The organism is Candidatus Dependentiae bacterium (assembly GCA_018266175.1).
In the GTDB taxonomy this organism is placed as follows: domain Bacteria; phylum Babelota; class Babeliae; order Babelales; family RVW-14; genus JAFEAY01.
On record JAFEAY010000003.1, the window covers coordinates 230,687 to 461,102 of the forward strand.

Annotated in this window: 193 protein-coding genes, 7 tRNA genes, 1 other RNA gene and 2 pseudogenes (1 of these 203 only partly in view); 95 read left to right on the top strand and 108 right to left on the bottom strand. The window is 39.6% G+C overall.

The window, feature by feature from the left end:
* The 3 genes and pseudogenes from JST56_00990 to JST56_01000 all read left to right on the top strand — a co-directional run.
* Positions 1-255 carry the final stretch of an ATP-binding protein gene (locus JST56_00990; GenBank protein MBS1987551.1) on the top strand. 903 nt of this gene lie to the left of the window's left edge, so only the last 255 of its 1,158 coding nucleotides appear in the window; its start codon lies beyond the left edge, outside the window; its stop codon occupies positions 253-255.
* Between the two features lie 208 nt (positions 256-463).
* Entirely contained in the window at positions 464-601 is a 138-nt protein-coding gene (locus JST56_00995) for a hypothetical protein (GenBank protein MBS1987552.1), read from the top strand.
* A gap of 2 nt (positions 602-603) precedes the next feature.
* Positions 604-875, top strand: a pseudogene (locus JST56_01000) (type II toxin-antitoxin system RelE/ParE family toxin).
* A 44-nt stretch (positions 876-919) separates the two neighbouring features.
* Here the strand turns inward: JST56_01000 and fabF are convergent.
* Positions 920-2,188: a beta-ketoacyl-ACP synthase II gene (fabF, locus tag JST56_01005; GenBank protein MBS1987553.1), complete on the bottom strand. Its 1,269-nt coding sequence runs from the start codon at positions 2,186-2,188 to the stop codon at positions 920-922.
* Between the two features lie 32 nt (positions 2,189-2,220).
* Positions 2,221-2,469, bottom strand: a complete 249-nt coding sequence (acpP, locus tag JST56_01010) for an acyl carrier protein (GenBank protein ID MBS1987554.1) — start codon at positions 2,467-2,469, stop codon at positions 2,221-2,223.
* 202 nt (positions 2,470-2,671) lie between these two features.
* Between acpP and JST56_01015 the strand changes: the two genes are divergently transcribed.
* The gene (locus tag JST56_01015; GenBank protein MBS1987555.1) at positions 2,672-2,989 is read left to right on the top strand and encodes a nucleotidyltransferase domain-containing protein; all 318 of its coding nucleotides are present in this window, start codon (positions 2,672-2,674) and stop codon (positions 2,987-2,989) included.
* 176 nt (positions 2,990-3,165) lie between these two features.
* On the opposite strand, the gene fabG is transcribed toward JST56_01015, so the two are convergent.
* From fabG to rpmF, 9 genes are all read right to left on the bottom strand, one after another.
* A complete protein-coding gene (gene fabG, locus JST56_01020; protein ID MBS1987556.1) occupies positions 3,166-3,924 on the bottom strand; it encodes a 3-oxoacyl-ACP reductase FabG in 759 nt (252 codons plus the stop codon).
* Positions 3,925-3,933: 9 nt separating this feature from the next.
* Positions 3,934-4,098 (bottom strand): hypothetical protein, encoded by a 165-nt coding sequence (locus tag JST56_01025; GenBank protein MBS1987557.1) that lies wholly within the window; start codon positions 4,096-4,098, stop codon positions 3,934-3,936.
* Positions 4,099-4,341: 243 nt separating this feature from the next.
* Positions 4,342-4,734 (bottom strand): IS200/IS605 family transposase, encoded by a 393-nt coding sequence (gene tnpA, locus JST56_01030; GenBank protein ID MBS1987558.1) that lies wholly within the window; start codon positions 4,732-4,734, stop codon positions 4,342-4,344.
* 124 nt (positions 4,735-4,858) lie between these two features.
* Positions 4,859-5,437: an Rpn family recombination-promoting nuclease/putative transposase gene (locus JST56_01035; GenBank protein MBS1987559.1), complete on the bottom strand. Its 579-nt coding sequence runs from the start codon at positions 5,435-5,437 to the stop codon at positions 4,859-4,861.
* Positions 5,438-5,441: 4 nt separating this feature from the next.
* Complete coding sequence (fabD, locus tag JST56_01040) at positions 5,442-6,497, bottom strand: ACP S-malonyltransferase (protein MBS1987560.1); 1,056 nt, start codon at positions 6,495-6,497, stop codon at positions 5,442-5,444.
* A gap of 50 nt (positions 6,498-6,547) precedes the next feature.
* Positions 6,548-7,972, bottom strand: coding sequence for a glutamate--tRNA ligase (locus JST56_01045; protein MBS1987561.1), 1,425 nt, complete (start codon positions 7,970-7,972; stop codon positions 6,548-6,550).
* On the bottom strand, positions 7,972-8,700 hold the full coding sequence (locus JST56_01050; GenBank protein ID MBS1987562.1) for a hypothetical protein: 729 nt from the start codon (positions 8,698-8,700) through the stop codon (positions 7,972-7,974). Before JST56_01050 ends, JST56_01045 begins: the two co-directional genes overlap by 1 nt.
* Positions 8,701-8,762: 62 nt before the next feature.
* Complete coding sequence (gene plsX, locus JST56_01055; GenBank protein ID MBS1987563.1) at positions 8,763-9,806, bottom strand: phosphate acyltransferase PlsX; 1,044 nt, start codon at positions 9,804-9,806, stop codon at positions 8,763-8,765.
* 75 nt (positions 9,807-9,881) lie between these two features.
* Entirely contained in the window at positions 9,882-10,160 is a 279-nt protein-coding gene (gene rpmF / locus JST56_01060) for a 50S ribosomal protein L32 (GenBank protein MBS1987564.1), read from the bottom strand.
* Positions 10,161-10,402: 242 nt separating this feature from the next.
* Between rpmF and tsf the strand changes: the two genes are divergently transcribed.
* The 7 genes from tsf to JST56_01095 all read left to right on the top strand — a co-directional run bounded on the left by tsf (position 10,403) and on the right by JST56_01095 (position 16,782).
* Positions 10,403-11,287: a translation elongation factor Ts gene (gene tsf / locus JST56_01065; protein MBS1987565.1), complete on the top strand. Its 885-nt coding sequence runs from the start codon at positions 10,403-10,405 to the stop codon at positions 11,285-11,287.
* Positions 11,288-11,301: 14 nt separating this feature from the next.
* Positions 11,302-12,042 carry a UMP kinase gene (locus tag JST56_01070; GenBank protein MBS1987566.1) on the top strand — a complete coding sequence of 247 codons (741 nt, stop codon included), beginning with the start codon at positions 11,302-11,304 and terminating at the stop codon, positions 12,040-12,042.
* Positions 12,043-12,056: 14 nt separating this feature from the next.
* Positions 12,057-12,641 (top strand): ribosome recycling factor, encoded by a 585-nt coding sequence (frr, locus tag JST56_01075; protein ID MBS1987567.1) that lies wholly within the window; start codon positions 12,057-12,059, stop codon positions 12,639-12,641.
* A 180-nt stretch (positions 12,642-12,821) separates the two neighbouring features.
* Positions 12,822-13,031 carry a hypothetical protein gene (locus JST56_01080; protein MBS1987568.1) on the top strand — a complete coding sequence of 70 codons (210 nt, stop codon included), beginning with the start codon at positions 12,822-12,824 and terminating at the stop codon, positions 13,029-13,031.
* Between the two features lie 170 nt (positions 13,032-13,201).
* Complete coding sequence (locus tag JST56_01085; protein MBS1987569.1) at positions 13,202-14,398, top strand: protein serine/threonine phosphatase 2C family protein; 1,197 nt, start codon at positions 13,202-13,204, stop codon at positions 14,396-14,398.
* A gap of 102 nt (positions 14,399-14,500) precedes the next feature.
* Positions 14,501-15,478 carry a protein serine/threonine phosphatase 2C family protein gene (locus tag JST56_01090; protein MBS1987570.1) on the top strand — a complete coding sequence of 326 codons (978 nt, stop codon included), beginning with the start codon at positions 14,501-14,503 and terminating at the stop codon, positions 15,476-15,478.
* A 77-nt stretch (positions 15,479-15,555) separates the two neighbouring features.
* Positions 15,556-16,782: a protein serine/threonine phosphatase 2C family protein gene (locus JST56_01095; protein ID MBS1987571.1), complete on the top strand. Its 1,227-nt coding sequence runs from the start codon at positions 15,556-15,558 to the stop codon at positions 16,780-16,782.
* A gap of 78 nt (positions 16,783-16,860) precedes the next feature.
* Here JST56_01095 and JST56_01100 read toward each other — a convergent pair whose 3' ends face one another.
* The 5 genes from JST56_01100 to JST56_01120 form a co-directional block, all read right to left on the bottom strand.
* A complete protein-coding gene (locus JST56_01100) occupies positions 16,861-17,841 on the bottom strand; it encodes a sodium:calcium antiporter (GenBank protein MBS1987572.1) in 981 nt (326 codons plus the stop codon).
* A 338-nt stretch (positions 17,842-18,179) separates the two neighbouring features.
* Complete coding sequence (locus JST56_01105) at positions 18,180-21,716, bottom strand: hypothetical protein (protein MBS1987573.1); 3,537 nt, start codon at positions 21,714-21,716, stop codon at positions 18,180-18,182.
* Between the two features lie 15 nt (positions 21,717-21,731).
* A complete protein-coding gene (locus JST56_01110; GenBank protein ID MBS1987574.1) occupies positions 21,732-25,310 on the bottom strand; it encodes an ankyrin repeat domain-containing protein in 3,579 nt (1,192 codons plus the stop codon).
* Between the two features lie 29 nt (positions 25,311-25,339).
* On the bottom strand, positions 25,340-26,182 hold the full coding sequence (locus JST56_01115; protein ID MBS1987575.1) for a hypothetical protein: 843 nt from the start codon (positions 26,180-26,182) through the stop codon (positions 25,340-25,342).
* Positions 26,183-26,284: 102 nt separating this feature from the next.
* Entirely contained in the window at positions 26,285-26,470 is a 186-nt protein-coding gene (locus JST56_01120) for a hypothetical protein (GenBank protein MBS1987576.1), read from the bottom strand.
* Between the two features lie 260 nt (positions 26,471-26,730).
* On the opposite strand from JST56_01120, the gene JST56_01125 reads away from it, so the two are divergent.
* Complete coding sequence (locus JST56_01125) at positions 26,731-27,756, top strand: ankyrin repeat domain-containing protein (protein MBS1987577.1); 1,026 nt, start codon at positions 26,731-26,733, stop codon at positions 27,754-27,756.
* 127 nt (positions 27,757-27,883) lie between these two features.
* Here the strand turns inward: JST56_01125 and JST56_01130 are convergent, their stop codons facing one another.
* Positions 27,884-28,648 carry a hypothetical protein gene (locus tag JST56_01130; protein ID MBS1987578.1) on the bottom strand — a complete coding sequence of 255 codons (765 nt, stop codon included), beginning with the start codon at positions 28,646-28,648 and terminating at the stop codon, positions 27,884-27,886.
* A 194-nt stretch (positions 28,649-28,842) separates the two neighbouring features.
* Here JST56_01130 and dnaE point away from each other — a divergent pair, with 194 nt between their 5' ends.
* The 3 genes from dnaE (at position 28,843) to JST56_01145 (ending at position 35,144) form a co-directional block, all read left to right on the top strand.
* On the top strand, positions 28,843-32,292 hold the full coding sequence (gene dnaE, locus JST56_01135) for a DNA polymerase III subunit alpha (GenBank protein ID MBS1987579.1): 3,450 nt from the start codon (positions 28,843-28,845) through the stop codon (positions 32,290-32,292).
* Between the two features lie 102 nt (positions 32,293-32,394).
* Positions 32,395-33,501: a hypothetical protein gene (locus JST56_01140; protein MBS1987580.1), complete on the top strand. Its 1,107-nt coding sequence runs from the start codon at positions 32,395-32,397 to the stop codon at positions 33,499-33,501.
* 95 nt (positions 33,502-33,596) lie between these two features.
* Positions 33,597-35,144: an ATP-binding protein gene (locus tag JST56_01145; protein ID MBS1987581.1), complete on the top strand. Its 1,548-nt coding sequence runs from the start codon at positions 33,597-33,599 to the stop codon at positions 35,142-35,144.
* 10 nt (positions 35,145-35,154) lie between these two features.
* On the opposite strand, the gene JST56_01150 is transcribed toward JST56_01145, so the two are convergent.
* A complete protein-coding gene (locus JST56_01150) occupies positions 35,155-35,712 on the bottom strand; it encodes a hypothetical protein (protein ID MBS1987582.1) in 558 nt (185 codons plus the stop codon).
* A 212-nt stretch (positions 35,713-35,924) separates the two neighbouring features.
* Between JST56_01150 and JST56_01155 the strand changes: the two genes are divergently transcribed.
* The 18 genes from JST56_01155 (at position 35,925) to JST56_01240 (ending at position 52,814) form a co-directional block, all read left to right on the top strand.
* The gene (locus JST56_01155; protein ID MBS1987583.1) at positions 35,925-37,457 is read left to right on the top strand and encodes an acyl-CoA carboxylase subunit beta; all 1,533 of its coding nucleotides are present in this window, start codon (positions 35,925-35,927) and stop codon (positions 37,455-37,457) included.
* Between the two features lie 25 nt (positions 37,458-37,482).
* Entirely contained in the window at positions 37,483-38,139 is a 657-nt protein-coding gene (locus JST56_01160) for a GNAT family N-acetyltransferase (protein ID MBS1987584.1), read from the top strand.
* Between the two features lie 13 nt (positions 38,140-38,152).
* Complete coding sequence (locus JST56_01165) at positions 38,153-38,764, top strand: hypothetical protein (protein MBS1987585.1); 612 nt, start codon at positions 38,153-38,155, stop codon at positions 38,762-38,764.
* Between the two features lie 271 nt (positions 38,765-39,035).
* The gene (locus JST56_01170; protein ID MBS1987586.1) at positions 39,036-39,905 is read left to right on the top strand and encodes a M48 family metalloprotease; all 870 of its coding nucleotides are present in this window, start codon (positions 39,036-39,038) and stop codon (positions 39,903-39,905) included.
* A gap of 82 nt (positions 39,906-39,987) precedes the next feature.
* Positions 39,988-40,518, top strand: coding sequence for a DJ-1/PfpI family protein (locus JST56_01175; GenBank protein ID MBS1987587.1), 531 nt, complete (start codon positions 39,988-39,990; stop codon positions 40,516-40,518).
* A gap of 39 nt (positions 40,519-40,557) precedes the next feature.
* The gene (gene hflX / locus JST56_01180; GenBank protein MBS1987588.1) at positions 40,558-41,679 is read left to right on the top strand and encodes a GTPase HflX; all 1,122 of its coding nucleotides are present in this window, start codon (positions 40,558-40,560) and stop codon (positions 41,677-41,679) included.
* Between the two features lie 359 nt (positions 41,680-42,038).
* On the top strand, positions 42,039-43,052 hold the full coding sequence (gap, locus tag JST56_01185) for a type I glyceraldehyde-3-phosphate dehydrogenase (GenBank protein ID MBS1987589.1): 1,014 nt from the start codon (positions 42,039-42,041) through the stop codon (positions 43,050-43,052).
* 69 nt (positions 43,053-43,121) lie between these two features.
* Positions 43,122-45,287, top strand: a complete 2,166-nt coding sequence (locus JST56_01190; GenBank protein MBS1987590.1) for a hypothetical protein — start codon at positions 43,122-43,124, stop codon at positions 45,285-45,287.
* 62 nt (positions 45,288-45,349) lie between these two features.
* A tRNA-Ile gene (locus JST56_01195) sits at positions 45,350-45,426 on the top strand.
* Positions 45,427-45,550: 124 nt separating this feature from the next.
* Positions 45,551-46,288: a hypothetical protein gene (locus tag JST56_01200; GenBank protein ID MBS1987591.1), complete on the top strand. Its 738-nt coding sequence runs from the start codon at positions 45,551-45,553 to the stop codon at positions 46,286-46,288.
* 3 nt (positions 46,289-46,291) lie between these two features.
* Positions 46,292-46,876 carry a ribonuclease HI family protein gene (locus JST56_01205; protein MBS1987592.1) on the top strand — a complete coding sequence of 195 codons (585 nt, stop codon included), beginning with the start codon at positions 46,292-46,294 and terminating at the stop codon, positions 46,874-46,876.
* 34 nt (positions 46,877-46,910) lie between these two features.
* Positions 46,911-48,203, top strand: coding sequence for a SpoIID/LytB domain-containing protein (locus JST56_01210; protein MBS1987593.1), 1,293 nt, complete (start codon positions 46,911-46,913; stop codon positions 48,201-48,203).
* Between the two features lie 9 nt (positions 48,204-48,212).
* The gene (locus JST56_01215; protein ID MBS1987594.1) at positions 48,213-48,683 is read left to right on the top strand and encodes a metal-dependent hydrolase; all 471 of its coding nucleotides are present in this window, start codon (positions 48,213-48,215) and stop codon (positions 48,681-48,683) included.
* A 121-nt stretch (positions 48,684-48,804) separates the two neighbouring features.
* Positions 48,805-49,356: a hypothetical protein gene (locus tag JST56_01220; protein ID MBS1987595.1), complete on the top strand. Its 552-nt coding sequence runs from the start codon at positions 48,805-48,807 to the stop codon at positions 49,354-49,356.
* Positions 49,357-49,366: 10 nt separating this feature from the next.
* Positions 49,367-50,740 carry a hypothetical protein gene (locus tag JST56_01225; GenBank protein MBS1987596.1) on the top strand — a complete coding sequence of 458 codons (1,374 nt, stop codon included), beginning with the start codon at positions 49,367-49,369 and terminating at the stop codon, positions 50,738-50,740.
* 371 nt (positions 50,741-51,111) lie between these two features.
* Complete coding sequence (locus tag JST56_01230; protein MBS1987597.1) at positions 51,112-51,444, top strand: hypothetical protein; 333 nt, start codon at positions 51,112-51,114, stop codon at positions 51,442-51,444.
* A 42-nt stretch (positions 51,445-51,486) separates the two neighbouring features.
* Positions 51,487-52,122, top strand: a complete 636-nt coding sequence (locus JST56_01235; GenBank protein ID MBS1987598.1) for a hypothetical protein — start codon at positions 51,487-51,489, stop codon at positions 52,120-52,122.
* Positions 52,123-52,160: 38 nt separating this feature from the next.
* Positions 52,161-52,814, top strand: coding sequence for a hypothetical protein (locus tag JST56_01240; GenBank protein ID MBS1987599.1), 654 nt, complete (start codon positions 52,161-52,163; stop codon positions 52,812-52,814).
* A 358-nt stretch (positions 52,815-53,172) separates the two neighbouring features.
* On the opposite strand, the gene JST56_01245 is transcribed toward JST56_01240, so the two are convergent.
* Entirely contained in the window at positions 53,173-53,988 is an 816-nt protein-coding gene (locus JST56_01245; GenBank protein MBS1987600.1) for a TatD family hydrolase, read from the bottom strand.
* A 277-nt stretch (positions 53,989-54,265) separates the two neighbouring features.
* On the opposite strand from JST56_01245, the gene JST56_01250 reads away from it, so the two are divergent.
* The 4 genes from JST56_01250 (at position 54,266) to JST56_01265 (ending at position 57,333) form a co-directional block, all read left to right on the top strand.
* On the top strand, positions 54,266-54,544 hold the full coding sequence (locus JST56_01250) for an HU family DNA-binding protein (protein ID MBS1987601.1): 279 nt from the start codon (positions 54,266-54,268) through the stop codon (positions 54,542-54,544).
* A 26-nt stretch (positions 54,545-54,570) separates the two neighbouring features.
* Positions 54,571-55,416, top strand: coding sequence for a CPBP family intramembrane metalloprotease (locus JST56_01255; GenBank protein ID MBS1987602.1), 846 nt, complete (start codon positions 54,571-54,573; stop codon positions 55,414-55,416).
* 88 nt (positions 55,417-55,504) lie between these two features.
* A tRNA-Arg gene (locus tag JST56_01260) sits at positions 55,505-55,581 on the top strand.
* 111 nt (positions 55,582-55,692) lie between these two features.
* Positions 55,693-57,333: an ankyrin repeat domain-containing protein gene (locus JST56_01265; GenBank protein ID MBS1987603.1), complete on the top strand. Its 1,641-nt coding sequence runs from the start codon at positions 55,693-55,695 to the stop codon at positions 57,331-57,333.
* Positions 57,334-57,544: 211 nt separating this feature from the next.
* On the opposite strand, the gene JST56_01270 is transcribed toward JST56_01265, so the two are convergent.
* Together JST56_01270 and JST56_01275 are read right to left on the bottom strand one after the other, a co-directional pair.
* Positions 57,545-58,069: a rhodanese-like domain-containing protein gene (locus JST56_01270; GenBank protein MBS1987604.1), complete on the bottom strand. Its 525-nt coding sequence runs from the start codon at positions 58,067-58,069 to the stop codon at positions 57,545-57,547.
* 194 nt (positions 58,070-58,263) lie between these two features.
* The gene (locus JST56_01275; protein ID MBS1987605.1) at positions 58,264-58,770 is read right to left on the bottom strand and encodes a hypothetical protein; all 507 of its coding nucleotides are present in this window, start codon (positions 58,768-58,770) and stop codon (positions 58,264-58,266) included.
* A 286-nt stretch (positions 58,771-59,056) separates the two neighbouring features.
* Here JST56_01275 and JST56_01280 point away from each other — a divergent pair, with 286 nt between their 5' ends.
* Positions 59,057-60,310 (top strand): hypothetical protein, encoded by a 1,254-nt coding sequence (locus JST56_01280; GenBank protein MBS1987606.1) that lies wholly within the window; start codon positions 59,057-59,059, stop codon positions 60,308-60,310.
* Positions 60,311-60,320: 10 nt separating this feature from the next.
* Here JST56_01280 and JST56_01285 read toward each other — a convergent pair whose 3' ends face one another.
* The gene (locus JST56_01285) at positions 60,321-61,013 is read right to left on the bottom strand and encodes a hypothetical protein (protein ID MBS1987607.1); all 693 of its coding nucleotides are present in this window, start codon (positions 61,011-61,013) and stop codon (positions 60,321-60,323) included.
* Positions 61,014-61,180: 167 nt separating this feature from the next.
* Between JST56_01285 and JST56_01290 the strand changes: the two genes are divergently transcribed.
* Positions 61,181-63,664 (top strand): hypothetical protein, encoded by a 2,484-nt coding sequence (locus tag JST56_01290; protein MBS1987608.1) that lies wholly within the window; start codon positions 61,181-61,183, stop codon positions 63,662-63,664.
* Here JST56_01290 and JST56_01295 read toward each other — a convergent pair.
* On the bottom strand, positions 63,661-64,773 hold the full coding sequence (locus JST56_01295) for a rod shape-determining protein RodA (protein ID MBS1987609.1): 1,113 nt from the start codon (positions 64,771-64,773) through the stop codon (positions 63,661-63,663). The two genes, JST56_01290 and JST56_01295, sit on opposite strands and share 4 nt — an antisense overlap.
* 101 nt (positions 64,774-64,874) lie before the next feature.
* Between JST56_01295 and JST56_01300 the strand changes: the two genes are divergently transcribed.
* Entirely contained in the window at positions 64,875-67,595 is a 2,721-nt protein-coding gene (locus JST56_01300) for an SMC family ATPase (protein MBS1987610.1), read from the top strand.
* A gap of 94 nt (positions 67,596-67,689) precedes the next feature.
* On the opposite strand, the gene JST56_01305 is transcribed toward JST56_01300, so the two are convergent.
* Together JST56_01305 and JST56_01310 are read right to left on the bottom strand one after the other, a co-directional pair.
* Entirely contained in the window at positions 67,690-67,887 is a 198-nt protein-coding gene (locus tag JST56_01305) for a hypothetical protein (GenBank protein MBS1987611.1), read from the bottom strand.
* A gap of 301 nt (positions 67,888-68,188) precedes the next feature.
* On the bottom strand, positions 68,189-71,809 hold the full coding sequence (locus JST56_01310; protein MBS1987612.1) for a leucine-rich repeat domain-containing protein: 3,621 nt from the start codon (positions 71,807-71,809) through the stop codon (positions 68,189-68,191).
* 310 nt (positions 71,810-72,119) lie between these two features.
* On the opposite strand from JST56_01310, the gene JST56_01315 reads away from it, so the two are divergent.
* The 4 genes from JST56_01315 to JST56_01330 all read left to right on the top strand — a co-directional run bounded on the left by JST56_01315 (position 72,120) and on the right by JST56_01330 (position 77,649).
* Positions 72,120-73,310: an ABC transporter substrate-binding protein gene (locus JST56_01315; protein MBS1987613.1), complete on the top strand. Its 1,191-nt coding sequence runs from the start codon at positions 72,120-72,122 to the stop codon at positions 73,308-73,310.
* Between the two features lie 84 nt (positions 73,311-73,394).
* Positions 73,395-74,480, top strand: coding sequence for a hypothetical protein (locus JST56_01320; GenBank protein MBS1987614.1), 1,086 nt, complete (start codon positions 73,395-73,397; stop codon positions 74,478-74,480).
* Between the two features lie 54 nt (positions 74,481-74,534).
* The gene (locus JST56_01325; GenBank protein MBS1987615.1) at positions 74,535-75,854 is read left to right on the top strand and encodes a hypothetical protein; all 1,320 of its coding nucleotides are present in this window, start codon (positions 74,535-74,537) and stop codon (positions 75,852-75,854) included.
* Positions 75,855-76,071: 217 nt separating this feature from the next.
* Positions 76,072-77,649 carry an ankyrin repeat domain-containing protein gene (locus JST56_01330; protein MBS1987616.1) on the top strand — a complete coding sequence of 526 codons (1,578 nt, stop codon included), beginning with the start codon at positions 76,072-76,074 and terminating at the stop codon, positions 77,647-77,649.
* 56 nt (positions 77,650-77,705) lie between these two features.
* Here JST56_01330 and lon read toward each other — a convergent pair whose 3' ends face one another.
* Entirely contained in the window at positions 77,706-80,189 is a 2,484-nt protein-coding gene (gene lon, locus JST56_01335) for an endopeptidase La (protein MBS1987617.1), read from the bottom strand.
* 730 nt (positions 80,190-80,919) lie between these two features.
* On the opposite strand from lon, the gene JST56_01340 reads away from it, so the two are divergent.
* The 9 genes from JST56_01340 to JST56_01380 all read left to right on the top strand — a co-directional run bounded on the left by JST56_01340 (position 80,920) and on the right by JST56_01380 (position 89,818).
* Entirely contained in the window at positions 80,920-82,347 is a 1,428-nt protein-coding gene (locus JST56_01340; protein ID MBS1987618.1) for a hypothetical protein, read from the top strand.
* Between the two features lie 27 nt (positions 82,348-82,374).
* A complete protein-coding gene (locus JST56_01345) occupies positions 82,375-83,760 on the top strand; it encodes a hypothetical protein (protein MBS1987619.1) in 1,386 nt (461 codons plus the stop codon).
* Positions 83,761-83,937: 177 nt separating this feature from the next.
* Positions 83,938-84,816 (top strand): 30S ribosomal protein S2, encoded by an 879-nt coding sequence (rpsB, locus tag JST56_01350; GenBank protein MBS1987620.1) that lies wholly within the window; start codon positions 83,938-83,940, stop codon positions 84,814-84,816.
* A gap of 19 nt (positions 84,817-84,835) precedes the next feature.
* Positions 84,836-84,927 (top strand) — tRNA-Ser (locus tag JST56_01355).
* 106 nt (positions 84,928-85,033) lie between these two features.
* Positions 85,034-85,125: signal recognition particle sRNA small type (gene ffs / locus JST56_01360), an RNA gene on the top strand.
* A gap of 32 nt (positions 85,126-85,157) precedes the next feature.
* Positions 85,158-85,736, top strand: coding sequence for an NAD(P)H-dependent oxidoreductase (locus JST56_01365; protein MBS1987621.1), 579 nt, complete (start codon positions 85,158-85,160; stop codon positions 85,734-85,736).
* 63 nt (positions 85,737-85,799) lie between these two features.
* Complete coding sequence (dnaX, locus tag JST56_01370; GenBank protein MBS1987622.1) at positions 85,800-87,653, top strand: DNA polymerase III subunit gamma/tau; 1,854 nt, start codon at positions 85,800-85,802, stop codon at positions 87,651-87,653.
* A 39-nt stretch (positions 87,654-87,692) separates the two neighbouring features.
* Positions 87,693-89,015 (top strand): ribosome biogenesis GTPase Der, encoded by a 1,323-nt coding sequence (der, locus tag JST56_01375; GenBank protein ID MBS1987623.1) that lies wholly within the window; start codon positions 87,693-87,695, stop codon positions 89,013-89,015.
* 2 nt (positions 89,016-89,017) lie between these two features.
* On the top strand, positions 89,018-89,818 hold the full coding sequence (locus JST56_01380; protein MBS1987624.1) for an ATP-binding cassette domain-containing protein: 801 nt from the start codon (positions 89,018-89,020) through the stop codon (positions 89,816-89,818).
* Positions 89,819-89,869: 51 nt separating this feature from the next.
* On the opposite strand, the gene JST56_01385 is transcribed toward JST56_01380, so the two are convergent.
* Complete coding sequence (locus tag JST56_01385) at positions 89,870-90,604, bottom strand: hypothetical protein (protein ID MBS1987625.1); 735 nt, start codon at positions 90,602-90,604, stop codon at positions 89,870-89,872.
* A gap of 293 nt (positions 90,605-90,897) precedes the next feature.
* Here JST56_01385 and raiA point away from each other — a divergent pair, with 293 nt between their 5' ends.
* Together raiA and JST56_01395 are read left to right on the top strand one after the other, a co-directional pair.
* Positions 90,898-91,239 carry a ribosome-associated translation inhibitor RaiA gene (raiA, locus tag JST56_01390; GenBank protein MBS1987626.1) on the top strand — a complete coding sequence of 114 codons (342 nt, stop codon included), beginning with the start codon at positions 90,898-90,900 and terminating at the stop codon, positions 91,237-91,239.
* Between the two features lie 348 nt (positions 91,240-91,587).
* Positions 91,588-92,892, top strand: coding sequence for a WD40 repeat domain-containing protein (locus JST56_01395; GenBank protein MBS1987627.1), 1,305 nt, complete (start codon positions 91,588-91,590; stop codon positions 92,890-92,892).
* 64 nt (positions 92,893-92,956) lie between these two features.
* On the opposite strand, the gene JST56_01400 is transcribed toward JST56_01395, so the two are convergent.
* The gene (locus tag JST56_01400) at positions 92,957-94,675 is read right to left on the bottom strand and encodes an alkaline phosphatase family protein (protein MBS1987628.1); all 1,719 of its coding nucleotides are present in this window, start codon (positions 94,673-94,675) and stop codon (positions 92,957-92,959) included.
* A 108-nt stretch (positions 94,676-94,783) separates the two neighbouring features.
* On the opposite strand from JST56_01400, the gene JST56_01405 reads away from it, so the two are divergent.
* The 8 genes from JST56_01405 to JST56_01440 all read left to right on the top strand — a co-directional run bounded on the left by JST56_01405 (position 94,784) and on the right by JST56_01440 (position 106,324).
* Entirely contained in the window at positions 94,784-95,785 is a 1,002-nt protein-coding gene (locus JST56_01405; protein MBS1987629.1) for a hypothetical protein, read from the top strand.
* Between the two features lie 163 nt (positions 95,786-95,948).
* Positions 95,949-97,646, top strand: a complete 1,698-nt coding sequence (locus JST56_01410) for an alkaline phosphatase family protein (GenBank protein MBS1987630.1) — start codon at positions 95,949-95,951, stop codon at positions 97,644-97,646.
* A 110-nt stretch (positions 97,647-97,756) separates the two neighbouring features.
* Positions 97,757-98,770 carry a hypothetical protein gene (locus JST56_01415; protein ID MBS1987631.1) on the top strand — a complete coding sequence of 338 codons (1,014 nt, stop codon included), beginning with the start codon at positions 97,757-97,759 and terminating at the stop codon, positions 98,768-98,770.
* Positions 98,771-98,916: 146 nt separating this feature from the next.
* Positions 98,917-99,909 carry a hypothetical protein gene (locus JST56_01420; GenBank protein MBS1987632.1) on the top strand — a complete coding sequence of 331 codons (993 nt, stop codon included), beginning with the start codon at positions 98,917-98,919 and terminating at the stop codon, positions 99,907-99,909.
* A 160-nt stretch (positions 99,910-100,069) separates the two neighbouring features.
* Complete coding sequence (locus JST56_01425) at positions 100,070-101,260, top strand: hypothetical protein (GenBank protein ID MBS1987633.1); 1,191 nt, start codon at positions 100,070-100,072, stop codon at positions 101,258-101,260.
* A 102-nt stretch (positions 101,261-101,362) separates the two neighbouring features.
* A complete protein-coding gene (locus tag JST56_01430; protein MBS1987634.1) occupies positions 101,363-102,526 on the top strand; it encodes a DnaJ domain-containing protein in 1,164 nt (387 codons plus the stop codon).
* Between the two features lie 24 nt (positions 102,527-102,550).
* Positions 102,551-103,927 (top strand): hypothetical protein, encoded by a 1,377-nt coding sequence (locus tag JST56_01435; protein MBS1987635.1) that lies wholly within the window; start codon positions 102,551-102,553, stop codon positions 103,925-103,927.
* A gap of 243 nt (positions 103,928-104,170) precedes the next feature.
* Positions 104,171-106,324, top strand: a complete 2,154-nt coding sequence (locus tag JST56_01440) for a hypothetical protein (protein MBS1987636.1) — start codon at positions 104,171-104,173, stop codon at positions 106,322-106,324.
* A 72-nt stretch (positions 106,325-106,396) separates the two neighbouring features.
* Here the strand turns inward: JST56_01440 and JST56_01445 are convergent, their stop codons facing one another.
* Positions 106,397-107,092 (bottom strand): hypothetical protein, encoded by a 696-nt coding sequence (locus tag JST56_01445; protein ID MBS1987637.1) that lies wholly within the window; start codon positions 107,090-107,092, stop codon positions 106,397-106,399.
* Between the two features lie 221 nt (positions 107,093-107,313).
* On the opposite strand from JST56_01445, the gene JST56_01450 reads away from it, so the two are divergent.
* From JST56_01450 to JST56_01495, 10 genes are all read left to right on the top strand, one after another.
* Positions 107,314-108,657: a hypothetical protein gene (locus JST56_01450; GenBank protein MBS1987638.1), complete on the top strand. Its 1,344-nt coding sequence runs from the start codon at positions 107,314-107,316 to the stop codon at positions 108,655-108,657.
* 193 nt (positions 108,658-108,850) lie between these two features.
* Entirely contained in the window at positions 108,851-110,236 is a 1,386-nt protein-coding gene (locus tag JST56_01455) for an MATE family efflux transporter (protein MBS1987639.1), read from the top strand.
* 18 nt (positions 110,237-110,254) lie between these two features.
* Positions 110,255-110,539 (top strand): Asp-tRNA(Asn)/Glu-tRNA(Gln) amidotransferase subunit GatC, encoded by a 285-nt coding sequence (gatC, locus tag JST56_01460; GenBank protein MBS1987640.1) that lies wholly within the window; start codon positions 110,255-110,257, stop codon positions 110,537-110,539.
* 5 nt (positions 110,540-110,544) lie between these two features.
* Positions 110,545-111,987, top strand: a complete 1,443-nt coding sequence (gatA, locus tag JST56_01465) for an Asp-tRNA(Asn)/Glu-tRNA(Gln) amidotransferase subunit GatA (GenBank protein ID MBS1987641.1) — start codon at positions 110,545-110,547, stop codon at positions 111,985-111,987.
* 1 nt (position 111,988) lies between these two features.
* Complete coding sequence (locus JST56_01470; protein MBS1987642.1) at positions 111,989-113,032, top strand: tRNA-dihydrouridine synthase; 1,044 nt, start codon at positions 111,989-111,991, stop codon at positions 113,030-113,032.
* 29 nt (positions 113,033-113,061) lie between these two features.
* The gene (locus JST56_01475; protein ID MBS1987643.1) at positions 113,062-113,889 is read left to right on the top strand and encodes a rod shape-determining protein MreC; all 828 of its coding nucleotides are present in this window, start codon (positions 113,062-113,064) and stop codon (positions 113,887-113,889) included.
* Between the two features lie 174 nt (positions 113,890-114,063).
* Positions 114,064-120,993, top strand: coding sequence for an ankyrin repeat domain-containing protein (locus tag JST56_01480; protein ID MBS1987644.1), 6,930 nt, complete (start codon positions 114,064-114,066; stop codon positions 120,991-120,993).
* A 109-nt stretch (positions 120,994-121,102) separates the two neighbouring features.
* Positions 121,103-121,179, top strand: a tRNA-Arg gene (locus JST56_01485).
* A 351-nt stretch (positions 121,180-121,530) separates the two neighbouring features.
* Complete coding sequence (locus JST56_01490) at positions 121,531-123,582, top strand: DEAD/DEAH box helicase (protein MBS1987645.1); 2,052 nt, start codon at positions 121,531-121,533, stop codon at positions 123,580-123,582.
* Positions 123,583-123,754: 172 nt separating this feature from the next.
* Complete coding sequence (locus tag JST56_01495) at positions 123,755-124,468, top strand: class I SAM-dependent methyltransferase (GenBank protein ID MBS1987646.1); 714 nt, start codon at positions 123,755-123,757, stop codon at positions 124,466-124,468.
* 70 nt (positions 124,469-124,538) lie between these two features.
* Here JST56_01495 and arfB read toward each other — a convergent pair whose 3' ends face one another.
* Together arfB and JST56_01505 are read right to left on the bottom strand one after the other, a co-directional pair.
* Positions 124,539-124,973, bottom strand: a complete 435-nt coding sequence (gene arfB, locus JST56_01500; protein ID MBS1987647.1) for an aminoacyl-tRNA hydrolase — start codon at positions 124,971-124,973, stop codon at positions 124,539-124,541.
* Between the two features lie 24 nt (positions 124,974-124,997).
* Positions 124,998-125,189, bottom strand: coding sequence for a hypothetical protein (locus JST56_01505; protein ID MBS1987648.1), 192 nt, complete (start codon positions 125,187-125,189; stop codon positions 124,998-125,000).
* Positions 125,190-125,373: 184 nt separating this feature from the next.
* Between JST56_01505 and JST56_01510 the strand changes: the two genes are divergently transcribed.
* On the top strand, positions 125,374-125,568 hold the full coding sequence (locus JST56_01510; protein ID MBS1987649.1) for a hypothetical protein: 195 nt from the start codon (positions 125,374-125,376) through the stop codon (positions 125,566-125,568).
* 11 nt (positions 125,569-125,579) lie between these two features.
* Here the strand turns inward: JST56_01510 and JST56_01515 are convergent, their stop codons facing one another.
* The 3 genes from JST56_01515 to JST56_01525 form a co-directional block, all read right to left on the bottom strand.
* A complete protein-coding gene (locus JST56_01515) occupies positions 125,580-126,671 on the bottom strand; it encodes a hypothetical protein (protein ID MBS1987650.1) in 1,092 nt (363 codons plus the stop codon).
* Between the two features lie 29 nt (positions 126,672-126,700).
* Positions 126,701-127,219 (bottom strand): HAD family hydrolase, encoded by a 519-nt coding sequence (locus tag JST56_01520; GenBank protein MBS1987651.1) that lies wholly within the window; start codon positions 127,217-127,219, stop codon positions 126,701-126,703.
* A gap of 74 nt (positions 127,220-127,293) precedes the next feature.
* A complete protein-coding gene (locus tag JST56_01525) occupies positions 127,294-129,051 on the bottom strand; it encodes a hypothetical protein (protein MBS1987652.1) in 1,758 nt (585 codons plus the stop codon).
* A 301-nt stretch (positions 129,052-129,352) separates the two neighbouring features.
* Here JST56_01525 and JST56_01530 point away from each other — a divergent pair, with 301 nt between their 5' ends.
* Positions 129,353-130,027 (top strand): hypothetical protein, encoded by a 675-nt coding sequence (locus tag JST56_01530; GenBank protein ID MBS1987653.1) that lies wholly within the window; start codon positions 129,353-129,355, stop codon positions 130,025-130,027.
* Between the two features lie 161 nt (positions 130,028-130,188).
* Here JST56_01530 and JST56_01535 read toward each other — a convergent pair.
* The 4 genes from JST56_01535 to JST56_01550 all read right to left on the bottom strand — a co-directional run bounded on the left by JST56_01535 (position 130,189) and on the right by JST56_01550 (position 132,329).
* A tRNA-Arg gene (locus JST56_01535) sits at positions 130,189-130,262 on the bottom strand.
* 43 nt (positions 130,263-130,305) lie between these two features.
* Positions 130,306-130,381: transfer RNA gene (locus tag JST56_01540), tRNA-Pro, on the bottom strand.
* A 92-nt stretch (positions 130,382-130,473) separates the two neighbouring features.
* Positions 130,474-130,549 (bottom strand) — tRNA-His (locus JST56_01545).
* A gap of 103 nt (positions 130,550-130,652) precedes the next feature.
* Positions 130,653-132,329 (bottom strand): S41 family peptidase, encoded by a 1,677-nt coding sequence (locus tag JST56_01550; protein ID MBS1987654.1) that lies wholly within the window; start codon positions 132,327-132,329, stop codon positions 130,653-130,655.
* A 137-nt stretch (positions 132,330-132,466) separates the two neighbouring features.
* On the opposite strand from JST56_01550, the gene rapZ reads away from it, so the two are divergent.
* The 3 genes from rapZ to lysS all read left to right on the top strand — a co-directional run bounded on the left by rapZ (position 132,467) and on the right by lysS (position 135,345).
* Positions 132,467-133,378: an RNase adapter RapZ gene (gene rapZ, locus JST56_01555; GenBank protein ID MBS1987655.1), complete on the top strand. Its 912-nt coding sequence runs from the start codon at positions 132,467-132,469 to the stop codon at positions 133,376-133,378.
* A gap of 5 nt (positions 133,379-133,383) precedes the next feature.
* Positions 133,384-133,725, top strand: coding sequence for a septum formation initiator family protein (locus tag JST56_01560; GenBank protein MBS1987656.1), 342 nt, complete (start codon positions 133,384-133,386; stop codon positions 133,723-133,725).
* Positions 133,726-133,836: 111 nt separating this feature from the next.
* Positions 133,837-135,345, top strand: coding sequence for a lysine--tRNA ligase (gene lysS, locus JST56_01565; GenBank protein ID MBS1987657.1), 1,509 nt, complete (start codon positions 133,837-133,839; stop codon positions 135,343-135,345).
* An 83-nt stretch (positions 135,346-135,428) separates the two neighbouring features.
* On the opposite strand, the gene JST56_01570 is transcribed toward lysS, so the two are convergent.
* A complete protein-coding gene (locus JST56_01570) occupies positions 135,429-137,030 on the bottom strand; it encodes a hypothetical protein (protein ID MBS1987658.1) in 1,602 nt (533 codons plus the stop codon).
* 58 nt (positions 137,031-137,088) lie between these two features.
* Positions 137,089-138,669, bottom strand: coding sequence for a hypothetical protein (locus JST56_01575; GenBank protein MBS1987659.1), 1,581 nt, complete (start codon positions 138,667-138,669; stop codon positions 137,089-137,091).
* 270 nt (positions 138,670-138,939) lie between these two features.
* Here JST56_01575 and recJ point away from each other — a divergent pair, with 270 nt between their 5' ends.
* Positions 138,940-140,727, top strand: a complete 1,788-nt coding sequence (gene recJ / locus JST56_01580) for a single-stranded-DNA-specific exonuclease RecJ (GenBank protein MBS1987660.1) — start codon at positions 138,940-138,942, stop codon at positions 140,725-140,727.
* A gap of 19 nt (positions 140,728-140,746) precedes the next feature.
* On the opposite strand, the gene JST56_01585 is transcribed toward recJ, so the two are convergent.
* The 50 genes from JST56_01585 to JST56_01830 all read right to left on the bottom strand — a co-directional run bounded on the left by JST56_01585 (position 140,747) and on the right by JST56_01830 (position 191,939).
* The gene (locus JST56_01585) at positions 140,747-143,869 is read right to left on the bottom strand and encodes a hypothetical protein (GenBank protein MBS1987661.1); all 3,123 of its coding nucleotides are present in this window, start codon (positions 143,867-143,869) and stop codon (positions 140,747-140,749) included.
* Positions 143,869-144,804, bottom strand: a complete 936-nt coding sequence (locus tag JST56_01590) for a hypothetical protein (GenBank protein ID MBS1987662.1) — start codon at positions 144,802-144,804, stop codon at positions 143,869-143,871. The genes JST56_01585 and JST56_01590 overlap by 1 nt, the downstream gene beginning before the upstream one ends.
* Positions 144,776-145,723 carry a hypothetical protein gene (locus JST56_01595; GenBank protein ID MBS1987663.1) on the bottom strand — a complete coding sequence of 316 codons (948 nt, stop codon included), beginning with the start codon at positions 145,721-145,723 and terminating at the stop codon, positions 144,776-144,778. Before JST56_01595 ends, JST56_01590 begins: the two co-directional genes overlap by 29 nt.
* Before the next feature lie 21 nt (positions 145,724-145,744).
* On the bottom strand, positions 145,745-147,088 hold the full coding sequence (locus JST56_01600; protein ID MBS1987664.1) for a hypothetical protein: 1,344 nt from the start codon (positions 147,086-147,088) through the stop codon (positions 145,745-145,747).
* 210 nt (positions 147,089-147,298) lie between these two features.
* Positions 147,299-149,851, bottom strand: a complete 2,553-nt coding sequence (gene uvrA, locus JST56_01605) for an excinuclease ABC subunit UvrA (GenBank protein MBS1987665.1) — start codon at positions 149,849-149,851, stop codon at positions 147,299-147,301.
* Between the two features lie 122 nt (positions 149,852-149,973).
* Positions 149,974-150,792 (bottom strand): di-trans,poly-cis-decaprenylcistransferase, encoded by an 819-nt coding sequence (gene uppS, locus JST56_01610; protein MBS1987666.1) that lies wholly within the window; start codon positions 150,790-150,792, stop codon positions 149,974-149,976.
* Positions 150,793-150,878: 86 nt separating this feature from the next.
* Entirely contained in the window at positions 150,879-151,646 is a 768-nt protein-coding gene (locus tag JST56_01615) for a hypothetical protein (protein MBS1987667.1), read from the bottom strand.
* Between the two features lie 107 nt (positions 151,647-151,753).
* Positions 151,754-152,299, bottom strand: coding sequence for a hypothetical protein (locus tag JST56_01620; GenBank protein ID MBS1987668.1), 546 nt, complete (start codon positions 152,297-152,299; stop codon positions 151,754-151,756).
* A 195-nt stretch (positions 152,300-152,494) separates the two neighbouring features.
* Complete coding sequence (locus JST56_01625; protein ID MBS1987669.1) at positions 152,495-154,882, bottom strand: hypothetical protein; 2,388 nt, start codon at positions 154,880-154,882, stop codon at positions 152,495-152,497.
* A 155-nt stretch (positions 154,883-155,037) separates the two neighbouring features.
* Positions 155,038-156,933 (bottom strand): hypothetical protein, encoded by a 1,896-nt coding sequence (locus tag JST56_01630; protein ID MBS1987670.1) that lies wholly within the window; start codon positions 156,931-156,933, stop codon positions 155,038-155,040.
* Positions 156,934-156,967: 34 nt separating this feature from the next.
* Positions 156,968-158,068, bottom strand: coding sequence for a hypothetical protein (locus JST56_01635; protein ID MBS1987671.1), 1,101 nt, complete (start codon positions 158,066-158,068; stop codon positions 156,968-156,970).
* 1 nt (position 158,069) lies between these two features.
* A complete protein-coding gene (locus tag JST56_01640; protein MBS1987672.1) occupies positions 158,070-159,608 on the bottom strand; it encodes an ABC transporter substrate-binding protein in 1,539 nt (512 codons plus the stop codon).
* A gap of 73 nt (positions 159,609-159,681) precedes the next feature.
* The gene (locus JST56_01645) at positions 159,682-163,338 is read right to left on the bottom strand and encodes a hypothetical protein (protein MBS1987673.1); all 3,657 of its coding nucleotides are present in this window, start codon (positions 163,336-163,338) and stop codon (positions 159,682-159,684) included.
* Between the two features lie 63 nt (positions 163,339-163,401).
* Entirely contained in the window at positions 163,402-165,471 is a 2,070-nt protein-coding gene (locus JST56_01650) for a hypothetical protein (protein ID MBS1987674.1), read from the bottom strand.
* 106 nt (positions 165,472-165,577) lie between these two features.
* Entirely contained in the window at positions 165,578-167,503 is a 1,926-nt protein-coding gene (locus tag JST56_01655) for a hypothetical protein (GenBank protein MBS1987675.1), read from the bottom strand.
* 14 nt (positions 167,504-167,517) lie between these two features.
* Positions 167,518-171,471: a hypothetical protein gene (locus JST56_01660; protein ID MBS1987676.1), complete on the bottom strand. Its 3,954-nt coding sequence runs from the start codon at positions 171,469-171,471 to the stop codon at positions 167,518-167,520.
* A 221-nt stretch (positions 171,472-171,692) separates the two neighbouring features.
* Positions 171,693-172,652 carry an L-lactate dehydrogenase gene (locus JST56_01665; GenBank protein ID MBS1987677.1) on the bottom strand — a complete coding sequence of 320 codons (960 nt, stop codon included), beginning with the start codon at positions 172,650-172,652 and terminating at the stop codon, positions 171,693-171,695.
* Positions 172,653-172,931: 279 nt separating this feature from the next.
* The gene (rplQ, locus tag JST56_01670; GenBank protein ID MBS1987678.1) at positions 172,932-173,288 is read right to left on the bottom strand and encodes a 50S ribosomal protein L17; all 357 of its coding nucleotides are present in this window, start codon (positions 173,286-173,288) and stop codon (positions 172,932-172,934) included.
* Entirely contained in the window at positions 173,285-174,331 is a 1,047-nt protein-coding gene (locus JST56_01675) for a DNA-directed RNA polymerase subunit alpha (GenBank protein MBS1987679.1), read from the bottom strand. Before JST56_01675 ends, rplQ begins: the two co-directional genes overlap by 4 nt.
* Before the next feature lie 83 nt (positions 174,332-174,414).
* Positions 174,415-175,050, bottom strand: coding sequence for a 30S ribosomal protein S4 (rpsD, locus tag JST56_01680; protein MBS1987680.1), 636 nt, complete (start codon positions 175,048-175,050; stop codon positions 174,415-174,417).
* A gap of 55 nt (positions 175,051-175,105) precedes the next feature.
* Positions 175,106-175,489, bottom strand: a complete 384-nt coding sequence (gene rpsK, locus JST56_01685) for a 30S ribosomal protein S11 (protein ID MBS1987681.1) — start codon at positions 175,487-175,489, stop codon at positions 175,106-175,108.
* Positions 175,490-175,514: 25 nt separating this feature from the next.
* A complete protein-coding gene (gene rpsM, locus JST56_01690; GenBank protein MBS1987682.1) occupies positions 175,515-175,904 on the bottom strand; it encodes a 30S ribosomal protein S13 in 390 nt (129 codons plus the stop codon).
* A gap of 67 nt (positions 175,905-175,971) precedes the next feature.
* Positions 175,972-176,088, bottom strand: coding sequence for a 50S ribosomal protein L36 (gene rpmJ / locus JST56_01695; protein MBS1987683.1), 117 nt, complete (start codon positions 176,086-176,088; stop codon positions 175,972-175,974).
* A 42-nt stretch (positions 176,089-176,130) separates the two neighbouring features.
* Positions 176,131-176,358, bottom strand: coding sequence for a translation initiation factor IF-1 (gene infA, locus JST56_01700; protein MBS1987684.1), 228 nt, complete (start codon positions 176,356-176,358; stop codon positions 176,131-176,133).
* Positions 176,359-176,385: 27 nt separating this feature from the next.
* Positions 176,386-177,144 (bottom strand): type I methionyl aminopeptidase, encoded by a 759-nt coding sequence (gene map / locus JST56_01705; GenBank protein ID MBS1987685.1) that lies wholly within the window; start codon positions 177,142-177,144, stop codon positions 176,386-176,388.
* A gap of 268 nt (positions 177,145-177,412) precedes the next feature.
* Positions 177,413-178,729, bottom strand: coding sequence for a preprotein translocase subunit SecY (gene secY, locus JST56_01710; protein MBS1987686.1), 1,317 nt, complete (start codon positions 178,727-178,729; stop codon positions 177,413-177,415).
* The gene (gene rplO, locus JST56_01715) at positions 178,713-179,180 is read right to left on the bottom strand and encodes a 50S ribosomal protein L15 (GenBank protein MBS1987687.1); all 468 of its coding nucleotides are present in this window, start codon (positions 179,178-179,180) and stop codon (positions 178,713-178,715) included. Before rplO ends, secY begins: the two co-directional genes overlap by 17 nt.
* Entirely contained in the window at positions 179,170-179,694 is a 525-nt protein-coding gene (gene rpsE / locus JST56_01720) for a 30S ribosomal protein S5 (protein ID MBS1987688.1), read from the bottom strand. Before rpsE ends, rplO begins: the two co-directional genes overlap by 11 nt.
* A 54-nt stretch (positions 179,695-179,748) precedes the next feature.
* Positions 179,749-180,105 (bottom strand): 50S ribosomal protein L18, encoded by a 357-nt coding sequence (locus tag JST56_01725; GenBank protein ID MBS1987689.1) that lies wholly within the window; start codon positions 180,103-180,105, stop codon positions 179,749-179,751.
* Positions 180,106-180,142: 37 nt separating this feature from the next.
* A complete protein-coding gene (gene rplF / locus JST56_01730) occupies positions 180,143-180,685 on the bottom strand; it encodes a 50S ribosomal protein L6 (GenBank protein ID MBS1987690.1) in 543 nt (180 codons plus the stop codon).
* A gap of 11 nt (positions 180,686-180,696) precedes the next feature.
* A complete protein-coding gene (gene rpsH / locus JST56_01735; GenBank protein MBS1987691.1) occupies positions 180,697-181,089 on the bottom strand; it encodes a 30S ribosomal protein S8 in 393 nt (130 codons plus the stop codon).
* A 17-nt stretch (positions 181,090-181,106) separates the two neighbouring features.
* Positions 181,107-181,292: a type Z 30S ribosomal protein S14 gene (locus tag JST56_01740; protein ID MBS1987692.1), complete on the bottom strand. Its 186-nt coding sequence runs from the start codon at positions 181,290-181,292 to the stop codon at positions 181,107-181,109.
* Positions 181,293-181,312: 20 nt separating this feature from the next.
* Positions 181,313-181,858: a 50S ribosomal protein L5 gene (rplE, locus tag JST56_01745; GenBank protein ID MBS1987693.1), complete on the bottom strand. Its 546-nt coding sequence runs from the start codon at positions 181,856-181,858 to the stop codon at positions 181,313-181,315.
* Between the two features lie 17 nt (positions 181,859-181,875).
* Positions 181,876-182,190, bottom strand: coding sequence for a 50S ribosomal protein L24 (locus JST56_01750; protein MBS1987694.1), 315 nt, complete (start codon positions 182,188-182,190; stop codon positions 181,876-181,878).
* A 14-nt stretch (positions 182,191-182,204) separates the two neighbouring features.
* Positions 182,205-182,573: a 50S ribosomal protein L14 gene (rplN, locus tag JST56_01755; GenBank protein MBS1987695.1), complete on the bottom strand. Its 369-nt coding sequence runs from the start codon at positions 182,571-182,573 to the stop codon at positions 182,205-182,207.
* Positions 182,574-182,585: 12 nt separating this feature from the next.
* Entirely contained in the window at positions 182,586-182,837 is a 252-nt protein-coding gene (gene rpsQ, locus JST56_01760; protein ID MBS1987696.1) for a 30S ribosomal protein S17, read from the bottom strand.
* Positions 182,838-182,884: 47 nt separating this feature from the next.
* The gene (gene rpmC / locus JST56_01765) at positions 182,885-183,097 is read right to left on the bottom strand and encodes a 50S ribosomal protein L29 (GenBank protein ID MBS1987697.1); all 213 of its coding nucleotides are present in this window, start codon (positions 183,095-183,097) and stop codon (positions 182,885-182,887) included.
* Positions 183,097-183,561, bottom strand: a complete 465-nt coding sequence (rplP, locus tag JST56_01770; protein ID MBS1987698.1) for a 50S ribosomal protein L16 — start codon at positions 183,559-183,561, stop codon at positions 183,097-183,099. Before rplP ends, rpmC begins: the two co-directional genes overlap by 1 nt.
* Before the next feature lie 12 nt (positions 183,562-183,573).
* The gene (gene rpsC / locus JST56_01775) at positions 183,574-184,194 is read right to left on the bottom strand and encodes a 30S ribosomal protein S3 (protein MBS1987699.1); all 621 of its coding nucleotides are present in this window, start codon (positions 184,192-184,194) and stop codon (positions 183,574-183,576) included.
* 8 nt (positions 184,195-184,202) lie between these two features.
* The gene (gene rplV / locus JST56_01780; GenBank protein ID MBS1987700.1) at positions 184,203-184,565 is read right to left on the bottom strand and encodes a 50S ribosomal protein L22; all 363 of its coding nucleotides are present in this window, start codon (positions 184,563-184,565) and stop codon (positions 184,203-184,205) included.
* Between the two features lie 33 nt (positions 184,566-184,598).
* A complete protein-coding gene (gene rpsS / locus JST56_01785) occupies positions 184,599-184,955 on the bottom strand; it encodes a 30S ribosomal protein S19 (GenBank protein MBS1987701.1) in 357 nt (118 codons plus the stop codon).
* Between the two features lie 26 nt (positions 184,956-184,981).
* A complete protein-coding gene (gene rplB, locus JST56_01790) occupies positions 184,982-185,797 on the bottom strand; it encodes a 50S ribosomal protein L2 (GenBank protein MBS1987702.1) in 816 nt (271 codons plus the stop codon).
* 1 nt (position 185,798) lies between these two features.
* Positions 185,799-186,140: a 50S ribosomal protein L23 gene (gene rplW / locus JST56_01795; GenBank protein MBS1987703.1), complete on the bottom strand. Its 342-nt coding sequence runs from the start codon at positions 186,138-186,140 to the stop codon at positions 185,799-185,801.
* The gene (gene rplD, locus JST56_01800; GenBank protein ID MBS1987704.1) at positions 186,131-186,769 is read right to left on the bottom strand and encodes a 50S ribosomal protein L4; all 639 of its coding nucleotides are present in this window, start codon (positions 186,767-186,769) and stop codon (positions 186,131-186,133) included. The genes rplW and rplD overlap by 10 nt, the downstream gene beginning before the upstream one ends.
* A gap of 2 nt (positions 186,770-186,771) precedes the next feature.
* The gene (rplC, locus tag JST56_01805) at positions 186,772-187,404 is read right to left on the bottom strand and encodes a 50S ribosomal protein L3 (GenBank protein ID MBS1987705.1); all 633 of its coding nucleotides are present in this window, start codon (positions 187,402-187,404) and stop codon (positions 186,772-186,774) included.
* 23 nt (positions 187,405-187,427) lie between these two features.
* Positions 187,428-187,733, bottom strand: a complete 306-nt coding sequence (gene rpsJ, locus JST56_01810) for a 30S ribosomal protein S10 (protein MBS1987706.1) — start codon at positions 187,731-187,733, stop codon at positions 187,428-187,430.
* Between the two features lie 24 nt (positions 187,734-187,757).
* Positions 187,758-188,948: an elongation factor Tu gene (gene tuf, locus JST56_01815; GenBank protein MBS1987707.1), complete on the bottom strand. Its 1,191-nt coding sequence runs from the start codon at positions 188,946-188,948 to the stop codon at positions 187,758-187,760.
* 36 nt (positions 188,949-188,984) lie between these two features.
* Positions 188,985-191,057, bottom strand: coding sequence for an elongation factor G (gene fusA, locus JST56_01820; GenBank protein MBS1987708.1), 2,073 nt, complete (start codon positions 191,055-191,057; stop codon positions 188,985-188,987).
* A 16-nt stretch (positions 191,058-191,073) separates the two neighbouring features.
* Positions 191,074-191,556, bottom strand: coding sequence for a 30S ribosomal protein S7 (rpsG, locus tag JST56_01825; GenBank protein ID MBS1987709.1), 483 nt, complete (start codon positions 191,554-191,556; stop codon positions 191,074-191,076).
* On the bottom strand, positions 191,556-191,939 hold the full coding sequence (locus JST56_01830) for a 30S ribosomal protein S12 (GenBank protein MBS1987710.1): 384 nt from the start codon (positions 191,937-191,939) through the stop codon (positions 191,556-191,558). Before JST56_01830 ends, rpsG begins: the two co-directional genes overlap by 1 nt.
* Before the next feature lie 464 nt (positions 191,940-192,403).
* On the opposite strand from JST56_01830, the gene JST56_01835 reads away from it, so the two are divergent.
* The gene (locus JST56_01835) at positions 192,404-193,567 is read left to right on the top strand and encodes a site-2 protease family protein (protein ID MBS1987711.1); all 1,164 of its coding nucleotides are present in this window, start codon (positions 192,404-192,406) and stop codon (positions 193,565-193,567) included.
* Between the two features lie 78 nt (positions 193,568-193,645).
* Here the strand turns inward: JST56_01835 and lpxC are convergent, their stop codons facing one another.
* From lpxC to yidC, 12 genes and pseudogenes are all read right to left on the bottom strand, one after another.
* Positions 193,646-194,527: a UDP-3-O-[3-hydroxymyristoyl] N-acetylglucosamine deacetylase gene (gene lpxC / locus JST56_01840; GenBank protein ID MBS1987712.1), complete on the bottom strand. Its 882-nt coding sequence runs from the start codon at positions 194,525-194,527 to the stop codon at positions 193,646-193,648.
* Between the two features lie 72 nt (positions 194,528-194,599).
* The gene (gene rplM / locus JST56_01845; protein ID MBS1987713.1) at positions 194,600-195,013 is read right to left on the bottom strand and encodes a 50S ribosomal protein L13; all 414 of its coding nucleotides are present in this window, start codon (positions 195,011-195,013) and stop codon (positions 194,600-194,602) included.
* Between the two features lie 267 nt (positions 195,014-195,280).
* The gene (locus JST56_01850) at positions 195,281-195,622 is read right to left on the bottom strand and encodes a hypothetical protein (GenBank protein MBS1987714.1); all 342 of its coding nucleotides are present in this window, start codon (positions 195,620-195,622) and stop codon (positions 195,281-195,283) included.
* Between the two features lie 26 nt (positions 195,623-195,648).
* A complete protein-coding gene (locus JST56_01855; protein ID MBS1987715.1) occupies positions 195,649-197,868 on the bottom strand; it encodes a hypothetical protein in 2,220 nt (739 codons plus the stop codon).
* 29 nt (positions 197,869-197,897) lie between these two features.
* Positions 197,898-198,443: a hypothetical protein gene (locus JST56_01860; GenBank protein MBS1987716.1), complete on the bottom strand. Its 546-nt coding sequence runs from the start codon at positions 198,441-198,443 to the stop codon at positions 197,898-197,900.
* Between the two features lie 63 nt (positions 198,444-198,506).
* Positions 198,507-198,683: pseudogene (locus JST56_01865) on the bottom strand (Fic family protein).
* Positions 198,684-198,779: 96 nt separating this feature from the next.
* Positions 198,780-200,435, bottom strand: a complete 1,656-nt coding sequence (locus tag JST56_01870; GenBank protein ID MBS1987717.1) for a CTP synthase — start codon at positions 200,433-200,435, stop codon at positions 198,780-198,782.
* Between the two features lie 26 nt (positions 200,436-200,461).
* Positions 200,462-200,806: a hypothetical protein gene (locus tag JST56_01875; protein ID MBS1987718.1), complete on the bottom strand. Its 345-nt coding sequence runs from the start codon at positions 200,804-200,806 to the stop codon at positions 200,462-200,464.
* Positions 200,807-200,828: 22 nt separating this feature from the next.
* Complete coding sequence (locus JST56_01880; protein MBS1987719.1) at positions 200,829-202,130, bottom strand: aminopeptidase P family protein; 1,302 nt, start codon at positions 202,128-202,130, stop codon at positions 200,829-200,831.
* A 24-nt stretch (positions 202,131-202,154) separates the two neighbouring features.
* Positions 202,155-204,509, bottom strand: a complete 2,355-nt coding sequence (locus tag JST56_01885; protein MBS1987720.1) for an LPS-assembly protein LptD — start codon at positions 204,507-204,509, stop codon at positions 202,155-202,157.
* A complete protein-coding gene (gene recR, locus JST56_01890) occupies positions 204,506-205,105 on the bottom strand; it encodes a recombination protein RecR (protein ID MBS1987721.1) in 600 nt (199 codons plus the stop codon). Before recR ends, JST56_01885 begins: the two co-directional genes overlap by 4 nt.
* A gap of 17 nt (positions 205,106-205,122) precedes the next feature.
* Positions 205,123-206,709, bottom strand: coding sequence for a membrane protein insertase YidC (gene yidC, locus JST56_01895; GenBank protein ID MBS1987722.1), 1,587 nt, complete (start codon positions 206,707-206,709; stop codon positions 205,123-205,125).
* Between the two features lie 298 nt (positions 206,710-207,007).
* Here yidC and JST56_01900 point away from each other — a divergent pair, with 298 nt between their 5' ends.
* The 7 genes from JST56_01900 (at position 207,008) to JST56_01930 (ending at position 214,175) form a co-directional block, all read left to right on the top strand.
* Positions 207,008-207,703: a hypothetical protein gene (locus JST56_01900; GenBank protein MBS1987723.1), complete on the top strand. Its 696-nt coding sequence runs from the start codon at positions 207,008-207,010 to the stop codon at positions 207,701-207,703.
* A 60-nt stretch (positions 207,704-207,763) separates the two neighbouring features.
* The gene (locus tag JST56_01905; GenBank protein MBS1987724.1) at positions 207,764-208,960 is read left to right on the top strand and encodes a hypothetical protein; all 1,197 of its coding nucleotides are present in this window, start codon (positions 207,764-207,766) and stop codon (positions 208,958-208,960) included.
* 146 nt (positions 208,961-209,106) lie between these two features.
* Positions 209,107-209,553, top strand: coding sequence for an HIT domain-containing protein (locus tag JST56_01910; GenBank protein ID MBS1987725.1), 447 nt, complete (start codon positions 209,107-209,109; stop codon positions 209,551-209,553).
* Positions 209,554-209,671: 118 nt separating this feature from the next.
* The gene (gene bamD, locus JST56_01915) at positions 209,672-210,454 is read left to right on the top strand and encodes an outer membrane protein assembly factor BamD (protein ID MBS1987726.1); all 783 of its coding nucleotides are present in this window, start codon (positions 209,672-209,674) and stop codon (positions 210,452-210,454) included.
* Between the two features lie 3 nt (positions 210,455-210,457).
* Positions 210,458-210,832, top strand: a complete 375-nt coding sequence (locus tag JST56_01920; protein MBS1987727.1) for a YraN family protein — start codon at positions 210,458-210,460, stop codon at positions 210,830-210,832.
* 131 nt (positions 210,833-210,963) lie between these two features.
* Complete coding sequence (locus JST56_01925; GenBank protein ID MBS1987728.1) at positions 210,964-213,837, top strand: DUF4258 domain-containing protein; 2,874 nt, start codon at positions 210,964-210,966, stop codon at positions 213,835-213,837.
* The gene (locus JST56_01930) at positions 213,837-214,175 is read left to right on the top strand and encodes a hypothetical protein (GenBank protein MBS1987729.1); all 339 of its coding nucleotides are present in this window, start codon (positions 213,837-213,839) and stop codon (positions 214,173-214,175) included. Before JST56_01925 ends, JST56_01930 begins: the two co-directional genes overlap by 1 nt.
* 97 nt (positions 214,176-214,272) lie before the next feature.
* Here JST56_01930 and JST56_01935 read toward each other — a convergent pair whose 3' ends face one another.
* Positions 214,273-214,911: an ankyrin repeat domain-containing protein gene (locus tag JST56_01935; protein ID MBS1987730.1), complete on the bottom strand. Its 639-nt coding sequence runs from the start codon at positions 214,909-214,911 to the stop codon at positions 214,273-214,275.
* Positions 214,912-214,946: 35 nt separating this feature from the next.
* Between JST56_01935 and JST56_01940 the strand changes: the two genes are divergently transcribed.
* Positions 214,947-215,300: a hypothetical protein gene (locus tag JST56_01940; GenBank protein ID MBS1987731.1), complete on the top strand. Its 354-nt coding sequence runs from the start codon at positions 214,947-214,949 to the stop codon at positions 215,298-215,300.
* 4 nt (positions 215,301-215,304) lie between these two features.
* Here JST56_01940 and JST56_01945 read toward each other — a convergent pair whose 3' ends face one another.
* Positions 215,305-216,102 carry a hypothetical protein gene (locus tag JST56_01945; GenBank protein ID MBS1987732.1) on the bottom strand — a complete coding sequence of 266 codons (798 nt, stop codon included), beginning with the start codon at positions 216,100-216,102 and terminating at the stop codon, positions 215,305-215,307.
* A 154-nt stretch (positions 216,103-216,256) separates the two neighbouring features.
* Between JST56_01945 and JST56_01950 the strand changes: the two genes are divergently transcribed.
* The 3 genes from JST56_01950 to JST56_01960 all read left to right on the top strand — a co-directional run bounded on the left by JST56_01950 (position 216,257) and on the right by JST56_01960 (position 223,966).
* Positions 216,257-221,482, top strand: a complete 5,226-nt coding sequence (locus tag JST56_01950) for a hypothetical protein (protein ID MBS1987733.1) — start codon at positions 216,257-216,259, stop codon at positions 221,480-221,482.
* A 238-nt stretch (positions 221,483-221,720) separates the two neighbouring features.
* Positions 221,721-223,175 (top strand): DEAD/DEAH box helicase, encoded by a 1,455-nt coding sequence (locus JST56_01955; protein ID MBS1987734.1) that lies wholly within the window; start codon positions 221,721-221,723, stop codon positions 223,173-223,175.
* Positions 223,176-223,345: 170 nt separating this feature from the next.
* Positions 223,346-223,966 carry an ankyrin repeat domain-containing protein gene (locus JST56_01960; GenBank protein ID MBS1987735.1) on the top strand — a complete coding sequence of 207 codons (621 nt, stop codon included), beginning with the start codon at positions 223,346-223,348 and terminating at the stop codon, positions 223,964-223,966.
* Here the strand turns inward: JST56_01960 and JST56_01965 are convergent.
* The gene (locus tag JST56_01965; protein ID MBS1987736.1) at positions 223,927-225,369 is read right to left on the bottom strand and encodes a glycoside hydrolase family 1 protein; all 1,443 of its coding nucleotides are present in this window, start codon (positions 225,367-225,369) and stop codon (positions 223,927-223,929) included. The genes JST56_01960 and JST56_01965 overlap by 40 nt on opposite strands.
* Positions 225,370-225,902: 533 nt before the next feature.
* Between JST56_01965 and JST56_01970 the strand changes: the two genes are divergently transcribed.
* From JST56_01970 to JST56_01985, 4 genes are all read left to right on the top strand, one after another.
* Complete coding sequence (locus JST56_01970; GenBank protein ID MBS1987737.1) at positions 225,903-226,613, top strand: aspartate/glutamate racemase family protein; 711 nt, start codon at positions 225,903-225,905, stop codon at positions 226,611-226,613.
* 88 nt (positions 226,614-226,701) lie between these two features.
* A complete protein-coding gene (locus JST56_01975; GenBank protein MBS1987738.1) occupies positions 226,702-227,301 on the top strand; it encodes a hypothetical protein in 600 nt (199 codons plus the stop codon).
* Positions 227,302-227,464: 163 nt separating this feature from the next.
* Positions 227,465-227,872: a hypothetical protein gene (locus JST56_01980; GenBank protein MBS1987739.1), complete on the top strand. Its 408-nt coding sequence runs from the start codon at positions 227,465-227,467 to the stop codon at positions 227,870-227,872.
* A 153-nt stretch (positions 227,873-228,025) separates the two neighbouring features.
* Positions 228,026-228,652: a hypothetical protein gene (locus JST56_01985; GenBank protein ID MBS1987740.1), complete on the top strand. Its 627-nt coding sequence runs from the start codon at positions 228,026-228,028 to the stop codon at positions 228,650-228,652.
* 79 nt (positions 228,653-228,731) lie between these two features.
* On the opposite strand, the gene JST56_01990 is transcribed toward JST56_01985, so the two are convergent.
* The 3 genes from JST56_01990 to JST56_02000 all read right to left on the bottom strand — a co-directional run.
* Positions 228,732-229,139: a hypothetical protein gene (locus JST56_01990; GenBank protein MBS1987741.1), complete on the bottom strand. Its 408-nt coding sequence runs from the start codon at positions 229,137-229,139 to the stop codon at positions 228,732-228,734.
* A 29-nt stretch (positions 229,140-229,168) separates the two neighbouring features.
* The gene (locus JST56_01995) at positions 229,169-229,603 is read right to left on the bottom strand and encodes a hypothetical protein (protein MBS1987742.1); all 435 of its coding nucleotides are present in this window, start codon (positions 229,601-229,603) and stop codon (positions 229,169-229,171) included.
* A gap of 1 nt (position 229,604) precedes the next feature.
* Positions 229,605-230,416, bottom strand: an 812-nt coding sequence (locus JST56_02000) for a hypothetical protein (protein ID MBS1987743.1), incomplete at its 5' end; no start/stop codon positions are given.

Consider the following 230,416-nt stretch of genomic DNA (forward strand, 5'->3'; position numbering starts at 1 on the left):
TGGGAGAATTTTGCATTTATCGAGAGACTCAAAAATACAACCTATAAAGGATTTTATGGGAAGCGCTATTTTTGGAGAACATATCAGGGTCAAGAGGTTGATTTTATTGAAGAAATTGAACTTGAGCGAACAGCTTTTGAAGTAAAATGGTCTGCCAAGAAAAAAGTAAGTGCTCCTTCAGATTGGCTAGAAAATTATCCACAAGCCTCTTTTATTGTCATCACACCTGATAATTATCTCGAGTACCTAACCTGAACTTTTTTCAGCCAAAAACATGATTGCTTTTTTTATCTCTTCATCTGCATCAGCAGCAATTTTGGCAATTGCATAAAATGGACTCACTCTCCAGTTCTGCAAAAAATAGTCAATTAAGCGCTTCATAAGCCTCCATGGTTAAAAATCAGGGATAATTCTACTGCCCCATGTCTGAAAATCAGGCTTAATTTAACGGAATGGTGGTCAAATAGAGCATTGGGCAAAAATAGGTAAAATTGCAGAAAAAAATCCAGATTTAACCTATGAATTTATCAAAAGCATTCTTATTGCACAGCAAGAGGCAAAATCAAGTCATCTTGAATCATATAAGTTTGACGAGAAATAATTATGAATATTTTGCAAACTCCAACGTTGAGCAAGCAAGTAAAGAAACTCCACCTCAACCAAAAAAAAGAGTTGGACCAAGCAATAAGAATCATTATTGCTAACCCATCAGTCGGGGATATGAAAAAGCGTGATTTAGTTGGCATTCAGGTTTATAAATTTAAGATGATCAATCAATTAACCTTTATGAATTAAATGAGAAAAGTGGAGAACTTGAGCTCATTTTGCTTGCACTAGGATCTCATGAAAATTTTTACCGCGATTTAAAACGGTAACCTTCATAATAGATCCATAGATTAAAAAAATTAAAAACAGCCACTCATGCTTTTTTCAACACCACGACTGAATTGCCACCACCAAAGCCAAAGGCATTGGATAGCGCATACTCAACCGGCGCGCTGCGTGCAACTCCGGGAATGTAATCAAGATCGCACAACGGATCAGCCGTTTCTAAGTTAATGGTTGGGGGGAATTTTTGATTATGCAGCGCCAATGCAGTGAATGCTATTTCAGCTGCTCCGGCAGCTCCCAGCATGTGCCCAGTCATGCTTTTAGTGCTGCTCACCAGCAGATGATCTGGTGTTACGGGTAACGCATGGTCACCAAATATCGTTTTGATAACGTGCGTTTCAATGCGGTCACCCATCACGGTTGCTGTTCCGTGAGCATTAATGTACCCCACTTGTTCAGGAGTTATCTGCGCATCATCCAGAGCCAGGGTGATAGCACTACACGCGCCGCGCCCTTCTGGATGCGGAGAGGTAATGTGATATGCATCGGCCGATGCACCGTAGCCTACAACTTCAGCATAAATTTTTGCACCACGTGCACGAGCATAATCTTCTCGTTCCAAGATCAAAACTGCTGCACCTTCGGCCATAACAAAGCCGGTGCGCTGCGCATCAAATGGACGGCTTGCGCACGCAGGATCGCCCGACCAACTGGAAAGTGCACGCATGTTTCCAAAACCTGCAAGTGATGCCGGAACCACGCAACTTTCTGTACCACCAGCCATCATGTAATCAGCATAGCCGTCGCGAACCGCTCGAAATGCAAGACCAAGCGAATCGCCACTTGAAGCACATGCATTGGTCAATGCAAGCACCGGCCCCTGAAGCTCATGGTGCATGCTCAGCCAAGCGGGTGCAAGATTGTTAATTACTTTGGGAATTGCGAAAGGGGAAATTCGTTTTGGCCCCTCTTTTTCCAGCGTAAGCACCACGTCGGAGATAGAACCCAGTCCGCCGATGCCAACGCCCAGGTAGGTCCCAAAGCGTGTTCGATCTGCTGGATGCGTGGCGCTCAGGCCTGCATCATGCAGCGCTTCGTGCCCTGCAATGAGTGCCAGGTGGGTGAAGCGATCGGTTTTTTTTTGATCTTTTGCATCAAGGAGTTTATCAAGTGTCTCTTGTTCGTTGCGAACAAAGCCTGCGGGATAGGGGTGGTATCCTTGCATGGCGTAACGGTCTTGGGCTTTAATTCCTGAAGTTCCTGCAAGCAGTGCCTGCCAGCTCTCTTGTGTTGTGTTGCCAAGCGGAGTAACAAGCCCAATACCGGTAATGACAACGTGATGTTTTTTTGAAGTCATAGCTGTTTTAACTGTTTCGTTGTAAAAAATAGTTACTTGGTGCGAGCAGTGTGGATGAGATCTGCGGCTTCTTGAACTGTTTTAATTTTTTCAGCATCTTCATCACGAATTTCGATGCCAAAAGATTCTTCAAAGCTCATGATGATTTCAACAACATCAAGAGAATCTGCGCCAAGCTCTTTGAATGTTGAAGATGGAGCGATATTTGCTGCAGGGATGCTCAATTTTTCAGCGATGATAGCGGTTACTTTGCTCAGTGAATCTTCTTTATTAAAAGCCATAATAAACTCTCTTTAATTTTAAATTTTATTGTTCTACTCATTTACGTAACGACATAGAAAAAATAAATTCTAGCGTTACGTTAGCATAGGATAACCAAAATAAATATTTTTTCTAGACTAGCGCTCCCAGGGTGCCTTGCAAGAATATAAAAACAACGGTAGGTTAAGAGTATCCAACTTTTTTATAAGAAAAATTTAAGCAATGAATAAACATATTAATCAAAAATATCAAGACGCTATTGTACGAGCTCTTGAATATCATTTTCCCAACGCAAAAATTATCCTATTCGGCTCACGCGCACGCGCAACACACAAAGAAGGTGCTGATGTTGATGTTGCAGTTGACACAGGGGAACGCATCCTACTCAGGGAAATACAAAGAGCTCGAGTAACTCTTGAAAATCTCCCTATCCCCCTTATTGTTGATGTTGTTGATTTTCACAATATCCCTCCATTACTCCAAGAAACAATTCTTGACGAAGGTATCATATGGAAAAATTCAAACTCCAGTGGGAAATAACGACACAAGCTTTGGCACCGAAGAAACGGGAGAAATGCTTATCAACATGGCTGACGACAGAAATGCGACCACTCACCGATATGATATCATTCAAACTCGAGAGATACTTAATTCTCTTCCTGCTTACTGTCAATGCATGCAAACAATTTTAAATGCTATAAAACCACTATAAAATTTTAAACCATGCCACCGTTGATGGCAATCACCTGCCCGGTAATGTAATCAGCATCCCCTGATGTCAAGAAGGCAACGCAGTGAGCAATATCATTACTTGAGCCGAACCGCTTGAGTGGAATTTTTTGCAAAATTTCTTGCTTGATATGATCAGTCAATTTATCAGTCATAGTTGTTTGAATAAAGCCCGGGGCAAGGGCGTTTACAAGAATATTGCGGCTCGCATATTCAAGCGCAAGCGATTTAGTGAGTGCACACAGCCCCGCTTTGCTTGCTGCATAATTTGCCTGACCTGGATTACCTGTTTGGGCAACAATTGAGCTGATATTGATGATATATGATTGTGATTGCTTGACCATTCGTTTGAGCGCTTGTTGGGCACAAAAAAATGAACCCTTGAGGTTTACGTCAAGCACAATATCCCAGTCTAATTCTGACATACGGAGTGCAAGTGCATCGCGCGTGATGCCTGCATTGTTAACAAGCACCTCAAGCGCCCCGCTTCCTGTCTGATTTTCACGCTGCGCATCAAGCTGTGCATACAGTTGTTCAAAACCAGCTTTAATTGAACTCGTATCGGCTACATCTACCTGGATGTAAACAATACCCTGAGCGGTAAGTTCCTGAACAACTAAAGCTGTTGCATCGATGCAATCAAAGACATAAAGCTTATCACCGCGAGCATGAAGATGATCAACAATTGCTCGGCCAATGCCCTGCAACCCCCCGGTTACCAAAACATTTTTCATGATCAAGGACATTCTAAATTATTATTTTTTCTTAAGTTGCTTAACTTCTTCAATGGGCAAACCAGTCATTTGAGAAACTTTTTCGGGATTCAGCTCTGTTAATAATTGACGAGCCAGTGCTCGACGTTCTTCTTCCCGCCCTTTTTCAATGCCTTTTTCAAGACCCTCTTCGAGTCCTTTTGCCATCCCTTTTTCCCAAGCAAGTTCCTTTGAGGTTTGCGCATCCGTTTCACGAACAAACGCATCATCGTAAGCGTTAAGCTCGTCCTCTGACCACGCTGCACGTTGTGCAACTTCGCATGCCTCTTCAAACTCTCCACGAGCGAGTGGAGCTGGAATCTGCGTCTGTTTTTTAATTGACTTATTGAAGCGGCCACGGCTTAAAAGCCATGGAATCCGCCTAGTTGTAAGATAACTTTTCTACCTTCATCACTGGTTTTTAACGTAATTTTTTATCGTTTCAAGATTACAATGCCCAACTGTTTCAGCAAAAAATCCATCGCCCCAGAAACTGTCACCCCAGTAAAATTCTTTTAATTCGGGGAATTCTTGCCTTATAACCTTGCTGCTCTTACCTTTAAAAAGCTGAACTATCTTACTTATTGCTACATCAGGACGAAATTGTAAAACCATATGCACATGGTCTGGTTGAACATTTAATTCTTCAATATTCCATCTATTAACATCTGCGCATTCACGTAATAATTCATCAATTCTTTTTGCAAGATCCCCCTTCAAAATTCTTTTTCTATATTTTGGTATCCAAACTATGTGTATCATAAGCCGATATTTTGTATGCGCACCTGTCCAATATTTCTTCATAGACCACAGTATGACAACATATTTTTCAGATCGCAAAAGACCTACGGCCTTTTCCCATCTTCATTTTGGCGGCTTGTAAAAACAAGACTAACGCTTTTCCCTGCGCCGCCCAACGGACTCGCATTCATCCCCAGGCTTCAAAGCCTTGGGGTATTCTGCTCAGGCCAATAAAGTAAATCCATTTATCTTCGGCAGACTTAAGCTCAGATTCTTTTTTCTTAAATTTGGGTAATTCAACAAAAGCAAAGTAAAGCTGGTCAAGATCATTCTCACCTGTTTTTGCATCGGCTATATGATGAATTGATTTATACTCACGCTTATCTGGAAACATCGTAAAATCAATGATTGCAACAACGATAACAGGGAATAATTTGTGATACGGTTTTCCTTTGCCCAGCTGCATGGAGTAAGTTTTTGCACCATAGTAAACCATCCGCTTACCAAATTCCTTAACTTTCTCAACCTGCATTTCAACAATGTACTGACGGCCAACATGATCAGTGCACAAGATATCAAGAATATTATCTTTTTTCAGCCGAATAATTTCATGCTGTTCAGTGTTGAGAAAGATAATTGATTTGATGGCTCTATCACCGGTATATTCCAAGATTGAATTAAGAAATGAAATCGTAATATTTTTGTGCTCTTCTGAACCAAAAATTTTTTTGAAAGCCACATCATTCCGAGGATCAAGAAACACCATAAAACTACTCCTGATTCTCTAACTTCTCATCAGCCTCTTTTTCAGCTAACTGCTCAGCTTTTTGTTCAGCTTTTAATTCCTGCTCATGCTCAAGATCCATCTCGAGTTCAGACTTTTGAACCTCTTTACCAAGCAGAGCCAAAAATTGCTCAATATCACTTGGCGTGTTGATTGCCATCACCTGCTTGTCAGGCCATTCGCGCTTGAGCATTTTGGTAAGCTTAGCACCCGGACCAACTTCAATGATGATATCGCAGTCATTAAAATGCTCCATTGATGGCCACCAGAGAACATGACTACTCATTTGACGAACTACAACATCTTTGAGCTCTTCATGCTGCATGACAGGCTTTGAGGTGACATTAGCAACCAAGGGAACGGTCAAATCTTTAAAATCGACTTTTACCATGTACTGAGCAAATGCCTCTTCGGCCTGCTTCATGAGTCGAGAATGAAATGCTCCCGAGACGTTGAGAGAAATTACTTTTCCACCGGCTGCTCGCACATCGTCTGCAACCGCTTCAAGCTCCGGAACCGTACCTGAAATAACAAATTGATGTGGGGTATTGTAGTTAACGACTTCAGCAACGCGATCATTCCCTGACGGATCGTCATGACGAGCGCACAGATCCTGGACATCTTGATAGTCTAAGCCCAAGACCGCAATCATCGTCCCTGGAAGTTGTACGGTAGCCTCTTCCATAAAAAGTGATCGCTTTTTGAGCAGATACAACGCATCTGAAAAACTCATGCCGCCTGCAGCAAAAATTGCCGCATATTCGCCAGAACTGTGTCCTGCAACTATGGCAGGTTCAATGTTGTATTTTTCTTTGAGTAATGCAACCAGTGCTGCGCTCACCAGGAAAATTGAGGTTTGCGCATTGACGGTTTCTTTAAGTTCTCGCTCGGATGAAGCAAAACAAAGTCGAACAAAATTATTTTCAAGACAACTGGATGCTTGTTCAAAATATTCTTGAACAATGCGTTCACGATCATAAATATCTTTAGCCATGCCAAGTGTTTGAGCACCTTGGCCGGGGAATATCATGCCTATTTTCATAGCTATGCCCTACCCTTTAGAAATGAACTGATAACCTCCAACCAGCATACTCAAGATGCTGACTGCTGAGCAACAAGCTTTTTAATACGCTTGATTGCTCTGTCTGTTCCCAGAATTGTGATAAGTTCAAAGACCCCTGGACTCTGAAGAGAGCCGGTCAAAGCAAGACGCAATGGCTGGGCTAAATTTACCAGCTTCTCGTTGTGCTGAGCACAAACCGCTTTTGCAAGCTCCAGAAGACTGTCATGCGATGGCTGGCCACACTGTTGCAGCAGCTGTATAAACGCTTCCAGCATTGATTGAGTATTTGCGGTTTTCCATTTTTCAAGCAAGTGCAGATCGTATGATTGTTGATCATGTGCAAGCGCGATGATGTCGTTGCTTAACTCAAGCAGGGTTGTTGCGCGTTGTTGATACTGCACAAACAGCGCATTGAGTTGCTTAGGTGTCCACGAAGCAGACAGGAGTGCATGCTTTTGATCATCCATCTGCGCAATTGCGGTCAAAAGTTGCTCAGAACTGCTTTGACGAATGTAAATGCCATTGAGCCAGAGTAATTTTTTGATATCAAAAATAGCCCCTTTTTTGCCCACATCATCAAGCTTAAAGAATTGCACCATTTCAGCTCGGGTGAATACTTCTTGATCTCCATGCGACCATCCCAAGCGCACCAGATAGTTGAGCAGCGCATCAGCCATAAAGCCCTGCATGCGATACTCCTGGACTGACGTAGAGGCATCACGCTTACTGAGTTTGTTGCCTGATGGTCCTAAAATGAGCGGTAAATGGGCAAATTGTGGTTCTTGTGCACCAAGTGCACGGTAGAAGAGAATCTGTTTAAAAGTGTTGGTGATGTGGTCTTCTCCACGAATCACCTGAGTAATCTGCATAAAAATGTCGTCAACAACGACGCAAAAGTTATAGGTTGGTGTGCCATCGCGACGGATGATAACAAAGTCATCAAATTGATCTGCCTGAAGGGTGATTCGACCACGGATGGCGTCATCAAAACTGACTGAATCAAGGTCGTCTGGCACACGGAATCTGAGTGCATGCGGTTGAGCTAAATCTTGGGCGGTAAAGGGTTTGTTGCGGCAGGTGCCCTCATATTTACGCCCTACTCCTTGTTCGAGTTCTTCGATCACCATATCGGCATCAAGCGGTGCGCAAAAGCATGGATATACTTTGCCTTGCTCAAGCAGTTTTTTTGCAGCTGCTTGATGTTCTTGCACGCGGGCCATTTGATAGACAATTGGTTGCTCGGGCAACAAGTTTGTCCACTCTAAAGATCCCAACTGTGAAGCGAGGAATTCTTGAGTAGAACGAGCAACATCAGTATCTTCAATGCGCAGGCTGTAAGTACCACCTGTGCTCTGCGCAAAAAGCCAATTAAAAATGGCGGTTCGAACACCGCCGATATGTAAATGCCCAGTTGGAGACGGGGCAAATCGAACACGAATAGGAGCGTTTTTCATTAGTTCTCAACAGTAATAAGTGCAAGTTTTTGTTTGACAAGCTCGGTGTATGCGCCGCCTGAGCGAGCATCATTTTGAGCATATTTCACCAGCATTTGCTGCCAGTAATTTTTTGCTTGAGCAAATTCTTTGTTATTCCAAAAGTACAAGCCTAGGTTGTACAAAGCAAATTCATGAGCTGTGTGATCGGCATTTTCAGCAAGGCGTTTAAGCTGAAGAAATCCCTCTTGCTGCAAAGCTTGTGCTGAACAATCCATGCCGACCAAAGCAACTTTAACATTCATAAAATCTTTGAGTGGTTGACTGCGCATTTGTGCTTGAGCTTGCTGGAGCACGGGGAGTGCTTCATCATGTTTTTTAAGATTAAGTAAAGCTTCTGCTTGATAAACCAAAAAGAACGGCGCAAGCGTTGTGCGCTTAAAGCGATCATGCGCATCTGCACACAGTGATGCTATTTGTGTCCATTTTTCAGTTGCTGAATGAAATTGTGCTTGTTCAGAGGGTTTATCAGTCACCTTTTGAATAGGTGCTTCAAAGACTTGGAGTGTTTCAATAAGTGTTTTATGCGCTTGCTGGGCAAGAGAAGTTGCATGCCATCGATAGAAAACCATGCCACCGCTGCCGAGTATCAATGCCAAAGCACCAGAAATAACAACTTTTTTGTTTTCAAGAGCAAAGTCTACTGCTCGCTCAATCCACTCAACCATGATGTTGTCTGAAAAATCCATCGCTTCCTCTCCTCATTATTTATTTTTCATATTTCAAATAACTTTTTTCAACTATAACGAACTCATGACAATTGTACAGTTTCAATAATTTCTCTTTGAATTATTGCGCCTTGAGTTATGGTCCTCCAGGCGAAGGTTATCGCGTACTGCATAGTCTGAGCATCGGAGCTTCCATGACAAACAATAACGGTACCGTTGACACCAAGTAATAATGCGCCGCCAACTTGCTTGTAATCAAGTCGAGCATCAATTGATGCTTGCAAAAAACGAGCTGTTTTCTGCATCTGTTGAGCATTCTCTGCTGACATTTTTTCGGAGTACTTTGTTATGCCTTGGGCAAGCCATGCGCTGAACATATCGGTAGCCGCTTCGCAGGTTTTAAGGAGCACATTACCGGTAAAACCATCACAAACAATCACATCCATTTCATGATCAAGAACATGCTTGGGCTCTGCATTACCAATAAAATTGAGTGTTGATTCTTTCAGCAAAAGGTGAGCCTGTTTTACTAAAACTGACCCTTTATTGTCTTCGTGGCCGTTTGCCAGAAGGGCAACACGTGGACGCTTGATTCCACTTACAGCAGCAACATGTGCCGCTCCTAGATGAGCAAATTGGTATAAATGCTCTGGGCGAACTTCGGTATTTGCCCCCAGATCAAGGGCGAGAACTTTTCCTTTTTTTGTTGGAAGAAAACCAGCAATTGCAGCTCTTCCAACACCCTCTTGGCGACCAAGAATAAGCGTTGATGCAACCATTAACGCTCCAGAGCTCCCAGCAGATACAACCGCTTGACAGATGCCTTGCTTGACACTTGAGACCGCTTTAACAAGCGAGGAACCGGGCTTTGTTTTGACCGCAGATACCGGATCATCATCCATATGAACAACTTGATCAGCATGCGCAATATGCAACGGATAACGTTGCCAGCCTGCATCAAGCTTTTCAAGAAGGGATGTGATAAGGTCGTACGGACCAAAAAGCGTAATAGGTATTGATTGTTGTGCGGCAAGCAATGCACCGTGCACTATAGCTTGGGGTGCATGATCACCGCCCATAACATCCAGCGCAATCATAGCTTCTTTCGAGCCTAAACTTTTGAGCAAAAATGCGACTACTTTTTAGTTAGCCGCATTAATTAACGCATTTTCACATAAGCAAGTGGCCGTACAAGCAGCTATTTACTCTTGGGAGCCTTGCGCATCGGCATCATTTGTTGGTGCTGCAGAACGAGCTCTTGACTCTTTTGCTTCACGTGCTTTGCCACGCGAATACATACGGTCGGTCTTGGTTCTTAAAACTTTGACACCTTTGTAGTATCCACAGCCTTGGCATGCTGCATGAGTAGAGAGCGGACCTTGACAGGTTTGACACTGAGCTACAGACTTTGGCTTAAGGCCTTTGTTTGCAGAGCGTTGATCGCGTCTTCTTTTCGACGTTTTGCGTTTGGGTACTGGCATGTTAAAACTCCTTTAAGATTTGGCAATTGTGCAATCACAACCATTAAATGTCTATGTAATTCGATGTAACCCATCGCACATAGCCTAAATTTTTAGCACTTTTTTGTCAAAGTAGATGTACGTACCTTGTAAAATCATCTATTTTTGGCAGAATGATACCTAAAACTCTGGAAAAATGTAACCCCTTTGCCAGAAAAATTAAAAAGAATCGTTAAAAACTCTCAAAATTGCAGGAGCATTGAATGACTACTATCAGTATGGACCTTGTTAAAAAGTTACGAGACAAGACGCAAGTTGGCATGATGGATTGCAAAAAAGCACTTGAACAAGCTGAAGGTGACTTTGAAAAAGCGGTAGAATTCTTACGTAAAAAAGGTGCTGCAGTTGCCGCAAAGCGTGCCGAAAATGAAACACTTCAAGGTCGCGTTGAAGCGCACATTGCTCCAGATTTTCGTTCAGGATCGTTGACCATGGTCGCCTGCGAAACTGATTTTTCTGCAAATACCGATGCAATGAAAACATTTGCTCAAACAGTTTCACTGGTCAGTACAGAAAATGACGAAACTGATATTCAAAAATTGTTGGATATGAGTGCAGCAAACCAAAATTTAACTTTGGGCGAATCACTCAATGAGCTGATTTCAAAAATTTGCGAAAGCATCAAAATTGATAAAGTTGCTCAATTTAAAGTTGAAAAGCATGGCGTTGTCAATGCATACATTCACCCAGGCTCTACCATTGGCGTTTTGATTGAGCTTGCAGCAGACAACGATGTTTCAGCAAAGCTTGAGGACTTACAAGCGCTTTCTAAAGACATTTGCATGCAAGTTGCAGTTACCAATCCAATCTGCATTGATCCAACACAACTACCAGCTGAAATCGTTGCCAAAGAGCGCGCTCTTGCAACAGAGCAGCTCAAAGAAAGCGGCAAACCAGAAGCAATGATCGAGAAAATCGTTGACGGTAAAATGCAAAAGTTTTACAGCGAAAACTGCTTGATTCATCAAGCTTTTATTAAGAGCGATAAAATTTCTATCAAACAACACATGGATGCTGTTGGCAGCAAAATTGGCAGCCCATTGCGTATTGTTCGCTTTGCGCGTTTTGCAGTTGGTCGTTCTGCATAATTGTGAAAGTTGGAATGAAGAAAAAAATTCTGATCAAAATTAGCGGTGAACTGTTTCGGGTGCATAATCAACGATGCACCGACATGGAATTAACGCCTTCAGGGTTTGATTATCAACTTGTGCATGCGCTTGCTGAACAGGTTAAAGAGCTATCAAAAACGTACCATGTTGGTTTTGTTATTGGTGGTGGAAATTTTTTCCGTGGTGGTCACGAAGGCAAGCATTTAAAATTGCGGCAGTCGGTTGCCGATGATGTTGGCATGCTTGCAACAGTCATGAACGGAATCATTTTACAAGAATGCTTACGCAACGAAGATGTTTCAAGTACACTGTTAAGCTCTGTAGCAATTCCAAGAATGGTTGAAGAGCTTTCACAGGCAAAAATTGACCAGGCTTTAGAGCATGATCGCTCTATTATTTTTGCAGGCGGTACCGGTAACCCATTTTTTACAACAGACACGAATGCGATTGTTCGTGCACTTCAAATGGGAGCAACGCAGGTTTGGAAAGCAACTAAAGTTGATGCAGTTTATGACGATGACCCGGTAAAAAATCCTGCAAGCAAGCCTATCAAATCCATTTCGTTTGATGATGCCCTGCGGCAAAATTTACGAATTATGGACATGACAGCGCTCACACTTGCACAAGAAAACCAACTTACGATTAGAGTTTTTAACCTTTTTGCACCGGAAGCACTGCTTAACGTTGCAAAAAATGATGAATTTGGAAGTACCATTTTCCCAACGATACGATAAATAAGGATTAGATCATGGATGAAATAGCTTTTCAAGAAGGCGATTCTAAAAGTTTTGAGAAACTTTTAGCAAGCGAAATGGACAAAGCGGTCAAACATTTTGAAAAAGAGTTGGCCACCATTCGCACAGGACGAGCAAGCACGGCACTTATCGAAAACCTCAGAGTTGAATGCTATGGCCAATTTATGCCACTGCGTGAACTTGCAACACTTGCAGCACCAGAAGGCAGACTTTTGACAATCCAACCATGGGATAAGTCAGCTATTAGCAGCATTGAGGCGGCTATTCACAACTCAGATCTTGGGCTTACACCGGCAAATGATGGAAGCATTATTCGCCTTCAATTGCCCCAAATGAGTGCTTCTCGCCGAGAAGAACTCGTTAAGTTACTGGGTAAAAAGACCGAAGAAGCTCGCGTTGCTGTTCGCAATGTCCGAAAAGACTTTCATAACGAACTTCGTGAAGCTGAGAAAAAACGTCTTATTTCAGAAGACTTCGCAAAGCGCTTATCTGTTGTAATGCAGAAGGTAACTGACCAATTTATTGAAAAAGTTGATCAGACCAGCGATAAAAAAGCTACTGAAGTTAATCAAATTTAGCTCTTTTTAGATCTTTTTTGAGCCCCCAGAAACTCATCTGGGGGCTTTTTTCTTACAGCCAACATTTCAGTTTGAAAAAATAACTCAGACCTATTTGACAAATAATAAATTTATGCAATACTGAAATCAGATAGTTAGTCGTACGTAGTACGTAGATGAACCCTAAATGGAGGATCTCTTATGAAGAAAATGTTTACACTTGCGTTCATTCTTGCACTCGCTGCAGTTTGTCCTGTTGTTGCTGACGTTACCGACGTTCAAACAACAGAATCAGACCTTGAAGCATTGATGGCTGAGCTTAACGCTCCAGCTCAAGAAGAAACAATAGTTACTCCTGAAATAGAAGTACCTGTTGCTGACGTTACAACTGACGTTCAAGAAGAAAAATAAATCGCACGTTATGGGGTGATGTTATGTCACCCCACTGCGATCTGTGCGTAATCCCGCTTGTAGTTTCTACATGTGGGATTTTTTTATTGTCATTTTTTTATTGTCATTTACAATAAACGCTCAATTATTTAAAAAAAATTCAATACGAATTCTTACAAAGAAAACTCACTATGCTTTCAAAATCGCTTTTTCTACTTCTTTTAACAGGCTTTATTTCATATGCTCAACCATGCTTTGGAATGAATCCAATATCAGAACCAACAACGCCATTACTTGAATCACCCTCAACGCCAATTATTGGTGACGATGATGATCAAGATGATCAAAACTCTGGACTCGTTCGTGCAGGCTCAACGGTGTTCCTTGATGAAGAGCTTGAAGAAGTTATCACGCCGAATCAACATATCACCGTCGTTTACGGGATGCATGAGGCACAAGGAGACTGCCGTCCAACCATGGAAGACGCGCATTTTCCTTACCACGCACACAGACCTTTAATAGCCGATAACACGCTTTTTTTTGGTGTTTATGATGGTCATGGAGGTAAACATGCAGCAGAATATGCATCGTGGAATCTGCACAGTAACATTGTAGAAAATCGATTGTTCAAAAGTGGAAATATAGAACAAGCAATTACTTCTGGATATAAAAATACCGATACTCGATATCAAATCTTTTTCTCACAAAATACTGATGGCACGACTGCTGTTACCGCTTTGATTTACCAGGCAACCCTCTGGATTGCAAATGCGGGAGATGCAGAAGCTGTCGGCTGTTTTAACGGGAAAACTGCAACCTGCTTAACACAACGTCATTCACCAGATTCCCCTGAAGAACTTGCACGAATTATCAATGAAGTTGATGGCGCAGTAAAAATTTATGAAGCGGATACCATCAGAACAATCACAGAATATGGAACAATCAAGCAAAAACAGTCTGAAGACCTTATTAAGCAACAAACTAATAATTTTTTGGAAACATATACCCTTGATGGGCACGAAGAAATTATTTCAAAATTCAATCAATTAGCTCGAATAATAATTAGAGGCGGAACGCTTGCTATCAGCCGAGGAATTGGCGATCGACCATTCAAACCATTTTGCGTTGCAGAACCATTTATACAAAGTCATCATATTGATCAACCAGGTTTTTTGATTTTAGGATGCGATGGATTGTGGGATGTTATGAGTTATCAGGCGGCTGTCAATTTTGTTCTTCATCAACTAACACGTAAAGGGCTTACTCTTGAAACCGTTACGCATGAAGCCACGCGTGCAATTGCTCAAGAGTTGGTAGAAAAAGCGATTTCAATATGGGACCATGATAACGTTACAGCAACAATTATTTTTTTTGCCCCAAATCAATAATCATAAATTCTTTGCATGATGAGCCTCCTTTGTTATGCTGTTGCACAAACTGATAACAGATTTTTCGCGTTCAATCAAAACTAAAAACAAACGAGGTTCACCATGAAGCGCCTTCTCTATTTTCTGACATTTTTCTTGTGCACCTTTTTGCAAATAACACCATTAATTTTAACGCACAGCTCATGGACTGAACAAGGGAACAGAAGAGCTCAAGAAGATCGTTACTTTCCAACAGATCAAGAATCACCTCTTATTCAAATTAATGGAGCATATGATGCTCATTTTTTTGGTGTTTATGATGGACACGGAGGTGATGGCGCTGCACAGTGGGCTCATGCAACACTCCATAAGCATTTGAGCAAAGAGTTTTGTAAGCTCTTGAAAAAAAAAGAGCAATTAGACGATGCCGATGTACAACAAGCACTCAGTTTGAGCTTCATAACCACAAGCGCAAATTATGCTTGTTGCTATGATGGAACCACTGCAACCGTCGCTCTTTTTATGGATTCAAAACTCTATTGTGCCAATGTTGGCGACACCCAAGCGGTGCTGAGCAGACAAGGTATTGCTCGTACTCTTACCACAAAACATACGGTCAATAACTATTATGCTGCACTCCAAAAAAACCATCGCGTGCAACTTTATGAAGATTTCGCCACCGCTTACCCTCAGTACACCAGGTTCCCTTTTACCATAGAAAATTTGAACCTCCAGCACACACAAAGAAGCTGGTCTTTGATGATGCAGGTTCATGAACAGATGTTTTTGCTTAACCTATGCAGAACACTGGGTGACAAAGTTTTTTCTGACCACATTACCGCTCAACCGGACATTTCGACAATTCAAATAGCGCCTCATGATGAATTTATTATTATCGCCAGTGACGGATTATGGGATGTTATTGGACTTCAACCAGCTGTAGACTTTATCAATGCTCAACTCTCTACACGAGGGATTGCGGCTGATCAAGTGGACGCTTGTATTGCTCAAGAGATTGCACGTGATTTAATCAGAGCAGCACATGGGGCAAGCGCTCATGACAATGCTACTGCAACCATTATCTTTTTTAACCATCAATAAAATTGACTTCACGCTTATCTTCTGCTCAACTCGTACCATGATAAAAACTTCAATGCGTCCATTGGGAGGAGAAAGTCATGATGAACAGAGAAAGAAAAGCGTGCTTAGTAAAAAAAGTATTTTTGTTGACAATACTCTTAGTAGCTTACCAGATACCGGCTTATGGCTTGTACTCTTCATGGGAATACGCTACTTCGTTGTTTACAAGAAGTAATCCTGAACTGAGTAGTAATAATAACAACAATAATCAAGATATTAAGCTGACTCCTCATGGAAAAATTCATCAATCAAAAAAATTTCTCCTAGCATGTACAGCAACACACGCAAAATCAAATGGGAACAACAATGTCCACTTTAAAACGCCACTTATCGAAGAACCGATCGATGGCCTCAATTATTGGATTTTTGGTCTTTTTGATGGAATTGGAGGAGACAATGTTTCAGAATATCTTAAGAAAAATATTTTATCGAACATACGACTTCAGGTTCAACAAGATCCATTACTGAGCAATGCTATCCAACGTGCTCTTGATGATGTTCACTCAAAATTTTTGGCTGAAAATGAACTATCTGGATCATCCGTGCTCTTAGCAATTATTGATAAAAATAAAAAAATTACCATCGCTCATGCGGGGAATTCCCTTGCAGTATTAAAAACATTTGATAAATATGAGCTTCTTACGCAACCGCACACTTTGGCAAATGAAGAAGAATATAATCGGATTACGGCTCCTTTTTTTAATGAAAAAAATTCTATACCAAAACCATATTTAAGATCATACACCGCTCAGGCTAAAGCCGTTATTTATGAAGCGAACGCCTTTATGCGATCAACCTCAAACGATTATTATCTTTACGCCTGCAACATGATTGAAAATAAATTTCTCCCGAATACATCATATACATCCAAAACAACACGTGGTATTGGCCAAATTCATTTCCTCCCCTATTTTATTTCCAGGATTGATATTCAGGAAGTAAATCCAAATCCAAGACATCGCTTTCTTATTCTTGGAACAGCAGGCTTTTGGGATGTTATAAGCCCTCAAGCTGCGGTTGATATTGTTGAAGAGTGTATCGAACAAGAGATGAATAATGGCAAAGATACTTACGAAAAACACCTTAATCCTCACTCCATAGCTCAAACACTTGTTGACCGCGCATGGGGTATGATCGATTATAAACCACCTCAAAGCTTTGATAGAGCACAAGATCAAGACCTGAACTTTACTCACGATAACGACATCGCGGTCACCATTATTTTGTTTTCGGCTAACATCTACCGCTATCTTATTTTTAGCTAACATTTATCGAATTTAAAATTCGACATAAAAAAAGGCGTAGACTTTCATCTACGCCCATAATTTTTATATTTTTATAGTTTATAAAATACCACCTACGGTAAATTGATAGGCAAGGTATCCAAAGAAAAGCGAAACGAGCGCCACGCCTGTTTTACGACCAACTTGGCTGAAACGAAACAACCCGTAGCTGATAATAAAGAATGCAAGAAACATGAACATTGAAGCGCCACGCAACCCTGCAAGCTTAACCGGCTTGTCGGAAAGAACCGCCAGAGTTCCTAAAATAAGCGTTGTCTGCTCAAGCACGGTACCCAGTGTCGGCGCAAGTGCAAGGCTATACTGCTTGCGACGCAATGCGCTCATGCACAGCACAAGTTCAGGAAGGGACGTCCCAAGTGCCATAAGTGTTGCGCCAACCGTTTCAAGCGGCATTTGTAAGCCAAGAGCAAGTTCTACAGCACCATGAACAGTGATGCCTGAAGCAAAAAGAACCAACCCAAAGCTGACAAAGAGCTTAAATACTTTGCCCCATTTGGAGTTAAGATATTGATCTTCGAGCAGATCATGCTCAAGCACCTCTTCATCTTGAAGATCTTCGCCGCGCGAACGAATCCAAACCCAAGCAGTTGATGCCAAATAGATTCCAATGAGCACAAGGCCATGAACTGGCGTCAGCACATCAATGAAAAAGATGACCATAAGCACCAGCGAAGAAAGACCAATCATTGCCACGAGCTTGCGGCTATCGCGATGGCCTACCAACACTTTGCCTGCAAGCAGGAGTGTCAGACCAATCACCAGAGCCACATCAATAAAGTTGGCCCCAATGATATCACCTGCAGACACCTCACTCACCCCGCGTAATGCAGAAGTGATGGCAACTGCAAGCTCAGGAATTGTTGCGGCAAGTGCCAAAACAATAAACCCGATGAAAAACGTTGTCACGCGAAATGCGTGCGCTACCTGAAGGGCATACCGCACTACCAAGTCTCCAGTCCACCAGAGTAGACCAAAACCAAAGAGCACAAGCCCAAGATATGATAAAAGTAAAAACTCCATAACGTCCTTTAACGTTAAACCTTTGAGAAAATATAAAACTCCTTGGGACTTCTCACTCCCCAAGGGTTAAATCGCTTGTTTATTACCATTTCATAATAAAAAAGTGTAATTTATAAGTATAAAGCTTTAGCACTGAATAGCAACCGGATCTTGATTCAGAAGAATAATTTTATTTGTTATTTTTATAATTCTTGAAAAAAGCATCATTATTCATAGATAAAATTTTTCAAAAAACTCAATGAATATTATTTCAAACAAGAAAAGGCACCCAAGAGATTATCAATCGACTCTTGGGTGCCTTTTCAAGAATAACTATGAATTAAGGTTGATCACATGAATCAACTAATAACACACGACCATTGACCTGGCTCCAGTTGCTCAGGTTGCTCGAGCTGCTTCATCGTTTCCTGTACATATCCAGACTGGCTTTTTTTCATATCATCGATAATTATTTTAATAGGCTCTTGAATTGATGCATTTTGTTTATTATTTTCATAAAATTCTTTAAACTTTGCATAGAATATTTCGAAATAATCCCGATTTAAAGTTTCATCATTTTGCATTCCAATGCAGCTGAAAAGGCTTGGCCAAAATTTCTTGCGCAGGAAATCTTTCTCGTGCTGATAAAGACCTTGATTGTACCAACCCATTAGACAAAGGTATGCTTCTATTGATTGCTCAACGCCTGAATACTTACTCATCAATTTTATAAAAAGCTGAAGACCCATCATTCTCTGAGTATCATAAGCGTTATCCCTGGCCGCATTTTGTGCGATGACTGCTATTTCTTCTAATCCAAAGCTCCTGTCGATCAATAGATTCAAAAGGGTCAGTAAGTCGTCACACCTGTACTGAGAACGACCATTTATGATACATTGTTGAGCGCATCGTAGTGCTTCTTCTTGTCCCAAGCCATGTAAAGAAACAAGTTGTCCACAAAGTTTAAGCATATCGCCAGACCCAAGCAATCCTTGCTTACCCATTTCACGGATAATTTCTAAGACTTGCAACGTTGCGTGGTTATTTTTAATAAATATTTCACAAAATCCTATTGCAGCTCTTATGAAATATGCATTCCGCGAACAAGCAGCTTGTTGAGCACACTTAAGAATTCTTTCTAAAATTCTCTTATCCTCTGCAATCTTTTGCTTGTTTCCTTGGAGTGAAGGCTCAAAAGCACCTAACTCTTTAAAAATAAAATTTAGTAATTTTTCATGCTTATAGTTAAAATCGTAGCTTTTAAGGCTGACATACTTCTCAGCCATTGCCAAAACGATATTGAAATCTGCTTTTGTGAATATATGATTCGAGTCCAATTTTCTCTGGAAGTCGTAAATTATATTGGTAACTTCTTTACCCAAAAGCTTTTTCAGAGATTTTTTCCCTACCTCAGGAATGTAGCCCTGTGCTCCTAGCCTCCAGACATCAAGCCCAAAAATCGCAAGCGTGATAAGCATATCTGTATCGCCATAAAAATTTACCTCTTTATTCTTTACCCATTCACTATCACGAAGATAATTTAAAATTTCTCGTTGTGGTACCAAATCTGAAACCGGATTTGTTGTCTTAATCAGATCTTTAACATAGCGTTGGATACTTACGTGAGGAGCTTTATCACAGATTAAAATCGACTTGATCACGCGTAAGCGCTCATAGGAATAATCTACTGAACGATGCTTAAGTCGATAAAACGTTGAGGGCTTATCAATCATCTTACATACAAACTCGGGTGCATTAATAAAAAGAGCACTGGCCAATGAAAGTGCAGAGCTGTTATTCCAACCATCATTCAAAAATTGCTCCAGACCATTGTGATGCAAGCCCTTCAATCCACAATCTTTGCTCCTCAGCAAGCTATAATCAGAATGAGCTAAATAGCGCGCGTCTGGCCCCTGACAGAAAAATGAAAACTTCTTTTTTCCAGTCTTATCAGCTTTAAAAGCGACGTTAAGTTTAATAAGTTGGGGGGTATAATCCCACGCGTCAATATTGCTTAGGCATTTGGGGGTTTCCTTTAAATCTTCTTGATATGCATCTTCACAGGTAATATTGAGCTTATCGCACAATAGAGGCCAGAATTTTGCATTAAAATCAGCTGTATCAAACGTTGCCTTAAGATCGCCAATAATTCCTAATCCCAATAATTGATCAAGCATGATAATCATATTTTTTATCGAAGGAGCAAGATCAAAAGCTTTAAATTTTTCAGGATCAAACACTAAATAAGTATGACCGGTATTTTGAAATTTAATTGTATAAATACCATCAAGTACAACATTATTAACGAGATAATTTTCTCGTGTACATTCGGGAAATAATTGGTCTATATTTTGGAAATCATCCGAAGAAAGCTTAAGAAACCCTCGCGCAGAAAGTCGTGGAGCTACTTCGTATACCTTTCCATTCTGCGCAACAATCTTGCCGTAACAGCACCAATCACGATTACAAACAACCTGGTTCCAGGCATCATGAACCTCTTGCTTATTTGCATCTTGAGTGCTCAATGCGGAGTACTGATAATTACCCGCACCAAATGTTTTTTCAAAAAAATTCGTGAATCGTTGGTCGAACTGATTACTCACTAAATCTGGTGAGTTTGTTGTGAGTGTTCCAAAATCAAACAGCTCCGATTCATCATTGTAGAGCAAGACGTTAATCAGATATCGCATCGTATTTTCAAGACAATTTGGAAAACGTACGCTTTCAAATTTTGAGTTTTTACAATATTCAATTTTTGGAGGCATGATGCCAATGCCCGCGCCTGAAAGCAATGCTAACACGGTTTTTTCATAGGAAGCACCACGAAGACCGCCGAAGAAACCTGACCACAATACTGCATCACGTAACCGTTCAAGCTCCTGAACAAGCTCGCTATATTTATATGAATCTCCAGCTTGATTATTGTTCTGTGCAAGATCAATAATATTATCGTTTGGCGCATGATAATCTAAATCTGTAATATTATTATGTGAGGAATCGCTCTCATCGATAATAATAATATTATTATTGTTATTATTTGCATGCTCAGTTGCAATTCTGATGGCTCCAACTTTTTTTTCAAGTCCATGATAATAACCGCTTAAATCTTGCTGACCGGTACTGATGACATGCAAAAAGCTGAGTAATACAACAAGTGGTGTATTCTCTGGATATCCTGACTCAACATGTTTGCATTCCTCGAGCGCTTCGCACAAGTTGGTGATCAATTTTCGTAAATCGCTTCTAACGTTTTTATCGGTAAATTTTTTTCCTGACTTTTTTGCCTGCTCAAGCACAAGCGGAGTAAGCGCTGTAATTAAGAGATCGTGCTGAGAAATTTTCTTTTTTTGTACAACTTTCTTTGCCTGAATTTTTTGATTGTTTTTTTCAAGCTTTATTTTTTTATTTGATTCTTCAGGGGTGTCTTCTTGCGCATCACGCTTACGCTTTTTTGAAGAGCTCTCTTCTTTGATGATAATGTTATTTTTTTGCTCTCGCTTTTTGGCTCGCAAAGCTTCTTGTTCCTGTTTTTCAAACTCAATTTTTTCGGACTCAAGCATACCGATAATCGTCCCAACTATTTCAGGAGTCAGATAGGTTGCCGCTCGATTTGGAGCATTAGAAGCAACTATTTCACCGCCCGGCAACGCATGAAAGAGCGATGCTGCAAGTGCATGAACTTTCGTTTTATCATCGAGTTTATAAATGTTTTTAGTGTACTCAGAAATCCAGCCAACCGCTCCGTGTAATGGAGAAAGATGCTGAAATTCTGTTTTCAGCCCTGCAAAGCTATTTTTATACTCGGTAAGCGGAACGTTCGCGTGGACCGCCCATGACAGGCCAAGCGCCAACAAGACAATCATGTACTTCACTTTTGATAACCATTTTTTCATCATAACCTCCATTTTAAATTATAATCCCGCGCCAGAACCAGTTTTATCTTTTTGGGAAACCCGTTGATAAAAATAAATATACGGCCAACTTGAAGGTGCTAATAACGTCTTTCCTGTAGCCGTATCATTAAAGAAATGCCACTTGCTATCATGCTTAACGAAGGCAAAGTAATGCCCCCGCGCAAGCTCTTCGCCACGTTGACAAATTACACTCTTCAACTCATAGTTCTTAACACCCTGCTCATCTTCAAGTGTAAGAATTTCTTGTGGAACAAGAGGAGTATTAATACGTTGAGCATTATTATTTTCATAAGCAAATCGTTTTACTGCTAAAACAAGAACAGAAGGTAACGTTTTTATCTTAATGGTACGAGATGCATTATTCATGGTTTCATTACAGGTTCTACAAGAATATTCTTTAACCGCTGCTTCAGTATTAAAAAAATTAGTACAAAGTTCTTGCGTGGTTATTTGATTCGCTTGATCGGGCAAAGGAAGAGAAAGCAATAGTTCTTGTTGATTGACCGATGACGAGTGACGCTTTGAGCTACACAGCGTACTATATTCCAACTCAATTTTAAAAATATTTTTAATATCTTCATCTAAATTTGATATCAACGCTGAAATAAATTCCTGTGCATCTTGCTGCCCAGACTTCATTTCCTGCAAGGTTACATCATCAATACTCGTGATAAAATTACGCAACTCCTTTGAACCCAGAATGGCTCCTTGCTCCGTTTTCAGCCTGTTAAAAAATTCAATAAGCTTACCAGTAAGGGAATCAGACTTGTACTCATTTTTCACAAACACATTCTGAACATCTGAAAGATTGCTTAATACTTGCAATGAAGCATTCATAAAGCAATCAGTGCCCGTTTCATTAATAATCCCAATATTCGGCTTAAATTGAGCTTGAGGAAGTAATGTTACAACTGATGAAGCAAGATTTTTTTTGTATTGAATGTAATTCTCAAAAGCAAGGGGTGGATAGTTAACCCACATTGCATCGTTTTCAAGGTCAGAATCTTTTTGTACTTTTCTGTTATTCAAAGGCATATTCGGCCCTCGTGTTGCTAAATGGCTCAACAACAACGATAAGACTTCTTGATTTTGAGCCTCTAAAGCGTAGAGTAAAGGCGTTTTCCCAGATTTATCTGAAATATTAGGATCTGCATTTTTTGCAAGCAAACCCCTAACTAAATCAATTTTTCCTAGTTGCACAGCGTAGCTCAATACTGTTCTTCCAACAGAATCTTGTGCGTTAATGTCCGTACTTTGTTTGCAAAGCATAGCACATTGTTGTAAGCCATTATTGAGTGCTTCTTGGAATTGATTTTGAACTTGTTTCAAAACGTTATTACTGCTAGGTAAAGGTGTATTTTGTGTAACAACTCTTTGAGCTGGTAGTTTACTTTTTTCTTCAAGCAACTTAACAATCATCCTTCTGTTCCACTCTGGTGCGTAATCTAAGCAAGTCTTTCCTGAATGATCTTTCATGGTTGTACTCGCACCCTTTGCGATCAAAGCTTTAAGGACAGGATCAGTATTATTGCTCCATGAAGCATAGTGCAAAGGAGTTCTTCCAACAAAATCTTGAATATTTACATCTACTCCTTTTTTTAACAGTGACTCAACTTCGGTAACTTGACCAAGCTGCGCAGCATAATGCAACCGAGTTTTTCCGTACCTATCTTTATCGGTGAGCCTTTGATCATCAAGACTATTTAAACGATTTTGCAAAATGTAACGATCTTCAGAGAAAGGCAACTTGGGCATTTCCTTGCCCTTCTCAAGGGCAAGGATTGTCTTAAGAATTGATGGTTTATTTTTAACATTGAATTCACCATCACGAATCTTTGTTCGATAAGAAGCACTTGTATAACCACCATAATTAAGTAAATCACTAATAATGCAATTTGAAGCAGTACCTTCTAAGGCATATTCCAATGCATTTTTGTCGGCTTCATCTCTCTTATTTGGATTTGCTCCACACTCAAGTAAATATTTAATAAAGTCAGAAGCAGCTTTATGCTCAACAGCGTAATGTAAAGGCGTTTTCTCTTTATTGTCTTGTGTATCAAGAACCGCTCCATTCCGCAGCAAATATTCAGCACAACGCTCAGATGCAAATTCGGCTGCATAATGCAAAGGAGTTTTTCCTAAAGAGTCGGCGGATATAGGATTTACACGCTGTCGATGAAATTTTTTAATCAAATCCAGACAGCCACCTTCAGCGGCATAATGTATGAGGCTTTTTGATTTATCCTGAGCACTTCGTTGCAATACATTACTAATCAATAGTAATATTTCATCATTCTTACTCTGTTCAGTCTCAAAGAATGCATGGAGCAAAGGGGTATTTCCACGAGCATCTTTATTAGTCACAGGAAATCCACAATCTATTAAATATTGTATAAGCGCCTTGTTACCACTATTTATAGCCTGGCTTATTGATACATCACGATTCATATCAATTTTTTCAGAAATATTTTTTGGGTTTGTCCCGTTCAATAAAACTTTAACGATCGTTAAATTATTATTTTTAATGGCCATTTCAAGGGGAGTTTTATCGTAATAACGTGGATAGCGCTCGTCTTTACAATCTTCATTAAAACTATAGCCCTGTCTTATAAGACGAATAGCTAACTGAGTATCTCCTTGATCAACCGCATAGTGTAAACTATAGTCCAATTTTTTATACACAAGTAAATCACTCACGATATTCTTATCAGGTTGTGTAAATGCTAAGAATGAATCTTCCGCATAAAATGGCACACCGCTGTAAAGAAGTTTTGGTACCAAATCTCTTTTTGATAACGATACCGCGTAAGCCAAAGGATTTACCTTAAAATTTCCTTTTGTAAAACTTTTATTGCACTCAAAAGACTTATTAGGGATCGTTTCAAAATTAAATGTTAAGCAATACTTGTATACACTTTGGTAAAGTTCCTTTAAAGATTTTTGATGCACAGGATTATTCAAAATAAAACAGGTTTTACCAAGAGAACAATCATGTTTAATTCCATTGTGGTCGATATCCGTATCAAATAAATAAAGAAAAGCGCGTCTGTTTGTCCACAAACCAATTTTTCGATATGAACCTGATAACTGTGTCAGATGATTCACACCATACAATTTCTCGACCGAAAAGTCATGGTTTAAAATTCTACTCAAAGCAGATTTATCGTTAAAAAATATAGCTGAATAAATTCTAGGCATTAATGCTTCGGGAGGAGATTCTTCCATCTCACGCAAACGATGCTCTATGAATGCATCATTCTGATCGGAACACTGACGAACAGTCTCATTACCCATGATTAAATTATAGATATCCTCTAAAGGCAAATAGCTATAAATCTGCAATATGATTTCGTCGGGAAGTCGCTCAAAAAGATCTTCTTTATTCTTAAGTTTTTTTCTTTTTTTTTGAGGTTGACCGTCGACACTACCCTCATCTTCGCATTCATCTAAATCAATAATCATATCACTATTAAATTGATCATGATCTCGCTTATTATTACTGTTACCATTATTATTCATGGCCATGAGGTGATCAGCTTGAATACATAGAAGTACAAACAATATTAATTTTTTCATAATAACCCCCAAAGCATTTATTCCACTATTTATAAAATTGAGCACCATGGATTTACACTATTTTTATTACTCGGCTCAACAACTCGTTCTTTATTAACAAGGCAGTTTTGATGCTCAACTTTTAATGTCCAAAATTTTACGTATGATCCGTATTCTGCAAGCGTATTACCTACATCATGCACATAGATGCACTGGTCATACCATCCCCACTTTGAACGCACTTCGTTCTCTGAATTCATTATTCCAACATGCCTGATGTCATAAAAAATTTTTGTATTTGAAGCAGAAGAAATTTTATCTTGAGGCCCCTCATAATAAAGAATCAAGTCTCCAGCTTGAGGCGTATCTGTCTCTACCATAAATTCATTAATAAATTTTTTTATCAGCTCAAACTCGAGATCGTGAAAACTCTCTTCAATACTATCAATACCGGACCAACGACCTTCATGTTTTAATTGTATTGTTATTTTTTCGAATAAGTCTGGATATGACTCTTGCAAAAAGAAATTGGCGTAAAAAAAGCAACAACCTTCTCTTTTTTCGCGTTTAGATGCATAAACAAACGGTTTAATATATTTGTTAAGAGCTCGCAAAAAATCTTGACTGTTATCACAATATTTTGCGCATTCATTATTGTATTCATTTGACAATTCTATTCGTTTTAATCGATTAGACATCACATAATATCCTGAAAAATCTTTTTTCAGTTCTTGATTATGAGATGCACATTGACTCATCAAATTTTTATCATGCATGATATTTGCACTATGCAAATGCTGTTCAAATTCAGACAACTGCATTGCAGAAATAGAGCAACCAGTCATCTGGAATCCAACGGTTAACAACATAAATTTTAAAAATCGATTATTCATAATAACCCCCACAGGTCCGTTATATTTTTTTACATGACAAAAATTCACTATGCCCAACTTTGAGTAGCTGGTAGCGAATAATAAAAATAAATTGAAATAGGTTTAGATAGTGAGCTGAGCTTGCCGTATAACACGTAAACGATTTTGTTTACGCAATTCGGGGTTGCTTCGCTTAAATGATTGCTTTGAAATACAAAGAATAGAATTCGTTTGGCTGTACGCAGCACAAAGCTGTAAGCCCCACTGACTTACAAACGCTATCGTGAATATGCGCATACAAGAATCCATACATCCTCCATCCATTTTCACCCTGGAAATCAGGTGAAAATGAGATTTATTGCATTATCAAGACTATTTTAATATTTCCAGATTATCATTAATAAGTAATTTTATCAAAAGGGTATTACATATCTGAATTAATCACAAGGGTGGCACTACGGGGCTGCCACATAATCCCTTTTGACTAATTGAATTTAATGTGATACCATTGATTAATTGATAAATCAAATTTGCATTTTCTTTTGATAGAATTCTAAAGAGGAATTATTATGAATATTCGTTTTTTATTGCTGGCGCTTTTTGCGTCTATAATACAGCCTATCTTTGAACCTATTTTTGCTATGAAGCGCTCTCTTGAAGAAAACTCAGACATAAATTCAGGCGAACAACCAAAACGTCAACGAACTAGTTGTGATAGCACCGGAATTTTTATGCCTTACACAACCACGACATCAAGCTCTTCTGAAAATAGCCTGCAAGAGTGTCCAGTTTGTGAAGAAGAAACTGAATTAATACAATTGCACGGCGAGCACACTCCCTCATGCCGGTCTTGTTTACAAATTCTTCTCGCTGACAAGTACATGCAACGGGGCATAACGCCATTCAATCAAACACGCTGCCCTGAATCGAGTTGTACAGAATTAATTACGCGCAATGAACTTAAAATAATTATTAACGATGAAGCTCTGCTTGCTCAATATCTTGAAATATATGACAAACAACCTGAAGTTATTGAAGCTCTTTGCGAACAAGATACAAAAATGCTCAGAGAAATTAATGCAAAACAATGTCCTCAATGCAAAATTTTTATTCAAAAAAATGCAGGCTGCATTCACGTAGATTGTAGCTACTGTGGATTTAAATTTTGCTGGATCTGTTTGCATGACTATCAAATATCAGGTTGCAGAGCAGATCGATGTCTTAACAATTCCCAAACGAGTCTTATAACTGCAGCTCGTTCAGGGGATGAAGTATTAGTCAATGACCTTCTCCAACAAGGATTTGATCCTAATTTAGTTGATAGACACTCTATGACACCCCTTCATTATGCAGCTCAACGAGGCCACATACGGATTGTCCAATTACTTATTGCATTAAGAGATAGCGATAACAGGCAAATTGTTGATATCAATCAAGTCAACCTTAATGGCTATACAGCTCGAGAATTAGCTTTACGGAACAATCACAGAGAAATAGCTGAATTACTGCCAACAAGTAGCTCCTTTAGATATTATTTACTTCTACATATAATATCTGCTCTAGCTGGAGCTTCATTTACTTATTTTTTCATATAATTAAATGCCCAAAGAGGCTCCAGTAAGAACACAGCTTGCCGCTAACTGGCATATAACGGTCATGCAGACCGCATGCAAATATTACTTAATTTTCATGCACAATCAAGAATTAAATTTGACAATCTTATCAATGCTCTCGATCATTCGACAACTTGCTCCTATAATAATAGTCACACTTGCCTTGAATATAAGAAAAAATATTAAAAACCTGACCAGCCTGTTCGTTGCTGTCATTATAAAGGTAAAGACCTGTGATAAATTTATCGCCTAAAGTTATAACCCGATTGTTCTTCTGATACTCCTTAGTTGACCAAGAAGTGCACTTTTCAGAGACTTTCACAAAAGGGTTTGCCTTCTCAACCGCTCTTTTAAGCCGGCTCAAGCGAACCCAAGCAAAAGCATTTTTTTCTAAAAATACATCTTGAACATTTCTTTTCTCAAGACGACGGAATACTCTTCTGAAATGAGAAGCTTTAACATAGGGAACTTGAACAAAAAAAATAGCCGGCTTTCTATTTCGATACACGATAAACTCATCATGAAAAAGTCTTTTGAAATAGGCTATTCCAGCAGGCTCGTTCTTTTCAGGATTAGGATCTCGTTCTTTCGGCTTTAAAAAAACACCCATGGTCTCTTCAAATCCTTCACGGGCAGCAGTATCTTCAAGAGTTTTATCCTTACCCTTGTCATAACCGCCACCAAAATTTGACCACGTCATAGTCCAGCTATCTTGGCCTAAAAAAACATAGGCCCTTCCATTTTTTAAGGTATACGGAATTATTCCAGAACCACCCACGCCAGCCCCATTCACATTCCCTACACAACCTGCAAACAAAAGAAACAATAAAAAAACTCTCTCTGTAGAAAAAACAACACTCACTAAATCAAGCATTTTTCTTACCCTTTTTATTTCATATGACTGATTGGATCAATAATATACTGACCTTCTGATCTGGTAAACAAAAGACTTTAATTGAGCAAAAGCTTTTTGCTTGTCTTATTTTTTCAATACCAAGAAACTCAAAAATGGAGTAGACTAGCGCACGAACCTGTTTGACTCCTCTAACTAGACTATTTGAAAGTATCATGAGTAAACACTTTACCCACCTCCATATCCACACTGAGTTTTCACTCCTTGATGGCGCAATTCGCATTCCAGACCTTGTCACACTTGCAAAAGAGCAGCAATGGAAAGCGGTTGGCATCTCTGACCACGGGAACATTTTTGGTGCGGTAAAGTTCTTTCAAACTGCTAAAAAAGAAGGCGTTAAACCCATTCTTGGTACCGAGCTCTACCTGACCTCAGACGTACGGATCAAAGATCCCAAAGAAAAGTACTATCACATTATTTTGATTGTCCAGAATAAAGCTGGATACAAAAATTTATGCCGCCTCATGGCTTTTGCCTACCAAGAGGGCTACTATTTCAAGCCACGTGTTGATTATGCCATTTTGCAAAAGTATTCAGAAGGACTCATTGTCTCGACTGCATGCGTTGGTGGACACATCCCAACCCTTCTGCGTCATGGCGAAATAGAACAAGCTCAGATGCGAACCGAGTGGTTTTTGAACACCTTTGGTCCAGACCGCTTCTTTTACGAGCTTGCACCGGCAGACTTTGATAAACAGGTGGTTACCAATAAATTATTGCTTGATTACGGCCAGCAATGGGGCGTTAAATCAATTGCCACAAGCGACGCGCATTACCTGCATAAACAAGATCATGAAGCGCATGAAGTGCTTTTGTCGGTACAAACCAAAGATCAACTTTCCAACCCTGACCGCTTTTCGTTTGGGGACTGCCGCGTTTATGTTCGAACAGAAGAAGAGATGCGTGCCGCTTTTTCGGGGCAAGATGACTTAATCTATAACACCGGATTTATTGCCGACCAATGCGACTTTGCCTTTGAATTTGATAAATTATTTTTCCCTCAGTTTCCAGTCCCTGAAGTTCACACTCAAGAAACGTATTTTGAAAAATTGTGTTGGGACGGTCTTGCTCAAATCAAGCAGGATGACCTTATTCCTCGCGAGCAATACGATGCCTATGATGCACGGCTCAAGCTTGAAATTGATCTGATTATCAAAATGGGATACGTCGGTTACTTCTTGGTTGTGGGTGATTTTATTCAGTGGGCTAAACGTCAAGCTATTCCTGTTGGCCCTGGCCGAGGATCGGCAGCCGGCGCGCTGGTTGCTTGGGCATTACAAATTACCAACGTCGACCCTCTCAGGTACAATTTACTTTTTGAACGATTTTTAAACCCTGAACGTGTGTCGATGCCCGATATCGATATCGATTTTTGTATCGAACGACGTGAAGACGTCATCAACTACGTTAAAGATAAATATGGACACGATTGCGTCTGCCAAATCATCACCTTTGGTACCATGATGGCAAAAGGTGTTATCAAAGACGTAGCACGTGTTTTAGGCTTCCCATTTCAAGACGCAAACGCGATTACCGATCTGATTCCCGAGCAGCTGAAAATTACGCTTGAAGAAAGCATTGAACAAGAACCACGATTAAAAGAACTCATCGACAGCAACCCAAAGGTTAAAAAACTTTTCGATATCTGCTTTAAGCTTGAAGGGCTGACCCGCCACGCATCAAAGCATGCTGCAGGCGTGGTTATCTCACCTGAATCATTAGCAGAAACGTTGCCACTCTATATCCCTTCAAAAACAACCGACCTTGTTGCGCAATACGCAATGACGGAACTTGAAGCAATCGGTTTTTTGAAGATGGATTTTTTGGGGCTTAAAAACTTAACCGTTATCGACAAAGCACTTAAAGCTATTAAGAAAAATCACAACATCGACATCAACCTAGACAAGCTACCACTTGATGATGTCAAGACGCTCGCACTACTGTGCCGAGGCGAAACAAATTCGATTTTCCAATTTGAATCTGATGGGATTAAAGAGGTGTTACGCAAGCTTCAACCTGATAAGTTTGAAGATTTAATTGCGGTTAACGCACTCTACCGACCAGGACCACTTGGCGCCGGAATGGTTGATGATTACATCGAACGACGTCACGGGCGACAAAAAGTTGTCTACCTCTTCCCAGAATTAGAACCAGTTTTATCAGAAACCTATGGCGTTATTGTCTACCAAGAACAGGTGATGAAGATTGCGTCGGTTATTGCAGGCTACTCACTGGGATCTGCAGATATTTTACGCCGTGCAATGGGTAAGAAAAAAGCTGATGTGATGGCAGAACAAAAAGCACTTTTTGTTGATGGTGCAAAAAATTGCAACTTTGATACGCGCAAAGCGGGCGAGCTCTTTGACATTATGGCTCACTTTGCGGGATACGGCTTTAATAAATCACACTCAACAGCGTATGCGCTCATCGCCTATCACACTGCTTATTTAAAAGCTCATTACCCGAATGAATTTATGGCTGCTTCGGTAAGTTATGAAACCAGTAACCCTGACCAACTCACTCACTACTTACAAGAAATTACCGATATGGGGCTCACACTGACCCCTCCAAACATTAATGAGTCCGAAGTAGATTTCACCGCTCAACCCAATGGCATTCTCTTTGGTTTAAAGGGAATTAAAAACGTCGGGCTTGCAGCGCTTGAAAATATCATTCTTGAACGAAGCAAAAAACCGTTTCTTGACCTGCTTGATTTTTGCAAACGAGTAGATTTACGTACCGTTAACAAGCGCGTTATCGAAAGCTTAGTCTGCGCTGGGGCGCTTGATGTACTACCCGGAAATCGTGCTCAAAAAATGGCAGAGCATGAAAAGATTATGAATATTGCCAACGAACACAAAGAAGCAACTAAAACTGGACAGATGGGACTTTTTGGAATGACCGCACCGACAGAACATGGATCACGAGAACCTGAAGCTTATTCATTTGCACCACTTGCTGAATGGCCTGAACGAGAAAAATTAGAAAAAGAAAAAGAGGTTGCCGGCTTTTATGTCAGCTCTCATCCACTCAAAAGTTATCCACTGGTTAAATACCTAGATGTCCAAACATTTTTGGGCTGTCTTGATTTAATCAAAGAGGTAAACTCGCTCAAAGAACCTTTTGTAACGTGTGTTGGATTAATGCAAAACCATAAGATCATTAATACCAAAAAAGGGGACCGAATGGCTTTTGCGCAATTCGAAGACTTGTCTGGCCACGCTGAAATTATTATTTTCCCAACACTGTTTAAAAAAGTTGAAACACTTCTGTCCGGCTACACCGTATTTATCGTTAAAGGCTCAATTGATATTACTTCGTCGCAAAAATGTAAAATTAAGGCGAACGATTTGATCCCAGTGGACCTGATATCAAGTGACCCGACGCTTATTAAAAGTATGACGCTCGACCTTTCATCCAGCATCAATGATGAAGCGCTGCAGCATCTAAAAGCTGCGCTTCCTGCAGGTAGAGCAGACTTGCGCATCACCTTTCAAGAGAATAATCAAAAATTAACACTTTATGCTCAACAGAAAGTTGATTGCTCTGATGAGGCACTAAACCTGATTAAAGATTATGCCTGCGGCATTAAAATTGGTATTTGATTACAAAATTCACTCAATATTTTATTTCCTTTCATTGCACCCTTCACGTCTATTAGTCTTTTAAAGTAGTTTCTAGGCTTCGTAAAATAAAAGAAATAATTGATGAGACAATTAAAAAAAATTTTTATTCTTTCATTGTTTTTAGTCAATACTTTTTCAACCTGCTTCCCTGTTGCCCCACCACAACCCTTTAACTTCACCCAAAATAAAAATTGGTGCTGGATGACCGCAGCGCTTCAATGTTTTTATAGAATCGAATCTTTTAGAGAAATAGTAAAAAAAATAGTAGCTCAAAACATACCTCCAAACGACCCGATGTATGAACCCTGGATTTTTTTCTCAAGACTTGATGCTGTCTTCTCCCAAGTAGAAAAAAACAGATGTGATTTAACTTCATTTTATGATTTTGTTTTTAAAAAGAAACACCCTGAACATGAAATCATCATGCAAAAAAAATTTCTACAAAACTATCTTGATAAATGGGAAGCCAGAAAATTGGAAGATGCTCTGAAAAATAAAGTTGCGCTCGATGCTTACATGCAAAAAATAACACTTGATCTTGAGCCAGATGAGCTACTCGAAATAAATCATTATTCAAACCTTAAACAACTCATTATCAGCAGCTCATATAATGAACTTACATCAAAATATGGAGAACAAGGTGAGCCTTTTAAATTTATTGTCTTTGTCTATGCCGCATTAAGGGCTTTTCTTAATCTTCAACCACAAGAACAATTAATTCGCTTGATATCTTCTGATTTTGAAAACTCTATGCCACAAAACTCATCAAGCATTCATGAACTGATTGCAAGAAAAACGCCTCGCACAATCATGATTGTCCATCATGATGGAATACTTAATGAAATCATGCACGTAAATAATACAACATTTGAACTTGTTGGTATCTGTATGCACCTACCTGGCCACTACATAGCGCTGGTGAAATATGAAAAGCAGTGGATTAAACTTGACTCGTGTGGAGGCCTTGCTGGAGAAAAAAAGGGAGAAAATCTCACTCAAGTTTTATCCAATTTTGGCAAACAAAACACTTTTCCAAAACAATATTTCTATCAAAAAAAGCCCGAGCAAGCACTAACAAAAAAAATCACCAAGCTTAAAAAAAAGCTTCAGGTTCTTTCAACAAAACTTAAGGATCTCTCTCAAGCCCTTACAAACCTACGAAACACGTTAAGCGCTAAGTCAACATAATGTTGAAATGCATTTATTTTGAGTCGTTTTTTATGCTTGTGCTATACTCGAAGACATGAGCCAAAGATATTTTTCTTCTTTTATGAGAAAACGCCATGAAACATTTACCAATTGGTCTTCAAACATTCAGAGAGTTAATTCTCAAAAATTATGTTTATGTCGATAAAACTGACATTATTCACCAGCTCATTACCAAGGGTAAAGTCTATTTTTTGGCACGCCCGCGTCGCTTTGGCAAGTCGCTTCTTATTTCAACACTTGAATCGATTTTTCAAGGAAAGCAGGAGCTTTTTCAAGAGCTTGCGCTCTCTAAACTTAATTATGACTGGGCCATTCGACCGGTTATTCGAATAGATTTCTCAGGAATTAATCGCGATACACCTGAAATTTTTCTCATAAGCCTGCGTAAATATTTAATTGAAAAAGCTGAAAATTTTAATATAAAACTTGATCTTAATGATCAACCAAGTGACATGTTCAGGTCATTTGTAACAAATCTCTATAAACACAATGGTCCAGTTGTCCTGCTCGTTGATGAATACGACAAACCTATTCTTGACCACCTCAAAAACCCTAAATTTGCAGAAGAGATGCGCCTTCACCTTCGAAGTTTTTATGATGTCTTTAAATATTTAGATGAATATTTACACTTTGTTTTTATTACTGGCGTGAGTAAGTTTACCCAAACAAGTATTTTTTCCGGGCTTAACAACCTGAAGGACCTCAGTGTAACCGAACAAGCTGCAACGCTGTGTGGCTACACAAAGGCTGAAATTGAAACCAATTTTCAACCTCACTTAGCAGCATTCGCGACCAAGCTTGGTAAAACAATTCCTGAAATCATTGAAATCTTAGAAAAATGGTATGACGGCTACAGCTTTGAGTGGGGTTGTGAAAAAATATTTAACCCATTTTCAGTACTCAATGCTCTGCAAGATAAAAAACTTGCTAACTATTGGGTAACTACAGGAACTCCAAATTTTTTAGCAACCATGTTTAAAAATCAAAATCCGGTACCACAAATTGATGTAACCTTACGCATCAAAAGCGACGATCTTGTGATTGTTAATTTGGATAAGCTCCCCTTTATTCCTGTACTTGTTCAAACAGGGTACCTTACCATTACTGGAGAAAATCGAACAGGCTATAGCCTTGATTTTCCAAATTATGAAGTAGCAAGCAGCTACGCACTCTGGAGTCTTGCAGGAACTTTCAATCAAGAATCAATGAATATTCGTTCACTTGGAGGTGTTTTACTGACACTTCTTGAGCAAAAAGACTTTGACAGCTTTTTTCAACATCTCATCCCTATGTTTGCTTCGATCCCCTACGATATTCACGTTGAAGATAAAGAAAAATATTATCAAAGTATTATCTACCTCCTGTCTCTATTGGTTGGCATCGATATGGGCGTTGAACTGAGCACCAATATTGGTCGTATTGATGCGGTCATAAAAACCGATGATTCAATTGTTATCTTTGAATACAAACTTCGTGGTACCGCACAAGAGGCACTTGACCAAATTAAAGACAAAAAATATTACGAACGCTTTTTGAACAGCGGCAAAAAGATTATTCTTGTTGGAGTTGAGTTTAGTATGCAAGAACGAAATATCGTTAAGTGGCTTGTTAATAAACCATAAGCTTTATGTTTCAGTCTAATATTAGACGCAACTGGTCAACACACTCATTGCCAAGTCTTGGCAAAACCACTTCAAGTTGCTGCGCAAGCCAATTACGCGTATGCACCTCTTCGTGTGCAGCAACATCTTCAACAATATTTTTAATTGCGCTAATAAATTGGTGCCCTTGTGCAACTTTTTTCTCTACCAAAAGAACGAAATCATTGATGCGCACAGAAAATCGCTCTGGCCATTCCAATAAAGTATAATATCGTATTAAATGCGAAAGAACTTCAACATCATGAGGATTCATGGTGTACAGATGTTCACAAATGCCTGCAGCATCAACCCACTGTTTTTCTTTGTGATACAAAAAAGCAGCTTGGCGGTATTTTTCAAGCGCAGCTTTATCGTCTAGAGACCACAAAATGTCTCCCTCTAGTTGCAATGCATAGGCCTTGCGTTCAAACGAATGCGCAAGTAATCGATATACATTTAAAGCTTTTTCTCGCTCTCGCCGTGTAATGAGTTCAGCCAACTTGAACCATGCAATACTTGCATTCCCTTGGTTAGATCCCTGCTTCATCATCACCCTTTTCTGTTGAGATGAATCAATCCCTTCTGCCTTTTTTTACTCCAGCAGATTTGCTCCTCGCTCTGCTGACTCTATTCAGCGCATTGAAATGGCCTTTCCCTCATGTTATACTCCTGGAAAAATATGTAAACAATCGCTCTGCCATCTTTTTGAACTGAACGATTTTTTATAACTTAAACAAGAGCCCAACTGCGAGCATTAAAAAAATGAGTTCTTCAAACCTTGAAAAATGGAAGCTTATTGCACACCAAGCAACTGGCACTGATGGAAGCACAAAACATGAGCGACAACATGCTGCAGGTAAGAAAACTGCGCGTCAACGAATAACAGAAATTCTTGATACGCAAAGCTTTGAAGAAATCGATCAACTTGCACGCTCCTCCTACCTAAAAAATGGCGATTACAGCGATGGCGTCATTGCAGGATTTGGGACGATTGCTGGATACAAAGTTGCTCTTTTTGCTCAAGACTTCACCTTTAAGGGCGGCTCACTTGGCAAGCGACATGCCGAAAAAATTTGTAAAATTATGGATTTGGCACTCAAAGTTGGTTGCCCCATTATTGGCATTCTTGATTCCGGTGGGGCACGGATTGACGAGGGCATTCATGCACTTGCCGGTTATGGCTCTGTTTTTATGCGCAACGTCAAAGCATCGGGCGTCATTCCCCAAATATCACTTATCCTTGGTCCATGTGCTGGTGGAGCGGTCTACTCACCTGCGCTTACCGACTTTATTTTCATGACCGAAAATATCAGTCAAATGTTCATTACGGGGCCACAGGTTGTTGCACAAGCACTTGGGCAATCAATCACCAAAGAAGAACTTGGTGGCGCGTATGTCCATGCAACACAATCAGGCGTTACACATATCGTCACACAAACTGAAGAAGAATGTTTTGAGCAACTCAAAGCACTCCTTTCCTACCTTCCGGCACACTACCGCACAACTGCTGCACGACCTGTAGGAGTAGAGCCTACTCTGAAAATTCCACTTGCATCACTTGTCCCTGAAAATACAAACCAAGCATATGACATCAAGCAAGTAGTTCAAGGTTTGGTTGATGGAGAAAGTTTTTTTGAAATTCAAGCACTCTTTGCACCAAACATTGTTATTGGTTTTGCACGCATGGATGGCATGTCCGTTGGGATTGTTGCAAACCAGCCATTCGTTAAAGCCGGTACGCTTGATATCGATGCATCATGCAAGGCAGCACGCTTTATTAATTTTTGTAACAGCTTTGGCATTCCTATTATTTCACTCGTTGATGTTCCTGGATTTTTGCCTGGTATTGATCAAGAACATAACGGCATCATTCGACATGGAGCAAAACTTCTGTATGCCTATGCCAATGCAACGGTCCCTAAAATTACCCTGATACTACGCAAAGCATTTGGTGGTGCTTATATCGTCATGGGAAGCAAGAAGCTAGGGGCAGATTTTAATATCGCATGGCCACAAGCTCAAATTGCCGTTCTTTCTGCCGCAACAGCAGTTTCTATTTTACATGGCAAACGCCTTGCTCAACTTGATGAAGAAACTAAAATCGCTAAAAAAACTGAGTTTGAAGAAACCTATGCAACTGAGTTTTTAAATCCTTTTATTGCAGCTGAACATGGGTATATTGATACAATTATTGAACCTAATGACACACGTAGTTGTATACTCAAAGCGTTATCATTTCTTGAAAGTAAAGTTGAACAGCTTCCCAAAAAGAAGTCTGGAAATATACCCTTATAAAGATTTTTATACATAAGGATGTCTTATGATTATATCGCTTTTGAGCCGCTTCCGCCAATGGATCAGTGCTCATCGTAAACACGCCCTGATCATTTCTTGTCTGAGCATAGCAGCTCTTGCTGGCGTGAGCATTTTCTATTCAAGCAAGCAGGTATGGTCCACTCGACTTACGCAACGACCTGAAACTGTTGTAGGCAAAATTGTTACACTACGCAAACTTAAAGAAGAATATTTTATTGATTACCATAACATGTTCTCGCAAACGGTACGCCGCGGGCTTGAATACCCTGATGAAATTACCCTAGACTATACCATTCGTCATCTGCGTTATGAAATGAAACGCGATGCAAGTAAAGAAATTTTACAGTACTGCATTTTTGACAACAAAGAAAATAAGTTGATTGGAGCACTTGAAATCCGCGAAAAAAATGACCGCGATCCTGGGCAATTTGGCTGTTGGGTTAATGAGCGCTACTGGGGTGGGGGACGTTTTCAAGAAGCCATCGGTTTAATTGCTCAAACATATTTTGCACTCACCAATGCACCCAGCTTTAATGCACATGTTCGCTTATGGAACAAGCGCAGCTATGCTGCACTCAAGCGGTTTGGCTTTAAAGATACCGGTTTTTATTATGAAAATGGCCTAGCAACTCGTTATCTTCTTGAATATCATCGACCATAGAAAGAAATTTATTATGAATAAGAATATTATAGTTACTCTCATAAAAACAGTATTTTTGGCACATGTACTTAGTTTTGTTGCACTGGATTTTACAAAACTTAAGAGTATGGATCTTGAGCCGCACAATCAAGAAGCTCAGCAGCTTTGTAATTTTTGTAATGCTTTACTCAGTGACCGAAACATCCAGGAAGCGGTTAACGCCGCAAGACTTACCTGCAACCATCAACTGCATCCTCAATGCCTTGAAGATATACTCTTAAAGGGCGACCTTGCATGCCCAACCTGCCAATCAGCAATTGAAATCACTGCTGAAATGCTTGCTCAAGCAGGGCTGACTCAAGAAGAACTTCTCACTAAACTTCGAGGGCTTCATGAAGATCATGAAGTACTTGCACTTGCATCTCAAAGATTATTCTCAGCATCTGGCCTACCATCGTTTTACTGCACGTTCGAACGACCAGGCAGACCGCTAAGGTTAGTCTCATTTCAAAATAGAATTCCTCAAAATCCAGTTCATCGTCAAAACTTACCTCAAATGTTTCCTATTCAAAACGAAAATGTTATTTTTTTCATACTCATTTTTGCCGTAATTTTTTCAACCTTCAGAAGTGCCTACTTAGCTTAAATACTCCGCAAGCTTACTCATTAATCACTTACCTGAGTATCAACAAAAGAACTGGCCCAGTATTTCTTTCCTGAACTGGGCGAGCACTCTTTGGATAAATTTTTGTGAGTTTATCAATTTGATAAACAAATCCAACACTCAAAAGCTCCAACATATATCGAAATAAGACTTGTAAAAACTCTATTAGAACTTTACTAATTATTTATAATTTACTATTATTAACAACCTTTTTACTTGCTGAATTTTATATATCTGTCCTGAAAGAGCCACTATGCCTAGCACAACCACTCGAACAATTGTAATTTTATTAGTTTTTGCCCAAGCTTTTATCACACTTCATAGCTCTACATTTATTGCTTTAGATGATGTTCAAACTGAAAACAAAATATACAGCGAAGTGCTCGAGCTCAAAGAAAGTCCTAACCACTCGAAGCTCTTGTCAACTACTGGTTTGATTGTTGCAAATGAAAGCAAAACTCCAGTTTTGTACAGCATGACAAACAAATTGGCAGAAAAACTCTCCATCCCAGTCCCACTCATTTTAATTTTTACCGGTAACCCTCTCTCCACGGCAGCAGAACATTGTGGGATTGATTATAAATGTAATGCCTTTGCTTTCTCTCTTGCAAAAAATTTTGGTCTTATTTGTATCGGAGAAGATCTTATTCAATGCCTTTCACCGCAAGAGCTTGAAGCTACGATTGCTCATGAATTATCACACATACATCATAATCATGTACCAAAAAAAATTTTATTAACCGCACTTTTTCATTTATTTGCAGTTAAATTTATCGAACATTTAGGACTTAGAAATAGAGTTATTATTACCTCTTTTGGCGTTGCTATTGATGGTGAGGCCAAGCATTGCAGTGCGTTTGATCTAGCACCATATATTCTCGATATTATTACCCTTAAATTTTTTAGCCGATATTTTGAAAATGAGGCAGACGCTACTGCTGCTACGATCATTGACGATCCTAAGGAGGTTAGTAATGCTGTTTTTAAGATCGAAAAAATGTCGAATCTTAAACGTAGAATAGTCGCAGATACCATCGCAGAAGCTACCTCTACCCATCCGTTGACTAAGCACCGAGCTCAAAACCTTGCAGTACTTGCACAAAAAAACGAGGCCGTACTATAAAGCCAAACTCCTTACAGGGCGTTGCATTTGTTCTCTGGCAATCTATACTAAAACAAATTTGTTTTAGCTTTAAGGAGACACTATGGCCAAGATTCTGTTTATTCTCATGCCCAAAGATTATCAAGAGACTGAATTTAATACTCCCTATCATGAACTACTCGAAGCTGGTCACACGGTTGATGTTGCCGGACTAGCACAGGGAAATGCCCTTGGTCATAAAGGTGCGCAATTTACTCCAAACAAGTTACTTGAGCAGATGAGTGATCAAGAATTTGAAGGTTATGATGCGTTAGTGATTCCTGGTGGCCCAGGCTCGACAACTTATTTGTGGGACAACCAGCTGGTTATCAAAGCAATTAAGTTCTTTCATAGCCACAAAAAGCTTGTTGCTGCTATTTGCTATGCCTGTATCCCTGTGGCTCAAACGGGAATTTTAACAGATCAGCATGCCACGGTTTATCCAACCGCGCAAGCAAAAGCAATTTTTAAACAATTACATATTGAGTTCATCGACGCAGGATGTGTTGTGCTGGATGATGAAAATATTATTACCGCTCAAGGTCCAAATTTTGCATCGCAATTCAGTGAAGAAATTTTAAAGCAACTCGAATAAAAAAATACTTACATAAAAGAGACTCAGAGGAGCCCAACTATGGCTAAAAGAACCGCTCAATCAACTGCTGAAAAATTCCCTAAAACACTTTTACTTGGTATTTACACCCCATTTAATCAAATAGGATCTCAAGAATATTATTTCGAAGAATTCTTAAGCCTGGTAAAAACATCAGGAATTCATTACGACGACACGCTTTTTATGAAGCTGCGATCAGCTGATAACAACATGTTTTTAACCAAAGGCAAACTTGAAGAAGTTCGAGCATATTGTACCGAACATGAAATTGAAGAAGTTCTGTGTTCTGAAAATTTGCACCCTCTGCAAGAACGAAATCTGTCTGATGCACTGAGCTGCGAAGTACACGACCGCGAACATCTGATTTTAACGATCTTCAGAAACTCAGCCACAACATCCGAGGGTAAGATTCAAGTTGAGATGGCTGAACTTGAATATCTTAAAACGCGTATCATCGGTAAAGGTGAAGAGTTCGCTCAACAAGCCGGCTACCTGGGAAATAAAGGCCCTGGTGAAACAGCAAAAGAAGTTTTAAAGCGATTCTTTTCTGAAAAAAAACGCCAAGCTCAAAAACGGCTTGATACGCTTGAACGATCACGCGAAGTGCAGCGTAAGCAGCGACTTGGAACATCAATTCCTTTGGTTTGTATCATTGGATACACCAACTCTGGAAAGTCTAGCTTGCTCAACCGCATCGCCAAAAGTGATGTGCTTGCTGAAGACAAACTCTTTGCAACGCTTGACACAACAACGCGTGAACTTTTTATCAAGCCTGAAAAAAAGTTACTCATTTCTGACACTGTTGGTTTTATCAGCCAATTACCGCACAACTTGATTGAGGCATTTAAGTCGACACTTGCTGAGTTGAAGTATGGACACCTCCTGCTCCATGTTGTTGATATGAGCAATCCGGCATGGAAAGACCAGATTGCTATCGTTAAAACAACGCTTGAAGAATTGGGTGCACAAGATAAACCAATGCTCTATGTTTTTAACAAACGGGACAAATTGACCGATACAGAATTTGAAGCGCTCAAGCCTGAGCTTAAAGGATTTGAGCCCCATGTTGTTATCAACACCCTTTCAAAAGAAGGTGTTGCAGATCTCATGGCTTGGATTGAAAAATATAAGTTTCAGATATAAAATTCTTAACTAACACATAAGATTTTTTCAAAAAGCGCTCTTATCTCAAAAATAGGAGCGTTTTCTGCTTTTAGGTAAAATATTGCTTCAAGTTCTATAATCATTCTAAACCCCTATCTAGTCGATTCTTTAAGAAAATTGTGTAAAAAACGAGATTCAATTGCATTTTTTACACAATACTACGAAACGCCCAATCAGTTCAATATATTGAGCAAAAAATTTAGATTTACCACTTTTGACTTAATATTTTCAATAATCGATAAATTTATTGTCAATCAAATCGCTTCACGTATAGAGTGTTTTCATGCTAAAAAAACACATTCTATTTCTGTACTCGACAACACAAAGAGAGGATTCTGATGGCAATAAAAATTGCAATCAACGGGTTTGGTCGTATTGGACGTGCGTTTTTGCGCACCATTTTGAGTAACCCAAATGCTTGTGCGCAACTGAATGTTGTCGCCATTAATATTGGGCCTTCAAGCACCGATAACATTGCACATCTTTTTAAGTACGACTCCATTATGCGAGAGTTTCCAGGAACAATCTCGTTTCAAGATAATCTACTTTCGATTAACCAAAAAAAAATTCAAATTTTTGCACAAAAAGATCCTGCTCTACTCCCTTGGCAAAAACTTCATATCGATTGGGTTGTTGATGCATCAGGCTGCTTTACCACACGCCAAGCGGCACAGGAACACATCAATGCTGGCGCCAAAAAAGTTCTTATCACCGCCCCGGGCACCGATGAAGACATCACGATTATCCCAGGGGTTAATCATAATTCTTACGATGCATCAAAGCACCACATCGTCTCGCTGGGTAGCTGCACAACCAACTGCTTTGCTCCAATGGTTCAAGTGCTTAAAAATAATTTCACACTCACTTCTGGCTTGATGACCACGGTACACTCCTACACGAACGATCAGGTACTGCTTGACGTTGCACATCATGACCCTCGACGAGCTCGAGCTGCAGCGTGCAACATTATTCCTACAAAAACTGGCGCTGACAAAGTAATAACTAAACTCTTTCCTGAACTTGAAGGAAAGATCAAAGCAACGTCATTGCGTGTTCCAACCGCCATTGTTTCAATTGTCGATTTTACTTTCACTACTCAAGAACCACTTTCAAAAGAAGCGATTAATGAATCTTTTGAAAAAGCTTCCCACTTAAACAAAAATATTATTCAATACATTGATATACCTCTTGTCTCTTCGGATTTTATTGGTAACACACATTCATGCATTTTTGATAGCTTGCTCACGCAAGTGGTAGGAACGACCGGAAAAGTTTTTGCATGGTACGATAACGAATATGGATACTCAAGTAAGTTGACTGATTTTTTAATTAAAACTCATGGAGTAATGTAATAACGTACACGTAAATAAAATAATATTGATTAATCAACGTTCTTATTTATAAAAAGGAGAAAGATTTTTATGAAAGTAAGACAAGTCTTGTTAATGATATTCTTGATAAGTGCTCGCTTCGGTTGCACACACGCAAGCAACCTAAATGGTACAGCGTCAGTGGTTTTTAAAAATCAGCATCATGTTTTTAATAATGGTGAAATCGCACAAGGGTACGTACGACTCAATAATGGTTTCACGATTGTTAATGGCGCGGCCGCTTCTCTTGATACAGTCGTTTCAGTTTCAGGCGATATTGATTTACGACAATTTGGCACCATGAATTTGCTCACCGACCTTGTTCTTGATTCAGGTGTTACCATTACACAAAGCGGTCGTATTAACGGTCGAGGGCATGGTATTGTTTTAAATGGTAATCTCACTATTCCCGCATCAAAGATACTGCACTTCACGGGCGATACTTTTATTGATGGAAACGGTGCAACACTCGAACTCAAAGAGCATGCTCAACTACAAATTGACGCAAATGCAACATTAACACTGCGCAATCTAACCTTCAAGAACACACGTAATTCACTTTTTTCTGGCCCCATCAGAATCAATAGTTCAAGCTCAAAACTCGCTTTTGATAATGTTATCCTTAACCCGATAGGCGACATGCCATTCAGTTTTGGAAAAATTTATATTCATAACGATGTCATTTTTTCAGGAACATCTGCTCTTGTTTACTATTCATCATCTCCACTTTTTGTTGCTCCACACTCACGCTTTCTTTTCGATATTAGCACCGCTTTCTCATTTGCACCGACAGGAACTGACGCTAAAAATCTTTTTATTTTACAAGATCGAACATCAACGCTTCATTTAAATGGCTGCACGCTCAACACCACCGCATCAGGCATGCAAATAACCAAAGGAAATTTAATTTTAGAAAACAAAGTAATTCTTAACACCCGCAATTCATCAACATTTTCAACACTGACTTCAGTTACAAGCTTCCGAGACCAAGATGTTTCACGCGTTCGTTGGAGCCCAACAGGCAAGTATTTAGCATTAGTTGATAGTGGCGGCGTTGGAAGATCAACATTAATTATTTGTGAATTTGATGGGGTTTCACTAACGATAACGACAAGCAGAGATTATGGCAATAGTAGCGGGTCAATTGTTGGTATCGACTGGAGCCCAGACGAACAATATGTTGTTATTGGTGGTGGCGGACCATCAGGCGGAGGTAATACCGGCTTTGCTGCAGGAAATACCAATGCTCTTCGTGTTTATCAATTTAATGGATCAACACTCACCGGCGTTGCAAGTGTACATCCTATATCAGGTGGCACCGTCTACACAACAGAATTTAGCCCTGATGGAAAATATATTGCTGCCGGACTTGAATTTCCAACCACGAGCAATGAACTTGCAGTATACAGCTTCAATGGATCATCCCTAACACTCATCGATGACATTGACTGGGGCGCTGATGGGGCTGGAACCCGCATTCTTGATATCAGCTGGCACCCAACAGGTCAATATCTTGCATGTGGAGGAAGTTATGCGGGAGGAGTTGGCGATGAATTTAAAATTTTCAGCTTTGATGGAACAACAATCGCCTCTGTTACGAGCAAATCATATGGCGGTGGAACAGGACAAGTGCATGCAGTAAAATGGCATCCAAGCGGAACAACAGTTGCAATAGGCGGACGTTTTCAAACAGCAGTTGGTGGATTTACCGCAACAGAACAACTCAGGCTTTATAATTTTAATGGTACAACGCTCACCGCACTCACCGGAAAAGCATATGGAACGAGAATTCATGCTTGTTCGTGGGACCAAACCGGATCATCTCTTCTTATTGGAGGATATGTCCCATCGAGTGGCGGAGGCTTTGCAAACACCGACGAACTGCGCATCTACTCGTTTGATGGCCTCACGCTCACACCACTTGCGTCAGTCGATTACTCAACAATTGGTGGCGGCACAGTTCACCCAAACTGGCGTCCTGGTGGAGAGTTTTTTGCAACCGGTGGAAGCACTCCAAGTGCGGTTGGTGGTTTTGTTAATGATGACACAGTACGAATTTATCGACCAGATTTTTCTTTTTCAAACGTTGCACAATCATTCAACAATGGCCTTGTTTTTGGCAACAGTAGCGTTGGTGCAAGCGCCAATTTAAATGTTGAAATTCTTGGCGCTGCTCATGTCACTATTAATGGAGTTGTGAGTGATGATTCTGTATAATTGAAAGTTGTTTTAAAATTGGACAAGCGATATAAGTTTGTTTAAACTTTATGAATAAGGTGGGGCCTATAGCTCAGTTGGTTAGAGCACCCGGCTCATAACCGGATGGTCCCTGGTTCAAGTCCAGGTGGGCCCACCAGTCTTCGCTTATCCACGCCTTCAGGCTTGGCAAGCTACGACGAGCAAGCCAGCCTAGGTGTAAAGCCTGTGCTGGTAAATCTTGAAATCGTTTCACATCAGCCCGCAGCTCCAAGAGGTGACCTATGACCGGTAAAGCCTTGTGGCAAAGTCTTAAAAAACTTGTTCAGTATGACCAGGAGCTTATTCAGCTCTCAGAATCTATTGTTGAAAAAAAGAAAAAAATTATTGAGCATCATCGCAAAATTGCAGATCTCGTACAGCACGCAGCACAACTCAAAGCAGAATTTATCGCTGCAAAAAAAGATGCTGACATGCTACAACTTCAAGCAAATTCCCTACGCGAAGAAGAAGAACGCAAGCGCGATCGTCTTGATTCAATTCGAGATCAACGTGAATATATGGCGCTTGAAAAAGAACTCTCAGGGCTCATGCGTAAACGGCAAGAACTTGATGATGCCGCAATCAAGAGCTGGATTCGACTTGAACAAGCTGAAGATGATCAAAATAATTCAGTAGCAATGCATGAACAAAAGCACAATGAAATCAAACTTCTTATTGCTGATGACGAGCAGGCAATTCGTGATATGCAGGAAAAAATACAGCAATACGAGTCGCAACGTGAAGCATATGCCCTTACCATCCCTGAGGAATGGAGAGTTCGCTATAATCGCATGAGAAACCAAGTGCCAGACCCTATTGTCCCGGTTCATGGAACATGTTGCAGCGTCTGCTTTTATAACGCATTACAGCAAGACGTTCTTAAATTAAAAAAACAAGAAATTCTTCCATGTCGCAACTGTTACCGCTTTTTGTATTTTGATGAAACACAAGAAACTGAGGCCTCTAAAGCACAATACTAAATCATGGAAAAACAATTAAGCATTCTTGGTTGCACACCCGAACCAAAAAATGATACTCAGTCAAATGAGAAAAAAATCAAAACGCCTACTCCGCCCGTGGACAAACTTAAGCCACGTTGGCAAATTTTTGTTGATGGTGCTGCACGTGGAAACCCTGGGCCGTCAGGAGCAGGAATTTATGTCGTAGACCATCAAATACCGCTTATTCAAAAAGGCATATTCTTGGGCAATAAAACAAATAATCAAGCTGAATATTTAGCATTATTGCTCGCAATATTTTTTGCCAGATCCTATTGCGAATCAAAACAAATTCCCATACCGTATCTTCATTTTATTTCAGATTCTGAGTTGCTCATCAAACAGCTCAATGGTTTTTATTCGGTGAAAAATCCAATACTTATTGAGTTCAACCTTGCAGTCCTTGCAATGCTCAAAGATATCCCCCACACGTTTACCCATGTTGTACGTGCACACAACAAGCATGCTGATGCACTTGCAAACAAGGGAGTTGATAAAAGAACCAAAATTCCTACCGATTTTCTCAAATTTGTGGCAGACTATAACCCGCTTATCGTTTCCCTTTTGTAAATAATCTGCTTGTTGTTGGTGGAGGAGAATTTCTGTGAAATTGCGTTTACTTTTCTATTTATTACCATGTGTTGGATGTACGCTCTTTGCCACGCAACAAGAAAATATTTTGCCAACAAAAAAAAAATCTTCACACCTCGAACAAAAAAAAATATCACCTTCTGTTGACCAACTATCTCAACTAACAACAAAAAAATCTGCATCAATGAAACGGAGCCATCGTATGGTGCGTGTTCTTCTTGAAGAACACAGTACTGCCCAACCAACCGAACTTATTTTTTCATCAAAGAATGGATTTTTAATTGAAAGTCCACTCCATTCGGGAATCACTGCTTCTATCAGTAAAAACGAACTTAAGATTCGAGTTATACATGGAAGAATCAGCCTGGAATGTCCAGATGGTATTTTTCGTAACGTTAAACAAAATGAATTAGTTATTTTCAACCCCTATAAACGTACACAATTTAATGGTAAATCGTACGAGGGAAAAATCTTTCTTAAGATTGATGAAAAAACCAACACCCTCATGGTAATTAACAATGTTGAGCTGGAAACATATATTTATTCGGTACTTCGTTCAGAATCTATTCCGTATTGGCCGCTTGAGATGCATAAAATTCAAGCAATAGCGTCACGTTCGTATTGCTACTATCTGATCAATGCACAACGACCACGCAGTGGATTGTACGACTTAAAAAATTCAAATTTTAACCAGCTTTATAATGGCCATCATCAATTCAAACACTTACGGCAGGCGGTTGAAGAGACCGAAGGTCTTATTTTGACCTATAAAGGCTCTCCTGCACTCACCATGTTTGATGTATCATGCGGCGGCATTATTCCGGGGCACATGCGTCACCAAGATGCAAGCAAACCATATCTCTCTCGCACCCAGCAATGTACCTATTGCAAACGTAATATGTCATGCTACATCTGGAAAGAAGATTTACAAGAAAAAACCTTTCTTTCTTATTTACAATCGTACGCTCCGCTTGCAAAGCAACTTAAAGACATTGGCACGCTCAAAGATGTTAAGACGCTTGACAAAGATAAATCGGGTGTTGTTCACAAAATACAGCTCATTGGTTCAAAGAAAAATGTTACTATTCCGTGCAAAGCTTTAAAAGCAAGCATTAAAGGTAAAATAAAAAGCTTGGCGCTTTCTATTAAAAAAGAGCGCGATCGCATTGTTATTACCGGACGAGGACATGGACATCATCAAGGCCTTTGCCAGTGTGGTGCTCGAGATCTGATTGCTCGAGGATGGGACTACAAAAAGATTTTACAATTTTACTTCCCCCATACGCGATTTGCTCGCCTCACCTAAAAGGAGATTATGCCCAATCATCGTACTCATCTGGTTACCGGCTTAACATGCGCTGGAGTCCTTATTTACGCACTCAACCAGATTAATGCAAACGTATTTCAAATGATGTGGCAGATGCCTCTATGTATTGGCCTTGCATTGACTGGCTCAATTTTTCCAGACATCGATATTGATAGCAAAATGCAACGCCTTTTTTGGCCTATCATAGCGATCGTTTTATGCGCAGCATTAATCAAATCTAAATTTTACCTCTTCTTTATTCTTGTTGCGTGTACCATTTTTGTCATGCTCATCAGACACCGCACAATCACTCACAAGTTTTGGTTTGTTATGAGCTTTCCTTTTGCCCTTGCTTGGTATCTTGGAACAACAAAAGTACAAACTCCGTTTGTTTATGTATCTGCACTGTTTTTTGTTGTTGGTGCATGCTCACATATTTTTTTGGACAGAACCATGACCAGGCTCAAGCGATATCGATAAACAATATCAAAATCGCTTTTAATAGATTTGTTTTTTTTGTATATGCCATTAAAATTATTAATTTAGATCAGAAGAATTCGAGTTATATTTTTATAATTAAGTTTTAAGGAGATTGATTCTCATGAATTCTTTACTCTATATCTCTTCATGGTTTTTTTTTAATGTAATCACTATAAATTCAATAATACCTCTCAATAATCCAGCGCATTCAATTGCTTCAGTAAACCTAAAGCTTAATGCCTTAATAAGTAAAACTGAGCAGCAGATGCAAAAAGCTCATCAAATGCTTGAGAAGGCTTATCAAGATTCTGGTTGCACAACAATAAACCTCACCTCTCTTGACGAAGCTTTATTTGAATCATGTGCTTGTCAAAACTCGATTCAAAATGAAAACAGTCCAGCTCCTCCACCAGAAGAAAATCAACCACTCTTACTAACACAGAACAATCTTCCAAGTTGGATAAAAATAGTTTTACTCACAAGCCCACAGATCCGACTCAAAGAAATTAATAAAAAAATATATGCTCCTCCAACAATTTCAAGTAATGAATTCACCGTTCAAATTACCCCTGGCTGGCATTCACTTTGGTATACAACAGATTCCGAAAGCTCCACGTCTCAACTTTACGGCTTTGATGCTACTTACAACTTGGTTTTAATAAAAAGTACGTAAAGGAAATTTTATGAATATCACTAAAAACATTCGGCTATCAGGCTTTATCATGGCATTGCTCTCGCTTTACCTTTATGAAAATGTATATGGAAATGTGCATTTTTTTGACATACCGCTGGTTGGTCATGGAAATTTTGATTATTACACCAAGTTCTCTATCAAAAATGTTACCGCATCAAAAGCCTTTGATGTTAATAGCAAAAAATCCACTTTGGGTAACTACCTTTTTGGGAAGCCTCAACTTCAAGATATTTTTCTAGCTTCAAAGATGTCCAATATGGGCCTTTTTACTTTGCCGGTCGGATCTCCATTTGGAGGTACTCGATTAGAACAATATCTTGCCTGCTTAGCCCCAACTGAACTAACCTTCAATGCAGAATCTACGGCAAAAATAGTAACAGGCGAATTTTTATACAACTTCAAAACCATCTACTTAAAAAATAAAAATATTATTTTTAGAACTCGAGCAAGCTTTTCATATGTAGAAAAAATTCACCGTCTTTTTATAAAAATATCCAATGGGAGTCTTCAATGCAACGCACCACCAAGCATAGTTAATTCTAATATCAATCAATTCTATACTTATTTTAACGCAGATTTTTCAGACTTTTTAAATCGAGCAGTACTTGAGCCCAAAGGCATAGAATACAAACCACTTAATTCTAAGTCTGGTCTTGGTGATGGACTTTTTTCTTTAGTCGTAGACATTGTTCCACATCACCACACAATTCGTGATATCCAATGGGGCATAAATCTGGGCGTACCTTTAAGTAAGACAACTCAAAAATCAACGCTTTGGCAACCCTACATCACCGATTATCAAAATATTCATATCGGGCTCTTTGGACAGATCTTTACAAAAACCCATCTCAAAACTTTTAACCCTCTCTGTTTCTTTCAAGCCAATTTCATTCCTCGACATCAAGAAATTTTTCGAATGAGCTCTATGAAAACTCATCAAGATCTCAAATTTATTCCTCCTCCCTTTAAGACCTACACACAGCAACCATTCTCTCTTGTAGATAGTGTCATTCCGGAGTTTGCCGACCAAAAAGCTTCATGCAAGGTCAACCCACACGCTTCGTTTTTTGCAACAGTAGGCAATGCCATGAATGATATTTTTTTTGCAGATCTTTACTTGACCCTTTATTATCATTTCTTCTTTCAAACAAAATCAAAAATAACTCCCTTGTCACAACCTGATAAGTTTGATGCCAGAACGCTTAAGCAGCAATTTCAACAGCAAAGCCATACCTTGGCTCTTCACTTAACCGCTTACTATAACAAACAAGCTCGTTTTTCTATTGGTCTTCAAAAAATGATTTCAGGCAAGAACACTCCAAACGAAAGCAGCATATACGGAACTGCAGAAATATCTTTTTAAAAAGCATATTTCTTGATTTATTATTTTTTACTTAATTTTACAACAGATATTGTGATAACCTAAAAAACGATTAATTTTCTTAAAAATAAATGTGAAGCGGTGATTCGCTTTTAAAATATTGGTTATACAATGACAAGACGCTCCATATTTCAACTTATTTTTTGCATAATTCTGAACGTTCATTGTACGATTACTTCTCTTACCCCCCCCCCCTCAGTTCATGTACATCGTGCAAATTTAGGCAAATTCTATGCCACCAACAAAACCTGCAATCTGCTCTTTTTAAACTAAAAAATTTTTCAAATCTCGTTTTAAGACTCGTTGCATTTCAAAATTGTATTCTTCAAAACAATCTTGAAACTCTGAATCAGTTGACTAATCAATTAAATCAAGTAGTCATAGAATGCCCACAATATCCTCATGTTCCATCAGAAGAAATGATTCAGCAGCTCAATAACGAGATTCAATCTCTACACACAACAATGTTTAATCAAAATATTTTATTTCAAGAATGCACGGAAGATCTCCAATTAAACGTAGATGCGCTGGAAGAAAAAATTTTACAAAACCAAATTAGTGCACAAAGCATGGATCAAGCTCTTCATATGCTTTTGAATCAAATAAATAATAGCTATGAAGACCTTATTAAAACATTACAAGATCTTTGTTCAGAAAAAATTATTAATGCGGAGGAAGACAAATAAAAGAACGTACTATTTTCATTCATTATTTAAAGGAGTATCGCTATGAAAAAAAAGCTTCTTCAATTAAGCCTCAGCTTTATTGTTGCTTCAATGAATGCAGGAACACCTTGGGCCGGTGTTGCAAATGTTTTTGAAAAGTTAGGTACTGCATCTGGCGAATTAGATAAATCCATTGATTTTTTTCAAACCAGAACGGTTTTAATTGATGCATTTACCGATAAAATTGTAAGTGCTGATGCAATAAGAAAAGCTTTTTCTGACTGCACAAAATCTACATTTTCAAAGCTCAATTCAGATATTACTACCTGCTTACAAAACTACTCAAACACACAAACGCTCCTTGGCGGAAAAATTTCAAATCTTACAAGCCAAATCGAAACCCTCAAAGCATCTACAGCAGCTGAAATTGCAACACTGAATGGACAAATTGCAGCACTCAATGATACACGCACTCGATTACAAAACGAATATAATTCCTTACTCGGCATGAACCAAACTGCAGTAGATCAGGCAATTGCTGGCTTAGATGCTGCTAAAGCAAAATTTGTAACTTGCACACAAAAACGCTTAGAGTTTGCAACAAAGCTTGATGGTTTTTTAACGAAAATCTACCAATATCAAGGTTTGGATAAAGCAGACATGCAAGCACTCCAAAAACTTATCTGTCAAAATCAATAATAAAAATTACAATCTATTTGTAACAAAGGAGATTTTATATGAAATTTAATATTTTACGCACAGGAACACTTGTACTGGTCAGCGTAGTATCGATTAAATCTGCTCAAGCCGACTTACCAGCCAACTGGCTTGAACAAATGGATCGCTTGATTGCTGCAACAAGCACGATGAATACTTCTCTTGATGCAACAACAACATTTTATACTGAGAAAACGAATTCTATAAAAGAGGCCTACTCAGTGTTTGATGCGGTTGATATTATTCGCGATGACGCCCTTTCATGCATTAAAGCAAAATTTGCAGCTCTACGAACATCTCTTGCAAAGTGTGGTACAGATACCGCCTCGTACACAGCTAGTGCAAATGAACAAATCTCTTTATTAACGGTAGACCTTTCAGCACTTAAAACAAAATCCGCAGCTGACATTGCTACACTGCAAGCGCAAAAAGCTGCTTTACAAGCTCAAATAGATGCATTAAATGAAGAGATCACAGAAGATACGGGAGAATCAGAAGCACAAGCAAAAATCTTGCTTGACAACTTAACCACAACCATGCAGTCATTCGATAATTCTATTGCAAAACGTAATGATTTCATCAAAGAAATTGACAAGCTCATCAGCACATTCGATCTTGACCTTGCTGACGACAATGCAAAAATTACCAGCGCAAAAGCTGAAATTTGCAAATAAGTCTATCAAGAGTGACGAGGCTTCTGCTCGTCACTCTTCTATTTTTTCTAGAAAAGAACTTTATTTATCTTTCTTATAATTAATTTATAAACCAGAATTTATAGCCCAGCCTATAAAACATCTATATCTTCTTTTGTTATTGGTGCATGCTCACGCATTTTTTGGATAGATTTATGAGCCGGCTCATAAATCTTATGTTGTCATACTTCATGAACAGAATTGCAATCTAGAAAATTGCGATCCAGATTTTGCAAGGTGTCTCTGCATACCACCCTGCTTGCCCTGCTTGGAAGCAGCAAACTAAAAAACTACGCTCGGTGATTTATGCTTTTTTTTAACCATAAATCACCGTTTTCTATTACGTCAACTCTATACCAAATAATTTACAAGCATTATCAGTTGTCACACGTCCAACTTCTTGTGCTGAAACGCCTTTTAATTCAGCAATCACAGGTACAAAAAGTGGCAAGTACTCAGGACTATTCGGCCGGCCCCTAAACTCTTGTGGTGGCAAAAATGGAGAATCGGTCTCAAGAATAATCCGTTCTAGTGGGATAGCCGCAGCAACATCGCGTAATTGCTGATTTTTTGGGTACCCTATTGGAGCATCAATACCAACATAAAATCCCCATTCAAGAACTACATTTGCAAAGTCTTTATTTTGTGAAAAACAGTGGATAACTGCGCCTCTTATTTCTCGAGCATATTCTTCAAGCACGCGTAACGTTTCTTCACCGGCATCACGAACGTGAACTGACAGTGGTAGTTTATATTCAAGTGCAAGTTCTATTTGCGCCTTAAAAGCATCTTTTTGTCGTTGCATATCAAACGGTTTGTGATAAAAATCTAAACCGATTTCACCAATCGCAACAATTTTGTTTTCTTCTTTGTGTTGAGCAAGTTTTTTAATCTGCTCAAAATCCTTGCGCCACTCTGGAGTACAGTCACAAGGATGCAAACCAACCGTTGCGTATACTGCGGTATAGTGCTTAGCAAGAGCAACGGAATTTAAGCTTTCCGGTACCGAAGTTCCAACATTAATAAATGCTTGAATACCCGCAGCCTGAGAACGTTTTATAACATCGACCGCTTGTTCAATTTGATGTGGCGCAAGAAGAACATCAAACTCTTTTTTAACCATCATATTTATATGGCAATGAGTATCAATAAACATTCAAACTCCTCTGTGTATAATTGTCTTTCATTATGCCAAGCGTAAACGTTCAAAAATGACCTGTACAGCCACTAAAAAACAAAGTTTCTTACAGAAAAGAAAACATTAAAAAGCTTTTTCCAATAATAATATTTTTTATTCGATAAAAATATCAATACAAAAAATCGCTGTAGTATGCATACTTTGCTGTGCTTTTTCTTGACAAACGCTTAAACAAAATTTAGATTTCACACTGAAACTGTACAAACTCTAAGTCAAACTTTTTTAGGAGATCTCTATGAATAAGAGTGAATTGATAAGCGCGTTGAGCGAAGAAACCAATTTCAGCAAAAAAGACGTCGCAAAGGTTCTCGCATCATTCACACGTATCGTTGAACGCACCTTGAAAAAAGGCGGCAAACTTTCTCTTACCGGTTTTGGCACATTCTGGATTTCAAAACGCCCAGCGCGCGTTGGTATCAATCCAGCAACCAAACAACGCATTCACCTTCCAGCAACACATGTTCCTCGCTTCAAAGCTGGAAAACATCTCAAAGAGCAGATCCGCGCTGCTTAAAGTTTGAAACATTCGAGCTCAACAACATGGTCTACATTTTATGGAATGTTATAAGGCCGGTATTATTATCGGCCTTATCTATTTTTGTTACATTTCAGGTTCTTCAGCCCTGTGCATTATGGCTTGATCCCTCATTTAATTTGCTTGCAAGCAGAGGTGTTGGAAAAGTTGCGTTTGTGACCCTGGTTATCACGCACATTTTTTTGTTGCTTATTATCAGTGCGCAATCACTCTGGCAAAAGTTTTTAGATTCATGCATTTACTTCTTCTGGAAAGAACATTGGCTTAAACCATTTCTTACCTTTTTTGGACTCTTCTTTGGACTTCATGCTGCGATATTAAGCGGTATCGTTTTTGGAAACGTTGCAACATTTGAATCTGGAGCATTTGCGCTCAACTCAATAAAAATTTTTAGTCTTGCATTTGGATTTTTTGTTACATTTCTTTTAGCATGGAGCGAAGAGCTCATTTTTCGAGGAACCTTGTATCAATATTTCGCGCAATTCATTTCGCCATTTTCAAGCGCCTTGATTACATCGCTTATTTTTTCCCTAGTACATGATTTAACCTGCCCTTGGAATTTAGTGACAAAAGACTGGAAACTTGGTCTAGGGCTTTTTTTACTAGGTCTTTTGTTAAATCTGATTTTTATTGTGACCGGAAAATTATACACCGGCATGGGAGTCCACGCCGGCCTTGTTTATGTCAAAGTTGTGTTACGTCGTTTACCACTGATTGTTTACGGACCAACTATTCCATTTTGGCTTGATAGTGATTTAAGGCAATCACTTTTAATTCATCTATTTTTTGCTTTGGTGATTATTGGCATCAGTATTCGTTATAAAAAGATCATTTGGCCAAAAAAAATGTAGTTTAAAAATAACGCCAACCATTAAACTTTATGAATCTGGTAAAAAATACTTCACCTTCAGGCCCAAAACAGGTATTCTCGATGCTGATGTGCCTATAGCTCAGGTGGATAGAGCGAGCGATTCCTAATCGCTAGGCCACAGGTTCGAATCCTGTTAGGCACACCAATTACTTCCTCTAAAAATATCGTTTTCTTGCCTCACTTCATTATAATTCTCTATTATAAAATCGATGTATTTTGAAATCACATTAATACAAGAAGATTTTAAGGTAATAGTATGAAAAAGTTTTTGTTTTTTTTCGGATTTATTGGAAGTTTAATTACGCTACCAGAAGAATACTGTCATGCAAGCGGTACTGATTACTCTATCGCTCGCACAAATAAACTTTCAAAGAAACTAAGTGATGCAGAAATTATAGACGCAATTGTAAATGAGAAGCTTAATAGCATACAAAATTTTAAAAGCGTTAATGCAAACGCTAACTTAGGTGATTATACACTACAATTACGGTATAGTTCTATCCAAATAAAAGATGCTACACCTCTTGCTATAGCCATTGAATCAGATACATTGAAAAAAAAAGAAGAAATTATAAAAACTCTATTAAACCGAAATCAAAATGCTGATTTATTTAAAGAATACTCAACAATATCTCCTTCAATAACATTTATAATAAAACCAATCACAGTTCTGCTTACAGGTGAATCTCTAACTCAGTATCACAATGAAATTGCAGATTGGCTGGTTAGTAACAAGCTTGTCAATGCATCTGTTGATGAAGAAAATAATACAGCTCTCCACAAAATGGCTGCTTCTAATACATATTTACAAAGTTTTAAAAAATTGATTCAAAACGAAGCAAACATTGAAGCTATAAATAACAAAGGAGAAACACCTCTTCATTGTGCATTAAAACTTGATAAAAATTCCACATTGATGGCGAGTACGATCGCGCTTAATATTATTAAAAACAGCACTATTGATCTCATTAAAATACATACATTTACTAATTCATTTGGCTCAAAAACATCTGAAACGCTCTTTGAAAGTATATTAGCATTACCACAAAATAATTTTAATTATAATTTATTAAAAATAGCCATAAATAAAATAATTGACACGAGCAAAGCTGCATCAAAAATTACTGAATCTGGCGATTCATTATTTCATATTCTTGCTAGTAACCAGAGACTTTTTAATGACTTTAAAAACAAAGTGTCCTTTAACTTAACGCTACGCAATAATCAAGGTGAAACTCCATTATTTACAGCATGTAAAAATGCCGATCCAAATGCTCGAGAAATAGCAAATGAGCTTATTATAGGTGGGTCTGATGTAACGGTGAACGACTCTCAAATGAATAACTTATTGCATGCAGCAGCAAAAGCAGGGAATGTGGATGTCTTGAAAATTTTGCTTACTAACAACAATATTGCTGCTTTAATTAATGAGAAAAACTCGAACAATCAAACTCCTTTGGAAATAATTATAAAACAAGCCACCGAGACTAATAATCCGAGCAAAGATCAATTTTTAAAACCTATAAAACTACTTATTGAATATGGAGCGGATAAAGGGAATGCAGTGAATATTATAAATAAAAAATTTCAACACTCTCAAGGAAATATTCAAGAGAAATTGACGAACCTTATTGAAACGACACAACCTACTCAAGTATTACCAAGTAAACCATCTTCAGGAACATCGCCCGCAAAAAAAGAGCAAACTGATTATTCTATCCAGCGTAAGACGAAATTAATAAAAAATGAGAATAAAATTGAGCCAAAATCAGCAGAAGCAGTCTCCGAGCTACAAGAAAAACTTAATAATCTCTCAGGAAAGCTATCTGAACTCAAAAAGAAACTAGAAACTCTTGGAACCCAGTTGATAAAGCTTAAGGTTTCTCTCAATAAATAAAATCAATTATTCTTAAAGATTAAGGCTGGCAGAGTTGAAATCGATAAAAAAAAGAGAACAAGCTGCTCCTCAAAAAGTAAAAAATATTCTGAAACTACAAATTCCCTCTCATAAGAAGACGATTATTTCCAAGCACGATATCTCTTGTATAAAGAATGGTCGTTAAGGACCAAAGGAGATATCGTGCCCTGTATTTGATCATTGAGTTTGACTATTGATTCCATGGCATTTTTGCAAGCAATAAAGCCATTCCGCACCAGCCCGTAATTCCCGCAAACATTAAACCCATCCCAACAAATCCAGGAATTATATAAAATCCAGGGTTAATAAAAGTACCTAAAATTGTTCCTGTAAATGCTAAAAAACCTGCAACAAATTGAGTTTGTCGATCAAGAGGAATCATGGACCCATTTTTTTTAACTGAAAAACCGGCTTGCTCCCAAGCTACAATTCCTCCATCAAGAGATGCTACATTCAAAAATGAATCTTGACTCAAAAGCTTTAAACAAGCATCTAAGCTTCGTCTTCCCGACTGACAGTGAATAACAATATGACCAGATTTTGAAGGCAGCCGTTCACATGAAAGTTGTGATAGTGAAATAAGGGTCGATCCCTCTATGTGCTTAGATCGATATTCAGCGGGTTCTCGAACATCAATAAGAACAACATCATTTTTATCAAGCAGCGTTTTTAAATCATGTGGCGAAACCGTTTTAATCATTGAATTGCTGTCCATTTTTGATTGAATAATGACGAACAAAGATACGCATCCAAAAACACAAAGAAAGAGCCTTTTTCTCACCATAAAAATCCTAACGTTCTATATTTTTTAATAATCAAAAAGATTATAGTTTCACGGTAAAAAATAATAAAGGCCTGGATTTAAATAAACATCCAGGCCTTTATTATTTTTTACACAAGCAATAGAATTTATCGCCCTATATAACTAAACGATGATTCTTCATTATCAGAATCTTCATCAGAATCTTCGAAATTTTCATAGCCATCTTCCATATCCTCACCAGGAAGAACCGGTTGAATAAGATTATGCATAGAGAGTGCAGGTGGAACGTCATCTTCTCTTCGCTCTTCCTGAAATGATTCTTCATGATCTAGTTGATCATTATCAGAATAAGAATTTTCATCGCTATCGCTCATATCATCACGAGGAATAGCTGAGATAAGATGATCAAATGAAAGTATACGTGAAACACCGAAGCTTCTTGGCTGTACCTGATTAGAAGCATTTCGTTCTCTTAAAAGATTTCCAACTAAATTCCGAGGCTGTCCTGGGCCCACTGCATATGTACGATGAACCGCGAAATCTTCAATATCTCCAATTGAAGATTGATTATTGTCTAATTCGATTGATTCACTACAATTTAAGCCCTTAATAAGGCTCATAACGGCAATAAATACAAATAATTTCTTATTCACAATATAACCCCTAAACATTAAAATATTCTACATAGGATATCACTAGCTACATAATATCAAATAGAAATAAACAATGCAAATGGGTATATCTACCCCATACATATAGGACTGAAAATTAAATTAAACAACCCTACTCCGTATGAAGATAAATTCTGATAATTTTCAGAAAAAAAGCATAGGTTATGCTGCACTGTTTTTTCATTTTTCTCTATACTGTATTTATTGACTCATCTACACCTATTTTTCTAATGTTACCCAAATAGATCAATCAAAGCAGGAGCCAAAAATGCTTTCTCCCCAAAAATGGAGTACTTATTCTCTTCTTGTAACCATCATAATGATGATTCAGACTTCATTGTATGCCCTAGAAAATAATCAACGCCATCAAAAAAAGAATCTTCTTTTTTTCACCTGTAAAGGTGGCTATGGACACTTGGCTGCAAGTGATGCACTCGAATCGATTCTTGCTCCTCATTACAACATTAAAACGGTCAAACCACTGGAAGAAATTCTTCATTCAGTTGATTTTATAAAAAAAATCTCGGGAAATCGGATGGATTGTGAAGAATTTTATAATCTCGTTCTTCAGAGAGGTTGGATCAATCTTTTCAATTTTGGTTGCCGCTACATTTGGCCACCTCTTATTTCGATGAACAACAAGCATATGGAACGATTGTTCATCAAATACTTCGAAAAAACAAAACCGGACCTCGTCGTATCAGTAATGCCAATCATAAATCTCCCTGCAAGTAATGCCGCCCAACATTGCAAAATTCCTTACCTTATGATCACCCTTGATTACGATTTAACCATGTGGAAACTGGGCATGAAAAAAGCAAATCACGACAACATCGTGATTACTACGGCTGACAATTACACAAAAGAAACGTATCTATCTCAAGGTTTATCCCCTAAAACAAAACAGTTTCATGCTATTGGTGTTCCAATTAGAAAAACCTTTTTTGAACAAAAAAAAGTGAAAGCTATTCGACAAGAATGGAATATTCCTGAAGACAAGCCAGTTGTTATGTTGCTTATGGGAGGAGCCGGATCGTATCAAAGTTATTCATACTTCAAACGTCTTGCACAGTTTCCAAAACCCATTCACATACTTGTTTGCACTGGGCGAAATACCAGTATTGCAAAAAGTATTGCTCAAGTTACTCGTAACCCTTGGGTAAGCTATACGAGCATTCCATTTACGCTCAAAATTTCTGATCTGATGGCTGCATCCCAGCTGCTCATAACCAAACCTGGACCAGGAACTGTTACTGAAGCGATGATAATGAAAATTCCCGTATTACTCGATAGAACTTCTACACCTATTTTTTGGGAAAGAAAAGTTTTTGAATTTGCCAAACGACATGGTATTGGACAAGAAGTTAGAAGTTTACGCAAGCTGAACACACTTGTCGAGCAGATGCTTTTTGACAATGCAAATCGCAAACAAATTAAACAAGCATTTACAAAAACACCACCCTACCGCTTTGACCAAGAAGTTAAAAAACTTGTTAGGCAGCTCTGCGATTCAACTGCCTAACAAAATTTAATCACGCAACGCGAATATTGTCTTGTGTTTCGAGAACCTGCTTAAAGAGCTCTTCAGAGATATTTGCTCGTGTTGAAGGTTTCGTGGTCACTTTTTTTGCCTGAATATCTTTGATCATGCGATTATATGATTCCAAAACATGTTGTGAAAAACTCTCAAAAAGATCATCCATGAAGTATTTGAGTTCATGTGTTATTTGATTAAAATCTTGCTGATTTGTTATACACTTTTCAAAGAATTCAATAATGTCTTTGGTATGTTCATTAAAAAACGCAAGCAAATAGGATGTTTCTGCAAGAGTCTTACTTGAAGCAGTCGCTTGTTGCATTGATGGATATGCCGCCAAACTTTGAGCAATAAGTGGAACAACCATATCTTTATGCTCAAGAATTTGTCCAAAAAATTCACGCACGGGCTCAAACATTTTTTTAATTTGGGCATTAATTGCTTGTTTGGTCATTTGAGAATTCGCTGTTCCCTGCACAGCAGGTTGATTCATTTTATTGAGCATTTCACATGCATCATGGGAATATTTTTGCGCAAGTTTCAACCGTGCAGTAACTTGAGGTAGGGCACCCAATGCAAGGTTTAATAATCCAATCTGCGGAACTGTTAATTTTTTTGCGTTAAGCGAAACAATCAAACTTGCCAAAATACCAACACATAGAACATATGATGCACATGTTTTCTTCATAAAAATCCTTCTCTTGAAAAAGCTTTTTGCATTCAGCATTTAAGGTACCCTCATTATAGATATAATTGCAACAAAAAAAGAGATCAACGCAAACTCTTTTCTTACTGACAATCAATTAACTACAATCATACGATAGTTATTTTTATAAAAAAAAAATGAGATAAGTAATGAAGAAATTATCTTTTTTGATAGTCAAAAGCTGTATCATAACTTTGATGTTTTCATATTGCACAGGAAAAGACTTACAAAAAGAAGTAATTAAATATAAGCGCATGATCATCTTAATTGATCAGACGGGCTGTGAGAAAGTAGGCGGAAAAACGGCAGGAACATTGGCACTTGCTTTGGCGCTTCATCAACAAGCTTGCTCAATTCTTACCTCTCCTTCGATGTTATTAACTTTTTTAGAACTTAAGTATCCAAAGATTCAATCATATGAACCTAATGTATTCAAACTTGCTTCATTTGATCCTTCAGCATGGAGAATCTATTATCTTAAAAATTCTAATTTCTTTTTTTTCACGCCCAAAAATCAATACGAGCTCATTCAAGACACGGCTGTTACGGCGTATGGCCAGCAATTTTCTTCGTATGAAAAAATCTCAGTCACAGAAAAAGATCTAGAACAAGGAATGAGCTTCTCAAAAGAGATTATTATTCCTGTAATCAAAACCCAGAATCTTGAACCATTTTTACGAATACCTGCAACACCTCAAAATCTTTATTCCTGGGTTAACCAAAAACAGCAACCTCATAAAATATTTAAAAAAGAGCAGCTTGAGTCGCTCTTTTTTAACGAAAACGATTTTCAGAATATTCCACTCTTTTTGGATGAATTTTCATTTATCAACCGAATTCATGCAAACAAAATAAAAGAAAAAGAGATCGATTATAAAAATCTTATCGATAGTCCAAAAATAAAATTTTTACCTCATAAAACTGCACCACAGCTTAGAGATCTATTACAATCGAAAATTGACTTTATTCGTGCCGCAACAACAGCTTGGAACTTTTACGTCTTTGGCCATGGATCATATGAATATCCGCCTCAAGGAATGAGTTATTCCATTCCAACCGTTGCAGACCTGCGCGCAATTGATGATAGAGATATCAATCCACATTATGGTAGACCAAACCAGCTCACTCCATTCCTTCTTTTTTTTAATAAAATTAATACCCACTTGATTGCTCTTTCAAGCTGCTACAGTGGAGGTAAGAATTTAAATTATGTACGATTCAAAGAAGGATTACGCAAAGAAAAAATAGCACATAAACTGAGCTACATTCTAGCAGTCCTTTCAAGCACCGATACTGAATCAACAACGGTAACAGGCATCAGTGGCTCAGCTGGCTCTCCTACAATCGATTGGGATACCTCAACCAACATAGAACGCTTTTTTGAATACCTCGACCGCAAGCCACGTAATGAAGCTCAAGCTAATTGGCTGACCGATGCCTTATCTGCACTCGCGTTACCACTTGATCATCCTGAAAATATTCCACAAGTCCTAATTCCTGAACAAGATTGGTTTCAGGTGTTTACCGCAGTCAAAGAAAAAGACAAAAACTCTATTATTCTGAATGATGATGAAATTAAAAAACATAGGGACAATAAAACATCCGTTAATGTAGACAGCGATAAAAAAATTCTTCTCTTTACCAATATTATTCCAATAGATATCGCCGTTGATGCATCCAAGCCGTTGCCTCAATTTACTTCAAAAATTCCAGGCGATACATTTCATGCTTTTAATCAAATAAGAATTACAAATTTTTCAGGCGGAGAAGCAAATAAAGCTATAAGTAAGTATATTGAAAATTTCTTTTGCTCAGAAAAATTAAAATCAAACGAAACTGAAAAAAAATATTTTATTAAAAACTTTAGAATAGCACACGACGTGTACCAAAATATTTTAATCACCGTACAGAAAAATGGATGGAGTTTTACAACATTACCACCAAATAACAATGAAGCTGAAAAATATTCTAATTACTTGGTGTCCCCACCCAACTTACCAACACGAAAATTAAAAAATAAAGCTATTATCACGCTTGGAAATCTTTTAATTAAAAAGCATGAAATTGAGAAGAGCATCTTAGATTTAAGCGATGTAGAAACTGTTCTGCTTTCAAGAAATATTATTCCTATCGATATATCGATTGATGCGGCAACAACTATCCCTCAATTTATCTCAAGAAAACCAGGCGAGACATTTCATGTATTCAAGAAAATTGTTATTCAGAATGCAACTAAAACAAAAAACGAGTACCTGGCTCAACTCTTTTCAAGTACCTTAAAATCAGTTGAAGCTGAAAAAAAATTTTTTATTCAAGAACTTGAAGTTATCAATGCTCAAAAAGCAATGGTTGTCTCCCAAAATATATTAATAACAAAGCTTAAAAACACATTAGGTTTAAGCGAATTAAGCGATCAAAATACTTACTCAAAATATCTTGATGATTATTTTTCAAATAAACCTCAATGGAGTAAACAACAAACACCAGTCTTAGCCAAAAGTATTGCAAGCACCAAATCAAATAAACTTGGATTAAAACTCGAGCAACTCAAGAGTAAACTTGAAATTCTCAAAAGTAAGCTTAAGCAACTTGCTCAAACACTTAAAAGCTTTCAAAATAAGCTTAAAGCTTAGTAATAAAAGCGGCGAATAAAAATATTATTAATCCACCCCAAGCTTGCCATGGTCACCCACAAGTTCGAAAGACCATAGCTCACCAGAGGCAAGGGAATACCCACAATAGGCAGCATGCCAGCAACCATGCCTACGTTAATGCACACCGAAAGCAGAATATGAATCAAAAGCCCCAAAACAATAATTTGTTCAAAGAGCCCGGGAAGCTGCGACGTCAGATAAATAATACGTAAGAAAAGAAGACCAAAAAGCAAGAGCATAAATAATGCTCCGACAAACCCCCACTCTTCGCAAATCACCGAAAAAATAAAGTCGGTATGATCTTCAGGCACAAACTCCAATTTATTTTGCGTTCCTTTTAGAAATCCTTTTCCGGTTATACCACCAGAGCCAATAGCAATTTTTGCTTGCTCAATTTGATACCGCTCCTTGCGCACATCGCCATATCCCATAAGCACCAGAATGCGTCGCTGCTGGTAGGGTTTAAGAACTTTCCATAAAAATGGTGCTCCCAAAAAACAAAATAAACTACCTATCAAGAAAAATCGCTTATCAATGCCGATAAACCAAACAAGCGTAAGTCCTGAAAATAAAATAATAAGGGCAGTCCCCAGATCGGGCTGTTTGAGAATAAGTACAAAACTTATAAATAAAATACCGAGCGGAAATAGAAAGTCTTTAAAGGGAAGCTTGGATGGCGCGTAATATTTGGGAATATCTTGCTCACTAAAGTAGTATGCAAAAAAGACCGGGAGAAAAAGCTTTGCAAGTTCTGAAGGTTGAACGCGAATAAAATAGAGCGAAATCCACCGCTTTGCGCCCATACCAATCCATCCGCCAACAGCGGTGTAAACGAGTAATGCCAAAATAACAAAATAAAAAATAAATCCCCACCGCATCAGCTTGCGTAAATCTTTGATGCAAAAGAAAAAATAAAGACCAAGGCCACCAAAAACCCCAAGCACCAACTGTTTTTTGAAAAAAACCGAAAACGGTCGTTCAGGTGTATACGTTGAACTGAAGACAAACAAAAGTCCTAATCCCAATAACATCATGGTTAAGATAAAACTTATCAAATCAAAATAACGAAAATAACGTCGATCAATCATGAGCGCACTTCTTTATTTTTGTGCTATACTTTCATGCACGCTGCCATACAAATATCGTGCATAAAAAGAGTAACCGGTAATACGGGAAGTTCCAAGTAATTATGATCCCAAGACGCATCGAATTAAAAAATTTTTTAAGCTACGGTGAACCCATGCAGGTGGTTGACTTCGTCAACTACTCGCTTATGTGTCTATCGGGCAAAAATGGTCACGGCAAATCGGCTCTTCTTGACGCACTCACCTGGGCTGTTTGGGGGCAAGCACGTAAAACTGGAGGTACTTCAAAAGCTGACGAAGGACTTCTACGTCTTGGCCAAACTCGCATGATGGTTTGCTTGGAATTTGAATTTAACCAGAATGTGTACCGTATACGTCGCGAATATGCAAAAACGTATGGAAAGCCTTACGCTGCTCTCGATTTTGAAATTTTTGATCAAGAAAAGCAACGCTTCATTTCACTGACCGATAAAACAATTCGTCAAACACAGGCGAAAATTGAACAACTCATCGGCCTTGACTTTGAAACGTTTACTAATTCCGCATTTATTCGACAAGGGCAATCAAACGAGTTTTCTAAAAAGTCATCCAAAGAGCGCAAACAGATTTTAGCCAATATTTTAGGACTTTCTCGTTACGACACCTTACAAAGCAAAGCACTTGAGTCCGCCAAGCAGCTTGGTGATGAAAAAAAACTTATAAGCATGATGCAAGAACAACACAATACCGCGCTTGCGCAGCGCCAAGAAATTATGGCAAACTCTCTGAGTAAAAAAGAGATGCTCCAACAATCTGTTCTTTTGGTTGAACAACATCAGCAAAATGTTTTAAATCTTGAAAAAGAACGTATGCAGTTAGAACATGCACAAGTCCAACTAAACCAGCTGACCAGCACGTATGACACCATCAAGAAAACATACAATCTCAAGCTGCAAGTATTTATTCAGTTGATCAAAAGCTGGAAATCAACACATGCTCAGCTACTTACCTATGCAAACATCCACGATCTTGAAAATCGAAAAAAAATATTGCATCAACAAGAAAAGAGCCTGCTTGAAGTACATCAAAAAAGTCTCACACTTCATGAAAAAAGCCTTACAATTAAGGACATCTATCAAAAACGATACGCTTTGTTAAAAACAGAAGCAGACAAACAGATGTATGAACTAACGTTGAATATTGATCGACAAGCGATGGATCTTAAACATCAATCAAAACAGTACGAAGAGAAGCAACATCGGTATGCAACACTGACAAAACAGATTGAAGTACTTAAGCAAGAACAAGCCCTTTTGAACGAGCAACAAAAAAACAGGGCTCTTTTTGAAGTCAAATTTGAAGCTGACAAGCTCCAATTTGAAAAACGTCGTGCCTACTACCCAATACTGGTTCAACGAGGCAATTGGATGAGTAACGAACTTGTTGAGCTTGAACATCGCAAAAAAGTAGTGCATGACCAAACAAACCCCTCATGCCCTTTGTGTGAACAAGTACTCACGCTCAAACGCAAGCAATTTTTAAGCACACGGTTTACCGATCAAGAACACTTTTTAACCCATCGCTTCACACGCATCAGCAACTTGATCAAGCGGCTCAAGGAAATCTTGGTTAAGCAACACCAAGAACTTGATACTTCAACCAAACAACAGGTAATTTTTACTAAAAATGCTGCTCGACAAGATGAAATTGCACAACAGCTTACCATGCTCACTCATGAACAAGAAGCCGCAGACAAAGCGTTATATGAACTCAGTGCTCACATAACGCAGACCGAACAGGCCCACCTGCAGGCCCAGCAAGCTCGCATAAGCCAAGAACAGCTGATTGGAGCAACACTTGAAAAAGATACTGAGCTGACAAGCTTACGAACGACGCTGGCTGAACTTACGTCACAGCGAACAGCACTTTCGTATAACCCTGAAGAATTTTCACAGCTCCAAGAGCATATTAAACAGCTTGAGATGCTCTTGGCTGCCAGTCAGCAAGTTACCCAACTTCATAACGAACAGCACGAACGAAAAACAAAAATTGCATCAATCATCCCTGAGCTTAAACAATTTAAGCTGCACATCACCCAAATTGAACACCAACTAGCCGAGCTTGCTTCGCTCAATGAACAAGAGCAAAAACTCGGAACTAAGCTTACAGAGGAAAAATTGGCTCAAGCAAACGCAGCATCCTGCAAAGAGGCATTACTTAAAGAAATTGCCGGACTTGATCATGAACTTCAACGACTTGATGGCATTGCGCAGCAATTTGAAGCAAACAGGCAAAAACTTGCTCATCTTGATCAAGAAATTGAGGATTACACTAATCTGGCACAGGCGTTTGGTAAAAATGGGATTCAAGCGCTTTTAATTGAAGATGCTATTCCCGAGATTGAAAAAGAAGCAAACGATATTTTGAGTAGACTCACCAATAACCAGTCTCAGATTTTTATTGAATCGTTACGCGATCTAAAAAGCGGTGGCGTTAAAGAAACACTTGATATCCAGATCTCCGATACCGCCGGCATCAGGCCCTATGAAATGTTTTCTGGAGGAGAGGCCTTTCGTATCGATTTTTCATTGCGCATAGCTATTTCAAAGCTTTTGGCCCGCCGAGCGGGGACTGCGCTCCAGACTCTCATCATTGACGAAGGGTTTGGTTCCCAAGACGAAGATGGCCTAACCAACATCATGCAGGCACTCTATACAGTCCAACACGATTTTTCAAAAATTATTATTGTTTCACATTTGGCTGAATTTAAAGAAAACTTCCCTGTTCATCTGATTGTTGAAAAGGGGCCGAATGGTTCAGTTGTTCATGTAGAAGAACGTGGATAGGATTAAAAATCCTTGTAATCAGAAAAAAAATTACCACATCGCACATTAAGTACGATATGGTAATTTTTTAATTTCTTAGAAAATATGTGAAGAATTAATCTTCTTCGTCCATGTCTTCTTCGTCAGCATCATCTTCGTCCATGTCATCTTCGTCCATGTCGTCTTCATCCATATCTTCATCGTCTGCATCATATTCATCATTGAAGCAAACAAAGCTATTGAGGCTACCAGCATAAACTGCAGCGCCGGACATAGCAGCAAGAAGGATCAATAAGTACGTGAGCTTTTTCATTCTCTCTCCCTTATAAGTTTGACTATTACCGAACTTACAACAAAAACTGAAACCGAATTATACTCAATTCAGTCCTTAATTTTAATCTTACGCACTCGAGGTAGAAAAAGTCAATTATTTTAATCAAATTTGTTTGTATCAAATAAATACCCTGTCAGAGTCATTTTTTTATAATAAAAATACCCCTGGAACAAAGTAAAGCATAAGCTTTACCTTATCCCAGGGGAAATAGGAGGAAAACGCTCGTTAAAAAAAGTTATTACCTATCTCAAGCAATAAAAGTCGACTAATATAGCCGGCATTATGCGGCTTCTTCATTAACCTTAATTTGACCAAGGTCAAATGCAATTTTCTTGAGCTCTGTATCTTGATCTCTAAATGATTGCACTATGTTAGCAAGCGTAACCTGACTATCAGGGTGCTTTAGAGGCTTAACAGATCGATTGGTAACTTCAGCCTTTTTTGCCATGATAAGCTTGAAAAGATACTTGAGTCCAGGAATTCCAAGAGCCTTATTTCGGCCAAGCGCCCTCCATAAACGAGCAAGATCTGCAATACCGATATATCTGTTTAGAGCTTCGATGTCGAGTTTAGAACCCCCTCCTCCAAGCCATGTCGTCCTCTCTTGAGACATGAGTCTTCTATGCGAAAAGAGCTTGAAAAACCCTGATGCGTTATTTCCTTTGAAGCGAATAACCTTACAATCTCTTAAGTGATCAAATGCTTGAGCTTCGACATTGGTTAGACGGTTTTCAGACACATCAAGATAATTAAGATCGAAAAGATGACTGAGTAATTTCGATGAAAGTTTATCAAGTTTGTTATGACTAAGATTCAAGTTCGTTAAACGATGTAAGGCACTCAAAACTTCGTCATCTAACGTTTTAATACGATTAAATGAAAGATCTAAACAATGCAACTTACCCAAGCCAGTAAAAGCATTGGCATCAATTGTTGTATCTGGAATACCTGGCTGGTCATCAAATGAGAATGTAGGACTATTTGCATATGCATAGAGCTCTTCAAGATCATGTAAATCTTGAAATATATTTGCAATAAAATCTACAATTTTATTTCCTTCAAGATGCAAAATTTTAAGCTTTGCAAGTCCTTTCAAAGTTTTTTTCGTAAGATTTTCAAGCTGATTCCTATCAAGAAATAAAACTTCAAGCTTACTCAAGCAACTTAAAGCACTTCCGCTCAAAGGAGCTGGATCGTCTTCAATCGTTTGAATTCTATTGTTTGAAAGATCCAGGCGTTTAAGATTTGGAAACCATGTGCAATCATCGCTATAAATTCTGTCTAAATGATTATTGCTCAAACTTAAAGTAACCAGGTTATCCATGTTCGGAATAACACCCCAAGCACAATTATGCTTGATCTCAATAATAGAGTTATGATCAAGTAAGAGATGCTCAAGACTATTCATTTGACAACGAACAATTGGATGAACTTTATCAATCGAGTTATTTCGTAAATCAAGAAGTTTTATCGTTCCACCCGCAAGAGACGCTAAAGCTTGCTTCGTATTGTTATCATGAGTAATAGTCAGCTGATTCCCTGAAAGATTAAGCTCTTGGATCGTATTTCTAAACGTTTGATCTGGTGCCGTTGCTGGTGGTGCCGCAATATTGGTAGCGGTATGGCTAAAAAGAGTTGGATGAAGATGCATCAAACCATTATTGCTTAAATTAAGAGATTTAAGCTTTAAAGAGCCACAATAGGGTACATAATCAGCATTTAATTGATTATGACTGAGGTTGATACTGTCAATTACTGGATTGGCATGTAATTCTCTAAACAATGCAAGTGGCAACTCTCTAAGCTGGTTATTACTCAAATCAATTTTCTTTAAGCGAGTGTTGGCACCTGCTGCAAAAAGTCCTACGGGTAATGTTTGTAGAAGATTATGTGATAAATCTAAGACTTCTAAATTGGGCAGGCGATTGATAAGATCAGCAGGAAACTGCTCAAGCCTGTTATGTGACAGATTCAATTGAGTAATGTTACCAAGCTGAACTCCTAGCAAGGCTGTAATTGTAGTAAGGTCAGCTGTTGTTACCTGTGACAAAAACATATTTGAAAGATCTAATGTTTGATCGCGTAGAATTTCTCGAGTAATTTTTGTTTTAACATCATCACTGATTAATGCTTCGGCAAGGGTTATTTGCAAGTTTTCGTGATTATTTTTATCATCATAGATTGTTTTAAATACTGCCTCATCCTGCAATAATTCCCCACAGCGAGCTGTTACAAGCATGTATTGACGACAAACCTGGGCTATAAAGCTTGGTGACATATAAGTAATTTGATTAATAATTTTTTTCTTATGACCAGTTTTACTCAACGAAACAAAACTATTTGCGTAACGACGGGCTTGAGCATCAAGATTTTCTGCTTCAAAATTTTGTTGCGTAACTCCGTCAGGCAAAGGTAAAATGCCGTAATCAATTAAATAACTAATCGGCAAATCACCACAATCGTTTCCAGCGTGGAGGTGTTCTACTTCAACCCATTTTCCATGCTGCTTAATGACAGCGCAATGATAGTAGCGGCAAATATCTTGCACGAGGTTGGTAGGAAGCATTGCTAACCAAGACGCCAGCTGATTATTTTGATCAACAATACACCATTGCTTTTGAGCAAAATAAGATCCCAAACTTGGAAGGGCAAAATTTTCAACCCACTCTTTTGCAATACTGCGCAATGTTGTTGTCCCTGGAATATGGGTAAAATGAGGAACTCGACCGTTATCTCGCAAGTAAACAAGGTCATTAACTCCTAAATTTTCAATACGCTGGGCGCTTAAACATTTGTCATACCGAACAACATGGAGTTTTTCAATTTCTTTGCGCAGCACTTCGGGCAAAAAATTAACCCATAGCGTTGTCTGCCAGAGGGGATTTGAAATTCCACCAAAGATGCCGGGAATAATTTGCTTTTTAAAATACGTTTTCCATGAAGAAAAATAGTTAAAAAATTCTTGAGCCAACTGTGCAACAGTTTTTACTGGAGCAATTGGGGTAGCAATAACTGGTGGAATAAGGGTAACCTTTGTAAGCCATTCAACTTCATTACAGACATTGTCATCAAGTAGGCCATGTTGAACAACATTAATACCCTTGCCATCAATCCAACGACCGTACAAATAAAGATATTGGCGCTTAATTTCATTTTTTATTGCAGATTCATGCGCATCAGCTTCATCAAGACCAATAAAGTCTTGGATTTTTGCTTGATTCATCTGACTAACATCAGACGCACGAAGAAAATCTATTGCATCTTCGTCATCATTCATTTCACGCATAGTTGCAAGCATTGCTTGAGCATACAGGCGAGCAAGTCCACTTTTTATTGGAGCTGCAAATCCAAAATCAAACGCAGCTCGTAAATATGGATAAATATCTTGTGGATTAATATTGTCTTGAGTAATTTCAATCTCATAATATTTTTTCTTAGGATGGGCTTTGAGGTTATTAACATTAAATTGTTGAGGCATACCTTTTGGAGCAAATCTATTCACCGTAGAAATCTGATGAATAATTGCAGCTTCATTTCTTGCTGCATGCACAAACAAATTTTGATTTTGAGGAAGTAGATGAAGAGTTTGGAGCTCTGCAAGAATAATTGCTGCTGGATGGTTTACGCTATCAATTGGGGCGTAATCTACCCCAGTTCCACCAGCCCCAAGAGCAACGGGTGCCCCAGGAAATACAAGAGCCGCTGGAAGTACCGCAGGTGCAACTGCGGGTGCTGGATAAAGATCTTGTATTAAGCCGGTCCATAAACGAGCGACCGGTTCGCCAACATCAGCAATTTGTACACCGCCGGCTGTTTGAATAACCACAGCCTGAAGCGAAGCTTGAGCAATAAAGATAAAACTTGTAAAAACGTATAAAAAACGCAGTATGCGATTCATCATAATAACCCCCATATAAAATCAAGAAACTCTAAAATTTGAATAGGCTTTTCTTGCCTTTGGAAACTTTGAGCGACAGTTCCACCTTCTCATGCACTCATGCTCTTGTCAAAAGCCCCTTTGCTTATTGTGATAAAAAAGAATAAAAACGATTGAATTAAAAATCCAAATTGAATAATGATTCAACCCAATTCACATAAGAGCTTGCATTTACCAGTCACTGTTTACTAAAAATAGAGGTGATCATAAAACGTATACGATCAAAACGATAAAAATATAATCCTTCTTGGCGCCTAATATTTCAGGGGGAAATGTGAAAATAAGTTATATTATTTTTTTCATCTTATTTGTAAATACGCCAATACTCTTAGCGAATCGGATTCAAAGCAATAGGGCTATTCCTGAAAAAATAACCTCTCAAGAGTTCTTACCAAAATTTATTGATGAAATAGAACCCTTTACTTTGGATGCAAAAAAAGAAATTATTTTCGGGCAAAGTGGAATGTTTTCAGGCCATTTTCATCACTATGGCAAAGCGATTCGTGACGGTATTAATGCTGCATTTAAAAAGATTAATGAACAGGGTGGAATTAACGGAAAGATACTGCGGCTTGTTAGCTTAGAAGATTATGGCAATCCGCTTACCGCGTTAAAAAATGTTGAATATCTTCTCCATCAACATAAAATTACACTGTTTATTGGAAACATGGGAACCCGAAGTATTTTAAATTTAATCCCCTTGCTTGAACAAAAATCTATTGCGCTCCTGTTCCCATGGGGCGGCGACAAGCAGCTGTATCGTCCTGAGCTCAGAACAGTAATTAATGGCCCAGGGCTTCTTGAACCTCAACTTGATGCTTTAGTTAATTTTGCCAAAAAACAGCTGAAAATTACCAAAGTGAGTATTTTTCATTCTGATGACTCTTTTTCGACACACGCTGCACAACTTTTAACCAACCGATTAGCAAGCGAAGGAATCACGCCTGTTGGAACTCAAAGCTACAATCGATTTACCTTAGATATCAAAAGTCCTGCAAAGATTCTTACACAAGCAGACCCAAAACTTGTATTTTGCATTTCAACAAGCTTGCCAACGGTTAAATTAATTAACTACTTTTTCTCTCAAGGACACTTTGGCACAACATTTTTGGGTGTCGATTCGACCGCATTTGTAAGCCACATGGTTGCACCCCGAGGAGTAAAATTTTATTACAGTTCATGCGTTCCAAGCCCTTGGTCAGATTTACCCATAGCCCAAGACTATCGCCGTGATATTGAAAACCTTATTCATGACCAAGCATTTAACATCATATCATTTGAATATTACCTTGCGGCAAAAACAATTGCCCAAGCAATTAAATCCATACAATCACCTTATACACACATGGCAATTATGAATTCTTTTGAATCGATAAAACAACAGGATATGAATGGAATTACGGTCTCGTTCAACCCGGAGAATAGACATATTTTTGGTGAATCGGTGTCTGTTATTCAGGACTAGTACAAAGGAAGCATAAAGGATCCCCGACTCGCCCTTCGAGCTCTTGAGGATGACAAACCCTTTTAAAATCAAAGGACAAAACCTATGTTTTTCTCACTTCCTCAATCATGCAAAACATCACAGTTTCAACTGATACTTTTGATTATTGCAACATGCTATGTCACCATGTTACTCAGTTGGAAGTATCGAGGACTTCATACTTCAGAACAATTACCCGCTATTGAACAAACTACTCCGGCAACAATGCGCTATGCAAACGTTGTAGAAGTTGGACTCCATATCAATAGTTTTTTACAGTTTTCATTTAACAAAAATGAGTTTGCAATTGATGGCATTGTTTGGTTTCGATTTCCGGTTGGAACAGAATCGCTGGAAACTATCTCACAATTTACGCTCAAAAACTCACTCATCCAGCAAAATGGCGATGTCATTTATAAATCAGCACCGATTGTACGACTAGCCGATGATCATGTCTCAGTTGCTTTTCATATTCAAACACTTTTTAGAACCGATCTTAATTATCGTCTTTTCCCGATTGGAGATCATAAGCTCAATTTAATTCTACAAAATAGAAGCGTAACTCCTCACGAACTGACCTTTGTTTCTAAACATGAAAATTTTGATCTTTCTGAAGGGATTTTGGTTTCCAACTGGACACCATTCAAAACAGAAGTTAAAGCTGGCTACCTTAATGCTTCAATCAACCCCAATGATGCTTCAATGGATATTAGCTATCCATGCGTTATATTTTCGATCGATTTTGAAAATAGCGGCATGAGGGATTTGATTTCACTTTATTTCCCAATGTTTGTACTGTTCATTATTGGACTCTTTTCATTTGCAATTAATATTGTCGATGTTAATCGCCTCTTGATCATTGCAACCTCACTTCCAATCCTAGTACTTTTCAGAATGGTGATTGATGCGCTTTCTCCTTCGGTAGGATACACAACACATATAGATTTTGTTTACTACTTGCTCGTTTTCCTCTCTCTTCTTATACTGTTTTTCCAAGCGTATGTTGTATTATCAGTTCAGCGAACAGACAAGAAGACCGAAGTAGAACAATTGCACATGAAACGCACATTAGAAAATGCAAACGAACTCATGTACATCTCCATTTTGGCTTTATTAGTAATTCTGATGACCTACAACCACTTTATGGTTTAATGCGTCAGAAATATACACCTGGTCCTTCACTTCATAATTTAAAGTAGATAATTCATGCCCCTATTCATAATTTTTGTTTTCTATCAAATAATCCAATTACTTGGAGCCCCTTTCATTTTTATGTATCTATTTTTTCGCAAATTTTATCAAAAGAAACAAGCTGTTTTTACTTGGCAACGATTCGGATTTATTCCAGCTGCGCCATTGAATAAAAAAGTAATTTGGCTCCACGCAGTCTCCGTTGGAGAAACACTTTCACTTGAATATTTTATTACGCTCATCAAAAAAGAAATTCCAGATAGTATCTGTTACATAACGGTTGGCACTGATGCAGCAAAAACGCTTGCGCTCAAAAATCTTCCGACTGACTTTATTAGCTTTATTCCCTATGACTTTCTGCCTTGCATGCTCATTGCATACTATCGCATTAAGCCTCATGCCTTAATTGTTGTTGAAGCCGAAATTTGGCCCAATCTCTTGATGCTTGCAAGCATCCACAAAACAAAAATCTATGGACTCAATGCTCGAGTTAATGATCGATCTCAAAAAAATATAATTTTATTGCGCCATCTCTTCACGCCACTGCTTAATTGTTTTGATGCTATTTTTGTACAAAGTCCTACCGATAAACAAAAGTTTCAAGCACTTAATATCCCAAAAGAAAAGCTTATCGTATTAGGGAATATCAAGGCGTACAATGTCGCAATAAAGAAAACAGAATGTGAATCAACTCTTGAAAAAAAGACATTTGATAACAAGATTCTTCTTGCTGGTTCTATCCACCCAGGAGAACTTGATTATTACATCGAGGTTTTTACAAAGCTTAAACCAATCTATCAAGATCTTAAGCTCATACTCGCTCCCCGACATTTTACCTGGAAAGCTGAGCTTCAAAAGAGTTTATCCTACAAAAAATTTAATTTTTTCATGTGGGATAAAGAAAATTCTCTCCCTCAAAGACAAACACTCAATCAACAATTAGCTACTACATTTGAACATCATGATGTGTTGGTGGTGTCTGTTTTAGGCGAACTCTTTAAGCTCTATCGATACACAGATATTTTCTTCTTGGGAGGAACATTTGTTCCTGTTGGCGGACACAATCTTCTTGAACCTGCAGCCTGGGGAGTCCCAACGCTCATTGGGCCGATGCACTGGCACTGCAAAGAACATGCTAATGCTTTAGAACAAATTAACGCGCTTATTAAGGTTAACGATCGCAGTAGCCTTATTAGACAAACTGATAAGCTTCTTGCTGATACAGAACAAATTAACTTGATGGGGCAAACCGCTTCAACATGGCTAAGCTCAGAAGCAACGCTGGTTGAAAAAAATCTCATGGAGCTTGTTCGTTTTTTAAAAAAACCATCATAAATACGACTTCATGTATGAACCAATCTTCACACCAATACTATTAAGAAAATCATCATAAACTTGTACATGATTAAAAATCAATCTAAATTGCCGCTCACAAGGCTTTCACCTCATTAAACAGCCAATTAATATCATACAAATAACCCTTGACTATTGCTAATAAAATTATTACAATTTGAATAAACTATTAATATTAATCACTAATGCAAGGTTTGTTATGAAAAATTTTAATCAAAATTTGATACTTTTTATCTTTTTATTAATAAGCCAAACTCTTGAACTTTCCGCAATGAAAGAATCGACAGAGTCATTTCACCATGCAATTCGAGCAAATGATATAGATACAATTCAAAGATTAATTACCAACAACTCTGCTCTTGTTAATCAGAAAGAATATTGCTCACGCAATACTCCTTTACATACAGCAATTGAAGCTAAAAGCTTTGTGATTATTGAATTATTAATCAATAATGGAGCAAATGTTAATGAAGCAAGATCTATGAATATGTCACCATTACATCACCTTGCTTTTAAATCAGATAAAGACGCTTTTTCTACCCGCATCTGTAAGCTCTTAATTCAACACGGAGCCCATGTAAATGCAACAAATAAGTACGGAAAAACAGCATTACACCTTGCATCCGCCAAGGGCGATTCTGCCTTAGTAAAAAAATTATTAAAATACGGAGCTGATAAAACAATCAAAGATCAGTATAACAAAACAGCTCTTAATTGCGTAAAAAACAATAGCAGTATAGTTGATATTCTTAGTGAATATGACTCCGATTCTAGTGCTAAGAGGATTGAAGTATCTAATAACAACAATAACCAGTCACCAAAAAAAAGAGCTCGTGCTGCTGAATATTTACCTGCAAATACTCATAAAGTTCAAAAAATTGAAAATTGCCATGAATTGAATGTATTCAGTAAAGTAGATCCTGAAAAAAAAGATTTTCCAGACGCAAATCCAACAAATAATAACAACAATAGTGACAATACGTCGCATGAATTAACAAAATCTCTTAACGTTGTAATTGATCACGGAACTGATCTTAATGCACGATATAGTAAACGAAAACTTGCTTTGCAGCTTTCATCTTTCAATAAAAGCGCGGTCTCTTTAGATCATGACCAAAAAAATAATAATTGTCCTGAAATAGAAACATCCCAAATCAACAACATAGCCGAATGTAATAATCAAAATTTACCCACTCATAAAACTGATATTACTTCAAATAGCATGCATTCATTTCAAAGCATGCAACATGCTCCACTTTATACAATAAAGACTGATGAATTTGGACACACGCCGCTTTATCTTGCTGCAGCACAAAATAATGATGAGCTTGTTCAGAATCTGTTAAATTGTGTTATGAGTACTAGAGCTAAACGAGATGTTGTCATGACAGCTAATCGCTTTAACAATACGGCTCTCCATGCAGCTGCTGCCAATGGCAACTTAACCATTACTATAAGACTCATTAACGCGCTTACAGATCAAACAGAAAAACAAAATTTCGTAATGATGAAAGACAAGTTTGGTAATACAGCGCTCCACTTAGCCTTTGGACTAAATCATTTAAATATCGTTAAAGCAATTCTTGGTTGCTTTAAAAATTTAGCAGACCAACAAGAGTTCATCTTAATTAAAAATGAATCAGGAAAAACCGCACTCGATATTTTTAAACACTGCGAATATAAAGAAACTGTTAATTTTTTAGAAAAAATATTACGAATGAATAATGACAACAATAATTTCGATGATATTTTTGAAATAATCGACTGGTATGAATAACAAAAGAATAGGCTACTTAGTTTTAATACTGAGTAGCCTATTCTTTTGAATAAAAATTATTTTAATTTCTTTTTCTTGGGCTCTTTTTTAGTAGCTTTCTTAGAGGCTTTTTTCTCAGCCTTTTTCTTAGGTGGAACTTCTTTAATCTCTTCAAAGACATTCTTACTTTTCTTCATCGACTCAGCTTGAACAAATGGAGAACGAACAAGCGCTTCTTGAAGAACTTCATCCATGGTTTCAACAAAAACAACCGTAAGTGACTTATCCAGTTCATCTTTGAACTCTTTAACATCACGCTTGTTGCTTTGAGGAACAAGAGCCTTGGTTATGCCAAAGCGCCATGCAGCAAGAAGCTTTTCTTTCAAGCCACCAATTGCAAGAACACGTCCACGCAAGGTTACTTCACCGGTCATTGCAACATCACGGCGCACAGGAATCCCTGTTAAAGCTGACGTTAATGCAACAGCCATAGTAATACCTGCTGAAGGACCATCTTTAGGAATAGCTCCTTCAGGCACGTGAATATGAATATCCACATCGGCATAAAAGCCTTCTTTGAGACCAAAGTCTTGTGCTCGTGACCTGATATAACTCATAGCAGCTTGTGCAGATTCCTGCATAACTTCACCAAGCTGTCCGGTCAATGTTAAGCCACCTTTGCCGCGTAAAATGGTAATTTCTATTTCAAGAATATCACCACCAACTTCTGTCCAGGCAAGGCCGGTTGCTACACCAACAGAATCTTCACGTTTTTTGTCTTCTTTTTTGAATGGTGGAACACCAAGCCATTCATCAATTTTTTCTGGGGTGATAACAACTTTTTTCAGTTGCTTATCTTTGAGCAGCATTTGAATACTCTTGCGTATCAATTTAGCAAGCACACGCTCAAGACTTCTAACGCCAGCTTCTTTGGTATAATCTTCAATCAATTGCTTAAGACTGTCTTCAGGAAAATCTACTTGACCATCTTTCAATCCATATTCTTTGGTGAGCTTGGGGAGCAAGAAGCTTTTTGAGATGGAAAGTTTTTCTTTTTCTGTGTAACCAGAAAGATAAATAATCTCCATACGATCAAGCAGAGGATACGGAATATTATCCACAACGTTTGCAGTAGTAACAAACATTATTTTTGAAAGATCGTAATCAATTTCTAAGAAATAATCCGCAAATGCTTTGTTTTGCTCTGGATCAAGCACTTCAAGTAATGCTGATGCTGGATCTCCACGAAAGTCCATCGACATTTTATCGATTTCATCAAGGACAATAACAGGATTAGTAACTTTTGCTTTCTTCATGGCCTGAATAATTTTACCCGGCATTGCTCCTATGTACGTACGACGATGGCCGCGAATTTCCGCCTCATCACGCATACCACCCAAAGAAATACGAACCAGTTCTCGTCCGAGGGATTGAGCAATAGAATGTGCAAGCGAAGTCTTTCCAACTCCTGGAGGACCCGCAAGGCAAATGATTGGTGAACGTTTAAGATTTTCTTGAGCAAACTTTTTTGCAGCCAAAAATTCTATAATTCGCTCTTTGGGTTTTTTCATCCCAAAATGAGTTGAGTTCAAAATCTTTTCGGCAGCAGAAATAGAAACTTTATCTTTAGTTTCTTTATGCCAAGGAAGATTAATGATCCATTCAACATAATTTCTACTTACCGATGCCTCTGGAGATGTTGGTTGCATCTGCTCAAGTCGCTTGAATTCAGATTCAACTTTCTCCATTGCCTCAGGTGAAAGCTTTGCTTTTTTCGCTTTTTTGCGAAGCTCATTAATTTCGAGTTGATGGTCTTCTCGACCAAGTTCGCGCTGAATTGCGCGCATCTGTTCAGTTAAGTAATAATCTTTTTGATGTTTTTCAACCTGACTTTGCACGCGCTTGCGAATATTTTTTTCTGCCTTAAGAATTTCAATTTCTTTTTTAAGCAAAACACACATGTGAAGAGCGCGCTCTTGAACATCGTACATTTCAAGTAAATGTTGTCGCTGATGAAAATCCAGATGCATCTGAACGGCGATCGTATCAGTAAGATGATCTAAGTCTTCTGGGCCACGGAAGAGTGAAAGCACATCGGCCGTTGCCTTTTCATTGAGCTGAACATATTCTTTAAATAAATCGTACAAATTGCGCCAGAGAGCTGCAAGTTCAGATTCATTTTTAACCGCTGCTGGCAAAATATCTTGTGCCATGACCGCCAAAAATCCTTCTGCAGGAACCGCTTCGAGCATTTGAGATCGCGTAATACCTTCAACCAAAACCTTTAATGTTCCATTCGACATACGAGCAACTTGTAAAATTTGAGCCCGTGTACCAACATGAAAGACATCTTCAAGCGATGGATTCTCCGTATCGATAGATTTCTGAGCTGTAACGAAAACCTCTCGATTACCACGCATGGCATACTCAACAGCCTTAATCGAAATGTCTCGACCAACACCAACAGGTACAATACTTTTAGGTAATGCAACCAAATTTTTTAAAGGGAGAACCGGCAAAAAAAGCGGTGATCCTACTATTATTTTTTTAGATTCTTCCATGAATATTTTAGATTCTTCCATGAATACTTCGTTAACCAATAAAAAAGCCCAAAATCAGTATAATTACTGGGTAGTGTACCCTACTCACCCTACAATGTAAACAGAAGCAAACTCACACAACTAAGACTTAGAGATAAAGCAGTTATAAAGCATATAATTACAGCGTACCGCTGTAAAACCGCCCATGAGCCTTCTTATACAACACAAGCGCCACTCAATAATTGCTTATTACGCAGGTTTTATTAAATTAGTCACACCCTAGAACATTTGACATTATCAATCATACTCTTATACTGAAATTATGTTGAAATTAAGGCACTTACTCATACCTTAAAGCGCATAAATCACCAAAAGACTGTACATATGCTTTCTGGATTCATTAGAGGACCTATAAAAAGCTATGAAAAACAGCATATTACTTCACTCAATACAAGAAACAGCGCCTTTAAAAAGAATTCAAGCTTTCCTCACTCATGCTATAGTTGCATGCAGAATCCAAATCTATAAAAAAAATTGTTCTATCTTTTCACCGCATAACATTAAATGCTCAAATCACCCATGGAAAGAGCACAAACGTGTTGACTTAAATATTTTTTTGAAGAAACTATCTACTCTGTCACACTCAGCATGTATTTGGCCTCAATCAAAGAACAGTCGCTGGACAGATGCAATAATGAAATTTATGCCTATCTGAATAAAATAATATAACCCAGGTAATTTTGGAGTATCAATGCACCACACGCTTATTGCTAAGCTGAGTAGTTTATGGAGCATAAAAAAAGAATTTCGACTCAAGGTTTCGTACCTTACGCTCACTTTTTTGTTTATGTCCGCTTGTTTGGTTATTTGGAGACCTCTAAAACTTGCTGTTTTCTCTAAAATAGTTGGTGCATATCTCGTTCCTGATGCAAAACTTTATTCTCTGTGTGTACTTATTCCCCTTATTCTCATTTACTCAAAACTTGTTGATTGGCTTCGCCGACACCAGCTTCTCTACTGTTTTATGATTTTTCATGCTTTAGGCGGTATTATTTTTTACCTTCTCCTTTCGCACCCAGTACATGGTCTTGCAAATACCGAAGTTAACCCAAATCGACTTGTTGGTTGGGCATTTTATTTTTTCATGGAAAGCTTTGATGCATTTTTCTCAACAGTATTCTGGTCTTTTGCTGACTCTGTTAATACACCTAAAGATGCAAAAAACTTTTATGGTATATTTGTTTCTGGATCAAAAATTGGCGGAATAATTGCCGCAGGATTTCTATATCTTGTTATTTCACATACAACAACTTCAGAACAACTCTTGCTGCTTCCAGCAGCCTTACTCGTCGGCTGCTCAATGCTTCTTGCTGCGGCAAGTTGTATTTATCTTTTAGTAAAAGATGTCTCAGACAACTTCATGCATGGTTATGAAAGCGCATACCAACTTGAAACACACAAAGAAGCTGAGACGAAGACAGTCTGGCAATCAATGAAAAGCAGCGTTGACGGCCTCGTTTTAATTATCAAAAATCCGTATGTACTTGGGATATTTTCTCTTGTTTTATTCTATGAGATTATGATTGTTATGATTGAATATCGCGTTGCTATTAATGCTGATGCAGCACACTCAACCGTTGGTGGACTCACCGGATTTTATGCCCTTTATTACCTACTCATGAACGCTATCGGGCTTATTATTTCCCTGTTTGGCACAACGCCACTCCTGAGATTTTTTGGGATTAGAGCATCACTTTTTGCTTTCCCGCTCCTCTGCCTTGGAATATTACTCGTTACTTTTGTATTTCCAACCGAAGGCATTATCTTCGCACTTTTTGTTGGGCTGCGAGCATTTAACTATGCGCTCAACCATCCAACACGTGAAGTTTTATACATTCCAACAACTAAAGACATTAAATTTAAAGCGAAAACCTGGACTGATGCTTTTGGATCTCGTATCGCAAAGAGTTGTGGATCTATCATTAACGTTTCATTAAAAGGCTTGCCGCAGTCTTTTGCTCTTTGTTCAACACTTTTGTTGAGCATTAGCTTTTCATCATTATGGCTTATCATCGTCTATTTCTTAGGAAGAACACTGCAATACGCGGTCGATAACAAAAAAGTTATTGGCGATGATGCAGCGGTTTCTGAAGAATCAATCGATGCAAAAGAATTCTAATCAAGATTAAGGATAGTAGGAAATCTCATGATTCAGAAGCTTGTCAGACGCTTAAGCAAGAGTGAATTACAAACAGAACAAGATGATGCATTTAAACTTATTTTATTATCCCTCACGAATTTTTTCATAATAGGCTCTTACTCAATTTTACGCTCACTCAAAACCTCAATTTTTTTGGGGTTAGTTGGCAAAGAATATGCACCACACACACGCATTATCACTATTCTCCTGCTTATTCCAACCATGATTTTGTATGCCAAATTGGTTGATCGTCTTAAACGCTATCAACTTGTTTATTTCTTTCTCGGTGTTTACGGAATATTATGCATTGTTTTTGCCTATTTTCTTAATCATTCTGTGTACGGACTTCATAATACTTTAACAAGCCCATGGAGACTTTTAGGATGGTCTTTTGAAATATTTATGGACCTCTATCAAGCACTCATTGTTGGAACATTTTGGAGTTTTGTAAATTCCGTGAGCACACCGTCATTTGCCAATGGAAACTATGGGTTTATTGTTGCAGCGGCTCGCGTAGGTGGCATTCTTACACCATTTTTAAGTCTTTTACTTCTTGAAAAAGCACGCCTTGAAAGCTGGACATCTATCCCGCTCTTGGTAATTATTTCCGCATTTCTTTTGCTTGGCGCAGCATTTTGCATCTATTACCTGACTAAAAAAGTTTCTCCCAATCATCTGCACGGTTATCAAGCAGCGTATGATGCTGACAAAAAAATCGAACATTCTTCAACGAAGCCGACCGTTTGGGAGGGAATCAAGCTTATGCTTACAGAACCCTATGTTCTTGGTATCTTCGCTATGGTGTATGGCTTTGAAATTGTTAACGTGATTTTTGATTACCAAATGCAAGTACTTATGTCGATTGAACATAATAATGAAATTCTGGCAATGAGTACTTTTATGCTTTTCTATACGGGAACATTTCAGACACTCAGCCTTCTTTTAGCACTCTTTGGAACATCAACACTTCCAAAGAAAATTGGTGTTCAAAAATGCCTACTCATTATGCCCATTACGGTTATAGTGCTGACATTTTGTCTGCTTTCACTTCCCAAGCTCTCAACAATATTTATTGTATGCGTCATCATGAGAGCGGTGCATTATGGTTTTAATCAGCCAATTCGAGAGATTTTGTATATTCCAACCGTTAAAGATATACAATTCAAATCCAAAGCATGGATTGACTCATTTGGTAGATCATTTTCAAAAACCTCTGGTTCGGTTGTCAATATGGCAACAATAGCATCGAGCGTTCCTTATTTTGCTCTTTTAATCCAATCATCCTTTTCTCTAATAATCGCGATGATATGGGCTGTTGCTGCATTTATGGTTGGAAAAAAATATCAAACAACCATTGAGAACAATGAAGTTATTGGTAAGAACTTGAAATAGTTGCTGTTTTATAAATATCTGGTACAATTATCGGATATTTATTGCATGTTGTTATGCTTGAATTGAATGTTATTTATGGTAGAACTTGCTTCTTAAAAATCACGGGTGGTTACAGTTTTTCACTTTACATGAAAAATAACCTCTAAGAAGCGACAGAGATAACCCTGAAAGGATATTATGTCTCTAGAAACAAAAATCGACTTACAAGGCATGCTCAAAGCAGGTATGCACTTTGGCCACAAAACATCTCGTTGGTCTCCAAAAATGCGTCCATTTATCTGGGGATCAAAGAACAAGATTCACCTGATCGACATTTCTAAAACCGCACTGTTGCTTGAGCGCACTGGAATGGTTTTGAAAGAACTTGCCAGCCAAGGTGGACAATTCTTATTTGTAGGCACAAAAAAACCTGCACAAGCTCTTGTTAAAGATATTTCAACATCATTGTCAATGCCTTATGTTATCAACCGCTGGGTTGGTGGAACATTAAGCAACTTTGATCAAGTTAAGAAAGCAATCACACGCTTGTTGCACTTGCGGGATGTTATGAAAAAGCCATCCGCATTGTACAAGAAAAAAGAACTTGCAATGATCCAAAAAGATATTGCTCGCCTTGAAAAAAATATTGGCGGTATTCTTGAACTTGAATACCCACCAGCAGCACTCATTGTTGTTGATGCTAAAAAAGAACACTCTGCTGTCAAAGAAGCTTCCCGTCTTGGAATTCCGGTCATTGCAATGGTTGATACCAACACCGATCCAGATGGAATTACTTTGGTAATCCCTTCAAACGACGATTCACCAAAAGCAATTGCCTTTGTTCTTGAATACCTTCAAAAGTGTATTAAAGAAGGTGTTGAACTTTTTGCAGATAAGAAAAAAGCTGAAATGGAAGCTCGTCGGGCTGCTGCTGAAGAAGCTGCAAAAGCCAAACGTACAGCTGCTCCTGTAAAAGCTTCTGGCCCTGCTGCGCCAGCAAAAGCAGTTCACGTTTCAGCACCTAAGACTGAAGCTGCTCCTGCAGCTCAGGTTGAAGATGTTAAAGACGTTAAATAAGAGTAAAATTTGACCTTATGGAGAGATGGCTGAGTGGTTGAAAGCGCACGATTGGAAATCGTGTATGTCTTGAAAAAGGCATCGAGGGTTCGAATCCCTCTCTCTCCACCAACCTTCGCTGAAGCTTCGGTTGGCGCTGCTAGTTTATTAATGACTTGATGTAGATATAAAATTAAGCTTTAATAGAAAAAAGCGTAAGCTTTAAATAAGTATAAAAATTGGGACAACGTAAGTTGGTGCAAGGCACAACCTGTCAGGTCCGGAAGGAAGCAGCAGATGTTTTACACCTCTGTATGTTGTCCCTTATTTTTTTACCCCTTTCGTAATTTGAAAGAGTTCTTATGAAAGTTTTAGCTATTCTTGCAAATCATGACAAAAACTCACTGAGCAGCCGCATTTTTTATCAGGTCACTCATCATTTAGCCCAAAATGGCGCTCAGGTAGATATTCTTGATTTATACGAACGACAAGATGAAATTCCTTTTTATGTTGGCCATAAACCTGACCAATCTCCAACGCTCCACACCTCAACATTCTTTCATGAAAATAAAGAACGTTTTTTGGCTGCTGACAAACTTCTTATTGTTTACCCCATTTACTGGTATGCCGTTCCAGGAATTTTAAAATGCTGGTTTGATTTGATTACAACTTTTGCGTGGAAATTTACCGGTAAAAGCAAGACTCAACCGCTCCATAAAATCAAGCATGCTTTCATCATCAATTCTTCAATGGAGTCATGGTGGCATCGACGTTTTTTGACAACTAATCCATCACGTCGACAGATCTCCCAAACATTTGACTTTATTGGTATTCCAAACTACGATTTTTACGAAATTGGGAGCACACACACGTTGAAACAGGCGCAAATTACAGGTCACATTAATGCCATTATTGCCCGCAGTAAAAAACTTTTAACGTAGCTACTGGGTTATTAATTCAATTAAATATAAGATATTATCTCGAATTACGGGGAAAATTACTCCATGAGTACAAATGCTGAACAACTAAACCTAGCACGTAAGTGGCGTCCAAAGACTTTTGATTCTATTGTTGGACAAGAGATTCCTGTTCGCATGCTCAAAAACAGCCTGTACCTCAAAAAATTTTTTCCTGTCTATCTTTTTGCTGGCCAACGTGGATGCGGAAAAACTTCAACCGCTCGAGTATTTGCAGCCGCTGTTAACTGCCTCAAACTTGCTGATTTTCAAATTGATCCAACCATACAAATTCCTTGCCTAACATGCGAATCATGCATTGCAATGGCACGTGGACACCACCCCGATTTTATTGAAATTGATGCCGCTTCTCATACTGGTGTTGATAACGTACGACAAATTATCGAGTCATCCAGCTATATGCCATTAAGTGGGCAAAAGAAAATTTATCTCATCGACGAAGCACACATGCTCAGTAAAGCAGCATTCAATGCCTTTCTTAAGATTTTAGAAGAGCCGCCAATGTCAGTTCTTTTCATCTTGGCAACAACAGAAATTCAAAAAATTCCTCCAACCGTATTGTCTCGCTGCTTTCAAGCGCTATTCACCTCGCTCCATGGGCCTGCACTCAAAGTTCATCTTCAATCAATCTGTACCACAGAGCAGGTTTCTATTGACGATGATGCCCTAGATATTTTAATTCAGGAAACTGAAGGCTGCGCGCGCGATGCGCTCAATCTTCTTGAACGGGTTCGCTTTTCAGGAACTCACATCACACAACAAACAATGCTTGAGCTGCTTGGCAAAGTCAACAACCAGCTGCTTTTTTCACTGATGAATGCCCTTGTCGAGCAAAACTCAGGACTCGTACTTCAGATATTGCAAGAAAATAACTTTGAACAACTCAGCGCAACAGCGCTATGGGATGCTTTAATTCATCTGCTTCGAACACTCATGTGGGTCTACTATGGTGTAAAAAATGTTGATCCACGATTTGGGTCGGACTTCCAAATATTGCTCACACTGACACAAGAATGTTCGATCAATCGATTGCAAAGCCTTGCTCAACTTTTGTGGAGCCAAGAAGAGCTTTTCTTAAAAACTAATAAAAAGCATATTTTTTTAGAAATGATTTTATTACAAATGTGCCAAACGACAACCCTTTCAAACCTTGAAAAAGCACCGCAAGCAAAGAATACACGTACACCCTTAGCACCGCACCAAGCGCAACGACCAAAAATTTCCTCCTTCACATCGACAACTAAGCAAGCACCGGAACATCTCGTACGTGAAAATTTAATGCTTAATGCAAATAAGCAAAACATCAATACTCCATTATCAGCACCAGTACTTGATAAAGCTCAAGATCCTCAAATTTCAAGTACTCAAACCTCTTCTCTTGAAGCAGCTCCTACAAACTGGAAAGCCTTTCTTGAGCAACTTACAGGCGTTGATCATCTTTTAAACTCAATCATGAGTCAAGCAAAGTTTATTGAACACAATGAACAAGCTCGTACAATCACTATTGAATTAAGCAATAAGAGCGCCTTTTTCAAAGATAAAGTCGACGAATGCAAATCACTATGGCTTCCGCTTCTGAAAGGACAATTTCCCGGAATCCACGATGTGCTCTTCACAGCAGCAGACCAACCGCCTTCAACGAGCCGTCAGCTTCAGTCGAACTTTGCTAAAAATGACCCGAGCAGCTCAACTCAGGAGGCTCGTAAAGTCTCATCACCTTCTCCGTTTCAATCCTCTGGACGAGTTACCCCTAAAACAATAGGATCACAAGGTGGTTATGAACAGGCTGTTAATATCCAAGATGCCGACAAATGGCCTATTGCCAACTTGCTAGTTCGCCATTTTCCCGGTAAAATAAAACAGACTAAAGTTTACAGTTAAGAAATTATTACCTAAAACTATTACCCAGAATATTAAGCCATGGAAACCGTACAATCATTCCCGAAAATATTACTTGTCGGACGTACCAACGTCGGAAAATCAACGCTTTTTAATCGACTCGTTCAAGAGAAGAAGAGTATTGTTTTTGAACGCGAAGGGGTCACTCGTGATTACATTCAAGAAACTATCACATGGAGTGATAAGACATTTGACTTGATTGATACAGGTGGGCTTGTTTTTGGGCGACATGTCGATGATATTCAAAAAAAAGTTCAAGAAAAAGTAATGCCGCTGCTTGATAAAGCATCCCTCATTCTTTTTGTCTGTGATGTTAAAAATGGTCTTGTTAATGAAGACACCATCATTGCACGTGCATTACACAAAACAAAACGCCCTGTTATTGTGCTGCTTAATAAAGCAGATAAGCAATCACAGCTCGAAGAAAATAAACCTGATTTTTTCAAACTTGGATTTCCTGAAATGCTTCCAACCTCTGCTATTCATGGCATTGGCATTGGAACATTACTTGGAAGAATTGTTGATCATGTTGAAGAACCAACTGAAATGGTTGTTGAAAAACCACAATATAAAGTTGTTATTGTTGGTAAACCAAATGCAGGCAAATCTTCGCTCATGAATCTTTTGATTAACCAAGAACGTTCAATTGTTTCTGATATCGCAGGGACAACACGTGAAGCAATCGAATCAAGCATTTACCACTGCAGCGATTTAATTCAGATGGTTGATACCGCCGGTGTTCGTAAAAAACGAAACGTCACTGACGACCTTGAAACGCTCATGGTTAAAAGCTCAATGGAAGCGGTGCGCACGTCTGATGTGGTACTCATGATGATCGATGCTTCTCAGGGGCAAATTTCAGACCAAGAACTCAAACTTTTGTTCTACGCTTATGAGCAAAAAAAAATTATGCTCATCTTGTTTAATAAATCTGACTTGGTCGATGAATATGCACGCGTAACACTTGAACAAAGCCTTGATGAATACGAATTTATTTTAAAAAAGATTCCTCAAATTTGGACTTCATGCTTAACCAAGCGTAACGTCAACAAAGTTCTTAATGAAGTAAAAACGCTTTGGGAACGCTGCCAACAAGAATTTAACTCAACCGAAGTTAATGAAATTGTTCAAGCTGAACTGGCAACTAAGCCTCTTTACCATACTAAAATTGCGTTACGTGTATTTAAAATTCGTGTTATTAAAGCATCTATTCCAACGTTTGTGCTTCACGTTAATCATCCTGCTTGGTTTGGTGATGCAGAACAAAGCTGTATTGAAAATATTTTGCGTAAGAATTTTGATCTTCGCGGATGTCCAATACAACTTAGTATCCGAAAAGTTTAACTATGACGTCGCTCAGTGTCCGTAATCTGAGTTTTTCGGTTGGAAGCAAGCAGATTATCAAATCAATTTCGCTTTCAATTCAGCAAGGTCAAATTGTTGCTCTTCTTGGCCCCAATGGTGCTGGAAAAACAACACTCCTGAAAACAATTATGGGAGTCCACAAGACTCCTACTCCAAATATTGATTCTTCTGACGCCACAACAAAAAACGTTATAACGTTCAATAATATTCTTCTTAACTGCTTGCCTATTCATAAACGGGCTAGCCTTGGCTTGGTGTACCTACCTCAGCAAACTTCTTTGTTTGCTCAAATGAGCGTTAATGATAACCTATGGCTGGTTTATGAGTATCACGATTTTTGGAAAAACCAATCACCAGAGAATTTTAAAAGTGAAGTCATGCAATGGCTTGAAAAAACAAATCTCTCTGGAACAATCAATCAAACTGCACAATCCCTTTCTGGCGGACAAAAGCGCAAGCTTGAAATTATTCGAAGCCTTCTGATGCGCCCATCAATTGTTCTGCTCGATGAACCCTTTGCGGGGGTAGATCCAAAATCGATTTATGAACTTAAAAAAATTTTTATCGATATGGCAGCTGCAGGCATTGGCATTCTGATTTCTGATCATCACGTTGATCAGTTGCTTTCAATTGCTCAACATGTTTTTGTTATGCTTCATGGTGAAGTGATAACATCAGGAACCGTTCAAGAGATTCTGCAAAGCAGTTATACCAAAGAAAGCTATTTGGGAAATCAATTTTATGATGAAATTGCAGGCAAGTTTTTAGACGCCAAAAAGTAGAATGGGCCCTTGTTTTCCAAAAGCCCATCGTTGTATTTATTATTAGGTTGCTTACTCAATTAAATCTTGTTCAAATAAACTGTTAAAATCTTCGTCAGATATTTCACCCGATGATTCACCAGAGGTGCTTGTTCCAGCTAAAGTCCCACCACTCGTTGCATCTGTTGACGCCGATGCGTTAGATGCTCCTGTCAAAGACCCGCGACCAAAAGCTCTTGCTGCTCCTTGCTGCTTATACTGCAACAACGTAGCTCTACTCAAAACATTCCAAATTTCGCCAATTGAACTGCCATCACTGACCTTTCCATTAACAGGAAAGAAAGTGAGGTAATTTCCGGTACCTTTACGAGGTTGCATCCACCAGACATAAAAATCTTTACCCTGACATTTGTAAACAGGAAGCGGTAGGTTTTTACTCAAAATTCCTTGCTGTCGCTTTGGAAGAGAACTCAAGTTACTTGCAGACTCAACCATGCTTTGCTTTTCAAACGTCGTCTCACCCTTTGTAAGACCAAGCGAAGCTGAGTAAACTTGCCCTGAAGAATCATAGCCCTGAACCCCTTCGTCATCAATAATAACGTTCATGACATCGGGCCAATTCACCGGAGAACTTTCGGCCCAATCAGGCTTTGCATCATTATATTTCATACCCGTTGGCCATACCTTAACCGATGCATCAAGAAATACAGCACCCAGTAGATGCTGCACACCAACCATACTGATCACAGCTACTACGGCAAAAGCAACCATACGCATACTCATTATCTTCTGAAAAATAATCTTCATACTCAAACTCTCCTTTTTGATATTTTTTATTTTTTACAAATTTATATGATTCTATTAATTTTATTGTATCTAATAACAAATAAAAAAATCAACATATTGCCTATTAATCATACTTAAATAAATCAACAGAAACTATTTACACCTTTAAAAGTTGTAATGTCCCGAACTGTTCACGATATTTTACAAAATGGCTATACTCAGGGAAGCTATTTGGTTAAAACCGGTTTTATGATGAAATTGCAGGTACGTTCTTGCATCATAAAAAGTAACGTTTTTTGAGAAAAGGAGATCTCATGAACATCAAAATTACCTTTCAGAACATGCCTCATTCTGATTCACTTGAAGCACACACCAATCAAAAGTTAGAGAAAATATTTGAATTTTTAAACACAGAACAACGACCTTTTAATGTCGAATTCTGGCTTAAAGCGCACAAGGTACATCCTCACCACGTTGCAGAAATGCATTTAAAAACCAAGAACTTCGACCTCATGGCTCATGATGAAGGTGCAGATATGTATGTTGCCGTAGACAATACCATTGATAAAATGGTCAAACTCATTAAAAAAGAAAAACAGAAAATGAATGACCGTCATCATAAAGTTCCTACCGATAAGAGCAACTTTAATCGGTAATATTCTGAGGGGTGCATCAGCACCCCTTTTTATTTAACCCTTTTTTAGCATTCTTCGTTAAAATCAACAGACAACGTGCACTTGATCCTTCGACACACCCCTTCGGAGTACTGGAGATAAGGGATTCTTGTTCCTTTGAGTAGCTTAATGAACACTTATCGACTACCAATCTATTCAGTCAGCTATTTCAAAGTTTAATATCGAAATAGCACGTTTTTTTAAAAAAACAACTTAGCTTTTCCCCTAGAACAGCCTACCACCCTACCCATTTGACACAATTTCAGTTTACATTATTATTGTAATTACAAATAGAGAATTTTTATAATGGCCTAAAAACTGGAGTTTATTATGAAAAAGAACCTATTACGATCAATATTTCTACTCGTATGTGGCGTACTGGTGATTGCACCAAACCTCATGTCGATCATGCCCACCCTCACCGAACAAAGCTTTAATGTAGTACTCAATCAAGCAAAAAATACGGTACTTGATCTTGCACAACCATGTGAAGAAGAAGCAAACAAGCTTATGAATATGATCTATGTACTTACCAAACAAACCCTGTCATCTATCAATCAACAGCTACCTGAAAGCCTACTCGGCGACCTTGCTCAACCAAAACATCGAAAACTTAAAGGACACAAGGCCGCTATTCATTCGATTATGGAATATGACAATGGCATACTCGCTTCGGCTTCAGACGATTTCACCATGAGAAATTGGGAACCCCAAACAGGAAAATGTATTGCAACTACTAATCAACACATACAACGAGGCAAACCGGTTATTCAACTCAAAAATGGAACTTTTGTCATACCCGAAGGAAATGATCTACAAGTAATTGACCCCGAACTTCAAAAACCAATTGCAACACCTCAAGGCCATACACAAGCTATTACCTCGCTTACGTTGCTCCAAAATGGAAATTTTGTTTCTGCCTCAAATGACCACACGCTTAAAATCTGGAACGGTTCAACGTATGAATGTATTCAGACACTCACAGGTCATACAGATGCTGTTACCGGAGTTGCGTGCTTAAAAAATGGTCTTTTAATTTCAAGCTCAAATGACTGCTCCATAAAGCTTTGGAACCCTGTAACCCACGAGTGCTTAACGACTCTTATGAACAACGCAGATGCTGTTACTTCGGTTATACCGCTCAAAAATGGAAATTTTGCTTCAGTTTCAAATAACATTATAACCAAGTATCACACTATAAAAATTTGGAATACTCAAACAGGTGAGCCCATCAAAACTCTTGAGGGCCATAGAAGCTTGATTAGTGTAATAATTGAGCTGAACAATGGAAATATTGCCTCTGCTTCATGGGATAAAACAATACGAATCTGGAATCTTGACCCCTTTGAAATAAGTAATTTTTTTGAAAAAAATAAATCGCCTGAAGAGCGTTTAAGTACTATTCAAAAAATTGCGCTCATCCTCCAACTAGAGCATCTACGTCAGAATAAAGAATATCAAACTGGTGTTCGGTTACATGATAGCTGGCTTAAAATATTCAATAGGCTTCCCGTCAGTCTTCAAGAAATGTACAAACAACATTTTTGTCCTATCACCGATGAAATCACCCAAAAAGACAATGAAGAAAGCTGCTTAAAGAAAAAAAATTATAAAAAAAATTATAAAATTCTTTAATACAAAAGCATAGAGCTATTATTCCGGGGGGTGATTAGATCACCCCCTTTTTTATTTGATCTTATTACTTAATCCCAACCCGCTCAATTCCAGGCAAGATTTTAAAAAGCGATGCACTTGGGCGCGGGATCCCAAAAATGTGTGCCAGTGTTACCGGAAGCTGCTGCATCCAAACTTTGTTATGCACATTACCTTTATAAAATCGACCTTTTTGATAAATAATTAAAGGTACATGCGTATCATAATCGTACGGTGTCATATGCGCAGTTCCCTTGGCGTAATGCGTAACTTGCACATAAGGCATGGGCTGAATAATAATGTCACCAGTCCTCCCTCTGTACACCTGGTTACGATAAAATTGTTCCAGCGACCTGAGCTCATAATACTTTGTTTTTAAATCCTCTGCTGTCCAGGCATTTTTAATCCCTGGTTCTTGAATCAGAAACTTCTTGAGGTCATCAACAACTGCTTCTTGCTGCGACTGAGAAAGTGTATTCATAATTTCACGATTTAAGCGAAAATGCATGGGTTCATACGCTGCAACAATTTTCCCTGTTCGATATTTAAGCTTGATGTGTTCATTCATTCGTTGAATCAAATCATCAGCCATAATACGACGAGCTGCATTAAACCCATGCTTTTTCATAAGTTCTGGAAATGGAGCAATGCCATGGTCTGCTGTAAGCACAACAAGTGCTTTTCCCTTTCCAACATACTGATCAAGCGCTTGTAGAAAATCTCCAATTTGCTTGTCGATATGATAAGCCAAATCGATAGCCTCCATGCTATCTGGACCATAAAAATGGCCAAGTAAATCGAAGTTGCTCAATGAAACCCACAACAGCATTTTTCCATTTTTTTTGTCTAAATTACGCTTAATGCAACGCTTGGCAAAGCTGAGCAAAAGCTTACTCGACTGTGGTGTTTTGCAAAAAATCTCATACGGCTGCGCCGCTTTATGTTTATTATTTTTATGCGACTTTTCAGTGCTTTTGTTCAGCGGGATTTTAATCTTATCAATCATACTAAAATCAAAGCCCGCAAAGTCATAATTCCGAATTTCGGGAAATTTATAAGCTTTACTCGATTTATCAAAGACAGTTTTCCACGTGCAATGGGTCAGCTTATCAATCGCTTTGTCCTTATTAAACTGTTGCACCCAATCAGGAAGCTGATCACAATAAGCCTTACTTGAAGTAAAAAGTCCGTTTTTTTGATCAATCCAAAAAGCTTTACCTTTTCGGTTTGCCATAGAAATTGCAGGATACGATTTAAGTGAAAGTGCAAAAACCTGATGAGGACACTCATCAGTTGAATGAAAGATAAATTGATCCGATAACCCATCAACGTCGGTATTTTCAGGAGACTTCCCTTCTTCATAAACTCCTGTAGGAGATATAACCGATGCTTTTCCAGAGCTATCAAGTTCGTAATGTGTTCGAACACCTTTTCGGTTAAGCCACTGATTGAGCACTGCACCATGATCGCGCGGTACAACGGCGGTACTCAGGGCGTGGTGCCCAGGCGTTGTTTCTGGCACCGCATGCGGATGACGTGCTTGATGATAAACAATCCCCTGGTTTAAAAGCTTTTTAAGGCCATGTTTAAAGTGGGATTTGAGTTTCTGAACAATATGATGCGCAAACTGGTCAACGACAATCACCACCGTCAGCTTAGGTGCTTTGCATGCATCTTCTCGCTTTTTTGCCTGAGCAGCAGAGCTGTAGAGCAGGACTACTGTGATAAGAACATACACTTGATAGTAATGTTTCTTGATAGACATGATTCTCCTTTTTATACTGTTCATACGAAACTTGAGAAATAATTATAAAAAACGTGCTTTTGCATTTGCAAGCAAGTGCGTTTTTGCTTAAAGAAACGATACAAGCCTATGTCACGTTGTAAAACAGTTACTCTATTTTTATCCTGCCTCATGGCAGCAATCGCTTCTTTGCCAGCAGTCCACGCGCTTGATATCAAGCTTTTAAGCAGCTCCGCTGAAATAGCTGCAACAAACAAAGCATTTGTGCGCTTTGACCTTTCCCCTCAAGACAGCGCACTCTTTAAAGACACGATTAAAATATCAAGCGATAACACCACGCTTCAGGTCATTAAATGGAATATGCTTGAACAACCAACAAGCAAATACTTCTCTGCATTTCGTAAAAACAAGCGAATATTTACTCAAAGCTGCACCGCTCAAATAACTGTTGCAATCAACGACCACTCGAAACTGTTTGAACAAACACACCTACACATCGCCGGGATTTCTGGACGAACCGATGGTAAAAATTATCCCTACTCATTTGTCATACCACTCCAAGCGCCTCACGCGCTTTTGAGTACAACTGATTTGATTTTGTGCACAAGCACAGAGTTGAGCTCAACATACAAACTTGGCGCGTACATAACGTCAACAACTATCGCCGCTCCGCGTGACACGCTCACGCACGATTTTCAGCTCCTTGAAAAATTTCAGGGAATCTGGAGCGAGCTGCTCAAGCTTTTTACTTCATCCATGGCAAAAAGCATCCTTTTCTCATGGACTTTTTTACTTATTTTTTTACTTATTGGATTGCTTATCATCTGGCTTGTATTCACATTTTTAAGTAAACCAATTAACAAAGCCTGGATTACTCAAGGCTTTGAACTTTTAGGGCTGCTCCTAGGACTTACCTCCCTGCGATTTATCGCACCATTTTTTACAACACATTATGCCTCCTACTTGGTCACCTGTGCACTGCTTGTAGAATCAGTAGGGCTCTTCTGCCTGCTCACTGGGCACGAACAGTCTGTATGGGGCAAACTCAAAATAGCTCTTGCCTGGGTCTGCCTGGTCAGCCCTTTTCCTTTAGTAACCTACGCATACCTTGCACGCAGCGGCCTAACCTGAAAAAAAAGATTTTACACTGACCTATCAACAAAATTTCATTTTTCTCTATCTTTTTTAAGTACAAATTTACTATTATGAAATAGTAGGATTGTTTTATTGATAAATAAAGTACTCCTACATTTTAAATAGATTTACTTTGAAATTAAAAATTAAAGGGAGTTCTATGAAATTATTACGCCACATTCTGATTATTCTGCTTGTTGGAGTACCAGAATTCACAATCCCGCTGCATGCTCAAAATCAAGTACCACAACTCACCGTTGTTATGGTCATCGACCAATTTGCCTATTCTCACATCAGAAAGCTCAGTCCTCACTTTAAGTTTGGGCTCAAAAAACTCTTGAAGGAGGGTATTAACTTCACCGACGCACACTACCCTCATGGCGTAACATGCACCGGAACTGGTCACGCTGCCCTAGGGACTGGAACTCTGGCAAAGGATCATGGAATTGTACTCAACGACTGGCTTGATGAAAACGGCAAGGTTCAAGGATTTAAAGATAAAAATCCAGACGCTGCACAATTTAATGGTCTTCATCCAACAAAGCTCTGTCGCTATGGTATCTCAGCAAAAAATTTAATGGTTGATGGTGTCTCAGATCAGCTGGTTATGGGTTCAACACCAGAAATTAAAAATAGAGTGTTCTCACTATCTTTCAAGCCACGAGCTGCTATTGGAATGGGTGGACGACTTGGAAAGTCAATCTGGTTTGACCACAACACCATTACATTTACTTCAAGTAAGGCATTCTTTAAAGAGTTACCAGAATGGATCATAGAATTCAATAAAAAAAATGATCTCTCTAAAATTAAAAAGGCTTACTGGAAATCAGCATACCCGATCTCAAGCTCCGCTTATAATTTTAAAAATATCGATGATTATGAATATTGCACACCTAATTTTCCTCGAGTAAATCACACAACCATCACATCAAATACACGACAAGATTGTGCGTGCACGCGGGCTCCAGAAAGCAAAGTTCCTTTTGTTAAACTTCCTCAAGCAAACAAGCTCCTCCTAGACCTTGCAACAAATTGCTTGGAAGCTAATTTTAAACCACATCAAAAAGAACCAGGAAAGTTTTTGATGTGGGTCTCACTCTCAACGCTTGATATGATCGGTCATGCCTATGGTCCTGATTGTCTAGAAACTATCGATATGATTTATCACCTGGACAAACAACTAGGCACCTTTATGAAGCAAGTACAACGTATGGCAGGTAAGCGTAAAGTGCTTTTTGTTCTGACCGCTGATCATGGCGTCACACCCATTCCTGAGCACATGAACCGTAAAGGCCCAACAATTGCTCATCGTATTTTGCAAAAAGATCTGGTAAACGAATTAAATCAAATAGCTCAAGAGTCGTTTGGTTTAACTAATATTGTTACCAAAGCCATAACTAGTCAGTTATATTTAAACAAAAAAATTCTCGCTTCGCTTGCACCAGAAAAGCAGCTTGCTGTTCTTGAAACACTCAAACAAGCCATCAAAAAGAAACCTGGAATTCACGAAGTCTGGACCGCTGATGAACTCAGCAAAGCAACATTTGATCCAAGCCAACTTGAAAGCTATTACAAAAATCAATACTATCCTGGACGATCGGGCGATATCATTTGCATGACCAAGCCCCACAGCTTCTTTGCAAAGCGGCCAAATGGAACCTCGCATTGCTCACCTTACAAAGATACAACACACGTCCCGCTCATCATGTACCAACAGGGAAATTTGCAGAAAAAAACAATAGCTTCTCGCGTCTGGATCCCTCAAGTACCTGTAACTATTGCTAAAATTTTGGGGATTCAGCCGCCTTCGGCTTCACCATTTCAAGAACTACCTGGAATACTGCCACAGGCAAAGTAGCGTGAATAATAAAACCATTGATAGTTTTATCGATTTCATGTGATCATAAACATAAATGCACACAGATCGTAAATTATTTTAAAATTAAAATTTTGTTCTGAGGAGATGTTATGAACCGCATATCGTTTGTGTATCTGACGGCAACCTTCATGCTTGCTGGCTGCTTAATAACAAACAATGTTTATACTGCCAAAACAGGCGGAGGGTCAGCAAGTTCGGTCTCATCAGGAAGCACTTCAACTGGAGCTCCAGGTAATACCAGCGGATCAAGTTCATTCATGACAAGACTCAGAGATACGGCAAGTCGAATTACCAACGCACTCCCTTCTAAGAAAAAAAATGATAGCTCAAAACCTGGTTGGGTGCCACCAGCACAAGACCGCGAACGTTTTTCGCGCGAAACTCAAAATGATCTTGAAAATACTGCTGCGCAAGCACGAGCGCGACGTGAAAAACTTGAAGCAAGAGTTCAAGAGCTCAAGACTCCTGGGGCTCCGTTAACTGACGATGAACAAAAAGCACTCACAAAAAAAATAGCAAAAAAAGAAAGTGAAGCGACTGCCCTTAGAGAAAAAGAAAAAAATATTAGTGAGCGTATTGCAAAAGCAACAGCACCAATACAAGTTAAACAACCAGATGGCACATTCAAAGAAATTTCGTTACGAGACTGGGACAACATGACCGCACGAGAAAGAAAAGATGCTTTTTATCGCGGTCTAGATAAAGACAGTGACCAGAGAAAGGCTGCCAAAGAAGCCTATATGGCCAGCCTCACTCAAAAAGAACAACGTGAACACAAAGAACATAGCGATGACAGAAAATCTAAAGTAGCTCTTGCAGGGGGAGTTGGAACGATTGGTGCACTCGGAACTATTGGAACAATCGGAGCAAGTGCGCTGATTTCTGGCGGAGTCGCAGCGGTTAAAGCAGTCAGTGATGACGATGATAAAAAATCGAGCAGCGGTCAAGCTCAAGTACAAATTTTTGAAGGTGGCGCGCAGCCAACAGGATCAGGTGTTGAAAGTGGAACATTTCAACCAACGGGTGGCACGGGAGATCCGACAACCACCGATACTCCAAGCCCTGCGGATGCTGGTTTTACAGCAGTAAGCCCAATTGATTAATTGTTGCTCATAAATTAGAGGTTGAAACAACACCTTATAGGATAAATCTATTTTTTTAGATTGATGTCATCCCAAACTTGATTTGGGATGACAACCCGAGATAGAGATTTTTTTACAAGTTTTTAGGTCAAAGAAAGTATTGTGTCATGATTAAAAAATGGGTAACCGCATTCTTCTTACCACTGCTCTTGCTCACTATTGGAGTGCCCATTTTACTTGCACAAAAAACTTCTCCACCAAGCAGCGCAAAACCGGATAAACCAGCAAAACCAGATAAACCGGAAAAGCCTGCAAAGCCAGACAAGGTCGAAAAAAAACCATCGCACCCTGTTCAAGAGGAAACGGCACACCCGCGACCAGAACGACAAGACGAAGATCGATCAATGTGGAGCCGTGCCAAGCAGGCCGCTACATCTGCAAAAACTCAAGTTGGTGCTACGATTGACAAACCGAATAAATATCTTGAAAAAAAAGCTTTAGCAAACAAAGATATCGGTGATGCAAGACGAAGCGATCGAGCTGCCCGCATAGACCAACTTAAAGATAAAATTGCATCAAGAGACACTCATCCTGATGATCTAAAAAAAGCTCAGGCTGATCTGAAGAAGCTCCGCAGTGAGCGATCGCTCGGGGAAAGACTTGAATCATCGGCCCTCTATCGCTCTGGAGAAAAGGAAAAAATAAAAGCAGATGCTCGAGCAAAAACACCTGAAGAACGTAAAGATCGTGCAAACGAAATTGCAGAAGAACTTAAAGGTCCAATCTCACGTCAAAGAAAATGGGAACTTGAAACTGAACACGAAGCTCTGCTAAAAAAAGCTACGCTCAACGAACGCATTGCAAGCTCAGCTCCTTTTAAAACCGCTCAAGAGCTCAATACTGCGGCAAGCAACAAAATTGCGCAACACAGCACAGCGCTCAAAGTTGGCGGCGTTGCTCTTATTGGGGGTGGTGTTTTAGCGGCTGGCGGTGCTCTTGCTGTTGGCATGGGCGGGATGGCTGCTGCAAAAAAAGAGGCCTTAAATCCTTTAGTTGAAACATTGGACCCATCAACGGGTACGGCTCAAGGTGCTCAAGATGCAACTCAATCTACCGAAGGACTTTTTATTCCTTCTTCATTTGCTCCTCCTGCGGAGTAAGACTCACACGTATTCATCATATTTTTGTACATGCTAACCGCGACTATTTTCTTATTGCAAAAATTATTTTTAATAATATTGCAGAATAGAAATTATTATTGCTATTCTGGAAGTAGAAATAGAAAAATTTTATGCCTCTAAAAAAGACAGGGAGTTAACTATGAACAAACGAATTTTATTCGGGGTGCTTTTTTTGGCACTGGGTGCGACGTGCAAAGTATCGCTTAAGGCAAAATCCGAAGGTAGTACTAAGCTCATATCGCAAGCTCCATCAAGTGAAAGCTGGAGCATGAAAAAGCTTATAGATAATATAAAAGGTGCTAGCAAATCAACTCCACGAACACCCATAAGTAATGAACAACAAGCAAGAGATTTTTTTACCCCACCAGCTCGTGATGCAGAAAAACCTTCAGCTCGAGCTTCAGGGGTAACTCGCGAAAAAATTGAAAGAGAATCTCGTGAGGCTGTTCAAGTTTCTCAACCTCAAAATAAAGCTGATCATATTCGTACTGCAACCGAAATGACCGCAACAACAATAACTCCTGAAAAGGGTAAGATAACTCGCGAAAAATCTGAAGGCTCATCAATAGAACGTACAAGAACTGAACGAATTGCTCAAGAAAACAAGGCAATATTCAGTAATAGCTCTCAAGTATTAGCCAAAGAACCAAAAAAGAAATCTGCAGAAGCTGAAGATATTGGTGTTGTTAAGAAACCAAAACCGACAATTGTTGGTGATATTGAGGTTCCTGCAGGAACCAAGGCTCCTAGTGCTGATACGGTTGCTGGATGGAAAGCTGAAGTAGATGCTAAAAAAGAAAAAGCTACGCGCGAAAAACGTGAAGTCTCATCAGAAGAACGCATTAAAACCGAAAGAATTGCTGAAGAAAACAAGGCAACATTCAGTAGCAGTTCGCAAGCACTTGCTATTCGAAAACCCGGCGACATTGTTGCGGTAAAACCCCTTGACTCTGTAACAGGAGCTTTAGTAACCACCTCAAAACCACTTACCCCAGAGACTGGTGCTATTATTCCTTACACTGGTAAACCATCCGGACCAATTTCAGTCGCTGCTGATGAAAGTAAACCTGGCATGAGTGGTAAGAAAAAAGCTGCTCTTGGTGCTGCTGCTGTTGGTGCTGGAGCTGCTGGCGTTGGAGCTGCGGCTCTTGGCGCTGGACTCATCGGTGCTGGAGCTCTTGGCGTTGCTGGTGCTGTGGGCGTAGGAATGAGCGGTGATAAAGACAAACCTGCACCTGAAATTGCTCCAGAACGAGTTGAAGATATTAAAGGTCTTGATGCAGGCAGCGGCCTTGGTGAATCATTTGAGCCAAGTCCTATTGGTGGTTAATAAGCTGGTTAGAATATAAGATTGAAAGATAACATTATGAATAAAAGAATAGTTATGGCCTTTGCAGCGTTAAGCTTTGCCTGCTTTTCACTTGTATTTGGCATGAAACCTCAAAAAGCAGAAAAACCTTCAAAGCCATCAAGTGGCGATAGTTCTCATTCCTCAACGTGGAGCTCTAGTCGCAAACCAGATGGCGAACGAAGAGGTGAATTTCTCGGTCGAGGCAGAAGCGGTGAAGGTGATGAAGCAAGCAAAGGTCGAAGCACATCCAGCGCCCGAGGCGATTCTCGATCAGATGAACCCTCAATAAAATGGAAAAAAACAAGTCTCTCTGCAGAAGATGCTGAAAAACTTGCTGCAGGACTTCAAAAAGATAAAGATGCTAAAAAATTTGCAAAAGAATTTCCTCAAGAATCAGCACGCGTGATTGCTCAAAAGGCAAAAGATGAAGCCTCTGATCGCAAACTTCAAGCTGAAGCTAAACTAGCTGCTGCACAAAAATCGCTCGAAGATGCTTCACCTGAAGCAAGTAAAAAGATAAAAGCTGAAATTGAGCGACACAAACAAACAATCAGTGACGCCGCAGATCAAATTAAACAAGCTGAAAAAGTCTTACCTAAACCTGCGAAAGCAGCTCCAGCACAGGCTGCAGCGAAACCAAATCCGTATGAAGTCCTAGGTCTTGCACCTAACGCATCAGATGCAGAGATCAAGAAAGCATACTTTAAAATGGCACGTGATACGCATCCAGATAAACATACTGATGATCCACTCGCCAAAGAAAAGTTTCAAGCTATTGGAGCCGCGTACAACGCATTAAAACCGGAAAATCGCCATTTAGCTGATGCTGATCTTGCTGCTGCAAGTAAAGCAGCACCTGACAAAGCTCCAGAGAAAGGTAAAACTTCATCTGCGCCTTCAGCTGCTCAAACTAAGGCTGAACCGGGAGCACTTGTTCCTGCAGAAACAGCGGCTCTTACCCCATTCAAAGAACCTAAAGAAGGAAATAAAGATTGGAGTACCAAGAAAAAAGTTGGTGCTGCTGTTCTTGGAACTGCCGCTGTTGGTGGTATTGGCGCCGCAGCTCTTGGTGCTGGCGCAATAATCGCTGGCGGTATTGGCGCTGCTGCACTTGCAACCAAAGGCGACGACGAATCTAAAGCAACCCCTGCAGGTGATGCGCTTCCAACAGATGCTGGCGCAGCAATAACATCAGGTGAAGCAGCTCCAGTAACAGATACCTTTGTAGCAGCTCCGGCTGAATAATAATTAAAAATTAAGGAGTAGAATATGAAAAAAATGATGCAACTAAGAGTGCTCGCACTCCTCGCTGTCTTTTCACTTGCAAGCAATAATACTCAAGCAATGAAAAAAATTCTTGGGATAAGAAGCACAGAAGAACGCGAGAAGCGATTAACAACAAAAATAGATACAGCTCAAAAGGCACACGAGAATTTAAATGAGGCCCGCGCTGCTCGTGCCCGTGGTGAAATTAGCGGATCAGAACTACGAAGAGCCTATGACCAGGTAGATAGAACGTCGCGAGACCTGAGAAGTGCGATTCGTGATGTTGAAAAAAAAGGCGGCCTCTCTGAAGATCATCAAGGAAAACTTGTAGATCTTCATGGAAGGCTTGAGCAAACGCAAGCCCAACGGCAAGAAGCTGGAAAAGCAATTGATATTACTTACCAGCAGGAACTAACGCTCAAAAAAATTGGTCGATCTGTTTCTGGAAAAATAGAAGAAAAAAAGACTGAAGATGAAGCAAAGAGAGTCAGCGCGAAAGAATTTCAAAAAGAAGAAGAGCTACGTGCCTTAGGCGGCAAACCGCAAGTAAAACCAACAGAAAACGATTTAAAAGATGCTCGAGAAAAAATAGATCGATTAATGCAAAAATCTCTCGATGAAAAAATAGAAAAAATGACACCTGCGGAACGCTTAGCTGAGCTAGCAAAAGCCCAAAAAGATGCTGAAAAAGCTCGCCAAGTACTCAGCGATACAAAGGCATCACTGGAAGTTGCTGACCTTAAATTGAAAAAAAAGAACCCAGAACTTTACGATGCATATGTACAACGAGTGATCAAAGAACGTGAAGTTGGATACACAGACGGAGCAATTAAAGAACAACTCAAACAACCAGACAGTCCACGAAGACAGCAAGCTCTTGATGACTTGAGATCAAAACTCAAAGATGCAGAAACTGCACTCTCTTCTCATGACAATGAAATGAGTGGTAAATTTGGTAGTAAAAAAGTTGATCAATTTTCGCAACAATGGAAAGACATGGACACTCAACGGATTGTGACCGAACGTCTCACCGAGCAGGCTACCACAAAGCCTGCAAGTATTCGATTTACAATTTCTGAATTAGAAAAGAAAGCTCCTGAGTTTACTCCTACTACCGAGCAAAGCAAAGCACCAACTGTTCGAGATGCGCTTGGTGCTGCACAAGAAAAACCATTTTCAGAAGGTGTGACTCCTTCAAAGAAACCATCTAGTGGTGTCACAATTGGAGACAGAACAATATCAAGTGATGTAACTGAAATAAAAAGCTCACCAGGCATCGTCGTCATAGATAAGCCTGTTGCACCTCCACCGCTGCCTCCACGCAGACCAAATCCTATGGCTTCCGAAACAGATGAAAGAACATTTGTTCCTACAACATAATAATTAAACAGGCAAGTCTATAAACTGAAGGCCCGAACAGTTCGGGCCTTTTTTCATTGAATAATACTCCCAAAAAACAATTTCTCAGACAGTTACATCTGTGATTCATACCACTTCATACAACCCATTACGAAAACTCCTTGTACCGTAACCAAAAATGTTGTACAAGAAATGAAGAGAGTTGTATGAAGTATCCATTGTTAGGGCATGATTTTTTCATGCGAACAAAAAAGGTGGTATGTAATGTACTTTAAAAAAATGTTTTATCTAAAACAGGCCTGCGTATTCACGATATCACTGGTGATATCGCTTTACGCTCCTCTTTCAGGATCAAGTCTTGATGGAACATCAGGCATCATCGTCAAAAATCAAAATCATGTTTTTCATAACGGCGACAGCGCTCAAGGGTTTGTTAGACTTGGGGGCGGATTCACCGTCAGAGCAAGCAGTACTGGAACACTTGATATCGTCACGTCAGTCTCAGGCCCCATCGACCTTCGTGATAGCGGCAAGCTTCAGCTGCTGAAAGATATTGAACTTGATTCGAGTGTTACCTTGAGCTCCGGCGGATTTATTTTGGGTCGAGGAAGAGCTCTTGTTCTTAATGGTCCATTAACAATTCCTGCCGCAAAAACGCTTGTCATTTCAAGTGACACGGTTATCGAAGGTAAGGGAAATTCACTCACATTTGGACGTGATTCAAACTTTCTTGTTGATACAAATGCAACGTTAACTTTACGCAATCTTAAAGTAATTACATCAGACAGACCAGCATCGACACCCTGGGTGGGACTTGGCGGCCTCCATTCTCGACTATGCCTAGACAATGTTGAAGTTATGCTTTTTAACGACACATCTTTTTTTGGTGGCGAACTATACATTCATAACGATGTCAAAATAACTGGAACATCCGGCTTTATTTATAACTCATTTTCCCCCTGCTTTGTTGCACAAAAAAGTCGACTCTATTTTGATATTGGAACGACTTTTTCATTTGCACCACCAACCACAGATAATACTTTATTTGTGCTTCAAGATAGAACATCAACACTCCATCTCAATGGCTGTTCATTCAAAACAACTGCAACAGGGATGCGAATAACCAAAGGTAATTTAATTTTTGAAAACAAAGTTATTCTTGATACAAATACTTCACTAAGCATATCGGGCCTGTCTCTTGTTGCTAATGCCACCGAGGGAACAGGTCTTTATTCTTCAAAATGGTCACCAAATGGTCGATATATAGCAAGTGCTGGCACAGGATTTTCGTTAAATGTTCACGAGTTTATCAATACTAATTCACTCAGGCTTATTGCCAGCGGAGGAACCGGCAGCAGCAGCACTCAACCTGGAGGTGAGGTTTCTTGGAACCCATCAGGAAACAGTGTTGCAGTGATTTTTCAAAGCCCTGGTGGTGGTACACGCCAGCTTGAGGTTTTTTCATTTACCGGCACAGCACTAACAAAGATTACTGAGCGTGATTATGGAACGTTTCCATTTACCGTTGATTGGCATCCAAATGGCGTAACACTCGCAATTGGTGGCTTTGGCCCAGCAGCAGCAAACTCAGGCTTTGCAACAACAACAGAAACTCGCATTTATAATTTTGATGGCTCAAACCTTTTACCCGTAACAGGGCAAGGAGCCGGAGCTTCGTCATTGATAAAAACAGTGGCGTGGAGCCCAAATGGAAACTACTTGGCAATAGGCGGACAAGATCTTAAGTCTGGAGGCGGTTTTCTTAACAATGACCAATTACGAATTTATAGCTTTAATGGTTCAACGTTAACAACAGTAACAAGCCAACCATACGGGCCGCCTGGTCTTGTTGGTGGTGGAGAAATTGCAGCACTTGCATGGAGTCCAGATGGGACAAGGCTTGCATTGACTGGAGTAACCGCCGCTGCTGTTGGTGGTTTTGCAAGTGCTTTTGATACGCGCGTTTACGGATTTGATGGAACAAACTTAACAGCTTTGGCTGGTGATAACATCTTTGTAGGAGGAAATTATACGGGTAGAGGTATAGCGTGGGATCCCTCAGGTACTTTTCTTATTGTTGGAGGGGGAACCGGCACGGGTTTTAGAGGTCTTTATTTATTCACTGGAAGTTCATTAATCCGTGTTGCATATCCAAACCCTGACACAAGAATATTTGATGCTGATTGGCGGCCAGATGGCAAATTTATTGTTCAAGCTGAAAATACGGGTGGTTCTGGGGGAAATAATCTTCTTGTTTATAAGTTAAATTTTCTCTCTTGGCCAACGGCTCAACAAACCGCTTCAAATGGACTTATATTTGGAAACGGTTCACTTGGTGCAAGCAGCAACTTACATGTCGAAGTCCTCGGAAGCGCACATGTAACAATCAAGGGTGTTGTCAGTGATGACTCTGTCTAACCTAAGACTTAACTGTATCTGATTATTAAGGCCCGAACAGTTCGGGCCTTTTCTCTTTTTTATAATTATTACTCAAGACCGCTTGATATAAACACCAAGCGAACTCAAAAATTTCGATTCATCGCTATGACGAAAGCTTCCGCCACACAATGCAACAATATGCTGCCTGTGATTATGATGATGGTGACCACCCAAAGTAAATGGCTGAGCATCGGTCATAAAGCCACCTCCACCAAATGGCCCGTATTGTTTCCCGCTACGCAAGGTAAAAACCACTTGTGCAAGATGCATTGCACCAAAGTAACGTCCATAAACACCACTTATTTTCACCAGAGGGTCTCCTTCAGGAAACTTAATTTTTCTTTGAAATGGATCTCTTGTTCTTGAATGCTTTGGAAGCCATTTTTCTTGATAACCGGCTTGTATGTGATTTAAGACGTCTCCATACCAAACCTTCAATCGAGTGATCGGTCCCAACGACTCTGCAAGATTCCAATCGTCAAACGATTCTGTTTTAGGCACGCGCAAAATTTCGGTTCTTATTTCTTTAATAGCTCGAGAGGGGATTTTAGAGCACAAAGCGGCGATTGAACATTGCTTAGCTGCACAAGCAAGAACTTCTTTTTTATTCTGCCCTTGTGCTTGAATTGCTTTAACTTCTCGAATGGCCTTTTTTAAAACGTTAATATCTTTTTGTAGGCTCTGGACTGCGCACAAACTACCGACCAACAGGCTTATTCCAACAAAAAATATCACCACTTTTTTCATAAAGATTCCCCTTTCATAAAAATCGATTCACGAATAACTTCTTGAAAAGTGTACTCAAGATAAAAATACAAAAGCAATTAAGCACTCGATCTGCTCATGCAAATTTACACACCAAGCCCATAAGACAAACCGCTTATTTAAATCATTGCACGATCTTTCATCGAGCACTTAGGCTTGGAATAGTCGTAGTTGAATAAAAGTTTTTTTGGAAGGACCCGAGAATGAAAAATCACAGAAAAATTATAACAGTACTTGTAGCACTCACTGCACTTGTAAGTGCTCAAAAAACATATGGCATGAAGCGAATAACCAACTTTTTTAGTGGAAGCAGCAAAAAAGAAGACTCCAGACCAAGTCGAGAAGATTCAAGTACTCGGCCAACACCGAGTCGAGGCTCAGATTCAAGATCCTCATCACGCCAAACGCCACAAGAGCTTAATAGAACTCTTGGAGAACTATTTCCAGGAGAGTCTTCAAGAAGTAGCAGCCGTAGTGGCAGTAGAGAAAGCAAAAGTAGTCGAGAGGCAACTAAAGAAATAGAAATAAGTAGTCCAACAGGGTTTAGAAAAACGACCGATGATACCCTCAGCAGAATGAAACCTGAAGATGCAAAGATGATACGTGATGCACAGGCTCAACAAACACAAGATGTACAGCTTAAAAATTCAATAAAACAAGCGCAAGAAGCAATGAAGCTCAATACACAAGCAGAACTCAAAGACCAAGAAGCTCGAAGATCTCGACTGGATAGAGCAATAGAAAGTAAACCCCAGCAAAGTACTACTGAAAGCAAACAACGATTAATCAGTGAAAAAGAATCACGCGTTCAGGAACTAGGTTCAAAAATTCAGGCAGAACGAAGCAAAGACCTTTCTCCTGAAGAAAAAATTGAATCAAAAAAAATAATCGCTCAGCATGAAAAAGAAATTATGGGAATCAATAAAAGCATAAGAGAAGCTCGAGAGAATGAACGTATTGCAAAACTTACCCCAGATGAACACAAAGCCGAAATAGAACAGCTTAGACAAAAAATCAATGAGCGCAAAAAAGAGTATGCCATGGTAGAAAAATCAGGCGATGAAACGAATATCAAGACTGCAAAAAAAGAAATTCAGCGCGCTGAAGCAAAAGCAAAGCTTGCCGAAATAAAATTAGAAGAACGGCTAGCGCCTCAAGAAGCTGAATCGTTAAAAAAAACTACTGGTCCAAAAAAATCAGTAACATTCAACGAAGTTATTGAAACATCAGATAATAAACCTAAGAAAGTATACGATCCAGAAGCAGTACCCGTAAAAGGTATTTTGAAAAAACCAACAGAATCATCTGACGCAAGTCCTACAACTAAGCCAGTTGAAACTAAGACTCAAGAAACCCTTGAATTAAGCCCTGCTATGAAAAGAAAAATGGAAGCTGCTCAGAAAGCATTTGAAACACAGGAACTAAAAACAATGACGCCTGCGATGCAAAAGAGAATGGAAGCCGAGCAAAAAGCTTTTGAAAAACGTGCAACAGCTCAAAAGCCCGCTGCTCAAGAAGATGTTTTTTCTGCTTCGAAATTTGATTAAAAAAATTGAAATATAAATCTATAACACGAACAAAGCTGTGTTGTTTGAGCAACAGAGCTTTGTTCGCAAAAACAGAGTTGCGCAGTGTCGCAAATTTGCAAATCAGGCCATTTTCAATTACATTCTTGATACGTTGTTTTCAAACCAATCAATCTATGCAGCAAGAGCTGCGCATACTCGTAAAGGCATGCCCATGAAAATCCGGGAAAGCTTTCGTACCATGATGCGCCGTGGTGACTCATGTAAAGACATAATTCTCTACTGGCTGCCGGAGATTATCTCTTCGACCATTCTCTTTTCACTCACGCCAATGATTGATTCCTACCTTGTTGATAAACTCGGTTCTCTTTCAACATTTGGCGCCCTTGGTATGGCCAATAATTTTTTACATTCGCTCATCAAACTTGCTGAAGCTATTCCCGTTGCAGCAATTGCAATTATGGGACGCTACAACGGCGCACACGAATATGACGAATGTGGCAAAGGCTTAGGCGATACTTTTTGGACAACATTCTTTATTGGATTTTCACAATTTGCACTGATATTTTTTAGCGCCCCACTCATCTTTTGGTGGCTTGGTGTACCAACCAAAATGATTGCCGTTGGCACCCCTTTCTTACGCCTTCGGTCATTTGGCTTGCTGCTTGTTTTTTCATCACTGGCACTTTTAGCCTTTATGAAAGCAGTCAAAAATACCCGTGTTCCAATGATCATTCATTGCATCGGTATTGCTATCTTTATTTTATTTGATTACGCACTCATTCTGGGGAATCTTGGCTTTCCTCGCTTGGGGATTCAGGGTTCAGCTCTTGCGACTATTATTCAGTACAGCGTGGTAAATGTGCTTTCGGTCGCTTACATCTTGCTCAACCCTGACTATAAAAAATATTTCTCTCAAGCTTTTTTTTCGGTATTCAGACCCGGTAAAGCGATGCACTTGCTCAGCTTGAGCTGGCCAATTATGATTGATAAAACAGCTCTTTCGATTTCCTACGTCTGGCTCTCAAAACTTATCGCCCCTATGGGTAAAACCTGTATCGCCACCTATATGGTGGTTAAAGATCTTGAACGGTTTGCCTTTTTACCTGCAATCGCCTTTGCTCAAATTATCACCTTTTTGGTAAGTAACCGCCTTGGAGAGCGGGATAATGAAGGAGCAATGGCCAATATCAAGAAGGTCCTTTTACTGACCTCGGTGCTCACAACCGCTTCGCTCCTGGTTATGTGTGTTTACGCTCCATTTTTTATCGGTCTTTTTGACTCAAAAGGTAAATTTACCGGATTCGCCTCCCTGGCTTTGCAAATTGTCAGTATTTTGGTTATCTTTGATTTCACACAACTTGTTCTGGCCGGGGCTTTACGTGGGGCTGGTGATGTTAAGACCGTCATGTGGGGAAGAGTTCTTGCAGTAACGTTTTTTTTCATACCAATCTCATATTGCTTGTCATTTGTTCCAGACACCTATCAATCGCTTAAATTCTTTCTCATTTATGGCTCATATTACGTAGCAACTGGCATTATGGGCATTATTTTCTTGATAAGAATTAAGAATCGTGGCTGGCAAAGAACTGAGATTTAATTTTATTATGGAGATTTAGTGGCTACCTTTACCAAAGAAGAATTACTCAAAATTGCACACCTTTCATCGCTCAAGCTGGATGAACAAGAGATCCCTGTTTTTGTTGATCAAATCACCGCAATTTTACAATACGTTGAACAGCTTGCAACGGCACAGGTTTGTGCACAAACCGAGCCGATAAGAAATGTTAATGTATTGCGTGATGATATTGCACGTTCAACCGACCCAGAGCCGCTCCTTGCACGTGCTCCACAGCGTATTGAAAACTATTTTGGTGTGCCACAAATTTTAGAAGAAAAATAAGATTCATGAACTCATTTTTAACTATCAAAGAAATTAAAGAAAAGCTTGCACGTAAAGAAGTTTCGGTTGCTGAAGTTTCTGCTTTTTACCAAGAACGCCTCAACCAATACAATCCAAAACTTAATGCTGCGCTTGAGATTTTTGATAACCCAGAGCTTCCGAATGACAAAACCGTTCATGGGACTCTTGGTGGCATTCCGTGTATTATCAAAAGTAATATCAGCCAAAAAGACCGCATCACCAATGCTGGTTCAAAAATTTTACAAAACTATAAAGCTCCCTATGATGCAACAGTAACCGCACGTATCAAGCAAGCAGGTGCTGTTTCTCTTGGCTCAGGCAACATGGATGAATTTGCAATGGGCAGCTCAGGCGATTTTTCAGCCTATGGGCCAACACACAACCCTTGGCAGCAGGGGCGAGTTCCGGGCGGTTCAAGCTCGGGGCCTGCAGCTGCAGTTGCTGCAGGATTAGTTCCTTTTGCACTTGGCACAGAAACCGGTGGCTCGGTTCGCCATCCTGCAGCGTATTGTAGCTTGGTAGGCATGTACCCAACGCACGGGCATAATTCACGCTATGGCGTTATCGCCTTTGCATCATCAACCGACCAGGTTGGCCCACTGACTAAAACCGTCTACGATAATGCTTTGGTTATGAGCGCTCTTTCAGGTTTTGATCCACTCGACTCAACTTCGGTCCAACAAGAAGCACAGGATTACACCAAAGAGCTTGATGGTAAATTACCTACAGGACTCAAAATTGGTATTATTAATGATGGGGTCCAAACTGATGGCCTTGATCCGCAAATAAGAACTTCATTTAATGGTGCACTTGAGCAGCTCAAAAAGCTTGGCGCTACCGTTAAATCAATAAATTTGCCTCACTTTAAATATGGCATTGCACTGTATTTTATTATCAGCCGAGCTGAGGCAGCATCAAATCTTTCTCGTTTTGATGGCACGCTTTACGGTGCTCGCTCTGAACATATGGAAAATTTATTAGATATGTACCTCAATACCCGCCAAGAGGGATTTGGAATTGAAGTTAAACGCCGCATTTTGGTTGGCAACTATGTTCTTTCTGCTGGACACCAAGATCAGTATTACAACAAAGCGCAGTTAGTTCGTGCCATGGTTCGTGCAGAATTTGAAGCAGCATTTAACGATGTCGACCTTTTGGTCAGCCCAACAACCGCTAACTTGCCATTTAAAATTGGGGAGTTAGTCAATGACCCAATTGCTATGTACATGAATGATTATTACAGCACAGCAAATTGTATTATTGGCACACCGGCTATTTCAATTCCCTGTGGTTTTTCACAAGAAAATTTACCAATTGGGTTCCAACTTCTTGGACCTCGACTTTCTGAGCAACTCCTTTACAAAGTTGCTTACGCGTTTGAACAGAGTACAGATTATCATTTACGTTTTCCAGGTGGCTTTGAGTAATATGAGTAATAGTTTTTGGTTTGAAAAAATTCGTTTTGGTTCACTCGAAGTTCCTCGTTTTATGGTAGCACCGCTTGACGGTATTACCGATTCGCCGCTCCGACGGCTCATTCGTGACTTTTCGGTCACAGAGCTGATGTTCACGGAAATGCGCCATGTGTCATGCGTATGCTACGAGCGCGGCGAGCCTTCACTACGCTACCAGCAGGTTGAACAGCCGCTGGCTTTTCAGTTTTCTGCTAACCGACTTGATTTGATTGATGAAGCGGTAGAGAAGGTTATTGCCAAGGGCTTTGTGATGATCAATCTGAACTGCGGATGCCCTGCCCCTGCGGTTATTAAATCGGGGTCCGGCTCTGCACTCATGGCAGATAAAGATCGTCTTACCTTGCTTATTAAGCAATTCATCAAAGCGATTAATGGACGCCTACCTTTTACTATCAAAATTCGGGCTGGATTCAAAGAACGGAATGCTGTTGATATTGCTAAGCTTGCGCAAGATTTGGGGGTTGACGGGCTGATTATTCACCCTCGAACGCAGCCTGAGGGTTTTGCTTCTCGGTTGGATTATGATCTGACCGCAAAAGTTAAAGCAGCAGTTAACATTCCATTAATTTTTTCCGGTAATATCAATCGATTTGAGCAAGCTGAAAAAGTCTATGCCATGACCGGCGTTGATGGCTTTATGATTGGTCGGGCACTCTGGGGCGCTCCATGGAAAATGCGCGAGATGACCGATGCTGCTGCGGGCAAAGTCTTTAGCGTTGATACCAAAACTTCACTTGATTACTGCATACGACATCTTGATTTGAATATGGAGCATTACGGTTCACGAGGATTTTCTCATTTCAAAAAGCAAATACCTCAATATATTCGAACCGTACAAGGAGCATCGGAATGGCGCGCCAAGCTTTTGCGAACACAAAATGAAGCTGAAATGCGCGTGATGCTTGATATGATTGTTCAGGAGAATACCCCTGTAAATAATCCTGATCTCTTGCCAACAGCTTCAAAAAGCTCTCAAGCTGAATGCAACCAGGTCTAACACTTCAAGGAAAATAAAGCTCAACACCAATGAAAATACTTAGAAAAATACTCATTTTTTGTTGCCTTGCAACTGGACTTTTTTTTGTTGCACACCGTGTTTTATTTTTTAAGCACGGGATGCTTGAAGATGCAATTTCGTATGCTACATATCCAGTGCTCTGGATTGGCAACGTTGTACAAGCAACAACCAATTCATGTACAGATTTCTTTCAATCACACGCTGCACTGCGTCAGCAGTGCCAGGAATTGCAGGCACAATGCGATACGCTCCAAGGAGCACTGACTGCGCAAGTAGCAGCTGCTCATTATTATGAGGGCAGCAAAGAATTAATCGATTTTTTACAGCGATATGATCTTGAAAATAAGCTTTTTGCCAAAGTACTAATTCAGCACCTTGACGATGATGAGCATTATTACTACATCAATCAAGGCTCAAGCCACGGCGTTACCAAAGACATGGTTGCTTTATACAAGTTTCAAATTCTTGGTCGAGTAACCGAAGTTTATCCTTGGTACAGCAAAGTAATGCTCATTACCGACAAGCATTGCAAAGTTGCCGCCTATACCAATACTACTAATGCTAACGGGATCGTTAAAGGGCTCAATAAGCTTGATGAGTGTGAACTTATTTATGTAAGTCATCTACTCCCAATTTCTGATGATGATTTAGTTCTTTCAAGTGGACAGGGGCTGGTCTTTCCTGAAGGTTTTTGCCTTGGACAAGTTGCTCGCCATGCGCTGCAAGAGCAGGCGCTGTATCACACCATTTACGTTCGCCCTATGGTCGATTTCAAAGCAATAAAGTTTTGTTGGCTTACCGATCAAGCAAAAATAGACTTTTTTAGGGTCTCTTAACCCTCCTCAAATTTCCAAATAAAGCGAATTGAAAGAGCTTAAAACCCCCTTTTTGCTCCTTTTTAGCTGTTTTCTTGGTGCATTTGAATTATTTTCAGATATGAATTATTATATAATTTTATCTATATCTGTAATTTATGATTCAGTGTGATGCAACGAGAAATGGAGGTTTCTATGAAGCTTAAGCATATTTTTATTTTTATACTCGCGATTCAGTGCATGGCCTCTTTGACCGGTATGAAACCTGATGCAAATCAAAATATCATTCATGAAAAAGAGAATAAAAAACGTACATTGTCTGAATCTGGGCTTCAAGCATCAAGTAATGCTCTTGAACCTTTACGCTCTAAGAGTTGTACACAGCACCTTGAAGAATCTCTTAAAAATGTCCGTACGACTTTTTCCCTTACCGCTATCATTGAAGCACATCTTGCAAGTAATGACCAAGAAGAACAAGCGCGTGAATTGCTTAATTATCTTAACAATCCTGCAACATACCACACACAAAACCCAACCCGTCATGCACTTGCTCAAAAATGGATACGAAATGCAACCTCACGCATTTCCCCAGATGAAACACGCTTTTTAACAGAAATTATTACTAATGCGTGCGATGCCTGCCTAGATCCATTACATGCTATTGGAAAACGTGGCTTAGGATTTTTCTCTATTTTTAATACCTTAGCATGGAATGCAACGATAGAAGTAAAAACTTCGTATTATGATATCAACGGACAATTACAAAATTACTCTATGCTCTTCGAAAAAGTTGAAAATGGAAATAAAGAACAATCAATTAATGTTACTTTTAATTATACACAGAATACAAATTGCACAGGCACAGGGACAACGGTGTGCATAAAACCTGCTCTGGGTAACCTAATTTCCGATTCCTTTCTGAGCAAACTTACAATCTCATCTTGTAAATCACTTCGCTTTTATACTCATGTACCAATTATTTTAAAAACTGAAGACGTTTATGGATTGGAGAAAAGCAACTTCCTGATCAACATAGGACTTTCAAATAATTCTAACCAAGCTCCAATTCAAGTCTCACTCTCACCTCATAAGATCACAGTACACGATAGCGGCAGAGGAATGCCACTTTGGACAGCCTTACAAGATCTCTTAATTCCGAGCCAGTCACTTAAAAATCCTCCAATAAAAAAAATTGATTCAATAATCCCTATACCCAAACGAGCTCAAGCATTGCATCATTCTTCACATTTTTTTATGACAGCTAATGGTGTTACTATCATCTGCAAAAAGCTTCCAATACCCTTATTCAATGATCAAAACCAATTACAAGATCTCTTTATCGAATTACCCAAGTGGACAAGTACAACCTTAGCTCTCAATGAAATTACTATAAGCAATGATGGTTTAAGCGATGAAGAAGTTTTTATAAAAAAAATGATTCTTGCTACTATTCAAGAAGTCATATCTGGAAAAAACAAGGATAACCAAGTACTTTATGCCCTCTATCAAGCACTTGATGTCTGGGAAAAAGAATCTTCATCTACCCACATAAAGGGAAAATTTTCTAAATATCTCCAAGATCAATTAAACCAGGCGTTAAAATCTGAACGAACATTTGCTGCTCCGCTGGAATTTGTCCCGCTTTACAACAAGTTATTTAAACATGCTAATGACGGTATTACGATTATTCCAGTTCATCCAGCTCTTGTTTATAATAATTATGAACCACTTGAAGAACATCTCATGAAGCTTGGGCGCGAGCGCCTTGCAACACCTTCAAGAAATCCCCTAAAATTACTTAAACAAAGGGGAGCTGCTGGCGAACTTATCTTTGGTTTATATGTTTTTTGCGCTTCGAATCTTACGCAAGCTTCTCATCTTGGACTACGAACATGCATTTTTATCCCAGAAAGTATTTTTACTGAAGCAAAAAGTGAAGCTGAACTCATCAATAGATTATTATGTTCACTTCCTGAACGACGATATCAAGCAACAGCCGAGATTAAATCTTCACGTATGCAAACACTCACTGCAGAACAGCAGCAAATATTTAACTCTTTTTGCAGTCAATATCATCTTTTATTTGAACAATTCAAACTCTCACCCGGTACACTTTCAGGCTCAAACCAATTTGCCTATTCATGGACTGAAAATGTAACAGCCCCTTTGACGTCGCTTGTCCCTAATAGACAGGCAATTACAACCAGACTGATGCAAGATTCACTGAGTTTCAATATGTTCCAACTTATCCTAACAACACTTAATATTTCTCCAGAAATACATCAAGAGATTCAATCACTTCATGGGACTCATTTAGGTGGATACAGAAATTTATTTAATTTTGGCCCTCAAAGCCTTCCTTACACCTACGGCGCTGGCGATACAAAAATTTCCTGTACTTTTAATGGGGTTACTACACATTATTGTGGCATGATTGCACCACTTATTTGCATGCTCGACCCAGAAGAAAAAATATATTTACACAATATAATGCAGCTTCAAAAAAAAGATTTTCTTGAAAAAATAAGCTCATCCAATAGAGATCGCCTTTTATCATCATATCAGCTTCATATTCCCAGTTCACTTGGCGGAACACCATTGTTTTTTCTAGGAGCTCTTGCAGCAAAAACAAATTACAATGCTCAAGCTCGAGAACTCATTAAAACGATTATTGATACGGTTAAAGGCCCCGAAGAGCTTGCATTTATAACCACAATACTTATTAATTTACCTGAAACCCTTTTTAAGCATGTCCTAACTCCTGCCGGTCTGGAAACACTCAAATCGGTTATTCATTATTATATTCAGGAAAAAATTGAACCTATAACGATAAAAAAGTTTTATGCAAAACTTCAACTCATTAACCATGAAAAAATTCAAAACATTCTCTCATTTGCAGCTCAGGAACAAGCATCTAAAAGCATTGAACGAATTTTTGAAAAGCTTATGCAAGGACAAGCGGATATTCTTGAAAGCTTTTCAACATTACCACCGGAACTTACAAAGCAGGAAAACAAGATTCCTCAAGAAAAGACCTTCCTTCTTTCTCAACTTTTTGAAACGCATTGCCAAAATAATAATTTCTCAGAAGCACTTGACCAACAAGATATAGAAACAATCATCAAGCAAATACAATCGTCTCCTAGAAAAGAACTTAAAAAAATTGAACAGTGCTCCGAAGCTGGTAGTGAACGAAATTATATTGATGCAACAGTAATTGAAGCATTGCAAAATTCGATTGACGCATCACGCGAATTTTATAACAACCTCAACATCCTAACCGATGCTCAAACAGATAAGCTTGCAACCATTGATATAAGACTTGAACGACAACAAACAAATATCAAGGATCATGAAGCAATTAAGCTTACGATACACGACAATGCCGGATTCCCAAGTCTTCGTACACTTCTAACCAATTTCATCCTTCCAGACTTAAGTGAAAAATCGGCGGCGGCAGGAGCAATTGGCGAAATGGGTAATGGCTCATTTAAAATGTATCAAAAGGCTCAAGTTGTTCATGTTTTAACACGTACAACCAAAAATCCAAATTTATGTTATTTACTCAAAATTGAACCTGTCAGATCTCAAGGATCAGAATTGGTTAAAGACCTTGCATTAACCTGTTCGGATGTTTCATCATTAATTCAACCAGACTTTCATGGAACTTCTATTACCATAACGCTCCAAGAAGAATCGAGTGTTGCCACTGAGATGACGCTTGCAAGTACAATTGATTTTTTACACAACTACATAGGAAGCACCACCGCACATCTCACCGATGGAATTCCTTTCAAAATTATGCTTCACACCAATAATGAATCTATTGAACTTAATAAAGATTCTTCAAAAGAAATTCTTGATACTTTTGTTAATTGCAATAGCAAGCCTATAATACGTGTTTTCAAAAGGGCTCAACAGTATCTTTCTAGTTTTATTACTACAGCAGGAATTCCATTCTGCCCACTCGATATATTTGCCACTGAGCAAAACCTTCTCCCCCCAAGTTTTATTAAACAGCTTGGAAATGGCTATATCATCGACTTTGCTCCTGGAACATATGAACCGGTACAAAGCAGAACAAAATTGCAACTCATGATTCCAAGGAATAAAATTCGTGAAATTTTCTTAGATATTTTTTATGCGCAAGGATTAGAAAAAGCAATTAATGAGCAAATCCTTTTAGAACAAGGAAATAAAAGCTCAGATGAATCATTTCTAAAAAATAATTTCACTCACTTTTTCAGCCGATGTTCTCTGTTCCAACTAACGCCCAGCATAAAGGATCAAGAAATTTTTGATACAGCTCTGAGCCTCTTTCTAAAAAATGGAATTTGGCAATCCAATATTTTAGAATCAAAATTTTTTGATTTTTATAGAAATACAAATCACTCATCAATGAGTTTTGGCGAATACCTCCAAGAAATACATAAAGAGCTCCTCAATGCGGATGAAAAATATTTTCAAACTATTCAATGTAACCTTTATGCTGAATATCTAGCAGATATTAATAGCCTGTTTTCTTTACCAACCACAAATGAAAAAATAGCTGCTTTAGCTGGTCTGAAAACCAAATTTCAAGACAACATCACACGAAACCTTGCAAGCATCGATCAAGCAAGAGCATTATCACGCAGAGAAGTAATAAACACATGGGGGCAACAGAAGATAAGTCAAATCACCAGGCCAGACTCAGCGCTGAATGGAATACATCAAGGATTATTTAAAACTATTGTTATGAGTTGGATTAGTAGAAAAATGAACCCTCATAATTATTTCTATCATCCTGAAGTTCTTGCACAAGTATTCATAGACAATTTGACGGCCAAGGTAATTCCATCTCTCCTACAACAAAGTCAACAAGATTCCCCAAGCATACAAACAAATTCTGTTGAAGCAAACAAACTGATTGCACTCCTAGACTGCGTGAACACTCTTTTTTGCTCTGAATATCTATCCCTATCAGTTCCTCAGCTTATTAATAACGGCAGTAAGTCAATTTCCTGCTTTTTTTCAAACAACCTCAAGAAAAATACACTAGGCTTCTACCAACAAAACAAAAACCAAATCACTTTAAATCATGAAAATATCAATTTTATCGACATGATTACGCTTTTGGAAAAAATAAGATATTTCGATTCTGAAAAAAATTTGATTTCAGAAATTCAAAACGATAGCGCTTTTCAAACAATGTATCAGCCAACTCTTGGTAAAGTTCCAGTACTCATTCACGAACTTGAGCATGCTCGTCGTTACCATCTTCTTAATCAAGATCCAGGAAAAGGTGGGTGTGAGAAACACGATGACGGCTATGATATTGATAATAATTGCCTAAAATTTGATGCTTGTGCACAGAGCTGGGCAGAGTATGCTTTTAAGAAGGGTCTCATTTTAAATTGGATTAAAAAAGTTCAAAATATTTTACGTCAAGACCCAGAACTCACATTCATTATCATCAACATTACTAAGAAATCGGATGATGACCAGACTAAACAAATTATTGCTACACTGACAAATATTACATCAACACAAGCTCATATAAATGGATCACAAACTAATAAGACGATTGCCCCAAGGGTAATACCATCCATCGTTTTAGAAGATGCTCCTATTTTCAAATCATTGAAAAAACTCAAAGCATTTTTAGCACAAGGCAACGATATTAATAAACAATATCCGATAATCAAATTGACAATCCTTCATAAAGCAGTTACGGAGCAACTACCCGCCTACATCGAAGAACTTTTGAAAGAAAAAGCAAATCCAAACCTGCAAGATGCTGATGGCGACACGCCTCTTCATAAACTGTTTAAGACACCATATAGAAAATCAAGTAAAGAAATTGCAGAGCTGCTCATTGCATACAAAGCAAGCTTGGAAATAACGAACCATAAAGGAGATACGCCTTTCCACATAGCCGCAACTCAAACCTCGGGTCTCTATACTCATTTGCTCAAGCTCTTACAAAATGTAAATATCCAAAACGCTCAAACAGGTCAAACTCTGCTGCATATGATCTCAGCTCTTGCTTCTGACAAATCAGATCGAGCATTATATCTACTCCTTGAAAGACAAGCTGATGTGACTATTGCCGATGCTCAAGGCAATCTTCCACTTCACTATGCAGTTCAAAATAAAGACATCGATATTATAAAAAAACTTCTTGATGCAAACAAAGACGTCACTATCAATGCAAAAAATAAGATTGGTAAAACGCCGCTCTTCTTTGCGATTCAATCAAATAACATTGAAATTATTGATTTCCTTATCCAGCAAGGCGCTGATCCAAATATTGTTGATTATCAAGGAAATAACATGCTCCATCATGCTTTTTCATATAAACTTACAATCACTGCATCGGTAATTAAACATCTCATTAATAAAATTAATAATAATTTTGTTAATACGCCGAACCATAATGGAGAACTCCCAGCACATATAATTTCACCGTATGAAGTTGAAGGTACCTTTAAACTTATTATGAACAAAACGAAAAATCTCAATGCTCAAGATAAATATGGTGATACAGCGCTGCATAATCTCTTAAAAAAACCTATTGCTAACAACAATAAACATTATAAAAATCTCAGCTATCTAGCTAATCTGCTTAATCGCAAAAATTTACCACTCAATGTACGAAATTGCTATGGTATTACACCACAACATTATGCTCTTGAGAACAATTATCCTGAAAAATATCTCAATATTTTTACATCAAAAGAATTACTCGCTCTTCCTGAAGAATTTCACAACACACCACTTCATTGGGCTGCTGAAAATGGGTGCTCTGATTATGTTTGCGCACACATTGAAAGTGGTCAGTATCAGGTCGATAGCACACGCGACGGATTATCGCCGCTTCACCTTGCTGCATATCATGAACACTTGGATACGGTAAAAACACTCATTGGATTGCAGGCAAATATTAATCTCACCGATTCATGGGGACAAACAGCACTTCATTGGGCCCTTCTTGGTAATCATCAAAACGTTATTGATTACTTGTTAGAACAGGGAGCAAATCCTGATGCGCAAGATCATCTTGGAAGAAAACCTGATTTAGAAGGTAAAAACCTGAAAAGCTCAGAAAAACTTGCAAAGTTTTCGCTCAACCGCAACAACTAAATAAACTTTCTGGAAAGTATGAAAAAATACTTTGAATTGAACGTTTAGCTGGATCTTTACAGATTTTTATGGTAAAAATAGGAGCATAATCTGAAATTTTAAATTTTATGCGCCTGTAGCTCAATTGGATAGAGTACCGGACTTCGAATCCGTTGGTTGCAGGTTCGACTCCTGCCAGGCGCACCATCCTTATAGAAAAGCACTTCACCTTAACTCCTAAAACCTATATAATTAACGATAGGGGTACCTATAGCTCAGGCGAATACTTTGAGGCTCTGCGCTTGCTCATGACTTCGCAATTCCTAATCGCTAGGTCACGTTTTTATCCAACTTGCCCATCAAAGCCTCGACAAAGTCGGAAGCCTGACGAGGGATCCTGTCCGCCGTAACTTTAACACAAGCTAAAAGCCATATTAGGCACACCAGCCTACGCTCTAACGAGCTACGTCTGGCAGAACCAACCGCTTACATACGTAGACTGTCCGAATAAAACGGACTCACACGCAACACTATTTCTCATTTTACCCTCGGGAACCTATGCCAAAATACGATAAACCGGAACAAAAAAGATCTTACAAAACATCTTCAGATCAAACAAAAAAATATGCGTCACACAAAGCCTCAGACTCAAGGCGCGATACTGGAAAATCATTTAGACCAAGTCGTGATTTAGATTCAAGTGGAGCTCCTGAAAGACGCGGGGGTCAACGTCGTGATAACGACAGACCTTTTGGCGCTCGATCATTTGGCGACAAACCATACAACTCTGAACGGTCTTTTAATAAACCAGAGCATTCGTTCAATCGGCCAGAACGTTCAAACAACAGACCTGCTCGAACTTTTGGTGATAAGCCTTTCAACTCTGATAGGTCTTTTAACCGACCAGAGCGTTCATCTGACAGACCGGAACGTTCGTTCAATCGCCCAGAAAGATCAAACGACAGACCTGCTCGAACTTTTGGCAGTGAAGTTAAACCTGCTTGGGCACATAGAACTGAAGGCTCAAACCGCAACTTCGATTCAAGCGGCGCTCCTGAAAAACGTTGGGGGCAACATCGTAATAACGAAAGACCTTTTAGTGCTCGCCCATCGGGTGATAGACCTTTTGGCGCTCAATCATTTGGCGACAAACCATACAACGCCGAACGATCTTTTAATAAACCAGAGCGATCATTTGATAGACCGAATCGTTCGTTCAATCGACCAGAAAGATCAACCGACAGACCTGCTCGAACTTTTGGCAGTGAAGGTAAGCCTGCTTGGGCTAAGCGTAGTCCTGATTCAAGCGGTGCTCCTGAAAAACGTTGGGGGCAGCGTCGTGATAACGACAAACCTTCAAATCCAGAACGGTCAGCAAGCCGACCAGAGCAAACTGCCGAAAAACCTGTTCGAGCATATAACGATACAAGCAGAACAACATGGTCAAGCCGCAGCCCAGGCCGCACTTCAACTCGTCCAACCGGCGGACAAGGAAGAGGTAAAACAGTTAAAAAATTTAATCCTTCAGACTTTATAAAAAAAGTTGAAGAGCAAGTAATATCAGCTGCATATGTCCCTAAGCATGCTTTTTCAGATTTTCTTGTTGAAGAGCAAGTTAAGCAGAACATCATTAAACGAGGGTACACAACACCCACACCCATTCAAGATCAAACTATTCCGCTCTTGCTTGAGGGTAAAGACGTTATCGGCACGGCAAACACCGGCACCGGTAAAACAGCTGCTTTCTTGATTCCGCTAGTAAATAATCTCTTAACAAAAAAAACCTCTCGAGTGTTGATTATTACCCCAACTCGAGAGTTAGCTGCTCAAATTCAAGCTGAACTTGAATTTTTCAAGGCTGGAACAGGATTTTCTTCGGTGCTCTGCATTGGCGGATTAAGTATTAATCTTCAAATTAATGTTTTAAAACGAGATCCAGAATTTGTCATAGGCACACCAGGTCGATTAAAAGATTTAGAACAAAATAGACATTTAAATCTGTCCAAATACAATTCTATTGTTCTTGACGAAGTTGATACAATGCTTGATATGGGATTCATTAATGATATGAAATATATCCTTTCAAGATTACCTGAAAACCGTCATTCACTCTTCTTTTCAGCAACAATTTCTCCTGAAATTAAGATGTTAATGAATCAGTTTTTACGCAATCCAGTTTCAATCAGCGTCAAGACAAGACAAACCGCTGAAAACGTAAACCAGGATATCATCAAGGTCAATCCTTTAAATAAAATTGAAGTGTTGCACGATCTTCTCATTAAGCCTGAGTTTACTAAAGTAATCATCTTTGTAAGAACCAAACGATCAACCGATAAACTATCCAAGAACTTACGCGAGCGCGGCTTTAAGATTGCTACAATGCATGGCGATAAGAGTCAAGCTCAACGCAAAAAAGCTCTTGCGATGTTCAAAGATAATCACATCAAAATCCTGCTTGCTACCGACGTTGTTGCTCGAGGAATAGATATCGACGATGTTTCGCATGTTATCAATTACGATCTTCCTCAAACTCATGAAGATTATATTCACAGAATTGGCAGAACTGGTCGAGCTAACAAAGTTGGCCAAGCGCTTACTTTTATTGAATAAAACTTCAGTAATAAGTCGTACTTAATTTTCATATTTCCAATGGGTGTTCAGATGAGTAAAATCACTTGAACACCCATTCTTTTTTTGATACTTCTCATAACCTAAAGTTGATGTAAGCTCATTTATTAAGCGTAACTATTTTTAAGTTTTATCTTACAAGGGAAAAACATTTATGAAACTTCAAGTTTTCACAAGTATCTTACTAATTCAGTCTTCTCTGGTTTACGGATTAGATCCTGTTGCACACGTTACTCCATCAAATATTCCTGGATCAAATTTCACAATAACGCTTGATCAATATCTTCAAAGCAAGAATTTTTCACTATCTCCAACTCATTCAAAGATCAATGAAGGGTACCTAAGCCTTGCTCAACAAGAACAATTTCGCCAACAACTAGCACAACATCCTCATATAAAATCGATTGCTGAAATTGGCTTAAATGCCGGGCATAGCGCAGAAAATTTCTTCCAATCATGTAAAAATATTGAAAAGTTCGTTTCTTTTGACATCAACATGCATGCTTATACCAGTCATGCAGCTCAATACTTGCAAGCAAAATATAAAGATCGCTTCATTTTTGTTCCGGGTGATTCAAAGGTAAAAGTGCCTGAAGTAGCACAACTATGCACTCAAGAAAAAGATAAATTCGATCTTATCTACATCGATGGAGATCATACTTATAACGGCTGCAGAATTGATATTGAAAATTGCAAGCAGTTAGCTCATAAAAATACAATCCTCTGGATTGATGATTGCAAATCCAAAAAAGTTGCAAAAGCGATAAGCCGATGTGAAAAACGAGGAATTATCCAAGTTATTAATACCCACGAATCTCGTGATCAACATGGTAAAAGATCTTGGGCCCAAGCTCGTTATCTTTTCTAAATTTGATATTTAAATTTAAAAGAGAGTGCTCAATAGCTTTCGCTCGATTGGGCACTCTCTTTTTTTACTCTTAATCATCGTGAATATTTTTACTGCGCATTTTTTTGATCATACCATGCCGCGTTTTTGAATCTAAGCGAGCTTTTTTCGCGCTTTTTGAAACACGCGTTGCCATTCGCTTTTTAGGTACAACAAGCGCTTTCCTAATTTCTTCAGCCAGTCGAATAAAAGCTGCTTGTTTGTTCTGTTGTTGGCTGCGCGATGCGCTGCTGTGAACAATCAAGTCACCATCACTTGTTAATTGGGAAGCAAGCTTACCAAGCACACGCTCCTTTTGTTCATCAGTCAACGCGCATGAATTCTTAACATTCCAACGCACCGTAATGCGTGAGTCCGTTTTATTAACATGCTGGCCTCCTGGCCCACCAGCTCTACTTGTTGTTATCTCAAGCTCATGAGCAGGAATAACAATCCCATTTTTAATGGGCAAATCATCTTTCATCATAACCTTTTAATGTCGCACTCAAAACTATAACCATTTAAATGGATTAATAACATTTCCAAGACCCTTACCAATCCCCTTACTTACACCTTCTGTAGCGCCTTGCTTTATCTTTGAAACAGCATGTTCAATCACAACGTGATACAGTGTATAGGCTCCATATCCAATCACAAGGAGTGTACCAATAATCAAAAAATACTTTAAAAATTTGTTCATCATTTTTCCCTTGATAAAAAATTTGCAGATAATAGCCCTAACATAAGAGGTATACCATTATTCCAAAGATCATTTCAAGAAAGCGAATGTTGTGCTGTTTATACAAACACTTGCTGCTTAGTCTGGAATTTTTATAGCCTGTTTGAGTAACCTTAAAAAAATTTAAAATTAAGAAATGGACTCAATTATGAATAATGAACTCAAAAGAGGCGATACTTTTCATATTGGTGAAGTATGTGAAGAGTCTGGCGTTTACCGCTTAAAAAATTGCACCTGCACATCGGAAGAGCAGCGGGAAATTCCCCTTGCAAAAGGCCATCGGTTTCCACCATGTCGCAATTGCAAGGGTAGTGTTACTTGGGAATTTGTACGAAGGGCATAAAAATACTCTTATTACCGCATAAATACTAAGCATGCTTCAACGGTAATCAAAATAATGATAACCAATGTCAGCATCTCTTCATGAATGGTATCAAGCCGATCTTGGTACACGGTGTACAAATCACGAATAATATCAAGCTTACGGTTAAGCGAATCTCGCCAACCTTTGAGTGAAAGCTTTTCGGTCAACATAGAATAAAGCTTGGAATAATAAGCATCGCCTGCAAGTTTGATACTGTTTTCAAGCCGTTCGGTAATTACCGAAATATCAACACGCAGTTTGGTCAAACGTAAAACAGGCAAATCAACATAACGATTCCAGAGTGGCAAGTACGCTGAAAAAGGAACTTTAAACGCTTCTTGATTGTAGAAAAAGTTAAGTTTATGATCAAGCAATCGATCAAAATATTGCAATTCAAGCTTCTGAATGTTGGCGTACTCAAAAAATTCAAGCGGTTCAAAATATTCATCATCATAAATAAAAGAACCTTCGCTATCAATAATAATGAGATCTTGTCCGTAGTAACCAATGGTCGAATTTAAAATTTCATCTTTTTGATAATCTGAAAGGTTGTAAATTTCAAGCTTGAGCAGTGAGGCAATCTTTGATCCGTAACGCTCTTTAAACTCTTCTGGAGTCAAGGTATCTTTAATCGGATGCATCTGCACCGCAAAATAAGAGCTTCTTAAATTGTAAAAGCGCGGCTTTTTAACTGCAGGCAAAATCTTTTTAAAAACTCCTCTGGCATCGATTTCACTTTTTTCATCAAAGGTCTTTTTAATATCGATCACCTTAAGCTTTAAATCTTCAAATGAATCTTCAAATGGTATGCGATAACAAAAAGAAAGTGCACCAAAGTGGTGTATTTTGCTTGAAATACAGCTTGCATTTTTGACACCATAATCTTGCAATTCTTCACGTTGATCTTGAAGCCTAAACGACAGTGGTAAATGATAATTTTTAAAATAAGAAGAAAGCGGAACCACGCATGGCTGGAGCAATCCCTTGTTTTTAATAAGATCTAAATCAACATCATCACCAACATCAAAGATATAAAACAATAAAATATTACCGGTAAACATTTCTTTGTGCTGCTCTTCCATGGTTTTCTCCTGGGCTATTTGATATTTTTTTAATTTTTTTTAGTTACAAAAACTTTTTCGTCCCACCACCCTGGTGATTTTTCAAGAACCTGGTCGATGATAAACGCATTACACCCGGCTGCTTGTCCCGCATCAACATCAAGCTGCTTATCACCAAACATGAGTGAGGCTTGTAAATTAATTCCATGCTCTTGAGCAGCTTTTAGTAACATCCCAGGACCAGGCTTACGACAATTGCAAGCAATCAGCAATTCGGGAATAACCGCATCGGTTGGGTGATGAGGACAATAATAAAATTGCTTAATCACAACACCCCGCTGCTGCAATCGATGATACAGAACCTCATGTGTTTGCTCAACAAATTGAGCTGAAATGTGGCCCCGAGCAATACCTGACTGGTTAGTCACCACAAACAATGTGTAACCTTTTGCTTGGCACACAGCGGCAAAAGCAACCGCTTGCTCTATTAATTGAATTTGGTGTAATGCACTGAGGTAGTGAACATCTTTAATAAGCGTTCCATCGCGATCAAAAAAAGCAGCTTTCATAGTTTCTTTACAATTGTCTGGGAATTTAAAAATTACATTATGCAGGCAAGCATAGCACAAAACACAATTTCTGATCAGGGAGCCTGCGCAGCACGTTGCTCCATAATGCGCTCATACCCTTGCAAAAATTTTTTGGTTGCAACAATTGCAGGTGCTGATGACCCAACGTTTTCAATTAAAATGACCAATGAAAGCGGCTTGCCTCCTTTGTAAGAAAAGAAGCTAATCAACCAAGCATGTTCAAGCTGTCGTGCTGAGGTTACCTGACGAGACAACGCACAAGTCTGAGCGGTTCCAGTTTTGACGTAGGTATCAAAATTTTTGAGTGATCGCAGTCGCCACCCAGTTCCCGAATCAACGGCTTCTTTCATCGATTCACGTAAAAAAGTACGGGTCGACTCAGCCAAGCGCAATTTTTCCCGCTCAACAGGCTCAGCTTCAATAAGGCGCGGTTTAACCAGGTAACCGGTACAAATTGAGTTAACCAATCGAGAAATTTGCAGAGGGGTTGCTAACAGATAGCTCTGACCAATGCTTGCCGAAAGTGTTTCACCCCGCCACCAAGACTCCCCCTTGGCCATTTTTTTCCACGACGTTGTGGGAACAAGGCCACTCTTTTCGGGAAGCAGGAAATTGGTCTTTTGCCCAAGACCAAAGCAAGCGGCATATGATGCCAGCTTGTCGATCTTTATTTTCTTTGCAATTTCGAAGCACTGGATATTACACGACTTTGCAAAAGCATCTTTCATACACAACCGTCCATGGCCAGAGTGACGGATACAATAATAGTTTCTCCCGTAAAAGTTAACGTATCCGTTGCAAATGACCTCTGAAGATTCTTGGATGAGCCCTTCTTCAAGCCCTGCTGCAAAAGTTACTATTTTAAAGACCGATGCGGGAGGATATTCTGCTGAGCAAACGCGGTTAAGCAGCGGGTTATTGGTAACCATTTCCTCTTGCCAACGGGCAGGAGTAATAGAGCTCAGAAAAAAATTGGGGTCAAATGCTGGAAATGAAGCCATAGCCCGAACAGCACCAGTCTCTGGATCTGCTATCACGACACATCCTGCTTGTTGTGGTTCAAGGAGGGTTTCTGCCAGCTGCTGAAGCTGAAAGTCGATAGTCAATTGAATATTGTCTCCTGCTTTGGCATGCTTAAATTCTTTGCATGCAAGGGGTTTGCCCCGAGAGTTAGTGACCCTTGTTACATGGCCCGACTCACCCTGCAGCTGTTCTTCAAAGAGCAACTCAAGGCCAGATTTACCACAATTTTCAATTCGGCTCAGATAGCCGAGCACGTGGCTTGCAAACGATTTAAAGGGATACACCCGCTTAAACCTATTTTCAACAAAGATATTTGAAACATAGGGGCATTGCTCACTCATCTGGCACAGCGCCTCAAAAGAGATATCCCGAGCAAGCACAACACGGCGCATATTCTGCTCAGCGTAATGAATTGATTGAATTACCTCAGGCCTGAGGAGGTCTGTACCCGCAATAAAACCTACCTTACGTAAAAGCTCATAGTGATAAGGCTGCAAAGGAGATGAACCCTTTCCCTGCCAGTATAGATCAAAAACAGGGCGGTTAGCAGCCAGCAGAATGTCATTACAATCCAAAAAGCTGCCGCGTAATGGCGGAACAACTTCGGTTCGTAAAAAGTTATTCTCACCCATCCGACGCAAAAAAGTACTATTTTCTACCTGTAAGTAAAAAAGCCTGAGGGAAATAATAAATACGCAGACTAGAAACCCATAGAAAATATGCTTCATTTTTTGGATACGTCTATCGCTCAGTACAGATCGTCCAGATTTTAAGGTTAATTCTTCCACAGTCACGCTCTCCTCTTGAGGTGGTACTTTTGAATCTTATGCTCTTGATCAAGCAAAGCTACTATACCATCATTGCCTTCACTTTACCTCTCTTTGCTTTATTTTGATCAATGTTTTCATTCTGAAACTATTTGCAATAATTACATATATAGAAAAAATAGGGTAATCAGTGCAAACAATGCCCATTTGCACTGTATTTTTTTTAATGGTAGAGTAAAAACATGTACCTGGAAGAATATGGTTTTCTCAAAGGTGCTTTTTGTTAAGAAATGTTTAACCATATCGTTTTTGGAGGTTTCGTATGAAAAAGTTTATTATTGTTACCCTTATGGCAGGTTTTTTGACTGCACAGGCGCCTGTTAATGCACGCAATACGCCAAACTGTAAAGCTCTTGCTCAAGCAGCAAAAGCTCAAAACATTTTAGCAGCGGGTGGGCAGCTTCATAAGACAAGCGGCCTAAGAAAGCTTGCGTACACTGCGCTTTCAGTAGGTGGAATTGCTGGTTTAACGTACTTGGCATTTACACTTGGATTTACACCTGACTACCTTATGTCACTGATTCCCACTGACTACCTTATGTCATTTATCTACGCAGCACCAGCAGTAACTGAACCAGTACCATCAGCATTTGACGTTTGCTATAAAGGCTTTGTTAATCTTGGCTCAGGATGCGTAGAAGCAGCAACTAATACCTGCCCCGATGTACCTACCGTTTTCGAGGGAATTGTTGGCAGACTCACCAATGGAACACTTGATGCAGTCACCGGCGGATGCACCCACTCATATACAAATTTCATTCCAAATGATCCGTTCACATGCGCAGAAGGTTTTGTTCAAGGTACCGGCGATGCTATAAATACATGTGTAGAAGTAGTACAAGAAGTAGTACAAGAAGTAGTACAAGAAGCACCATCGTTGTCTTGGTGGGAAATCCTTAAACAAGGGACTACGGGTGCTTTTGGGGTAAGAAACTAGTAATTGCAAACAGATTCAGCTGTTAAATTCAGTGCTTAAAGTAATTACTGAGCCGGCCTGACAAAGCGTTAGGCCGGCTCTTTTTTGCTTGTATCTGTGAATATAAGTTTGTTTATTATTTGAGAAAACCTCAAGATATTTTTAGGGATCGGGCTCAAGAGTGTGCCCGGCAGGATTCGAACCTGCGACCTACGGATTAGAAATCCGTTGCTCTATCCAACTGAGCTACGGGCACGAACCTGTCGGCGCCATAATTCGAAGAACGATGGCTGAAATAATGGTCGGGGCGGCCAGACTCGAACTGGCGACCCCTCGCTCCCAAAGCGAGTGCGCTACCAACTGCGCTACGCCCCGACACAACTTTTTAAAATTTCAATATCTAATTTAATGCTTTTACCAAGGTCAAGTTGCCTTAGAGACACCTGATTTACGCCCTGGATTATTATTGGGGTGAGCGACGGGGCTCGAACCCGCGACATTCAGAACCACAATCTGACGCTCTACCAACTGAGCTACGCCCACCGCGATTATCTAAGCTGAAAATTTAATTTCTCACTTCGACGCCCTTAGTATAGATAATTCACATTAAAAATCAAAGAAAATTTCTCACTTTTTAAAACAATATTTATTTCACTTTCTCGATTGTGACGCTATCATCAGTTACATAGTTCTCTTTGAGGAACTTAAGTGCTCGTTCATGCGATGAAATTTGATCGGGAATATGCTTGCGGGCAACAGCAAGTAAGTTGATCATATTGATACTTGCTTGCACTTGCACATCTTGAGAAAGACTCTCTTTTTGCTTCTCTTCCCAGCTCTTTTCCTCTTCATCTTTTTGTTTCTTTTTCTTATCTTTCTTCTGATCTTTATCTTTTTTTACCGGTGCTTCATCGTCGTCATCAACAGGATCTTTTCGCCCTTTTTGCACTTCGTCCACCGTAATATGATTTTTAAGCGAAGCCTCTTTACCATACATTTCAGTTATCCACTTCATCTCTTCGGTAGGAATAAAGCGCGGCTTAATGGTAAAATCTGGATTAATACCTCGTGCCTGAATAGAAATATCACCTGGAAGGTAGTAGAGCATCGTTGTTAATTTAAGCGCGCAACCATTGCTGATAGGAATCACTTCTTGTACCGATCCTTTTCCAAATGTTGGCACACCTACCAAAAAGACCATTATTGGTTGTGTTCCCTCTTCTGTCTGCACAGATTTCTGTGAATAATATTGCAACGTTCCTGCCAAAATTTCTGCTGCCGATGCGGTAAAATTATCAATCAAAATAAAAATTGGACGATCACTTTTCAGTAATGGTTCTGAACTTGTGCGATACTCAGATATCACCTGTTTTTTATTATCCTTAGTTACCACAACAAGCGATTTTTTGGGAACAAAAAGACCCGCAACATCAATAGCAGAATCGAGCGTTCCACCAGGGTTACGACGCAAATCAAGTACAACTCCTTTGCACTGCCCATCATTTGCTTTTTCAAGCAACTCGCTCACTTGCTGTGCTGAATTTTGTGCAAATATTTTAAGTGAAAGATAATAAATACCCTGATCTTTGAAGAAAAAACACATAGACGTTTGGTCTTTAATAATGTCGCGCGTAATCGTAAATTCTTTTGGCTTTTTATCGCGCAATACTTTTACACTCAGCTTACTTCCTGGCTTACCTTTTAACTTAGTCACCACCTCATCAGCTGAAAGACCTTTAAGCTTTTCGCCTTCAATTTCAACAATTTTATCACCACCCTTAAGACCAGCTTTTGCTGCCGGGCCGCCATCAATCACTTCAAGAATTGCCAATGCTTCATCATCAGTTGCCTTGGTTAAAACACTCACGCCAATGCCACCAAACTCTCCCGTTGCAGACTCCATGACCTGCTTAAATGAATCGGGTGCAAAAAATGATGAATGGGCATCAACCTGTTGGACCGCAGACTTGAGCGAATCTTGAATAAAATTTGAAAAATCAACCGAGCGAAACGCTTTGCGCTCAACAAGACCAATAACTTCGGCATACGTTTTAAACCAAACAAAAATATCTCGTGCGGGCTTAGGTGCTGGCTTTCCTGAATCTGCAGGATCTTCATTTTTTTTCGAATTTTTTTTCAAGCGCTTCCAGAATTTAAACATACTCATTTTCTGGTTTTTTGCTCCGGAAGAACCATCACGGGCAAATGATTTTCCAACATTTTTTGATGCCTGCACATCAACAGACTCACTCGCTTCAACCGCGGGCACCGCTAAAAATATAATACTTACACACAGTAACGGCCCATAAAAAGAAATTTTCATGCCTCTCTCCTTTCTTGTCATAAGTTCTATGATTAATCTAACAGAGTTAATCATCACTTTCCAAATAAGCATAAACACTTTAAGATTAATGTACTGAGGGATGATAGTAAATTGCTAAAGCAGGATGTCTATTGAGTATGAATACAAGTCCCATTATTGAAAAAATTATAATTCCGCGCAACCAAAAACGCCATGTTTTAATTGTTACCGGTCTTTCAGGAGCCGGCAAAACAAGTGTCATGCGCGCACTTGAAGATATTGGTTTTTATTGCGTGGACAATCTTCCAGTGCCTCTTTTAAAAACCCTCCTCAATCTTGCATTTCAAGCACCACTTGAACTGGTGCGCGTTGCTTTGGGTATCGATGCACGTGATGAACAATTTCTCAACACACTCCTTGGAGAAGTCGAACATTTACGACAAGAAAAGCACATTGATGGCTTTAAGATCGTCTTCTTACACGCGAGCGAAAATACCCTTGTTAAGCGGTTCCAAGAAACTCGACGAAAGCATCCACTCGTTTCAAAAAAAATTGACCTTATCTCTGCCATTCGTAACGAACGAGCAATGCTGGACTCAATTAAAAAATTAGCTGATATCACACTTGAAACAGACATACTCAACGCCCATGATTTGCGCAGCTGGGTTCAAAAAACATTCTGCGAAGAAGTTAAACGAGAAGTTCTCGTTAATGTGGTTTCGTTTGGTTTTAAATACGGAATTCCACCAGAAAGCAACTTGGTCTGGGATTTACGTTTCTTGCCCAATCCATTCTTTATCGACTCACTCAAAGACCTCAATGGTCGGCACCCGGCAATTCAAGAATACCTCTTTGCAGACAACACCGTTAACGACTATTGGGCCCGGCTGACCGACTTTTTACAATTCGCTCTTACTAAATTCTATCAAGAGGGAAGATTTTTTGTCACCATTGCTATTGGCTGCACGGGTGGTAAGCATCGCTCTGTTGCTTTTGTAGAAAAATTAGGAACTCAAAAATGGAATCATTGTTCATTTTTAGTTCGTCATCGCGATTTGGGAAAGGAATAGTTCAGATGAAATATAAACACTCTATTCACAGGGTATTGCTGATGATTTTTGCCGTTGGCGTGGGAAGCTATATTGTTGTGGGCAAACGCGGCGTGATGCAATATATTTCACTTCAAGAAGAACTTGCAGCTGAAATTGAGTATGTAAAAAAAATGGAACAAACGTGTACGCAGCTCCAAGCAGATGCGACCACGTGGCAAGAAAATTCATTCGAGTTGGAAAAACTTGCACGTCAAGACTTGCACATGGGGTATACTAACGAAGTAATGTACTACTTTCCTACTGAATATATTGAAACTCACACAGCTCAAGGACCAACCCAAGATCATGACGAAAGAATCACCTAAAATTAATGATTGTATCACCCTAATTTTTGACATTTTTTCGGTTTATTATTACCTTTGAGCAGTTGGAAACACCGATCACAAAGACCATAAATCTAAACAGTAGGTACACTCATGACTCATGAAAAAACTCCCCTGACAGGTCATACAGAACTTAATGAACATGAAATCAGAGTTGCTAAAGTAAAAAAAATGCAAGAAGAGGGTATATCACCCTGGCCTTGCTATAAACCGGTATCAGCAACTGTTGCTCAAGGCGTTGCACAGTTTCTTGAAACTGACGATCAAGCAGCCCAACCTGAATTTGAACTTGCAGGCAGACTCATGACCAGGCGTGACCATGGCAAAACATTTTTCTGCCACATGCAAGATCGGTCCGGATCGGTGCAAATGTACCTAAAAAAAGATGAACTTGGTGAGCAAAACTTTGATCATTTTAAGCATCATATCGATATTGGCGACATTGTTTGGGTTAAAGGCTACTTCTTTAAAACACGCATGGGGGAAGTGACGGTTCATGTCAAAGAACTTACCCTGCTGAGCAAATGTCTTCACCCACTTCCAGAAAAATATCATGGACTCACCGACACTGAACAGCGCTACCGTCAGCGTCATTTAGATTTAATTAGTAACCCTGAAAGCCTTGAAAAATTTAAAAAGCGTTCGGGCATTTTGCACGCCGTTCGCCAATTTTTACAAGAAAAAGATTTCATTGAAGTTGAAACTCCAATGCTTCATCCAATTCCCGGTGGTGCTGCAGCAAAGCCTTTTATCACTCATCACAATGCATACGATATTCAGCTCTTTTTACGCATTGCTCCAGAGCTCTATCTCAAGCGATTGGTCGTGGGCGGTTTTGAGCGCGTTTTTGAAATCAATCGCAACTTTCGTAACGAAGGCGTTTCTACACGTCACAACCCTGAATTCACCATGCTTGAATTTTATATGGCTCATGGAGACTATTCGACCGGTATAGCTTTAACTGAACAGCTCATTGCAAACGCGGTACTCAAAAACTTCCCGTCACTCAAAGTTCAGTTTCAAAGTCATGAACTCGATTTTACCGCGCCATTCAAAAAAATGACGGTCCAGGAATCACTCATTGAAATTGGAGGTCTTACCGCTGAGCAAATATCTGAAGCTGCAATTGATGCTATCATCAAGTCTGACAACGTTGAGCTCAAAGAAAAAAATGCCGATTACGGCGTTAAACTGTTTGCTTTGTTTGAGCATTTTGTTGAAGCAAAAATTGTACAACCAACATTTATTATCGGCTATCCGATATCGGTTTCACCTCTTGCAAAACGCGATCCCGAAAACCCTACACAAGCTGCTCGTTTTGAACTGTTTTGCTGTGGCATGGAACTAGCCAATGGTTTTACAGAGCTCAACGACCCATTCGACCAAGCGCAGCGCTTGCACGATCAAGTAGCAGTTCGCCAAGATGGAAACGACGAGGCACATCACTACGATGCAGAGTTTATTCATGCACTTGAATTTGGGTTACCACCAACAGTGGGCGTGGGAATTGGCATCGATCGTTTAACCATGCTTCTAACCAATACACCATCAATTAAAGATGTAATTTTGTTTCCGACGATGAAACCAAGTCACATACAATAAAATTTTTGTACCAATAAATTTAAATAGGCCATCATGCATATTTATGTATGATGGCCTATTTATTTAACAATCTAAAACATACCTTATTCAGCGGGAACAGCACCCCCAGCATCACTACTGCTACCAGCATCTATAACTTCAGCTGCTGTTGTTCCAGAATCAGCATCAGGCACCGCTTGAGTATCCGAAGTTTCTGGCGAAACTACAGATCCTTCAGTTGATGATGCTTCCATTTCAGTTTGCGCTTGCTCAAGAACTTTAGTTGGATCATGAGTTGGTTGAGCGGCAAGCTTTTTTGCCTCTTGATAGTTTTTAATATCATCTTCAATTTTGCCCAAAAGTTGCTGTAAGTTTCGAACATAAATTGCAAATTGGGTTTGAGAAACACCATGAAGCGTGCTCCCCAAAGCTGCTATAGCTACCCCAATAAGCGCAATAGGTACTCCAACGCTCAATCCGAGAGCAGAAAAGCTTAATACTGTTCCTGTTACCGTAACACCTCCACCAGCAATCATAGTCAGCGAGCTTAAAAAACTTATTAAAGGAACTGGCATTGCTGGAATATTATAAGCAAGCTTTTCAATTGACTGAGTCATTGGACTTACCATGTCATTAAGGCTTTTAAATGCAGAATAAACGCTCTTGGCTTGCTTTGTATCTTTAAGCTTCAAGCTAGGTTTTTGTTCTTTTTTTTGCTCTTCTTTCTTTTTTTTCTCATCCGCTTTTTTCTGTTCAGGTGTTGGCTCTGGAGCTGAAGCCATAGCCACCATTGGGTCAAGATCTACAACTTTAACAGCTCCTTTAAGTTGACGCTTTTTAATAGCGTCTAAAGATTCCAGTTTATTTTTCAATGACTCTTCAATAACTCCAGCACGTTGTTGAAGGCTTAAAATATGCAATGCAATCTGTACATCGGAAACTGTTGCTAAAAATGGAATTGGTGGTAATGGCTCAAAAAGTTCAGCTACTGCAAGTGATTTTTTTTCAATTGGATGGGTAGCTTTTTTTACAAAAAGAAGAAGCTCATCATAAATTTTTTTAAGCAACGGCTTGGGAATGAACTGCATAACATTAATTTTCTTTTTTTGCTCAGGCTCTTTTTTCTTAACTTCTTGTTGCATTGCAGCCATAAAGTCAACCGGCGCTTCAGGCTTCTTCTCTTTTACTTCCACTGGCTTAGGTTTTCCAGTTAACACTGCAAATTCTGCTTGTGCTTTCTTAATACGTTTTTGAAGCGAACGAATAATCAATGACCAATGAAGATGAGCAACTGGACCAAAAAGGGAAGATATTGTTGGCGGAATGACATCACCAAAATCTTCAAATGGTCCAACAAATAAGTCGATAATTTTTCCAGCACCTTTCAAGCCTTCATCAACTATTCTAAGTTCTTTCATCTGCAAGATGCCAAGATCTTTATTATCGCTAACAGTTGCTTCATTTTTCTTTTTATTTTTATCAAGTTTACTATCTGCCGTTACCGTCGGCATTCCACCCTGCTGTTGCCCTGCAACCGTAGAAGCTTGCACTTCTGGCGGCAAAGCAAATGGAGCTGTTGATGCCGGCATTAAAGAGGTATCACTTTGAGAAGCTGGAGGAACTTCAACTGTTGGCATGCCCAGCAGACAAGATATAAAAAATCCATGCACAATCACTAATGCAAACATAACAGTACTACGTTTCATAATCGAACTCCCCTCAAAAACGCCTTTAATTCAAAATTATTAAAAATCATTAAACATTTTACTCTGCAGGTGCAGCAGTTTCAGCATTACCACCGATACTTGGATGACCTAATGGAATTGCTCCAACACCAGACATATCCGGCAACGCCGCAGCTTGGTCAATACCACTAACGTTTGGCATGCCTGCACCATCTTGTATTGCCGTATTGTTGTCTTGCTGCCCTATCTGCTCCTGACCTTGAGCGAGCACTTTGCTTGGGTCATTTTCAGACGTTCCTGCTTGCTTCTTTGCTTCTTGAAAATTTTTTATATCGCCTTCAATTTTGCCAAGAAGCTGCTGTAAGTTGCGAATATAAATTGAGAATTGCGTTTGAGAAACGCCGTACAAAGAACTAGCAAAAGCAAGCATAGGAAGACCATAAATAGCCAAAATACCCGTTGCCGTAAACCCAGCACCCATCATGGCAAGATACGATGCAACAAAACTCACTAACGGAACTGGCATTGGAGAAATATCTTTGGTAAGTTTTTGAATGGGCTTTATTAAAAAGCTTGTCATGCTATCAAGCTTTTTGAATGCAGAATAAACACTCTGCACTTGTTTAGTTTCTTTAAGCTTAACGCCAGACACTTCATTTTTTTTACGTTCTTCTTTTTTCTTTTTTTCATCAGCTTTTTTCTTTTGCTCAGGAGTTAATTCTGGAGCAACAGCCATAGCCACCATAGGATCAAGATCTTGAACTTTTATTGCATCTTTAAGCGCCCGTTTTTTAACATCTTCTAACGGTTCTAATTTATTTTTTAGCGATTCTTCAATAATTGCCAAACGTTGTTGTAGACCTAAAATATGCAATGCGAGCTGAATGTCTGAAACGGTTACGAGAAATGGAATTGGTGGTAATGGCTCAAAGAGCTCGGCAACGGCAAGTGACTTTTTCTCAAGCGGCTTAGTCGCTTTTTTTACAAAAACAAGAAGCTCATCGTAAATTTTTTTAATTACTTTTTTAGGCATAAACTTTGTAATACTGATACGCTTTTTTTGCTCAGGCTCTTTCTTCAGAATCTCTTGTTGCATTGCAGCCATAAAATCAACCGGCACTTCCGGCTTGGCTATTTTTACTTCAACAGATTTAGGTTTTCCTGTTAGGCCCTCAAACTCTTCGCGTGCTTTTTTTATACGCTTTTGCATCGAGCGAATAATTAACGACCAATGAATATGAGCGAAAGGTCCAAAAAGGGAAGAAACGGTTGGAGGAATAGCATCACCAAAGTCTTCAAAGGGCCCAACAAAAAGGTCTATAACTTTCCCAGCACCCTTCAAACCATCATCAACAAATTTGAGCTCTTTCATCTGCAAAATACTTGGACCTGCTTTTTTATCGGTCGATGCGCCATCTTTTTTCTGATCTTTTCTATCAGCTTTTTTATCGGTCATGACAGGTGGCATTCCACCCTGCGGGATCGCCCCTGCTGGCGGTACTCCAACAGGCATTGCTTGCATTGCGCTAGCATCGGGCATTCCCTCTGCAGCAGAAGCTGAATCTTGCGCGGGAACGTCAACGGTAGGCATACCGAACAACCCTGACATGCTCAACATTACAACGGCTACGAGCCTAAATGTCATATTAATAATTTTCATAGCAATACTCCCTCACCCCAATTCAAATTTTTTAATGCTCTTGAGCATAATTCATATTTCTATTATTGATTATATTTATAAAACAACATGCAAAACAATAGTTTCAAAATATTCAAATCAACGCACTAATAGTCTAAGGCATTTACTGCACGCTCAATGAACAGCTAAAAGATGACTCCTTATGCTTTTATTAAGAAAAACCTTCTGCCCAACCAGCAAATGTAGTAAGCTAACTTTTTAATCAGAAAACCATTTAAGCAGCGAGTTGTTATGACCGAGCACCAGACATCTTCCATACAGCAGATTCCCTCATCAATCGCCACTCCCCCAACCACGACGTTGCAGGGAATCAAATATCTCTGGAAGGTGTGCGATGTTGACCAAGAAGCAGTTCGAACACTTGCATACGCTCATAACTTATCATTTCCGATTGCTCATGCACTTTGTGCACGTGGATATACCACGCCAGAGTCAGTTCGCGCATTTCTCTTTTCGTCCTTTGAGCAAGATGTTGCTTCCGGCAGCCTGCTTAAGGGAGCAGAAATTGCAGCCACTCGCATTATTAAAGCAGTACAGGAGAAAGAAAAAATTCTCATTTTTGGCGACTACGACGTTGATGGGGCAACATCATCTGCACTCATGCTTGCAGCACTCATTCCGCTCGGTGCACAGATCAATTATCACTTACCTCATCGAGAAAAAGAGGGGTATGGCCTTTCGGTAAGCGCAGTTCAAAAAGCCGTACGCTGCGGCTATAAGCTCATTGTCACCGTTGACAACGGCATATCGGCACTGGAAGCTGCACAAGAAGCTCATAATTTGGGTATCGATTTAATTATAACCGACCATCACCGCCCTCATGGCGAGCTTCCCAAAGCCCTTGCCATCGTCAATCCCAACCAGGACGATTGCACCTATCCTTTTAAAAAGTTTGCCGGCGTTGGTGTTATTTTTAAAATTATCTGTCTCATTTATGAACAGCTTGGCATAACAACATTGCCTGATAAATTATACGAATTGCTCCTCCTTGGTACCGTTGCAGACGTGGTCCCTCTGACCGGTGAAAACCGCTTTTGGGTCAAATATGGTCTAAACAAAATCAATAAACAACGCAGTACTGCAATCAATTCACTCATCGCCAATAGCGGCATGACCAAAGCAAGTCTAGATTCGCTTGATATTGGCTTTATGATTGCACCTCAAATCAACGCACTTGGTCGACTTGATGACTCACGCGAAGCGGTCAGGTTTTTAATCAGCTCTCAAGAAGATGAAGTATTTCGCATTGGCGCCATTCTCAAATCAATGAATGAAGAGCGCAAGCGGATTGATCGTGAAATTTATGAAGAAATTGAAGCTGCTATCGTCAGCAAACAAATTAACCTTGATGAAGAACATATTATTGTTGCTGCAAGCTCCAAATGGCCTGCCGGAGTTATTGGACTTGTTGCCGGCAAGCTGATGCATACCTACGGACGCCCAGCAATTTTGCTCCACTTGGATAAAAAAGGATTGGCAAAAGGATCGTGCCGTTCAATTCCAGAATTTAATATTTTTGATGCATTGAACGCCAACAAAGATTTACTGATGAGCTTTGGCGGCCACTCCTGTGCTGCAGGACTCAAGCTTTCACGAGACTTGGTTCCAACGCTTAAGAAAAATTTAGAAGATCTCATCAGATCTCAGATTCCACTTGACCAGCTTCGTCCCAAGCTTACGCTCGATGCGCCGCTTGAACTGTCTGACATTGATTACAAATTTTCATCAGATCTTGCTCAGCTTGAACCTTTTGGTAATCAAAACCCGCAGCCAACTTTTTTGGTCCGAGGCGTTACACAGCTTAAAGCACCTGAGCTTCTTAAGGGGCTGCACCTCAAATGCTCCGTATTTGCCGACGGCGTTATTAAACCTGTAATCTTTTTTAATCGCCCTGACTTATACAAAATTTTAAAAGAACACGAAGACAAGCCATTCTCGCTGGCATGCCATATCATGAAAAATGAGTGGCAAGGTGTTATTAAAACAGAACTTCAAGGCCTGGACATCTTGCTTGATTAAGCAAGATGTCCACTTTTAATTACTCAATAAAGTTTTCTAAAAAATCCCAGTCGGGATAAGGCTCAACATTGCCGTAATCATCAAAGAGCGGCTCTTTAAATAAGATGCCAAAGAAGTAAGGCATCACGACACGCTCATACAACTTAAGCGCTGCTTTAAAGTCTTCACGATGTCCAAGCCGAACCACAACATCAGCATCTGGATCTTTAACGACCATCTCAAGCGTTGCCAGCAAGCGGATAACCACTCGAGCAGCTTGTCGTTGATGCTGTGTAGCAAAATTGATGGCACGCTTAATTGGCTGCGTACTTTTTTGTGGCATTGCAGCAATAAAACGTTCTGCCCAGCCTAAAGCTTTTCCATCTGCAGTTTTGCGCAAATCGAGAACACGACTATTTTTTTCAGCCTCAGTTTTCCAACCTTGATAGACACTCTTCCAATAATTACTCTTTTTCAACTCTTTGAGTAACTTTGAAGTAGGCATAACGTTATTTGTACCAAATTCATTTTGATGTCGCTGGACAATTACGGAAAGCGCAAGTACATAAAACCCACGTTTTTTAATTTTTGATAAATCACAGCCAAACCCAAAAAGTCCTCGGTTAGTGACATCGGCACGCCAATCAAGACGGTATACATTGTCATCAAATTCTCCGTATCGAAGACGTTGTGCTGGCGGTAAATTGAATAAATCGTACGGAACTTTTGGGAGTGTTCCAACATCTCCAACCCACCCTTTCATGTGTGACTGCACAGCATAAAAGTTCCCATCGGTCCCTTGCTTCACAAACATTGGTGGAACAGGAACCACTGCTGTTGGAATAGCAAATTGACTGCCCATTTGCTTTTGACCATCAAGGAGATTGCTCAACGCGGCATACCAAAAAACTCGTAGCTCTTTAAAAAATTGTGCGAGCACCGTTTCTGATCGACATTCAGGACCAAATTTATGCAACACACGCATCTTGGCACCATCAACTGTCTTCATCACAATATCAAGAGGTCCTTCCTGCAAGCTTGGGTTTGTTACATCGAGCATTTGACCATCATCCTGCCATAGAGCATTTATCTGATCATGTGAAATATTTGTTGTAAAAAATTCCTGTAAAATGCGTGAAAATTCTGCTGCTCGCTCAAATGAAAAGCATTGAACGTTGACAAAATCTTTAGTGAGACCAAAAATATCCTGCAACCGCTTAGTTTCATTTTTAAACTTGCTTGCTGAAAGCATGCGCAGTTCTGAAAATCCCGCTACTCCAACCTGCTCAATTTTATGCCTAATCAAATCGGTAAGCACCGGCAGCGTTAATCCTTCAATGCCACCACTTTGTCGCTGAATAATCAACTGATAGAGAGCAAGGCGAACCAGTACCTCATGCTCAAATCCCTGCAAAATAGTCTGGGCTGTTTTTTGCTCAAGCAAATTATGCAAGAGCTCGCCACAACTGACAAAATCTTTGTACAAGCTCTTACAAGGACTAAAGTCATTAAACAAATAAGCCATCTGTTGCAAGAGGTAGTTGATACGAACATTTTCACGCGATGAACGTGGATACATACTCATGAAGTCGACAAAGACAACATTTTGAATGTTTTGCTGCTTGAGCTGACTCACTAAATCATCTAAGAAATGCTCGTAGGGAAGCGGCAAGCGAATACCCTGAAAAAAGAGCATCTGCTCCGACTCAATATTTTTCAGCCCTTCCGATTTGACATTACTCAGCGGCATAAGAACCCGAAGCTCAGTAGGAGTTGAATCTCGAATAATATAGTGCTGACCGCCATAAGAGAACGGAATCCATTTTTTATGCTGTTTTTTCAAAAGCAAAAGATTTTTAACAAATGCAAGCTCTGGATCATTTTCATCATGAAAATCTGGGGCACAAAAGCCTTCCTCTCTAATCAGCGCTCCTGCTTGCCTCAGCAAGCTTTGATAATCTTTAATATATCCAGATCTGTTTTTCTTAAACTCGTCAATAATTGCGTTAACGGTAGTATCATCAGATTCGGTACGTGCATCAACATAGACAAGTCCATCGGGCTTGTAAGTAAAGTGACTCATCTGTGCAGGCAAGTCAGCAATAAACACATTGTCCTTGCACTGAAAAACTTCAGCTAATTGTGATGATGAATTATCAACATGCTCAAACTCTTCAACGTTATTCCCATGTTTCATCGCATTTTTGATGTTACCGAGCGTTGTACTTTTACCGACACCATCAACAAAACTACAAAAAACATATGCAGTTGGCTGATCATCAACAGGCTTAAGCTTATCGAACAAACGACCTACAAATGATTGGGCATGACGACTAACAAATTTGTCGTGCTTTGAAGTTATTTCAATAGGATAGGTGATATCAGGCCCGGTGAAATAACTGAAAAATGGAAGATTTGATGAAAGAAGATGTTGTGCGTATGCAATCGAAAAAAGAATATCTTGCGTAGCACCAACTTGCTTGTTCCCCACTTTTAACATATTCCCATACATGATCTGCCAAAATTTTACCAAGTCGGCAAAAATATCTAAAAATTTTCGTTCCTGAAATTTTTTAATAACCGACGCCTGTGCTCGCTGCACCAATGGGTAAGCTTCTCCAAATGCATGCTCATGAAAAACATGAGCGCGATCATCAAAGATACGAATCTGCTCAGCATCAATATGCTCAAAGACGTGGTCTTGATTTTTGAATACGCTTGCCGCAATTTTATTAAAATCCTTGAATAAGAAGCCGGTCATAAACCCAAAGCGGTTGTGCAACCGGAGTGACCACCCGGCGTTATTGCGTAGGCTTGCTTCATCGTTGATCCGCGACTGGCGATAGTCTGTGTAATAAGAAGGAACAGCACTTTCTTCATATCCAACAATAACCACACGTCCTTTGAGCGCAAGCCCTTCGTCTTTAAAACGTTGCTCAAGAGCACCAAGGCTACGTGCCGTTCGGTCTAATAAAAATGGGTGATATTCGTGCGTGTAACGCCCTTCTGGATTGAATTCATAATGACGAATGAAGCTATTAAAGAAATCACGTACTTCCTTGTGTTCATCATCTTGATCAGCCTTTACACAAGCTCCAAAAAATAAACTCAAAAAAAATATCATTAAAACCGAGTTTAGAAATCTCATGCTGGAATAATTCATCAATACCCCACTCGCATGCCATTTCCGCCAGATCTCATCAATGATTCGTCATCAACATCATCATATTCTTCAACGCCATATTTATGCTTAAGAATATTCAGGAGCTCTTTGCAGGTCTTTAAAACCTCGTAATAATCGGGCTCAAATTCTGATCCCTGAAGCTTATTCATCACAAACTCAAGATCGTGCAAAAAGCGGCTTGCAAGGCGCGTATCTTTGAGCAAGATTCCCTCATTAAAAAGTTTAATGAGATAATCAAATGACAAAGCATAAAACTCGTATATCGACTTCTTTTGGCGCTCATTAAGAGCGGCAAGCAAGGGCCTTATCGTAGTTCTTTGGGCTTGCGTTAAAAATCTAAATGGGGAACCAAAAAACCCAACTCCAGGCTGTGGCACCACCACGGTTCCTGCTTTGACATCAGCATACGCTTTGCGCAAAAAGTCACTCACAAAGCTCAGTTGATCAACAATATATTCCCAGTAGCGAACAACAACAAAATTGTCTTGCTTGTCAACAAAGTAAAACCAGGGCTTTTCGGTAAAAACATCGACAATTTCTTGCAGCGCTGCAGTCATCTGATCCAGCGTCATATGAGCGAAAAATCGACTTCGTATCACGAAAACTTTAGGATAATATTTTGCTAAATACTCAGCATAAAAGCGCTTACGATCTTGCTCTTCTTGTAAAGCTTGAGGATCTAAAGGTCGTAACCCTTGATCCGAAACTTTATGAAGCTGCTGGTAATTATCGCTTAAAAATTCTTTAAAATTTGGGTTCTTAAACATCTCAGCCAACTCTGCCGTGAGCTTTTGGTCGATCACCGGTTGAGGGGCTGTCAGCGGCAGTACTTCGTTTTCGCCATACACAAGCATAAATGGCATGAACGCAAAGAAGAAAATTAATTTACTGAACAGGGCTAAACGAATCTCCATAGAGCTCCTCTCCACATGAGCACATGAACTTAGTAGCATAAACATAAATATTTTTTAGGTGGCCTGAAACATGACCAAGCGAAGCGTCATCAGCTCGATTAATAACAAGCTCAAGCTCTGTTGCAAGCTCACTAATGAAGCTGTCAATAATATCTGCTCCACAACGAATTTTTTGTATAAAATCTACACCTTTATCAGTTCCATGAGCAAATAGAAATGCAAGCGCCGACTCAAGCGAATATAAAAGCACCGTGTAATCAACAACAAGTTGTGCACAAAAATGTCCATACAAAACATCTGATTTGATTGAAAGTTCGCCTTCCTGATTTTGCAAGGCAAAGGCGTAGAGCGATTCATTAAATCGTAAAAAATTTGATGAAACTTTCTTGTAAAGCATTGAAAAATCTTTGCTATAGCTTGAAAAAAGCATCGGTAAGACGCGCGCTGCTTGCTCTTGACCTTGCCCAAGTGATGCGTAAATAATCCCGCAAATAAATGATCCGATTGCAATCTCAGTCCCATGCCACGCAGCAGCTTTTAAATGTCCTGAAAAAGTTTGTCGCTGAGCCAAATCATCGTAATAATTTTTAATTGCTTCTCGTTCAGCATTTCTAAGAGCTTCTACCTGCTCGTTTGTCAACCGAGGAATATCGCTTGATCCTGTATTTGAACCTTCTATCGGTGCAAAATATTGATACACCCCGTAAGCAAGTAACCCTGCTCCTGCTGTACCAAGTGTTCCTAGCACAGTTTTTCGAATAGTAGAACTGCGCTTGCGCGATGCTTCCAGCGCTTGGGATTGCGACATAATGCGCTGTGGGTCAAGACGGGGAAGTAGTGTGGGCTGAAGATCAGCCCCTAATTTCATCGTTATACCGAGCATCAGAATAATGCTCAAAATTTTTATTGTAAGCTTCATGATTATCTATCGCTCAAAAACTTATCCGCCCCATCCGTTTGAAAAACGATTAGGCATGTCGTCATCTAAGCCTGATGGTCTTATTCGAGCGGTTGTATCGGTACGACGCATCGAATCACCATTTCCGCCAAGACCGAGTGTGCGTGGCTCAACTTCTTCTGCAAGCCTAATGAAGAGTTGCTCGATGTTTTTACGCATTGCCGGGAGAAGCGATTTGTTTGACTCAATAAATTCATCTAACTCTTTCACCGAACCAGCTTTAAGCATGAGGGCGCGATAATCTGATAACCTGTTTTGAATCTGGTCTGCATAAAAACAGATGATGTCATCTTTTTTGTAATATTGCTTACGTGAATCAAGCACAAAGATAAAGTAATCAAATTGCTCAGCACAGCCAACAACATACATGCGCCATGCATTTAAACTATTGGTCGCTTCAATTTGCTCTTTTTCATCAATTTCAAATAGATTACGTTGCGTCATATCATGACCACGGAAGCTATCTTTTGGACCATCTTTAACGTTCTTTTCAATCTGTTCCATAGCTTCTGAAATTAGCTTTTTCCAACCATTAACTTCTTTAGTTTTGAATGGATCTTTTGAATCGTGAAACAGAACTTTACACATGTCTTCCCACAAATCTAAGCCGCTTAAAAGCATAAAATCCCAGGTCCCGCCTAAAACAAGCTCAATTGTTGTCTTCAACTTTGAACTAATTGCTTCGCCAAGGGCTTCAGTAGCACGAATCATAAGCCCTTTTTGTATACCGTCGACAAATCCATCTGCTTGTTGAAATCCAAAAGAATCCCATGTTTTACCACCAATACCTCGACCCACAATGCTTCCAATCTGAGCAGAATGTCCATCAGCTCCAAGCAATCGCGCTCGTTGTTTTTTCAGCTGTTCAATCATACGGGCATGGGCTTGCGCACTGTCTGCTCCATTATTATCTCGCATACGAAGTAATTTTCGAGCCTGATAGATATCAGCATTAACTTTTCTCAATGCTGCTGCATCGAGTGGTTGATCAGCAGGATGATTCAAAAGGCGAGCACGCTCAGCTTGGAATGCGTCTAAATCAGCTTGAATCTCTTGTTGTCTTACACGAAAATCAGCAGGAAGAATATTTTCAGGAGCATTCTGCTCAGCCTGTTCAATCATCTTACTAATGTTATTAGCAGCCTCTAAGTCTTGCATTGCCTTTGAAGGATTCCTTCCCAAACGAAAATATGAACTTTCAATATCATACATATCTCGACCATATTGAGCTGGTACCGGCATTGATGCCTGAGCATCATTCATGCCACCAACAATCAATCCAATAACAAAAAAGAAACATACCGATAAACGTTGTCCTAATACCATTGCTTATCACCCCAGTAATACTATTAATTTGAATTTATAAATAAATACCGACTACAATCGATTGATTGAGGAGTATACCATGCAGTGCTGGTAAGACAAGCGGTATCGCAGTCGCCTTATGACAAAGTGCTTATTTGAAATAAAAAACAAAAAATATTGGGTTTATAGGCGATTTTAAGCCTATAAACCCAATATAAAAATCATAAGAATTTACTTTTTTAACATCTTTTTCAAGTAGTTACCCGTGATGCTTTCTTTAACGTCAGCAACCTGATCAGGTGTTCCTTGCGCAACAATGTATCCACCTTGGTCGCCACCATCAGGTCCAACATCAATAACATAATCAACCGATTTTAAAACATCAAGGTTGTGTTCGATAACCAAGACGCTATTGCCTCGATCAACTAATTTATTCAACACGAGTAAAAGCTTTTCAACGTCGCAGCTGTGAAGGCCCGTCGTCGGTTCATCCAAAATGTACATCGCATTCTTGTCCCGCTTTGCAAGCTCATTAACAAGTTTGACGCGCTGCGCTTCACCACCAGAAAGTGTGGTTGAAGATTGACCCAGCTTGAGGTAATCAAGCCCAACTTCACACAACAAATCTAAGCGCTTTTTTAAGCGAGGAAAGTTTGCAAAAAATTCTGCTGCTTCAACAACCGTCATATCAAGAATGTCTGAAATATTTTTACTGCGATACAAAATTTCAAGTGTCTGCTTGTTGTAACGTTTTCCTTTGCACGATTTGCAAACCATGAAAACGTCTTCTAAAAAGTGCATAGAAATTTTTGTTACACCTTCACCATCACATTCAAAGCAACGTCCCTCTGGAACGTTAAAGCTAAAACGACCGCATTTATAGCCACGCGCATTGCTTTCTGGCAGGCTTGCAAACAGATTTCTAATTTCATCAAAAATTCCAAGATACGTCGCAGGGTTTGACCGAGGAGTTCGACCGATAGGACTCTGGTCAACCAGTACCACATTTTTCAGGTTTTCAAGCCCTTCAATCTCTTCAAATGAACTTCCAATTGAGTAACCCAATGAAAAATATTGACGCAGTGCAGGAGCAAGTGTTTGCATAACCAAACTACTTTTACCTGATCCCGAAACTCCGGAAACCGCGCAAAAAATACCGAGTGGAAAATTAACCGTTACATTTTTCAAATTATTAACGCGCACATTTTTGAGGGTCAAGAAGCCGGTAGGAACACGTCGTTCTTTGGGCATGACAATTGCACGCTTACCTGAAATATACGCACCTGTCATAGAATTAGGGTTTTTTGCAACTTCAGCCGGTGTGCCGCACGCTGTCACTTGTCCACCCAAAACTCCTGCTGCAGGCCCCATATCAATCAGGTAATCTGCTTCTTGAATGGTATCCATATCGTGCTCAACCACAACTACCGTATTCCCTTGATCACGCAACATTTTAAGCGTGCTAATCAAGCGATCGTTATCACGCTGGTGTAACCCAATGCTCGGTTCATCAAGAATATAAAGCACCCCGCTGAGTGCAGAACCAATTTGCGTTGCAAGGCGAATGCGCTGTCCTTCACCACCAGAGAGTGTTCTTGCTGAACGTGAAAGCGTCAGGTACGTTAACCCAACGTTAACCAAAAAGCTCAGGCGACTGATAATTTCACGAAAGAGTGGATCGGTTATTTCTTTTTTATCACTCTGCTCAGATAACTGTATGCAGAGCTCGAGAAGCTTTGTAACAGAAAGTGTACAAAGGTCATGAATATTTTGATCACCAATAGTTACCGCAAGAGCTTCATCGCTCAAGCGCTTGCCTTGGCAGTATTCACACATGCGTTCGCGCGATTCATAATCTAAATAAGGTGAAGAGCTTTGCTCTGAATTTCCCCAAACCGATGATGAACTTTCGTAGGTAAAGCCAAGTCCGTGGCAGTTTTTACAAGCACCAAGCGGTGAGTTGAAGGAAAAAAATCGTGGCTCAAGTTCAGGAAATGAGCGTACACAGGTCAAGCAGATACGCTGAGAAGAATAAATTTGTTCATTACCTTGTGCGTCAATAACACTGCACAAGCCACCATTGGTGTTAAATGCTTTTTCAATCGCTTCTTGCACACGCACAACTTCTTCAGGAATGATGGTAATTTTATCAATTAAAATGTTAATAGTGTGTTTGTAAGTTTTTTCAAGTTTGACCGCTTCAATTTCCTTGAGTTCTTTAAACCGATAGTCTTTACCGTCAATGGTAAAGCGATGAAATCCACTTTCAAAAAAGCGCTTAAGGTCGCTTTTGAATTCGCCCTTCTTTTGAATAGCGATGGGAGCAGTAACCGTTACCGTCTGATCTTTAAATTTAGTCAAAAGCATGTGGGTAATATTTTCCGGAGATTCAGCGCTAATGACCGCATTACATTCAGGACAATGAGGTGTTCCAACACGAGCAAAAAGAACGCGTAAATAGTCGTAAATTTCGGTGATGGTACCAACGGTAGAACGAGGGTTGTAGCCAACGGTCTTTTGATCAATCGCAATAGCGGGACAAAGCCCCTCAATTTTTTCAACATCAGGGCGCTTAGAAATACCTAAAAATTGACGCGCATATGATGAAAGTGATTCAACATAGCGACGTTGCCCTTCGGCATACAAAGTATCAAGTGCCAGAGAACTCTTGCCTGACCCTGAAGGACCGGTAATGACCACCAACTGCTCTTTTGGAATTTGAACGTTAACCGACTTGAGATTGTGCTCTTTGGCACCGGTAATTTTTATCATCCCTTTGCTCATTATTCCCACTTCTCTGGTAGCAACTCCAATAATTAATATTCAAACAGCAATTCTAAGCAAGGTACCATGTTTTTGAAAAAATGTCACGAGGGATAAAGAAGGAGCAATGAATCGGCCTACTTTTACTTCCCATAGCGACGCTGCCGACTGGCATAGTCATCCAGGGCCTTTTGCATATCTGTAGGGGTTAGATCTGGAAAAAGCTTATTAAAGAAAGAAAATTCACTATAGGCGCTCTGCCACAAGAAAAAACCCGAAAGGCGCCTTTCTCCAGAGGTACGAACAATGAGGTCTGGATTTGGGTGCCGCTGGCCGGCCGTATCAAGAAATTGGGCACAATGCTCGGTTGCCACAGGAGTCCCCAACATATTACGCGTTTGAAGTTTTTCCAACATGCGACAAATTTCATCCTGCCCGCCGTAATCGATGCACAAATTCACCGCATGTTTTGAAAACGCTTTGGTCTTTTCAATCGCCGCATCAAGCGCTTGGAGCACATACGATGGCAAGCGGTCGCGTCTCCCCAGATGTAGAATCTGAGCCTCCATGCGCAAGCACAAGGGCAAGAGTGCTTGATTAATGCCTTCAACAATCACCTGCATCACATCAAAGACCTCTGCAAAATCTCGTTGCCAATTTTCCGTAGAAAAGCACCAAATAGAAACGGTATCTACCCCACCTTTCCACAAAAACTCCGTAATCGTGGGAACTGTTTCAAGTGATGCCTTACGTAACCCTTCAATGAGAGGAACTTTATGATCTTTTGCCCATCGACGGTTGCCATCTGGAATAATTGCTATGTGGTTGGGAATTGTTTTTGCCGTTACCAGCTTTGTAAGCTGTTGGATTTGTTGATCTTGATCTGCTGATTCAACGTGAAGAACTGAACATAATGAGAAAAAAGTTAAAGAAAATGTAAGAAACTTAAAACATCTTTTCATGAGACCTCTCCTTCTTTTTGTACAGATGTTGTTTTGCTTCAAGCATACTCAACATCTGCAAAAAAAGAAGGTAATATCATCAGGTTTTAAGTGCGAGCACAGATGCGTCGTGCAACGTGATCTCTTGTACTGCTTATAAGACTACGAATCTTCTCTACAGGATTTACTCCATCAGTACCTACAATAGTTTTACAATGGAAATGGCAAACCACTCTATCCAAATATTCTAAGGCTTCAAAAAGTTTTACTTTTAAGTCAACTCGAACTGATCGATCTGCATAGAATCGTTCTGTGTCATACCAATTCATAGTTAAATTATCAGCATGCCACTCTTTAATGTAAATAAACGCATTTAATCCACAACGAGCTTCTATTTTCAGAATTTTAATCATCTCTTCGTGCAGGTGCTCAAGCTTTGGATCATTTCTTTTGAATGCGTAAAAGTTAAATTTTCTGATGTAATCAAGTGTTTTGATAACATTATTAAAAACCTGGGAGCCTGCTGTTCCCACAAAAAAGTTTAATTGACGAAGCACATTTTCTCTATTTTCATCCACACCTCTGTGGGAATAGCATACCGATGTAGCGTGTACTTTTTTAAGCAAAGCAGATGAGTGATCAACTATTTCGTTTTCTTGATCATCATCATCACTATCAGAAATATCATCGCTGTCACTGCTGTCATCGCTATCCGATTCATCACAATGCATTGATGACTCGTCGCTAACATCACCAATAAATTCAACCAAAAAAGCTGGTGTTTTTGAACCCGGCTTCATGCAGATAAGATCTGAAGATAAAACTGAAACAAACAGAGAAAGTAAAAGCGCACGCGTAAAAAGAGGTATAATCATCGAATGTCCTTAAACAGTTACAGAAAAATAATATGAAACAAAGGACCGCGATTATACCCAATAAATAACAAATAATCAAAGTTTTAATAATAATAATTTTTCAAAAATTACAAAATTAAACACAAACTTTTCTGCTCATACTTCGCAACAATCTCACGTACACGTTCTTCGGCAATCAGAGCAACGCCTAAAATGCTGGTTTCTATTTGAGAGACTTCCATGTCTTTGAGATAACTCACAATCTTGGTCTTAAGAGCACTTAGATCATCATTGCTCGGAAAAAAGTTATGAAGTGCATGTAAATCTCTTTTCTTCGCCACGTATTCAATCAACATTGTTGTCACATAAATATTAAATTCCGTTCTATCTTGATCGCTTGAAATCTCGTCATAAGCTTCAACATAATTTTTAATAAGATCCTTATGCTTGACGTTAAATTGAAACCAATCCAATTTTTGAGCAACCAGATATTCTTGAGGTACAACTCCAGATTCAACTTCAATATAATGATTAATAAGATCTCCAGGTGCTTCATCAAATTGATAATAATCCAATGCTTTCACCTCTTGCACCACTTGTGAATAAGAACCAGCTCCAGCATGCGTCATCACAAAACTCAAAAAATTCATACATAAAATTACTATTTTTTTCACAAAAGTTTCCTTCAAAAAAATAACTGTCGCATACTTTTTAACGTATCCGAAGAAATTAGACCTTCTTAACCTGTATCATAATTAATTTTTAGAAAAAAAGAGAATCTGTTCGTTCAGGTGAACTTCAACCAAAACAAGATGGGCACCGCGGGGTGCCCATCTCATCACACAAAAGTATTCTGATGATTTACTTTTCTAGAATGTGTAACGAATACCTAGGTTAAGACCGTAAGCAATCTGTGTTCCTAAGCTTTCGTAAACAGCCTCACCTTCACGGCCTGGTGTTACATCAAGGCGGCGGGTGTTGCGGTTTGGTTGACCTTTAAGGTCTTTGTACAATTGGCCTGGCAAGAAGATTGCATCAAGGGTGTAGAGGCGGAGGTTTTCAAGCACAAAATATTCGGCGATGAGGTTCAACTCGGTGCCCATGTAGCTGCTTGCACGGTGCGTTGTTTCCCAGCCTTTGAAGCCGAGTTTCGTGCGAATGCCTTCTATGCCTGCAGCAGGAACACCTGCAATAACTGCATTCTGCAATTTATCATTTACAGCATTCCCAGTATTGATGTTTGGTGCTGCATTAACATCCCACTTATTAACACGACCTGGTGTCCAGAAACCAAGAACGTTGGTATTGATGCTCATCTTGTCGCGCTTCTTGAGTGGGAACCAGTTTAAGCCACCACCGATATACGCCAAGTTACTCATATCTTGGAAGTGATTGTATGCGTACATTTTGTTGTACGAAATATTCATTGGTCGAGGACCGACACGAACAAACAATACTGCTAAGCTGCGTACTTCATGACCAATGTAGTTGTAGTCACGTTGTGTCATAAAGCCTTTGAATTTGCGTGAGCGCTGTTCGTTATAAGGATATGCATCACCGCTGATGTAGGTACCGGCAAGTGCAATTTTGAGTGGGCACTTTTCGAAGGTGTATGAAATGTCACCTAAGAACATGAAGCCACTGTAATCAAGTTTGAATGGCTTACGGAAGCGTTCGTTGCCAACTAAGTTTGAATTCACAACGTTTTGATCAGCTGTAAGATCTGCAAATTGTGCATTTGCAACACGGGCAGCAGCAGTAGCTGGAATAGTATTGATGAAACCAACACCAGCAGCATTTGCACCAGTCACACTAACTTCTTTATCACTTACACGCAATGTTACCGGAGCACCAGCAGCATTTGCCGTTTGCAGTTGCACACCATTTTTATCAGCAGCGCGATTTATTGATAAATTTTCTACATTAAGAAGTTGGTGGTTAATCGGAGAAACTACAACAACGCCACCGGCCACTACCGCCGGTGTTTTTAGATTTGTCGTTGCTTTCACAGGAGCATTTTGGTTAGCCAAAACCGCAATAACATTGTTGTCTGTTGTAGCACCATCAAGAACACCAGCAGCAATTAGTGCTGGTATTCCAGCTGGAGAGTTAAGAGTCGCAGCATCCCCATAAAAAATATGGCTGTTAACTTCCTGAACATTTCCGGTAACCTTGTCACGCTTGAGCTGCACAACATTGCGGTCAATACCAAACACATCTTGGTGACCAAATTGTCCAGCCGCTTCAAGGTTCACATGAACACGCTTCCAGTTAAACTCAACCATAGCGCCGTATGTCCCAAGTTCTGAGCGCGCATCTGCTTTAACTTCAATGCTTTGCTCTGGAGCACGGGTGTACATGATGTACGGTTCAAGCAACAAATCCCAATTTTTTTCTTTGAGTTTGTAATCAAGCTTGAATGCCCATGTTTCTGTGTCTTTGCACGAACCACGTTCTGGACGAGGAGCTTCAAGACGTTGAATACGAGATGGGGCACGTGTGTCACCCAAAAACACGGTGACGCCTTGCCATTTGGTGTAGTAAAATGTTGCAGTCAAATTTTTAATGATTTCACCACTCAACACAACACCAGCTGGGGATTGTTCAAGGTTTCGTGCATTACCATCAAGGTTCCAGCCCATGTGTGGCACGCCGCCATCAACATAGTAACCAAGCGCAACACCGCGACCTATCCAATAGGGAAAGTAACCAATTTGCAAATAGGTTGGGTGTTTGTGAAATGGACGCAAGAAAGCGTCAAAGTTGATTTTCAAATATGCATCTTCAGCAAACATTGTTGGAACCAATTGACGATGTGTGTGATCGCCAATGTGTGCGCCATCAAGACTTTGAATTTGCAAGTCGGTCTCTTCAAGACCTGTGTAACGACCTTCGTTACGCCACATGCTGTAGTTGGTAATTTTCAAGAGTGCTTCGGTTGCTGGCTTGCCATGACGGCGTGCACCTTGACGCACACCAACCATTAAACTTGCTTTGTGTCTCCACGCATTGATAACGTCTGAAAAGTCACTACGCAATGTTTGTGATCGTCCTGAATAAAAATATTCTTCACGAACGCGTCCACCAAGCAACATTTGCATGTCTTTGGTTGCGAAAAAAAGTGATGCGGGAACAATGTCATCTTTTGTTAGTTTCTTTTCAGACTCAACAAGCGATGAGTCCGCGATAACTATATTTTGCCATGCTGTGCTTGCCAACAGGCATGCAAGCAAAAGCTTGTGTATACGTAACTTCATGCTCATAAACCTTCTCCTTTTTTAGTTAGTTTATTCTCGTTTGCGTTGCTGTGTTTGTTGTAAACACTTAAGCGTCTGGAACCGTACCATACTCCCAAAACAAAATGGAAGCTTTTTCTTGTTTTTTACACATCATAAAATCAGAATATTTCTTTCTATTTCACAGGTGCTGCTTGCGCAGGCTTTTCTGCCGGTGTTTGCACAGGCGTGGTTGCTGGTTGTTTAACTTGGGGTGTTACTGAAGCTTGCGCCGGCTGTACAGGCAGCACTGCTTGCTGAATTGTAGCAGGAGCTTGTGCTGGTGTTGCGGCAGGCGGTTGCACTGGTGTCGATACAACTGGTTGTGCAACCGATGTTGTTGCTGGCACTTGAGCTACAGCTGGCCTGTCCGTCGAAGCCTTGGCGGAGTCGGACGCAGGAGCAACCGACTTTTGTTCAACTTGAGGCTGTACTGTTGGCTTGCTTTCAGGAACTTGAGCTGCTGGTACTTGCGTTGCAGGTTTTTGAGTAGCTTGAGACGGTGCTGCTTGTGTAGACGCTTGAGTTACAGCTGGCGCTGTAGGTTGTTGCGCTGGTGCAGGAACGGGAGGCTTTTGTGCAGCCTGCACAGGAGCAGCTACAGGCGTAGACACCGCCGGAGCTGCTTGAGCAGACGCTTGTGCAGCTGGCGCTCCAGGTTGTGCAGGAGTTTGCGGAGCTGCGGGGACCGCCGGCGCTGGTGCTGCCGCTACAGCTGTTTGTGGAGCTGTCGTTGGCGCAATCGAAGGAGCTGCAGGTGCAGGCGTATCGCGCCCAGAAGTTAAGAAATATGGTATTGTTTTATAGCCATCTTTTTTACGACGATCCTGATGAAACAACGTAATTCTCCACTGCTCAATTTGACCTGCAGCTTCGATGATAGCAAACGTGTCGTTATAAAATTTGAAGCCTCGTTCAACTGCAAGTGTTGGCGCTGAAAGCAAGGTCCATGTCGTTACGCCCATCTCGGGAGCAAGTATACGCAATCCTTCTGATGGCTGATACGTTTCGCGTTTTTTCTCAACACGTAAAATTGCTTTTACATTAATTTCTGGAGCACTTGCATCGGGTGTAGGTAACGCATTTCCTTGCCATGACAACACTGAAACAGGATCTTTTGAGGGCGTCATTAAAAATTTTGCAAAATGCTTATCGGGTAACTTGGCACGCGTAACGCGTGAAAAGCGAACAAATGCATTGTTGTCTGGTGCCGGCGCTGCAAGATAAATAATGTTTGGCAGTGAATCGAAAAATTTTGTCATTTCGGGCTCAAGCGGCGTTGCATCTTTGGTGAGGCCTGCAGCACGAATTTTGAGCTCTGTTTTGAGCGTATGCTCTTGCCAGTATCCGTCAGATTCATGACTTCCTTTGGTGTACAACACACGGTCGGGGTTTTGTTGCATCAAACGTAACGTAAGTCCAATAATTTCCATACTAAATGGTGAACGGCTTGGAACATTACCTAAAAATATAATGAAGCAATCTGGTGAAACAATTTTTAAATCATCACCTAAAATTCCCAACTCTTTGAGTTTTGCCACATTACGAACCAGCGAATGAAATGCCGCTTGCATATCACCAAAGACAATAAATTTTGATTGTGGCGTTGCTGTAACTCGAGCAATATTTTGATTTTTAAACCCTTTTTGATCGCGTGTTTTATTCACATCCTCAAGAACTGTTTTAAAAAAAGAAGCGGTAAATGCGGGAGGTTTTTTGAGACGAAGTTTTTCAAAAAGACCACCCAATTTGTCTTTGATGGTTCTCATAACTGATGGAGCAAAGCGCTTGTAGTAATTGGTGAAATCGGGCTTAACAGCATTTTCTGACTCAAGCGGAGTAAGTTCGTTGGTTGATGCAGCATAGCGCTGCACATCGGCAAGCGTGATGAAACCTTGTGTATAAAATGGCTGAGGTGAAACAAACAAACCAATGATCAATAAAACAAGAAGAACACCCAAGGTGATACCGGAAATTTTTAAGATAGGAATAAGCAGGCTTGATGCACCTGACTGCTTCTTTGTACTCTTCATCCTTTTCCCTTTTTTTGTTCAGTCTCGTTAAGACTTACTTCAAAAGTATATAACTAACAGGTCCCAAAAGCAACGTGACCATGGTGACAAAAATTATGTTATTCAACACTTCAAGAAAGCTCTTAATCTGTTGCATATCTACTTTTTTATCAGCTCTACTTGCTTCATCCATTGAAGAATAATAACGAGTCATGAGCAATTGGCTCATGAAGCATAAAAATGCGATGATGAGGAGCACCAAGTAGACTTCATCGGTTGTGGTAAAATACCCAACTTTAGGCATCATCGACTCAATAACAAAGCGATATCCCAAGAGTGCGGTGACGCCTGCAATAGCCAAATTAAGTCTTCCAACCGTATTGGTAATTCCCATTAAAAATGAGCAGAGCGATAAAAACAGGGCTGCAAGAATTGGTAAGAAAATAATGAGAATTTTTCTGAATCCTGCTTTTACAAAATTGATGATAAAAAGCGCTTTAGGCGCTGAGGTGACGGCACTTTTATCGGCCTGATCTATTACCAAATGCGAATATCCAAAATTTACATTGGTATCATAGATTTTCCAGTTTGATACAAAAAGATTCTTTGCAATGCCAAAAGAGGTTCGGTCAACCAAAAATGCCATTTCATCAGGGGTTACAAAGTCATTTGAAAGAATAATCGAAAGTCGATGATCATCAAACGGAAAACGATAGTGACGTAAATCGGTCCTGACTTCAAACAAGACGTTGTATTTTGCAAAGAGCCGATTGTCTTTGACTTTGATATCAGGTTCTGATTTGTATAAAATTTTTCCGTTATCAATTGAAAATTGCTCGATGGTTTTGAGCATAAGCTCATCATGGTTAAAATCAAACCAAATAATCGAATCGATGATAAAACTATTTTTGATTTCATCAAAGAGTGGAATATTTTTGATAAAAAGCCCGGTCCGCACACGCACGGTCGAAAGGCGAGCTTCGCGAACCTTTTCCATTTTTACCCGCAAGTCTGGAATAGGGTCTGCTGTTCCAAAACGTGTTGCAACATACTGAATAAGAATGCAAAAATAGAGCATTAACATGCTGACCGCTACAACTTTTACACGAACATTGCTCATATCAAAAACTTTTTTAAGCATTGGGGTAATTGCCATATTATTCATCCATCTTAATTTCACTGGCCTGGATAAAGTCTTTTTCTTCACCCTCATTAATCCATACCTGATCAGAAAGTGTTCTGGTTACTGCATTAAAGGACAATTTTAAACCATGGATATCAACTTCTTTAAACCCTTCGCATGCTGCAACAATTTTTTCTGTTGTTACAGGCGGTTGAATTGTATTGAGTACTTTAAGAAAAATAAGAGCGTTAATGTATCCTTCAAAATAGAAGGGACCGACCGCTTGGTTGGGAAGATGCGTTTGCATGGCGGTACGAAACTGTTGAGCAATTGGCAAACTGCTGCGCAACGGATCGGGAACAACTGATGAAGTAATCATGCTTGCACCACGAAGTTTGCTTAAAATTTTTTGAACTGCAACCAATTCGGAAAACCCCAAAAAGACGGATTTATACAACCCCTTGTTAATTGCTAATCGAACAAAAGTTGATGCTGGACGAGAAGTTGCAATGCAAAAAACAACATTCGGTGATTTTTTTGCAATGCGGTCAACAGCATCAGAAACGTTGACCGAACCGTCCGGATAAGCTGCCATTTCAACCGGCTTAAGATCAAAGCGCTTGAGCACTTCAACTACTTTTTTGCGGCACTCATTTCCCCAATCGCTTTCTTCATAAAAGATAGCAACTTTTTTACGGCGCAGGCGATAAACTGCGTAAGCGGTTAAAGCTTCAATCTCTTTTTCGTACGGCGGCCTAAAAAAAACAAGGTTGCGATAGCCGGCTTTTCGAAGAGTATCGACACCCGCTATCGGAAAAAGTCCAAGTAACTGATTACGTAATATTGATGGAAGCGCCGTAAATAAATTTTCATCCCCCAGCATGCTTAAAAATATTGGCGAGTTACTTTTGAGTTGATTGATGTTCTCACGGGCACGCAGTATTTCAGATTTATCATCTCCTGAAAAAGTTTGAATGAAGTAATTGCTCGTTGGGTTATCGGTGTTGATGTGGTTAAAAACCAGCAACATTCCTTCGTTGACGTGCGTTCCGATAATACCATTCTTTCCGCTTAAAGAGGCTGAAATACTCACGGATATTTCGGTTTTATTGCCAACTGATTTTGAAGGAATAGGCAATGCTTGAAATTGTGGAAATGGATTTTTTGGTTCAAGCGTAAAAGATTTCACCAATTTTTTGGCAGTTTTTTTTACTTTCTTCAAAGCTTGCTGAGCCTTTCTCACATGCTCAGTAATTTTTGCTCCTGCCTTTTGAGAAACCCTTGCGGCGTCGTCATAGGAGTGCTGCGCTGCTGATGCAACTTCCGATTGCTCAGGAGCAGATGCAGCTTGAATTGGGGGTGATACCGGAACTGATGCTGACGTTGCAGGTTGTTGTTGGAGCGTCGACTGTGCAGGAGTAGGTGACACTTGGGTTGGTACAGTTGCCACTTGGACTTGTGGAGCGGGATGAGGCTGTTGCCCGTCCGCCGTAGCCTCGGCAAAGGCGGATGCAATGCAACCATTCAAGAAGCTTACAAAAATTATGAATAAAAATTGTGTAACCATAAGCATTCTATAAATCCTTATACAAAAATCGGGCAGAAGGTTCTGCCCGATTTTTGCCGTTATTTATTTCAATTCTGTTTTATGCATCAACGTTTGCATAATCCAAGAAGCCTGTAACTACTTCAAGTGATGCACCTGGCATAATTTGGAGATTCAAGTCGTCATCTGAATTTCCATTACCAAACGCAAAGCCTTCAGAAGCTGAAACAGCACCGTTGTTATACAAGAAGTTATTGTGATCGATACACAATGTTCCACGTGTCAGTCTCATACCCGCTACTGATGAAACAACCGAGCAACCATCAAAGAAGAGTCTCGATGTAGCATTTTGCAATGCAATCAGATCTCTGTCTGCGCTTGCTGGTGCGTAGCTAAATGTTAAGCCCTTATCAAAGACTAAGGTCGCATTACCATTAACCATTGAGTAACCGGTTGAGGTGTACACAAAGGCAGAGGTACCTGTGATAATATTCTCTTCAATAAAGCGCATCGATCCAACTGAGAAGATATAATCACTGGATAGATGCAAGGTGCTACCTTTGAATATGAGATGAGCATTTGGACCAACGCAATCCAAGTTGCTACCACGAAGGTTTGTAAGCGCAAGATCCTGAATAGTGAGATGACCTGGTTGTAGCAGATGAATATTCTTGTTTGCAAAATTCAAGACGTTGCCATCACCATAAAGCAATGTTTCACCAACAAATGTCCAGGTCTTGGTCAAGTCTTGACACTCACTCAGTTCAACTTTGGTGCAATTACCAAAGATAATTTGAGCGGTACCAAGCATTGGATCCTGCATGAGGTTTATTGCTTCATCATCAAAGTCACGCAATACCACATTTTCAAGTGTAACGGTTACGCCTGGCTGAATTCTGAATTGGTTTGATTGTTTACGTGCAAACTTGATTGCATGTCCAGAACCATTGATAGTGGTATCAACCGTCACCAATAAGGTATGTGATGATGACAAGAAGATATCAAAGCTTAAGGTGTATGTTGGAGCTGTATCGATTTGAACGCCCCATGGTCCATGGTCGATGGTATCAAGCTGTGCATCAAGCCACACAATTGCCATACTGTTGTTTTTGCAGCAGTACAATAACGTATTGCTATTGTTCTTGGTTAAGAATAATAATGCATTACTGTTGTTCTTATTCAAGTACAACAATGTATTACTGTTATTCTTGCAGCATGAGATTAACGCATTACTGTTATTTTTTGCCAAGAATAAGAGTGTGTTACTGTTGTTTTTACAACATGAAATCAGTGCATTGCTATTGTTCTTGGTCAAGTACAGAAGCGCGTTACTATTATTTGTTGTCAAGAAAAGCAGCGAGTTACTGTTATTCTTACAACAAGAGATTAATGCGTTACTATTGTTCTTGGTTAAGAATAGAAGCGCATTGCTGTTGTTCGTTATGCCAAACAGCGCAGCGTTACTGTTGTTCTTGCAGCAGGCAATTAATGCATTACTGTTGTTCTTGGTCAAGTACAATAACGTATTACTGTTGTTTTTATCGCCTGCAAGAATTGCGTTACTGCTATTTTTGCAACAGAACAAGAGCGCATTACTCAAGTTCTTGGTGAGATACAAGATTGTATTACTGTTGTTCTTATCCCCAGCAAGAATTGCATTGCTGTTGTTGGTTATGCCAAACAATGCAGCGTTACTGTTGTTCTTGCAGCAGGCGATTAATGCATTGCTATTATTCTTGGTCAAGAACAAGAGCGCGTTGCTGTTGTTGGTTATGCCAAACAGCGCCGCGTTGCTATTGTTTTTGCAGCAGGCGATTAATGCATTGCTGTTATTCTTGGTCAAGAACAAGAGCGCGTTGCTGTTGTTGGTTATGCCAAACAGCGCCGCGTTACTGTTGTTTTTGCAGCAGGCGATTAATGCATTGCTGTTATTCTTGGTCAAGAACAGAAGCGCGTTGCTGTTGTTTGTTATGCCAAACAGCGCTGCGTTACTGTTGTTTTTGCAGCAGGCGATGAGTGCATTGCTGTTATTCTTGGTCAAGAACAAGAGCGCGTTGCTGTTGTTGGTTATGCCAAACAGCGCTGCGTTACTGTTGTTCTTGCAGCAGGCAATGAGTGCGTTGCTGTTATTTTTGGTTAAGAACAGAAGCGCGTTGCTGTTGTTATTAATAGCCGTAAAAACAGGGCCATTTGTATTTGTTGTTAACCACAACAAAGCATTACTCAAGTTTTTGCAACAATACAATGATGCGTTACTGTTGTTCTTGTCACCGGCCAGAAGCGCGTTGCTATTATTCTTGGTCAAGTACAAGAGCGCATTGCTATTGTTGTTGCAGCACGATAACAATGCATTACTGTTGTTCTTGTTCAAGGTTAAGAGCGCATCGCTGTTATTTCTAATAGCTGTGAAAACAGGACCATTTGTGTTGGTCGTTAACCACAAAAGAGCATTACTTATGTTCTTACAACAGAACAATGATGCATTACTGTTGTTCTTGTCGCCAGCAAGAATTGCGTTGCTGTTGTTCTTAGTTAAGTACAAGATTGTGTTGCTATTGTTCTTATCACCGGCAAGCAGTGCGTTACTGTTGTTTTTGCAACATGAAATGAGCGCATTGCTGTTGTTCTTGGTGAGGTACAACATTGCATTGCTATGCGTTGTAAGCACTCGTTCTGTAACCACTTTGCGAATAACACCATTGTTAACATAAGCAATAAACTTTTGATTTGGATCAGCAGTCTTAATTGGTTGAATGCTATTTTCGTTTCCAAAATCAAGCGTATCATACTCAAGCGCAAGATTATCAACGGTCATTGATGCTAAATCTGAAAGAGTTAAGGTCTTGTTCTGAGTAACAATAGTTGTTGGACCTTCAACATAAACACCACCAGTTGTCCAGGTGATGTCGCCATCCATTTCAACTTCAACTTGAGACAGTCGAAGCTGAGCTGTATCGTCTTCAAAAACAATACGCCCACTACCAAGTCCCTTGAGTTTTGCATCAGCAAGCGAAAGCGTTGCGCCTGATTTGATCCAAATAGATCCACCATTAGTTAAATCTACAAGATTTCCGTTACCGGTAATGCGGGAAACACCTGCAAAATACCAAATTCCAGTTACCGTCATTTTGCTGTTAAGCGCTAAATCATTAGCACCATCCCACAAAATTGTATCGGGCCATGAAAGTGGTGCACCACCAAATGTTGTACGATATCCATTAAAGCGTACAGAACCAGAACCGGTAAATTTTACATCATCAGCAAATCCCAGGTCATTTTCTAGAATTGCGGTACCGTTTCTCAACTTGATATTTTGATTGAGAGTATTAACAAGTGCAATCGTTAATGTTGTATTAAGATCTTGCAAACAGACAGCACCATTTAAACGCATAAAGCCAGAAAGACGGTTGTTCTGGTTACTTGCAATAACTCCCGCGTTGACTTCACTTGGATCGCCAAAATATGAGTCATTACCATTCAAGAAGATTGTTCCGCCTCCAGAGGTTGTTTCAGTCAAATCAGTACAGTTCGCGTTAACGAAAAGTAGGCTTCCTAAAACGCTTCCTCCGTTACACTCAAATATCGAACCGTTGTCGATAACGAGTTGACTTGGAATAATCTTAATCTTGGATGATAAACCAACAACTTTTATTGAACTTGATTTATCACCAAAATCTATGGATGTTGCTGCGTATGCAGCAAATCCTTGCAGTATGCATAAAATGAGCGCACCAGCAAATTTGATGCGTATGTTCATAACATCTCCTTCTTCGCTTCACGATACAATCGTGATTTCTTCACTACTTAACAACCCACCCCATTAATTTACGTTATTGTAAACCAACTTTCCTGAAAGCAACTGTAAGCTTGCTGCTGGAACAATCTTAATTTGAAGATCGTTGATTGCTACTCCATCACCAAAAACTATTGCTTGCGAATCACTCACTCCACCTGGATTCTGCAAAAAGCTCTTACGGTCAACGGTTAACGTTCCCTTACGCAAACGCATGCCAGTTGATGTTGTTGCAAGTGTTGCACCATTTAAAAAGAGCTCTGCTGATGGATCTTGCATATCAAATAAGTCCTTACTTGCAATAGATGGTGCGTATCTAAATGTTGTTCCAGGGCGAAGTCTCATACTGCTTTTTCGTTTGAGATTACTTACTTGGCTTGATGTGTAATGGAAAGTGAATGTTCCTGATAAGTCTAAGTCGCCATTAATATCAAAACTACCTGTACTAAACGTGAAATCATTATCAAGGAACAAGTTTACTCGTCCATCAAAAACGATTTTAGACGCATTGGTATCGCAACGAATTTTATTCGAAGCAAGGCCCTTAATGGTGATATCTCGAATGGTTAATTGAGCACCGTTGGTTACAAAAATTCGACCGTTGGGCCCAAGTGTCAAAGTACGACTAACACCATCAAGAATACTGTCGCCTTTAAACGTCCACGTATAGTTGAGATCGCTGGTGAAAATTTCCATGGTTACACGATCACCAAACAACATCTTGGAAGCTGAGTTACCAAAGCTTACGTCTGTTGAAGCAAGATCACGCAAGACAATATTTTTGAATTCCAAAATTTGGTTTGGATCAATAATAACAATCTCACCCTCAATTGCAGGATCAATACGTGTAAAGTAAGCGATATGAGTATTTCCATTCAGACACAAGCTTGAGTTTACGTTCAAGCGATTGTCTGGAGAAATCAGAAGATATCGAGCAAGTGTGAGTGTTACTGATGAATCGAAAGTAACAACACCAAGAATATCAACGCGAGGTCGAACAATCGTGCCGTTGTTTAAAAATTTAATATGAACATTATTCGGATCATCAATAGGTTTTGGTTGAATGTTTGCTTTATCAGCAAATTCAAGCGGCTCATATGAAAGAGGACAACCATCAACCGTTAGTGAAGCGGCACTATCAAATCTCAAAATCTTATCTTTTACAATAACACGAGATGCACCACTCACATAAATGCCACCACGCGTCATGGTCACATCACGATCCATCTCTATTTCACAGGAAGACATGCGTAGCTGTGAGGTATTATTTTCAAAAACAAAGAACCCAGATCCAAAACCCTTAATCTTTAGACCATTAAGATCGAGTGTTGTATTTTTTCTAATCCAGATTGTTCCACCATGTGAGAAATCAAGCGTGTTACCGTGTCCATTGAAGTTTGAGTTTCCTTGAAAAATCCACTGACCTTTAATGCGAATATCACTATTCAACATAATATCGCCTGCATCTTTCCAGAGCAGTGTATCGGTCCAGGTTAATGACTTTCCACCTAAGATCAGTTGGTTACCATTCAAAACAATGGTTCCGGAACCGGTAAAGGTAACGTCATCACCAAGCTTCAGCGTATTTGCAAGACCCAACGTTCCTCGATTCAAAATAACGTTTTGATTGAGAGAGCTTTGAATTGCAATTGAAAGTGTTGATGTTTGATCGTGCAAAATAATTGCATTTGAACTTTGAAAGGTTGGCTGCCCTTCTAAACGATTGCGAGTACCGCGTACAACAATTCTTTGAGCAACTAAACCGGGCTCAGAACGAAAAACGGCATCGTTACCGTTCATCGAAATTTCAGAAACAGCATCAAAGTCGCCATCGGCAGTCAAACCAATTTCAGCAACATCGTTAACGAAAACGCCATCACTAAAAACAAGTTTATTTCCTTTGATAACACTAACAGGTTCTTTTTTAACCGTTCCTTCTGAAATGCTCATGCTGGTGCCCAACACGTTGAGTGTTGCAGCAGTTCCAACAATTTCAATAGCAGAGTCTTTTGCACCAAAATTAACTGATGCCTGCGTCATTGGCATCACTAAACAGAAGATTAAAACATGGCTTAGCAGAGCCCTTCTTATTTTCATTCCCACTCCTTTAACAGGTCTTGCTCATTCAAAGCACTTTGTGTACATCAAATTTCCCTTTTTGTGACTCCCTTGCCTTTACCAAGACCCCCTTCAATAAATGGTTCTACTTAAAGGTAAAGCCAAAAGTAACATGCGCGTTAAATGTTTTTGGCACGTTCATGCCAGCAAAGGTGTACAGTAATCCTGCAACCAAGCGCGTGTTGCGATCGTATTGATAGCTGTAGTCAAGTCCGGCGGTGTGTTCTATTTGTTGAGTATTTTCAGTAAAGACTAATGGATTCCATTCTTCTGTGTTGATACCATGAACACTGTCGGAGGATTTAAAGCGGAAGTAGTAGTAAGCGTCTAAGAAGCCGCGCTGAGACAAAAAGCGTTCGATGATATTACCGATGCGCATTTGCATTTCAAAACCGGTTGTCAGTTTGAGCGTGGTGACGTTGTCACCGAAGTTTTTGAGCGTGGTATCGAAAGTATTAAAAACTTCTCCCTTAGCAGAATTCGCTGCAATTAGAACACGATCATCAAATGCAAAAAGCCCTTTTTCTACATCCGATACTTTTTTATCTCCGCCTGTAATTTCTGCTGGATTTACTATTCTCTTTGGTACTCGTTTTTCAACATGTGCAGGTGCACCAAAAAGAGCTTGTAAGAAAAGATGTGGATTCAAGAATTGACGATATGAAAAAAGAACTGAGCTGAAAAATGCAAATTCGGTATGCCCATCGTTGCCCAGTGCAGGGCTCCACAACTTACGCGTTGTACTTTCTTTTGCAAAAGGAATTTGAACCTTGGCACCAACCACCATTTTATCAAAATATGATGAGTTGATTTTTGCATGCATGAATAAAGTCACATCTCCAAGACCCATCGCGCTGCCACCAAGTTCTTCAATGCCCTTGGCTTTAAAAAGATCTTTTATGAAAAGATCGGTATCTTGACCGTAGCGGCGCATGAAAGCGTTGGGGGAAATATCACCAGCACCAGCACCAGCATCAACAAGACCCTGTATCAAAAATGGATTAGCATTATCTTTAAATGCTTTCTCAGATAAATCAATATGAGCTCGTAAGCGATTTTTGCGGTAGACCAAAGGAAGCTGAACGCCAATAGCAAGATCGTTTCTAAACGCATAGCGTGCAAGATCAAAACGCACTGAGTACTCTTCTGCTTTACCCAAAAATTGAATTTGTTCATCAGCAAGATATTTCAAATACTGGCTTGGAGCTTGATTTGCTGCATCAGCAAATTCTTTGTGAGTTAATGAACCCTCGCTCACCAACTTACTTGCAAGCAAGACATCTTTAACTCGAATTGGTTGTTCACCAAATTCAAGAATAGTCAGATCACGATTAACACCTGATGAATCGTAAGCGTCGGTTGCATAGTTATAACTGACCGTGGTATTGAAAATGCCGCGGTTTTCAAAAAACGCTGCTGCCACTGGCCAAGCAGGAATTTTGTATAAATCGGCATATTTTCCTGCAGCGCGGTCATGACCACGTTTTTCAGCTTGCAGATGTTCCCATTGTCCCAAAAGCAGGCGGCGATTGCTGCGCTGCTCTTTTACATTGATCAAATGATCTTTGTGTCGTTTTTCTATGGTGTGCTTAATCTTTGCAGTGCGTTCTTGTCGACGCGCACGGCGTGCCTTGCGCTCTTCTTCTTTACGCATACGGCGATCTTCATGAGCCCATGCGTTGTGCTCTTTTTCTTCAGCTTTCTTAAGCGCTTTTTCTTGACGTGCACGCTCACGATCGCTTCCAAAAGAGTCAACTCCTCGTCGAGACTTTTGAAAAGCCTCAACATCTTGTTCTATTGCTTTACTCTTTTTTTTCTGAACAGAAGGTCTTGACTCCTGTTGTTGTAAATCACTTACATATTCCTGCTCTGCTTGCGCAACCAGGGTTATTTCTTCATCAGAGAGCTCTTGCTCAAATGATCCCAATGGCTCGTCATATTCATGGCCGGCAACCAATGTTCCGCTTATAAGCAGAGCAGCCACGCTGACTTTCAACACGATTCTTTTCATAACATCATCCTCTTTTAGCTACGTGTACCATCTGGCTTAATGACAAAACTCTTGCCGCTAGCATCGCGCCCGCTAACGATAACAGAAGGCACTTGACCAGATTCTCCAAGAATGACATCTCCATCTTTCAGCGGCACACTGATACCAAGAACAGTTCTCAATATTTTTGTTGTTCCTGATGCATTAAGAAAGAGTGTACTGTCTTTTAGAGTTGGAGATTGTTGAACAAACAACTCACACAACTCTTCACTGGTAAGTTGTTTATCATAAGAAAAAACATCTTCAACCGTACGAATATTGAAGCGACCGGTAAAGCCTCTGTAGGTACCACCAGTTTGTGATGCTGGACGTCCAACAAATTCAACTAAGCCTGATCCTGCAATTTGACCATTAACCGCACGCCATGTAAAAGTATGGCCTGTTCCAACTATAGAAGTTGTAGGGTTTAATAAATCAGGGTCAACTGCGTTGAGTCCGAGACGGAACATTCCATCATTAAAGAAGGAACCACCGTTACCAAAACTCAAGATTTGCAAGTTACCACGTTTGAGTGTCGATTGAGGATTTGGTCCAAGAACAGCAGGGCCTTGAGCATTAATTTCAAGAACACCTTTTCTGCCAATGAATAAGCGACCACAATCTTCAAAGACAAGTGCTTCGGTTCCACCATGGAAACCAAGTCGTGCGGGACCGCCACCAATCACACCGCTTTCATCATCAATTCGTACTTCGCTGCAACCATTAACACAGAACTTGATGTCATCTTGTTTGACATCGTTTCCAATGGCAAGAAGTGATGGCTTATTAAGCACAAGCTTTGATGCATTAAAGAATCCAATAAAGCCAATTCCGCCTATTTGTGCGGTAGCACCATGTTCAAGTGTTAAAAGAGCGCCATTATCAAAGATGAGCCGTGGTCGCTGAAGAATTGTTTGATCTTGGAATACCCTTGTAGGAATTACTCCATCATCACCTTTAAGAATTGAGCAGTCTGGTTTTCCGACAGGAATAATCTCTGCTTGCACCGTTCCACCAAAAGTGAAGCCCGCACCATCAGCAAAAATTACCTCCCCGGCACCTTCAAAACGCAATTCACATCCCTCAGGCAATCCCAAACTCGCATCTTTAGGAAGATGAATGGTAGGTATTATTGCTTGGTCACCACTGTTTTCAAACTCAATAGTAAGTTCACTGTTCTTTTCAAAACAGAAGCCCTCACTCAAAACCATGTTATGCGTTACCTTAAGCCTGTTGTCTTTACCTCGAATATTCATAAAGTGGCTTGGGCCAAACGTAACATTTTGCGTCCCTTGATTAACAAAAGAGTTTCCTTCAAGCGTAATATTTGTAGGAGCTGTACCAAGGGTAAAGTTAGTTATGCCACCATTGCGAAGGCGCACATTACCAACAACACTCGATGAGGCATCAAATGTTGCATTTTCATACGTTTGATCAAAACTTGCTGGAATATTTGGGCAAGCAACAACTGTATTGCGTGGAGTTTGTTTTTGTTGTTTTCCTGCAGGCTTACGAATATCAACATGATCTGCTGTTTCATGATCATCTGGGAGCTTAAGCGCTTGGTCATCTACATTTGATGCTTCGCTCTTAAGGGTCTGTTCAAGCAACTCATCAAGTTCACGTTTTTTTCGACGACCATTTTGTTTCTTTTTACCAAGAGGTCGAAGATTTTCAGCGGTTAACTGATCGAGTATCGCTTGTTCATTTTCCTGGAACATCTCTCGTTCACGTTCGCGAGCAAGATGAAGAGCTGTTACCGGAACTTTACCATAAAATGCTCTGTTCAGCGGCGAACGAATGAAGCTTGGGTCAATCTTCTGACCAAATAACTCAATTGCTTCAAGCCTAAATTCGGTCGAAGACTGCTTAATTGGGTTATCCAAAATTTCAAGTCGTTTACAATTGATCAGCGATTGATCATCTACAATAAAGGCATTTCCATGTATGTTACGCACCGAGATTGATAGATCATCAAAGAAGACGCCTGCAACTCCCAATTCAGAAGTAACAAACAAACCTGGATTTCCAGATAAGACCACTAATGGGTTGCCCGAGGTAACACCAGGTCTTTCAACAACTGGATCAGTGAATGCACTCTTAATATGTAACGCATTGCATGGGCAATCGCCAAAGAGTATTGATCCTGAAATTCTCAAACTATCTTTGAGAAGAACCATGTCGTTATCGACTGTTTCTACAACAAAGTTCATGTCGGTATCAACATCAATATCAACAGCCGCTTCACCACTTAAAGCTATTGCTCCTGCAATTTCTGAATCAAGATGAGTGATTGCACCAAGACCATTAAGCTCCACTGATTGAAGAAGCAAGGTATTATCTTGCAAATCAAGCAATGTTGCTAATGCTGGATTAATCGATCTGAAGGAAATTTTCTTACGTCCTGAGAGGCCTCGTAAGGTGAAAATGTTAAATCCTGTCTCATCAACTAATTTAATAAAGTTTGTTGAGAAGGTAACGTTTTCACTAAATTCCCAGGCAACAGAGTGTTCAATGTTAACACGAGCACCTGTTCTGAAATCGAAAGTTGTATCGTTAATGCGAGAGAAATTAATATTTCTCAGACAGAGCGTTACATTTTCTGAAATAATAAATTGTGGTTTCTTGGTATTTGCAAAGTAAATGGTTTGACCACATCCATCAAGGCAGATGTTTGCATCAATTCTAATAACCTGATTACATGCAACAAATATGCTATTATTTAATGTCACTGTTGTGGTAATTGGACCAGAGAAAAGACAGCTATCACTACCAAGGACTGCAACTAATGATTTATCTGCGATTTCTTTAATAGTTCCTGTTCCAAGCAACTCCAATGTTCCACCGGAAATATTGGCAAGAACGTTTGAGTTATTCCAAATATGGCTAATAAATACTGGTAACGGCGGACGTAAAGCACCCAAAGCACCGCAATCCTGATTTGGCACATCAAGCCAAAGCGTTGTGCGGTCAACCGTTAATTTTGCTTGTTGATCAAAAATAAGATCATTTTCTTTAAGAACAAATGTTGTTACACCGTCAACGTAAATGCCACCAGTTGTAAAATTATAGGTGGTATCAAATTCAAAGAAAACATTTGAGGTACGAATAGATGCGGTTGGTCCACCAAGAACAATTTGACCTAACGAACCATTTCCCAATCCTCTAATATAGAGATCGTTAATATAAAGAAGACTGTCATTTGGAACAACAAGTTGACCACCCTGAGAAAGATCAAGAACTGCACCGTTTCCTTGTAAGTTATTCGTTCCAAGGAAAGTCCATCGACCACTAAGTGCAACACTTCCAGTCAAGTTCATATCAGTTGCTGAATCAAAGTGAAGTGATGATGACCATGGTTTTGAATAAAAGCCACCAAGACCAAGCGTGCGACGATTGAGCTTTATAGTCCCTGGACCATTAAGCTGTGTATCATCCGCTAAATCTAAATCATCATCAAGCTTAAGGATACCACCTGTTAAGTTAATATCATTATTAAGCTTATTTTGAATTGCAATGGTAAGTGTTGTCGTTGAATCATTAAGATTGATTGGGTTTGCAAAAAGAGGCTGACCCTCTAAGCGATTATCGGCTCCAAACACGGTCAACTGATGAATAACAGTTCCCGGTTCAACTTTGAAACGTCCGTTGCCACGAAGCTCGAGGCTGTCATTTCCTGTTGGCACGTACGTTGCAGTCATGATTACTTCAGTGCCATTATTTTCAAGAATCCCATCAGAGAAGAGAAAATCATTCCCTTCTACGGATGCTCCTTGCTTGGTTACTAAAGTACCATCAACTTCAAAGTTTGATGACGACACATTAAGGCGACCCTTGTTCCCTACTTTGAGGGCGGCATCTCGACTGCTAAAATTTATTCGGCAGAATACCGAATCTACTGAACTCAGCAAAGTGCCAAAGAGTACAAGCGTATGTAACGCTCTCTTCATTCTACTCCCTTCCTTTTTTTCAGGCAGTAATTTACTACGTACCTTTACTCTCCTTTATCTTTCAGCACAGGCAGCTTCTTTCCAAAAAAAGAAGTGCCTTTCTCCTCATAATGCTGAACTTTGATTCTAGTCACCGCTTTTATCTTTGTAAAGATTTACAAAAATTTTATCTAGATTCTGATTGCTTTTTATCATATTCTTTTTTCTTATATTTTTTTTCTTCATTGAATCAGAGCCATGGCTGCATCAATTTCGCTTTTTACTTTATATGCAGAAGCTTTAAAAAATTTTTGCTCTTGTTCATCCAAGTCAATTTCTAATCGCTGACAAATTCCACCACGACGAACAATAGTCGGAACACTCAAAAAAACATCTTGCACTCCCGCATAATGGTCTAGATAGGTTGAAACCGTAAAAGCGCGTGATTGATCACGCAAAATTGCTTTAACAATTTTACAAACGACAAGAGCAATAGCGTAACTTGTCGAACCTTTTTTTGAAATAATTTCATACGCGGCGCTTTTTGTTTTTTCATACAAATTGGTAAGACTTTCTAAAGAATATCCAGGCAATTGGTCAAGCTGTACGCCTGCAATTTGAGCGCGACTCCACCATACAAATTCTGAATCACCATGCTCACCCAAAATTGAAGCGGTGATATCTTTTGGGCTTATACTAAAATATTGCCCCATTAAATATCGTAATCGAGCTGTATCAAGAACTGTTCCTGTGCCAAATACTTGGCATGGTGAAAGTCCTGAAAGTTTCCAAGTAACATAAGTCAGAACATCCAGAGGATTAGTAACAACCAGCAATATTGCCTGATCATTATACCTAACTATTTCTGGGATGATTTTTTTGAAGAGCTTTGTATTTGCTTCAAGTAAATCGGTTCGTGTTTGATGAGGTGCTTGCGCCATCCCCGCAGAAATTACAATAACTGCGGCGTCTTTAACAAGCTCAAAAGAATCACTTGCGGTGATAGTAGTCTGCTGAGTGAACTGCATACAATGAGCAAGATCTAACGCCTCACCTTCAACTTTATTTTTATTGATATCAATGAGTGCAATTTCAGAAGCTACCCCATCAAGCATAAGCGCATATGCTGTTGTGCTTCCAACAAATCCCGCACCAATAATAGCAACTTTTGTTGATGGCCGACATGGACTTTTACACTGCATACAGACGCTCCCTCCTACGATACTATTCTTAACAAGTCCCTTTACGCATATTAAACATAAAGAAAATCAAGCGATCTAATATTTTAAGCAATATAATTATCAAATCTATTTTTTATAATTAGGAAGAGTCTACTGAATGAAATAAAAAATATTCAACAGAATGAATACGATAGCCCAGAAAAGGCCCAGGGATGAGGCTTATACAAAAAATAAATGCACCACAGTGTAACCTGTGGTGCATACTTTTCACGTTGGAAAAATGATATCTTTATTAAGAGATCAAACCCATTCAAGACGTGCAATTGGCGCAGTATCGCTCTCGCGTCTGCCAAGTGGAATTACTCGAGTGTAACCACCTGGGCGGTCGATGTATCGAGGAGCAATTTCCTTGATCATCTTGACTACCGCTGTGCTGCTGTAAGGCAACATGCTTTTAACACGACGAATGGTATTGAAATCATATCCCTTACGGGAGATGGTAACAATTTTTTCAACAATTTTTTGAACTTCTTTAACGCGAGGCTTTGTTGTTTGCAAAGAACCATAGTTAATCAAATGAATAACTTGGTTTCTCAACAAAGCTTTTCGATGAGCTGATTTAAGATTTAATTTTTTTCGTCCATTTTGATGCATCATTTGGCACCGCCTTCTTGTTCTTTAATAGCTTTCTTGAGGTCTAATTCTTTTACATTCATACCAAGATGTAAACCAAACGCCGACAAAATCTCTTTTACCTCACGCAATGATTTGCGACCAAAGTTTTTAATTTTGAGCACATCTTCATCAGTCAAATTGACTAAGTCGATAACACGCTTGATTCCTGCTCCAATTAAACAATTGTGAGCACGAACTGAAAATTCAAGCTCATCAATTGGCTTGAGGAAAAGATCAACCGGAAGACCTCTGGTTGGACCTTCAACATCAACTTTGCTCTCTCCTGCAACGCCCTCTTCTTGGCTTTGTGAAATTTCATTAAATGGAATCTCTTTTGCCTCCAAGAAATGCTCAAGCTGCGTTCGAAGCACTGAAGTGCCGTAGTGAATGACATCGCGAGGATCAGCAGCACCATTAGTAAAAACTTTAAATGTTAGCTTATCATAATCAATTTCTTGACCAACACGTGTTTTTTCAATGCGATATTCAACACGTTTAACCGGTGAAAACATCGCATCCATGTAGATACGTCCATCAGGTTGAAGAGACTTGCCATGCGGCCACTGAGCAGCAACATATCCACGCCCCATCTCAACTGAAAACTCAATTTCAAGATCACCATCAACCGCCAAATGAGCGATCACATGATCTTTATTAATAAGTTCAAGATGATCATCTGCTGTAATATCTGACACACGAGCAACACCCTCACCCTTAAGGTTGAGGTGCATTTTGCCGGGGAGCCCGGTTGAATTTTTAATAACGATTTCTTTGATGTTCAGCAATACTTGCAGCGTGTCTTCGATAACACCCTTGATGGTTGAAAATTCGTTGTTTACACCTTTAATAATAACAGATGTTACAGATGCACCTTCAATCGAAGACAAAATAACCCGTCGTAATGCGTTACCAAGAGTGATCCCATAGCCTGGTTCAAGTGGCCCAACGATCAACTCTCCTTCAGTATCAGACGATACCTTCTTATCCCAACTTAACTTCGGAAGTATCAACGGCTTATAATTCATCTTCTGCATCCATCATTAAAAACAACAATCATTACCATGTACCACACGAATATGAGCATATAACATTCATATTCATCATGCTGTTATTTCGAGTATAACTCAACAATCAAGTGCTCTTCAATCGGAGCTGTCACATCAGCACGAACAGGCAAACGCAAAAGAATACCCTTACGGTCTTTCTTTTGAAGTTCTAACCATTCAGGAACTTTAATACCTGTGCTTAAACGCTTATCAATAACGTTTTCGATGAAACTTGAGTTACTCATTGTTCCTTGTGTAAAGGAAACAACATCGTTAACATTCAATATATATGAAGGTGATGCAACACGCTTTCCATTAACTGAAATATGTCCATGTACAATCATTTGACGAGCTTGTACGCGAGAAATTGCCATCTTCAAACGAAATATAACGTTATCAAGACGACGCTCAAGTAGAGCAAGCAAGTTTTCACCTGTAACACCACGTTGTTTTGTTGCAACATCAAAAAAACGATGGAATTGTTTTTCAAGCACTCCATACATCAGTTTAACTTTTTGCTTCTCTTGCAACTGTTTTCCATACTCAGAAGTTTTTTTTGATCCTGGTTTTTTAGGATGCTGGCCGGGTGTTCCGGTTCTTTTTTCTAATGTGCATTTTGCAGACCGACACTTAGCACCTTTAAGGTAAAGCTTTTCACCGGCTTGTCTGCATTTGCTGCACGCTGCATTCATTGACATAGGTCCCTTTAATATCTTTCTTCAATGCGAACAAACATTCACGTTTCCAAATAACTTAGACTCTTCGTTTCTTTGGTGCACGGCATCCATTGTGAGGCAATGGTGTAACGTCACGCAACGTCGTTACATTAAGCCCTGAAGACTGTAACGCGCGAACTACAGAATCTCGTCCTGACCCAGGACCTTGCATGTTAACTTCAATAAGTTTTACACCCAACCCCACCAATTCTTTAGCCAAGCGGCTAGCAATTTGCGTTGCTGCAAATGGGGTACCTTTTCTGGCACCTTTAAAACCATGTTGTCCAGCACTTCCACGCATAAGAACGTCACCATCAGTTGTTGTAATAGCCACAAGCGTGTTATTAAACGAAGACTTAACATGAGCAATAACGGTGCTCACGTCGCGATGGTTCTTCTTTTTACTTTTCTTATATGCCATAGTTACCCTTGTTCAACTCAATCTTTTATTTTTTTGAAACCAGTTTCTTATTCGGAACAACACTACCCGACTTACGTGGTCCCTTGCGTGTTCGCGCATTTGTTTTAGTACGCTGACCACGGCATGGAAGCGACTTTTTATGGCGCAGGCCCCGATAAGAACCGATTTCCTGTAACCGCTTAATATTCAGGGTAACTTCTTTACGCAATTCGCCTTCAATTTTTAGGCTTTGCGTAATATACCTTTGAATTGCAGCAACATCTTCATGCGACAAATCTTTTACACGCGTGTCCGGACTTACTTTGGTGTGCACAAGAATTTCTCGAGCACGATTTAGACCAATACCATACAAATAGGTTAAACCTATCTCAACACGCTTTTCATTTGGAAGGTGAACGCCTTCAATACGAGCCATTAAAAACCTCTCTACGATAGATTTGCAAATAGTTCAAACTTGTTATGCAGTGACATGTAGCTACTATTTAGCCTTGTCGTTGCTTATGCTTAGGACTCTTCTTACAAATAACCCTAATAACACCCTCACGTTTGATAATCTTACAATCACCACAAATTTTTTTAACTGATGTTCTTACTTTCATGATCATTCCTACAACAACAGATTAAGTACTTTAAATCACCATTTACATCTTGTGTCGCGAAATAATTCGCCCTTTTGTCAAATCATAAGGAGACAACTCAACAGTTACCTTATCACCTGGCAAAAGCTTTATATAATGCATTCGCATCTTTCCCGATACGTGAGCAAGGACTACATGGGCACTGTCGATAAGTTTTACCTGAAACATTGCGTTTGGTAATGCTTTTTCGACAATTCCTTCCATGACAATAACGTCGCCCTTCTTTTTCATAGCTCCCTTTTCATAAATCTATATTCCTTATGGCCTTGTTAAAATTTGGGCACCATTTCGTGTTATAAGTATCGTATCCTCAACATGCGCAGCAAGCCCGCCGTCAACTGTTTTAGCTGTCCAACCATCATCCATAATTCTAACTGCTGGACTATGTTGAGTAATCATGGGCTCAATAGCAAGCGTCATGCCTTCCAACAAAACTGGTCCTGTGCCAAATCTTCCATAATTTGGAACATCAGGTGCTTCATGTAGGTTTTTCCCTATGCCATGGCCTGCAAAACTCTTTACAATTCCAAAGCCATCTTTTTCGACTTCTTGCTGTATTGTTGCAGAAATATCATGTAATTTTCTTCCTGCAACTGCTTGCGCTATGCCTGCATCTAAAGCTCTCTGAGCAGTAATAGCAAGTTGTTTAACTACCGGTGAAACTTCACCAATGAAAAAAGACCGAGCCATATCTGCACAATAGTCTTTAAAAGAGCCTACGATATCTATTTTAACAAAATCTCCAGATTTTAAAATATCTTCTTTGCAAGGAACACCATGAACAATCACATCATTAATTGATATACAAGTAGCATGCTGATAACCTGCATATCCCTTACACTCAGGCTTAAGCCCAACTCGCTTCATTTCAGCTTCCATAAGGGCATCAAGCTCAAGAGTACTTACTCCTTCAATAACGAATGGGGTAATGTAGGTAACTACTTCGGCTAAAAGAGCTCCAGCAGCTCGCATACGATCAATTGCTATCTTATTTTTTATCAAAATTTTGCTTGTCATACCGTTTTATCTTTAAAGAATTGCCTAAAAACGCTTAAATTCTCTTATGATGCAGCTTCACCAAAACTCTTCTGGCAATCCTTATTCATACAAAAAGTGATAGCCTAGCTGCTATTCACATTTGTATAGACTCATTTCAAATTCAATTACTCTGAATTAGAACAAATTGATCTTGTTTTAAAAACAAATGTCTTCTTCAGATCTTAAAGGGCCTCAAGAAGAAAAATATAATCTTCTTCTTGGGGCCCAAATTTTTACTTTCACACTTTTATCGGCTTGTGCGTCCCTTCAATCGACCACTTGCCAAAAACTTTTCATACCCGCGTTCAATGAGGTGTGATTCTATTTGTGATGACATATCAAGTGCAACACCAATAACAATCAACAACCCTGTACCACTAAACATAACGGGAAATGAAAAAAAGTTTTTTATCATGCTTGGCAATATCGTCAACGTCGCAAGATACACTGCGCCTGGAAAGCCAACACGCGTCAAAAGATAGTCAAAGAACTCTGCTGTTTTACGCCCTGGACGAATCCCAGGAATAAAGCCACCAGATTTTCTAATATTATCCGCTAATTCAGCTGGATTAAAAATAATTGCGGTATAGAAAAACGCAAAGAAAATAATCAAGCCAGATTGAACAACGTTATAAAAAAGCTTTTCTTGATAAAACCAATCCATTAACAAGCGATTCAAGGCTGGCCAATATGCTGCAAGAAATCCTGCAATAGTCATTGGCATACCCATCAAAGCTTGTGCAAAAATAACCGGCACAACACCTGCAGGATTAAGTTTTAACGGAATAAAAGCTGTTTGACCTCCAAAGACTTTACGCCCAACAACACGTTTTGCGTACTGTACAGGAACTTTTCGCTCACCCCGTTCAAGGAAAATGATACATCCAACAAGAAGAAGTGCAAATATTGCAAGCAATCCCACCATAAGAATATCAGTTTGACCTAAACGTATGTTTTCAAAGATCGTAAACAAAGCCTGTGGCATGCTCGCAACAATACCGGCAAAAATGATCATGGAACTTCCATTTCCAATCCCATGCGTATTAATTTGCTCACCAAGCCACATCACAAACAGAGAACCAACGCTTAAAAAAAGCAGCGCTGTTAGGCGAAATCCCCACCCTGGAGTGATAACTAAGCCCGGCTGTCGCTCAATATATACTGCAATACCAAGCGCTTGTACAACTCCGACAACAAGTGCTAAATAACGCGTATACTGACCAATAATACGACGACCATACTCACCTTCTTTTGATAGTGCCTCAAGCGTTGGAACCATCACCGTCAAAAGCTGCATCATAATTGATGCGCTAATATACGGAGACATACCCAGTGCAAAAATTGCAAAATTCTTCAATGCACCGCCTGAAAACAAATCAAGATATGATAGAAAACCACCTGCTGAGCCTGAGCTAAACAACTGATTCAACGCTATAACGTCAACACCTGGAATTGGAACGTGCGCTCCAAATCTAAAAACAGCGAAAACGCTTAACGTTACTACCAATTTTTTTCGTAAGTCAGATACGAAAAAAATATTCTTTAAATTATGAAGTAGTGCCACCACTTCCGTTCTCCCCTATCAGCTGTATTGTACCGCCAGCCTTTTGGATAGCTTCTGATGCAGACTTACTGCAAGCATTTACATGCACGATAAGATTCTTATTAAGTAATCCATCACCCAAAATTTTGATATGGGCTTTGCGATTACCTTTGATAAGATTCTTTTCACGCAAGGATGCTCCATCAACCTTCTCTCCTGATTGATAGCAGGCTTCCAATTGGTCTAAGTTCACAGTAAAAACTTCTTGCTTTAAAGGATTATTAAATCCTCGGCGAGGAAGTCTTCGAGACAAAGGCATTTGACCGCCTTCAAACCAAGCTTTTATTTCTGAGTTTGAACCAGAGCGACATCCTTGACCATCTTTACCTCTTCCAGAATGGCCACCGCGTGATCCACCGCGGCCTCTTCGCTTACGTTTTTTCGTAATTGGTTCTAATGAATTAAGCTGCAACATTCTTCTTTACCTCAAACAAATCATTCAGTGTTTTTCCGCGCATATTCGCTATCTGCTGAGCGGACTTCAATTTCTTCAGACCATCAATAGTCGCTTTAACTACGTTTTGTGGATTTGAAGCACCAAACGCTTTTGCAAGTACATCACGTACTCCAAGAGATTCCATAATGGATCGAACAGCACCACCAGCAATTACGCCGGTACCTTTTGATGCTGATCTAATAAGAACTGTACTTGCACCATGGCGACCAACAACAGTAAACGGCACTGTTGTTTTGTACAATGGAACAGCAAACATATTTTTTCTTGCACGTCGTAATGCTTTTGAAATTGCAGATGCAACTTCTCTGCTTTTTCCAAGCGCTACACCAATGCTGCCTTTTTTATCACCAACAACTACGAGTGCTGAGAATGCAAATCGTCGTCCGCCTTTAATAACTTTTGCAACGCGGCGAACACTCAAAACAGATTCAGAAAATTCTTCTGTCTGAGGCGCTTTTGCTTGGCCCATTGATCGTTTATTTTTTTCTTCTGCCATAATCATTCCAAATAATCAAAATAATTGTTAAAAACTCAACCCGCCTTCTCTCAGGCCATCAGCCAGGGCCTTAACCCTGCCATGATATAAATAGCTGCCACGGTCAAAGAAAACATCTTTGATCTCTTTTGCTACAGCTAATTTTCCAAGCTCGACACCAACTTGTTTTGCGACAAGTTTTTTGTCACCAGTTGGTTCATTCAAACTCAAAGAGGAAAAGCTCAACAATGTTGAGTGCGTTGCATCATCGATAATTTGAGCATAAATATGTTGCAAGCTTCTGAATACAGTTATGCGTGGCTTAAGGCCTTTGCTTGCAAGTTTATTTCGAACCCTAAATGCTCGACGTTTTTTTCTTAATTTAATATCTCGTTCAATGCTCATATAAAAACCTTCCAAAGCCTCTTGAATATACCAACCATTATGAAGACTTAGTTTTTCCAGCCTTACGTCTTACAACTTCACCATCTCTAACGATACCGGTACCTTTGTAAGGCTCAGGAGGTCTAAATGATCGAATAGCATCGCATACGTTACCAAGTATAAATTTATCAGCCGATTTAAAGATCAAATTTTGACCAGATTTATCAACTTCTAAGGTAACTTCTGCAGGCAAAATATATTCAATTTTATTCGTATAACCGAGCGAAAGAACAACTTTATTCCCAGTAACCAATGCTTTAAAACCAAGGCCAACAATGGTCATTTTTTGCTCAAAACCTGTTTCTACACCCTTAACTTTGTTCGCTAGTAAAGCTCGATTAAGCCCCATAAGCATACGGTTTTGACGAGTGTTTTCTAACATTTCCAGCTGCAATACTTTACCTTCAAGACTTATTTTAAGACTTGCTGCAGGTATTTCATGCAAAAATTTTCCTTTAGGGCCAGCGATAGAAACCTGATTGCCACTGAATTCAACTTTTGCTGTAGTAATAGCAATTGGCTTTCTTCCAATCTTTGACATAGACCGCCCTTTTACCAAACGTGGCAAATAACTTCGCCACCAACAGACTGCTTGCGAGCTTGAGCATCAGTTATAACACCAATACTGGTTGTTACAATTGAAATCCCCAAACCACCGATAACGCGCTCAAGATTATTTGAACGTTCGTAATGACGACGCCCTGGTGTACTCACACGAGTAATCTCATGAATTACAGACTCACCCTTAACATACTTAAGATGAACTGTAAGTACTGGTTTGCCATCATTATCATTCACTTGAAAATCTTTTACGTACCCCTCAGCCTTTAACACGCTTGCTATGTTCACCTTCAAACCTGAAGATGGCATGGTTACTGAGCGTTTCTTAACCATGAGCCCATTTCGAATGATCGTTAAAAAATCTCCGATAGAATCTACTGACATCGTCGTATTCTCCGCATTTACCAACTAGCTTTTTTCACACCAGGCAACAAACCTTCAAGTGCATATTTTCTAAAACATAATCTGCACATCATAAACATGCGCATATATCCACGAGGTCTACCACATAGTCTGCAACGGTTTCTCAACCGAGTTGAAAACTTAGGTGGTTTGTTTGCTTTTTCAATTAACGCTTTTCGTGCCATACAAAATCCTTAAGCAAGCCTTATCGCCCTTTTTGAAAAGGCATCCCAAATTTTTTCAACAAAGCGAACGCGTGGGCATCTGAAGAAGTTGAAGTTTGAATTGTGACATTTATACCACGACTCTTACCAACTTTATCGTAATCAACTTCTGGAAATACCAACCAATCTTTTATACCCAAATTGTAACCACCACGACCGTCCAGCTTAGTTTTTACACCTTGGAAGTCTCTCACTGCAGGAAGTACAACACTAATAAGTTTATCTAAAAAATGATACATGCGTTCACCACGCAGAGTTACCATAATACCAATGGGCATACCCTCGCGAAGCTTAAAGCTTGCAATGGATTTTTTTGCAATTGTTCGCACTGCTGATTGACCAGCAATTTGACTGATAACATTTTTAACTTCTGTAAGTACCTTGCTATCACTCACTGCATCTTTTGCGCCCACGTTAATTACTATTTTTGTAACCTGAGGAACTTGCATAACATTTTCTAGGTTCAATTCTTTTTGCAGCTCAGCACGCAATTGATTTTTATATAAATCTTGCAAACGTGATTTCATAAACCTTACCTACTTATCTAAAAAGCTTCTTTGCAACGGTGACAAATTCTTACTTTTTCACTATCTTCTAAAAATCTGACTTGAACACGGCAAGCTTTTTTACAAGAAGAGCACACAGGCATCACTTTACACAAAGGTATAAAGCTTTCTTCTTTAACAATTTTGCTTTTATCCCCCGCTTTTCTGGCCTTAACGTGACGCGTTACTATGCCTACATCTTTTATCAAGACTCGATCATTTTTATGATCTACGGCAATCACAACGCCATGTTTTCCTTTGTCCTTTCCAGCCAGAACATATACGGTGTCATCTTTTTTAACACGGCTTAACATTTCAACCTCGTACCTTACAATACCTCTGGAGCCAAAGAAATAATTTTTGCATAGCCCTCAGCACGAAGCTCACGTGCAACAGGACCAAAAATTCGTGTGCCTACTGGTTGCTTTTCTTTATCAATAATAACTGCAGCGTTATCATCAAATCTAATATAGCTTCCATCTATGCGTCGTACTTCTTTTCTCGTACGAACAATAACAGCGTCCATGACAGCACTTTTTTTAACAGTTCCACCTGGGATTGCTTTTTTTACAGCAACTTTAACAATATCTCCCAAGTAGGCATATCGCTTACCAGTGCTTCCGCAGACACGGATTACTTCGGCTTCTTTAGCGCCAGAATTATCGGCAATCTTTAATCTTGTGCGTTCTTGTACCATAGTAATCCCCCTCTACTGAGAAACAATTCGACTCAACATCATATGTTTAGTCTTAGACAAAGGCCGACACTCAACGATCTCAACAACATCGCCAACCTTTGCTTGATTGCTTTCATCATGTACTTTGTAATTTTTTGCTCGTCGCACAACTTTGTCAAATGACGGATGTTTAAATGTTCGCGTCACTTTTACAACCACTGTTTTCTGCATTTTATCAGAAACAACTTCACCCTGGTACACTTTGCCCTGAGGTTTGGTCTGCATATTTTTTGCATTATCTGCCATTGTCACATTACCTCTTTAACACGTCATTAAGCATTGGACTTATTAGCATTCTTGAGCTCTTTTTGCTGCAAGAAAGTCAACGCTTGTGCAACTTTTTTCTTCAATTTTTTGAATTGAGAAACATCTTTAACTTGACCAGATATTTTAGCAAAGCTTAGATTAAAAAGCTCTTTTCTTAACATCTCAACTTCAGTCTTTAATGTCACCGCATCCAACTGTTTCAATTCAGTCTTATCCATTATTCACCTACCTGCACTTTTGGCTCCAATTGAGCCTGCACAGTTGCTAACAACTCTTCCTTTGTAACAAACTTAGTTTTCATAGGAAGCTTATATGTAACACTTTTTAAAATTTCTTGAGCTTCTTCTTTACGAAGTCCACCACCAAGTTCAACTAAAACGCGTCCACGTTTAACAACAGCAACCCAAAATTCTGGACTTCCTTTACCTTTACCCATTCGGGTTTCAGCAGGTTTTTTGGTAACTGGTTTGTCTGGAAAAAGTCTTAAAAAAAGCTTTCCAACTTTCTTTAATTTTCTGTTTGCAGTTACACGAATCGCTTCGATTTGTCGAGCTGTAACCCAGCAGTTATCAAGAGAAACAAGGCCATAGTCGCCAAATTGAAGCGTTGTTGCTCCCTTAGCTCGACCAGTGCGACGTCCTCGTTGAACTTTTCTAAATTTTACTTTTTTGGGCATTAACACGGCTATATCCTTCTAGTATTCGCCTTTGCAAATCCAAACTTTTACTCCGATAATACCATACGTGGTTAATGCTTCAGCCAGAGCAAAGTCAATATTTGCACGCAATGTGTGCAATGGAACAGAGCCAAGTCGCAACCATTCTGAACGTGCAATTTCTGCACCACCAAGTCTTCCAGAGCAGCAAATTTTAATCCCTTTTGCGCCACTCTTCATCGCTGTAAATCCAACTTTCTTCATAACGCGCTTAAAGCTCGCTCGTTTTTGAAGTTGTTCTGCAATGCTTTTAGCGACAAGTTGCGCATTCAATTCATACGCACGTACTTCTTGAACAGAGATATCAATATTTTTCTTAAATTTTTTGTAAAGATCATATTTAATTTGCTCAATACCCTGCCCCTTTTTCCCAATAATCATACCAGGACGGGATGCATGAATGGTAATGCGAATATTGCCAACTGCTTTTTCAATAACAATTTTTGCAATATCCAGATTATTCAAGCGATCTTTCAGATATCTGCGAATTTGAATATCTTCAATAAGCTCATCACCGTATGATTTTTTTGCAAACCATCGGCTGTGCCAATCTTCGAAAATTCCAAGTCTAAATCCTAATGGATGAACTTTCTGTCCCACACAACACCTCAATTAACGGCTATGTTTTTACTAACTTTTCTGTCTAATATAATTTCAATGTGGCTCAAGCGCTTACGCTGAGGATTTGCTCGTCCTTGTGCACCAGGCTTGAAGTACCGAATAATCGGCCCCTGATCAACGCGAATTTCTTTAATAAAAACAGAAGCCATTGAATCAATGTCTGAATTCTTATTTTTTGCATTCGCATAAGCCGATTCAAGCGCCTTAGTGATAGGACGCGCACGCTGCATCCCACAAGTCTTTAACCACGAGAAAGCTTTATCAACCGTCGTACCACGGATTACATCCGCAAGCAAACGAAGCTTATATGGAGAAATTCGTATGTATCGACTCTTTGCTTTGGAAACCATAATTACTATACCCTATTTTAATCAAAAAGCCTACTATTTAGCACCGGGTTTAGCACCCGCTCCTGGCTTGCCACCAGCGCCGGGTTTAGCACCCGCTCCTGGCTTACCACCAGCTTTACCACCAGCTTGTCGCTGACCACTATGCATACGAAACGTTCTTGTTGGTGAGAACTCACCCAAAACGTGTCCAACCATATTTTCTGTCACAAATACTGATGTAAATTTGCGACCATCATGAACTGCAATTGTCAAGCCTACAAAATCTGGTGTAATCATGCTTGCGCGCTTGTAAGTCTTTATGACTTCTCGCTTGCCAGAGCCGTGGGCTTTTTCAATCTTTGCAAGCAACGATGGGTCTACGTAAGGACCTTTTCGAATAGATCTTGCCATATTTTTTCCTAACCTTTGCTAAGCGCTTATTTTCTTCTCTTCAAAATCGCAGAACTCTTGCGACGTCGTGTGCGAACACCTTTGCAGTTCTTGCCCCATGGAGTTGTTGGGTGAGATCCTGATTTAGAACGCCCTTCACCACCACCATGTGGGTGATCAACAGGGTTCATAGCCATACCTCGAACTGTTGGTCGAATGCCCATTCTTCTTGATCGACCAGCTTTTCCAATGACCATATTGTGATAGTCGGCATTGGAAAGAGTTCCAATAGTCGCCCAGCTTGCATGGTTAACGGTGCGAAGCTCGCCTGATGGCATCTTCAACACAGCAAGATTATTCTCTTTTGCTACTAGTTGAACTGCGCATCCTGCACTGCGAGCAATTTTGCCGCCTCGGCCAGGAGTAAGTTCAACGTTGTGTACAAAAAATCCAACGGGAATGTTGCGTAATGGTATACAATTTCCAATTTTTGCTTCGGCTTTTTCACTTGAAACAACACGCGCTCCAACCTCTAAGCCTTCCGGTTTCAAAATAAAACCATATGAGCCATTGAAATATTTAATCAAGGCAATAGGAAGATTTCGATTTGGATCGTATTGCAGTGAAACAACTTCGCCCTCAACATCATGCTGGCTTCGCTTAAAGTCGATGATTCGGTATGTTTTTTTCGCACCACCACCACGATGTCGTGAAGTAATACGACCATACGCGTTACGTCCACCCGTTTTTTTTAACGGCGCAGTCAAACATTTAGGCGGTTTATCTGCTGACAAATCTTTATCAACAATATATTGCTGTGTACGTAAAGACGGGTTTCGTGGTTTTCTGTTTACAATCGGCATATTATTTTCCTTCAGATTCTGTTACTGGAGCTTCAGAAGGCATAATGCCCTCGAATAGTCCAGGAAGGTCAATTTTGTAACCAGGCTTCAATTTTACAATGGCTTTTTTTACGCCTAATGTTGTAAATTCCCGGCGTGCAAATATTTTCTTTTTTCCTGGGGTTCGAGATGTACGGACATCAGCAACCTTAACACCCCAAATAGATTCAACCGCTCGTCGTATATCAATCTTATTAGCAGAGAGAAGTACTTCGAAGGTAATCTTTCCGAATTTTTGGTATAATTCAGCACTTTTACTCGTCACCACTGGTCGCTTGATGACATCATATTTACTTAATTCCATCGCGCAATCATTTCTTTAAAGAGGTCAATGTCTTTCTTCAGAAACACCCAATGAGAAGCTCTACTTAAATCATAAGCATTTGGTTCATCGAATGATAAAATACGTACATTTGGGATATTACAAAATGACAGAAAGGTCACTTCATCACCAAATGGCACAAAGAGCACAATGTTTTTATCAGCCAAGCTTAATTTTTTAAGCATTTGTACTGCATTTTTGGTGCTTGCCTTTTCGCCTTGTGGAAGATCAAAGCAATAGATACTATCGCGTTCAATCGCCGTAAAAAGCAAATTGTTAAAAACCAACAAACGCTGTCCAGCATTCACGCTGAGTGTTCTTGTACGAGGTTGCGGGCCAAATGTGACACCACCACCACGCCACAAAGGTGAGCGCGGGGTTCCAGCTCGTGCTCGGCCTGTCCCTTTTTGTTTCCATGGCTTTTTATTGGATCGTGATGTTACATCGCCACGTCCCTTGCAGCCAACAGTTCCCTGTCTCCAGTTCTGCAACAATACTCTAATTGCTTGAGCAAATGTCTTAGGACTTGTATCTTTTTTAGTTACCGCTACAGCAACATCCAATGATTCAATTGCACTGCCACTGTTATCAAATATACGAATAGCTGCCATAATTATTTCCCTTGTGTTTTAATCAAGACAAGTGAGTCTTTTTTACCAGGAATTGCACCTTTGATAAATAAGCAACCATTCTCTTTATCAATACGGATAACCTTAAGACCTTCTACCGTAACACGATCAACACCCATGTGCCCTGGAAATTTCTTTCCTTTTAAAACTTCACCTTGGCGTCTCATGTTACCAGATGAACCTGGTTTTCTATGAAACTTTGAACCGTGGCTTTTTGGACCACCGGCAAATCCCCAGCGCTTAACAACACCCTGAAAACCTAATCCTCTGCTTGTTCCAACAACAGTAACCTTGTTTCCTTCTTGCAATGAAGAAAGAAGATCAAATGTTACCGCTTGTCCAAGAGCGCAATCTTTTGCAGCATCAGAAACAGGGATTTCTTTAATATGAACAAAGTAATTTTTCTTTGCTTTTAACCATATTTCTGAAAAAGGTTTACCTTGGTATCGCTTCCTGAGCAACCCAACTTGAAGAGATGTATAACCATCTTTTTCAGGTGTCTTTATTTGCGTAACGAATTGATTTGATACATCAACTACCGTTACAGGTACAACTATACCCTGTGCATCAAACACCTGAGTCATTCCTATTTTCTTACCTAAAACACCATTTAACATAGCAGCCTCGTTGTGCCGATTCCTTACTTAATCTCTACATCTACGCCAGCGGAAATATTCAATTTCATGAGCGCATCCATCGTCTGTTCTGCAGGAGACACAATATCTAAAATTCGTTTATGGGTCGTTAATTCAAACTGCTCTCGAGATTTCTTGTCAATATGAGGCGACCTTAAAACTGTAAAGTACTGTTTTCTACTTGGCAGAGGAACAGGTCCCAAAACCTGGGATCCTGTTCTTTTTACCGTCATTACAATTTGCTTAACTGCATTATCAAGCAATTGGTGATCGTATGACTTTAATGTTAAGCGTATCTTTTGTTTTTTCATCTTTGCTTTTTCCACGTTAAGAAATTATTCAATAATTTCTGTTACAACGCCAGCTCCGATGGTTCGACCACCTTCACGCACTGCAAACTTCAACCCTTTGTCCATAGCTACTTTACTTACAAGTTCTACAGAAACTTCAACGTCATCACCAGGCATAACCATCTCACGACCAGCTGGCAATGTGATGCTTCCTGTAACGTCAGTTGTTCTAAAATAGAACTGTGGGCGATATCCACTAAAGAACGGACTGTGGCGACCACCTTCTTCTTTTTTAAGAACAAGGATTTGACACTTAAATTTCTTATGAGGCTTAATAGAACCAGGAGCGCAAAGAACTTGTCCTCGTTCAACGTCTTCTTTTTTAAGACCGCGAATCAAAAGACCTACGTTGTCTCCAGCCTGTCCCTCTTTCATTTCCTTATTGAACATTTCAACGCCGGTTACCGTTGATTTGAAGGTGTCTTTAAACCCAACAATTTCAACTTCGCCACCAACTTTAACAATTCCAGTCTCAATTCGACCTGTTACTACAGTTCCACGACCTGAAATTGAGAAAACGTCTTCGACAGGCATCAAAAATGGCTTGTCCGTTTCTCGTGCAGGTGTTGGAATGTAGCTATCAACTGCTTCCATCAATTTGAAAATTGCAGGTTTTCCAATTGCGCTTTCATCGCCGCTCAAAGCTTTAGTAGCAGAACCACGAACGATTGGAATTTCTGTTCCAGGGAACCCATACTTACTAAGAAGTTCTCTAATTTCTTCTTCAACAAGTTCAATCATTCCCTCATCATCAACCATGTCGACTTTGTTTAAGAAAACGACAAGTGAAGGAACACCAACTTGGTGAGCAAGCAAGATATGCTCTCTTGTTTGAGGCATAGCACCATCAGCTGCAGATACAACCAAAATTGCGCCGTCCATTTGAGCAGCACCGGTGATCATGTTTTTAACATAGTCAGCGTGACCAGGACAGTCAACGTGAGCATAATGTCGATTTTTTGTTTCATACTCAACGTGAGTTGCTGCAATGGTAATACCACGAGCACGCTCCTCAGGAGATTTATCAATTTGATCATAACTCTTGAATTGAGCCATTCCCATCTCTGAGAGTGTTTTGGTGATTGCCGCAGTCAATGTCGTTTTACCATGGTCAACGTGACCAATTGTTCCTACGTTACAATGCGGCTTAGTTCGCTCAAATACGCCTTTTGCCATTCCCGTATCCTTTCAGACACTAAATTCACTATACTATTATTTTTTACCAACAATATTTTCTTCGATATTTTTCGGCACTTCTCTGTACACTTCAAACTGCATAGAGTAGCTTGCTCGGCCTTTGGTCATTGAACGCAATTGAGTTGAATAACCAAACATTTCTCCAAGCGGGACTTCTGCTGTAACAATTTGAGCCCCCTTGCTCGCTTCCATACCTAAAATACGGCCTCGACGGGAATTCAAGTCACCCATTACATCTCCCATATTTTCATCAGGAGTTGTAACTTCAACCTTCATAATCGGCTCAAGTAATACAGGAGAAGCTTTTGCCATACCATCTTTAAATGCCATTGAAGCTGCAATTTTAAATGCTAATTCGGACGAGTCAACATCATGAAAAGAACCATCGAATACCGAAGCCTTGATATCAACTACTGGATAACTACCCAAAACACCACTACTTAAGGCTTCTGCAATACCTTTTTCGATGCCAGGAACAAATTCCTTAGGAATAGTACCACCCTTAATATCGTTGCCAAATTCAAAGCCTTTGCCTCGTTCAAGAGGTTCAAGCGTTAACCAAACGTGACCATATTGACCATGACCACCAGATTGACGAATGAATTTTCCTTCAGACTCAACCTTGCGTTGAATAGTTTCTTTGTAAGCAACTTGCGCCTTACCAACACTTGCTTCAATTTTATATTCGCGCAATAGTCGATCTACAATAATTTCCAAATGCAATTCACCCATACCGGAAATAATTGTTTGATTAGTTTCGGTATTATAAGTAAATCTGAATGAAGGATCTTCTTGCATTAACTTACGCAACGCAATGACCATTTTTTCATAATCGCCTTTGCCCTTAGGCTCAATTGCAACGTGAATAACTGGATCTGGAAGATTTATTGATTCAAGAAGAACATCGTAATCTTCAGCACAAAGCGTATCACCAGTTACAGCGTCTTTTAGACCAACAACTGCAGCAATATCACCAGCGCTTACACTTTTAATTTCTTCTCGCTTATTCGCATGCATTTTAAGCAAACGACTTACACGCTCTTTTCTTCCCTTTGAAACGTTATAAACATACGAACCGGCTTCAAGCTTACCCGTATAAACGCGAACAAAAGTAAGAGAGCCAACGAATGGATCAATCATAATTTTAAATGCAAGCGCACAAAACGGTTCACTTGAATCAGCATTTTTTAAAAGCTTAGGCTCTTTTGTTGATGAATCCATAGCGTGTACAAATGGAATATCAATCGGTGATGGCATATAATCAATGACACCATCAAGCATCAACTGAACACCTTTATTTTTAAACGCAGAACCGCAGAAAACTGGGGTTATCTTTTGATCAATAGTCGCCTTGCGAATACCAAATTTAATTTCTTCAAGGGTGAGCGGCTTACCTTCGAGATACTTTTCTGCTAAAGCATCGTCAGCTTCTGCTGCAGCTTCAACAATTTTTTCACGCAATGTTTCCACTTGATCTTTATATTCTTCAGGAATATCAACCCAGGTAACCGTTAAGCCTTGATCAGATTCATCGAATGCCGCCATTTTTCGAGTCAAAACATCGATAATGGAAGTAAATTCATCAGCTTGACCAACAGGAATTTGCATAGCAACAGGATTACCTGCTAATTTCTGATCGATCTCGTTCACAACTTCGAAATAATCGGCACCAGTTCGATCAAGTTTATTAACAAACGCAATACGAGGAACCTTATGACGATTTGCTTGACGCCAAACAGTTTCTGATTGTGGCTGAACACCGCCAACACCACAGAACACTGCAACTGCACCATCAAGCACTCGAAGGGAACGCTCTACTTCAATGGTAAAGTCAACGTGACCAGGGGTATCAATAATATTGATTTGATGATCTTTCCAGATACAAGTCGTAGCTGCAGCGGTAATTGTAATGCCGCGCTCACGCTCTTGCTCCATCCAGTCCATAGTTGCAGCACCCTCGTGCACTTCACCAATCTTATGTGATACACCGGTATAAAAGAGAACACGCTCAGTAACAGTTGTTTTTCCGGCGTCAATATGAGCCATAATTCCAATGTTTCTAAAACGCAGTAGCTTGTCTTTACTCATAATAATTTCCTACCATTTACCAAGCGTAGTGAGAGAACGCTCTATTCGCTTCTGCCATGCGATGGACATCGGCCTTTTTCTTAACTGCGTTACCATGTCCTTCAGCAGCATCAATAATTTCATGCGCCAAACGCTTACCCATGGTTTTATCAGAACGACCCGCGGCAGCTTCAATGAGCCATCGAAGCGACAATGCTACAGCACGCGCAGGACGAACCTCAGTTGGAATTTGATATACACCACCACCAACACGGCGAGATCGAACCTCAACAAATGGCTTAATTTGTACCATGGCTTTTTCAAAAAGCATGAATGCTTTTTTGTCATCGCCACCATTTTTTTGGCTAAGAATATCAAAAGCTTCATTGACCAAAGATCTTGAAATGCTCTTTTTCCCGGAGACCATCAATGTATTAATGAGCTTTTGTACCAACATAGATCCAAAGCGTTCATCAACACCGATGTCGCGAACAAAATTGACCGATTTACGTCTAGGCATTACTTATCACCCTTCTTTTTACGTTTTGCACCATACAATGAACGGCTCTGAGTACGCGCTTCAACACCGGCTGTATCTAATGCGCCACGAACAATGTGATAGCGTACACCAGGCAAATCTTTTACTCTTCCACCACGCACCAACACAACAGAGTGCTCTTGAAGATTATGCCCTTCACCAGGAATATATGCCGTTATTTCTTTGCCAGTTGTTAATTTTACACGAGCAACTTTTCGAAGTGCTGAGTTTGGTTTTTTTGGCGTCTGGGTGTAGACACGAACGCACACACCTCGTTTCTGTGGGCATGCAGCTAATGCCGGCGCCTTAGTCCTATTTTCTACTTTTTTACGCTTTTCGCGTACAAGCTGATTAATAGTTGGCATATCGTATAATCCTATGTTCTTAAAAACTTACTTTTGGCAAAACCAACACATTCCTGGTTAGCCAGCTCATTGTGCTTTCTTACATCCTCGCAAACGTTGCTCAAGCCCCTTAGCCCGGCAACACAAATGATTATTGAGTGTGCAAAACAGATAAAATGAAGCATATCTACATGTACAATAACTTTTTCTTATTTTATATTTTCCTACATTTTTTTCAAGTAAAAATTACGCAGCACATAAGCTGGAACAGCTAATATCGACTATTTGTATCTTACTAAACCCCAAGGAGAAGCTTAAATGAACAAAACAAAAACAAATTTGCAACAAAAACTCCCCAGGATCAGGGAAATCCTGTCAAAATTACTAAAAATCGCCCACTCATGACTTTTTTGATAGAATTTGTAATAATCGTTTGAATCGTTTTTTATTTTCACTACTTTTCGTCAACACAAAAAGGAAAAATAATGTTTTGCAATGCACTCTATCTCTGCATAACCACAAAGCTCATTCCTCTTATTTATGCACTCATAGGCTTTGGGGCACTCATCACCATTCATGAGCTCGGACACTTTCTTTTCTGCAAAATCTTTGGAATTAATACACCTACTTTTTCTATTGGCTTTGGTCCGGAGCTCTTTCGAAAAAAAATAAAGGGAACTGATTTTCGCCTCGCAATTATTCCATTAGGCGGCTACGTTGAAATTGCCGGCCTTGCTGAAATCGGGCAAGGCGAGCAAGAATATGCCTACACTCAAGACGAAACATCATTCAGCCAAAAAGCTTACTGGAAGAAATTTCTCGTATTATCTGGTGGAATTATTTTTAACCTTTTATTTGCCTATGGAACATTCATCTCGCTCTTTTTAATTGGTGTTCACGAAGATAAGGGCGGGATTATCGTCTCTACCATTGTCAAAGACAGCCCGGCAGATCGATACGGCCTCCAAGCAGGTGACTATATCACCCAAATCAATGAAACATCTTTACAGTCAGAAAATGGAACAATTCTTCCTGATGCTTTGCAAATTTTGCACAGTGAAATTCAAGGAAACCCATCTACAGAAATCTCACTAAATGTCCTACGTAATAATGAAGCCCTGGCTCTTGAAATAAAAACCGACTCAAGAAAAATTATTGATGCTTCAATTGGAACCATTGGAGCTGGACTTCAAGACCCAATGGTTCGACTACCTTTAATGGCAGCAGTAACAAAAGGAATTGAGCTCACCAACCAATGGATATTTAACATTGCACAAAGCGTTAAAAATCTTATTTTTAATCGAACACTTGAAGGTGCTGGCGGGCCATTAATGATTCTTTCCCACAGCTTTGTTTCAGCGCAAATGGGCCTTATTTCTCTCTTTATTTTTCTCGCAATTATCAGCATTAATTTAGCGCTTATGAACATCCTCCCAATTGGAGCTTTGGATGGAGGACAGCTGCTTTTTGCTACAATTGAAGCAATTATTCGCCGTCGCATCCCTGAAATGCTCAAGCTTGGGATTAACCTTGCATCATGGGTTCTATTCATCGCTTTGGCGCTCTATCTCACCTACAAAGATATTTTGTTTCTTTTCGGAGAAAGCATTGGTCAACTCGTAACGACAGCTCTTTCCTGGATCAAATAATTAAATAAAAAAGAGTCGAGTGATAAATTTAATATTCTCACTCGACTCCATAAATTCTACACATATTCATTAAAATTATTATTCAATAACCAGCCACTTTTCAGGATTTTTTAAGAAATGCTCTATGACAAGCCGATTAAAATTATGACTCGTTTTATTTGCCTTAACGCTTCCTATGAGATTTTTGCCTAACAAACTTAAGTCTCCAATTAAATCAAGAAACTTATGCCGTACGCACTCATCAGGAAGTCGCATTTCGTTAAGAAGTTCTCCATTGCCGATCACCAAAGAATTACCCAAAGAAGTCCCTTGTGCCAACTTGTGATGACGCAGAAAGGGTAGCTGCTCTAAAAATCCAAACGTTCGCGCTGGAGCAATTTCATGCATAAAAAAATCTTGCGTTACCTGACCTGTTAATACAGGATTACCATTAAGTGGATGTATGAAATCTGCGTTGTAATCAATAAAAAGAGCTGGTTTAAAACCTCTTTCATCTTGGTGCTGATCGAGAACTGCAGGCTCAATGAACATAGATCGCCCTTTATCATCGGCAAATTCAAGCCGTTCACGCGGAGTAATCCATTGCTTAGATGCATCTTGTTCAAGCACTCCAATATCAACAATTCCCTGAACAAAGAGCAATGCACTTCCATCAAGAATAGGAATTTCGGTGCCACTCACAAGAATATCAACATTATCAATACCCATAAGCATAAGTGCTGCCATAAGATGCTCAACCGTGCTGAGCGCCCATTGGTTGGTACGTATAACTGTTGCATGCATGGCGGGATCTGGGATAACAGATCCAACACGAATAATTTGATCAGGATTTTGCTCGTTAATAAAAGAAATGCCACTTTTGGCATCAGCAGGTTTGAGTGTAATTGAGCATGGAGCACCAGTATGGACTCCAAGACCTTGAAAAAAAATCTCGCCACGGAGCGTCTGTTGTTTATTCACAAAAAGACCTTCAAAATGAAAAAAGCTGAACATTAATGTTCAGCTTTTTATAACTTAATTTTGCTTAGTCGTCTAGATTTGAGCTTTATGCGGATGCTCGGTTCCAGGATAGACTTTAAGCTTGGTGATAAGCTTATCACTTAATTTATTCTTCGGAAGCATGCCTTTAACTGAATGCATGATTAGATGAGAAGGATCTCTTTTTGAAAGCTCTTGAGCAGAGCGATTCTTCAAACCACTTCTCCAACCTGAGTAAAAATAATAGATCTTATCGGTCCATTTTTTACCAGTCAGTTTGATCTTTGTGCAGTTAATAACAACAACATAGTCACCCGCATCGCCATGAGGAGTAAACTCTGGTTTGTCTTTTCCACGCAAAATGTTAGCAATTTCTGTAGACAACCGACCTAAAACCTTGTCAGTTGCGTCAATAAGATGCCATTTTGGGGCGCGGTCTTCTTTGCGAAGCATAAACGATTTGTTCATATCCATGATCAGCACATCCTCATATTCTCAAAATCATTAATCTAAATTCTCGTACTTACTCCTGTAATCTTAGGCTTTCTCGGTAGTACGGGGAAACATCCTGAAGCGTAAGAAGGGTAAGAAAAGTCAATTTTTACTCACAAATGCATGAGTTTTCCTATTCTACGGCATTTTTAAAGATGGGTCAAATTAAATTAGCCTATTCAACCAGAGTCAGCGCTACTTGAAAACTCACTTAATTGGCCAATTATCGGCTATGTACAATCACTATTTAACTTCTCCAAGCAGACGTAAGGCCTTATCCATATTATCAGCGGTCACTTTATTTTCGTCTAACTGAGACTCTTTTTCGAAAAGATATTTTTCAACATACTTAATAAATTCAATCATATCTACAGGTTTACCTTGAGAATCCTCAAGCATTATAAACCCAGATTTCCAGAAATTTATGAGGCTTATTCTTTTTTTAAAAATTATTTTAAGAGCTTCAAGAGTACCGTCATCATAGCTATAAGCAGGATTTTCATCTGACATTGCTGTCACGTGAGACGAAAAAGGGATGCAACCAAGCACTATGAACAAACACACAACTTTCATAAAAGAATTCATTCAATTTCCTTATCAAAAAATACGAATTACGACCACTTCTGAATAAGATCAAAAATATCAACCGGCCAGCTTGTTTGAACCGACCACGAACCATCCTTTTGCAACTCAGGGACAAAATGAGGATTAATCACAACACGCTCCTTAAGATCATCAACTATCGTCTTCTCATTCCGTTTAAGAATCTTAAAATAGTCCCGATTAAGCGGCTTACCATAGGTATCAATCAACCAGCGAGCTTTAATACCATCAGCAGTTGATTTAATGGTTTGCGTCAGCACCATAAGATCTAAAACAGCCTCTATCGACTTATTTAAGTCAACAATATCAATCCCCAGAACATCAAAATTCTGACCTTGCACATCAACAACTTCCTGCTGAAACTGCACGCCACCTTTTTCAACCAAGAAATTGGTGATAATGCAATTTGCCTGCGCATGAGCACCGGTAACTTCAGTTGCATCTTCATTTTGAGAAACAATACGGCGCAAAGCGGTATTAGCCATATCAAACAGAAGCCATTCGCGGAGTTCATCATCAGATAACTTTTGTGGCCATTTTTTAAGCAAACCATGTTCTTTCATGACGTCAAGATGATTAAGAGAGATGTAGAGCGCAATAATTTCTGCACGAAGTTCTTCAATGGCCGAATCGGCCCCCGCCATAAACTTTGAAAAATTAGCGTTAGTAACGGGTATAGCATCGCCGACTTTGTGCTTTACACCATTAACTTTAAGTTCTTCGCCTTCTTGAAAGGTGTGCTTTGCATACTTACCGCTCCCATGACCAAGCGTTTCATGCAAAACCACATGGATATTCCAGAGATCGGTCATGATTGAAAAGTCTTGATCATGCGCTGCAAACCAGTCTGCTCGCTTTTTAAGATACATGAGTTTACGCGTCAGAAGAGGATTAATGGTTGCAGCAAGTCCTTTGTCTGCACGATAGATAATTTGCTTGGTCCCATGCTCAGAACGGATAACCGCGTCGTTGGGCAAACAATACGCTGCAGTTAAAAATAATGGTCCTAAATCACCCGTTGCCGATGCGACAATGCGCATGGTGGCATTTGGTAATGCTGCATCGCTACTCAACACATTGCGCTTGAATTCTTGCGGAAGAGGGAGCGCAGCTTCAATGGTAGGAAGCTCTTTTGAAAGATGGGTAAGATCAAAATCTGGATCCTGAATCGTTACATCAGCTTGAAAACTGGCAACATCTCCCATAGGATCCAAGTATGATTCAATAAAGCCTAAGGTATAACTCACACGGCTTTTATCCTTAAGCCACTCAATAGAATGAAGTGAAAATTCAGCTTCACTGCCCGTTTCCAAGCTTTTAATCAAATGCGCAAGGCTTGCTACCAAATGCTGATCAAAATGCTCAGGAAATTGTGCTGCATGAGCTTGTGCACGCTCAAGCCATTTCACCATTTCAGTAAGCTCTCTGCTATATTTACCGGAGACGGCATAATCAAGAACACGTGGTGTTCGCTTGCCCTGAGTGTCAACAGTATAATAACAGGCTCCGCCATTAAAAGCCTGCTCACTCACCACATCATAGTCTGCGCTGGTGAAAGTTTCTGAGCTACCTGGCTCATCGCCTTTGGCATAAATATTAACGGCACTTTTTTCGATACTTCCAGCAACTGTCAACGTTGGCTCATAGGTAGAGTCAAAAATAGTTCGTTCAAGATCGAGCACCCTCTTTGCTTGACCTGTAAGCCCTAGTGCATTGAATGCTAAACTTATATTCTCTTGAGTGAGAGCGGTAAGTCCTATTTTACTTGGGGTTCGCTTTTCGTTTTCAGACTCTTTTTTGAAATATTGTCCATTATTAGCAAATAAATAAACTAAATATGTCTTTACTTGATCAATAAATTCTTGAGCCGAACTCTGTTTAAATACTAGAGAACCTGTTTTTTCAAGATCAATTAAACGCGCTTGTTCATCGCATAACAATTTAAACAAATCAAAAACCTCGCATCCATGACGATGAACTTGATCCAATAAAATTCGATTTCCCGGAATACTTGCTTGATACATAAGCGCAATAAAGACTTTTTCCGCTTGGGAAAGTTTATTAAAATGCTCAGCTACATCTTGATTGTAGCTGATAAAAATTTCTTTGAACTGAGCAGTTTTTTTCGGTGCTGATGATAACATATCTGACCCTGACAACATAACAGTGTATAATCCAATGCCAACAAGCATACAAAGTATAAAAATAATAAAAAATGATTGTTTCACACTTATCCCCTTTTAGCATTATCACCAATTCAAGACTCTTCTACGTACTGTAAAAAATAATGAGCTAACGCAGCCGCTGATAAATGCCATGCAACGTGAGGTAGAGTCCATCCCTTTTTACGTGCAAGATAGGCATCTGCAGCATTGATAAGACCGGCCAATGCAAGAGGAGTAAGAAGAATCGGATTATCAATTACAACTTGATACTCGCGTACTACTTTCGAAATAACAAGTGCAACACCAAGCTTATCTACATAAAGTAGCCATTCCTTTGGAATACTGTGGCTTAAAATTGATGCAATCCCAGCAAGTATTAATTCTGGAGAATTATTTTGAATGCCCGCATATATAAAACCAGTATTTGAAATTGTACATAAAAATTCTGCTACGTAAGGGCTTACCTTATACCAATTTTCACGCTGACTTTTTGGATCAGTCAATTTTCCAAAAAAATCTATTTTTGCTTCATCATCCTGATTAGTCCAGAACCCATTTTCACGTTCAAACATAGCCATTGTTAATGATGTATAAGAAATCAAAAACATGAATAATATAAACTTAATAACACAATGCATTGTAAGTCCCTAATTAAAATCTTTAAACGAAAAACTGATTTGCCCAACTAGTGTTAAAAGATGGTCATATGCAGATGAATGGCCAAGCGCTTCAAGATGGTCTCGCAGCGGCTTTCCACTCACGGTCAAACCATCTTCAATCACAACTTTAGTTTCAGTTTCTGTTAATGAATTGCCCTCAAGCGCATTACTCGTGTAAGTCAATCCAATGCGATAGTATTCTTTAAGTTGTTGAACTTCACGCATAGTCAGGGGCTTCTTTGCAGCAAGCATTTTTTTGAACTGGTCGATTCGCTCAATCGTTTTTGACATGATTAATACCCTCAGCTACTACTTTTATTTCTGAACAATGGCCTGCACAAAGGCTTTGAATAATGGATGAACTTTGAGTGGGGAGCTCGTGAATTCTGGATGAAATTGAGTACCCACCATAAAACGATGTTTTGGGTGTTCTGCTATTTCGACCAAGTTTTTTTCTTTAAAAACTCCTGAAAAAACAACCCCCGCTTGTTCGTATTCCGCACGGTAGGCATTATTGAATTCATAGCGATGACGGTGACGCTCGATTACTTTATCTTGCCCATACGCGTCATGAGCTTTGGTACCCGGAACCAGTGAACACTCATAATTACCCAAGCGCATTGAAGCGCCTTTATCAACAACTCCAACCTGCTCTTCAAGTAATGCAACAACTGGATTTATTGTTTTAGGATTCATTTCGGTGCTATGCGCATCTTTTAAATTCAAGAGCGAACGGCCAGCTTCGATGAGCAACACCTGCATACCAAGACACAAACCCAAATACGGGATGTTGTGCTCTCGTGCAAAGCGTGCTGCTAAAATTTTCCCCTCAATTCCCCGCGTATCAAAGCCACCGGGCACCACAATACCATCAAGCTCCTTCAGTATTGCCCAAGCCCCTGCATCTGAATTGTACGAATCTTTTTCCAGTAATTCAGCTTCAATTACCTTGATTTGAACATCATGATTAAGGTAGTATCCTGCTGATTTAATCGCCTCAACAACACTAATATAAGGATCGTTACTCCCAACATATTTGGCAATAAGACCTACCGTAATTTTCCCGACAGGCTTTTCAATCAAAGCAATTAGATTTTTCCAGTTCGTTAAATCTGAAGGCCTGATATCTGGACATTGAAAATATTCTTGTATTTTAATTCCGATACCCTGACGCTCTAAATCAACAAAAAGCTTATAAATTGGGTTCCAAGTCAATGACTGAAAGATCATTTGATGTCCAACACCACACATTACTGCAAGCTTCTTGATTGCTGATGCATCAAGTGCCTTGTCAGAACGCAAGATCAGACAATCGGGAGCAAGACCAGCTCGCTTAAGCTCGATAACGCTATGCTGTGTCGGCTTTGTTTTAATTTCACCAGTCCAACTAAGAAGCGGAACATAACTCAGGTGACCATGAAACATTCGATTACTTCCAAGATCTGCACGCAGCTGGCGCACAGTTTCAAGAAAGACCTCGCCTTCCATATCGCCAACGGTTCCACCAATTTCAACAAGAATAAATTCAGCATCGCTATCAAGTGCAAACTGCAGCAATCGCTGTTTGGTACTGTCAACAACATGCGGCACAAGCTGAATACAACGCCCTAAAAGCGCTCCTGTTCGCTCGTGCCGCAAAATTTCTTCAAATATTTGTCCAGATGAAACGGATGAGCGGCGAGTAAGACTAATCCCAATCAAACGTTCGTAATGCCCTAAATCAAGGTCTGTTTCAGCACCATCTGAAGTTACAAAAACTTCACCATGCTCAAGGGGGGACATTGTTCCAGGATCAACGTTAAGATAGGGATCCCACTTCATCACTGCAAGCGAATAGCCAGCATTTTTGAGCAAGACACCAAGCGAGGAAATGAGTACCCCTTTGCCCAGAGATGAACATACGCCACCAGTTATAATGATGAATTTTTTTTTACGTGCAATAACTTGTTCAACCAGTTTTGGTATGTTCACGCTCCGGCTCCTTTTTGGAATAATCGTTACTTCTTTTTAGCTACAGTCTTTTTTGTTTTTGCTTTTTGAGGAACAGCTTTCTTGGCCGCTGGCTTTTTTGCCGCTTCTTTTTTTACTGCCGATTTTGTTGCTGTTTTTTTTGTGGTTGTTTTTTTCGCAGCTGCGTGTTGAGCAACCGCTTTTTTAACTGCAGCACTTTTCTTGCTTTTTTTACTCTCTCCCTGTGTAGCAGCTTCTGTTGCTTCAACAAGTTCAGCAATCATGCTTGCACCACCAATAAGCTCTTGGAATACTTCAATATCCAAAATAACTGCAACTTTGCTGCCATCTTCATCAATGACATAAAAACAAGGTATTTCAAGATTCTTCATTACTACTCCTATGATAAAAATATTACTCTCTTACGGTCTGCATCCAACGCTCAATTTCATCGGGCTGTCGCGGCAAATCAAAGCTCAAGCAAACAGCTCCATCATCGGTCATAACATAATCATCTTCAATACGTACACCCAATTTTTCATCAGGAATGTAAATTCCTGGTTCAATGGTAAATACATCACCAGGCATAAGCGGAGTGCTGTAATCACCAACATCATGAACATCAAGCCCAAGATAGTGACCAATTCCATGCACAAAGTAGTCAGCATAGCCGGCCTTTTTCAAAAATCCAACAGCTAGATGATGCAACGATTCATCTTGATACTGAGAATTTTTTAAATACATGCCAGGCTTTGCAATGCTTTCAATATACTGCTGCGTATCTAAAACAAGTTGATAAATTTCGCGCTGACGTGGTGTAAATTTTCCATTTGCTGGATAGGTTCTGGTAAGATCTGCAGCATAAAGCCCATACTCAGCACCAATATCAACAACCACCAAATCTTCTTCCATAATTTGCTGATTGTTTTCAACATAGTGCAAGATGGTCGTGTTTTTACCCGTTGCTACAATGCTGGGAAATGAACGATTTGTTGATGCTACATAAGTAAACATGTATTCGATAGCAGCTTGTACTTGATACTCAAACTTTCCTGCACCAATTTCACGCGCTGCAGCTTGCTGCGCCATGAGCGTCAATTGTACAGCTTTATAAATGAGATCAATTTCATATTGATCCTTGAATCGGCGCATTTCATGAACAAGTGGCGAAATATCTTGTGTTATCGATTTTAAAAGCGGAAACCATTCCTGAATCTGTTTTTGCAACATAATCGGAAACATATAACCGCTTACTGATAAATCAAGCAACGTAAAAAGATGAGATTTTTCATGAAGTGATTGTTTGAGGTTTTTAAGCAAATTCTCATATTTATGCTGCTCAAAAAGAGGATGAAATGAGTATCCTTTTTCAATTTCACCAAGGGGGCGTATTTCATCAAATCCATAATCATTTGCATCTTGACCAATCTTGAGCGTAACATTTACCCACTTTTCTCGCGAATCAGCATAACGTGGTAAATATAAATACTCTTTCCCATCCCAGTGCATACATAAAACCGCAGCCGGCTCTGTAAGTCCTGTTAAATAATAAAAAGAGCTTTCTTGTCGAAATGGAGCCCGTTCAGAAGTTTCAAACCCTGCACTGAGCATAATAATACCGCTATCCAGATGCGGATATTCATCTTGAAGAGCTTCGCGCAGTCGCTTTCGACGCTCCTTAAATAAAGCTTTATTTTGTGGTGGAACAAAAATCATTCTTCTCCTTTAATTCTTTTATGATCAATCACTATTCATGCGCATTATTTGAGGCTGTCTAAATTTTTGCGCAAAAGAACCAAGTGAATCAAGCCGAACACACAATACCATGGCACACTCGCGCTTCCAATTCCCAGATTCTCGATATTTTTTCTCTTCAAAGCCACAATAAAATCCCCAACAGTGCCCATTATAGTCTAATCGAACTCGATGTAAGAGTGGACGTATTGTTGAAAATTCAAAAAAATAAGGCCGATTTTCTGCATAAAATTGAACATCATAGCACAGTGTTGTTTGCCGAGTCAGAGGAATTGTAGCACTAAAGGTAAGAAAGTGCGGAATGTTTGAAAGTAATGCACGCTCAACTTGCAACTCACTCCGCTGAAAAAGATATCCGGCACTTATAATCATTTTTTTACGTACAAATGATGCAGAAATTTCTGATTGCAAGAGTCGCCCGTTACGCCACTCATACTCCTGTGTTGCAGCAATTGTTAGTGGATTAAAACTTAACGAACAATCAAAACTTAATGGTAATAAATGCTTATCAAGCGTTCCTCGTCGTAAGAAAAAAATATCCGATCGACCATAAAAATCATAACTCTGACTCAGTTGCCAATCAAGTGCAAGTTTTGGTGTAATAACACTATTTCTCAGAGCAAAAACAAGTTGATTTGCAGGATATTGACGATCCCACCGATCAAAGTAATACCAATGATCTTGTTGAAATTTTGGGGATAATTCCCATCGGAAAAGTGGCTGCAAAAAATGAGTATACGAGCCATTTTCGCTCATCATAGACCACTCAGGCAAAGCCCATTCAGCGCCATAGGTCAAGAAAAAACGAAACCCTCCATATCCAAGAACACGCCGTTCAAATACATTTTTTGAATATTGCACGTCTTGCTTCTGATTACTCCTAAATTGAAAATGTGGATTAACCCATAGACTTAAGGTATTGTCATACAATGAAAAAGATTCCCTCAAATCAGCCCGGTAATGTGCACGTAAAAGGTCAGCTTTCGCTTGTGGAATAAGAATATTTTCTTGAGCAAGCAATCCATTTAAAAATATTTTTTCATACTCGTATTGACGATACGTTACCTGATCAACAAAAAAATCATGCCGATAAGAAAATATGTTTTTCCAAATTGCGTAAGCACTATTCCATTCAAAGCGAGGCAGATAGGTCAACCCAACGCGATCTTCAAGCTCCTGAGTTGATGATGTAACCCCAACTCCTATTGGTTGCTGTGAAGTAAGCTGTTCAAGCTGATCAGGCATAAGAGGAGAAAATCGTCTACGACTTGTCTTCTCATCTGCAACAGAAAGTTCAAGGTGATTTTTCGGAGAAAACAATCGTAAATGACCTGAATTATAAAATTGATCATCAACATCATCGGTAGTATTAAAAAAATGATACCCAATTTTTTTATCAGTACCAAAATCAAGACGAGTAAGCGAAGCAAATAACATGTTATTAATAACACTACTGCTGGAACGAAAATCGGTTGCCTGAATCCAGTAGCGATGATCGGTTGCTTTAAAAATTTTATCTTTCTTCAAAACAAAGCTATCTCGAGCTATGGCATAGTGCCCTTTAAAATGCAAAAAGTTTTCAGGCGCACATGCCCAACGAAATTCATCTGAGACAACTAAGCCACGCTTATCACGCCAATCAACCGCAAGCGTTGTATCGCAATGAGAGCTAAAATATTTGTAATATTCCTGCTTAAAGCCAAAACCATATACATAGTCAAAATAAAAGCGAGGAATTAAGAAACCGGATTTTGAACGACCTTGAATAGGAAATACCATGCGTGGGAGGTAAAAAACAGGAATTCCACCAATCTTAAAAACAATATTACATGCCTTAATAAAATAACCACCACGCACCTCAGCACTATCTGCACTCAAGTTCCAATGCGCATGATATGCATCGCAAGGGGTGTAGACCATATCGATCATACGCCATTCATTTTCTCCATATTTTTCAGCACGATCAGCCGCAAGATACCCTTCATCAACGTGAAATCGAACTTGTTCGGCATAGCCCGTTTTGTCAAGAAGGTTCAAATAGAACTGCTCTGCCAAGATAATGAAGTCGTTGTTTTCAATTTTTAAAAAGCTTCCAGGCTGTACTCGCGCATGGAGTGTCTGAGCTTTTTTATCAACATCAACAACATCAGCCCAGAGATGTAATTTTTCATCAACCCAAACTTCAACTTCACCTCTAAACGACACGCGGTCTGCATCAAGCACCTGCTGCTCAAGGCTTTTAATTGAAAGTTTTTTGATCTGCGTAGCATGAGGGGTGCTGTGAAGCGTAGAAGTAAATAAAGTAACGAGAAGAAGTAGCGTAAGCAATCTTTGCTTCAAAATGGTCTTCTACCTAACAATGCTTTACAGATAGTAACACGATCCATGTACTCCAAGCTGGAGCCAATCGGAACCCCGCTCGCAAGCTTAGATATGGAAATGGGAGAGCTTTGAATTTTTGAGGCAATATAACTGGCGGTTGCTTCGCCCTCAGGCGTTGGATTGGTTGCAAAAATCAACTCGCTGACACCTTCAGTCAAACGTACAAGCAACTCGCCAATACGCAGCTGGTCGGGCCCAACCCCTTCAAGGGGACAGAGTGAACCACCAAGAACATGATAAAGCCCCTTAAACTCACCAGACTTTTCAATAGCTAATAAATCGTGCCATGTTTCAACAACACAAATAACTTTTTCGTCACGTCGTGGTGATAAGCAAATGGTGCATAAATCCGCATCTTCAGACCAGTTATAACACCGCACACAGGGCTTAACTGATTGCTTTGCCTCAAGAATTGCTTGGCACAATTGCTCGACACTTTTCATATCACTGTTCAGAAAATGAGCGACCACCTTATAAACATTTTTTGACGCAAGATAAGGAACTCGCTGAAGCTGTCGAACAAGTTTTTGAAGTGCGGGCAATTGTGCTTGCATGAAATTATCCTTACCGTTTATCGATAGATGAGCTTACGAGCATAATCTTCGGCAATGGTAAATAGTGTATTCATTAACCAATATAAGACGAGCCCTGCAGGAAAGCTCGCAAAGACAACGGTCATTACGACCGCCATAAACATCGACATAATCCGCTGCTTTTCATCGCTAACCGGCATCAAGCTTTGTTGCCAAACACTAAACAAGCCAAGTAATATTGGAAGAACATAAAAAGGATCTTTAGCCGATAGATCGGTTAACCAACCAAAAAATGGTGCTTGATACAAATCAAGATAATTACCCAATACTCGATATAAGCTAAACAAAATAGGAATTTGCACGACAAGCGGCAAGCAACCCATAGCTGGCGTGGTTGGTGATATATTGTGATCACGATGAAATTTCAAAAATTCTTGATGCTGCAAAGCCTGATCATGCTTATATTTTTCACGAATGCGGGTAATCGATGGCTGAAATTTTTGATATTCTTCAGTCTTCTTGCGTGCATAAATAGAAAACGGTGCAAAAGGCAACTTAAGAACAAAACTCATTACAATAATCGCTAATCCATAGTTACCAATCAGATCATATAACCATTGCAAAAGCTTTAAGAGCAATTTGCAGAACCATGAAAGCCAACCAAAAGACATAACCTCCTCAAGACGCTCATCAACTGCAATAAGATGGTCAAATACTTTTGGTCCGATATAAAACGACAAAGTATAACTTTGCTTTTCTGTAACCGTAGGGCCTTCAAGAATAGGGGTTATCATCGAGGAATCATACATTTTAAAGTATGCACGCTGAGCAAACTTTGAAGGGTCGTTAATCATACTATGCAAGAAGTACTTATCTTCCGCTCCAAAAATCGGCTTATTTGTTTTCCAGTACCAAGCTGCCCCTTGGTCTGAGCTGACGTCACGACGCTCAATGGAATTTTTTGTTTCATTATAGGTAATCAATGAAATAGCATCATCACCTAATTCAGCAATATAGGGCGCTCCAAAGAACAAGCGCGGCTTAATATCTGAATGCTTTTTATCAGACTCAAATGCGAGTGTTACATCAAGCTGATAGCTCTTTTTGTAAATCCCAAAGGTCTTGGTAATTGTCCATCCCTCATGATGAGCCTGGTAAATCAGATCAGTCTTTTCAACACCACGATTGGTTGCAATAAGCTTATAAAAATAAGGGGTCTTGTCTTCAAACGCAAGCAAGAAGCATCCCTTCTTTCGCTGTTCTTCGTCCATAGAACCACGGTCAAAAATAGTACGCAGCGGCTTACCATTTTTATTGAGATGTTCTTTAAAATCGATACTTTGCAATACCGCCCCATGAGAAGAGAAGAGCATGTTGCAATAATCAGTACCAATTTCTGTATCTTCTTCAGCGGGAACTTTTTGCTCCGCAAAGCTTACATCTAAGTTTAGAGGTTTAAAAAGCTCTTCCGCCATCAAAGCTTGAGCCTGTTGCCCAGGTCTAATTTCACCCTGCTTGATATCTGTTTTTGACCCAAAAAAGTAACCAAACAATTGCATGGTAACCCAGGTCAAAGCAAGCGCAAATACTAAGTTCTTCAAAAATGAAGCAATTCTCTCGTTCATAGATACACAATCCTTTATTGAAATAATACTGATGTGAAGCTTAACAAGCTCAGAATGCAAGACAGTGTACCAGAGAATGCAACACGGATCTAGCCGTAATACTGATCAATTTTTCATGACATCGAGCTCTTCTCATAAGAAGTCCCTCATTCACCAATCTCAACAAATCAAAAAACGTTGCGAATATAGATATATTTTCTATTAATTATTGCAAATAGGAAATAACAAATGTTATGTTTTTGATAGATAGAACCGATATAATTATGTTTTTAAGCCACATACAAGGAGATGTGTCACTATGGATAAGCTATTTTTAAGAATACTTGTTGCGGTAACACTCATGTTTTCATCGCTTACACCAATGCAAACCCAGCAGGCAGTTCCTGAAGCTGCTGCCCCAATTGCCGTACAACCACAAAGTGGGGCTATAATACCAGCAGCAACTGCTTCAATCACTCCACAACCGGTGGTTACCACACAACCGCAAGTTATCACACAACCAGCAGCGCAAACATTATCAACCCCATCGACAGAAGAATTATCTGAGAGAATTTCAAAACTTGAAGAAAGAGCAAATAAGCTGTCTGACCGAATCAAAACTCACGGAGCACTCATCTACCAAAAACTACCTCAACAGATTCAGCAAACAAAGCAACAGGTTCAACAATTTCTTCAACAACAAATTCAACCATTTGTTCAACAACAGATTCAGCAACTCCAACAGAAAATGCAACAAGATTTTCAACAGCTGCTACAACTCCTCACTCAAAAGTTTCCGGCATTAGCCCCCGCAGCAAAACGATTTCTCTCGCAAACACAATCAACTATCGTACAAAAATATAGATCATTAAAGGCAAAAGCAACTCCACAAAGTGCCCAAACTGCAGCCGCATCAGCACCTTCAACAACAATGGTGCCAAAAGCAATACCGCTCCCCGTAGTAACCCAAACAGCTACAACAACTTCAACTCCAATAACGACGCAGGCTCAATAATTTCAAGATCAAGTTTATGACATGGTGTTTTTATTATTTTTCAAAATAGAAAGGTTTTTTATGAATAAGCTCTTTTTAAGACTTTTTGCTCTTGGAGCATTAATGTTCTCGTCGCTTACGGCAATGCAACCGAATCAAGCATCTCGATCGCAAGCGAAGAAATCACGAATCAAAAAAGCATCGGGTGTAAAGAAAACATCAGCTACAAGAAATCGTCCTGGCATCAAAAAGACAAATGCCCAACGAAAAAAACAGCCTCAAAAACGTGCTCGAGCAAAAAAGGCTGCGCGTAATGCCGCACAAACTCAATCACAAAATGTACAATCACAAACTCAATCACAAAATGTACAATCACAAACTCAATCACAGGCTGTACAATCACAAGATATTCAACCACAAGCCGTACAAGCACAAGCTCCACAAACACAAACTCAACAACAAGCTGCTCAACCACTGCCATCAATGCAAGGTGTGCGCTCTGCATATCAACCTCAAAGACAACAACACCAACAAGCATTTCAGCAGCTACAACAAACAATTGGCTCTTTAGATCAACGAACACAAGCTTTAGAGCAAAAAAATCAAACGTTAGAACAACGTAGCCAAGCCTTGGAGCAACGTAGCCAAGCCTTGGAGCAACGTAGCCAGGTTGTAGAACAAAGAAATCAAGCTTTAGAGCAACGATGCCAAGGCTTAGAAAAAAATCAAACCGAACAAATTCAAGTTACCAAAGGGCTTCTTGATGCGCAAAGCGAGCGAGTAAAAACATTAGAAACGACAATTTTAGCAATTCAGCAACAGTTAATAGCTCGTCAAAAATCTCCTGAACAACAAGCTCGAATGAAAGAAATGTTTGAGCAACGAGAAAAAGCACGTCAAGCACGCAGAGATGCCCGCAAACAAAAACTCCAAGCCGCTGCACAACAAGCAACTGGAACCGCCGCTCCTACAGCTGCACAAACATCAGCAGCGCCATCAACAAGCACCGCTCCTAGCGCTACGCCAACACCTACAACAGAGAGCTCAGCGGTAACCCCTCCTACAGCTGCAACTCCTGCTCCTGCGAGTCCAGTAGCACCAACAGCTACCCCTACTCCTACGGCTACACCAGTTTCTACACCTGCAACGCCTGCACCTACAGCTCAAACCACAACAGATGCTTCAGGAGTAACATCAACGCAAACAACTCCTGCAACCACACCAACTCAGCCTGCGGCAATACCTTCACCTGTAGCACCAACTCCAGCTGCTGCGTAAGCCAAATAAAATCGTACATTTTACATTAAGGGTAATGCCTCAAGCATTGCCCTTTTTCCATGAAAAACCCTTTTGCACGAGCTTGTTCTGTTTGATATTCTAAAAACAGTAGCTATTTCACAGTCAGAATTCAAAATGGAGCTTTTATGTTCAAAAGGTGCGTACATGTATTTGTTATCGGTTTTATTTTTATTGGACTTGTTGCAGCAGTAGCACCCACTGAAAAGCCCTCATCTTCTTTCGAGCAAATGGCTCATGCAAACTGCGCCTTCTGCCAAATCATCACCCGTCAAAGCCCTGCAGTCATTATCGATGAAACAGATGATCTGATTGTTATTGAAAAAAGACCAATCAGAAAGCCGGTTGATTGCTTGATTATTCCTAAAAAACATATCGTTAATATCAAGACACTCGATGCTTCAAACCTGTATGATCAAACAGTTCTTTCAAAAATGGCATTAAAAGCTCAAGAGCTTTCAAAACGGCTCAATGGTCAGGGAGATTTTACCATTACCATGAATAATGGACCACAGAGCGCTCAAACTGTTTTTCATATGCATATGCATTTTAGGTCTCCTAATAACTGGAAATAGCCCAGCCCCTCATCTCACTTTTGCCTTCCCACCAAAATTTTGATACCTTGCATAGCAGAACTACTGCTGAGCAGAAAAGAATTTCAGCGGTCGGAGAAACGCGATTAAAGGAGCTTTTATGAAGAAAAACTTGAACCTAAGTTATGGTACTCAGACACTCTTTGCGCTTTGCTTGATAAGCCTTCTCTCATCATGTGCCAAGCAAACAAAAAGCAAAGAAGAGATGAACTTTGATGAACTCAAAGAAAAAACGTTTGTCTGTATCGAAAGAAAAAACCACGAAGCTGCCATAGAACTGCTTGAGCAAATTATTGGACAACATTCCGACCGACAAGATATCGGAAAGTACAAAATGCTCCTTGCGGAAACCTATTTTAAAGAAGGTAGGCATGCTCCTGCACATGAAATGTACGAGCACTTCAATCAGTTTTATCCTTCTGATAAATTTGCCGAGTATGCAAAATACAAATCAATTCTCTCTAAATTTTATCAAACACTCCGCTCCGACTGTGATCAAACTCCAACCGAAGAGGCACTCAAACTCTGCCGTGATTACACCGACACCGCTTCCTATCAGAAATATCGTCGCGATGTTGAAGATATAAAAAAGACATGCGTCCAAAAGCTCATCGACAAAGAGGTTTATGTCTATGACTTCTACCTCCACCAAAAGCAATACGATGCAGCACGTAAACGAATCGATTACCTCAAAGCAACTTATTTGCCTAATCACCCAAGTGTTGAACCGCGCCTTTTGTATCTAGAATGCAAACTTGCAAAACGTCAAAAACAAAATGATATCGTGGTACAAAATCTTGAAACCTTGGCAAGCAAATATCCCGATTCACAATTCACTTCAATGGGCCAGGCACTTGTTGCAAAGAATACTTTTAACTTTTAATTTATGACTACACCAAGAAACCACACACAAACACTCGGACAACAGGGCGAGCAAGCGGTCACACAATGGCTACTTGCTCGCCACTTTACTATCTTGGCTCAAAACTATCGTACCAAAGCTGGTGAAGTTGATGTAATTGCACGCAAAGGTGAATTGATTGTTTTTGTTGAAGTCAAAACAAGATCTACCGCTTATTTTGCAACGTCGACCGTTGTTACCTACGGCAAACAAAAGAAAATCGGACGTGCTGCTCAGCACTTTGTCCTCAAAAATCGCTTCTTTGATCATGTCTTGAGATTTGATGTAGCAACCCTTGTCCGCCAAACCAATGGCTCGTTTTCTATTGAATACATTGAAAACGCCTTTGTTCCTCAGTAAATCACGCAAACTTATTTCAATCTGAATAACCCCACCCTGGCGTTTTGCTTTTAAATAATTTCTATTATGACAATTAATACAGCTAATTACTATATTAATGTTTTTTGAAAATTTATTTAATGGGGGTTATTATGAACGCACAGCGTTTTTTTGTAGGTATTCTTTTTGTTTCCTTGCTTTCTGTTATTAATATGCCGCTTCAAGGCATGAATAATAATAACAATAATAATAATTCGGCTTTACCCGATGTTAACAATTATTATGACCCGGATGAGGTCGTTCTTCCTTATAATTCTAACTTCGATCCGGAGCCTCGAACATTTATAAATCTAACTCCTATACGCCAAAATTCAGGCGGATCGGACTTACCATCACCATCACAAACTGGGCAACAGCCAGGAGTTACTCAAAATAATTCTCAACCTCCAACGCAATCAACTCCATGGGAAGAAGTACCTGGAACAGAACGAAGCCCAAGAGGATTAAGCGGTGCGGAGCGAGTGCGTGAACTTCAAAGATCTAATCCATCAAATCAACATGCTGTTTTTAATGCCAATAGAAGTGCACAAGGAAGTAGAATCAGTCAAAGACACGAATTTCAAAGACTTCAAAATGAGCGACAAAACCTCAGAAATCTGTCTATTGGTCAGAAAAAAGAAATGCTTGATTTTATAATTAATTGCGAACGGCAGGGAATTCCCCAGAATGAAATTCGTCAACGCGCAAGAGATTTTATTGCAGATCATACTCCTCTAGCAACTCAAGCACCAACTCAAGCACCAACTCAGGCTCCAACTCCAACACCTACTCCAACTCCAACACCTACTCCAACTCCAACACCTACTCCAACTCCAACACCTACTCCAACTCCAACACCTACTCCAAATCCAAATCCAAATCCAGGTTATACAGGAGGGTGCGGTGGTTCAATACCTAAGCCAACGCCTCTGGCACCTCCTTTAATAGATCCAATGACAGCTTTTTATTCTTCACAACAATATCGTGACGCTCAGATACGAGACCTTATGAATGATGGCCCCAATCCTGTAATGGCTATGGCCTTTGATATAACGATAGACGCTGTAAAAGCTTCGTGTAAGGGAGTAAAAGCTGCATGGAATTTTGGAGCGAGTTTCTTTGCCTCAGCTCCAACGACACCAGTCCAACAACAGCAACAACAAGATCGATCGGGAGAAATACCGGTCCAATTCCCACCAATTCCCCAGCCAAGAGCAAATCAACCCTACGTGCACCCAAATCCTCGCGTACGCGCCTACGATTTCGAACAACCTAACTTCCAACGAGCACCAACTGTAGATCCGCAACCAGTCCAACAACCTCAATCCCAACCAGAACCTATTCCTCAACCAACGACTGTGCAGATGGAATTTGTTACTCCTCAAGAAACTCAAAATCAACCAGAACCACAATCAACAAGCAAAAAAACTACTGAAAAGCGCAAAGCCACAGATGAACCTTTAAACCAAGCTCCAAATAAACAAAGGCGTTTATCTAAAGAGAGAGGTTCCCAATCTAGTAACTCTAGCTCCAGGATGGATGTTGAAATATCAGATTCTGATCGTAACAACGAAAATCTCAATTTTGATACTCAAATTGAACAAGCACGAGAAAAAAATTTTAATGACCTTTATAACGATTTTAATCACCAAGGACAAGCTGCTCAGGAAGCTCAAAACCAAGAACTTTTAGAACGTAACATACAGCGATTACATGCTTTACGCGAAACAATTGAGAATCCTGAATTGACTTTAGAATTTTCGACAAACTTTGATCAAATTGTTCTGGGTAATTGCGATTATGTAGAATTTTTCGAGCAGTCTCACGGTACTCCGCTTGAACAACAGCTCCATATGGAACTGTGCGCAACAGTAAGAGATTCTGCGTATCAACTTTCTGAAAATAGAAATAATCCTCAAGTTGCAGCGCTAGCTCCTGTTGTGCAACAATATGCAGCAATTGCAGCAAATACTGAAAATAAACAAGCGGCCTTTCATCTTTCAGACCTAAGCCAGAGTCTCAATCAGCTTTCACAAGAATTTATCAACATGTGCGATGCAAATCCAGTCACTCGTGCTGGTAAAGCTGCAGCTACTGGTGCTATCAACTCTGTTGCCAACAATCTCACTTATGCTTTAGATCATCCTGTTGATGCTGCCGTTACTGCTGCCATTGCGGCTGCATGCGGTGCTCCGGGCGTTATTGCATGGCAAACTTATAAAATTTATGAAAATTGGGATCAAATTTCTGCTGCCAGCCAACAATTTGTAACTGATATTCAAAACGATATGCATCACGACTCTGCATGGCTGGATAAAAACATTCAAGGCTTTACTCAACTCGCTTGCGATATTTTTCTCGCGCCGCGCGTTGGTACAAAAATTATGAATAGCAGCAGAATTAGTCCATTAACCAACGGGTTTAGACAACAGGCAGCAATGGCTCAAAATTGTGTCAATGCTACGGCAAAGAAAGCATGTGAGAATTTAAAGACCATTTTTAAACAAGCTGGCGATGCGATTAAGTCTGGCAATCCACAACCTGCTTTTGCAGGCATTAATAACAACAATAATGGTATCAACAATAACAATCTCAATAACAATAATACATCATTTAAAACTGCGCCAACTCAACCGCGACGTTCGGAACGTTTGGCTAAGAAGGCTGAAGAGGCTTCGAAACATTCTAAAGATGTTCATCCATCAACTCCAGTTGGTCGTAGAGGGACAAGACCAGAAGCACGAGTCCAAAAAGGATTACGTGAACCAACAATCGCACATGGCAGGCAGTATTCAACTCATGCGGTAGAAAGAATGCAAGAGCGAGGTTATACTCCTTCTGTGATTGAAGAGGCCATAAAAAATGGTGTACAATCATGTGATCCTGATATTAGAAACTTAAGATACTACGACGCAATAAACAATGTTGGTGTAGTAACAGATAAAGCCTCAGGACTTGTTGTAACTATAAGAGATGGAGCTTTTTGATGACTGAACAAGAAATTGCTCAATATAATTATAGACAAATTATATTGATGGAAAGCAGAGTAACGCTTTATAAGGATAATAAATTATCAATTAAAGAATTTATAGACGACATAGACGCTTTAATTGGATGGATCAAAAATCCACCAAACAATTGGGTTAAAGATCTTAAACGTTTGCTGTGGGAAATAGAAATTCCTTTTGCAACGGCGCTTGCTCACGGAGAAGATTTAACTCCAGAAAAACTTCAACAAATATCTCTATCTGTTGATAAAATAAGAGAGTGTGTTCTCTGGTACAAACAAAATTGTTTGCCTACTCTTGATGATGAAAATCTCTAAATACAAAAGACGATGATGTGCTCATAAAAATTTATACTATGAGCACATCATTTTTTGATCTAAAAATCTGAATCATAACGATATAAATCTGTATCGACTACACTCGAAAAATAAGTTTACGAGTATCTGCAATAAGAAGTTCCTCAGCTGCAGCTGCATCGTTATTCAGAAGAGCATAGTGCAATGGAGTCCAGCCTTCGTTATCATGAATTTCTGTTTTCGCACCGGCTGCAAGAAGTATTTGAAGCGTCATCAGATGGCCATTTTTAACTGCGCAATGAAGAGGCGTTGCTCCATCTGAATCAAGAACATTTTTATCTACCCCAGCATTAAGAAGAGCTTGGAGAATTTCTTCATGGCCTATCAAAGCAGCTTTATGAATGGCGGTAGAAGAAAAGTGAACAGAATCACCCTTCGCCCCGCATGTAAGAAGACTTTTTACTTGCGTAAGATCTTTCTGATCAACTGCAAGAATAAGCTTTTCATCCAGTTCTCGTTGATTTTTTTGCACATCGGTTTCTGATGTAAACGGCTCACATGCAATAATTACTTGATTACGAAGAAGGTCTTGGTTTTGTGAGTAATCTTGACTTTTAGATGAATGTGCAGGAAGAAACTCTTCTTTATTAATTTGTGATGGGTCTTTCTCAACATTGACCTCCTCTTGAGCCAACAGATGATGAATATGAGGTGATAGTGATATGATAACGAATACAAAATAACGTTTTATATTCATAAAATATTCCTTGGCCAAAAGTAAAAGGGTTTGATTTGTGCAAAATTCTAGCAAACATGCATGAGAAAGGCAAACCAAGACTGCAAGCCTATTTCGATGAGAGAGAAAACTTGTATAAAACTCAAAATGTTTATGAAAATTGGGATCAGATTTCTGCTGTCAGTGAACAATTTGTAACTGATATTCAAAATGATATGCATCACAATACTGAATGGTTGGACAAAAACATTCAAGGAATTACTCAGCTTGCTTGCAATATCTTTCTAGCACAACGCGTTGCTGCAAAAATTAACCGCAGCAAGATCAGTCAATTAATCAATGGATTTAAACAACAAAAGGTGATGCCCACAATTGCGTTAACACTACAGCAAAGAAGGCCAAGGATTTAAAAAACTAAACCAACATATCTGGATCTTCGCATTGCACACAATGTACACCAGAACAAATAAAAGAGTCACTACAAATAAGACAGAGACAACAGATACCAAAAAGATCACTGAGCACCAAAGCCATTAATGCCCATGGTACCCATGAAGTGGGTACAAGTGTGGTTGTCGTTAAGACAAGAACAATAACAATTGAAATAAATCCACCAAGAAGAATCGGATACGCTCTATCAAGAACAAATTCAAACGCCCGCTTGTTCAGAGCTGCGCAATCAGCAATCCATTTACAGGTCAAGCTTTTACAAGAATACGATTGCAAAAGAAATGCAAGCTTCTCCAAATCGGCTTCTGACAACTCATGTTTACACTTCCAACAACGCTTATTACTTTCCATCAAAGCTTTTACCAAGCAACTACGATGCGATTGCGATTCATTTTTAAGACAACAGGGTAACTCGCGAATAACCAAGTGATTCAGCAGTTTTTGCACAACCTCAAGAACCTGTTTGTCATCTGCTTGAGCAAGCACGATATTATTATTCTGTAAATGAGAGTTGGCGTAGGGTAACAAAGGCTGCAGCTCTTTTAAGCCCTCTTCTAAATTACCCTGCTCAATAAGCTTTACTACTTTTTTATGCAAACTTGGGTATGTTTTTCTAAGCTTTTTTAAAAGTTTTTCTTCGTCTAATTTTTTTAAAAGTTTCGTAGGATCGCAAGAAATCAGCTCTTCAGTGCAAAAGTAACACTGGCCCTGAGCTGAAAGCATAAAAAAACAAAACGCTATAAACGCTATACCCCGTAACATGTGCTTATCCTTGATGTAAGTAATAAGTTTTTATTATTTGGGGCGAAGTTTAGCAGAGCCACAAAACCTGATCAAGCATCACTTTTGACTCTTTCTCAAGAACAAGTAGAATTGCCTAATCTTATCAACACAAATAAAGCGATGGCAACCATCAATGAACTATAAAAAGAACTGCATAATTTTTTCTTACATAATTTCATTGTTTTTCGTCACAGCTTTATCGTTGCAAGCAGCACCAGCAGCGACGCCATCGCTTACTCTTGAAAGCCGTATTCTGAATGGTGAAAGCATCACGCTTCCCGTTAATACTATCCTTGAGTCATTTCTTGCAACCAATGGATATGACAGTTTTGCTCAAGCATTGATTAATCAAAGTAATGGAATAAAACCTGCTCCAAATCCAATTCGTCAGGCACTTGCACAAAAATGGATTCAAAACGCTGTTGGCCATATCTTTCATGATGAACTGCGCTCCTTTCTTGAAATTGTAGTCAATGCCTGCGACGCATCCGTTACACCTGACAAGTCGGTTGGAAAATTTGGCATGGGTTTTTTCTCAATACTCAAACTCCTGAGCTTTCTTGATACGCAAGGAACATCAATAACTATTGATACAACGTACAAAATAGGCAACAAATTACAACGCTATGCCATGCTACTCAAACACCGATGCGCAATAAGCAGACTTGCTGAAGAGCAAAACTCAAACGACATTATGGTAACATTTACTGGCAAGCCAGTACCAAAAAAAGCTTCTTCCGGAACGACCATCACCATTACACCAAACCAAGGATCCTTTTCTATCTCCACGCTATCAAGGCTACTTAACTACACCATGTATCTTCGCTGCTATCCACACACACCTATTATTCTTTCGTTGAACTGGAGAAGAGATAAAGGGCAAGAGACTATTAACCAGTCCAGCGCACGCAACGGAGGCAGCACCGTTCGCGTTGAGTTGAGCCCAACGCAACTCAGTATCTCCGATCAAGGAGTTGGAATCCCGCTTCAGACGGCACTTAATCAGCTCCTTATTCCCAGTAGCTCAAGTAAAAAGCCAACTGGTTCACAAAATGTTTTACCCAGTATACAAACTCAACTACCCTGCTTAATCGAACAAAAGGGTGTAACCATCGATGATGTATCCCACTTTTTTATTGCAATCAATGGCGTTATTGTTATTGATAAATATTTGCCTAAAAAAATTATTAACCCCGCAGGCAAAGTATGTGACTTGATTGTGCACATGCCCCAAGGCACCCAACTAACGCTTGCACGCAATGAGTTACTCATCAAGCCAGATGGCTCCAGCTTAGAAGAAGCCTATCTGCAAAGCATCATTACCAACACCATTAAAGTACTTGTACAATCATATTACGAAGATGTAAGCCTGCTTGAAGCACTGCACCTAGGAATAACTACTTGGGAAACAGAGTCTGCCGCCTCGCACCTGAATGGCAGATTTACCTCATTTCTACAACATGAACTTGACCGACTTTTATCTGAAAGCAAAACATGCTTTGCCGTGCCACTCTGCATAACTCCACAGTTTGTTACGTCGCTGCTGCCACAAAGTTCTGCACGCACGATCGCCATCAACCCAGCACTGGTCTACCACAACTACGAACCCTTTGAAGAATTTTTAATTAAAAGCTATGAGCAACAACTCAGTCAAGACCAGAAATCTCACCATTATGAAATAAAGCACAAGGGCTTCACGTGCTCGCTTATTCAAGGGATGCATGTATTTTTTGTTTCTGATAAATTTTTAAAAGAACCCTCTATGCTTGGACTGCGAACATGCCTTTTTGTTCCTGAAAATTTTATCACCCAAGCAGGCTCACACACTGCGCTGACTAACCGACTTTTAACAGCCCTGCCAACACAAAAGCTCCGACCTGGAACTCAGGCAAAAAGCAAATTATTGGCGTTTAAAGAAATCCAATCAAGTGATCCAAATTGGAAAAAAGATTGCATCACGATTGGTATAGATGAAGAACAACTCAAAGCGTCAAGCGCACGTGACAGCGCATGGGTCAATACCATAACACGCCCACTGAGCAAGCTTGCTCCCACGCTCAAAGAATGCTTGCACGAAAACATTCGAGGCTTTAATGTTTTTGAAATATTGACCAATCAATCAGAAAAAATTTCGACTAAAACCAAAGAAAAACTCGCAAGTCTCAAGCAATCGTACCTTGGTTGCAGTAACGCCTATTTCACCATCAACAACGCTGACATTTCCTTCATCTATGGGGAGCAACCAACACTATTCACACATCACAATGGCACCTTTACCGCGTGGGGAGCGGCAATGGTCTGGCTGCTTGAAAAGTTTGAAGCTGACCCTGATGGTAAAAAAATAATTTCTAAGTTGCTACAATTTCAGCGACTCGATTTTGCTCGTAAAACAGATTTACTGATGCGCAACAAAAAGCTTGCCGCTGGCACCCTGTACGTTCCTGGCATGTGCCTTGGAACACCGGTTGCAATCCTTGCAGCAATAGCAAAAGCTCATCGCTCATCGCCTATGATGATCAAGCTTTTGACAACAATAGTTAACCATGCTCGCTCACTTGAAGAATTGATCTTTATTGGCTTAGCGCTCAACACCATGTCACACGATGGACTCAAGCAGCTCTGCTGTACACGCGGTTTGATCGCAATAAACCAGGCACTCAAACATTACGTACAAGAAAAGATTGATCATGAACTTTTGGAAAAATTTTATCAAGCAACATGGGAAATCGATTTTACTCAAGCCAAAAGCATGCTGACAGTATGCATGGAACAAGAGCCTTCATGCTCTGCACTGCACAGACTTTTACGATCATTGGTTAACCAGCAGACAGAATTACCAGAATTAAAATCATCCCTTCCTCCTGCGCTCTCTTCAATTTCTCAACTTAATAAACCAAATAGCAAACCCCTACTTCTATCACAACTCGTCAGCGCGCATTGCGTTGGTGCTGGACTTATTGATGACTTGATCAATAATCGGACTGAACAACTAAAAATTCGTGTTGCACAAACAACGGGAACTCAACTGGGAAAAATTAGTCAAAATATTGAAGCTGGAAGTGAAAAAGATCCTCTTGAAGGAACATTGATCGAATGTATCCAAAATTCAATTGATGCAACAAAAAGTCTTTATCAAGCCTCCGCATCGCTCTTTACAACAAACAATACTCAAGCTCGCGCGCATATTGATATCTCACTGGGCTGGATGCGCAGTACATCGCCAGATGCATCGTCAATTGTGCTCACGCTGCAAGACTATGCAGGATTTCCCAGCTTAAAAGAATTACTGACAGACTTCATACTTCCAGACTTGAGTAGTAAAACCTCGGCTCAGGGATTTGTTGGACAGATGGGTAATGGATCATTTAAACTCTATCAGGATGCACAAACGGTTCATATTCTCACGCGCACAACAAAAGAACCTACACGCTGCTTTCTGCTGACCATCACTCCAATTCGAAATTCATCAACAAATTTAGTTGAAGATTTACAGCTCACTTGGCACGATGTTTCAAACCATATTGCATCCACTGCACCGCAGTTTTTTGGAACATCAATCACCGTTTCTTTTCAAGAAACTGAACACACCTACACTGAAATGACGCTTGCAAGTACGCTCGATTTTTTACGTAATGCAATTGGAAGCTGCAATGCTCAACTCGATAATGGCAAGCCATTTACAATTACACTCAACGGAGAGCAAGCACTCAACCAGCCAGATAATATTAAACTTCTTTATGAACATACGGTGAAGCATGAAACGATATGCAAACTCTTCAAGCATCATGCTCCATCAAAACCAAGTTATATCACCACGGCAGGAATACCATTTAGGCCACTGAGCAGCACCATACAAGAGCTCAATCTCTTACCTAAAAATTTTTGCAAGGAGCTTCAGCAAGGTTACATTGTTGATCTTGCACCAGGCTTTTACCAACCGGTCCAAAGTCGAACTCATTTGCAATTAAGCGAAGAAAACAGGCAAGCGTTGTGCAGAGTCCTCTTTGAGCTCTTCTTTATTGATGGCGTACAACAGGCTGTAACAGAAATTGAAACACCAAAAGCTTTTTATACTTTTTTATCAAGAAATTTTACACATTTTTTAAGTAACAAAAGCATGCTACAGCTCGAACTTAATGCCAATGATAATAAAAATTTCCAAGAAGCTTTTGAAAAATTTGTTACGTTGAGTAAGCAATCGAATTTTTTATCCAAAGAGTTCTTTTTTGATTTCTATAAGCCACTCATGCTCAGCGGGTATAAACTTTCCAGCTTTTATGACTTGATTGATTCGGTCTGCAAGAAAACATCGTATACTCATCGAAAATTTCATACAAAACTTGGCGAGTCGTATTTAGAGGAATGCAGAGAAGCTCTTATCCAACGAATTGAGTCAATCGATATCAACACACCAGCTGAAGAATCACTTGAATCCTTGAAAAATGATTTCAATATCCATTTAACCCTTAATACAAAGCGTCTTTCTAATGCGTTTCATGCGATTAGCGATAAAGTAATCGAAGAATGCTTTAATGAAATTACATCATCCAACAAACACGCTATCCCCTCAATCGGCAAACAATTTATCGAAAAAATTGCAATGGGCTGGGTTAAAAGAAAAACAGGTACGGGCAATTCTGAAATTGATCGCTGCTATGCAATCAACCTACTCTTTAATCATAAACTTTTCGCACCGCTTGTTGCAGCTGCCGAAAAAGAGCGTCAAACGCAGCTCGAAAAAGATAAACTGGCTCGACAAAAATTAGTCCGTCCTCAAATAATTATAAAAAAAGTTGATCCACAACCGATAAAAAGAACGACTATTCCCGAAGCACATCTCAAACTCTTAAAAGAAGCATGGACTCTTTTCTGTCAAGAATATTTCATTGCACTTGGAACACCTCGTCCAGAAATTTCCTGCTCACTTTCATCAATCCTTTCCTCTCAGGTTGCAGGATGTTATGTCTATCAAGATAAGGCTATTTTACTCAACTCCGATTCAATTAATGTTGACGAACAACTCAAACTCATACACGCACTCATCGTTTATGATCCACAAAAAATGTCGATTGCTCCCATCATTGAATCATCGGCTTTCAAGAAGCTTTATGCACCAACAATTGGTAACGCTCCAACACTCCTTCATGAATTAGAGCATGCTCGAAGACATGAAAAGCTTGATCATGACACTCATCAAATCTCTGGATGCGGCACCCATACCCACGGCTATGATGCACAGGGCAATTTGGTCCATTTTGACGCGTGTGCCAACAGCTGGGGGGCATATGCAATTGGTCATGGATTATTTGAAGCTTGGGCTCTTAAATTAAAGGATTTATTCTCTGAAAAGCACGACTAGATCGACCATGTCGTCAATAAAAACTTTTTTTATCTTAATTCTTGACAAATAGAAACGATACTATATAATTAAGAAGTTACGTATATAGTAGTATTGTCATATATATTTCTGATGACTTTTACGTCTCATGAGGGATCACATTCATTGACCGGATGCCATTTAATAAATGTGATGATGAACAGTACTAACGAACATACAACGTTATGTATCCATCACAATTATTAACTAAAGGGTTACCATGAATAAATGTACCTTCGAATCTCTATTGTTATCACAAGAAACACTTCAAGCGCTCACCTCAATGGGCTACACAGAACCAACTCCTATTCAAGCTGAAGCTATCCCTGTGATGCTCACCGGCGTTGACATGATTGGTCAAGCTAAAACAGGAACAGGTAAAACTGCAGCATTTGCGCTTCCTATTATCGAAAAAATTAATTCTGCAGAGCGTAATACTCAAGCATTAATCATGTGCCCAACACGTGAGCTTGCATTACAAGTATGTGATCAAATTCAAAAACTTGGTCAATTCAAACGATTGAATATTGTTGCTATTTATGGCGGCGATCCAATCGAACGACAAATGATGCAACTTCGTAAAGGTGCTCACATTGTTGTTGGAACACCAGGCAGACTTCTTGATCATATTAACCGTGGCTCATTGCACCTTGATAATGTAAATACACTTGTACTTGATGAAGCAGACGAAATGCTGGACATGGGCTTCCTTGATGATATCGAGGCAATCATCAGCGAAACACCTGAGACTCGCCAAACGGTTCTTTTCTCCGCAACAATGTCCACAAGAATTAAACAACTTGCACAGAAATTCCAAAACGACCCAAAGATGGTCACCATCACCGCCTCAACCATTACCTCAAATACTATTGAAGAGTGCTACTTCCACGTTGATTCTTCATCAAAACCAGCACTGCTTTCAGTCTTGGTAACAATGTACGATCCTACACTTGCTATCGTGTTTTGCAACACCAAACGCAAAGTAGAAGATGTTATTGATGCATTGCAAGCGCGTGGTCATTTGGCTGATGGTTTGCATGGCGATATGAACCAAAGCAAACGTAACCGTGTTATGGAAAAATTCCGTAACAAACAAGTTAAAATCCTCGTTGCAACCGACGTTGCAGCTCGTGGCATTGACGTATCAGATATTGATGTTGTATTTAACTTTGATCTTCCAAATGATAAAGAGTCTTATGTTCACCGTATCGGTCGAACTGGACGAGCTGGAAAATTGGGTAAAGCAATTAGCTTGGTCTCTGGACGCGATGTTTCATTGTTGAGATTTATTCAACGCTATACATCAGCACCAATCAAACAACTTCCATTGCCAACAGCGCAAGATATTGAAAAAGCACAAGCTCAAAGAATCTTCTCAAAGATTCAAGAGGTTCGTACCAACAACAATCTTGATGTGTTGAAAAAAGTTGTACAACAACTTCATGAAGATCATCAAATTGCATATGATGAAATTGCGGCCGCATTACTACACCTTCGTACAAAAAAAGTAAGCACCAGCGATATCAAGAGTGACACAAGCCGTAGCTCATCATCCGATTATTATGAATCAGGTCGCGGACGATCACGATCTTATTCTTCATCGTATGATCGCCGTCGTCCATCATTTCGACGCGATAATGCAAGCAATAGCCACAGCCGATATGACAGAAACTAATAATTCATAGATTATGAATTACTAAAAAGTTAAAGCGCCATCGGGAATATTTTCCGGTGGCGCTTTTTTATTTTAAAAAGTTTGCATATTTCTTTTGCAAATATTGAAACCCAATTCCTCTCTTCATTATCTTAAATAATAATTTTTGAATTATTTTGACGGAGGAGAGAATGATTTCATTGAAAACCATCTTTTTAAGTATAGTACTTGTATCTTTTTTCCATGCACAAGCTATGCAAGAATCTGAACAACAATCTGATAGTCTATTACGAGCTTCTCAGCGCGGAGATCTGGAGCAAGTCATAGAATTACTGAGCAATGCAGATATCAATATCAATATTCAGGACAGCAAAGGCTTAACTCCTCTCCACTGGGCAATAGTAAATAACCATGAGCACATCATAAGGGAGCTTCTTGAACATGGCGCAAGCACCATTATAAAAACAGAATCTTTTCTTCAAGATAACGATGGCTACACGCCAGGACATATTGCTGTTATGCGGGGAAATCTTAAGATTGTACAGGCACTCACGAGCGTCAATAATGGTTGGGATAATTGGATCAATGTGAGCAACAATATGGGCAACACTCCACTCCACTTTGCAGCATCAGCTCAAAATCCCAATCCTGAAATCATAAAGACCTTATGTAATGCTGGCGCTCTGGTTAATGCACGAAACAATAGAGAACGAACAGCCTTGCACATAGCGATGCTTTACGGTCATGATGATGTGGTAGCGCAACTGCTCTACTACGGAGCAGATATCTCTCTAATCTCACGCCTCTGCTGAAGCAGTGATTGCAACCACGCAACACTTGGCCTCAGCGTGCGTGCCTGCGTGTCAAAATCAACATGATACAAACCAAAGCGTGGGGTAAAGCCATCGTTCCATTCAAAGTTATCCATGAGCGACCAATAAAACCAACCGCGTACATCGTACCCATCTTCAAGCGCTTTTGATAATGCACTTAAATAATCTCTAAAAAAGATTTCTCGTCGATCGTCTTTGGCGTCGGCAATGCCATTTTCGGTAATGTAAATGGGCACACCAAATTGTGCTACGTTACAAATTGCTTCATAAAGACCCTGTGCATACATTGGGTACGGCATATCAGTCATTACTTCACCATCCTTGCATGACGGCACCACAGCACCTTCACTCAAAACGTTCCAAGCCAATTGCTGAATGACTACGCGTGAGTAAAAATTTAAGCCAATAAAATCAAAGTATGGTTGTCGGTCTAATTCAAGCTTTGAAAACAAAATATGCACATCATCGGTTACTGAAACATTCGCAACAACCGGCACCAACCACGGAATTTTAAAAGAAAATTCACCGGTTTTTAAGAAGTTTAAAATGACATCATTGAAAACGTAATTGAGAAAAAAGGTTGGGGCTGCTTCAATGATATTCCAAGTGTTATAGGGCTCAAAAGTTAAGTACTGGTGCACCAAACCAATGTGCGCTTGCTGCCCACCAGGCATCGCTTTAAGCGTTCGATAGACCTGCACATGTGCGATGAGCATGTTGCGCAATACTTCACCCGCTTTTTGTAAATCACAAATTCCAGGAGGAAAAGCTTTGTTGATGTAACCTTGAAATATAAAAGGAGCTGGCTCATTAATCGTACACCACAGCTTTACTTTGCCGTTGAATTCTTGAAAAATTTTTACACAAAAGCTCTGAAAAATTGTAATATTTTCAAGCTTTTCAAAAGCTCCAAGCTCTTCGAACCATTGTGGATGCACAAAGTGATGCATCGTCACCATAGGAGTAATATTGTGCTTAAGCATCTCATCAATTTCTGCATGATAATGATCAAGTGCTGCTTGGTTAAATTGCCCCTGCTCCGGTTCGATCATGCTCCAGTCAAGCGAGAAGCGACAAGCGTTGAAGCCCAGATCTTTAACTAGCTTGATATCTTCAGCGTAACGATTCCAGTGATCACATGCCTTACCAGACATCTGTTCACCATGAATAGTAGGACTCCCTTCACGCTTAAAATTTTGCCATGCATTCCATTGGCAATCTTTTAGGGTATCACCTGAATTTTGAAATTCTGCCCAAGCAACGCCCATCAAGTTGGGGAGCTTCTTGAGCTCTTTCAATTGAGCATGAGGCGTTACCCAAATAAATGAGAACACCAAGAAAAGTAACGTTAATAAGCATCTTCGATTATTTTTTAAAAACATACATACTCTCCTGAACTGTTAATACATTTGTTGGCTCAAGGCTCTCAAAATCTATCTCCTTTGTCCATCACATGCAGGCTAAACACACCTAATAAAAACAGGTTTTTATAATCAAACAGAAAATATCTTGCAATCAAATATAATTTTGGTAAGATTAAAATATGTTGCCAAAGTAGTTTAATCCTTATGATAAGGAGTTTTTCATGAGCATGTTGTTTAATACAGCTCAACCCACCTCTCCTTCAAGCAGGTCATTATCTGCACCTATTCCTATGAGCTTTTCAATGCTCAAGGCAACCATTTCCTTCCACCATCATCCATACCATCCATCTCATTAATTCTCGGTCTTAGGACTGCGATTTATGTAACTTCAAACAGATAAAACTGTGTATCAGTTTGTGCTGTCTGTGCGTTTATTTTATAGCTTTAATCGTAATTTTTTTATTGACCAAAGCGTCAGCACAAAAGCTGATATCACGCTTTTTGTGACTCGAAAAAAAATTAATACTTTTTAAATAGAAATGAGTAACATCATGAAAAAAAAGATTGGAATTATTGGAGGCGCTGGCCCCATGGCAAGCTGCCTTTTATACCAAGAAATTATTCGTATATGCCAGAAGTCATATAGTTGTCAAAACGATCAAGACTTTCCTGAAATAGTTATTATTAATTATCCCTTTAGCAATATGCTGTGCATGGAAGACGTGCAACAAAACAAAGCATTGCTCATTAATGAGCTCCAAGAATGTTTTAATCGCCTTGAACAACAAAAAATTGATATTGCAGTTATTGCCTGCAACACCTTACACACATTTCTTAGTGACATCACAACAAATATTAAAATATTGATAGAAGTCGATAACGTTATTGCTCAATATATGAAGCAACAAAAATTAAAAAAAATTGCTGTTTTTTCAACTGAAACAACGATCGCTTTAGGGTTATACCAAAAACGATGCGGGGCGAATTCTATTATGTACACAAACGAACAAACAAAACTTACTCAAGTTATCAACAACATTCTTGCAGGCACTGTATCTGATTATGAAATAGATACTTTTTGCACAATTATAGAAGATTTGTATCAAAAAAGTTTATTTGATGGCCTTGTTCTTGGATGTACTGAACTATCGCTCATTTACGAACCTGTTGTACAATTTTTACAAAAACGATTTTCCAATGTAACGCTCATTGATACAACCCGCTTGCTTGCACAAACGGTTGTTCAAGCAAGCTTTATTTAAAAATTAGATAGGTTTATCTTGCACCGAATAATGCAACGTGATATGTTGTGCCAGGCTTAAAAATTCACCCTCTCCTGAAAGGTTTTATATGCTCAAGAAGCTTATTTTTTCACTCTTTGTTACAGGCTCATTGTTGCTCAGTAATCACTCAGTTCAAGCTATGGCTGATAAGCCATGGAAGAATACTCCACTGCGCAAAACAAATACCGATTGGTATACCTACACCGGTGAGCATGCATTGAATCCTGAAAAGATGCTTAAGATCCAACAGATGATTGATGAGCTTGCGTACATTCAGCTTCAATTCAAACAAGCAGATCTTGAACTTGAGCTTAAAAAAACCTTGTGCACCCGTCATAACGAGTTGGTGACAAAAGCTAAAGCCAAGCTCAAAGAAGCAAAAGCAATTCTTTTTACCGATAAAGATCGCCAGCTTTTGTTCATTGATAAAAAATATAAGAACCTTACTGAAGAATTCTGGGGGAAAATTGACACGCGAGTTTCTTTTAATTTTTTTGATTCCTCATTCTGGCAAGTTAAAGGATACATTCGAAATATTCACGCAAACTATCAAAAAAAGCTTTCTGTAAATCAACCCTTAAATCCATTAAAATGGCTTGAAGATGTATTAACTGACGGACTACCTGAATGGTTTGATCGGCTTGAAGAAATCCTCTTAGCCCCTTAAGCGAATAATTCGTTAAGAACCTAAGCCAGACTGGGTATATAAAGTACTCGGTTTGGCTATTTTTATACCAGAATATAATGAATTTGACAATTTGGCAATTATTGATATTCTGGATTTAGTATGTAAATAAGTAAAAAAGTAACGTATAGGAGGTTATAACGTTATGAAATTCTTAAATATCTCAAAATCAGCCCTTATTTTTGCACTAGTAACAAGTATTATTTCTGAACAAGCGTTGAGCATGGATCTTCCTGTCCCATCTGCTTCTGATCAACCAATAGCTCAGGTCAATGCAGTTGCAGTTGCTCCTGTTCAAGCAGTTCCAGCCAACACAACATCCAACCTGACAGATTGGGCAATTGCACTTGGAGCATCAAGCCTCCTTATGGCATGCGCTATTGCAAATGATACAACTGGGCTCTCTTACCCTCCATCAGTTCAAGCAATGTACCTTGCAGAAACAGTTGCAATTGCTGCCATTATGAAAAAATGGACTCCGATTGCTCAAGTTACGCGCGCAGGAATGTATCTTCCTGTTCGACTTGGCAAGTGGGCCCTTGGAATGAAATAAAAATTTTACAAATAAGCACGTTAATCAAAGAGGAAGTTTGAAGTTTTCAGCTTCCCCTTTTTTCTATTGATACCCCATTTTTGTTTCCAAACAGGTCATGATACAATCATTATGTAACTATTTCTGTGGGAGGAAATAATTTTAGGGGACACTATGAAAACATTTTATACTCTTGTTTTTTCACTCATTGCCATGACCGCATCAGTCAATCCTGATGCTGAATCAAAGCCAGACAAAAATTTTCTTGATCAACAAATAGCACTTGAAAACCTTATTGCTCGTTCAAAGCAACTTAATAAGTCAGATGTAATTTCAACACAGATCAATGTTGCAGAACATCAACTTCAGATACAAGCACTTGAAAAGCTTGTAGAACTTTCTGAAAAACTTAATAAAGGGTCTAAAAAAGAATCCACCAGATTTGCATTTAAAAATCTTATAAGTCCAAGCTATCTGCTTGAAAAAATGACTGCAGGAACTTTACATATTGGTGGAAAAGTCTATGACAAAAGCGAAGCCTTAATCATTAATGTTATCACCTGGTACATATTATTAAAATTGTTCTTTCCAGGAATGTTGACCGCAGCATCAACAGGATTTCAAGCTGCTCAAATAATTGATAGCGGTGTAAACTATGTCGCAAGTACAAAAAACCCAGTTTTTATCGCTCTCAATGCCATTGGGCACTTTCCACAATACGCTACCGATTTTATTCCATATGCTCTTGAATACATCCATCAAGAGATGACCCTTTTAGAACAGGCTTGTGCTCTTTGGTAATCGAGCATGAGATTAAAAACTATTCTTTCAGAGTCAACTACTGTCTCTAATGATCTCTGTTCAGCAATTCACTTCAACTTTATTCGATAAATTCAACGACAGGGTCGCCCATTGCAATAATATCTACTACCGAGTCAACACCAAAAATGCAAAAATGTGAGTACCCTTTCGAATTAAAAACACCATCTGATTCCATGGTTAACCACTTAATATAGTTAGAATTATCAACCTTAAAAAATGCCCACTCTCGATAAAAAGTTGATCCATACAGTTCTTCAAGTCTCATCAAAAGGCCAGTGCTAAAACTCTCATCTGTACATCGATGAGCTGCAACAAACGTTTGAAATGTCACCTGAACTTTCTTTGTTCGCCCTTCATCTTCTGAAAGCACGATTCTTACTCCTTCTTCATTATCGCTCATTAGATCGATGTAATATTGAGCCATTAAACCTTGAAGGGGTTCCCATTTTGTCCATTTTTCGCGCATGTTCCTCTACCTTTCATGCAGATAGCCTCTTACAATTTTTCTTCTGAGAATATCGCCTTCGCATGGCTACTATCAGGATTTTTTTTAAGAATTTCACCGGCGACTTGTATTGCTTCTTCTCTACTTACAAGTTTTTCAGGAACATTATGAAAAAACAAAAGCATTTCTAACATATCAACATCATCAGGACATAGCTGAAGATATCTTCTAACATGATATAATGCAGCTGCATAACCACCCAAATGCGGGAAACAGTGAATTAAGATTTCTGATGCCAAAGAATGATATTCGATAGTTTTGCAATCCAATATCAAAAAGCAAATAAATGAATACGCACAAATATTATTATCATCTCCTAAATTCAGAAGAATAATGCGTAATTGTTCTTGATCAATACTATCTAAAGATTTTTTTGCTTCAAAAAAATCTCCTTTAATTATTAGTTCTTCAATTATTTTTTCCATACTACTTTACCCATCCATTACTAATTTTCTTAATTCCATTAACTTCATTGTAAGTTATTTCTACGGTTTCCCCATTTATTACTTTTGTTTTATATCTAACATTTTTGTATGGTTTATCCTCACCTGATTTCAAAACATCTTTTGCTATTTTTTTTATACTATCCCAATTTTTATCAGGAACAAGCCTTTCCCATTTATGGTCAGATCCAGCGCTACCTTCAATAAAATGCTTTTTTTTATGTACATCAAAATTATCAATATGTGCCTCCTCCTCTGGCTTAAGAGAAATTGGTTTTTCTTCTACTTGCGCCTCATCCTTTTTCTTCTTTGGATCATTTGGATCAGGCGTCTGCCCGCCCCCAGATGGAATATCATAATGTTGATTATTTTGCTTTTGGCTTCCAACATCCATTCGATCTCTTCTATTTGAAGAATGCTTGAATTTCTCAACATAAGAATCTAATGCAATTGCTCCAATAAAAACAAGAGCCACAACGGCTACCGGAGCTAGCGGCGGAATGGTAAGAATAAGTATTGGAGTATTGTGTGTTAACACCTGTGCTTCAGATGAAAAAAAGAGATGAGGCTCTTCCAGGGTAAGATCATACACTTTGGTTAAAGCTCTTTTACACTCAACACTTATGCACGGTAATGCTTCACTATTTTTTGTCAGAAAAAAGTCGCCAGCTTTGAGCTCTTCTGCTCGGATAAACTTTTGAGAAACTATTTCATAAAAAAGTTGATCGCCAGATGCCTGTATTACTCCTTGCTCAGTTGTAATCGTGTAGACGCCTTCGACTTCTTCAACTCGTA

Excerpts from the sequence above, each read along its gene's own strand:
- fabF (MBS1987553.1), bottom strand. The coding sequence starts at position 2,188 with ATGACTTCAAAAAAACATCACGTTGTCATTACCGGTATTGGGCTTGTT.
- acpP (MBS1987554.1), bottom strand. The coding sequence starts at position 2,469 with ATGGCTTTTAATAAAGAAGATTCACTGAGCAAAGTAACCGCTATCATC.
- JST56_01015 (MBS1987555.1), top strand. The coding sequence starts at position 2,672 with ATGAATAAACATATTAATCAAAAATATCAAGACGCTATTGTACGAGCT.
- fabG (MBS1987556.1), bottom strand. The coding sequence starts at position 3,924 with ATGTCCTTGATCATGAAAAATGTTTTGGTAACCGGGGGGTTGCAGGGC.
- JST56_01025 (MBS1987557.1), bottom strand. The coding sequence starts at position 4,098 with ATGGCAAAAGGACTCGAAGAGGGTCTTGAAAAAGGCATTGAAAAAGGG.
- tnpA (MBS1987558.1), bottom strand. The coding sequence starts at position 4,734 with ATGAAGAAATATTGGACAGGTGCGCATACAAAATATCGGCTTATGATA.
- JST56_01035 (MBS1987559.1), bottom strand. The coding sequence starts at position 5,437 with ATGGTGTTTCTTGATCCTCGGAATGATGTGGCTTTCAAAAAAATTTTT.
- fabD (MBS1987560.1), bottom strand. The coding sequence starts at position 6,497 with ATGAAAATAGGCATGATATTCCCCGGCCAAGGTGCTCAAACACTTGGC.
- JST56_01045 (MBS1987561.1), bottom strand. The coding sequence starts at position 7,972 with ATGAAAAACGCTCCTATTCGTGTTCGATTTGCCCCGTCTCCAACTGGG.
- JST56_01050 (MBS1987562.1), bottom strand. The coding sequence starts at position 8,700 with ATGGATTTTTCAGACAACATCATGGTTGAGTGGATTGAGCGAGCAGTA.
- rpmF (MBS1987564.1), bottom strand. The coding sequence starts at position 10,160 with ATGCCAGTACCCAAACGCAAAACGTCGAAAAGAAGACGCGATCAACGC.
- tsf (MBS1987565.1), top strand. The coding sequence starts at position 10,403 with ATGACTACTATCAGTATGGACCTTGTTAAAAAGTTACGAGACAAGACG.
- JST56_01070 (MBS1987566.1), top strand. The coding sequence starts at position 11,302 with ATGAAGAAAAAAATTCTGATCAAAATTAGCGGTGAACTGTTTCGGGTG.
- frr (MBS1987567.1), top strand. The coding sequence starts at position 12,057 with ATGGATGAAATAGCTTTTCAAGAAGGCGATTCTAAAAGTTTTGAGAAA.
- JST56_01080 (MBS1987568.1), top strand. The coding sequence starts at position 12,822 with ATGAAGAAAATGTTTACACTTGCGTTCATTCTTGCACTCGCTGCAGTT.
- JST56_01085 (MBS1987569.1), top strand. The coding sequence starts at position 13,202 with ATGCTTTCAAAATCGCTTTTTCTACTTCTTTTAACAGGCTTTATTTCA.
- JST56_01090 (MBS1987570.1), top strand. The coding sequence starts at position 14,501 with ATGAAGCGCCTTCTCTATTTTCTGACATTTTTCTTGTGCACCTTTTTG.
- JST56_01095 (MBS1987571.1), top strand. The coding sequence starts at position 15,556 with ATGATGAACAGAGAAAGAAAAGCGTGCTTAGTAAAAAAAGTATTTTTG.
- JST56_01100 (MBS1987572.1), bottom strand. The coding sequence starts at position 17,841 with ATGGAGTTTTTACTTTTATCATATCTTGGGCTTGTGCTCTTTGGTTTT.
- JST56_01105 (MBS1987573.1), bottom strand. The coding sequence starts at position 21,716 with ATGATGAAAAAATGGTTATCAAAAGTGAAGTACATGATTGTCTTGTTG.
- JST56_01110 (MBS1987574.1), bottom strand. The coding sequence starts at position 25,310 with ATGAAAAAATTAATATTGTTTGTACTTCTATGTATTCAAGCTGATCAC.
- JST56_01115 (MBS1987575.1), bottom strand. The coding sequence starts at position 26,182 with ATGAATAATCGATTTTTAAAATTTATGTTGTTAACCGTTGGATTCCAG.
- JST56_01120 (MBS1987576.1), bottom strand. The coding sequence starts at position 26,470 with ATGGATTCTTGTATGCGCATATTCACGATAGCGTTTGTAAGTCAGTGG.
- JST56_01125 (MBS1987577.1), top strand. The coding sequence starts at position 26,731 with ATGAATATTCGTTTTTTATTGCTGGCGCTTTTTGCGTCTATAATACAG.
- JST56_01130 (MBS1987578.1), bottom strand. The coding sequence starts at position 28,648 with ATGCTTGATTTAGTGAGTGTTGTTTTTTCTACAGAGAGAGTTTTTTTA.
- dnaE (MBS1987579.1), top strand. The coding sequence starts at position 28,843 with ATGAGTAAACACTTTACCCACCTCCATATCCACACTGAGTTTTCACTC.
- JST56_01140 (MBS1987580.1), top strand. The coding sequence starts at position 32,395 with ATGAGACAATTAAAAAAAATTTTTATTCTTTCATTGTTTTTAGTCAAT.
- JST56_01145 (MBS1987581.1), top strand. The coding sequence starts at position 33,597 with ATGAAACATTTACCAATTGGTCTTCAAACATTCAGAGAGTTAATTCTC.
- JST56_01150 (MBS1987582.1), bottom strand. The coding sequence starts at position 35,712 with ATGATGAAGCAGGGATCTAACCAAGGGAATGCAAGTATTGCATGGTTC.
- JST56_01155 (MBS1987583.1), top strand. The coding sequence starts at position 35,925 with ATGAGTTCTTCAAACCTTGAAAAATGGAAGCTTATTGCACACCAAGCA.
- JST56_01160 (MBS1987584.1), top strand. The coding sequence starts at position 37,483 with ATGATTATATCGCTTTTGAGCCGCTTCCGCCAATGGATCAGTGCTCAT.
- JST56_01165 (MBS1987585.1), top strand. The coding sequence starts at position 38,153 with ATGAATAAGAATATTATAGTTACTCTCATAAAAACAGTATTTTTGGCA.
- JST56_01170 (MBS1987586.1), top strand. The coding sequence starts at position 39,036 with ATGCCTAGCACAACCACTCGAACAATTGTAATTTTATTAGTTTTTGCC.
- JST56_01175 (MBS1987587.1), top strand. The coding sequence starts at position 39,988 with ATGGCCAAGATTCTGTTTATTCTCATGCCCAAAGATTATCAAGAGACT.
- hflX (MBS1987588.1), top strand. The coding sequence starts at position 40,558 with ATGGCTAAAAGAACCGCTCAATCAACTGCTGAAAAATTCCCTAAAACA.
- gap (MBS1987589.1), top strand. The coding sequence starts at position 42,039 with ATGGCAATAAAAATTGCAATCAACGGGTTTGGTCGTATTGGACGTGCG.
- JST56_01190 (MBS1987590.1), top strand. The coding sequence starts at position 43,122 with ATGAAAGTAAGACAAGTCTTGTTAATGATATTCTTGATAAGTGCTCGC.
- JST56_01200 (MBS1987591.1), top strand. The coding sequence starts at position 45,551 with ATGACCGGTAAAGCCTTGTGGCAAAGTCTTAAAAAACTTGTTCAGTAT.
- JST56_01205 (MBS1987592.1), top strand. The coding sequence starts at position 46,292 with ATGGAAAAACAATTAAGCATTCTTGGTTGCACACCCGAACCAAAAAAT.
- JST56_01215 (MBS1987594.1), top strand. The coding sequence starts at position 48,213 with ATGCCCAATCATCGTACTCATCTGGTTACCGGCTTAACATGCGCTGGA.
- JST56_01220 (MBS1987595.1), top strand. The coding sequence starts at position 48,805 with ATGAATTCTTTACTCTATATCTCTTCATGGTTTTTTTTTAATGTAATC.
- JST56_01225 (MBS1987596.1), top strand. The coding sequence starts at position 49,367 with ATGAATATCACTAAAAACATTCGGCTATCAGGCTTTATCATGGCATTG.
- JST56_01235 (MBS1987598.1), top strand. The coding sequence starts at position 51,487 with ATGAAAAAAAAGCTTCTTCAATTAAGCCTCAGCTTTATTGTTGCTTCA.
- JST56_01240 (MBS1987599.1), top strand. The coding sequence starts at position 52,161 with ATGAAATTTAATATTTTACGCACAGGAACACTTGTACTGGTCAGCGTA.
- JST56_01245 (MBS1987600.1), bottom strand. The coding sequence starts at position 53,988 with ATGTTTATTGATACTCATTGCCATATAAATATGATGGTTAAAAAAGAG.
- JST56_01250 (MBS1987601.1), top strand. The coding sequence starts at position 54,266 with ATGAATAAGAGTGAATTGATAAGCGCGTTGAGCGAAGAAACCAATTTC.
- JST56_01255 (MBS1987602.1), top strand. The coding sequence starts at position 54,571 with ATGGTCTACATTTTATGGAATGTTATAAGGCCGGTATTATTATCGGCC.
- JST56_01265 (MBS1987603.1), top strand. The coding sequence starts at position 55,693 with ATGAAAAAGTTTTTGTTTTTTTTCGGATTTATTGGAAGTTTAATTACG.
- JST56_01270 (MBS1987604.1), bottom strand. The coding sequence starts at position 58,069 with ATGGACAGCAATTCAATGATTAAAACGGTTTCGCCACATGATTTAAAA.
- JST56_01280 (MBS1987606.1), top strand. The coding sequence starts at position 59,057 with ATGCTTTCTCCCCAAAAATGGAGTACTTATTCTCTTCTTGTAACCATC.
- JST56_01285 (MBS1987607.1), bottom strand. The coding sequence starts at position 61,013 with ATGAAGAAAACATGTGCATCATATGTTCTATGTGTTGGTATTTTGGCA.
- JST56_01290 (MBS1987608.1), top strand. The coding sequence starts at position 61,181 with ATGAAGAAATTATCTTTTTTGATAGTCAAAAGCTGTATCATAACTTTG.
- JST56_01295 (MBS1987609.1), bottom strand. The coding sequence starts at position 64,773 with ATGATTGATCGACGTTATTTTCGTTATTTTGATTTGATAAGTTTTATC.
- JST56_01300 (MBS1987610.1), top strand. The coding sequence starts at position 64,875 with ATGATCCCAAGACGCATCGAATTAAAAAATTTTTTAAGCTACGGTGAA.
- JST56_01305 (MBS1987611.1), bottom strand. The coding sequence starts at position 67,887 with ATGAAAAAGCTCACGTACTTATTGATCCTTCTTGCTGCTATGTCCGGC.
- JST56_01310 (MBS1987612.1), bottom strand. The coding sequence starts at position 71,809 with ATGATGAATCGCATACTGCGTTTTTTATACGTTTTTACAAGTTTTATC.
- JST56_01320 (MBS1987614.1), top strand. The coding sequence starts at position 73,395 with ATGTTTTTCTCACTTCCTCAATCATGCAAAACATCACAGTTTCAACTG.
- JST56_01325 (MBS1987615.1), top strand. The coding sequence starts at position 74,535 with ATGCCCCTATTCATAATTTTTGTTTTCTATCAAATAATCCAATTACTT.
- JST56_01330 (MBS1987616.1), top strand. The coding sequence starts at position 76,072 with ATGAAAAATTTTAATCAAAATTTGATACTTTTTATCTTTTTATTAATA.
- lon (MBS1987617.1), bottom strand. The coding sequence starts at position 80,189 with ATGGAAGAATCTAAAAAAATAATAGTAGGATCACCGCTTTTTTTGCCG.
- JST56_01340 (MBS1987618.1), top strand. The coding sequence starts at position 80,920 with ATGCACCACACGCTTATTGCTAAGCTGAGTAGTTTATGGAGCATAAAA.
- JST56_01345 (MBS1987619.1), top strand. The coding sequence starts at position 82,375 with ATGATTCAGAAGCTTGTCAGACGCTTAAGCAAGAGTGAATTACAAACA.
- rpsB (MBS1987620.1), top strand. The coding sequence starts at position 83,938 with ATGTCTCTAGAAACAAAAATCGACTTACAAGGCATGCTCAAAGCAGGT.
- JST56_01365 (MBS1987621.1), top strand. The coding sequence starts at position 85,158 with ATGAAAGTTTTAGCTATTCTTGCAAATCATGACAAAAACTCACTGAGC.
- dnaX (MBS1987622.1), top strand. The coding sequence starts at position 85,800 with ATGAGTACAAATGCTGAACAACTAAACCTAGCACGTAAGTGGCGTCCA.
- der (MBS1987623.1), top strand. The coding sequence starts at position 87,693 with ATGGAAACCGTACAATCATTCCCGAAAATATTACTTGTCGGACGTACC.
- JST56_01380 (MBS1987624.1), top strand. The coding sequence starts at position 89,018 with ATGACGTCGCTCAGTGTCCGTAATCTGAGTTTTTCGGTTGGAAGCAAG.
- JST56_01385 (MBS1987625.1), bottom strand. The coding sequence starts at position 90,604 with ATGAAGATTATTTTTCAGAAGATAATGAGTATGCGTATGGTTGCTTTT.
- raiA (MBS1987626.1), top strand. The coding sequence starts at position 90,898 with ATGAACATCAAAATTACCTTTCAGAACATGCCTCATTCTGATTCACTT.
- JST56_01395 (MBS1987627.1), top strand. The coding sequence starts at position 91,588 with ATGAAAAAGAACCTATTACGATCAATATTTCTACTCGTATGTGGCGTA.
- JST56_01400 (MBS1987628.1), bottom strand. The coding sequence starts at position 94,675 with ATGTCTATCAAGAAACATTACTATCAAGTGTATGTTCTTATCACAGTA.
- JST56_01405 (MBS1987629.1), top strand. The coding sequence starts at position 94,784 with ATGTCACGTTGTAAAACAGTTACTCTATTTTTATCCTGCCTCATGGCA.
- JST56_01410 (MBS1987630.1), top strand. The coding sequence starts at position 95,949 with ATGAAATTATTACGCCACATTCTGATTATTCTGCTTGTTGGAGTACCA.
- JST56_01415 (MBS1987631.1), top strand. The coding sequence starts at position 97,757 with ATGAACCGCATATCGTTTGTGTATCTGACGGCAACCTTCATGCTTGCT.
- JST56_01420 (MBS1987632.1), top strand. The coding sequence starts at position 98,917 with ATGATTAAAAAATGGGTAACCGCATTCTTCTTACCACTGCTCTTGCTC.
- JST56_01425 (MBS1987633.1), top strand. The coding sequence starts at position 100,070 with ATGAACAAACGAATTTTATTCGGGGTGCTTTTTTTGGCACTGGGTGCG.
- JST56_01430 (MBS1987634.1), top strand. The coding sequence starts at position 101,363 with ATGAAACCTCAAAAAGCAGAAAAACCTTCAAAGCCATCAAGTGGCGAT.
- JST56_01435 (MBS1987635.1), top strand. The coding sequence starts at position 102,551 with ATGAAAAAAATGATGCAACTAAGAGTGCTCGCACTCCTCGCTGTCTTT.
- JST56_01440 (MBS1987636.1), top strand. The coding sequence starts at position 104,171 with ATGTACTTTAAAAAAATGTTTTATCTAAAACAGGCCTGCGTATTCACG.
- JST56_01445 (MBS1987637.1), bottom strand. The coding sequence starts at position 107,092 with ATGAAAAAAGTGGTGATATTTTTTGTTGGAATAAGCCTGTTGGTCGGT.
- JST56_01450 (MBS1987638.1), top strand. The coding sequence starts at position 107,314 with ATGAAAAATCACAGAAAAATTATAACAGTACTTGTAGCACTCACTGCA.
- JST56_01455 (MBS1987639.1), top strand. The coding sequence starts at position 108,851 with ATGAAAATCCGGGAAAGCTTTCGTACCATGATGCGCCGTGGTGACTCA.
- gatA (MBS1987641.1), top strand. The coding sequence starts at position 110,545 with ATGAACTCATTTTTAACTATCAAAGAAATTAAAGAAAAGCTTGCACGT.
- JST56_01470 (MBS1987642.1), top strand. The coding sequence starts at position 111,989 with ATGAGTAATAGTTTTTGGTTTGAAAAAATTCGTTTTGGTTCACTCGAA.
- JST56_01475 (MBS1987643.1), top strand. The coding sequence starts at position 113,062 with ATGAAAATACTTAGAAAAATACTCATTTTTTGTTGCCTTGCAACTGGA.
- JST56_01480 (MBS1987644.1), top strand. The coding sequence starts at position 114,064 with ATGAAGCTTAAGCATATTTTTATTTTTATACTCGCGATTCAGTGCATG.
- JST56_01490 (MBS1987645.1), top strand. The coding sequence starts at position 121,531 with ATGCCAAAATACGATAAACCGGAACAAAAAAGATCTTACAAAACATCT.
- JST56_01495 (MBS1987646.1), top strand. The coding sequence starts at position 123,755 with ATGAAACTTCAAGTTTTCACAAGTATCTTACTAATTCAGTCTTCTCTG.
- arfB (MBS1987647.1), bottom strand. The coding sequence starts at position 124,973 with ATGATGAAAGATGATTTGCCCATTAAAAATGGGATTGTTATTCCTGCT.
- JST56_01505 (MBS1987648.1), bottom strand. The coding sequence starts at position 125,189 with ATGATGAACAAATTTTTAAAGTATTTTTTGATTATTGGTACACTCCTT.
- JST56_01510 (MBS1987649.1), top strand. The coding sequence starts at position 125,374 with ATGAATAATGAACTCAAAAGAGGCGATACTTTTCATATTGGTGAAGTA.
- JST56_01515 (MBS1987650.1), bottom strand. The coding sequence starts at position 126,671 with ATGGAAGAGCAGCACAAAGAAATGTTTACCGGTAATATTTTATTGTTT.
- JST56_01520 (MBS1987651.1), bottom strand. The coding sequence starts at position 127,219 with ATGAAAGCTGCTTTTTTTGATCGCGATGGAACGCTTATTAAAGATGTT.
- JST56_01530 (MBS1987653.1), top strand. The coding sequence starts at position 129,353 with ATGAAAAAGTTTATTATTGTTACCCTTATGGCAGGTTTTTTGACTGCA.
- JST56_01550 (MBS1987654.1), bottom strand. The coding sequence starts at position 132,329 with ATGAAAATTTCTTTTTATGGGCCGTTACTGTGTGTAAGTATTATATTT.
- rapZ (MBS1987655.1), top strand. The coding sequence starts at position 132,467 with ATGAATACAAGTCCCATTATTGAAAAAATTATAATTCCGCGCAACCAA.
- JST56_01560 (MBS1987656.1), top strand. The coding sequence starts at position 133,384 with ATGAAATATAAACACTCTATTCACAGGGTATTGCTGATGATTTTTGCC.
- lysS (MBS1987657.1), top strand. The coding sequence starts at position 133,837 with ATGACTCATGAAAAAACTCCCCTGACAGGTCATACAGAACTTAATGAA.
- JST56_01570 (MBS1987658.1), bottom strand. The coding sequence starts at position 137,030 with ATGAAACGTAGTACTGTTATGTTTGCATTAGTGATTGTGCATGGATTT.
- JST56_01575 (MBS1987659.1), bottom strand. The coding sequence starts at position 138,669 with ATGAAAATTATTAATATGACATTTAGGCTCGTAGCCGTTGTAATGTTG.
- recJ (MBS1987660.1), top strand. The coding sequence starts at position 138,940 with ATGACCGAGCACCAGACATCTTCCATACAGCAGATTCCCTCATCAATC.
- JST56_01585 (MBS1987661.1), bottom strand. The coding sequence starts at position 143,869 with ATGAATTATTCCAGCATGAGATTTCTAAACTCGGTTTTAATGATATTT.
- JST56_01590 (MBS1987662.1), bottom strand. The coding sequence starts at position 144,804 with ATGGAGATTCGTTTAGCCCTGTTCAGTAAATTAATTTTCTTCTTTGCG.
- JST56_01595 (MBS1987663.1), bottom strand. The coding sequence starts at position 145,723 with ATGAAGCTTACAATAAAAATTTTGAGCATTATTCTGATGCTCGGTATA.
- JST56_01600 (MBS1987664.1), bottom strand. The coding sequence starts at position 147,088 with ATGGTATTAGGACAACGTTTATCGGTATGTTTCTTTTTTGTTATTGGA.
- uvrA (MBS1987665.1), bottom strand. The coding sequence starts at position 149,851 with ATGAGCAAAGGGATGATAAAAATTACCGGTGCCAAAGAGCACAATCTC.
- uppS (MBS1987666.1), bottom strand. The coding sequence starts at position 150,792 with ATGAAAAGATGTTTTAAGTTTCTTACATTTTCTTTAACTTTTTTCTCA.
- JST56_01615 (MBS1987667.1), bottom strand. The coding sequence starts at position 151,646 with ATGATTATACCTCTTTTTACGCGTGCGCTTTTACTTTCTCTGTTTGTT.
- JST56_01625 (MBS1987669.1), bottom strand. The coding sequence starts at position 154,882 with ATGAAGTTACGTATACACAAGCTTTTGCTTGCATGCCTGTTGGCAAGC.
- JST56_01630 (MBS1987670.1), bottom strand. The coding sequence starts at position 156,933 with ATGAAGAGTACAAAGAAGCAGTCAGGTGCATCAAGCCTGCTTATTCCT.
- JST56_01635 (MBS1987671.1), bottom strand. The coding sequence starts at position 158,068 with ATGGCAATTACCCCAATGCTTAAAAAAGTTTTTGATATGAGCAATGTT.
- JST56_01640 (MBS1987672.1), bottom strand. The coding sequence starts at position 159,608 with ATGCTTATGGTTACACAATTTTTATTCATAATTTTTGTAAGCTTCTTG.
- JST56_01645 (MBS1987673.1), bottom strand. The coding sequence starts at position 163,338 with ATGAACATACGCATCAAATTTGCTGGTGCGCTCATTTTATGCATACTG.
- JST56_01650 (MBS1987674.1), bottom strand. The coding sequence starts at position 165,471 with ATGAAAATAAGAAGGGCTCTGCTAAGCCATGTTTTAATCTTCTGTTTA.
- JST56_01655 (MBS1987675.1), bottom strand. The coding sequence starts at position 167,503 with ATGAAAAGAATCGTGTTGAAAGTCAGCGTGGCTGCTCTGCTTATAAGC.
- JST56_01660 (MBS1987676.1), bottom strand. The coding sequence starts at position 171,471 with ATGAAGAGAGCGTTACATACGCTTGTACTCTTTGGCACTTTGCTGAGT.
- JST56_01665 (MBS1987677.1), bottom strand. The coding sequence starts at position 172,652 with ATGCAGTGTAAAAGTCCATGTCGGCCATCAACAAAAGTTGCTATTATT.
- rplQ (MBS1987678.1), bottom strand. The coding sequence starts at position 173,288 with ATGATGCATCAAAATGGACGAAAAAAATTAAATCTTAAATCAGCTCAT.
- JST56_01675 (MBS1987679.1), bottom strand. The coding sequence starts at position 174,331 with ATGAATTATAAGCCGTTGATACTTCCGAAGTTAAGTTGGGATAAGAAG.
- rpsD (MBS1987680.1), bottom strand. The coding sequence starts at position 175,050 with ATGTCAATGAATGCAGCGTGCAGCAAATGCAGACAAGCCGGTGAAAAG.
- rpsK (MBS1987681.1), bottom strand. The coding sequence starts at position 175,489 with ATGGCATATAAGAAAAGTAAAAAGAAGAACCATCGCGACGTGAGCACC.
- rpsM (MBS1987682.1), bottom strand. The coding sequence starts at position 175,904 with ATGGCTCGTATTGAAGGCGTTCACCTTCCAAATGAAAAGCGTGTTGAG.
- rpmJ (MBS1987683.1), bottom strand. The coding sequence starts at position 176,088 with ATGAAAGTAAGAACATCAGTTAAAAAAATTTGTGGTGATTGTAAGATT.
- infA (MBS1987684.1), bottom strand. The coding sequence starts at position 176,358 with ATGAAAAAGAAGGGCGACGTTATTGTCATGGAAGGAATTGTCGAAAAA.
- map (MBS1987685.1), bottom strand. The coding sequence starts at position 177,144 with ATGACAAGCAAAATTTTGATAAAAAATAAGATAGCAATTGATCGTATG.
- rpsE (MBS1987688.1), bottom strand. The coding sequence starts at position 179,694 with ATGGGCCAAGCAAAAGCGCCTCAGACAGAAGAATTTTCTGAATCTGTT.
- JST56_01725 (MBS1987689.1), bottom strand. The coding sequence starts at position 180,105 with ATGAGCATTGAACGAGATATTAAATTAAGAAAAAAACGTCGAGCATTT.
- rplF (MBS1987690.1), bottom strand. The coding sequence starts at position 180,685 with ATGTCAAAGATTGGAAGAAAGCCAATTGCTATTACTACAGCAAAAGTT.
- rpsH (MBS1987691.1), bottom strand. The coding sequence starts at position 181,089 with ATGTCAGTAGATTCTATCGGAGATTTTTTAACGATCATTCGAAATGGG.
- JST56_01740 (MBS1987692.1), bottom strand. The coding sequence starts at position 181,292 with ATGGCACGAAAAGCGTTAATTGAAAAAGCAAACAAACCACCTAAGTTT.
- rplE (MBS1987693.1), bottom strand. The coding sequence starts at position 181,858 with ATGAAATCACGTTTGCAAGATTTATATAAAAATCAATTGCGTGCTGAG.
- JST56_01750 (MBS1987694.1), bottom strand. The coding sequence starts at position 182,190 with ATGTTAAGCCGTGTTAAAAAAGATGACACCGTATATGTTCTGGCTGGA.
- rplN (MBS1987695.1), bottom strand. The coding sequence starts at position 182,573 with ATGGTACAAGAACGCACAAGATTAAAGATTGCCGATAATTCTGGCGCT.
- rpsQ (MBS1987696.1), bottom strand. The coding sequence starts at position 182,837 with ATGCAGACCAAACCTCAGGGCAAAGTGTACCAGGGTGAAGTTGTTTCT.
- rpmC (MBS1987697.1), bottom strand. The coding sequence starts at position 183,097 with ATGGATAAGACTGAATTGAAACAGTTGGATGCGGTGACATTAAAGACT.
- rplV (MBS1987700.1), bottom strand. The coding sequence starts at position 184,565 with ATGGTTTCCAAAGCAAAGAGTCGATACATACGAATTTCTCCATATAAG.
- rpsS (MBS1987701.1), bottom strand. The coding sequence starts at position 184,955 with ATGGCAAGATCTATTCGAAAAGGTCCTTACGTAGACCCATCGTTGCTT.
- rplB (MBS1987702.1), bottom strand. The coding sequence starts at position 185,797 with ATGCCGATTGTAAACAGAAAACCACGAAACCCGTCTTTACGTACACAG.
- rplW (MBS1987703.1), bottom strand. The coding sequence starts at position 186,140 with ATGGAATTAAGTAAATATGATGTCATCAAGCGACCAGTGGTGACGAGT.
- rplD (MBS1987704.1), bottom strand. The coding sequence starts at position 186,769 with ATGGCAGCTATTCGTATATTTGATAACAGTGGCAGTGCAATTGAATCA.
- rplC (MBS1987705.1), bottom strand. The coding sequence starts at position 187,404 with ATGTTAAATGGTGTTTTAGGTAAGAAAATAGGAATGACTCAGGTGTTT.
- rpsJ (MBS1987706.1), bottom strand. The coding sequence starts at position 187,733 with ATGAAAAAACAAAAGATACGCTTAACATTAAAGTCATACGATCACCAA.
- tuf (MBS1987707.1), bottom strand. The coding sequence starts at position 188,948 with ATGGCAAAAGGCGTATTTGAGCGAACTAAGCCGCATTGTAACGTAGGA.
- fusA (MBS1987708.1), bottom strand. The coding sequence starts at position 191,057 with ATGAGTAAAGACAAGCTACTGCGTTTTAGAAACATTGGAATTATGGCT.
- rpsG (MBS1987709.1), bottom strand. The coding sequence starts at position 191,556 with ATGCCTAGACGTAAATCGGTCAATTTTGTTCGCGACATCGGTGTTGAT.
- JST56_01830 (MBS1987710.1), bottom strand. The coding sequence starts at position 191,939 with ATGCCAACTATTAATCAGCTTGTACGCGAAAAGCGTAAAAAAGTAGAA.
- JST56_01835 (MBS1987711.1), top strand. The coding sequence starts at position 192,404 with ATGTTTTGCAATGCACTCTATCTCTGCATAACCACAAAGCTCATTCCT.
- rplM (MBS1987713.1), bottom strand. The coding sequence starts at position 195,013 with ATGAACAAATCGTTTATGCTTCGCAAAGAAGACCGCGCCCCAAAATGG.
- JST56_01850 (MBS1987714.1), bottom strand. The coding sequence starts at position 195,622 with ATGAATTCTTTTATGAAAGTTGTGTGTTTGTTCATAGTGCTTGGTTGC.
- JST56_01860 (MBS1987716.1), bottom strand. The coding sequence starts at position 198,443 with ATGCATTGTGTTATTAAGTTTATATTATTCATGTTTTTGATTTCTTAT.
- JST56_01875 (MBS1987718.1), bottom strand. The coding sequence starts at position 200,806 with ATGAAGAATCTTGAAATACCTTGTTTTTATGTCATTGATGAAGATGGC.
- JST56_01880 (MBS1987719.1), bottom strand. The coding sequence starts at position 202,130 with ATGATTTTTGTTCCACCACAAAATAAAGCTTTATTTAAGGAGCGTCGA.
- recR (MBS1987721.1), bottom strand. The coding sequence starts at position 205,105 with ATGCAAGCACAATTGCCCGCACTTCAAAAACTTGTTCGACAGCTTCAG.
- yidC (MBS1987722.1), bottom strand. The coding sequence starts at position 206,709 with ATGAACGAGAGAATTGCTTCATTTTTGAAGAACTTAGTATTTGCGCTT.
- JST56_01900 (MBS1987723.1), top strand. The coding sequence starts at position 207,008 with ATGGATAAGCTATTTTTAAGAATACTTGTTGCGGTAACACTCATGTTT.
- JST56_01905 (MBS1987724.1), top strand. The coding sequence starts at position 207,764 with ATGAATAAGCTCTTTTTAAGACTTTTTGCTCTTGGAGCATTAATGTTC.
- JST56_01910 (MBS1987725.1), top strand. The coding sequence starts at position 209,107 with ATGTTCAAAAGGTGCGTACATGTATTTGTTATCGGTTTTATTTTTATT.
- bamD (MBS1987726.1), top strand. The coding sequence starts at position 209,672 with ATGAAGAAAAACTTGAACCTAAGTTATGGTACTCAGACACTCTTTGCG.
- JST56_01920 (MBS1987727.1), top strand. The coding sequence starts at position 210,458 with ATGACTACACCAAGAAACCACACACAAACACTCGGACAACAGGGCGAG.
- JST56_01925 (MBS1987728.1), top strand. The coding sequence starts at position 210,964 with ATGAACGCACAGCGTTTTTTTGTAGGTATTCTTTTTGTTTCCTTGCTT.
- JST56_01930 (MBS1987729.1), top strand. The coding sequence starts at position 213,837 with ATGACTGAACAAGAAATTGCTCAATATAATTATAGACAAATTATATTG.
- JST56_01935 (MBS1987730.1), bottom strand. The coding sequence starts at position 214,911 with ATGAATATAAAACGTTATTTTGTATTCGTTATCATATCACTATCACCT.
- JST56_01945 (MBS1987732.1), bottom strand. The coding sequence starts at position 216,102 with ATGTTACGGGGTATAGCGTTTATAGCGTTTTGTTTTTTTATGCTTTCA.
- JST56_01950 (MBS1987733.1), top strand. The coding sequence starts at position 216,257 with ATGAACTATAAAAAGAACTGCATAATTTTTTCTTACATAATTTCATTG.
- JST56_01955 (MBS1987734.1), top strand. The coding sequence starts at position 221,721 with ATGAATAAATGTACCTTCGAATCTCTATTGTTATCACAAGAAACACTT.
- JST56_01960 (MBS1987735.1), top strand. The coding sequence starts at position 223,346 with ATGATTTCATTGAAAACCATCTTTTTAAGTATAGTACTTGTATCTTTT.
- JST56_01965 (MBS1987736.1), bottom strand. The coding sequence starts at position 225,369 with ATGTTTTTAAAAAATAATCGAAGATGCTTATTAACGTTACTTTTCTTG.
- JST56_01970 (MBS1987737.1), top strand. The coding sequence starts at position 225,903 with ATGAAAAAAAAGATTGGAATTATTGGAGGCGCTGGCCCCATGGCAAGC.
- JST56_01975 (MBS1987738.1), top strand. The coding sequence starts at position 226,702 with ATGCTCAAGAAGCTTATTTTTTCACTCTTTGTTACAGGCTCATTGTTG.
- JST56_01980 (MBS1987739.1), top strand. The coding sequence starts at position 227,465 with ATGAAATTCTTAAATATCTCAAAATCAGCCCTTATTTTTGCACTAGTA.
- JST56_01985 (MBS1987740.1), top strand. The coding sequence starts at position 228,026 with ATGAAAACATTTTATACTCTTGTTTTTTCACTCATTGCCATGACCGCA.
- JST56_01990 (MBS1987741.1), bottom strand. The coding sequence starts at position 229,139 with ATGCGCGAAAAATGGACAAAATGGGAACCCCTTCAAGGTTTAATGGCT.
- JST56_01995 (MBS1987742.1), bottom strand. The coding sequence starts at position 229,603 with ATGGAAAAAATAATTGAAGAACTAATAATTAAAGGAGATTTTTTTGAA.